Below are 225,888 nucleotides of genomic sequence, written 5' to 3' on the forward strand. Positions count from 1 at the left end.
CTGGCCTACGTCATCTTCACCTCCGGGTCGACCGGCCTGCCCAAGGGCGTGATGATCGACCATCGGGGTGCGCTCAACACCGTCGTCGACATTAACGAACGCTTCCGGGTGGGCGAGGACGACCGGGTCCTGGCGCTGTCGTCGCTGAGCTTCGACCTGTCCGTGTACGACGTCTTCGGTCCGCTCGCCGTCGGCGGCGCGGTGGTGATCCCGGAGGCGGCCGCACACCGCGATCCGGCTGCCTGGCTCGATCTGGTCACCAAGGCCAACGTGACGATCTGGAACTCGGTGCCGGCTCTCATGGAGCTGTTCGTCGAGCACCTCACGGTCCGGGACGCCACCGGCGGCCTGCGGCTGGTCATGCTCAGCGGTGACTGGATCCCGGTTGCCCTGCCGGACCGGATCCGCCAGGTGCTCGACGGGCCCGAGGTGGTCAGCCTCGGCGGCGCGACGGAGGCGTCCATCTGGTCGATCCTGTATCCGGTCGGGGAGGTGCCGGCGACCTGGACGAGCATCCCGTACGGGCGTCCCATGGTGAACCAGACGTTCCACGTCCTCGACGATGCGCTGCGACCCCGACCGACCGGGGTGCCCGGGCAGCTGCACATCGGTGGCGTCGGCCTGGCCAGGGGCTACCTGCGGGACGAGGCGAGGACGGCGGCGAGCTTCGTCGTGGACCCGGCGACCGGGGAGCGCCTGTACCGCACCGGTGATCTCGGACGGTTCCTGCCGAGCGGGGAGATCGAATTCCTCGGCCGTGAGGACTTCCAGGTCAAGGTGCAGGGATACCGCATCGAACTCGGCGAGATCGAGGCCGCCCTCGCCCAGCACCCGGAGGTCCGGGGCGCGGTGGTGGTGGCGCACGGCGAGCCCCGTGGCGCCAAGCGTCTCGTCGGCTTCGTCGTCCCGCAGGTCCCGGGTGGCATGCCAGTGGATGTGCGGGAGTTCCTCGCGGGCAAGCTGCCCGGATACATGGTGCCGGCTGCGTTCCACGAGATCGACGAGCTGCCCCTGACCGCCAACGGGAAGGTCGACCGGCGGCCACTGCTTGATCTGGCCGACGCGGTCGAGACGGACGACGTGCCGTACGAGGCGCCGCGATCCGTCCTGGAGGAGACCGTCGCCGAGGTCTGGGCCAGCATCCTGCGGGTCGACCGGATCGGTGTGCACGACAACTTCTTCGCCCTCGGCGGCGACTCGCTGCTGGCGATGCGGGCGGTGGTGCACCTGCGCAAGGCGTTCGACGTGCAGGTGCCCATCCGGGTGCTCTTCGACAGCCAGACCCTGGAGGCTGCCGCCCTCGCCATCGAGGACCAACTGCTCGCTGAGCTGGAGGAGATGTCCGACGAGGAGGCCAGTTCCCTGCTGTCCAACGAGCCGACGTACTAGGAGATCCGTCCCGTGAATCGCCTCACGACACACCCGGCCGGCCGTGCCCAGGGCTGGCTCGCCGTGCCGCCGCGCCGCCGCGCCGTCCCGGCTGTCCGACTGATCTGCCTGCCGTACGCCGGCGGGGGATCCTCGGCATACACCGGCTGGCAGGAGCTGCTGGGCGCCGACGTCGAGGTCTGCCCCGTCGAGCTGCCCGGCCGGCAGTCCCGTTGGCGCGACCCGGCGTACACGCAGGTAGGGCCGCTGGTAGAAGTCCTCGCGTCGGCGCTGGCCGGTGAGTTGGACGTGCCGTACGCCCTGTTCGGGCACAGCATGGGGGCGCTGGTGGCCTTCGAGCTGGTCCGTGAGCTACGCCGGCGCGGAGCGCCGCCGCCCCGGATTCTCTTCGCCGCTGGTGGCCTCGCGCCAGGGCTGCGGCGCACGTCGCCGAACATCCACGACCAGCCGGACGCGATCGTCGTCGACCGGCTGCGCAAGCTGGGCGGTATCGACGAGGAGATCCTGGCCGAGCCCGAACTGCTCGAACTCCTGCTGCCGGCGATCCGCGCCGACTTCTCGGTCTGCGAGACCTACGAGTACGCGCCGGAGCCGCCGCTGACCTGCCCGATCGTCGCCTTCGCGGGGGACCGGGACGAGGACGTGCCCCCGGAGCGGGTTGCGCCGTGGCGTGAGCACACGTCGGCGGGGTTCGCCCTGCACGTGCTGCCGGGCGGCCACTTCTTTCCGATGACCTCCCGGGGTGCCCTGCTGCGCACGGTCCGTGCCGTTCTGGCGGTGGGAGGCTCGATGGCGGCCGGCTGCCCACTCTGAGGTCGTCCGCCGGCCGGCGTCGTCAACATAAGGGACCGGGGCGGCGTGACTCCCCACACATCGGGAACGTCGTACCCCTCCTGGACGTTGGCGACCGAGAGAATCACCATCGGATGATCGCCTCATCCGGCCACCCCGCCACGACCCCTGCCTCGTCACTTTCTCGCTGTCCAATGTCGGGCACCTCACACCGTGCCCGCCGCATTCGTGGGTGCGATGCCGCCCCGCACCGCGCGTGACGACGCACCAGCTTCCGCAGAGAGAACGAGATGATGAAGCAGTTGGTGGACAAGACCGGCCCCGGCACCCGCGGGGTAGAGCCGAGTACGACCGAGGAAGTGCTGCCCGGCGACCTGATGACCAACCGCCAGCGGGTCCAACTCGTCCTCGTGCTGGGCGCGATGATCGCGATCGGGCCGTTGACCATCGACATGTACCTGCCCGCGCTGCCCGCCATCACGGCGGGTCTACAGACCACCGAGACCGCGGTGCAGTTGACGCTGACCGGCACGCTGGTCGGCCTCGCGTTGGGCCAGTTGCTGATCGGGCCGCTCTCCGACGTGGTCGGACGGCGTCTGCCGCTGCTGGCCGGGCTGGCCGTGCACATCGCGGCATCCGTGCTCTGCGTCTTCGCGCCCAACATCGAAGTGCTCGGCGCGCTGCGCGTCCTGCAGGGGCTCGGCGTCGCGGCCGCCACCGTGGTCGCGACGGCCGTCGTCCGCGACCTGTTCAGTGGCGCCTCCTTCGCCCGGATCTTCTCCCGCCTGATGCTCGTCATGGGCCTGGCGCCCATCCTCGCGCCGACCCTGGGCAGCGGCCTGCTGCGCTGGACCGAGTGGCGCGGTGTCTTCGCGGCGCTGGCGGTGCTGGGTGCGCTGCTGATCGTCGTCGCCGCGCTCCGGCTCCCGGAGACCCTTCCGCTGGCGCGGCGGCGCACGGGTGGGGTGGGCGCCACCCTGCGCGACTACCGAGGGCTGCTCAACGACCGGGCGTTCGTCGGCCTGGTGCTGGTCGCCGGGCTGGCGATGGCGGCCCTGTTCGCGTACGTTTCCGGGTCGTCGTTCGTGCTTCAGCAGGAGTACGGCCTCGACGAGCAGCAGTTCGGCGTGGCCTTCGGGGCCGGCGCCGTGGGCCTGATCGCGGCTACCCAGTTCAACGTCCGGCTGCTCCGCCGCTACACCCCGCAGCAGATCCTGATCAGTGCCCTGATCGCCGGAACGGCGGCCGGGCTCCTGCTGGTCATGTTCGCCGCGACCGGCTTCGGTGGACTGGGCACCCTGCTCGCGTCGCTGTGGCTCGTCCTGGCCGCCGCTGGTCTGGCCCTGCCGAATGCTCCGGCGCTGGCCATGAGCCGGCACAGCGAAGCCGCTGGCACCGCCGCGGCCCTGCTCGGTGCCGTGCAGTTCGGCATCGGTGCGGTGTCGGCGCCGCTGGCGGGCCTGTTCGGCACCGGGAGCGTACCGATGGCGATCGTCATCGCCGGCGGCATGGCCGCCGCGCTGATCGTCATGCTCCTCGTCGTTCCCCGCGCCAGCCTCGGCACGGTCGACCCGGACCTGGCGGTCGCCCTGCACTAGCACCTGCTATGCCGCACCGCGTCCAGGACCTCGGCGGAGCCCAGGCCCTGACAGGGGGCGGGCCGGTCGCCCGGCCCGCCCCGACGATCAGCGGATCTCGGTGGTGTCCTCGGGGCGCGACTGGCCGCGCGGTGGGGCCGACCAGGGCGACTCGCCACCCACCCGGCGTGGCAGCGGGTCAGTCGGTGTCGAATCGGCCGGGTAACCCAGAGTGAGGGGCGCGGTTTCGCGCTCCGCGGGCGCGGGGGACGGCCAGTCGGTCGGCGTGAAGTCGTCGCGGCGCGGGCCGCCGTCCGGCCCGGGGACCGGCGCGGTGGCCGGCTCGGTCGCCGGGCTCGGCCACTGCCGCCAACGCTGCACGCTGAAGGTCGCCATCAGCAGCAGCAGGCCGACCAGGAAGAGCGTGCCGTTCTCCACGGGCAGACGCAGCGGCAGCGGATCGCCGAACACCTTCCACCCGTGCGGGATCGCGTCCCGCACCGAGAAGGGCGCCACGAACATCCCGATGTACGGGATGACCAGCAGCAATCCAGCCACCAGCGGGCCCAGCGGCGAGAAGCGCAGCGTGCCGAGCAGGCCCAGCAGGACACCGCCGACACCGAGGTACACGGCTGGCTCGATCAGGTTGGCGGTGTTGAACGTGCCGGTCTCCACCCAGCGGTCGACCGTCCGGCTCGACCCGTCCTGCCCCAGTGTGACCAGCACCCAGGTGATGGGCGCCACCACCAGCCCGGCGAGGAAGCTCCAGAGATGTCGCATCCGCGCACCGTACCGTTTTCGTCATGACTGAGCACCTCTCCGCCCCTCCGATCGGCAAGCCGACGTCGTACTCACGCGTCACGCTGAGCAAGATCATGACCGCTGTGGACGTGAACCTCTACGGCACGGTGCACGGCGGGGTTCTGATGAAGTTCGTCGACGACGTGGCCGGCGCCGCTGCTGCCCGGCACAGCGGCGGAACCGCGGTGACCGCCGCGATCGACGAGATCGTTTTCTCCGAGGCCGTCCGGGTCGGCGACCTCGTGCACGCGCACGCGCAGGTGAACTGGACCGGCCAGACCTCCATGGAGGTGGGCGTGCGGGTGGTCGCCGAACGATGGGACTCGGCCGAGGACGCGCCGGTCCGGGTGGCCACCGCGTACCTGGTCTTCGTCGGGGTGGACGTGGGCGGGGCGCCGCGGGTGGTCCGCCCGGTGCTGCCGGAGACCGCAGAGGACGAGCGCCGGTACAAGGAGGCGGAGATCCGTCGCGCGCACCGTCTTGCCCGCCGCCGCGCCATCCAGGCCCACCGCGCCGGCTGACCCACATGAGGTGGCGGGGTGGAGTGTGGGGTGGGCACGCGTCGGTTGGCGTACCCGGTGCGCAGAATGGCGCTTCGAGGTAGGGCAAGATGGCGCCACGGCCCATTCACAGTGTCGTGTCGGGCCAGGGGAGGGTGGAACAGTGGGTGACATGCTGTGGGCGCCGCCGGCGGACGTACGCGAGCGGTCCCGGATCGGCGGCTACCTGCGCTGGCTGCGGGAGCACCGTGGGCTGGACTTCGCCGACTACGACGCGCTGTGGCGCTGGTCCACCACCGATCTGGACGGGTTCTGGCGCTCGATCTGGGACCACTTCGAGGTGGTCGCACACACCCCGCCGACCGCCACCCTGGCCGAGCGGGGGATGCCCGGCGCCCGCTGGTTCCCCGGGGCCACGCTCAACTACGCGGAGAACGTCCTGCGGATGCCGGGGCGTCTCGACGACGACCCGGTGGTCGTCGCACACGGGCAGACGCGACCACCGGTCACGCTGACCGCCGGGGACCTTCGCGAGCAGGTCCGCCGCGTGTCGGCCGGGCTGCGCCGGCTCGGCGTCACCGCCGGTGACCGAGTGGCGGCGTACGCCCCGAACATCCCGGAGACGTACGTCCTGTTGCTGGCCACCGCCAGCCTGGGCGCGATCTTCTCGTCCTGCGCTCCCGAGTTCGGCACCCGCAGTGTCACCGACCGGTGGCAGCAGATCGAGCCGACCGTGCTGGTCGCCGTGGACGGCTACCGGTACGGCGACAAGCCGGTGGACCGGCGCGCCGAGGTCGCCGCCATCCGGGCCGCTCTGCCGTCGCTGCGGCACACCGTCAGCATCGCGTACCTGGACCCGACGGCCGCACCGGAGGGTGTGCTGGGCTGGGCCGAGCTGGCCGCGCCCACCGACGAGCCGTTGACGTTCACGCCGGTGCCGTTCGACCACCCGCTGTACGTGCTCTACTCCTCGGGCACCACCGGCCTGCCCAAGCCGATCGTGCACGGCCACGGCGGCATCCTGCTGGAGCACCTGAAGATGCTCGCCCTGCACCACGACCTGGGCCCCACCGACCGGTTCTTCTGGTTCACCACCACCGGCTGGATGATGTGGAACTTCCTGGTCTCCGGTCCGGCGGTGGGCGCGACCATCGTGCTCTTCGACGGCAACCCGGGCCACCCCGATCTCAGTGGGATGTGGCGGCTTGCGGCGGAGACCGGCACCACGTATTTCGGCACCTCCGCGCCGTTCCTGCTGGCCTGCCGCAAGGCCGGGCTGGTGCCCCGGGACGTCGCCGACCTGTCGGCGCTGCGGGGTGTGGGTTCCACCGGTGCGCCGCTGCCCGCCGAGGGCTTCCACTGGGTGTACGAGACCGTCGGCGACCACCTCCAACTCCAGTCGCTCTCCGGCGGCACCGATGTGTGCACCGGCTTCGTCGGTGGGGTACCACTGCTGCCGGTGTACGCCGGTGAGATCGCCTGCCGTGCGCTGGGCGCGAAGGTGGAGGCCCGTTCCGCCGACGGCACCCCGGTCATCGGTGAGCTGGGCGAGCTGGTGATCACCGAGCCGATGCCGAGCATGCCGGTGGGCTTCTGGAACGACCCGGACGGCACCCGATACCGGGAGGCGTACTTCGACGTCTACCCGGGTGTCTGGCGGCACGGCGACTGGATCACCATCAACGAGCGGGGCGGCTGCGTGATCACCGGACGCTCCGATGCCACGCTGAACCGTGGTGGGGTGCGGCTGGGCACCGCCGAGTTCTACTCGGTGGTCGAAGGGCTGGACGAGGTGCTCGACTCGGTCGTCGTGCACCTGGAGGACGACGAGGGTGGCGCCGGTGAGCTGCTGCTCTTCGTGGTGCTGGACGAGGGTCTGGAGCTGGACGACCCGATGCGCACCAAGATCTGCCGCGAACTGCGGACCGCGCTCTCGCCCCGGCACGTGCCCGACGAGATCCACCAGGTGCGCTCGGTGCCCCGCACCCTGTCGGCGAAGAAGCTGGAGGTCCCGGTCAAGAAGATCCTCACCGGCACCCCGGTCGACCAGGCCGCAGCCAAGGGCGCCCTAGCCAACCCCGAATCCCTAACAGCCTTCGCAGCCCTAGCCCAACGCCGATCCCCCAACAACACCCCCGCCTAACCCCACCGCCGCCCGCCCCGCCGCCCCGCCGCCGCCCCTGCGGCCCCCACCCCGCCCCCGCGGCCCCGCCGCGCCCCGCCGCCGCCCCCGCCCCGTCGATCTAGGGCATATCGTCGTCGGATGATCTCCGATCACAGCGATATGCCCTAGATCGACGAGAACAGGGGGCGCGGCGGGGCGCGCGGGGCGCGCGGGGCGCGCCCGTGGGCCTCCGCGCGCCGCCGGAGGGCCAAGGGGGCGCCGGGCGGAGGGTTACGGGAGGGTGTGGGTGGCTTTTTCTGTGGTTAGGCGGGCGGTTAGGCGGGCTGGGTCGAGGTTGGCGCAGAGGACCACGGTGGCGGCCTGGGTCAGGGGGGCCAGGAGCCAGTCGACCGGGTCGGGGTGCCGGGCGGCGTCGACGAGGACCCGGGCGCCGGGAAGGATGCCCAGCTCCGCGGCGCGGGCCTCGGCGCGGGCCAGCAGGTGCTCGTCGGTGGGGCCCGGCCCGGGTTGCGGGGTGAATTGATCACCGTGCCGGCGTACTTCGACCACGTAGTCGGCGAACCCGGGTGGCACCTGCCGTAGCGGTGCGGCGAGCGGGGCCAACCCCAGGGCGTACCGCTCGTCGGCCGGCCAGGATTGCGCCTCGTCCAGCCGGTCGATGGCGGCGAAGAGCACATCCACGTCGCCCGTTGTGTCGACGACGCTCAGCTTGGCCGACCAGCAGCCCAGCAGCACCGCGGCGGCCTGCCAGTGCGGCGGCAGCAACACGCCGGCCGGGGTGCCCGGGGCGAGGCCAACCTCGTCGACGAGAAGGTTGGCGGTCTTCGCCACCCAGTTCGCCAATGTGGCGCCGGAAAGCTCGGTGCGGTCGCCACTGGCATCGTCGTACCAGGTGAGCAAGGGTCGGGTCGGGTCGGTCGCGATCGCGTCGGCGAACACCCGGGCAATGTTGTCGGCCATCGGCGCGAACGATACGCCCCTGCGGGCCGTACTCGATGACGATGACAAGTCGGCGTACCGTCGGGTCGCAGTCAGCGTCGGCCCCGCGCCCCGGCGTAGGCTTGGCCCCCGGAGTGTTTTTTCCCACAGACCCGTGCAAGGAGTCGCCCCGTGACCGCCGGTCGCCCGCCCCGCGTGCTCATCGACGCCACGAGTGTCCCCGCCGACCGTGGTGGTGTCGGTCGATACGTTGACGGTCTGCTCGGTGCCCTCGGCAAGGTGTGCGGGTCGGGGGTGGAACTGGCGGTGGTCAGCCTCCGCACCGACCTGGAGCGTTACACCCGGATGCTGCCCGGCGCGGAGATCATCCCCGCCCCGGCCGCCGTGGCGCACCGCCCGGCCCGGCTCGCGTGGGAGCAGACCGGCCTGCCGCTGCTCGCCCAGCAGGTGGGCGCACACGTGCTGCACTCGCCCTTCTACACCTGCCCGCTGCGGGCCGGTTGCCCGGTCACGGTCACCGTGCACGACGCGACGTTCTTCACCGAGCCGGAGCACTACGACAAGTCCCGCCGCACGTTCTTCCGCAGCGCCATCAAGACCTCGCTGCGCCGCGCCAACCGGGTGATCGTGCCCAGCAAGGCCACCCGGGACGAGCTGATCCGGCTGCTCGACGCCGACCCGACGCGGATCGACGTGGCCTACCACGGTGTCGACCAGGCCGCCTTCCACGCCCCCACCGAGGAGGAGAAGGCCCGCGTACGCGCCCGGCTGGGGCTGGGCAACAGCAGCTACGTCGCCTTCCTCGGTGCCAAGGAGCCGCGTAAGAACGTGCCCAACCTGATTCGTGGTTGGGCGCGTGCGGTGGCCGACCGGGTCGACCCACCGGCCCTGGTGATCGCCGGTGGCCAGGGGCACGACGACGACATCGACCGGGCGGTGGCCGAGGTCCCGTCGCACCTGCGTCTGCTGCGCCCCGGCTACCTGCGCTACGCCGACCTGCCTGGTTTCCTCGGTGGCGCACTTGTCGCCGCCTATCCGTCCTACGGCGAGGGGTTCGGGCTGCCGATCCTGGAGGCGATGGCGTGCGCCGCCCCGGTGCTGACCACGCCCCGGCTCTCGCTGCCCGAGGTGGGCGGCGACGCGGTCGCGTACACCTCGGAGGACCCGGAGCAGATCGGCACCGACCTCGCGGCCCTGCTCGACGACGAGCAGCGGCGGCTGTCGCTGGCGAAGGCCGGGTTCGACCGGGCCAAGGAGTTCACCTGGGAGTCCAGCGCCGAGGTGCACATCGCCGCCTGGAGTCGCGCCAGTTCGTGACCCCTCCCGGTCGCGGCGGTGACCCGTGCCACTTCGGGAAGGTGCGTCGGGCATGATGGGCGGATGCTTTATGCGGTCATTCCGGCAGGTGGCAGTGGCACGAGGTTGTGGCCGTTGTCCCGCGCTGGCCACCCCAAGTTCCTTCACCCGCTGACCGGCACCAGCGCTTCGCTGCTCCAGGCGACCGTGGAACGGCTCGCGCCGCTGACCACACCGGATCGGACCCTTGTGGTCACCGGTGCCGCGCACGTCGCGGCGGTGGCTCGGCAGCTGACCGGTCTGCCGGAGGAGAACATCCTGGTCGAGCCGTCGCCCCGGGATTCCTGCGCGGCGATCGCGTTGGCCGCCGCGGTGATCGCGGTGCGGGACCCGGACGCGGTGATGGGCAGCTTCGCGGCCGACCACCTGATCCGCGACCCGGAGAGCTGGGTCCGCACGGTCCAGGAGGCGGTCCGCGGGGCCGAGCAGGGCATGTTGATGACCGTCGGGATCACCCCGACCCGGGCGGAGACCGGCTACGGCTACCTGGAGACCGGCGAGGAGACCGAGGGTTCGCCGTGGCGGCCGGTGGCCGAGTTCAAGGAGAAGCCGGGCGCCGAGGTCGCCGAGGCGTACGTCCGTTCGGGCCGGCACCTGTGGAACGCGAGCATGTTCGTGTGGCGGGTGGACGTCTTCCTCGCCGAGTTGGCCCGCCAGCAGCCGGCGCTGCACGCCGGCGTCGCCGCGATCGCCGCCGCCTGGGGCACCCCGGAGCAGGACGAGATCCTCGGCGCGATCTGGCCGACCCTGCCGAAGATCTCCGTCGACTACGCGGTGATGGAGGGCGCGGCCACCGCGGGTCGTGTCGCGACCGTGCCGGGCGACTTCGGCTGGAACGATGTCGGTGACTTCCACACGTTGGGCGACGTGCTGCCGGCCGACGACGCGGGCAACGTGGTGCTCGGCACCGACGCCAAGCCGGGTGTGCTGCTACAGGACAGCACCAACCTGGTGGTGGTGCCGCAGTCCGGTCGGTTGGTGGCCGTCCTCGGGTTGCACGACCTGATCGTGGTGGACACCCCGGACGCGGTGCTGGTCTGCCCGCGGGACCGGGCCCAGGAGGTCAAGGCCCTGGTCGACGAGCTCAAAGGGCGGGGCGAAGAGGGCTACGTCTGAGGGCTGCGAGGGCCGGTGCGACAAGTTGCACGGTCCCGCCGGCCAGCGGCTCGGGTAGTTGGTCCGGCGGGAACCAGCCCAGCTCCTCGGCCTCGTCGCTGACCTGCTCCACCGCTCCGGGCGGGGCGAGCACGGCGAAGCGGATGTCGTGGTGCAGGGAACCGCCCTGGCACTGCACCGGGTGCACGTCCACGTCGATCGGCACCGGGTCGATGCGCAGGCCGGCGATCCCGGACTCCTCGGTGGCCTCGCGGAGCGCGGCGGCGACCAGGGTCTCGTCGGTCGGCTCGCAGTGCCCGCCGAGCTGCACCCAACGCCCGAACTTGCCGTGCAGGCAGAGCAGCACCCGCGCGCCGGTGGCGTCCAGCACCAGCGCGCTCGCGGTGAGGTGCCCCGGGCGGTGCTGCCGGCTCATCGTGACCGGGCCGGCACTGAGCAGGCGGAGGGTCCGGTCCCGCGCGACGGCCGCCTCCGGGCTGGTGGGCTGCCAGCCCTCAAGCAGCGCGGTGGCGTCGGCGTGCAGCGCCGCGTACGCCTCGGGGTCGGACGTGTGGGCGGTCGGTTCGGTGATCGCGGTGTCAGGCACCCCGTCACTGTACGAGCGTGTGCTCCGTACGCTGGCTCGGTGACTCTGCGACTCGTCGAATTCGTGGTGGCCGGCAACGAGGCCAGCGATCTGCTGCCGGTGCGGTCGGAGGTGCTGCTGCGCGCGTACGGCGCCCGGCGGGGCTTCTGGACGGTGCTGGACGAGGGGCCGGTGGAGAGTTGCCTGGCGCTGCTGCTGGAGCTGGACGACGGCGAGTGGACGGCCCGGCACGTGGTGGCGGACGCCGGTGTGGAGAACGGGCGGACCGAGGATGGTGAGGCGCTCGCGCACCATGACGGCTGGGTGTACGTCTTCGGCTCCCACTTCGGTTCGAAGGCTGGCCCGCTGCGTCCCCGGCGCGCCTTCGTGGCCCGGTTCCGGGAGGACGACGCGGCGGCCGGGCCGGTGCCGGTCCAGGTGGTGCGCAACTCGTTCCGGCTGCACCGTGCGGTGAACGACGCCCTCGCCGGGTCGTCGCTGACCCTGTTACCGCCGGGGGATCGGGTGCGGGCCCGGTTCATCGTGGAGACGTTGGCGCGGGGGACCGCCCGGGAGAAGAGTTGGGTGAGCCGGCTGGCCCCGGACGACCTGCCGTTGAACGTGGAGGCGGCAGCCTTCACCCCGGCCGGGACGGTGCTGCTCGGGCTGCGGTTCCCGGTCACGGAGGCCGGTGAGCCGATCATGGTCGAGGTCGCCGGTGTGCCGGACATGTTCGCGGCGGCGCGGGCGTGGCCGCGGGCGTTGCGCGCGTACGTGTTGACCGGCGTCACCCCACCGGGACAGCTGACCGGGTTCCGCGCGATCACCCCGACGGCGGACGGCGCGTACGCGGCCGTGATCGGCTCGATCGACGCGCTGGGCAAGGGATCGGTGCTGCTCGACGACCATCCCGGCGGGGGTGACGTCACCTCCCGGCACGTCCGCTTTCGGCTACCGGGCGGTGAGTCGGACGACGCGTGCCGGCTCGTCGGGGAGTCGGTGGCGGACCTGACGCCGTTCCACCACGTCGAGGGGCTGGCCGAGTTGGACGGGCGACCGTTCTACGTCACGGACGAGGACCACCGCGTCGCGCTCTGGGTCGGCTGAGCCGGGAGGGTGATGGTGCGGGGGCGGGATGACCGGACGGCACCTCCGCGGAGCAAGGGCCGCGGACCCTCGTGGTGCCGTCCGATCACCGGGGCCTCCCCGGTCCCGGCGCCCTTGGGCCAGGGGCGTCAAGGACGCGCCGGCACCGTGTTCGGGCACTGGAAGCATGCCGAACCGGCCCCGGCGACGTCGAGGTTTTTCAGTCCAGGCTTAAAGATGGAGATTAGTGCCGGCCAGGTAGAGTCGAACGGTCATCTGGCATCCCCCTGCCGGCGACACGGGAGCGCGCCATGCTGAAGATCCACTTTTCTGGGGAGGACATCCTCCGGACCCGGGTGGCGCCGGCCGCGAACCCGGTCTGGGAGCTGGTCCTCAGCCTGCACGCGCTGCAGGGCCGCAACCGCGATCCATTGACCGCGAACTGGCGGCGCACCGTGTCCAGGGGGCTGCGTCAGGACGTCGCCTCCGAGCAACTCCGGTTGCTCTTCGCGCTGAACCCGCCGCGCGGCTACTTCCCCGACTTCCTCACCCCGTACGCCAGCGTCGACGGCTTCGAGGCCGGGCTGGACGCGCTCCGCCGTACCCCCACCGAGTTGCTGCGCCGGGACCTGACCGTGCTGGCGACCGAAAATCAGCTGCCCTCCTCGGCCGCCGCGCTGGCCCGGGGCGAGGTGGAGGTGCTGCACCACCTCGCCGAGTCGATGGAGCAGTACCGGTCGCTGGCGATCAGCCCGTACTGGAGTCGGATCCAGGCCGCGGTGGCGGCGGACCGGGCTCGCCGGGCCCGGGCGCTGGTCGACGGCGGTGTCGAGGGCCTGCTCACCAGCCTCCGGCCGACGATGCACTGGGAGAGCGGGGTGCTGGAGGTCCGCCACTACCCGCACAACCGGGAGATGCACCTGGATGGCCGGGGGTTGCTGTTGGTGCCGTCGTACTTCTGCGCGAGCACCCCGGTCGCCCTGCTCGACCCGGCGTTGCCACCGGTGCTGGTCTACCCGGTGGACCGGCTGGGCGGGCTGGCGCCGCTCGACCGCACCGGAGCGGCTTCGTCCGGTGCTGCCCGCGACTCCCTCGCGGCGCTGCTCGGCCGCACGAGGGCGGCGGTGTTGCAGGCCAGCGACGAGGGCTGCACCACCGGTGAGGTTGCCCGCAAGCTCAACATCTCCGCGGCGGCGGCGAGCCAGCACGCCACCGTGCTACGCAAAGCCGGCCTGCTGGTCAGCCACCGGGAGCGCAACAGCGTGCTGCACACGTTGACTCCGCTCGGCCGGGCCGTGCTGGACGCGTGACCCGGCCACCTGTCACAGGGCGAGCGCGGCGCTCGCCGGGCTGCCCGGCGGTGGTGGCAACAGGGTCGACCCGACACCCTCGGCGGCCAGCGCGACGCGCAGTCGGTGCAGGTCGGCGCCGAAACGGACCAGTCCGATCGGCTCGACCGGCGTCGGGGCTGAGCCGAGTACCAGGGTGGCGCCGTCCGGCCACCCGGGCATCTCGGCGACCAGCCCGGCGCGTACCTCCGCCTCGTCGACCAGGGTGAAGACCGTGCCGGGGGCGATCACCTCGGCTATCGCGTCGATCGCCCGTCGTACCGCCGTCCGGTCGGCCGGCGTCGGACCGGGACCATCGGCCAGGGTGGCGCCATCGGCCAGCCCTGCGGCGCGGGCCTCGGCGGTACCGAGCGAGAAGAGGTCCTGTGCGGCGTCGCGGATCAGCGCCCGCGCGCCGCCGGCGTCGTCCGGGTTGGTGGCGGAGAGGTAGCCCCGCACCACCGCGACGGGGACCTGATCGCACTTGCCCTTGATCAGCTCGCCGGCACCCGCCAGCTCGTCCACCACGGCCATCTGGGTCAACTGCAACTCGTTGCCGTACGGATCGACCTCGCCCCGGTGGTCACGGATGGCCGGCATCCCGGCCACGCCCAGCGCCACGTCGGTGAGCCCGTTGCGCCAGGGCCGGCCCATGGTGTCGCTGATGATCACGGCGACGTCCAGGCCGTAGTGCTCGCTCAGCGCGTCGCGCAGCGCCCGTGCCGAAGCGTCCGGGTCGACCGGCAGCAGCACCAGTTGGGTCTTGTCCACGTTCGACGCGTCGATCCCCGCGGCGGCCATCACGAAGCCGTGATGGGTCTGCACGATCCGGGTCGCCCCCCGGGCGGCGACCACCCGGGCGGTCTCCTCGGCCAGGACCTCGTCCCGTGCGGTCAGTCGCTCAGGCCCGTCCGCCGGGACATCGACCAGCCGCCCCTCCGCCTTGGAGACAATCTTGCTGGTCACCACCAGCACGTCACCGTCGCGCAGCCACGGTGCCGCGGTCGCGATCACCGCCGCCAGGTCGTCACCCTCGGTCACGTGGCCGATGCCGAGCACCGGCAGGATCTCCAGCCTCACGTCAACTCCACCGCGGCGCGGACCATGGCCACTGTCGCCGCCTCGTCGGTCATCCGCAGCGGCACCGCGCGGACCGTCACCCCGGGCACCACCGTGCCAGCGTCCTCCTCGGCCACCAGCCAGCCGTTCAGCAGGCCGCCGTCCGTCCGGCCACCGTAGAGGCGGCCCACCCCGGCTGCGCTGCACTCGGCACCGAGCACGGCGAGACAGCGGTCGGCCATTCCCCGCACGGGTGCGCCGCCGATGATCGGTGAGACGCCCACCACCGGCGCCGGGCCGTCGGCCACCGCCTCGCGCAGCCCCGGTACGGCCAGCACCGGCGCGACGCTCACCACCGGGTTGCTGGGTGCGACCAGCACCAGGTCAGCCGAGCCGATCGCGTCCAGCACACCGGGCGCCGGCTTCGCCGTCTCCGCGCCGACGAAGACGAAGCGGTGGGTAAGGATGTCGGCCCGGTACCGCACCCACCACTCCTGGAAGTGGATCGCCCGTTGACCCTGGTCGTCCTCCACCACAGCGTGGGTTTCCAGCCGGTCGTCGGTGGCCGGCACAAGACGCACGCCCGGCTCCCAGCGAGCGGCCAGCGCTTCGGTGACCGCGCTCAACGGGTAACCGCCGTTGAGCATGGTGCTTCGCACCAGGTGAGTGGCGATGTCCTTGTCGCCGAGACCGAACCAGGTCGGCTGAGCCCCGTACGCGGCCAGCTCGTCCTTGACCGTCCAGCTCTCGCCGACTCGACCCCAACCCCGCTCCGGGTCGGCGCCGCCTCCGAGCGTGTACATGACGCTGTCCAGGTCGGGGCAGATCTTCAACCCGTGCAGCCACAGGTCGTCGCCGACGTTCACCACGGCGGTCACCTCAGCGCCGACTTCGCGGGCGTACGCCCGGACGCCGAGCAGGAACCGGGCGCCGCCGATGCCGCCGGCCAGAACCACAATGCGCATGTCGACCATCCTCGCGCACGTGACGCCTCCGGTCCGCCGGTGGCCCAGGAGACTAGGCTCACGTGCGCCCTGTCCGTTAATGCCCCGAGGGGGAGTTCGTGACCAGCCCCGCCGAGCCAGCGTCCACCGACGCGACGCAGGCCCGTCAGCTGACCAAGCCGCTACGCGAACTCGCCGCGCTCGCGCTGCTCGGCGCCAACGCCGTGTTCCTCTTCGTGGGCCTGCTCCGGCTGATCAGCCCGAACGACTACAGCTCCTTCACCGGCCGCGCGGGCAGTGCCTTCTTCGCGTTCATCGGGGTGGAGGCGGTGGGCCTTCCACTGCTGGCCGTGCTGCTGGCCACGCACATCTCGCCGGTGGTGCCGAAGGCGAAGCTGATCACGCAGGTGGCTCTCGGTGAGTACGCGGTCAGCGCACTGTTCGGCACGCTGACCATGCTGATCTGGACGGTCGGCCGCCTGGCCGATGCCGAGGTGCTCGACGCGCTCCTCGGTGTGCTCGCCCGGTTCGCCTGGATGGCGATCTTCGCGGTCGCCGCCTGGGTGGTCTACACGGTCTGGCGTGCGCACTACTACGTGCCGCGGCCCAAGCCCCAGCCGGGCGTCTACGGCCAGCCGCAGCCAGGCTGGCCGCAGCAGCAGGGTGGTTGGCCGGCCTCGGGTCAGCCCGGTGGTCAGCCGCAGGGCGGGTGGCCCGCTCCCGGCCAGCCGGGCGGCTACCCGCCGGGTCAGTTCCCCGGCCAGTACGCCCAGCCGTCCCCGTCGTTCCAGGCACCGCAGTCGGCTCCGCCGTACCCCCAGTCGGCTCCGCCGTTCCCGCAGTCCGCGCCGCCGGTCAACCCCGCCCCGCAGTCGGCGCCGCCCGCGCCGCCGTTCGGGCAGCCGCCGTCGGCCGACCCGACCCAGGCCATTCCGCGCCAGTCCGCCGATCCGGCTTCCGCCGACCCGACCCAGGCGATTCCCCGCCCCGTCGACCCGGACACGGACCGCACCCAGCAGATCAAGCCCGGTGAGCACCCCGACCAGCCCCGCTGAGGCGGCTTCCGCAGAGGGTGCTTGATCACTGCGCACCGCTCCGCTGGCGAGGTGTTCAGGTTCTCCTTTGCTCTGCTTCAGCGGAGGCAACACCCGGTGTCCGGATATCGGACGCGCGGTGTTGCCTGGGTTGAAGCAGAGCAAAGGTTGCGATGCGGAGGTGCCCGCCCCTCGGTACGCCACCTGGCAGCCGGCGTGCCGTTTCCCACGCTGCGGGCTGGGACTGGTGGGGCGGGCTCGCGCAGCGCATAGGCTGAGCGGATGGTTGATCGCACCCACTCCGGTCCGAGCGACGCGAGCGTGCGGCGGGCCCTGGGCCGGGCCGCGACCGGGCGGGCACTGGATGTCGACGAGGCAACCGCGCTGCTGTCCGCTCGCGGTGACGCGCTCGACGAACTGCTCCGGGTGGCCGGTGGGATCCGTGACGCCGGGCTGCGTGCGGCCGGTCGGCCAGGCGTGGTCACGTACTCCAAGAAGGTCTTCATCCCGCTGACCCGGCTCTGCCGGGACCGCTGCCACTACTGCACGTTCGCCACCGTGCCGCACCGCCTGCCGGCGCCGTTCCTCGACCGCGACGAGGTGCTGGCCATCGCGCGGGCCGGTGCCGCGCAGGGCTGCAAGGAGGCCCTGTTCACCCTGGGTGACCGGCCGGAGGAACGTTGGCCGGCGGCCCGGAGCTGGTTGGACGAGCGTGGCTACGACTCCACGCTGGACTACGTGCGTGCCTGCGCGATCGCGGTGCTGGAGGAGACCGGACTGCTGCCGCACCTCAACCCCGGGGTGCTGTCCTGGTCGGAGTTGCAACGGCTCAAGCCGGTCGCGCCGAGCATGGGCATGATGTTGGAGACGACCGCGACCCGGCTGTGGTCCGAGCCCGGCGGCCCGCACTACGGCTCACCGGACAAGGAGCCCGCGGTTCGGCTGCGGGTGCTCGAGGACGCGGGCCGGGTCGGGGTGCCGTTCACCACCGGCATCCTGATCGGCATCGGGGAGACCCCGGCCGAGCGGGTGGACGCTCTCTTCGCGATCCGCCGCGCCCACCGGGAGTACGGCCACCTCCAGGAAGTGATCGTGCAGAACTTCCGCGCCAAGCCGGACACGGCGATGCGCGGCATGCCCGACGCGGAGCTGCACGACCTGGCCGCGACGGTGGCGGTGGCCCGGCTGCTGCTCGGGCCGAAGGCCCGGATCCAGGCCCCGCCGAACCTCATCGCCGGCGAGTACGACCTGCTGCTGCGGGCCGGCATCGACGACTGGGGCGGCGTGTCCCCGCTCACCCCGGACCACGTCAACCCGGAGCGCCCCTGGCCGCAGATCGAGGAGCTGGCCCGGCACACCGAGTTGGCCGGGTTCACCCTGCGGGAGCGGTTGACCATCTACCCCGAGTACGTGCGCGCCGGCGACCCGTGGCTCGACCCGCGGCTGCTGCCGCACGTGAACGCGCTGGCGGATCCGACGTCCGGCATGGCGGTCGAGTCGGCCATGCCGCAGGGCCGTCCCTGGCAGGAGCCGGAGGAGGTGTTCGGCGGGCGGACCGACCTGCACGCCACGATCGACACCACCGGTCGGACCGACGACCGGCGGGGCGACTTCGACAGCGTCTACGGGGACTGGGCGGAGGTGGCCACGAAGGTGACCGCCGGGCCGACCGCCCTTGCCGGCGACCACGATCTGCGGGCCGGTCTGCGGCTCGCCGCCGACAACCCGGCCGCGCTGCTGGAGCCCGGTAACACCGACGCCGCGCTGGCGTTGTTCGGCGCGGACGGGCCGGCGCTGGACCAGTTGTGCCGGCTCGCCGACGACGTGCGACGGGACGCGGTCGGCGACGACGTCACCTACGTGGTCAACCGCAACATCAACTTCAGCAATGTCTGCTACGTGGGCTGCCGGTTCTGTGCCTTCGCGCAGCGTGAGCGGGACGCCGACGCGTACCGGCTCTCCGTGGACCAGGTCGCCGACCGGGCCGAGGAGGCGTGGGCGGCCGGTGCCAGCGAGGTGTGCCTCCAGGGTGGCATCGACCCGAAGATGCCGGTCACCGGGTACGCCGACATCGTGCGCGCGATCAAGGCCCGGGTGCCCGAGATGCACGTACACGCGTTCTCACCCATGGAGATCGTCACCGCCGCCGCGAAGGCCGGAGTGCCGGTGCGCGACTGGTTGACCCAGTTGCGCGAGGCGGGGCTGGACACCATCCCCGGGACCGCCGCGGAGATCCTCGACGACGACGTGCGCTGGGTGCTGACCAAGGGCAAACTCCCGGCCGCCGCCTGGGTCGACGTGGTCAGCACGGCCCATGAGCTGGGCATCCGGTCCAGCTCCACCATGATGTACGGCCACGTCGACCACCCCGGGCAGTGGCTGGCGCACTTCCGGGTGCTGGCCGGGGTGCAGGACCGCACCGGCGGGTTCACCGAGTTCGTGGCGCTGCCGTTCGTGCACACCAACGCCCCGATCTATCTGGCCGGCATCGCCCGCCCCGGGCCGACGTGGCGGGAGAACCGGGTGGTGCACGCCATGTCCCGGCTGCTGTTGCACGGCCGGATCGACAACATCCAGTGCTCCTGGGTGAAACTGGGCGACGAGGGCACGGTGGCAATGCTCCAGGGTGGCTGCAACGACCTGGGCGGCACGCTGATGGAGGAGACGATCTCCCGGATGGCCGGCTCCGACAACGGATCGGCGCGTACCGAGGAGCAGTTGCGGGCCATCGCGAAGGCAGCCGGGCGTCCGGCGCGCAAGCGTTCGACTGCGTACGGTCACGTCCGGCCCTGAGGTCGAACCTTTCCCCGCCGCCGGCCGTACCACGCGGTGCTGGCGGCGGTCGCGGCGAGGACCGCCGCCGGTGTTCCCCATGGGGCCCGGCGGCGTCGTTGGACGGCACCGGACCCGTCCGTCCCCGCGGGCGCGTTCGCGCCGCCGCCGAAAGGTTGCCCATGACCAGTGATCAGCGGAAGCGGCCCTGGCCGCGACTGACCCGCAGGCAGACGTTGACCGCCGCGGCCAGCGCCACCCTCGGCGCCGCCGCACTCACCGTGCCGGGCCTGTCGGCCGCGCAGAACGCCCCGGGCGCGGCCGGCCGAGCCGACGAACCGATCGTCGTGCACCTGCGGGACGCCGACTCCGGAACGATGGACGTCTTCGTCGGTGAGGCCCGGATCGAGGTACGCGACCGCAGCCTGGCGGACCGGCTTCGGCGCGCCGCCCGGCGCTGACCGGACACTCCGCCCCGCCATCCTGTCCCCGCCCAGTGAGGTTGGTCCGCCATGTCTTCCCACCGCGAGGCCCCGGAGATAGCCAAGGATCCGGTCGCCGACAGCTCCGACCTGTACGCGTTCGTCAGCCCTGACAAACGCGACACGGTCACGTTGATCGCCAACTACGTACCGTTGCAGCTCCCCTCCGGGGGCCCGAACTTCTTCGAGTTCGGCGACGACGTGCGCTACGAGATCCATATTGACAACGACGGCGACGGCCGTCCGGATGTCACCTACCGGTTCGAATTCACCACCGAGATCACCAATCCGAACAGTTTTCTCTACAACACCGGCCCGATCGATTCGCTGGACAGCGAGAACTGGAACCGGCGGCAGTTCTACAGCCTGACTCGGGTGGCCGACGGCCGTGAGCACCGGCTGGCACACAAGCTGCCCTGCCCGCCGTGCAATGTCGGCCCGCTGTCCACTCCGAAGTACGCCGAGCTGGTGCGGCAGGCAACCTACTCGCTCTCCACGGGGGAGCGGGTCTTCGCCGGGCAGCGCGCGGACGGCTTCTTCGTCGACCTGGGGGCGATCTTCGACCTCGGCACGCTGCGGCCGTTCCAGCAGCTGCACGTGGCCGGCAAGAAGATCTTCAAGGCCGAGGGGGAGCCGGTCAACGCCACTGACCGGATGAACGTGCACAGCATCGCCGTCCAGGTGCCGCTGGACCGGGTGCGGCGGCGCGCCAACCGTTACGGTGCCGGTGACCAGGCATCGGTGATCGGGGTGTGGACGTCGGCGTCGCGCCGGCAGGTGCGGGTGCTCGGCGACCGGGGCGGGGCGGATACCGCCACCGGCCCGTTCACCCAGGTCTCCCGGCTGGGAAATCCGCTGTTCAACGAGGTCATCGTGCCGATGTCCAAGAAGGACCTGTGGAACTCGCTGCCGCCGTCGGAGGACAAGCGGTTCGCGCAGTTCGTCGAGCAGCCGGAGCTGGCCGCGTTGCTGCCGGCGCTCTACCCGAATGTCTTCCCCAACCTGGACCGGCTCACCAAGGCGAAGAAGGCCCGCGCCGACCTGGTGGCGATCCTGCTCACCGGCGTACCGGCCGGACTGATCGACGGCTTCACCAACGCCACCGGCGAGGTGCAGGCCGACATGCTGCGGCTGAACACCGCGATCCCGCCGACCCCCCGTCCGGACCGGTTCGGGGTGCTCGGTGGTGACCTGGCCGGATTCCCGAACGGGCGGAGGGTCGGCGACGACGTGGTCAGCATCGCGTTGCGGGCGATCGCCGGGTTGACCGTCCCGCTGGTGGACAAGACGTTCCGCCCGGACGCGGCGGCCGCCGCGGTCACCCCGGGGTTGAGCGCCGCCGACGTGACCGCACCGTTCCTCGGGAACTTCCCCTACCTGGGTACGCCGTACGACGGGTTCAACAACCCGCCGGCGGCGTCCTGATCGGCGCGGGGGATGCACGATCACGCGTACGGACCGTCGGAGACCGGGAGTGTCGTCCTCGATCTGGGCGGCGACACCGGTGCCCTGATCGTCTACACGGGCCGGGATCTGCACGGCCGGGAAATCGAGATCAGCCGGGACGATGACCGGCGGGTCCACTCGGCGGTGCGGGAGCGCCGGGTGCGGGATGGCGAGATCCACAGTGCGGTCTATCCCGATCTGCCCGCCGGGATCTATACCGTCTGGTGGGACGAAAGTACGTCCGTTGGCACGGCTTCTGTCCACGGTGGAGGAATAGCCGAGTTCGTGTGGCCGAGCAGCGGATACGGGGCTTCTGGCTGACCGTACCGCGCCGAATTTCCGCCGCGCCCCGTCCACATCGTGGACGGGGCGCGAGCGCTGTCCGCAGCTCAACGGGCGGTCTGCGCCGCGGCGCGTTAACCTGTCCCCCACCAAGATCAGCTTTGTGGGAGGGGGTCGTCGGGTGTGTCTCGTGCGGTCCGAGCGGCGACGCGGTGGGGGAGCGCCACGGCAGAAACTTCGGGCAACTCGCCGGAGAGGGCGTTACTCGGCCGGGGTCTGAATCGATAGGGCAGGTTGCGAGGCTGGACGGCCTGAGTGGCCGACCGGGGGTGTCGGGAGGGCGACTCCATTATCAAGTTTGGCTTGACGGCGCACGCATTACACGCGTGTAATTTGAATGGGGTTGTTCGCACGGAACGCAACAAAAAGGGACCGGACGGACAAGCACGCCTTTCGCGTGGGGGGTTGCAGCGGCGATGACGCCGGTGCGCGACAAGGAGGCATTTGATGGACGGCCAGCTTGAGGTGGCCGACCTGCTCGGAAACGCGCCGGAGTGGCAGGAGCGGGCGTTGTGCTCGCAGACCGACCCCGAGGCGTTCTTTCCCGAGAAGGGCGGCTCGACCCGCGAGGCGAAGCGCATCTGTTCGCGTTGCGAGGTCAAGACCGAGTGCCTCGAATACGCTCTGGGTCACGATGAGCGGTTCGGCATCTGGGGTGGGCTCTCCGAGCGGGAGCGGCGCAAGTTGAAGCGGCGGGTTGCCTGAGCGGTGCGAGGTCGGGGCGGTGGGGGCCGCCCGACTCTCCCGCGCGGGGCTTGGCTCAGGCGAGCTCGTCGGGGTCGACCCCGAGGAGGTTCGCCACCTGTTCGATGATCACGTCATGCACGAGATCGGCGAGGTCCTCACGGTCCATCGCCCGGAACTCCAGGGGCCGTCGGTACAACACGATCCGCGGCGGCACCTCCTGCCGGCCCGGGCGGCCGGGCAGCAGCCGGGCCAGCGGGACCTCGCCGTCCTCCAACACATCGGTGTCGTAGACGTTCAGGTCCGGCGGGACGTCCTCGACCGCGAACTCGACTCCTGCCAGCTCCTTGGCGAACCGACGCTCCAGCGTCTCGACGGTGTCCAGGACCAGGTCGTCGAAGACCTCGGCCTTGGTCCGCGCCAGCGGCACGGTGGCGGGCACGAGCCGCCCGCGCAGGCCGCGCCCGTGCCGGTCACGATGCGCACGCCGGCCGGAGCCGGGGCGGCGGTGTTCCGGGCTCGGGCTCGTCATGAGGCAAAGGGTAGCGCCCGCGCCGGGCTGGTCACCGGCAGCGCCGCTCCTGTGGCGCGCCGCGCCCAGGACGGCCAACTGTGATCACCATGACGGGCGTGTCGCAACGCGAAGCGATGCGCCGGACCCGGTAATGGAGATACCCTGCCGCACGTGAGGTCACCACGGCGCTGCTCCCGTAACGGCTGCCCCCGGCAAGCGGTCGCCACATTGACCTATGTCTACAACGAGTCGACAGCGGTGGTGGGGCCGCTGGCGGCGTTCGCCGAGCCGCACACGTACGACCTGTGTGAGCCGCACGCCCGCAGCCTGACCGCACCGCGAGGCTGGGACGTGGTCCGGCACGAGGGCGAGTTCGAGCCGCCGCCGCCCACCACCGACGACCTGGTCGCCCTCGCCGAGGCGGTCCGCGAAGCTGCCCGCCCGGCGCCGCGCCCTCCCGAGCCCGACCAGCACCGCGAGAACCCCCACCAGACCGGCCGCCGAGGCCACCTCCGGGTAATCCCCCCCAACCACTAACTCCGCCGCGCCGGCCCGCCGTTTCTCCGCGTTGATCATGAAGTTATTGCCCGCTCGCCTCGGCGTGTCATGGCAATAACTTCATGATCAACAGGTTGGGCGTGGGTGGGCGTGGGTGGGGTGGGGGTTAGTTGCCTAGGAGGCGGTGGAACAGGGTGGCTTGGCGGGACGGGCGGTTGGTGCGGGATTCCGCTGCGTCGGCGCTGGTCATGATTCTCAGGCCGGCGTTGACCGCCAGCCAACGTAGGGGTTCCGGCTCCCAGTTCGGTGAGCGGTGGTTCACCCAGGGCAGGGTGGTCAGGTCGGTGCGCTCGCCGCGGATCAGGTCGGCCAGGGTGCGGCCGGCGAGGTTGCTGGAGCCCACTCCGTCCCCGACGTAGCCGCCCGCCCAGGCCAGGCCGCTGGCCCGGTCGAAGCCGACCGAGGCGGCCCAGTCCCGGGCGACGCCGAGCGGCCCGCCCCAGGTGTGCGTCACCGGCAGGTCCGGGTCGAGCACCGGGAAGAGCTCCCCGAGCGTCTGCCGCAGCGCGGCGAAGACCCGTGGCTCCCGGTCGTAGTCGGGGGAGACCCGGGACCGGAAATGGTACGGAGCACCGCGCCCGCCGAACGCCAGCCGGCCGTCGGCGGTGCGCTGGCCATAGATGATCACGTGTCGGTGGTCGGAGAACGTCTCGCGCTGGGCCAGCCCGATCCGTTCCCAGGTCTCCGTGGGCAGCGGTTCGGTGGCCACCATCAGCGAGTACACCGGCGCCACGGTCCGCCGCTGACCGGGCAGCGTGGGCGTGTACCCCTCGGTCGCCCGCACCACCACCGGCGCCCGTACCGTGCCTGCGGAGGTGACCGCCGCTCCGGCCCGGATCGCGCTGACCGGGGTGCGCTCGTGGATGGTCACCCCCAGTCGTTCCACCACCCGGGCCAGGCCGCGGACGAGCTTCGCCGGGTGCACGGCCGCGCAGTGCGGGGTGTACGTCCCACCGCGTACCCCGTCGGCAGCGCAGCGGGCGGCGGCCTCGTCGGCGTCGAGGAGCGCCAGGTGCTCCGCGCCGAAGCCGAACGCGCGGGCCTCATCGACGGCCGCGCGGGCCCGGGTGAGCTGCGGGCCGGTGCGGGCCAGGGTGACCGTTCCGCCGTCCGCCCAGTCGCAGTCGATACCCTCCGCCGCGACCACCCGACCCACCTCGCGGACCGTTTCGTGCAGGGCCTGTTGCATGGCGATCGCCGCGTCCCGTCCGTGCCGGCGTGCCAACCCGGTCAGGGAGGTGGGGAAGAGCGCCGAGCACCAGCCGCCGTTGCGGCCGGACGCCCCGTACCCGGCGATCTCCTTCTCCAGCATGATGATTCGGAGCCCAGGCTCGGCCCGCGCCAGGTGGTATGCCGTCCACAGCCCGGTATAGCCGGCGCCCACGATCACCACGTCGGCGTCGGCGTCGCCGGGCAGCCCCGGTCGCGGGGCCAGCGATTCATCCAACGTGGACAGCCAGTACGACAACTCCCGGTAGTGCCCAGCGGCGTCGCCGCTCAGAGTCGTGCCCATGCCTCGGTGAGCACCGTGCGCAGGATCTGCTCGATCTCGTCGAAGTGCTGCTGCTCGGCGATGAGCGGCGGGGCGAGCTGCACGACGGGGTCGCCCCGGTCGTCGGCCCGGCAGTAGAGGCCGGCCTGGAACAGCGCGGTGGAGAGGAAGCCACGCAGCAGACGCTCCGACTCGGCCTCGTCGAAGGTCTCCCGGGTCGTCTTGTCCTTGACCAGCTCGATGCCGTAGAAGTAGCCGTCGCCGCGGACGTCGCCGACGATCGGCAGGTCGTACAGCTTCTCCAGGGTGGACCGGAAGGCGTCCTCGTTGGCGCGTACGTGCCCGACCAGGTCCTCGCGGGCGAAGACCTCCAGGTTGGCCAGGGCCACCGCGCAGGAGACCGGGTGCCCGCCGAAGGTCACCCCGTGGGCGAACATGCCGGTCTCGGTGAGGAACGGCTCCATCAGCCGGTCGCTGGCGATCATCGCGCCGAGCGGGGCGTACCCGGAGGTGATGCCCTTGGCGGTGGTGATGATGTCCGGCTGGTAGCCGTAGCGCACGGCGCCGAAGTATTCGCCCAGCCGCCCCCAGGAGCAGATGACCTCGTCGGAGACGAGCAGCACGTCGTACGCGTCGCAGATCTCCCGGACCCGCTCGAAGTAGCCGGGCGGGGGTGGGAAGCATCCGCCGGAGTTCTGCACCGGCTCCAGGAAGACCGCGGCGACCGTGTCCGGCCCCTCCCGCTCGATGGCCCGACCGATCTCGTCGGCGGCCCAGCGGCCGAACGCCTCGGCGTCGTCGCCGTGCTCCGGGGCCCGGTAGAAGTTGGTGTTCGGCACCTTGATGGCGCCGGGCACCAGCGGCTCGAAGTCGCTCTTGATGCCGGGTAGGCCGGTGATCGACAGCGCGCCCATCGAGGTGCCGTGGTAGGCGATGTAGCGGCTGATCACCTTGTACTTGTTGGGCTGGCCGGTGCGCTTGAAGTAGGCCCGGGCCAGCTTCCACGCCGCCTCGACGGCCTCGGAACCGCCCGTCGTGAAGAAGACCCGGTTGAGGTCGCCGGGGGCGAGGGTGGCGATCTTCTCGGCCAACTCGACGGCCTTCGGGTGGGCGTACGACCAGAGCGGGAAGTAGGCGAGCTCGCCGGCCTGCTTGGCGGCGGCCTCGGCCAGTTCGGTGCGGCCGTGGCCGGCGTTGACCACGAAGAGCCCGGCGAGCCCGTCCAGGTAGCGGCGACCCTGCGCGTCCCACACGTACGCGCCCTCGCCGCGCACGATGGTCGGCACCTCGCCGTCGGAGTAGCTCGCCATCCGGGTGAAGTGCATCCAGAGGTGGTCGGTGGCGTTGGCCATGTCAGCCCCATCGGTCGTCGGGCCGGTCAAAGGGGTGAGGCCGGCCGCTCTGCCCACGGTTATCGCACAGTCTCGGCCCCGGAAGCAAGTGGTATCGGTGGTGTGATGGCCTGGAGGCGACGGATTTAGCGAACAGGTGTCGGGGATGCAACGGAATCCGCACCTGCGGTTCGCGCGGAGGCCGAGCCCGCTGATCCACTCGGGATCGCGGAAACCGGGGCGTCAGGGCGGTGCGGACACCCCGACTTCCTGGAAGTCGAGTCGATCAAGAAGCAAGGCGCAGCGTCAGGCCGTACCCCAGGTGTAGGTCTGCTTGCGTAGCTTGAGATAGACGAACGCCTCGGTGGAGAGCACCCCGGGCACCGCGCGCAGCCGTTGCAGGATCTCCAGCAGGTGGTCGTCGTTGCGGCAGACCACCTCGGTGAGCAGGTCGAACGACCCGGCGGTGATCACCACGTAGTCGACCTCGTCCAGTTCGGCGAGCCGGTCCGCGACCGCCTCCAGGTCACCGTCGGTCCGCAGGCCGATCATCGCCTGCCGGGGGAAGCCGAGCTGAAGCGGATCGGTCACTGCCACGATCTGCATCACGCCGGAGTCGAGCAGCCGCTGCACCCGCTGTCGGACCGCCGCCTCGGAGAGCCCCACCGCCTTGCCGATCGTGGCGTACGGGCGGCGGCCGTCCTCCTGGAGCTGTTCGATGATCTGCTTGGCCACGTCATCCAGCAGAACGTGATTGGCACCTTCACGGACAGCGACGCGTCGACCGCCATTGCTGTTCTCGTGCTGCCGGTTCGTCATCGTTCGCTCCCCATAACCCGAATCGTGATGTCGCGCGTGTATCCCCGCGTAGTCTGGCGTATTTCGTCGTGCATCGCTAATCCCGCAACGGAATCCCTTGTAAGCGAGGTCCCCTCATGTCAGGATCAGTCGTCCATGGCACCTGAACCTCTCGACCCCTCCGCCGGCGCGCCTCCCCCGTCCCGCCCGCCGACGATGACCCCTTAGGAGTCGTCATGCGTACTCCCCTCCGGCCCCTTTCCCGGCGTGGACTGCTCACCGGCACTCTCGGTTCGGCTGCCCTGCTCACCATGGGCGGCAGCCTCGCGGGCTGCGGCACCAAGGGCGCCCAACAGACCGAGGCCGGCTGCGTCAGCGAAGACCTCTCCGGCACCGAGAAGAAGCTCGCCTTCTCCAACTGGCCGCAGTACATGGACGTGGACGAGAAGGACGAATCCAAGCGACCCAGCCTGGACGAGTTCATCACGAAGGCCGGCATCCAGGTCACCTACACCGAGGACATCAACGACAACAACGAGTTCTTCGGCAAGGTGCAGAACCAACTCGCCGCCTGCCAGAGCACCGACCGGGACATCATCGTGCTGACCGACTGGATGGCGGCCCGGATGATCCGGCTCGGCTGGATCCAGAAGCTCGACCCGGCGAAGATCCCGAACGTGCAGGCCAACCTGCTCCCGTCGCTGCTCAACCGCCCCTTCGACGCCGAAAACCGGATCTCCATCCCCTGGCAGTCGGGCCTGGCCGGATTGGCGTACAACGGCAACGTCACAAAGGAACTGCGTACGGTCGATGAGCTGCTCACCCGCCCCGACCTCAAGGGCAAGGTGACCGCGCTCAGCGAGATGCGCGACACCATGGGCCTGCTGCTCGGATCCAACGGGCACGACCCGGCCAACTTCACGACCGCGCAGTTCGACGACGCGCTCGCCAAGCTCAAGAAGGCCGTCGACTCCGGGCAGATCCGCAAGTTCACCGGCAACGACTACGCACCCGATCTGGCCAAGGGCGACATCGCCGCCTGCATCGGCTGGTCCGGCGACGTCATCCAACTCTCCGGTGAGGACGAGAAGGTGCGGTTCGTCGCGCCCGACTCCGGCGTGATGCTCTACAGCGACAACATGATGGTCCCCAACAAGGCCGCCCACAAGGCGAATGCCGAGCAGCTCATCAACTACTACTACGAGCCGGCGGTCGCGGCGAAGCTCGCCGCGTACGTCAACTACATCTGCCCGGTCAAGGGCGCTCAGGCCGAGATGGAGAAGATCGACCCCGAGCTCGCAGCCAACCCGCTGATCTTCCCCGACGAGGCGCTGCTGTCGAAGTCCAAGGTGTTCATGGCCCTGGACGAAAAGCAGGAGAAGGAGTACGAGGGTAAGTTCCAGCAGGTCATCGGGGCGTGATGGCGATGGCGCGCGAGACACCCGCCGGCGCCCTGCGCCTGGCCAACCTCACCAAGCGGTTCGGCATCTTCACCGCGGTCGACGACCTCAGCCTGACCGTTCCACAGGGCTCGTTCTTCGCGCTGCTCGGCGCGTCCGGCTGCGGCAAGACCACCACATTGCGGATGATCGCCGGGCTGGAGGAGCCGACCAGCGGCCAGGTGCTGCTCGGTGACCGGGACATCGCCCGGCTTCGGCCGTACAAGCGACCGGTCAACACCGTCTTCCAGAGCTACGCGCTCTTTCCGCACCTCACCATCTTCGAGAACGTGGCCTTCGGGCTGCGCCGACGCGGCATCCGCTCGGTCGACGACGAGGTGACACGGATGCTGTCGCTGGTGCAGCTCGACGGCTACGGCAACCGCCGCCCCGCCCAGCTCTCCGGCGGCCAGCAGCAACGGGTCGCGTTGGCCCGTGCGCTGATCAACCGGCCGCAGGTGCTGCTGCTCGACGAGCCTCTGGGTGCACTCGACCTGAAGCTGCGCCGGCAGATGCAGATCGAGCTGAAGCGGATCCAGACCGAGGTCGGCGTCACGTTCGTGCACGTCACCCACGACCAGGAGGAGGCCATGACCATGGCCGACACCGTCGCGGTGATGAACGCCGGCCGGATCGAGCAGCTCGGCGCGCCGGCCGACATCTACGAGTTCCCCGCCACCGCGTTCGTGGCGAACTTCCTCGGCCAGTCCAACCTGCTCGCCGGCGAGGCCGCCGGCGTCGCGGGCGGCGACGTGCCGGTGACGGCGCACGGTGCGCGCTTCTCGGTGCCCGCCGGCCGGGCACGGGCCGAGCAGGGTCCGGTCCACCTGGGGGTACGCCCGGAGAAACTCCATCTGGTCGGCTCCGCCGACCAGGTGCCCGCTGGGCATCAGCACGTCACCGGGGTGGTCACCGACGCGTCCTACGTGGGGGTCAGCACGCAGTACCTGCTGCGTACCGGCTGGGGCACCGAACTGTCGGTCTTCGCGGCCAACAGCGGCACGTCGACGCAACTGCCGGTCGGCGGTGAAGCGGTGGCGTACTGGGATCCGCGGCACGCGTTCCTGCTGCCCCGGGATGCCGCCGAAGTCGACCGGACGACCCCGGTGCTCGACGAGCCGGTGGGTACGCCGTCGTGACCCTCCTGGCCCAGGTGCCTACCGGATCGGGGCAACCGCCGCCCGCGCCGCCGGCAGCCCGGTCCGGGCGGAGCCGGCTCCTGCCGTACCTCCTGTTGTTGCCCGGTGCGGCCTGGCTCCTGATCTTCTTCGGTGTGCCGCTGGTGCAACTCGCGGCGGCCAGCCTGTACGACCCCAGCGGCTCGCTCTCCACCGGGTACGCGATGACCTGGGCGTTCAGCAATTATCCGGACGTGCTGCAGGCGTACTGGCCGCAGTTCCTGCGCTCGTTCGGGTACGCCGGTCTGGCCCTGGTGCTGGCGCTGCTGCTGGGCTACCCACTGGCGTACGCGATAGCGCAGAAGGCCGGGCGGTGGAAGAACCTGCTGCTGGTCTGCGTCGTCGCGCCGATGTTCACCAGCTTCCTGGTCCGCACGCTGGCCTGGAAGACCATCCTGTCGGACAACGGCGCGCTGGTCGGCCTGCTGCGCGATGTGCATCTGCTCGCCCCGGACGGCCGGCTGTTGGCCACCCCGTTCGCGGTGGTCCTCGGCCTGACGTACAACTTCCTGCCGTTTCTGGTGCTGCCGCTGTACGCGAGCCTGGAGCGGCTGGACTACCGCCTGCTGGAGGCCGCCAGTGACCTGTACGCCAGCCCGGTCCAGGCGTTCCGCAGGGTGACCCTTCCGCTGTCCATGCCCGGCCTGGTCGCCGGCACGTTGCTGTTCTTCATCCCGGCCAGCGGCGACTACATCAACGCCGAACTGCTGGGCACCCCGAACGAATACATGATCGGCAACGTCATCGACTCGGCGTTCCTGGTCCGGCTGGACTACCCGCAGGGCGCCGCGCTGTCGTTCCTGCTGATGGCGGCGATCCTCGCGGTGGTCTTCGGTTACCTGCGCAGGGCCGGCACGGAGGAGGTGCTCTAATGCGTATCTCCCGCTGGCTGGCCGACCGCTGGGTGATGATCGTGGCCCTGCTGGTGCTCGGCTACCTGGCGCTGCCGATCCTGGTGGTGGCCGGCCTGTCGTTCAACCGCCCGTCGAGCCGCCTGTCGTACGACTTCAACGAGTTCACCCTGGACAACTGGCGTCAGCCGTGCGCCACCTCGGACATGTGTGACGCGGTCGTGCGCAGCGTGCAGATCGGCTTCATCGCCACCGTGGTCGCCACGGTGCTCGGCACCCTGATGGCGTTCGCGCTGGTCCGGCATCGATTCCGTGGCCGGTCCGGCATCAACGTGCTGATCTTCCTGCCGATGGCCACCCCGGAGCTGGTGATGGGCACGTCGCTGCTGGCCCTGTTCGTGTCCGCCGGGGTGCCGCAGGGCTTCTGGACGATCGTGATCGCGCACGTGATGTTCTGCGTGTCGTTCGTGGTGGTCACCGTCAAGGCGCGGCTGGCCGGCATGGACCGGCGGCTGGAGGAGGCCGCCATGGATCTCTACGCCAACGAGTGGCAGACCTTCCGGCGGATCACCCTGCCGCTGGTGCTGCCCGGCATCGTGGCCGCCGCGCTGCTGGCCTTCTCGTTGAGCTTCGACGACTTCATCATCACGAACTTCAACGCCGGCACCACGGTCACGTTCCCGATGTACGTCTGGGGCGCCGCCCAGCGGGGCATCCCACCGCAGGTCAACGTCATCGGCACCGCGATGTTCGCGATCGCGCTGCTGCTCGTCGGGCTCAGCTCGCTGCGCGGACGGCAGGCCCGCCGCGCCAACCTGCTGGCCGGCCCGGCGCAGGCCCGGCCGGCACGTCGTACGTCATGACCCTCCCGCATACCGGCCGGGCGCTCGCCGACGCGGCGCCCGTGCCCTACTGGCTGGACCGCCCGGACCGCCCCGATCCGCTGCCGCCACTCGTCGGCAGGCAGACCGCCGACCTGCTGGTGATCGGCGGTGGCTACGGCGGATTGTGGGCCGCACTGCTGGCCAAACAGGCTGACCCCGACCGTGACGTGCTGCTGGTCGACGCCGGGACCTGCGGGTGGGCCGCGTCCGGGCGCAACGGCGGGTTCTGCGCCGCCTCGCTGACCCACGGGCTCGCCAACGGCGTCGACCGGTTCCCCGACGAGGTCGGTGAGCTGGAACGCCTCGGCCGGGAGAACCTGAACGCCATCGCCGACACCGTCGACGAGTTCGGCATCGACTGCGACTTCGAACGCACCGGCGAGTTGGCCGTCGCCGTCGAGCCGTACCAACTCGACGGGCTGACCGCCGACGCGGAGCTGGCCCGCCGGTACGGCCACCAGGTGCGGCTGCTCGACCGGGACGAGGTGCGTGCCGAGGTGCACTCACCGACGTACCTGGGCGGGATGTTCGACGCCGACCGGGTGGCCATGGTGGACCCGGCGAAGCTGGCCTGGGGGCTGCGCCGCGCCTGCCTCGACCTCGGCGTACGCGTGCACGAGCACACCCGGGTCACCGGGCTGCGCGCCGACGGTGCCGCGCTGCACGCGGTGACCGCGGGCGGATCTGATGCCGCGCCCGGGTCAGTGCGAGCGCGGCGGATCGTGCTGGCCACCAACGCGTTCCCGCCGCTGCTGCGGCGGCTGCGGGCGTACCTGGTGCCGGTCTACGACCACGTGCTCATGACCGAGCCGCTCACCCCAGCCCAGCGGGACGCCATCGGTTGGCGCAACCGGCAGGGGTTGGCCGACACGGCCAACCAGTTCCACTACTACCGGATCACCGCCGACGGGCGGATCCTCTTCGGCGGCTACGACGCGGTCTACCACTACGGCAACCGGGTCGCGCCGGAGCTGGAGCAACGCCCGGCCACCTTCACCACCCTCGCCCAGCACTTCTTCACCACGTTCCCGCAGCTCGCCGACGTGCGCTTCAGCCACCGCTGGGGCGGCGTCATCGACACCTGCACCCGGTTCTGCCCGTTCTTCGGCACCGCGTACGGCGGTCGTCTCGCGTACGCCGCCGGCTACACCGGGCTCGGAGTCGGGGCCACCCGCTTCGGTGCCCGGGTGCTGCTCGACCTGCTGGCCGGCGGGGACACCCCGCTGACCGGGCTCGACCTGGTTCGCCGCAAGCCACTGCCGTTCCCACCGGAACCCGTCCGCGCGATCGGCATCAATCTCACCCGCTGGTCAATGGCCCGCGCCGACGCGCGCGAGGGCCGGCGCGACCTCTGGCTCCGTACTCTCGATCGACTCGGTTTGGGGTTTGATTCCTGATGCGTGTCCTGCTCGTCGGCGCCGGTGGCGTCGGCTCCGCCGCCGTAGCCATCGCCGCCCGACGGTCCTTCTTCGAGACCATGGTGGTCGCCGACCACGACGTCGCCCGCGCCGAGCGCGCGGTCGCCGGGCACGGTGACCGTTTCGTCGCAGCCCAGGTCGACGCGTCCTCGGTCGACGCGGTCACCGCGCTGTGCCGGGAACACCGGATCACCCACGTGCTCAACGCCGTCGACCCGCGGTTCGTCATGCCAGTCTTCAACGGTGCGTTCGCGGCCGACGCGGACTACCTGGACATGGCGATGTCGCTGTCCCACCCGCACCCCGCGCTTCCATACTCCGAGACCGGGGTGAAGCTCGGCGATGACCAGTTCGCCGTCGCGGACCGGTGGTCGGTGGCCGGTCGGCTGGCGCTGTGCGGCATCGGGGTCGAGCCCGGCCTGTCCGACGTGTTCGCCCGCTACGCCGCCGACGAACTCTTCAGCGAGATCGACGAGATCGGCGTCCGGGACGGGGCGAACCTCACCGTCGACGGCTACGACTTCGCGCCCTCGTTCTCCATCTGGACCACCATCGAGGAGTGCCTCAACCCGCCCGTGGTCTGGGAGAAGGACCGGGGCTGGTTCACCACCGAACCGTTCTCCGAGCCGGAGATCTTCCACTTCCCGGAGGGGATCGGGCCGGTCGAGTGCGTCAACGTCGAGCACGAGGAGGTGCTGCTCATCCCGCGCTGGGTCAAGGCCAGGCGGGTCACCTTCAAGTACGGCCTCGGAGACGAATTCATCGAGGTGCTCAAGACACTGCACAAGCTCGGCCTGGACGCGGTCTCCCCGGTGCGGGTACGCGGCGTCGAGGTGTCGCCACGCGACGTGGTGGCCGCCAGCCTGCCCGACCCGGCGACCCTCGGCGATCGGATGCGCGGCAAGACCTGCGCCGGCACCTGGGTGCGTGGCCTCGGCCCGCAGGGGCAGCCCCGGGAGGTCTACCTCTACCACGTGGTCGACAACGAGTGGTCGATGCGGGAGTACGGGCATCAGGCGGTGGTCTGGCAGACCGCCGTCAACCCGGTCGTCGCGTTGGAACTGCTCGCCACCGGCGCGTGGTCCGGTGTCGGGGTACTCGGGCCGGAGGCCCTGCCCCCCACGCCCTTCCTCGACCTGCTGAACGGCTACGGCTCGCCCTGGGGCATGGAGGAGCGTTGAGTCCGCCATGCTGACGGCATCTCGACACATCGTCCGTCGCCCCCTGAGGATCGACTATGGGATGACGCGATGCGCGGGCATTGGCGGAGATTCGCGGCTTTCGTAGGTCGGTGACAGCCACCGATCGGCCCTGCCCGGCCACCCTGGAGGGTTGCCGCAGGTGCCGACTCGTCGTCAGAGAAATCGCCCACCGATCCGTCCTGCGAAGCGAAAGGTGCAGGTGACAAGCACGACGGGGGATATTGCACGCAGTGTTTGCGACGACACTCATCGCCGTGACTATGCAACCACCGCAGAATCCTGGGCCGCCGCACTCACCGTCCTTCGGCCCGGGGCCGCGACCACCCGCCGCCCCGAACTGGTTCCGCCGGGCCAGCCCGGGCAGCCGCGTCGTCGTGATCCTCGGCTCGGTGGCCCTGTCGATCCTGCTGCTCTGCTGCGCCGGTACCGCCATCGTCGGCGTGCTCACCGGCGAGCCGGAGCCCACCCGTACCGGCACCGCGGCCGAGGCGCAGCAACCCATCGTGGCGGCGCCCGCCGAGCCGGCCGAGGAGACTCCCGCCCAGGAGGTGTCGCCGATAGCCGCACCCACCACCGCGCCGCCGCCGGCCTCGCCGAGCACGTCCAGTGCCGCACCCCCAGCCGTACCCGTGGTGCAGGTGACAACCGTGACCGAGCAGGCCGCGATCCGGTACGGCGAGCGGACCGTCAAGGACCCGTCCCTGGCCGAGGGCAAACGGGTCATCCGGACCAAGGGCGTGAACGGTGTCCGGACGCTGACGTACGAGGTGACCACCACGGACGGGGTGCGGACGGCCAAGAAGCTCGTCAAGTCCACCGTGACGAAGCAGGCGGTGACCCAGGTCGTCGCCGTCGGCACCAAGAAGGCGCAGTCGTCGAAGTGCGACCCCAACTACAGCGGCTGCGTCCCGATCGCCAGCGACGTCGACTGTGCCGGCGGCAGCGGTAACGGCCCCGCCTACGTCAGTGGACCCATCAGAGTGATCGGCAACGACATCTACGACCTAGACCGCGACGGCGACGGCATAGCCTGCGACTAACCCCCGCCCCTGCCCCCGCCCCGCCCCCGCCCGCCCCCGCCCGCCCCCGCGCCCCCGCCCCCTCGTCCCGCGATCTTGCAGTTTCGGCCTCGGCTTTCCGTGCCTTACGGACAATTCAGCGACCGAAAGTGCAAGATCACGGGGTGGTTGGGGTGGGCTAGCAGAGAGGGCGAGGTTGCGGGGGTTGTCCACAGGGAGGGAACTTATCCACAGGGGAGTGGTTGGAGGTATTGCGGAGCGGTGGGGGTCGTCAGGCTGGGCGGCGTGGCTACCCAGATGTGGCGTACGGATGCGCTGATGCAAGCCCTTACCGTGCGGCGGATTCGCACCCGACTCGCTCGTGAGGAGTTGCTGCGGGTCCGTCGCGGCGTTTACGCCGACCAGCCCTGCGGCGACGGGGACGAGCTACGTGCCCTCATGCTTCGGCTGCCCGGTGAGGCCATGCTGACCAGGCAGAGCGCGGCGCGACGGCACGGCTTCGGCGTGTTGCGTGAAGACGTGGTCCACATCCAACTGCCCGCATCGGTGCCTAAGCCCCGGCTTCCCGGGCTGGTCGTACACCACTCGACCCTTCCCGTGCTTCCGGTCCTCGTCGGGGGTGTGCCCTGCGTCCCAGCGGCCCGTTGCGCGGTTGATCTCGCACGCGCCGTCCGACGACTGGACGCCCTGCCCGTGCTCGACGCGGCGCTGCGGACAGGCTCGGTGACACGGGACGCACTGCTGGAGGAGGTGTCGGCCCATCGTGCGCTGCGCGGCGTCCGGCAGGTGCGCGAACTTGTGCCGTTGGCGGACGGTCGGGCGGAGTGTCGGCAGGAGAGCCAGCTCCGCCTGACGTTGATCGACGGACGCCTGCCGCCACCGGAGCCGCAGCTGTGGGTGCACGACCGCCACGGCATCCGTCTCTACCGGCTGGACCTGGGCTACCGGGAGCGCCGGGTTGGCATCGAGTACGACGGGTCGTCTCACCTGGACCGCGATTGCCTGCGGCGCGACCGGGAACGCATCAACTGGCTCGACGCGAACGGCTGGCGCATGCGCTATTTCACCGACCGCGACCTCTACCAGCGCCCTACCTACATCACCACCACCATCCGCGCAGCCCTCTCCTGACCCCACCCCACCCCTCACCCCGCGCCCCCGCCCCTCGCCCCCAGGCCCTCCCTCCCCCAGACCCTCCTCCCGCCCCGCGATCTTGCACTTTATGCCTGAACTATTGCCACAAACCCGACGCATCGCCGACACAAAGTGCAAGATCGCGGGGCGGGGGCGGGGTGGGGGTGGGGGTGGGGTGGGGGTTTTACGTGGGTAGGTGGGAGCGGATTAGGAAGCGGAGGCCGTCTGGGGCTTCCAGGGAGAAGCCGCTGCCTCTTCCCGGCACCACGTCGACGGTTAGCCGAGTGTGTTTCCACAGTTCCCACTGGGACTTTGATATCCAGAAATCGACCGGCTCGGACACCCCGTCCACGGAGAGCGATTCGAGCAGGACGTCGGACGAGCCGGTGCGGAACTCGCCCGCCGGGAAGCACATCGGGGCGCTGCCGTCGCAGCAGCCGCCGGACTGGTGGAACATCAGCGGCCCGTGCCGCCCCCGCAGCGACCGGATCAACTCGGCCGCGGCGGGGGTGACGGAGACGACGGGCATCAGAAGAAGCCGAGCTTCTTGGTGGAGTAGCTGACCAGCAGGTTCTTGGTCTGCTGGTAGTGCTCCAGCATCATCTTGTGGTTTTCCCGCCCGATGCCGGACTGCTTGTACCCGCCGAACGCCGCGTGCGCGGGGTACGCGTGGTAGCAGTTCGTCCACACCCGGCCGGCCTGGATGGCCCGCCCGGCTCGATACGCGGTGTTCATGTCCCGGGTCCAGACGCCGGCGCCCAGCCCGTACAGGGTGTCGTTGGCGGTCTTGACGGCGTCGTCGAGGTCGGCGAACGAGGTCACGGAGACCACCGGCCCGAAGATCTCCTCCTGGAAGATCCGCATCGAGTTGTCGCCCTCGAAGATGGTCGGCTCGACGTAGTACCCGCCCGACAACTCGCCGCCCAGGTCCGCGCGTGACCCGCCGGTGAGCACCCGGGCGCCCTCCTGCCGGCCGATGTCCAGGTAGGACAGGATCTTTTCAAGTTGGTCGTTGGAGGCCTGCGCCCCGATCATCGTGTCGGTGTCCAGGGGATGCCCCTGCACGATCTGCTCGGTGCGGGAGACCGCGGCGGCGAGGAAGTCGCTGTAGTGGCCCTGCTGGATCAGCGCCCGGGACGGGCAGGTGCAGACCTCGCCCTGGTTGAGCGCGAACATGGTGAAGCCTTCCAGGGCCTTGTCCAGGAAGTCGTCGGATGCGGCGCTGACGTCGTCGAAGAAGATGTTCGGGCTCTTGCCGCCCAGCTCCAGGGTGACCGGTTTGATGTTCTCACTGGCGTACTGCATGATCAGCCGCCCGGTGGTGGTCTCGCCGGTGAACGCGACCTTGGCCACCCGGGACGAGGACGCCAGCGGCTTGCCGGCCTCCACCCCGAAGCCGTTGACGATGTTGAGCACCCCCGGCGGCAGCAGGTCCGCCACCAGCGACAACCAGTAGTGGATGGACGCCGGGGTCTGCTCGGCCGGCTTGAGCACCACGGCGTTGCCGGCGGCCAGCGCGGGCGCCAGTTTCCAGGTGGCCATCAGGATTGGGAAGTTCCACGGGATGATCTGCCCGACCACGCCGAGCGGCTCGTGGAAGTGGTACGCCACGGTGTCGTCGTCGAGCTCGCCAAGTGAGCCCTCCTGAGCCCGGATCGCCCCGGCGAAGTAGCGGAAATGGTCGATGGCGAGCGGGATGTCGGCAGCGAGCGTCTCCCGGACCGGTTTGCCGTTCTCCCAGCTCTCGGCGATGGCCAGGGATTCCAGGTTCTCCTGCATGCGGTCGGCGATCCGATTGAGGATGAGCGCCCGTTCGGCCACCGAGGTGCGGCCCCAGGCGTCGGCTGCGCCGTGCGCGGCGTCCAGGGCCTTCTCCACGTCGGGGGCGGTGCCTCGGGCCACCTCGGTGAAGGTCTGCCCGGTGACCGGGGTGGGGTTCTCGAAGTAGTCGCCGCCGTGCGGCTTGACGTATTCGCCGCCGATGAAGTGGTCGTAACGGGACTGCCAGTGGGTGGGCGCGTCGTAGCGCGTCATGGTTACCTCCGCCGTCGTGGTGCGGGTGTGCCGACGGCGACGCTAGTTTCAGGAACGTTGCAGCCACGTTGCGCGCGGTAGGTCGTACTCCCCGGCGAGCTGGTCGATGCGGGCGAGGGCGAGCGGCCGGCGCGGCGCGCCCACCGGCAACGCCCGCGCCAGGGCCTGCCAGGCGGTCAGGTCGTCGGCGCCGGCTGGCGTCGCGGTCCACCCCGCGAGCAGCGCCGGGTCCGCGGCGGCCAGCACGGCCGCGCGGAGCTGGCCGTCGATCAGCCGGCGCAGTCGCGTCACTCCCGGCGCGTCCGAGCCGGGCAGCAAGGGCCCGGAGTACGCGTCGAGCGCGCCCCCGGGGTCGCCCCGGTCCAACCGGTCGGCGACGGTGGTGAAGTCGGCGCGGACGGTGCCGCGCAGCCGGTAGGGGCGGGAGTCGAGCAGCTCGGGGCCGAGCGCCCGGCGCAGCCGGGACAGCTCCGCGCGCAGGGTGACCGGGTGCAGTCGGTCGTCGCCGTACAGGTCGAGGCCGAGTTGTTCGCCGGTGCGCCCCTCGGGGTGGTGGAGCAGCAGCACCAGCAGCTCGCTGTGCCGACGGCCCAGCCGGACGCGCCGCCCGTCGACCCGCAGCTCCGCCTCGTCCCGGCCGAGCGCGGTCACGGTGGCCACGCCCGGCTCCACCGGCCGGTCGGTGGCGAGCTGTGCCTCGGCGGCCCGGGCGGTGGCCCGCACCAGTGCGAGGCTGTGCGGGTTGGCCAGGTGGTCACCGCCGGTGATGTCGACCGCGCCGAGCAGAAGCCCGGTGGCCGGGTCGTGGATCGGCGCGGCGGCGCAGGTCCAGCGTTGCACCCGCCGGCTGAAGTGCTCGGTGGCGAAGATCTGCACGCTGTGGTCGACGGCCAGGGCGGTGCCGGGGGCGTTGGTGCCGGCGTGCTTCTCGTCCCAGCGTGCGCCAGGCACGAAGTTCATCCGCTCGGCGTGCCGGAGCACCCCCGGGTGGCCCTCCACCCAGAGCAGCCGCCCGTACGCGTCGCAGACCGCCATCAGGTGCGCGCCGTCCTGTGCGATTCCGCCGAGCAGGTCCCGGAAGAGCGGCAGCACCCGGGCCAGCGGGTGCGCGGCCCGGTAGCCCGCCAGTGCGTCGTCGGTCAGGTCGACCGGCGGGGTGGCCTCCGGGTCCAGTCGGGCGGATCGTTCCCAGGAGCGGCGAACCACCTCGCGAACCCGCTGTGGCGCGGCTCCGGCGGCGAGGAACGCCTCGTGGGCGGCGCCCACCTGCGCGATCCGCTCCGCCGGATCCGCGCCGAACTCCAGGGCGAGCCACGGGTCAGCCATCGGGCGACCTCCTCGACGCCCATCGTGACGCAGCTCACCCCCGATCGCCAACCGCTCGATCCGGTCGGGACGGTGGGCGCAGACGGCATGAGGCGGGACGAAGCCCGCAGAGTCTGGGTTGCGATGGTTTGTCCGTCGGACGCTGCCGTGGAAGATGACTTCGGAGGGTGCTTACAGAACCCTTAACCCGGGCCTGCGACCGTATGCCGGGCAAGCCGAACTCGGGGGAGCGGACAACGTGCGGGTGCTGGTGGCGGACGACGAGCGATTGTTGGCGGACACGGTGGCCGAAGGTCTGCGCCGCTTTTCGATGGCCGTCGACGTCTGCTACGACGGTGCCGGTGCGCTGGAGCGGATCGGAGTGAACCGGTACGACGTCGCGGTACTCGACCGGGACATGCCGGGGCACACCGGCGACGAGGTGTGCCGCAGCATCGCCGACGCACAGGTCGGCACCCGGGTGCTCCTACTCACCGCGGCGGCCGGCATCCGGGACCGGGTGGAGGGCCTCGGGCTCGGCGCGGACGACTACCTGACCAAGCCGTTCGCCTTCGCCGAGTTGGTGGCCCGGGTGCAGGCTCTCGGTCGACGCTCCACCCCGGCGCTGCCACCGGTGCTCGCCCAGGATGGCCTGGTGCTGGACGAGGGGCGGCACGTGGCGACCCGGGACGGCCGCCCGCTCGCGTTGAGCCCGAAGGAGTTCGCCGTGCTGCACGTGCTGCTGCGCGCGGACGGGCAGGTGGTCAGCGCCGAGGATTTGCTGGAGCAGGCCTGGGACGAGTTCGCCGACCCGTTCACCAACGCCGTGCGGGTCACCGTGATGACCCTGCGCAGGAAGCTCGGTGATCCCGCGATCATCCACACGGTTCCGAAGGCCGGCTACCGCATCGGCGGCACCGCATGAGCTGGACCCCCCGACGTCGGGTGTTGCTGGTTGGCCTGCTGGCGCTGCTGGTCGGGCCGGTGCTGCCGGCGGTCGGCAGGTGGCTGTTCGAGCTGATCTGGGTCCGTGGCCAGCAGGCCTGTGACCTACCGGTGCCCGGGGTGACGACGGTGTGCGCCGACATACGCGCGGGGGCGTTCGTGTTGCCCGTGTTGGCCGTGCTGCTCGTGGTCCTGACCACCTTGGTGGCGCTCTGGTTCGGCGCGGCGTGGTGCCTGCGCCCGGTCCGTGACCTGGCCGGGCCGATCGAGCACCTCGGCCCGCAGAACCTCGGTCACCGGATCCGGCCCCGCGGCCGTGACGAGCTGGCTCGGCTGTCCCGGGCGATCGACGAGATGATGGAACGCGTCTCCGCCGGCTACGAGGGGCAGCGGCGGTTCGCGGCGAACGCCTCGCACGAGCTGCGTACCCCCCTCGCGGTGCAGCGGACGCTCATCGAGGTCGGCATGGCCCGTGCGCTCACCGGCGAGCAGTTGGAGCTGTTGACCGGCCAACTGCTGGAGACCAACGAGCGCAACGAGCGGCTGATCGAGGGCCTGCTCGCGCTCAGCGAGAGCGACCAGGGCCTGCGATCGCGGATACCGCAGCGGCTCGACACGATTGTCGAGGCGGTGCTCGCCGGGTACCAGGATCGTGCTCGGGAGGCCGAGGTCACCATCGACACCCATCTCGCTCCCCGGGTCGTCGTCGGCGAACGGGTGCTGCTGGAGCGTCTGGTCACCAACCTGGTGGAGAACGGGCTCAAGTACAACCGGCGCGGCGGTTCGCTGACCGTCACGGTGGGCGGTGCGCCCGCGCTGTCCGTGGTCAACACCGGCCAGCCCGTGCCGGCCGAAGCGGTGGCCGGTCTCTTCGAGCCGTTCCGCCGGCTCGCCCGGGACCGCACCTCGCACGGCGGAGGCGCCGGCCTGGGCCTGGCCATCGCCCGCTCGATCACCCAGGCGCACGACGGCATCATCGCGGCCCGGCCCGCCGAGCACGGCGGCCTACGGGTCGACGTCCAACTACCCCACCTGACCTAACCCGCACACCCACATCGCCGGGGTCCGCGTACCGCTGGATCCCACCTGAGGCGTGCCCGAAAACAGTGCCCGAGAACAGCGAGGAGAAACGATGTCACGCACCGTTGGCCAGGTTCGGGCCGATGTCGAGGAGGCCGCCCGCTGGCTTTCCGGCCGCGTGGTCCGCACACCCGTGCTGCGGTCCTCGGTGATCGACGGACTGGCCGGGGCTCGCGTCCTGCTGAAGGCGGAGAATCTCCAGAACGGCGGCTCGTACAAGATGCGTGGCGCGCTGCGGGCGGTTGGCCGGCTCGCCTCGGCCGGACACACCGGGGTGATCGCGCAGAGCACCGGCAACCACGCGGTGGCGGTGGCGTTGGCGGCCCGGGAGCACGGACTGGCGGCGACGGTGGTGCTGCCGGTCGACGCGGCGCCGACGAAGGTCGACCGGGCGCGCGCGGCGGGGGCGCGGGTGGTGTTCGCCGGCACCGACGTCGGGGAGCGGGTCGCGGCGGCCAACGGGCTCAGCGACGAGAGCGGTCACCCCGTGATCGACGCGTACGACCACCCGGACGTCATCGCCGGGCAGGGCACTGCCAGCCTGGAGCTGATCGAGGAGGCCGAGCGCGCGGGCACACCGCTGGACGCGCTGGTCGTACCGGTCGGGGGTGGTGGCGGGGTGGCGGGCGCCTGCCTGGCCGCCGCCGGCACCGGCATCGAGGTGTACGGCGTGGAACCGGCAGGTTGTGACTCGCTCGCCCGCAGCCTGGCGGCCGGTGAGCGTGTCCCGGTCGCGCCGGCGCCGACGATCGCGGACGGGCTGCGGCCGTCCTGCGTGGGTGAGCTGCCGTTCGCGATCGTGCGGAACGTGCTGCGCGGGGTCGTCCGGGTCGACGACGACGAGATCGGGGCGGCGTTCCGGTTGATCCTGATGGAACTCAAGGTGCTCGTCGAGCCGTCCGGGGCGGCTGGCCTGGCCGGCGTGCTCCGGCTCGCCCCCGAAGCTGACCGGCGGCGGACGGTCGGCGTGGTGCTGACCGGCGGCAACGTCGAGGCGGCGCTGGTGGCCCGGTTGACGGTCGGGCGACCCGCCGTGGTGACGACTGTGGAAGGGGTGGCGGCGTGAGCGCCCCAACTCGGATCGGGATTCTGTTCGGTGGACCGTCGGCGGAGCACGAGGTGTCCTGCGCGTCCGCGCTCGGGGTGGTCCGGGCGCTGGCTGGCGGCGGTTATCGCACGGTCGCCATCGGCGTCACCCGCAGCGGCGGGTTTCGGCTGATGCCCGACGCGCTGCTGGCCGAGTTGCGTGACCGGCCGGCCGGCGAGCGGGCCATCGACGACCGCCTGGTGGTGACCGGGCCGGCCGTCGAGTTGCGGGCCGGTCCGCGTCCGGGCGTCGTGCAGGTGTCCGCCGGTAACGCCCCCGGCGCGGTGCACGCCGAGCTCGACGTGGTCTTCCCGGTCCTGCACGGCCCGTTCGGTGAGGACGGTGTGGTGCAGGGGCTGTTGGAGTCGCTGAACGTGCCGTACGTCGGGTGCGGCATCCTCGCCTCGGCGGTGGGCATGAACAAGGTGGCGATGAAGCGGGCGCTGCGTGCCGAGGGCATCCCGGTCACCCCGCATGTCGCGTTCGACGCGCAGACCTACCGGGCGGCCGATGACCCGGAGAAGCTGGTGGTCGGGCTGCGCCGGCCGCTCTTCGTCAAACCGGCCAGCATGGGTTCCTCGATCGGCATCTCCCGGGTCGGTGCGGGCGACGACCTGGCTGCTGCCGTGGAGGAGGCGCTTCGCCACGACCAACTCGTCATTGTCGAGCAGGGGGTTACCGGCCGGGAGTTGGAGTGCGCGGTGCTCGGTGGCTGGCGCCCCGAGGCGTCGGCGGTGGGTGAGGTACGGGTCGCTGGCGGATGGTTCGACTACCAGCAGAAGTACTTCGGCGACGCCGACCCGATGATCGTTCCGGCCGTGCTGCCGGACGAGGTGACCGAGCGGGTCCGCGAGCTGTCGCTGCGCGCGTTCGCCGCGATCGGCGGGTGGGGCCTGGCCCGGGTCGACTTCTTCTACGACGAGACGACCGGCGAGGTGTACGTCAACGAGCTGAACACCATGCCCGGCTTCACCGCGCACTCGATGTATCCGAAGGTGTGGGCGGCTGTCGGTGTCGGCTACCGGGAGGTGGTGGACCGACTCGTCGAGTTGGCCCGTACCCGGCACGCCGAACGGCCCGTGACCACTGCGGGGAGCGTCCGATGATCCTGCTCTCCGATTCCCGGGTGGCGGCCGTGCCCAGCGCCGATGACGGCGACCCGTTGGTGGACCTGCGTGAGCTGCCGGAGTTGCGGCTCGACGGCCGGGCGGTCGACCCCGTCGGGGCGTACGCCCGGCTGCGCGCCGGAGTCGTGGACCGCCTGTTGGCCGCGCAGCGTGCCCTGCCCAGCGGGATGCGCCTGCTTGTCGTCGAGGGATACCGGCCGTACCAGGCGCAGCTGGCCATCTTCGCTGGCTACCGGGACGAACTGCGCCGACGGCACCCGGACTGGTCGCCGCAGCGGCTGCACCGGGAGACCGCCAAGTTCGTCTCGCCGGTCGAGGTGGCCCCACACAGCACGGGCGGGGCCGTGGACCTGACGCTGTGCACCGACGACGGCGTGGAACTGGACCTGGGCACGGCCATCGACGCCACCCCGGAGGACAGCGCCGACGCCTGCTTCACCGACGCACCCACCGTCGGCGCAACCGCCCGCCGGCACCGGCAGATCATGGTGGACGCTCTCGGCGGTGCCGGGATGGTGAACTACCCGACCGAGTGGTGGCACTGGTCGTACGGGGACCGTTACTGGGCGCTGATCACCGGTGCGCCGCACACCCGGTACGGGCCGGTGGACCTGGCTGCCGCGCGATCGATACCCGTGCCGGCTGAACGGTAGGAGCCTCCCGTCCGTACCAGGTGAGTGAAGGACACCACCGAGGACGGGAGTGACGGCGATGAGGGTGCAGCGCAGGCACGTGCTGGCGGCGACCGTGGCGGTGCTCGCCGCAGCGGGTGTGGCGGTGGGGACCAGCTTCGGGTTCGCTGACACCTCCCCGGCACGGTCGTCTGTCTGCTCCGGCTCCGTCACCTTCTCGGCGGAGGGCGGGGCGCCGGCGGCGACCAGCGACCGTTTCCCGGTGGGTACCCGGCTGCGGGTGACCAACCTCGACAACAATCGGGCGGCCACGGTGACGGTGACCGGCCCGTCGGGCAGTTGTGTGCTGCTCAACGCGGCGGCCATGGAGCTGGTCCGGGAGCCGGGGAAGAACGTGATCCGCCGCAACGTGGTGGAACGGCTGGACGGGGCGGCGCCGCCGGTCGCGCAGCCGGCCGCCGGTACGGTCCGTCCCGGCGTCGCGTCGCCTGGCGCACCCGGTCCGGCGCCGCGCTCGGCCTGCTCGGGGTCGATCACCTTCTTCGCTGAGGGTGGAGTGCCGGCGGCGACGAGCGGGCAGTTCCCGGTGGGCACGCGGCTGCGGGTGACCAACCTGGACAACAACCGGGCGACGACGGTGACGGTGAACGGCCCGTCGGGCAGTTGTGTGCTGCTCAACTCCGCGGCGATGGACCAGATCCGCGAGCCGGGCAAGAACCTGATCCGCCGCAACACCGTCGAGGTGCTGCGCTGACGTCAGGACCTCCCCGTCGTCCCGGCGAAGGCGGCGTCGAGGATGTCGGCGCCGCGGGTGAGGTGCGCGTCGGTGATCACCAGCGGTGGCAGGAAGCGCAGGACATTGCCGTACGTGCCGCAGGTCAGGGTGAGCAGACCAGCGGCGTGGCAGGCGGCGGAGATCGCCGCGGTGGCGACCGGGTCGGGGGTGAGCGTGCCCGGTCGCACCAGCTCCACGGCGAGCATCGCGCCCCGGCCGCGCACCTCGGCGACCCGGGGATCCCGCTCGGCGACGGCCCGTAGCCGGGGGACCAGCACGGACTCGATCCGCCGCGCCGCACCGACCAGGTCCAGCTCGTGCATGGTCTCGATGGTGGCCAGCGCGGCGGCGCAGGCGATCGGGTTGCCGCCGTACGTGCCACCGAGGCCGCCGACGTGCACCGCGTCCATCAGCTCGGCCCGGCCGGTCACCGCAGCCAGCGGCAGGCCACCGGCGATGCCCTTGGCCAGGGTCACCAGGTCGGGCTCGACCCCCTCGTGCTGGCAGGCGAACCAGTCGCCGGTACGGCAGAAACCCGTCTGGATCTCGTCGGCGACGAAGACCACCCCGGCCGCCGTCGCCCAGGCCCGCAGCGCCGGCAGGAAACCCGGCGCGGGTACGACGAAGCCGCCCTCGCCCTGGATCGGCTCGATGAGCAGTGCGGCGACGTTGTCCGCGCCCACCTGCTTCTCGATCATCTCGACTGCCCGTGCCGCCGCCTCCGCGCCGGGGAGCCCGCCGTCCCGCAGCGGGTACGACATCGGCACCCGGTAGATCTCCCCGGCGAACGGCCCGAACCGGTGCTTGTACGGCATGTTCTTCGCGGTCAACGCCATGGTCAGGTTGGTCCGGCCGTGGTACGCGTGGTCGAAGACCACCACGGCGGGCCGCCCGGTCGCGTGTCGGGCGATCTTGACGGCGTTCTCCACCGCCTCCGCGCCGGAGTTGAACAGCGCCGAGCGCTTCTCGAACCCGCCCGGCGTCAGCGCGTTCAGCTGCTCGCACACCGCCACGTACGACTCGTACGGCGCGACCATGAAGCAGGTGTGGGTGAACCGCTCGACCTGCGCCCGGACCGCCTCGACCACCCTTGGCGCCGAGTTGCCGACGCTGGTCACGGCGATGCCGGCGGCGAAGTCGATCCACTCCCGCCCGTCGACGTCGGTGAGCGTCCCGCCCGACGCGTGATCCACGTAGGACGGAATCACGCTGCCGACACCCCGGGCGACGGCACTGCCCCGCCGCTTGTGCAGCTCCTCCGACGACGCCATGGGTCAGCCCTCGATGTTGTGCATGACGTGCTTGAGCCGGGTGTAGTCCTCCAGGCTGTAGACCGACAGGTCCTTGCCGTGCCCGGAGTGCTTGAAGCCGCCGTGCGGCATCTCGGAGACGAACGGTATGTGCGTGTTGACCCAGACGCACCCGAAGTCCAGTCGCCGGGTCATCCGCATCGCCCGGCCGTGGTCCTTCGTCCAGACCGACGCCGACAGGCCGTAGTCGACGCCGTTGGCCCAGCGCACCGCCTCGTCCTCGTCGGTGAAGCGCTGCACGGTGATGACCGGGCCGAACACCTCGTCCTGGATGATCTCGTCGGCCTGGCGCAGCCCGGAGACCACGGTCGGCGCGTAGAAGTAGCCGCGCTCACCCTGTCGGGAGCCACCGGTCTGGATCGCCGCGTGGTCCGGCAGTCGGTCGACGAAGCCGCTGACCCGGGCGAGCTGGTTGGCGTTGTTCAGCGGACCGTAGAGCACGTCGGCGTCGTCCGGTGCGCCGGTCTTCGTGCCGCGGGCCTGCTCGGCGAGTGCCGCCACGAAGTCGTCGTGGATGCCCGGGCCGGCCAGCACCCGGGTGGCCGCGGTGCAGTCCTGCCCGGCGTTGAAGTAGCCACCCATCGCGATGGCCTCGGCCGCCGCCGCCACATCCGCGTCGTCGAAGATCACCACCGGGGCCTTCCCGCCCAACTCCAGGTGGGTCCGCTTCAGGTCGGGGGCCGCCGCGGCGGCGACCTCCATGCCCGCGCGGGTCGAGCCGGTGATCGACACCAGCTGCGGGGTCGGGTGCGACACGAGGGTACGACCGGTGTCCCGGTCGCCGCAGACCACGTTGAACACCCCGGGCGGGAAGAACTCGGCGGCGATCTCGGCGAGCAGCAGCGTCGACACCGGCGTGGTGTCCGACGGCTTGAGCACCACCGTGTTGCCCGCGGCGAGTGCCGGTGCGATCTTCCAGACCGCCATCATCAGCGGGTAGTTCCAGGGGGTGACCTGGGCACAGACGCCGATCGGCTCGCGCCGTACGTACGAGGTGTGCCCCGCCATGTACTCCCCGGCGGACCGCCCCTCCAACATCCGGGCGGCGCCGGCGAAGAACCGGAACTGGTCCACCGCCGGCGGCAGCTCCTCCTCGGCGGTGAGCTGGCGCGGCTTGCCGGTGTTGCGGACCTCGGCGTCGACCAGCTCGGCAGCACGCGCCTCCACGGCGTCGGCGAGCTTGAGCAGCGCCCTCTGCCGCTCGGCCGGGGTGACCTCCCGCCAGCTCTCGAAGGCGGTGGCGGCGGCACTCATCGCCGCGTCCACGTCGGCGGGGCCGGAGACCGGGGCCTGGGCGAACACCTCACCCGTGCAGGGGTCGACCAGGTCGGCGTAGCCGCCATCGGCCGGATCGACGTAGGAGCCGTTGACGAAGTTGCGCAGCTGCTGCTGGTCACTCATGACGAGATCACTCCGAGGGGGCCGGGGACGCGGTTCTGCGGCGGTTATCGCAATCTGTCTGCCATCTTCGCTACTGAATTCGCGGCAGACAAGGGTTCTGGCGACTGTTTCCGTCGGCTGCTCTCTCGTCTACGCTGCTCGACGTGGAGCCCGCAGCCTTCTTCGTCGCCTCCCGCCCCGCCACCGGCGAGGGGGAGTTGGCCGTCCACCACCCGTACGACGGGCGCCCGGTGGGGCGTACCACCCTCGCCACGCCCGACCAGGTCGAAGCCGCCATCGCCGCGGCGGCCGAGGTGGCCGCGCAGGCCGCGGCCCTGCCCGCGCACGCCCGCGCGGCGGCCCTGGACCACGTGTCCCGACGGCTCGCCGAGCGCGCCGAAGAGGTCGCCGCCCTGATCACCGCGGAGAACGGCAAGCCGCTCAAGTGGGCGCGGGCCGAGGTGGGGCGGGCGGTGTCGACCTTCCGGTGGGCCGCCGAGGAAGCCCGACGCTTCTCCGGTGAGTTGCAACGACTCGACACGGACCCGGCCGCCGGCGGTCGGATCGCGCTGGTCCGGAGGGTGCCGAGAGGGCCGGTGCTCGGCATCACGCCGTTCAACTTTCCGCTCAACCTCGTCGCCCACAAGGTGGCACCGGCCATCGCCGTCGGCGCGCCGATCATCGTCAAGCCCGCACCCGCGACGCCCCTGTCCGCGCTGCTGCTCGGCGAGCTGTTGGCCGAGACCGATCTTCCGGTCGGGATGTTCTCGGTGCTGCCGCTGCCCAACGACCGCGCCGCCGAGCTGGTCACCGACCCCCGGCTGCCGGTGGTGTCGTTCACCGGCTCCGGGCCGGTCGGCGCGGCCATCCGCCGCGAGGCGCCGGAGAAGCACGTGACGCTGGAGTTGGGCGGCAACGCGGCGGCCGTGATCTGCGCGGACTGGACGTCCGACGAGGACCTGGGCTTCGCCGCGCAGCGCATCGCGACGTTCGCCAACTACCAGGCCGGCCAGTCGTGCATCGCCGTCCAGCGGGTGTACGTGCACCACGCGCTCTACGCCGACTTTCTGCCCCGGCTGGTGGCGGCGGTGCGGGGGCTGCGTACCGGAGACCCCGCCTCGGAGCTGACGGACGTCGGGCCGATGGTGTCCGAGGACGCGGCCCGCCGGGTCGAGACGTGGGTGGCCGAGGCGGTCACCGCCGGTGCCACCGTCGAGGTGGGCGGCGAGCGCGACGGCGCGACGTACCCCCCGACCGTGCTCACCGGCGTGCCGGCCACGGCCAAGGTCCTCGCCGAGGAGGTCTTCGGGCCTGTGCTGGTGGTCGCCCCGGTCGCCGACGACCAGGCCGCGTTCACCGCGGTCAACGATTCGGCGTACGGATTGCAGGCCGGCGTGTTCACCCACCGCCTGGACGTCGCCTTCTCCGCCGCCCGCACACTCGAGGTGGGCGGGGTGATCGTCGGCGACGTGCCGTCCTACCGCGCCGACCAGATGCCGTACGGCGGGGTGAAGGGCAGTGGCGTCGGCCGGGAGGGGTTGCGCAGCGCGATGGACGACTACACCGAACCCCGGGTCATGGTGCTGACCGGCCTCGCCCTGTGAGCGGCTTCGTGCTCTAGTCGGCCTGCCAGGTGCCGTCGTCGCGAACCCTCGCGGGGGCGCGGCCGAGCAGCAGAGTCGTCAGCGCGGCGTCGATGGTGTCGCCGAGGAACCACTCACCGGCCTGGTCGAGCGCGAAGACCCGGCCGCGCTCGTCCACCGCCAGGATGCTGTCCTGCTGCTCGGTGCCGATCGGGAAGAGTCGCGCGCCGAGCACCGCGCCGAAGTCCGCGAGCGTGTCGGCGGTGTGCGCGATGGTGTGCGGGCGGATGTCGAAACGGGAGATCCACACCTGCTCGCCCCGGCCGCGGCGGGCACCGACCAGGCTGGGGAACGCGGTCAGCGCCTCCACGGCGGCGGGAAAGACCGTGTGCTGGTGGGTCAGCCCCGGCACCGCGGTGACATCCCGCACGGCTGCGGCGGCCATGATCTGGTCCCCGATGTGGGGATGCCACCCGGCCGCGACCAGAGCGTTGGCGACCTCCGCCGGGAAGCGTCCAGGATCGGGGTCGGGCTGCGCCGGCGCCCGCCAGGTTTCGGTGTAGGCCCGAGCCGACTCCGGCAGGACGTTGGCGCGCACCAGGAAGGTGATGCACGAGTCGCAGGGCAGCTCGGCGGGGCCACCAGCGGGATCACCCGGCTCACGGATCCGGACGATCTCGAACGGGGCGTCCTCCAGCAAGGCCGCTGCTTCGGCCCGACCCATCGGCGCGATGCCCTCGGCGGCCCGGCGGTGGTCGTATTCGTGCAGCACGTCGGAGACCACGATCAGCTCGGCGTGAGCTTCCCCGCCACGGACCAGATCGCCAGGGGGCAGCTGGTCCAGATAGGTGCGGACGAGCGGGTGATGGTTCAGCGGCACCCCGCCCTTCGCGCCCTGGGCCGTCCAGATTCGTCCGTCGATGGTCAGCTGCGCGGCGGTGTTCGGGGTAGCTGACCGATGGATTTCCCGGGCCAGCAGACTGGACGGATCGACAGTCCGGGGAGCGGTCGGCCCCGCGGGCTGGCTGCGCCGGTACAACTCGGCCACCACCGTGCTCGGCACCCGGGGCCAGGTGGTGACCTTGCCGGTCTGCTTGTCGATGACGCTCGTCGGGAGGTCGCCAGGGACCGTGCGTACCTCGGTGGGCACGACTGACGTGATGACGTAGCCGAGGTCGAACTCGTCGACCATCGGCGTGCACTCGTGGCCGAGGCGCTGCGAATCACGGCGAGCCCAGGTGGCCGCGAGCTGCTCGGCCTGTCGACGGTCGATCACGCACTGAAACTACCGGACTACACGAATCGATGGCGGCCGGTATGGTGCTGCTCTACCGACGGTGACGGGAGGGCGGCGGTGAGCGAACACGTGGACCGGGGCGCCAATCGTGAGCTAAGGGCCCGATTCGACGACGTGTACGGGCAATACCAGCAGCTCAGGTCCGGTTTGGACACCCTGCAGGCGCGGCTCGCCGAGCTGCGGGTGACCCGACGGTCGGCCGACGGGCAGGTGACGGCGACAGTGGGCGCCCAGGGCCAGTTGATCGAGGTCGAGCTGGCACCCGCCGTCTACCGGGACCGGGACGCCGGCGCGCTCAGCCGAAAAATCACCGAAACAGTCCGCACCGCCGCGACCGCCGCCGCCGACGCCACCCGCGACCTCGTCGCCGAGAGCATGCCGACCGGCTCCGGGTCGGTGGACTTCCTGCGTACTGGAGATTACGGCGCGCTGCTCGGCCGCGCCGATGCCGTGCTCGGCAGGGGCGAGGGGACGGCATGACCGACGGGCAGCTCTGGCTCGACCCGTCCCGGGCCCGCCGGGGCGGTGCCGACCTGGCACTCGCCGGCGAGGCCGTGACGGCCCGTCGGGCGGCGGAAGGCGGTGCGATCGAGGCCGCCAGCGGTGCCAGGCCATGGGGTCGTGACGACATCGGCGCCGCCTTCGAGCGTAACTACCGCGGGTTCGAGCAGACCGTGCTGCGGGCCTGGGCGGGCGTCGGGCACCGGCTCACCGAGCTGGGCGGCGACGTGGTTGGAGCCGTCGATGCGAGCGTGCAGACCGACGGGGCCAGCGCCGCCCGGTTCGGTCGGGCCGCCGACCAGCGCTGACGGCCGGCGATCCCGATGAGCGTGCTGCCGAGCCCGATTCCGCATCCACTCGACTACACACCCTGGGACGTGCCGGGCTGGATCTACAACGCCCTCGACTGGGTGGTCGGCGTGCAGTGGCCGGAGGGCAACGAGCGGGCCGTCTGGGACGTCGCCGACCAGTGGTACGCCGTCGCCTCCGTACTCGCCGGCCCACACGCTGATGCGGCTGCGGCCGCCGTCGAGGTGCACAGCGGGTACGGCGGCGTCGGTGCGGTCGACGCGGCGTTCGAGGCGGCCTGGCGGGGGATCGCCGAAGGCGCCGAGGCGCCGCTACCTGTGCTGCTCGCGGTCACCGCCGACCTTGGCCGGCTTGTCGAGGAGTGCGGCTGCGACATCGAGGGCGCCAAACTGGAAGTCTGGATCGAGCTGGGCATCCTGGTCGTCGAGCTGCTCTCGGTGGCGGTGGTGGCGGTGCTCACGGCCGGGGCCGCCACGCCGGCCGCCGGTGCGGCGATCACCGCGACCCGGTTGCTGGTCCAACAGATCTTCAAACGGCTGATGGGCCAACTGGCCAGCAAATCCCTCAAACACGGGCTCAAGGAGGCCGGCGAGCGAGCCGCCAAGGAGGTCGCGCGGGGTGGCGTGCGCGGGCTCGCCAAGCGCGCCGCCCGTGAAGGGGCGGAGGAGGCCGCCGAAGAAGCCGGGGTCACCCTGGCCACCCAGGCGTACCAGAACTCCACCGGGCGGGCGCACGGCCTGGACCTGACCGACCTCGGCGCGTCGGCGGTCGGCGGGCTCGCCGGCGGGGCCGTGGCACCGCTGGCCGGTCTGGGCCGGCACGCGACCGGGCGAGCGGCGCGAGTCGGGGAACATCTGGGGCGGGAGATGACCGGCGAGGTGCTCGCCGAGAGCGCCGCCAGCCTCGCCACCGGTCAGGGTATGACCTCGGTGGAGGACGTGGCACGCGCCGCCGCGTCCGGGGCCACCGGCTCGGCCACCGGCCAGACCGATCACGCGTTACGTGCCCGGCTCGACGCCCAGGCCAACGCCCTCACCGGGGCTCCACTCGCCGGCCCCTCCCTTCCTTCCGTGGCACCTCTCGCGGGCGATTCGGCGTCCTCTGCGTCTGCCTCTACCGGGGCTGCGTTCACGGCGGCTTCGCCTCCGGTGGCCGCGAGTGTGGCGGCAGCGGACGACGTGGTTCTGTCCCCGGTTGTTCCAATGCAGGCGGCGGCGGTCGCCACGTCGTCGCCGGACCAGGTGGTGGTGCTGCTGCCGCCCACCAACGACTCCAACGTGAACGGGCCGTCGCCGCTGCCGGTCGGCGCACTCTCCGACGCGGACGTTGCTGAGCGTTCGCTGCGTCCGTCCGAATCGATGCCGTCCACGGACGGGCCTCTCACAGAGCGGGCCGGCACAGCGCACCCGGTGGCCGCGGACCCGACGCTTCCCCCGGTGGCGGCCGACCCGACGCTCTCATCGGTGGCGGCCGACCCGACGCATTCGTCGGCGGGCACCGATCCGAGGCTCTCGTCGGTGGCGGCCGATCCGACGCTCTCGTCCGTGGCCGCACCCGTGGCCGGGACCCTCGAACCGACCAGTGGGCCGGCCACCGGTGTCACGCCGGGCCAGCACGCCGCCACCTCAGCCCCAACCGCCTGGTCTCCGTCGACTGCCACGCCAGCGCCGACGACCACCCCCGGGCCGACAGTGCCGGTCACGTTCGCCGCCCCGACCGCGACCAACGGCCCGCTGCCGGGCACCAACACTGCACCGGCGGTGGGCCGATACGCCGTGCCAGCGCGCGTCCCGACGCCGGAGACGCTCGCACCGGTACGAGCGCCGGCCCATCCGGCTCGGGGCAGGGCGTCGATCCCCGTCGACGTGGCGGCGTTCGGCGATCCGTCGGTGCCCACACCCGACACCGACGCCTGGTACGCGGCGCAGTGGGCCGCCGAGGCGGAAGCCGCCGAGCGGCGGCGCTACCAGGGCCACTACGAGTCGCAGCGGACCGGATTCGAGAACAGTCGCCGGCAGGCAGAGGCCGCTCGAATGCGCGCCCGGGCGGCGGAGCACGATCGCAGGGCCGTCGAATACTCCGCCTATGCCCGACAGTTGCACCAAGCCGGCCACCGGCAGTGGGCCGATGGCTGGCAGCGGGCCGCGAACGACGAGACACGCGCGTACGGCCAATGGCGTGACCTCGCAGACGCGGTGCTGGCCGGCACCACGGCGCCACTGGTCGTGGACATCGGCGCCGCCACCTTCGAACACGCCAACAGGGACGTGGGTGCACTCGCGCTCGGCGCGGTGGAGACCACCGGTCCATCCCGCCTCACCGGCGACGCCGATCCCCCGCCGATCGATGACTCCCGGCCGTACGGGCGGCCCGGAGGACTGCGCCCACCGCTCGCCCTGCACCAGGTCGACGTCGAACGGCAGATGCCCCGCGAGTCGGACGGCACCGTCACACGCACCGCCGACCCCCGACAGGGAGGCTGGTTCCGGCTCCTGAACGACGGAGGCCCCGCGGCCGACGCCACCCGGGGCATCAACTGCCTGGACTGCACGCTGTCGTTGTTCGAGACCTGGGTGCACGGGCGGCCCCGGGTGTCCGCGCCGCGTACCTTCGACGGCTACCTGGACGGCGACATCCAACGCCCCATCCGTGGTGAGGCAGGCGGCCCGGGCCGGGTCGAGGACGTGACCGGCGGGCGCTTCCAGCAACTCCTCGCCCCGCCGTCCGACCAGCGCCCGCACGCCGAGCAGGCGCGGCAGGCCGCCGATCGGGGCTTCCGCAACCTGCACGACCAGCTGCTGCTGGGAGGCCACGGCAGCTACGCGTTCCTGGTCACCGAGTGGCCACACGGCGGTTCGCACGCCTGGGTGGCGCTCAACCAGAACGGCACGGTGCTCTACGTCGACCCGCAGAACGGGGTGGTCCGGGACCGGCCGTTGTACCCCGACGTGGTCGGCATTGACGCGCTGGTGCTGAGCGGGGACGGCCGGCCGATGCCGCTCGGAGGGCTTCCCCGGGGCCGGTTCAGCGAGCGACCCGACCTGCCGGACCACCCGCCGACCGAGGACGACAGCGGCCACGGTGACCCGTACATCAACCGGATGTACCTGCTGCTGGACGGCCCCGGGTCGGCCCCGTCATCGCAGGACGCCGACCCCGCCGAGACCTCGTCCGGAGTTGCTCGGGACCAGCCCTCACCGAGTGGCGGCCCGGCACGCGTCGTCTCGGTGGCCGGCAGTCTGGACGAGATCTTCGCGGCCGGAGTGAGTCCCGTCGAGTTCGCGACGGCGATCGACCCACCTGCGCTCCGTCGGCTGGTACCGGATCTGGACGAGGCGTCGGCCCGCGATGTGGCGCGGCTGTTCGCCGACGTCCGGGTTCGCGACATGCTCGACCGAGCCCGGAGGGAGCCGCCCGCGAACGAGCCGGAACTGGCCGAGAGCCTGGCCCGGCAGTTGGTGCGGCATCCAGATTTGGCGCGCCTGATCCTGTCCACGCCCGAACTCGCGAACTCGCTGACCGCACGCCCGTTGACGCTGTATCACCTGGCCAGCCATCAGCAGGCCATTGATGTCCTCGCCGAGGTGCTCGACGACGTCGCCCAACAGGAGGCACTGGGACAGGGAGGGGCCCGCCGGCAAGTGCCTCAACCAGAGCCGACACTGCTCACCGACGAGCAGTTGAGGATCAGCGCAAGTATTCAGGTGCGCCGGGGACCGGTTGCGCAGGCAGGGTTCGACGGTGTTCGACGCGACGACGCCGCCTACCGGAGGTGCTACCTCGACAATCTTTACTCGGCGGCGCTAGAGGCGCAGGCCGATTTGAATCAGCTAGCAGTGTCCCTAGCCAATGTCGATGGTCTTCGCGTCGGAGAGCCCGGCTGGCGTCCTCAGCCGAAGGACCGACGGCGAGCTGAGGACAAGGTGAACAAGTATCAGGGCGATGCGTCGAAGTTGCTCGATCTCGCGGCCGCGAAGGTCGAGTTCCGCTGTCTCGACGATCTCTACGCCGCCCTCGGGCGAATACGTGACCACCCTGACGTCGTGATCGTGAGTTGCCAGGACCGGTTCATGTCTCCCGAAGACAGCGGCTACCGGGACGTGCAACTCGTACTGCGGACACGGAACGAACACCTCGCCGAGTTTCGTCTGCACCTGGCCGCGCTCGACGCGATCGCGGTCTGGGAGCATGCGTTGTATGAGGTGCGCCGCGATGTGGATGCCTTGGCCCGAATCGAGGGTCGAGCTTTGACGAGGCGCGAGGGAGCGATCGCAGATGGAATCCTCCGTCGCGAGCAACAGTTGTTTTGGCAGGCGCTGCAGTCGACCTACGAGGGGAACGCTTGATGGCCCAAATGCCAGGTCTGGTGCTCCCGTCTTACTACCTGTATTACCAGTCGCCGGTAAAGATCGTGGAGACGTCCGACGGCGGCGCCAGAGTATGGCGCGTTTCGATCGACACTGGCGGCTGGCAGGAGAAGAACGACCTGTTCAGCGAGATTGTCTTCGATATCGGGGGAGATGTATTTCGTCGTACCGCAGAGGACTTCGTTCAGGAGGTGGAGGCGTTCCGCGCTCATTATCTCAAGGGTGAAGGACCAATTTTCGCGCTCTACGAGACCGTGCGCTCGATTGAGCTTTTGGCGGACGCCGAGGCACGTCATGAGACACCACAGGAGCAGGCGCTCATTCGCGGCATTCGGCAGCGGACGTTCGTCATGTTCGAGGGGCAGCTCCGCGCGGACGGTGATCCTGGTGCGGACCCCGATATAGCGAAAGCGGAGTAGGCATGACCTGCGGATGCATAGACGGAAGGGTGGGTCAGTAATGACCGAAGGATTGGATGCTCGGTTGGTGCGGGCGCAGGAGCGTTACGAACTGGCGGTCTTCGGCGGCGACGCAAAGCCGCTGAACGAGGCCGAGCGGGATCTCGCAGCGTTGGACGCGGATGTGGCTCTGGCCCGGGGTCGGATCCTGCACGCCCGCTTCCTGGACACCGGGTTGGAGGACGCGGCGGAACTGCCGCTGTTTGAGCGGGCGGCCGGGCTCTACCGCGAACTGGGCGACGCCCGCGGTGAGGGCGAGTCGCTCTTCTGGGTGGGCACGGTTCACCAGGTCATCCGGCAGGACCAGGCGACCGCTGACCCGGCCTTTTCCCGGGCCCGGGAGTTGGCTACGGCAGCGGGGGACGAGCTGACTCTGTCGTACGTGTTGCGGCACCTCTGCTTCGGTGAGCAGGCCGCCGGGCGTGTTGACGCGGCGCGAGAGTTGCTGACGGAGTCGACCCGGCTGCGCCGGAAGCTGTCGTTTACTCCGGGGGTCGCGGCGAACCTGATCGGCCTGGCCGACCTAGCGGCGAGCGACGGGGATCGGGAGTCCGCCCGTGAGTTGCTCGACGAGGCGGCCGGGCTCGCGGCCGCCAGCGGCGCGAATGGGGTGGGCCGGTGGATCGAGGAGGCCCGGAAAGAGTTCAGCCTTGCCTGATCGTGGGTCGCCACAGTCGCGGGAAGCGAAGATCGACTCCGGTTTGGTGATATCGGGGCATCCGGGGCCGGGGATAGCCCGATATCCGTGAAACCGAGTGGATCATGGCGAGGGGCGGCGGCGGTGCCGGGTGGTGTGGTGGTGCCGGGCAGTGTTGCGGAGGCGGTGGCCGTACAGGAGGAGTTGCGGCCGTTGGTCGACCTGGTCGGGCCGGGGCCGAGTGCGCCCGCGACGGTGGCCGGCCTGGACGTCGCGTACGCCGAGGGCGGCGACCTGCTGGCGGCGGCCGTGACGGTCCTGGATGCCCGGACGTTGGCCGTGGTGGACTCCGCAGTCAGCGTGGGTCGGCCGGCGTTCGGCTACGTGCCGGGCCTGTTCGCCTTCCGTGAGTTGCCCGCGCTGCTCACCGCACTGGATCGCCTCACCACCCTCCCGGACCTGCTGGTCTGCGACGGGCACGGGCTGGCCCATCCGCGTCGGTTCGGGCTGGCCTGTCACCTCGGGGTGGTCACCGGGTTGCCCGCGATCGGGGTGGGGAAGACGCCGCTGGTCGGGACGTGGGATGCGCCGGCCGCCGAGCGGGGTGCCTGGTCGCCGTTGCGCGACGGCGGGGACGTCGTCGGCCGGGTGTTGCGAACACGGGACGGGGTGAAACCGGTCTTCGTCAGCGTTGGCCATCGGATGAGCCTGGAGAACGCGTCCGCGCAGGTGCTCGCGCTGAGTCCGCGCTACCGCCTGCCAGAGACCACCCGCACCGCCGACCGACTCTGCCGCGACGCCCTCGCCCGCGCGGAGCGAGCCGACTGATCGCGCGGAGCGAGCCCACTGATTGCCCGGAGCAGGCCGACTGATCACGCGGAGCAAGCCCACTGATCGCCCGGAGCAGGCCGACTGATCGCCCGGACAGCCTGGCCAATACACCTTCCGCAGCAGGTCGACGGGCCGGGCCGTAAACCGTAACGCCGCACACATCCGGGCCGCTCTATGACCGACGGGGTGGGTGGGCCGGTAGTAGCCTGACCCGCGAACCCCACCCGGGGAGGACGACGAGGTGATCATGACGGTGCGTCGACGCGCGGCACGGCTCGCGACGGTCTGCGGTCTGGTGGGCGGTCTGGTGATGCTTGGTGCGTCGCCGGCGCTGGCCGACGAGGACTCGGTCCGGGTGGGTGCGGCCAGCAGCTTCGCCGCCGGTGGCTCCCCGCAGGGGGTGAACGTCGCGGTGCGCAAGCGCACCGACGGGTGCGTCCTGTTGCGTACCGCGCTGGTTCTGAGCCTGGATAATCTCCAGCCGAACCAGGTGGCGGTCGAGGTCAACGCGGGTGGGCGCTGGTTCCCGGTGGCCCTCACCGGCGGTGCCGGCAGGGTGGGGACGGCGCAGACGTCACCGGCGAAGCCGACCCTGTGTAAGGGCAAGGGCATCACGGTGCGGTACCGGGTGGCGTTCGCTCCGGGTGCCCCGGGCGGCCGGCTCGTCGTCACCGGCGCTGGTGTCAGCGCGCTCGGTAAGGAGTTGGGTCGGGGCAGCGACTCGGCGAAGGTGACCGGCGCGCGGGTCACCCCGTCGCCGACTCTGACGCCGTCGAAGAAGCCGACGCCCACTCCAAGTCCGACCGAGGCCGCGACCGTCAACGACGCGGTGAATCCGGCGGCGCTGGGCGGCGTGTCCGCCGCGCCGAACACCACGGCAACCGCCGCCGAATCGTCCGGGGGTGGGTCGCCGGTGATGTTCTTCGGCATCGTGCTGGTGGCGATCGGGTTGCTCCTCATCGTGCTGCTGTTCCGGCGCTCGCGGCAGGATCGGAAGCCGTCCGACGAGCGGCCGGCCACTCTGCCGAGCAACCCCGGAGGCACCACCTACCGCGCCGGCGGTGGGTCGCCGGCCGTGTCGGGTCGCCCTGGTCAGGTGTACGGCCAGCAGCCGCCGGCCGCAGGCTGGGGTGCCGCCGTGCCGTCCCCGCGCCCTGCCGCCGGCGGGGTCTACGGTGCCCGGCCGGACGGTCCCGGTTCGGTCCCGGAGGCGGCGCAGCCGATGCCGGGGACACCCGGAGCCCGTCCGGGGCCTGGGAAGCTGCCAGGGGATCCACCTACCGACGGTGACGGTCACACTGTGTTCATGCCCCGGCTCCCCGGCTGAGCGGGGCTTGAGTCGGACCCTCCGTTAGGCTCAGGTTCGGTGTCTACCTGCGGCCAAGGAGTGGAACACGTGTCTGATCTGTCCCAGATTGTGAAGGCGTACGACGTCCGAGGGACGGTGCCGGACCAGTGGGACGAACGGGCCGCCGAGGCACTGGGAGCCGCATTCACCCAGCTGCTCAACTCCACCGACGAGCCGGGCGACGCGGTCGTCGTCGGGTACGACATGCGGGCCACCTCGCCCGGGCTGGCCGCCGCGTTCGCCGCCGGCGTACGGGCCGAGGGGCGCTCGGTCATCGAGATCGGGCTCGCCTCCACCGACCTGCTCTACTTCGCCTCCGGCTCGCTCGACCTGCCCGGTGCGATGTTCACCGCAAGCCACAACCCCGCGCAGTACAACGGCATCAAGATGTGCCGCTCCGGCGCCCGTCCAATCGGCCAGGAGAGCGGCCTGGCGGAGATCCGGGAGCGGGCCCAGGCCCTGCTGGACTCGGGCGAGACCCGTCCGGCCGGTGAGCCGACCCGGCCGGCCGAGCGGCGTGACCTGCTCCCCGACTACGCCGGTTACCTGCGCAAGCTGGTCGACCTCTCGGGCATCCGGCCGTTGAAGGTGGTCGTCGACGCCGGCAACGGGATGGGCGGCTTCACCGTTCCCACGGTGCTGGGCGACGCCGCCCTGTCGCCGCTGCCGCTGGAGATCGTGCCGCTCTACTTCGAGCTGGACGGCACCTTCCCCAACCACGAGGCCAACCCACTGGATCCGGCGAACCTGGTCGACCTCCAGCGCGCGGTGGTCGAGCACGGGGCCGACATCGGGTTGGCCTTCGACGGTGACGCGGACCGGTGCTTCGTGGTGGACGAGCGCGGCGAGCCGGTCTCGCCGTCGGCGATCACCGCGCTGGTCGCCGCGCGTGAGCTGGCCAAGCACCCGGGTTCCACGGTGATCCACGGCCTGATCACCTCCAGCGCGGTTGCGGAGATCATCCGCGAGCATGGTGGGAAGCCGGTCGTCGCCCGGGTCGGGCACTCCTTCATCAAGGCGGAGATGGCCCGGACCAATGCCGTCTTCGGCGGCGAGCACTCCGCGCACTACTACTTCCGGGACTTCTGGTTCGCCGACACCGGGATGCTCGCGGCGATGCACACCCTGGCCGCGCTGGGCGAGCAGTCGCTGCCGCTGTCCGTGCTGGCCGGCGAGTACGAGCGCTACATCGCCTCCGGCGAGATCAACTCGACGGTGGCCGACCAGGCGGGTGCGGTGGCCGAGGTGCGGGCCGCGTACCCCGACGCGGTGACCGACGAGATGGACGGGCTCACCCTGCGTTTCCCCGACGGCGCCTGGTTCAACCTGCGCGCCTCCAACACGGAGCCGCTGCTGCGGCTCAACGTCGAGGCGCCCACCCGAGATCGGATGGTCTCGCTCCGGGACGACGTGCTCGACCGCGTTCGCCGATAAGATCGCCTGCGCCGGTCGGCACCGCCGCCGGTCAAGCCGCACACGTGGAAGGAGCCGTGCCATGGCCCTGGATCCGCAGTTGCTCGAGATTCTCGCCTGTCCGGACACGCACCACGCCCCGCTCACCTACGACGCCGAGGCGCAGACGTTGACCTGCACGGAGTGCGGCCGGATCTTCGAGGTCCGCGACGACGTGCCGGTGCTGTTGCTCGACGAGGCGCGCGGCGGCCCCGGGCAGCCCTCATGATCGACGGTACGGCCGGGGTCAGCGGACGTCGGGACGCGGATGAGGCCCTGCTCGACAACCCCCAGGCGTTGGCCGAGCACGACCCGGGCGGCATGCTCCGGCACACGGCGTCGGCCGGTGCTCAGGTCCGGGAGAGTGCCGCGCTGGCCGCCGAGGCCAACCTGGCGGTGCTCGCCGACGACGGGCGGCCCCGAGCCGTCGTGATCGCCGGCATCGGCACCGCGGGGCGTACCGGGGACGTGCTGGCCACGGTCGCCGGGCCGCGCTGCCCGGTCCCGATCATCGGGCACCGCTCCGCTGGCGTACCCGGTTGGGTGGGCGCGGCCGACGTGGTGATCGCGGTGAGCGCGTCCGGTCGTAGCCCGGAGGCGCTCGGCGCCGCCGAGGCGGCGCACCGACGTGGTGCCCGACTGGTCGCCGTGGGTGCCCCCGACTCGCAGCTGCAGTCGATCGCCGAGCAGGCCCGGGCGCCGTTCATCCCGGTGCCCCGGCGAGCCCCGGCCCGGGCCAGCCTCTGGGCGCTCACCGTGCCGGTCCTGCTCGCCGCCCGTACCCTCGGGCTCGTGAAGGTCAACGAGGCGGATCTGGCGGAGACCGCGGCCCGGCTCGACGCGGATGCCGACCGCTGCCGGTCCGCCGCGGAGTCCTTCGTCAACCCGGCGAAGTCACTGGCCCTGGCCCTGGCCGGCTCGATCCCGATCGTCTGGGGCTCGTCACCGCTGGCCACCGTGGCCGCCCGCCGATTCGGCGACACACTGTCGGCCAATGCCCGCTACCCGGTGGTCACCGGAGCGCTCGGCGAGGCCGGCCGGGGCCGGGTCGGGCTGCTCGACGGCGTCTTCGGCGGCCTGGCTGAGGGGGAGCGGGACATCTTCGCCGACCCGGCCGAGGACGACGGCGAGGGCACGCGGCTGCGGCTGGTGCTGCTGCGCGACGGCGGGCTCAACGCCGAGGACGACACCGACGAGCCCTTCGCCGTCGAGGAGCGCCGCGCGGACGCGGTGCAGACCCTCGCCGAGCGCCGCGGCGTGCGGTGCGACGTGGTGACCGCCGAGGGCGGCTCGGCGCTGGAGCGGTTGGCCTCGCTGATCGCCGTACCGGATTTCGCCTCGGTCTACCTTGCGTTGGCCCATGGACTGGACCCGATGGCCGTACCGGCCATCACCGAAATGAAGGAGCTGTCGAACCAGTGAACGAACGCAATGGGCGGCGCGGCATGCGCGGACCGGTTGGCTTCGAACGGCGAAGCGGAGCGGTGGCATGAGCGCCAACGGTGGGACGAAGGCGATTGTCGCCGCTCTGCTGGCCAACGTCGGCATCGCCATCACCAAGTTCGTCGCGTTCCTGCTCTCCGGCTCGTCGTCGATGCTGGCCGAGGCTGTCCACTCGGTCGCCGACTCCGGTAACCAGGCCCTGTTGCTGCTCGGCGGCAAGCGGGCGAAGCGGGCGGCCACCCCGGAGCACCCGTTCGGGTACGGCCGTGAGCGCTACATCTACGCCTTCATCGTGTCCATCGTGCTGTTCAGCATCGGTGGCCTGTTCGCGCTGTACGAGGCCTACCACAAGTGGCATCACAAGGGGGGAATCGAGTCCTGGCAATGGCTGCCGATCGTCGTGCTGGTAGCGGCGATCATCATGGAGTCGTTCTCCTTCCGGACGGCCATCAAGGAGTCCAACCACGTCCGGGGCAACCAGTCCTGGGTGCGCTTCATCCGCCGGGCCAAGGCACCGGAGCTGCCGGTGGTGCTGCTGGAGGACTTCGGCGCGCTGGTCGGTCTGGTGTTCGCGCTGTTCGGCGTCACCATGACGCTGATCACCGGCAACGGCGAGTGGGACGCCGCCGGCACCGCGATGATCGGCGTGCTGCTGGTGATCATTGCGATCGTGCTGGCCATCGAGACGAAGAGCCTGCTGCTCGGTGAGGGCGCCGAGGCGTCCGAGCTGGCTGCCATCGAGCGGGCCGTGACCGACGGCCCCGAGGTGGAGCGGATCATCCACATGAAGACGCTCTACCTGGGCCCGGAAGAGCTGATGGTGGCCGCGAAGATCGGCGTGCCGGCGTGTGAGAGCGCCCACGACCTGGCCCGGGGCATCAACGCCGTGGAGGCGCGGATCCGCGCTGCGGTACCGACCGCCCGGGTGATCTACCTGGAGCCGGACATCTACAGCGTCGCCGCCGCCGAAGCCGGCACCGGCACCGCCGCTGACACCGCCGTCCCGCAGCCAGAGGCCGAGCGGTCCGGGGGCTGACTGGTGGAGCCGCTGTACGGACCGATCCGGGACTACGCCTGGGGGTCCCGCTCGGCCATCGCCCTTCTGCAGGGGCGGCCGGTGCCCAGCGAGGGCCCGGAGGCAGAGCTGTGGTTGGGCGCCCATCCGGGCGCTCCGGCCAGCGTGGACCGTGCCGGTCTGCGGGTGAGCCTCTGCGACCTGGTGCGTGACGAGCCGGGGCAGTGGCTCGGCCAGCGGGTGTCCGAGCGGTTCGGCAGTCGGCTGCCGTTCCTGCTTAAGGTCCTCGCCGCCGACGCTCCGCTGAGCCTGCAGGCCCACCCGGACGCCGAGCAGGCCCGGGCCGGCTACGCGGCGGAGGCGGGGCGCCCCGAGGGGCGGCGCAACTACTCCGACCCGCACCACAAGCCGGAGCTGCTGGTCGCGCTCACCCCGTTCGAGGCGCTGTGCGGTTTCCGGGACCCGGCGGAGTCGGCCGAGGCGCTCGCCGCGTTCGGCGTACCGGAGTTGGCGCCGGTGGTTGCCGCGTTGCGCGCCGGGCCGGAGGGGTTGCGGACGGCGGTGCGGACGCTGCTCGGCTGGCCGGTCGCGGAGCGTGACGAGTTGTTGGGTTCCGTGCTGGCGGCGTCGGCCGACGGCCCGGACGCCGAGCTGGCTCGCCGTCTGGCCACGGCGTACCCGGGGGATCCGGGCACGCTGGTGGCGCTGCTGCTGCACCACCTGCGGCTGGTCCCGGGGGAGGCGATCTGGATGCCCGCCGGCAATCTGCACGCCTACCTGAGTGGCTGTGGGGTGGAGATCATGGCGGCCAGCGACAACGTGCTGCGCGGCGGTCTGACCCCGAAGCGGGTGGACGTCGACGAGTTGCTGCGGGTGCTGCGCTTCGAGGTGCTCGACGATCCGGTACGGGCACCACAGCCGGTCGGCCCTGGTGTGGATTGGTGGCCCGTGCCGGTGGACGACTTCGCGCTGCACCGGGTCCGGGTCGGCGCGGCAGTGTCCTCGGTCACGCTGCCCCTGCCCGGTCCCCGGGTGGTGCTCTGCGGTTCCGGCTCGATCACGGTGGACGACGGGGCGGGGGCGTTGACGCTCGCGTCCGGTCAGGCGGCGATCGGCGACGCGGCCGGCGAGCCACTGAGGGTCAGCGGCGCCGGCGAGGCGTACGTGGCGACGTCCGGGCTGCGCTGACACCGACGCACGGCACGACACAAGTCCGACTTTCCCGGAATAGCTTGACGTCGCCCTGGCTGAGTGTGACTCTATGAGTACGCAGCGTTATCGCGACGACGGTCCGAGAACGTGCGGGGGAACCAAACCGGGGGGATGCACGGGGCGGGCGGGACGTGGGCGGGAAAGTCCGTTCATCACCGACCGCCCCGTGCGCTGTCCGTGGACCGTCGCCGATGCCGGTCGCCGGCGCGCGTAAGGTGGAGAGTCGGCGCAGACATCGTTCGACAGGAGCTTTTATGACCAGCACCCTCCCGGCGTCCGCCAGCGGTACGCCGTCCGAGGCCAGGCCGAGCACGCTTGCCGACGGCGACTTCAAGGTGGCGGATCTGTCGCTCGCCGAGTTCGGGCGTAAAGAGATCCAGCTCGCCGAGCACGAGATGCCCGGCCTGATGGCGATTCGCCGGGAGTTCGCCGAGGCGCAGCCGCTCGCCGGCGCGCGGATCACCGGCTCGCTGCACATGACCATCCAGACCGCCGTCCTGGTCGAGACGCTGGTCGCGCTCGGCGCGCAGGTGCGCTGGGCGTCGTGCAACATCTTCTCCACCCAGGACCACGCCGCCGCGGCGACCGTCGTCGGCCCGAACGGCACCCCCGAGGCCCCCGCCGGTGTCCCGGTGTACGCCTGGAAGGGCGAGAGCCTGCAGGAATACTGGTGGTGCACCGAGAAGGTGCTGGTGTGGCCCGACGGCCAGGGCCCGAACATGATCCTCGACGACGGCGGTGACGCCACCCTGCTCGTGCACAAGGGTGCCGAGTTCGAGCGGGCCGGTGTCGTTCCGCCGGTCGAGTCCGCCGACTCCGAGGAGTACGCGGTCATCCTCGAGGTGCTGCACCGCTCGCTCGCCGAGGACGGCCAGCGCTGGACCGGGATTTCCGCCGGCATCAAGGGCGTGACCGAGGAGACCACCACGGGCGTGCACCGGCTCTACGAGATGCACCGCGCGGGCACCCTGCTCTTCCCGGCCATCAACGTCAACGACTCGGTGACCAAGAGCAAGTTCGACAACAAGTACGGCTGCCGCCACTCGCTGATCGACGGCATCAACCGCGCCACCGACGTGCTGATCGGCGGCAAGATGGCGGTCGTGCTCGGCTACGGCGACGTGGGCAAGGGTTGCGCCGAGTCGCTGCGCGGCCAGGGCGCCCGCGTCGTGGTGACCGAGGTGGACCCGATCTGCGCGCTGCAGGCCGCGATGGACGGCTACCAGGTCGCCACCCTCGACGATGTGGTCGAGCAGGGGGACATCTTCATCACCGCCACCGGCTGCTTCGACGTCATCACGAACGAGCACATGGCCCGGATGAAGCACCAGGCCATCGTCGGCAACATCGGCCACTTCGACAACGAGATCGACATGGCCGGCCTGGCCAAGCGTTCCGACGTCGAGCGGGTCAACATCAAGCCGCAGGTCGACCTGTGGCGCTTCGCCGACGGGCACGCCATCATCGTGCTGTCCGAGGGTCGTCTGCTGAACCTGGGCAACGCGACCGGGCACCCGAGCTTCGTGATGTCGAACTCGTTCGCCAACCAGACGATCGCCCAGATCGAGCTGTTCACCAAGACCGAGGACTACCCGATCGGCGTCTACGTGCTGCCCAAGCACCTGGACGAGAAGGTGGCCCGGCTGCACCTGGGCGCGCTCGGCGCCAAGCTGAGCACGCTGACCAAGGAGCAGGCCTCGTACCTGGGTGTCTCCACGGAGGGTCCGTTCAAGCCGGATCACTACCGCTACTGATCGACGTCTCTTCGACCGGGTCGGCTGTTCGCAGCCGGCCCGGTTCGTCGTTTCCGCCTGCGGGTCGCGGGCTCAGCCCGAACGAGGGCCGCGGCGGGTGGGACGGAACCACGTCCAGACGCACCAGGCCAGCCAGCCGACCGAAACGACGGTGGCCAGCGCTCGGAGGCGCAGCGCGCTGAGCAGCAGCACCACGGCCAGTACCGTCAGCCACGGCAGGAATCCCTTCACGGCGGGGATCCTTCCACAGCCGATCGGGGGTGGCCCGCCGTCCGGGCGGTCGAGGGTTTTGTCGGGTCGAGTGAGCTTGTCGTGAACGACTTGACGAGGGTCCTGAGCAGGAGGAAGGTATGCCTGCCCTAAGTTAGCTGAGGCGTACCTATCGACTCGGAGCCCGGATGTTCGCCACCTACCTGATCGGCCTGCGGGAAGGCCTGGAAGCGACCCTGGTGGTCAGCATCCTGGTGGCCTTCCTGGTGAAGTCGCAGCGCCGGGACCGGCTGCCCCAGGTCTGGGCGGGCGTCGGCCTTGCCGTGGTGCTGTCGGTGCTCTTCGGCTGGCTGATCGAGTACACGTCGACCTCGCTGCTGGCCCGCTCCGAGGACCGGGAGCTGTTCGAGGCGATCACCTCCGTCGCCGCCGTGGTCTTCGTCACCTGGATGATCTTCTGGATGCGCCGGGCCGCCCGGACCATCGCCGGTGAGCTGCGGGGCAAGCTCACCGAGGCGCTCGCCGTCGGGTCCCTCGCGGTCGCCGGCATGGCCTTCCTCGCGGTGATCCGCGAGGGCCTGGAAACCGCGCTGATCTTCTACTCGGCAGCCCAGGGCGCGTCCGGCGACAGCGGACCGCTGCTCGCGCTGATCGGCGGCATCGTCACCGCCGTCATGCTCGGCGTGCTGCTCTACGCCAGCGCCCTGCGGATCAACCTCACCAAGTTCTTCACCTGGACCGGCGCGCTGCTGATCCTGGTCGCCGCCGGCATCCTCAAGTACGGCGTGCACGACTTCCAGGAGGCCGGTGTCCTACCCGGCCTGAACAACCTGGCCTTCGACATCACCAGCACGCTCGACCCGAGCACCTGGTACGCCGCCCTGCTCGCCGGCATGTTCAACGTGACTCCCGCGCCCACCGTGCTGGAGACGATCGCCTGGGTCGGGTACGCCGTGCCGGTCCTTCTGCTCTTCCTGCGACCGGCCCGGCGCAAGCCGACGCCCACCGCGACCACCACCCCCGTCACCGAGCGCGGAGCCGACACCGGCACCGAGGCCGAGGCCGAGTCGGCGTCCACGCCGCAGCGTGCCTGACCCCACGAGGAGAGACAGCTCAGATGCGTACCACCCAGTTTTTCGCGCTGGCCGCCGCCGGCGTGCTGGCGACGGCCGGTGTGGCCGGCTGCTCCGACTCCGACAAGGGTGACCCGGCTGCGGGCGGCGGCCCGATCGTGGTCAAGGCCAGCGACACCGCCTGCGAGGTCGGCTCGACCGACCTGGGTGCCGGCACCGCCACCTTCAAGATCACGAACTCGGGTGCGAAGGTGACCGAGTTCTACGTGTACGCCGACGGCGACCGCGTGATGGGCGAGGTGGAGAACATCGCCCCCGGGCTGAGCCGTGAGCTGCACGTGGAGTTGCCGGCCGGCACGTACGAGACGGCCTGCAAGCCCGGGATGAGCGGCAAGGGCATCCGGGGTGCGCTGAAGGTCAGCGGGTCGGCGCAGCCGCTCACCGCCGACGCCGCGCTGGGTGACGCCACGGACAACTACCAGCGCTACATCAAGAGCCAGACCGCCGCGCTCCTGGACAAGACCGAGGAGTTCGTCGGCGCGGTCAAGGCCGGCGATGTCGCGAAGTCCAAGGCGCTCTACCCGGTCGCCCGCACCTACTGGGAGCGGATCGAGCCGGTGGCCGAGATCTTCGGCGACCTCGACCCCAAGATCGATGGCCGCGAGGAGGTCATCGAGGAGGGGATGGAGTTCACCGGCTTCCACCGGATCGAGAAGGACCTCTGGCAGTCCGGCGACATCAGCAAGGACGGCCCGATCGCCGACCGCCTGCTGGTCGACGTCAAGGAGATCGTGGCCAAGGCCAACGCCGAGAAGCTCTCCCCGCTCCAGCTCGCCAACGGTGCCAAGGAACTCCTCGACGAGGTGGCCAGCGGCAAGATCACCGGCGAGGAGGACCGCTACTCGCACACCGACCTGTGGGACTTCGCCGCCAACCTCGAAGGTTCCAAGGCCGCCGTGTCCGCTCTCCGCCCGGCGCTGCAGCAGCGCTCGCCGGAGCTGGTCACGCAGCTGGACACCGAGTTCGCCAACGTCGAGGCGCTGCTCGGCAAGCACCGCGACGGCGACGGGTGGAAGCTGCACACCGCGCTGAGCAAGACCGAGCTCAAGGAGCTCTCTGACGGGATCAACGCGCTCGCCGAGCCGATCAGCAAGGTCGCCGCGGCCGTCGCAAAGTGACCACATGGCGGAAAGGGTCGAGTCGATGAGCGGGAGCAGGTTGACCCGGCGCCGGGCGATCACGCTCGCCGGCGCCGGAGTGGCCGGGGTCGCCGGAGTGGCGGTCGGGGCGGGAGCGCTGGTGGACGGCTCCCGTGGCCCGGCCGCGGCGAGCGACCACCCGGCCGGGGCGGTGCCGTTCCATGGTGAGCACCAGGCCGGCATCGTCACCCCGGCGCAGGACCGTCTGCACTTCGTCGCCTTCGACGTGATCACCAAGGACCGGGCCCGGTTGGTCGAGCTGCTCGAGGAGTGGACGGCCGCCGCCGCCCGGATGACGGTGGGGCGGGACGCAGGGGTGCTCGGCGCGGTCGGCGGGATGCCGGAGGCCCCACCGGACGACACCGGTGAGGCGCTCGGCCTGCCCCCGTCGCAGCTCACCCTGACGATCGGCTTCGGGCCGACGCTGTTCCGCGACGCCGACGGACGGGACCGCTTCGGCCTCGCCGATCGGCGACCCGCCGCCCTTGTCGAGCTGCCGAAGTTCCCCGGCGACGCGTTGCAGCCGCAGCTCTCCGGCGGCGACCTCTGCGTGCAGGCGTGCGCCAACGATCCGCAGGTGGCGGTGCACGCGATCCGTAACCTGGCCCGGCTCGGCATGGGTGTGGTGAGCGTCCGCTGGTCGCAGCTCGGCTTTGGTCGCACCTCGTCGACCTCCCGCGACCAGGCCACCGCGCGCAACCTGTTCGGGTTCAAGGACGGTACGGCCAACCTCAAAGCCGAGGACACCGACCTGCTGCGCGACCAGTTGTGGGTGCAGCCGGGCGACGGGCCGGACTGGATGGCCGGAGGTTCGTACCTGGTCACCCGCAAGATCCGGATGCTCGTGGAGACCTGGGACCGGACCTCGCTGGCCGAGCAGGAGGAGATCGTCGGCCGGGCCAAGGGCAGCGGTGCCCCACTCGGGCGGACCGACGAGTTCGACGAGCCGGACTTCGCCGCGCACGGCGAGGACGGCAAGCCGGTGATCGCTGAGCACGCCCACGTCACGCTGGCCCACCCGAGTCGGAACAACGGCGCCCAGTTGCTGCGTCGGGGCTACAACTTCGTCGACGGCTCGGACGGCCTCGGTCGGCTCGACGCCGGCCTCTTCTTCATCGCCTACCAGCGCGATCCGCGCCGCCAGTTCGTGCCAATCCAGACCCAGTTGGCTCGGCATGACGTGATGAACGAGTATCTGCGGCACGTCTCCAGCGGGGTGTTCGCCTGCCCACCGGGGGTACGCGACGGCGGGGACCACTGGGGGCGGGCGCTCTTCGGCTGACCGTCGTCCGGTTGGCGACAGCGGGATCGGCCCGTGCTGCGGTGGCGCCGGGCGCCGCCGAAGGGGGATCATGGTGGCAGTCTGGTCCGGGACTCCTCCGTGCGCCCGGCATCGCAGCACGTGGCGCCGCCGCCGCGGGTCGCGGGTGACAGGTTCCTCCGGCGGCGTTATGCGTTACCGGCAGACGCCGGTCCCACCGAACTGAATGAGGATGCAATATTAATCCCATGAGAGCCCGCGTACTGGTGGTCGACGATGACCCCGCGCTCGCTGAGATGCTCGGCATCGTGCTGCGTAGCGAGGGTTTCCTGCCCTCGTTCGTGGCGGACGGCGAGCGGGCGTTGGCCGCGTTTCGCGACAGTCGTCCCGATATCGTGCTGCTTGACCTGATGCTGCCCGGTATGAGCGGTATTGACGTCGCCCGGTCGATCCGTGCGGAGTCCGGAGTGCCGATCGTCATGCTGACCGCCAAGAGCGACACCGTGGACGTCGTGCTCGGCCTGGAGTCCGGCGCCGACGACTACGTGGTCAAGCCGTTCAAGCCCAAGGAGCTGGTCGCCCGCATGCGGGCACGGCTGCGCCGAGGCGAGGACGTGGCCCCCGAGATGTTGACCATCGGGCCGCCCGACAACCAGATCACCATCGACGTGCCCGCGCACACCGTCAGTCGCAACGACGAGGAGGTGAAGCTGACTCCGTTGGAGTTCGACCTGCTGGTCGCCCTCGCCCGCAAGCCACGTCAGGTCTTCACCCGCGAGGTGCTGCTGGAGCAGGTCTGGGGCTACCGGCACGCGGCCGACACCCGTCTGGTCAACGTGCACGTCCAGCGGTTGCGGGCCAAGATCGAGCCGGACCCGGAGCGACCGGAAATCATCCTCACCGTGCGGGGCGTGGGCTACAAGGCGGGGACCGGATAGCCTGGTCGCACTGTGTCGACCACGCCGCCCCCGCACCCCCCGAGCACGGCTGCCCGCCGGCCCAGCGCCGGCGGGGACCTGTGGCGCGCCGTGAGCGGCCGAGTCGCCCGGGTCGTGGCCCGGGTGCACCAGACCTGGCGCCGCTCGCTACAGGTCCGGGTGGTGACCATCACGCTGGTCGCGTCCAGCCTGCTGGTCGGCGGTTTCGCGTTCCTGATCGCTGACAAGATCACCACCATCCTGCTCGACAACGCCCGTAGCGACGTCCGGCAGCGGGTGACCAGCGGCGCCAGCTACGCGGCCAAGCAGGTCTCCCTCTACGGCCAGCCGCAGGAGGCGCAGCTCCAGCAGACCATCGACGGCACGGTCAACTACCTGTCCGGTGGCGACCCCCAGCAGACCAGCGGGGTGGTGGTGGCGATCACGGCCGACGGCTATCCCAACGACATCCAGACCCGCGCCTCGCCATCCGCGAACGTCCAGCTGCTGATCAGCCCGGAGCTGCGGGCTGCGATCGCCGACGGCAAGGTGGCCAGCCAGATCCGCACCGGTCGGCTCACCGGTGAGCCGACCAAATACCTGGTCTACGGCTCACCGGTGCCCACCCGCTTCGGCCAGATCGAGCTCTATTACCTGGTGCCGTTGAGCCGGCAGGACGTCACCGCCGCCGACGCCCGTGCCACCGTCGTGGCCACCGGGGTCGCCCTGGTGATCCTGCTCGGGCTGCTCGCGGCGCTGGTCACCCGGCTGGTGGTCAACCCGGTCCGGGTCGCCGCACGGACTGCCCAGCGGCTCTCCGCCGGCCTGCTCGACCAGCGCATGGTGGTCAACGGTGAGGACGACCTCGCCCTGCTCGCGGCCTCGTTCAACCAGATGGCCACCAACCTGCAACGACAGATCCTGCGCCTGGAAGAGATGTCCCGGTTGCAGCGCCGCTTCACGTCCGACGTCTCGCACGAGCTGCGTACCCCGCTGACCACGGTCCGGATGGCCGCTGACCTGATCTTCGCCGAGCGCGACGAGTTCGACCCGGCGGTGGCCCGCAGCGCCGAGCTGCTCCAGGCCGAACTGGACCGGTTCGAGGAGTTGCTCACCGACCTGCTGGAGATCAGCCGCTTCGACGCGGGCTTCGCGATGCTGGACTCCGAGCCGACCGACCTGGTGCCCGTGGTGCACCGGGTGGTCGACCGGCTGGCCGGCCTGGCCGAGCGGGTGGGCGTGCCAATCGAGCTCGACCTGCCGGGCACGCCGGTGATCGCCGAGGTCGACCCGCGCCGGGTCGAGCGGGTGTTGCGCAACCTGGTCGGCAACGCCGTCGAGCACGGCGAGGCCCGCCCGGTGCTGATCACCCTCGGCCTCGACGAGACCGCTGTGGCGATCACCGTTCGCGACCGCGGTGTGGGGCTCAAGGTGGGCGAGGAGAAGTTGGTGTTCAACCGGTTCTGGCGGGCGGACCCGTCCCGGGCTCGGCAGACCGGGGGCACCGGGCTGGGCCTGTCGATCAGCCTGGAGGACGCCCGGTTGCACGGCGGCTGGCTGGAGGCGTGGGGTGCTCCCGGGCAGGGCGCGCAGTTCCGACTCACGCTGCCGGCCCGGGCTGGTGACCGGCTGACCACCTCGCCGCTGCGGCTGGTGCCGGCTGACGCCGCGCTGCCGTTCGGCCCTCGCGACGGTGGTCCGCTGGCCATCGGGCCCGGCACCGGCGGGGCGTTGGCGATCGGCCCAGCTTCGGTCGGCGACGGGCCGCGGGCGGAGGTGCGCTCGTGAGACGGCCGACTCTGCTCGGGGCGTTTGGCGTGGTGTTGCTGCTGGGCGCCGGTTGCGGCATCCCTGCGGCGTCCGACGTGCGGGTGGACGGCAAGGGCGGGGCCGCGACGGAGGCCGGCATGGTCGACGGTCCAAGCAGCGAGCCGCCGACGCGGACGGCCAGCGGCAGCGTCAACGAGGTTTTCGTGCGCAACTTTCTGTCCGCTGCCGCCGGCGAGCCGGACCGGGCGTACGAGCGGGTCAAGGCGTTCATCGCACCGGAGGACAAGCCCAGCCTGCAGGACAAGAAGGGCAGCGAGGTCGCGCTGAACGTGGTCCGGCTGCGCGAGGCGGTCTACACCCTCAACAGCGACTCGACCACCACCGTCAAGATCACCGTGCAGCAGATCGGGGTGCTGCGGGCCAACGGCATCCTGGCTCCGCCGGTGGCGACCGAGACGCAGTACGAGTTCGGGCTCCGCAGCGCGGCGTTCAACAACGGGGCCAACGACGAGCGGGCCGGCCTGTACGTTCTCAACCCGCCGAACGTGCTGCTGCTCAGCGACGACGCCTTCAAACAGTATTACCAGGACGAGTCGATCTACTTCTGGAGTTCCGACCGCACCCGGCTGGTGCCCGACCAGCGCTACCGGCCGCTCGCGCTGCCCAAAGAGCGCCAGGTCAACGAAGTGGTGAAATGGCTGGTCGGCGGTCCGTCCGACTGGTTACGCCCGGGTGTCGTCGGGCTGCCCGACCGCACCGAGCTGATCAACAACGCCACCGGCGCCAACGGCCGGTGGGAGGTCAACCTGGACATGTCCGGTGACGACCAGAACGGGATCGACCAGTTGATCACACAGCTCGCGTGGTCGCTGGGCGACGTGCAGGGCGAGCTCGAGTTGAAGATCCGCAACAACTCGCAGCCCGTACAGGACCTGGACGAGCGGCGGAACTCCCAGCCGCTCTACCCGAACACCGCGAGCCCGCAGCGGTTCGGCGTGTACGAGGGCGCGATCCACCCGCTCGACTTCGGCAACGAACTCAGCGGCGTGGTGCCGCTGGCGCCCGAGGTCAACCGCAACATCGTCTCCGCCGACCTCGCGCTGGCCAAGGACCGGCGGGTCCTCGCCGCGATGGTGGTGACCGGCAGCAGCAAGAACCGGTACCGACTGGCGGTGGGCACGGGCACCGAACCGGTCTCCGTGCTCAGCCGCAGCGGCACCGAGCACTCGTCGATGAGCCGCCCGGTCTGGCTGCGTACGGTCGACTCCCGCCCCGGCCGCGGCCTGGTCGTGGCCGACGGGCAGCTCTACCGGTTCGATGAGGCGGCCCGGATGTACCCGGTGCCGCTCAACCTGGCCTCCGCCGACGTCACCGCGGTGGCCGCCGCGCTGGACGGCCAGCGGGTCGCGCTGATCGTCGGCGGCCGGCTCTACGTCGCGGCGGTCAACCCGGACGGCGGCGGGGTCTCCATCGGCCCGCCCAGACAGCTGGCCACCTCGCTGACCGGCCTCACGGCGGTCGACTGGGGCCGGGAGGACCGACTGGTGGTGGCCGGGTCGGCGGGCCAGCAGGCGATCTACGAGATCAGCGTGGAGGGCGCCCTGGAGACGCCCCTGCGGACCGACGTGGGAGCCAAGGTCAACCACCTGACGGCGTTCCCGACCAACCGCAGCGTGCGGGTGCCCAGCGGGGCCTACATGTACGAGGCGAACGGGGTCGCCTACCGCAGCAGCCCGTTCGAACGGATCGAGCCCGACCGTGTGCGGGACATCGCCCCGGTGCCGGCCGGCGTCCGCCCGAGCAACCCGTCGGCACCGTTCTTCCTCTACTGATGTCGTGAGCGGGCTCTGGGCAGACCTCGCCGACCTGGTAATTCCCGCCGACTGCGCGGGTTGTCGGGAGCGCCGGCCCGGCCTGCGGCACGGAGTCTGTCCCGCCTGCGTCGCGGCGTTGGGCGCGCTGCGCCCACGAGCGGTCCGCCCCACCCCCGCCCCGCCGGGCCTGCCGTCCTGCGTCGCACTCGGCCCGTACGCCGGCCCGCTGCGTGAGGCTCTGCTGGCGTACAAGGAACACGGCCGGCACGGGTTGGCCCGCCCGCTCGGCGCCCTGCTCGCCGAGGTCGTCGCGGCGGCGGTCGGCGTGGCTCGTCCGCTGGCGCTGGTACCGGTCCCGGACACTGCGGCGGCGGCCCGGTCCCGTTACGGCGATCACCTGGACCGGCTCGCCCGGCACTGTGCCGGCCGGCTCAACCGGGGCGGCTGGGCGGTGCGGGTGCACCGTCCGCTGCGTGCCCTGCCCCGGCCCGACTCGGTCACCCTGGACAGCGCAGGTCGGGCGGCGGCGGCCGAGGCCGCGTTCCAGTCCCGCTCCGCCGCGCCGAGTCGGGGTCGTGCCGCAGGCGTGGCACCGGCCGTGGTGCTGCTGGACGACATCGTCACCACCGGCGTCACCCTGGCCGCCGCAACCAGGCTGCTGACGGTGGCCGGGTGGGCACCGAGTGTCGCCGTGGTGCTCGCGGCGACCGAGAAGAGACACCTCCCGTAACCGTTCGTGTTTCCGTTTCACCCGTTGGTGTATGAGCTGCGAAAATTCCTGGGCGGTCTCGGCAACATGGGGTGACGGCCGGGCAAACACGAGTTAGCGTTTCGCTGTCGGGGGTAGGAGGTTCTTCCACCCGCCTCCGGCGGTGAGAGGAGGCGTAGCCGTACCAACCGGTCGACGCCAGCGGGTCTCCCCACGGCGCGCGACCGGGTTACCGGATCGAAGACCGTCCGAAAAAGGGAGGTCACGTGGACATCGTGGTCAAGGGCCGAAACGTCGAAGTGCCGGACCATTACCGGGTGCACGTAGCCGAGAAACTCGCGAAGATCGAACGCTACGACCACAAACTTATCCGAGTCGATGTCGAGCTGTTTCACGAGCGCAATCCGCGCCAGGCCGACCACTGCCAGCGGGTGGAGATCACCTGCGTTTCGCGGGGCCCGGTGATGCGGGCCGAGGCCTGCACGAACGACTTCTACAGCGCGCTCGACGCCGCCATCGCGAAACTCGACACCCGGCTGCGCCGCGCGGCCGACCGCCGCCGCGTACACCGGGGCCGGCACGCGCCGATCTCCGTCGCCGAGGCCACCGCGGGCCTGCCGGTCGCGGACCTGGTGGCCACCCCGCCGCTGGCCGCGCAGGGTGACGGCGCCCGCGCCGGCACCGCCGTCGCCGAGCGGGTCGAGGAGGAGTACGACGACCAGCAGCCGTGGCACATCGCCCGGGAGAAGGTGCACCCGGCGGAGCCGATGACGATCGACGACGCGCTCTTCGAGATGGAACTGGTCGGTCACGACTTCTACCTGTTCCAGGACAAGGAGTCCGGCCGTCCCAGCGTCGTCTACCGGCGCCACGCGTACGACTACGGCATCATCTCGCTCGCCACCTGACCGGTAGCCGACCCGCGTCGATCATGGAGTTGTGGTGGGGGCACTCCCGCCACAACTCCATGATCTGTCAACGGAGGTCGGAGGGGAGCAGCGCGAAGGTCAGGTCGTCCAGGCGGGCCCCGGCCAGCCCGGGCAGACGGCCGCGCTGCAGAGCCTCACGCTGAAACCCGACCCGCTCCAGCACGCGGTGCGACGCGGTGTTGTCCGGCACCGTCCCGGCGGTCAGTCGGGCCATACCGGCCGGGCCGAACGCCCAGCCCGCGAGCAGCCGGACCGCCCGTGTCGCGTACCCCCGGCCGCGCCAACCGGGCAGCAGCGCGTAGCCGACCGACGCCTCGCCAGCGGCCACGTCGGTGAACGACAACCCGCAACTGCCCGCCGGCGTCCCGCTGGCCACGTCCGTGATCAGCAGCCGGGCGATCTCCCCGGTCAGCCAACCGCTCTCGGCGAGGCGGCAGCGTCGCTCGATCGCCTCCCGCGTCGGCGGCACGGGCGGTGCCTGGTTCGCCACCACGTCGGGTCGGCTATGCAGCCGGTACATCAGCTCCGCATCGTCCGCCGCGAGCCGGCGCAGGGCCACCACCTGGTCGGTGAGCACCCCGCCGGGCAGGTCGGGCAGCAGCCGGGCGGTCGGGCCGGGCGGATCGCCGGCAAGGCGTACCCAGGCCAGCATGTCGTGCCGCCCGCCGTCCCGGCGCTGGTCGGCGGACCGGCGCAGGCCTTCGTAACGGAAACCGGCCGCCAGCGCGACCCGCTGGCTCGGGCCGTTCTCCGGATCGGTGAGCAACTCCAGGCGGACCGTTCCGGTGGCGAAGGCGTGCTCGCTCAGCGCGCGGGTGGCCGCAACGGCAACCCCGCGCCCGCGCGCCGCCGGCCGTACCCAGTAGCCGACCTCGGCCTGACCCCGCGCGGGCACCGGGTTGCTGAGTCCCACCGCGCCGAGCATCCGGTCGGTGGCAGGGTCCGCGATGGCATACGCCGCACCGCCGCCGGTCCAGGCCGCCGGAGCGCCGGCGTCGATCCACCAGCGGGCGTCGGTCTCGGTGTACGGCGTCGGCAGGCTCGACACGAACCGCTGACTGAGCGGGTCCGCGCAGCCGTCGACCACGTCGGTGGTGTCGCTGGCGCGAAAGGGACGCAGCCGCACCCCGTACGCCTCGATGACCTGCCGCAGGGTCATCACAGGTCCCTGGCGAGCAGCGCGGCCACCCACACGTCGACCCGTTCGCCCCGGTGCTGCACCCCGTCCCGGGCAGTGCCCTCGAACGTGAAGCCCGCCTTCTCCGCCACCCGGCGGGAGGCGTTGTTGCCCACGTTCGCCTTCCACTCGATCCGGGCCAGGCCCAGCGTGGTGAAGCCCCAGGCGCAGAGCGCGACCAGCGCGGCCGGTAGGTAGCCCCGGCCACGGGCCGTCGGGGCGGTCATGAAGCCCACGTCGGCCAGCAGTGCGTCGGCGGGGGAGAGCCGCAGGTCGAGGGAGCCCACGTACCGGTCGTCCGGGTCGCCGATCGCGAAGCAGGCGGCGTCGCCCCGGGCCCAGGCGTCCTGGCTGTAGACCTGGTACCCCTGCGCGTCAGCGCGCTCGTAAGGGTCCGGCACGGTCGTCCAGCGGATGGTGTCCGGGTCCTGGCAGGTCTGCACCACGGCGTCCAGGTCCTGCTCCTCCATCGGCCGCAGGCGCAGCTCGCCGGCCCCGGCCGTGGCGAACAGGATGGGCTGCGGGCGGCCGAAGACAGCGGCCCGCCGGGCGGCGAGGGTGCCCGGACCGGCCGGCCCGGTCGACCCGGGCGCGGGCACCTCGCCGGGCAGCAGCGAGCCGATCCAGCCGTCGGCGCCAGACGGCAACGCCGGGTCGGCCAGCCGCAACCGGCCGTCGATCCGGAAGCCGGCCCGGAGTGCGACCAGCCGGGAGGCGTGGTTGCCCACCTCTGCCTGCCAGATCAGCCGGCGCAGCCCGAGGGTGTCGAAGGACCAGCGGGCCACCGCCCGGCTGGCCCGGACCATCACTCCCCGGCCACGCGCCCACGGGGCCGTCCAGTAGCCGATCTCACCGGTGCCGGCGCGGTCGATGGAGATCAACCCGCACGAGCCGAGCAGTTCACCCGTCGCCGGGTCACAGACCGCGAACGGTGCACCGGTGCCCTCCGCCCAGGCCTTCCTGCTCATCTCGGTGACGAAGCCGAGAGCGTGTTCAGGTAGATACGGGCGCGGCACGGTCGTCCAGCGCTGAATGTCCGGGTCCTGGCACGCCTTGTGCACGGCGTCCGCGTCCGCGTCCCGCCAGGGCCGCAGCAGCACGCCGTCCTCGGTGATCTCCACGGGCTCCACTCGTGCATCGTGCCGCAACGTTCGCCGACGGCGTAACCAGATAACGCCCCGGGGGCGTACTGCTGCGCGAGTTATGTCGGGTTTAGCGGGATGGACCCCCGCCACCAGTGACCATCGCGCCGACGGAGCGCCTACGATGGTTCGAGACTGTCTAGGGGAGCGTTGATTCGTGTCGATTCTGGAAAAGGTCCTTAACGCGGGCGAGGGCCGTTTGGTGCGCCGGTTCAAGGCCATCGCCGCCGCCGTCAGCTCGATCGAGGACGACTACGTCAACCTCAGCGACGAGGAACTGGCCGGCATGACCGAGCAGTTCCGGGAGCGGCTCGCCGACGGCGAGACCCTCGACGACCTGCTGCCGGAGGCGTTCGCGGTGGCCCGCGAGGCATCCGCCCGTGTGCTGGGCCAGCGCCCGTACGACGTGCAGGTGATGGGCGGCGCGGCGCTGCACTTCGGCAACATCGCCGAGATGAAGACCGGTGAGGGTAAGACGCTGACCTCGGTCATGGCCGTCTACCTCAACGCGCTCTCCGGCGACGGCGTGCACGTGATCACGGTCAACGACTACCTCGCCCAGCGCGACGCCGCCTGGATGGGCCGCGTGCACGAGTTCCTCGGGCTGACCGTCGGTGTGGTGCTGCCCAACCGGCCGGCCACCGAGCACCGTGCCGCCTACGAGTGCGACATCACCTATGGCACCAACAACGAGTTCGGCTTCGACTACCTGCGCGACAACATGGCCTGGTCGAAGGACGAGCTGGTGCAGCGCGGGCACAACTTCGCGGTTGTCGACGAGGTCGACTCGATCCTGATCGACGAGGCACGGACCCCACTGATCATCTCCGGCCCGGCCGAGCACTCGGCCCGTTGGTACGGCGAGTTCGCCGGCGTGGTCGCCCGGCTCCAGCCCGGCACCGACGGTGAGGGCGACTACGAGGTCGACCACTCCAAGCGCACCATCGCGGTGACCGAGCGCGGTGTCGCCAAGGTCGAGGACCGGCTCGGCATCGACAACCTGTACGAGTCGGTGAACACTCCGCTGGTCGGCTACCTCAACAACGCCATCAAGGCCAAGGAGCTCTACAAGCGCGACAAGGACTACATCGTCAGCGACGGTGAGGTCCTGATCGTCGACGAGTTCACCGGTCGCATCCTGCACGGCCGCCGCTACAACGAGGGCATGCACCAGGCGATCGAGGCCAAGGAGGGGGTGGAGATCAAGCAGGAGAACCAGACCCTGGCCACCATCACCCTCCAGAACTACTTCCGCCTCTACAACAAGCTGTCCGGGATGACCGGTACGGCGCAGACCGAGGCGAGCGAGTTCAACAAGGTCTACAAGGTCGGCGTCGTGACGATCCCGACCCACCGCCCGATGGTCCGCGAGGACCGGCCGGACGTCATCTACAAGACGGAGAAGGCCAAGTTCAACGCGGTCATCGAGGACATCGCCGAGCGGCACCAGTTGGGCCAGCCGGTGCTGGTCGGCACCGTCTCGGTGGAAAACTCCGAGATCCTCTCCACGCTGCTGCGGCGCCGCGGCATCCCGCACAACGTGCTGAACGCGAAGTTCCACGCGCGGGAGGCCGAGATCGTCGCCCAGGCCGGGCGTAAGGGCGCGGTCACCGTGGCCACCAACATGGCCGGCCGTGGCACCGACATCCTCCTTGGCGGCAACGCCGAGTTCCTCGCCGCGAACGAGCTGCGCCAGCGCGGCCTCGACCCGCTGGAAAACGAGGAGGAGTACGCCAAGGCGATGGAGGAGGTCCTGCCCAACTGGAAGCAGGCCTGCGACGCCGAGGCGGACGAGGTCTCCGCCGCCGGTGGCCTCTACGTGCTGGGCACCGAGCGGCACGAGTCCCGGCGGATCGACAACCAGCTGCGCGGTCGCGCCGGCCGGCAGGGTGACCCGGGCGAGTCCCGTTTCTACCTGTCCCTGCAGGACGAGCTGATGCGGCGCTTCCGGGCCGGCGCGGTCGAGGCGGTGATGGAGCGCTTCAACATCCCGGAGGACGTGCCCATCGAGTCGAAGATGGTCAGCAAGCAGATCAAGAGCGCCCAGGCCCAGATCGAGGGCCAGAACGCCGAGATCCGCAAGAACGTGCTCAAGTACGACGAGGTGCTCAACAAGCAGCGCCAGGTCGTCTACGCCGAGCGGCTCCGGGTGCTCAACGGTGAGGACCTCTCCGACCAGGTCCGCAACATGATCGACGACACCGTCGAGGCGTACGTGCGGGGTGCCACCTCCGACGGCTACGGCGAAGACTGGGACCTTGAGCAGCTCTGGTCCAGCCTCAAGCAGCTCTACCCGGTCGGCGTGACGATCGAGGAGCTCGAGGAGGAGGCCGGCGGCTCTCGGGCCGGCATGGACGCCGACTTCCTGGTCGCCCGCCTCAAGGACGACGCGAACGCCGCGTACGACCGGCGCGAGGAGCAGGTCGGCACCGAGGGGGTGCGCCAACTCGAGCGGATGGTGCTGCTCCAGGTCATCGACCGCAAGTGGCGCGAGCACCTCTACGAAATGGACTACCTCCAGGAGGGCATCAACCTCCGGGCGTACGCCCAGCGCGACCCGGTGGTGGAATACCAGCGCGAGGGCTTCGACATGTTCGCCACCATGATGGAGGGCATCAAGGAGGAGACGGTCGGTTTCCTCTACAACGTCGACGTCCAGGTGACCGAACCGGAGCCCGACGCGGGGTCCGAAGAGGTCGCGCTGCTCGACAAGCCGGTGGAGATCCGGGCCAAGGGCCTCAACCAGGCCCCGCGGCGGCAGGGCCTGCAATACTCCGCTCCCACCATCGACGGTGAGGCCAGCCCTGGCGCGGTCGCCGTCGAGCAGGCCGAGCAGCAGGCTCCGGCGCTCGGTGTGGGCCGACCGGCCTCGGGTGCTCCAGCGTCACCGGGGCAGAGCGCGCCGTCCGCCCCGCAGCGGCCGGCCTCCGGGCTGCGCGGCCCGGTGGTCCCGTCGGCCGCCTCCCGTCGGTCGGCACCGAACCAGGCGGAGGCCAACAACGGCCCGTCCCGCAACGCGCCGTGCCCGTGTGGCTCGGGCCGTAAGTACAAGCGCTGCCACGGCGCCCCCAACGGCGGCAACTGACCAACAGCACCTGACCAACGGGTCCCGGCCGACCAGGCCGGGGCCCGTCGGCGTCTCCGGCCCTCACGCGCCGGGCATGCCCGCGCGTTTCCAGCCCTCACGTGCCGGGCCGCCCGCGTCTCCGGCCGCCCACGCCGCTCGGCGCCCGGCGGCGCCACCACATGGTGCCGCAACCCCATGATCACCTCGGCTTTAAGGAAATCGGGGTGTCCAGGGCCGGTTGATGCCCCGCCTTCCCGGAACCCGAGTCGATCAACCGCGTCCGCCCGCGCCCGCGCCCGCCTCGCGCCCGCCCCGGCTGAGCCCGTGCCCGTGCCCGTGCCCGTGCCCGTGCCCGTGCCCATGCCCGTGCCCGTGCCCGTGCCCCGCCCCGCCCCGCGCCCCGCCCCGCCCCGCGCCCCGCCCCGGGCCCGCCCCGCCCCGCGGCGGGCCCGCGCCCGGGTTGGGACACCGCCCGGGTCGGCTGTGGTCAGAGGACGTGCAGGGCGGTGCAGAGCCAGCGGCCACGGCGATGCTCCAGGCGGAGCGCCATCGCCCAGCTCCGGCCGCCTGCGCTGGCGAGGACGGCTGCCGCCTCCACTGCGGCTTCCCGGGGCTCGCAGACGCGCAGGCGGAGCAGTCGGACCACTGGCCGGCCGGCGCGGCGACGGAGTGCCCCGGCTCGCCCGGACGCGCGGGCCAACTCGGTCAGCAGGTCACCCGCTCGGGCCGGGTCCAGCAGTGCCCGCACCTGCGCCGGCGAACGGTAGCCGTTGACCACCTCCAGGCAGGTGCCGACGAAGCGATGCGCGGCTCGGGTGGCTTCCGGGGCGGTCGCCGGCGGTAGAGGCGTGACCGGGTGGGTGGTGGACCGGCTGGGCACCGGGCGGAGGGCGGCCCGGCGATCCGGTGGCCGGACGGGGTCTGGCCGGGTCGAGGCGAACAGGTCGAGGGCGAGCTGACCGTGGGTCGCCGGCCAGTACGGCCCGTCGGTCTCGTCAGCGTACGGCGGGTCGATGGGCGGGACGGGGCGCAGCCGCACGGGTGGGCGGGAAGGACCGGGTCGCGCCTCGCTCATCATGGTCCCCTTGATCTTGCGTTTACCTTCGTTTGCTTCCGACAAGCTCGATTGTGAGCGACAGAGTGGCCTCGGTCAATGGGCCAGTGGTGAGACCCCTCCGCTGAACCGCGTGATCCACTCCGTCTTGGCGATGTCGCGGTATCCGAGCGGCCCGGACACCCCAACTTCCGCGATACGGAGTGGATCATGAAAAGGGGTTACTCCGGGTCGCGGTCGACCAAGGGGTTGCTCTGCACCCAGTCGGCGGTCTCGTCGTACTTGCGCGCTATGTACTCCTCCAGGCGAGCGCGCTCGACGCGCCACTGGCCGCGTCCACCGATCTTGATCGCCGGCAGTTCGCCGCTGCGCACCATGTGGTAGACCTGCGAGTCCGACACGTTCAGCTCGGTGGCGACGTCGGAGAGCAGCAGGAACCTCGGCTCCACAGAAACTCCCGGGGTTGATGTCGTTTGACTCAGTTTGCCACCGACAGCCCGTGTCGCCCAGCACCCGGACGGCCTGGCGGCAGGCCGACCACGCGGGACACACCGGCCGGGAACTTCCACCGGCCGGAGGCGGGGTGTATGACGGTCACGGCGTGCGGCATGATCTGCGCCCGTGCCGGCGGCTGCCGGTGGAGGACTAAGCGGGGAGACGACCGGTGACCGACGAACTTGTCCGGGTGTATGTGCCGGCGACCGTACCGATGGTGGCCCGGCTGCGTGAGGACGGGCTGGCCGCCGACCAGGCGCACGCCGTGACCCCGGCGCTGCGCGAGTGGTACGCCGAAGGCGACGAGGAGGAGCTGGAGTACGTCGCGTTCACCCGGGCTGCCCAGGACGCGCTGCACCTGCTCCGGGCCGACCCGACCGCTCCCCGCCGCCGCGTCGTCGTCTCGGTCGACCTGCCGGCGGGGGCGCTCGGTCGGGGCGACGGTGAGCTGGGTTCCAGCATCGTGACCTTGGCCGACGCCGTGCCGGTGGGTGCCGTTGCGGCCATCCACGTGGACGGCGCGGACGCGGTCGAGGAGGTCGCCGCGGCGGTCGACGTGGTGGTCGAGGCGGCTGCGGGTGACCCCGATGCCCAGTTCACCGTCGATGGCGCCGAGGACCACGAGCTTGAGTGGTACGACGTGACGGAGCTGGACCAGCTGCTGCGCGCGGCCGGCTGAGCCGGACACCGCACACCGGTCTCCGTCCGAGGTCAGCGGGCCGGGTCCGCCTTAGCCGGCTCCGCGTCGAACGTCGCAGCCGGCTCCGCATCGGACGTCGCAGCCGGGTCCGCATCGACCGTCGCAGCCGGCTCCGCATCGGACGTCTCAGCCGGGTCCGCATCGACCGTCGCAGCCGGCTCCGCATCGGACGTCTCAGCCGGGTCCGCATCGACGGTCGCAGCCGCGTCGAACGTCTCAGCCGGGTCCGCGTCGAACGCCTTGGCATAGCCCGGCTTGTCGTCCGCCGGGTCGACCCGGTCCGCGACGGTGTCTGAGCCGTCGGCTGGTTCGTCGTCGTCGGTGTGGGCCGGGCCGAGCGTGCGGCCGAACGCGATGAGCGCGGTCAGCGCCCCCACGAAGAGCACCCAGATGCCGTTGTCCACCCGCGAGGTGCCCAGCGAGGTCTGCGCGACCGCGTCCGCCTCGCTGAGCGCGCTGGCCAGATCGAGCAGCGACCGGCCACCGATCCTGATGATCACCTCGGCGAGCAGCAGGAGCAGCCCCGGCCCGGCGCCGGCGAGCAGGTACGCCGGCCAGCGCAGCGCCGGGGCCTCGGGGTCGCGGCGGACGACGCGTCGCCGCGCCCAGGTCAGGTAGCCGAAGGCGAGCAGCCCGGCGAGCAGCCCGGCGATGAGCGACTCGGTGCGGGACACCCACTTGGCGGCGTCGATCAACGACTGTTGGCTGTCGCCGGCACCGAAGAGGTCGAACAGCGGGTCCCGGGCGCGGCTGAACGCGACCACGAAGAGGAACGTGCCCAGGGCGGCGCTCACCACCGCACCGACCGCCGGGGCGGTCCGCGCGCCGGCCACCGCGCCCCCGATGATCGCCGCGGCCGCCGCGGTGCCGGCGATCACGTTGGTGGCCGAGGTGTCGAAGTAGGTGAGGTTGATGGCCAGCGCGGTAGCCAGCCCGACCACCATTCCGCCGCCGATCGCCCCGGTGAAGCGCAGGGTGGCCCAGTCGCCGTACCGGCGGGCCAGCAGGTTGCTGCCGGCCAGCGCGACGGCCGCCCCGGCCACCAGCGCGGCGGAGATCACGCCGGGCAGGGCGAACGCGGAAAGGCTGATCGCGGTGACCCCGGCCGCCGCCGAGGTGATGGCCTCCCGCGTGGACCAGAGCATGGCGGTCAGCCACCCGAGCGCCAGCAGCGCGAGCACCGATGCGCCGGGCGCGGGCAGCGGCCGGCTGCTGGGGCTGGCCGCGTCGACCGCCGGCTCGTCCGACTCCGCGGCCGGGACGCGGCCGGGCTGCTTGGTCATCGTCTCCCCTTCGAGGCGGCAGGTCACCGACCATTCAGGGTACGCGGGCCCGCTGGGCCGCCCGCCGCCCCGGGACGCCCGGAACGGGTACGCCCCCACCAGTCGCCCCGAGCGGGCCGGCGACGCGGTTGCCCGGCGCCGGGGCGAGGCGGCTGCCCGATGCGTGGACGGGTTGTCGGATCGAGCCCGGTCGGTAAGGGGAGGAGGGGTGGGCCGGTCCTTGGCGGTTGGCGGTGGCGGACGTGGGGCATGCAGCGGTTCATGGGAGAATCATGGGAGGTCCCGCCGCTGCTCGGCCCTCCCGCGCGGCGCCCGGTGTCCGACCGTCCGGTCGGTGCCCGCGGGACCGGTTTCGCCACTGCTGTCGAGATCGCCAGGAGCCTTGATGGATGCCGTGTTCTCCGTTCCCGAGCCGCGCAACGAGCCGGTTCGTAACTACGAGCCGGGCAACCCCGACCGGGACCGGCTCCAGCGGCGGCTGACCGAGCTCGCCGCCGAGCGCATCGACCTGCCGATGACCATTGGCGGCGAGCAGCGGATGGCTGCCGGTGACTCGATCAATGTGGTGCAGCCGCACAAGCACGCGCACGTGCTGGGTGTGACCGCGCACGCCACCCACGACGACGCCCGCGCCGCGATCGAGGCGGCCAAGGACGCCGCCCCGATGTGGCGGGCGCTGCCCTTCGAGGAGCGCGCCGCGATCTTCCTGCGCGCCGCTGAGCTGCTCGCGGGCCCTTGGCGCGACACCCTCAACGCCGCCACGATGCTCGGCCAGTCGAAGACCGCGATCCAGGCGGAGATCGACGCGGCGTGTGAGTTCATCGACTTCCTCCGGTTCAACGTGCACTTCGCCCGCCGCCTCCTCGAGGAGCAGCCGGCGTCCTCGCCCGGCGTCTGGAACCGCTTCGACCACCGCCCGCTGGAGGGCTTCGTCTACGCGGTCACCCCGTTCAACTTCACCGCCATCGCCGGCAACCTGCCGTCGGCGCCGGCCCTGCTGGGCAACACGGTGGTCTGGAAGCCGGGCCCGACCCAGCAGTTCGCCGCGCACTTCACCATGCGGCTGTTCGAGGCCGCCGGCCTGCCGCCAGGCGTGATCAACATGGTCACCGGCCGAGGCGAGGAGGTCTCGGACGTCGTGCTCGCCGACCCGGACCTGGCTGGCATCCACTTCACCGGTTCGACCAAGGTCTTCCAGCAGTTGTGGCGGACCGTCGGCGACAACATCGCCCGCTACCGGGGTTACCCGCGCCTCGTCGGCGAGACCGGCGGCAAGGACTTCGTGGTCGCGCACACCAGCGCTGACGTCGACGCCCTGCACACCGCGCTGATCCGTGGCGCGTACGAGTACCAGGGCCAGAAGTGCTCGGCGGCCTCGCGGGCGTACGTGCCGCGCTCGATCTGGGAGGGTGGGCTGCGCGACCGGCTGGCCGCCACCACCGACTCGTTGACCTACGGCGACGTGGCCGACTTCAGCAACTTCGGCGGCGCGGTGATCGACGACAAGGCGTTCGCCCGCCACACCGCGGCGTTGGAGCTGATCACCGGCGACGACTCCTGCCGGGTGCTGGCCGGTGGCACCGCCGACGACTCGGTCGGCTACTTCGTCCGGCCGACGCTCTTCGAGTGCAGCGACGCCGCCCACGAGACCTTCACCACTGAATACTTCGGGCCGATCCTGGGCGTGCACGTGTTCGACGACGCCCGCTTCGACGAGGTGGTCGCGCAGGCCGAGTCGATCGCGCCGTATGCGCTGACCGGCTCGGTGTTCGCCAACGACCGCCGGGTGGTCGACGCGGTCGCCGAGCGCATGCGGTACGCGGCCGGCAACTTCTACATCAACGACAAGCCGACCGGCGCGGTGGTCGGGCAGCAGCCCTTCGGCGGCGCCCGGGCCAGCGGCACCAACGACAAGGCGGGCTCCTGGCTCAACCTGGTCCGCTGGGTGTCGCCGCGGACGATCAAGGAGACCTTCGTGCCGCCGACCGACCACACGTACCCCCACATGGGCTGACCGGCGACGACCCGCCGGCGGCGTGCGTGGCGCCGCCGGCGGTCGGCCGAATGCCGCACCCATCGATAGTCCTCAACGGACAGTCTGCCGCCGACAGTGCACTTAGGAAGTCCTGTCGGGTGGCAAACTGGCAAATCCTGGACGCCGGGTGCGCAAAGTGGCAGCGTAGTGGGCATGGCGGATTCCGGAGTCAACCCTACGGCGGCGGCCCTGCTCGGGCTCCTCCACGAGGGCCCGATGACAGGCGGTCAGTTGATGGCCGCCGCTGAGCGCCGTCTGGCGCCGTACTGGTCGATGACCCGCAGTCAGGTCTACCGCGAGTTGCCGGTGCTGGCCGAGCGAGGTTTCGTGCGGCTCGGCAAGCCGGGGCCGCGAATGAGCCAGCCGTATGCGCTCACCGCCAGTGGGAAACGGATATTCTCCCGCTGGCTGGCCGAGAATCCGGGGCGGGACACCATCCGCAACCCGATAGCGCTCCGGATGGCCTTCGGCAACCTGCACTCCGCCAGCCAGCTGAAGGGCCTGTACGCCTCGGCCAACGAATACCACACCGAGGCCCTCGCCCAGGTCCGGGAGCAGGTCAAGAACGCCAAACGGGACGGCGAGACGTACGACGCCAGCGCGCTGGAGTTCGCGGTTGCCTATCACCGGGCGGCCCTGTCGTGGTTGAAGACCGCCCCCGTCGGGTGATGATCGGCGGGTTCGCGCATACGCGACGAGCTGAGCTGCCTGCGGCACAGTACGCTTATCTGTCGTGACCGCTGCCGATTACGCCGAACAGCTCAAGGAACTCGACGCGACCCTGCGAAACATCGAGGCCGTCCTCAACCTCGACCGGCTCCACGAGGACAAGGCCCGCCTTGAGCAGGAGGCTTCCGCCCCCGACCTGTGGGACGACCAGGCCAAGGCTCAGCAGGTGACCTCGCAGCTGTCGTACGTCAACGGCGAGATCAGCAAGCTGGGCAGCCTCCGTTCCGGCCTCGACGACGCCCAGGTGCTGCTGGAGCTGGCCGAGGCCGAAGCCGACCCGGGCGTGTTGACCGAGGTCGAGTCGGAGATCACCGGGCTGACCAAGGCCATCCAGGAGATGGAGGTCCGCACCCTGCTCTCCGGCGAGTACGACTCCCGGGAGGCGCTCGTCGCCATCCGGGCCGGAGCCGGTGGCGTGGACGCGGCGGACTTCGCCGAGATGCTGCTGCGGATGTACCTGCGCTGGGCGGAGCGGCACGGCTACCCGACCGAGGTCTACGAGACCTCGTACGCCGAGGAGGCGGGCCTGAAGTCCGCCACCTTCGCCGTCAAGGTGCCCTACGCGTACGGCACGCTCAGCGTCGAGTCGGGCACCCACCGGCTGGTCCGGATCAGCCCGTTCGACAACCAGGGCCGCCGGCAGACCAGCTTCGCGGGCGTGGAGGTCCTGCCGGTCACCGAGCAGACCGACCACATCGACATCCCGGAGAACGAGATGCGGGTCGACGTCTACCGCTCCTCGGGCCCCGGCGGGCAGAGCGTCAACACCACCGACTCGGCGGTGCGGCTCACCCACATCCCGACGGGCATCGTGGTGACCTGCCAGAACGAGAAGTCCCAACTGCAGAACAAGGCCTCCGCCATGCGGGTGCTCCAGGCCCGGCTGCTGGAGCGCAAGCGCCAGGAGGAGCAGGCCAAGCTGGAGGGGCTCAAGGAGAACGCCGCCGGCTCGTGGGGTGACCAGATGCGCTCCTACGTCCTGCACCCGTATCAGATGGTGAAGGATCTCCGAACCGAGCAGGAGACCGGCAATCCGACCGCGGTCTTCGACGGCGAGTTGGACGGTTTCATCGAGGCTGGCATCCGTTGGCGTAAGCAGCGGCAACTCGCCGGCGACGGTGCGTGACGACACGCGGGCGGAGCGCGTCATCGATCTCCAGGTAGAGGCCTGATTCGACGACTCGCGCCGGTTCTGCGGGGCGTGGGGCTTGGCTCAGTTGTTACACCGCGTAGACTCACCACCCGTGATTCAGCTTGAGCAAGTGACGAAGACGTACCCGAAGGCGTCCCGGCCTTCGCTCGACAACGTGTCCGTCTCGATCGAGAAGGGCGAGTTCGTCTTCTTCATCGGTCCATCCGGCTCCGGCAAGTCCACAATCATCAAGATGCTGCTGCACGAGGTGGCCCCCAACAAGGGGCGCGTCGTCGTCAACGGCAAGGACGTCACGTCGATGCGCTCCTGGAAGCGACCCCACTTCCGGCGCTCGATCGGCTGTGTCTTCCAGGACTTCCGGCTGCTGCCGAACCGCACCGCCTACGAGAACGTGGCGTTCGCCCTCGAGGTGATCGGCAAGACCAAGGCGGTTGCCCGCCGGGTCGTGCCGGAGGTGCTGGAACTGGTCGGGCTCGGTGGCAAGGAGCACCGCTACCCGCACGAGCTCTCCGGTGGTGAGCAGCAGCGGGTCGCCGTCGCCCGGGCGTTCGTGAACCGTCCGCTGATCCTGCTGGCGGACGAGCCCACGGGAAACCTGGACCCGGACACCTCGATTGAGATCATGCGCCTGCTGGACCGGATCAACCGCACCGGCACGACCGTCGTGATGGTCACCCACGACTCCAACATCGTGAACCAGATGCGCCGCCGCGTCGTCGAGATCGAGAGCGGTCGCGTCGTGCGTGACCAGGCCCGCGGCGTCTACGGGTGAGCCGGCTCTCCACCCCTGCGCAGCCTGACGACGAACTCTTCATGCCGGAGACCCGGAGGAAATCCCGATGCGCGTGAAATACGTCCTGTCCGAGGTACTGGTCGGACTGTGGCGCAACGTGACCATGTCCATCGCGATGATCATCACGATGGCGGTCTCGCTGACCATGCTCGGTGCCAGCGGTCTCATGTACCGCCAGGTCGACGACATGAAGGTCACCTACTACAAGAACATTCAGGTCTCGATCTTCTTGAGCCAGGAGGTGGGCGAGCAGGAGCGCACCGACCTGCAGACCAAGCTCGACGCCGACCCCCTGGTCAAGGACGTCCTCTACGTCAACAAGGACGAGGCGTACAAGCGCTTCAAGGAGATGTACCAGGACGCGCCGGACCTGGTGAACGCGGTCAAGCCGGACCAACTGCCCGAGTCTTTTCGCATCACGCTGAACAACCCGGAGCAGTACAAGAACATCTACGACCAGTACAAGGACACCGCGGGCGTCGACGAGATCATCGATCAGAGTCGACTGCTCGACAAGATCTTCAACATCCTCACCTCGATCCAGAACATCGCCCTGGCTGCCGCCATCGTGATGGCGGTCGCCGCACTGCTGCTGGTGGCGAACACCATTCAGGTCGCCGCGTACAGCAAGCGGCGTGAGGTGGCGGTCATGAAGCTGGTCGGCGCGTCCAACTGGTTCATCCAGGCGCCGTTCGTGCTGGAGGCCGTGGTGGCCGGCCTGATCGGCTCGCTGCTCGGCCTGGTCGCCCTGGTCGCGGCGAAGTATCTGCTCTTCGACGGGTCGTTGAGCGCGTTGCAGGGTCTGCTCTCGCCGATCAGTTGGGGCGACATCCTGTTCATCTTCCCGCTGATGGCCGGCGTCGGTGGTCTGGTCAGCGCGGGCACCGCCTGGATCACCCTGCGCTTCTACCTGCGGGTCTAGGCACCGTACGGGTCGTCCCGTGGTCTCCCGAGGACCCTCCCGCCGCCGGAAATAAACGGCGCGGGAGGGTCCTTGTCATTCAGGTAGCATGATCGGTTGTCCGGTCGGGGTGTGCCCGGCCACGGACGTACGGGAGGGGGTGGCACCGATGCCACGGGAAAAGGGGCGCAAGGTGGTCGCCTCCAACAAGAAGGCGCGCCACGACTACGCGATCCTCGACACGTACGAGGCGGGCATGGCGTTGACCGGCACCGAGGTCAAGTCGCTACGGGCCGGGCGAGCGTCGCTGGTCGACGCGTTCGCTCAGGAGCGCGACGGCGAGTTGTTCCTGCACTCCATGCACATCCCGGAATACACCCAGGGCACCTGGACCAACCACGAGCCCCGGCGTACGCGCAAGCTGCTGCTCAATCGGGGCGAGATCGACCGGCTGCTCGGCAAGACCCGTGAGGGCGGTCTGACCATCGTTCCGTTGCAGGTCTACTTCTCCGACGGCTGGGCCAAGGTCGAGATCGCCCTGGCCAAGGGCAAGAAGTCGTACGACAAGCGTCAGGACCTCGCCAAGCGGGACGCGGACCGGGAGATCGCCCGGGTGTCCGGTCGACGCGGCAAGGGCATGGACGACTAAGTCATCCCGTTTGTCCGGATCGGGCGCGTCAGCCCGGGGCTCGGGATGAAAGCTGTTGCGGCAGGCGTTAGTCTTGTCAGTGCCGCCACATCAGCGGCCTGTCGAGGGGGTGACTGGTTTCGACTTCGTACGCAGCGACAGGGGAAGCGAGCCGAGGAAGCCGACGTCGTCTCGAGAATCGGTCGTCGGAAACTTATAAGCGCCAAGAACAATCGCGCTGACTTCGCTCTCGCCGCCTGAGGCGAGTAGCTAAGTCTGTCGGCCTGGGAACGCCTTCGTCCCAGTAGCCGGCATCAGCTAGGAGGCTGGCCAATCGGACCCGGTCGCGGGGTCCGTGCGGCGAGATTAATCAGCGACTGGGCCCGTCACACCAACTTGCTCGCGTGAGCGGTGGGGCCGAGTAGAGGCACAGCGAGCTGCGCTCGGAGAAGCCCTGACAAAACGGCGAAGGACCCGGGTTCGATTCCCGGCACCTCCACCACCTCGAACGAAGCGCCCCGGCCCACCAGCCGGGGCGCTTCGTTGTGTGCGGGGCCTCGTACCCGTACTCCCTCCCGCACCGGTCCTCCCGCGGCTGCCGAGCCGGGCGGGCCGACGGCCGAGGACGGCGGCTTCCCCTCGCCGCCGCAAGAGCCCTCGGTGGTCGCTGAGAGCCGCCTGCGGCACCTCATCGCCGGGTGCGCGGGACGCTGCTGGCGGTCTGGCTCGCCTACGCTGCCCCCTGTGAGCAACCAGGAGCTGCGCCTGTCGGTCGGCGCGTCACCCGGCCAGCGCGTCGTGGCGGTGCTGTTCGGCGTCTTCATCGCGACCGTTGGTGCGGCGTTCGTGGCGCTGCCCCTGATCGCCGGCGGGCTGCTGCGCGGGCTGACCGGCCCGGGTGACTCGTTCCCCTCCTATGAGGAGGCTCGCGACCTGCCGCCAGGAATGCTGCCGCCGGAGCTACGGGACGGCTGGGGCCAGCCCGGCCCCGGTCCGTTCATCGGGCTGTGCGGCCTGCCATTCGTCCTGCTCGGCGTCTACCTCGTGCTGCAGGTGCTCCGCACGGCCGCCTGGCTGGACGGAAGCCGGGCGCGGGTACGGGGTGCGTTGCGTACCCGCACCGTCGACCTCGCCACGGCCCGGATCGACGCCGGCGCGGTGTCGTATCGCGAGGCGGGGGACGACTCTCCGGCGCGTGGACAGCGGGTGCCGATCATCATCGCGACCGACCAGGAGAGTGGGCGGCGGGTCACCATCCCGTTACGTGGCATTGGCCTGCACAGCCTGCCCCCGTCCGAGCTGCGGGCGCTGGCCGACGCGATCACCACAGGCCGACCGGTCGGCGGGCGGGACGGTGACGCGCACGCCGTCGCCGCCCAACTGCACCGCCTGGCGGAGCACCCGCTGGGCATCTGATCGGGCGGTCCAGTGGGGTCTGCGAGGCTATTGGGGCTATTGGGGCAGATGAGGCTGGTTCCGGCCCTGGACAGAGCGGGCGCGCAGGCTCACCATCGCGGTATGGGGTAGCAGCGCAGCGCGGGAGGTGCCATGGTCGCCGGTCCGGTCCAGCAGCCGTCACTCGTCGTCCGGCCGAGCGCCGCGCACCCGCACCCGGCCAGGCTCCCCGCCGATCCGCAGTCCAGCGAGCCGCGTTCCATCGGGCTGCCCGGTGAGCCGCACCCCGCCGGGCTCGCGGGTGACGTGCACGCGCTCGGTCGGGCCGTTGCCGTCGACAGCGCCGAGCCGCGCTGGCGCGAAGGGGTCCTGCTCCGGCTGCGTCCCGTGGGGCGTGGCTTCGCGGAGCACGTCCAGGTCACCGAAGGCCCCGCCGGCCTCTACCGGGAGCTGCTCACCCAGTCGCCGCGGCTGGACCACGGCGTGCGGCTGTTGACCCGGGAGCACGCGGCGATCGTCGCCGCGATCCTGGCGGTTCAGCAGATCGCCGAGCAGCCCGAGGCGCACCCCGACGAGGTGCGGCATCGGGCCCGACACCTGCTGCGGAGGTTGGCCCGGCATCGGCGGCGCGGCGCCGACCTGCTCTGGGAGGCGTACCAGACGGATCTGGGTGGCGAGACCTGAGCCCAGGCCGGGAACCGGGGGGTCGGCGGCCACGTCGAACCGTGCATGCGTCGACCGGCCCTGCTGCTCGTACTTCCGTTGCTGTTCGCGGCGGGCTGCGCCCCGACCCGTGCCGATCCGGCCGGCGGGCCGAGCGACCCGACCCACCGCGCGGAGGAGTTCGACCAGCGGGCCACCCAGGTGGCCGAGGCGTGGCGGCCCGGCCCCGACTGGCGCACGGGGTATGTCCCCCTGGAGGGGCCGACCGTGTTCACCGGTGACCCACGCTTCACTGCGGACACCGAGGCGGCCTTCCGGGCCGGGTGGTACCGCGAGCAGGTCGGGATCTCGCCCATGCGGGTCATGGGTGAGATCCGCTTCCCGGACGGCCGGCTGACGCTGCCGTTGGTCAGCGCCGCCGAGGCGTACCGGCAGCTCCACCAGGGTGACCCGCTGCCCTGCCCGGGACGGCCGAAGCGGCCCGGCCTGCCGACCCCCGGCGGCCCCAGCGTCGAACCAGGGCCGGATGGCTGGGCCACCAGCACAACGCAGACCGCCTGCCTTCCGCTCACCGTCACCGGAGTCACGTTCGACACCGTGCCGGTCCGTACGAGCCGAGGTGAGGCGCAGGTCCCGGCCTGGCTGTTCACCATCAAGGAGCTGGCCACCCCGGTGGTCCGGCTCGCCGTCGCGCCGACGGCGGTCGCGCCGGTCCCCGAACCCACCGCGCCGGCCCGGCCGCTGCCGGACGGTCTGGTGGCCGCCCAGGACCTCGCGGCGGTCGACGGTGCCCGGTTGACCGTGCGGCTCGGCGTCGGTGCCTGCGACACCGGAATCACGCCGCTGGTGTGGGAAGGGCCGGACGTCGTTGTGGTCGGTGGCAGCGTCACCCGGGCTACCGGCGCCTGCATCGACTTGCTCAAGCTGGAGCCGGCCACCGTCACCCTCAGGGCACCACTGGGTGCCCGGCCGGTGCTCGATGTCTCCACCGGTGCCCCACTGTCGATCGCCCCGCGCTGACGGGGTCGGCTCAGAGGATGCTGGGAACGTCCGTGCTGATCGGCACCGGCAGCACGGTGGGCCGGTCGGCGCGCAGCCCGGTGGCGAGTGCCGCACCGAGCTGGTCGGGGGTTTCCACCACCTCGGTGGCGCAGCCGTAGCCGGCCGCGATCGCGATGATGTCCAGACCCGGCAGGTCCAGGCCGGGCACCCCGGGAGTTTCCTTCAGCTCGGCGAACGCCTTGAGGATCGCGTACTGCTGATTGACCGGGACGACGACCACCACCGGCAGTGACAGGCGCGCGGCGGTCCACAGCGCCTGCACCGAGTAGTGGAACGAGCCGTCGCCGACCACCGCCACCACCGGACGGCCACGACCGCTGTCCCGCTCGGCGAGTGCCATCCCGATCGCGGCCGGCAGGCCGTAGCCGAGACCGCCGCTGGCCATCGTGAAGTACGACGCCGGGCGGTTGATCCGCAGCTGCCGACGCAGCGCGGACAGATTGGACGGTGACTCCTGGACCAGCACGCCGTCCGCCGGCCAGTGCGCGGCCAGCGCGGCGAACAGGGCGTCGGCGCTCAGTGGGTTGGTGACCTCCGGCGGTGCCGGTGCGTCCCGGTGCGCGGGCGGCGGCCGGTCGGCCGGTGGCACCCGCTCGACCAGCGCGGTCAGGGTCAGCCCGGGATCGCCCAGCAGGCTGTCCCCGACCGGGGCGCGCGCGGCCTCGTCGGGGTCGTCCGTGACGTGCAGCAGCCGGGTGCCGTCGGGTAGATGCTCGCCCGGTACGTACGGGTAGTAGCGGAACACCGGGGCACCGATGACCAGCACCGTGTCATGTCCACGCAGTGCCTCGGCCAGCGGACCGATGGCGTACGGCAGCACGCCGCGAAAGTGCGGGTGGTCCTCCGGGAACACGGCCCGCTCGGTTGCGGGGGCCGCCCAGACCGGCGCGGCCAACCGCTCGGCCAACGCGACCGCGCTCGGCCAACTGCCGGAGCGGTCCACCCCCGGCCCGTACACCAGGACGGGGTTGTGGCTGCCGGCCAGGACCCGGGCGAACTCGTCCAGCCGCTGCGGGTCCGGTGCGAACCGGGTGGCCACCGAACGCGGCGCGGGCGGCGGGTCGGCCGGCTGGGCCCAGTCGTCCATCGGCAGGGAGAGGAAGACCGGCCCGGCCGGTGGCTGCACCGCCGTCGCGTACGCCCGCAGCACCGCCCCGGGGATGTCCTGCGCCCTGGTCGGCTCGTAGGCCCACTTGACGTACGGCTGAGGAAGCTCGGTGGGCCGGCGGCTGGCCAGCCGCGGTTCGAGCAGCAGCATCTCGCGGGTCTGCTGGCCGGCGGTGACGATCAGCGGGGTCTTGTTGTGCCAGGCGGTGACCAGGTTGCCCATACCGTTGCCGGTGCCCGGGGCGGTGTGCAGGTTGACGTGGGCCGCAGTGCCGCTGGCCTGCGCGTAGCCGTCAGCCATCGCGACCGCCGTCGCCTCCTGCAGCGCGTGGACGTAGTGGAAGTCGGCGGGGAAGTCCTGCAGGAACGGCTCCTCGGTGGAGCCGGGGTTGCCGAAGACGGTGGTCATGCCGAGGGTGCGGAGCACGTCGTACGTCGCGTCCCGGACCGTTGCCATCGCCACCCGCCTCCGTGTCGCGGGCAGGGACGACCGCGGTCGCCCTCCCGATCAGCCGAATCTATCGGGATGTGACGGACCTTTCGGGCGTTTCCCAGCCGTCGGTGGCCCGGACCGTCGGGCGGACAAAGCCCCGGACCGTCGGGCGGACAAAGCCCCGGACCGTCGGGCGGACAGAACCCGGATCAGCTCACGGCAGCGGGAAGGGCAGAGTGATGCCGTCCAGCGCCTGGCCGCACACGCAGTCCCGCGCGGCAGGGAGCGCCGCCAGCGCATCCAGCAGGACGCCCCGCAGTCGATCGGTGTTGGCCGCGAAGACCCGGAACACCTCGTCCTGGGTCACCGAGTCGCCAACCTGCACCCCGGCGTCCAGGTCGGTGATCAACGCGATCGAGGAGTAGCAGAGGGCCAACTCCCGGGCGAGCACCGCCTCCGGGTGACCAGTCATATTGACGACAGTGCCGCCGATCGAGGCATACCAGCGGGACTCGGCCCGAGTGGAGAACCGTGGGCCCTCGACCACCACCACCGTCCCGCCGTCCACGGCCGTGACGTCCCGACCAGCCGCTGCCGCGAGCAGGGCCCGCCGGCCGTTCGGGCAGTACGGGTCGGCGAACGGCACGTGCACGGCGCCCTCGTCGTAGTAGGTCTGCGCCCGGCCGCTGGTCCGGTCGATCAGCTGGTCCGGCACCACGAACGTGCCCGGGCCCAGCTCCGGGCGGAGCCCACCGACCGCGCACGGTGCCAGCACCTGGCGTACGCCGAGGGAGCGCAGCGCCCACAGGTTGGCCCGGTAGGGGATCAGGTGTGGCGGATACCGGTGATCCCGGCCGTGCCGGGGCAGGAACGCGACCCGCCGCCCGGCCACCTCGGCGATGGTCACCGCGTCCGACGGCAGCCCGTACGGGGTTTCCAGCTCATGGGTGGTGCCGTCGAGGAGGGCGTACAGGCCCGACCCACCGATCACCGCGATGTCCGCCGTCGGTGCCATCGACCCTCCGTCTTAACTGTCTGATCACCCGCCGGTCAGACCTTAGCCAGCACCCAGGACGCAGGCTATGGTGCCAGGCATGGCGTTGACAGCTCGGTTGATCCCGGCACACCGGGCGGATCCGGTAGATGACCGATCCCCGGCGCGGGCTCACGGTTGACGGGTGTGTGGGATGCAGGGAGAGGGCCAGGCGATCGGCGGACGAGCGATGGAGGCGATGACCGGGCGGCTGCTGGTCGCGACTCCGGCGCTCAAGGACCCGAACTTCGACCGTACGGTGGTGCTGCTGGTCGCTCACGAACCGGGCGGCGCGCTCGGCGTGGTGCTGAACCGGGCCACCGAGGTGCCGGTGGCCGAGGTGCTCGGCGACTGGAGTGACCTGGCCCGCCACCCGGCGGTGCTCTTCGAGGGCGGCCCGGTGCAGCCCGACTCGGCCATCTGCCTGGCCCGCATGCGGCACCCGATGCGCCGGTTGAAGGGCTTCCACCAGGTCTCCGGAGCGGTCGGCACGATCGACCTCTCCGTCGACCCGGAGCGGCTGCGGGAGAGCATCGGCGGCATCCGGGTCTTCGCCGGCTACTCCGGCTGGGGCAGCGGCCAGTTGGAGCAGGAGATCGCCGACGGCTCCTGGTTCGTGCTGGACGGGCTGCCCGGTGACGCCTTCGTCGAACGGCCCGACGACCTGTGGCCGATGGTGCTGCGTCGGCAGGGCGGGATGATGGCCGCCGTCGCCCACTTCCCGCCGGACGTGGCGCTCAACTGACCTGGCTCGGCGGGGGACCCCGCGAGATGACCATGCCGGCCGGTCTGTGTATAGTTTCCCAGTGCCCGGGAGACCGGGGACAACAGCAAGCAAGGGGCCGTGGCGCAGCTGGTAGCGCACCACACTGGCAGTGTGGGGGTCAGGGGTTCGAGTCCCCTCGGCTCCACCCTTGTGTAACGCAGGTAAGCGGCCCGGTTGATGATCTCAACCGGGCCGCTGCTTGTCGTTCCCTGTTTCGTCAGCCAGCGCCGCCGGTGACCGACGTCCCGGACTTCGTCAGGCGGTACGTGATCTGCGTGCCGCTCCAGAAGTGGAACGTGAGGGTGACCGTGCCGTCCCTGACCTCGGCGAAGAACTCCGGCTTCAGGATGATGGTGTTCGCGCCGTAGTCGGGCTGGAAGTTGCTCCAGAACTCCTTGTACGTCGTCCAGTTGGCCGGTCCGGCGGCGCTGCCGTCGGCGTACCTGGCCTCCATGGTGGCGAGCTGGTCACCGCGGAACTGGGTGGGGATGACGAACGAGCTGGTGGTGCCGGTCACCGCAGACTGGGTCGGTGGGTCGTAGGAGATGATGCTGATGGGCCACGGCACGCCCTGCGAGAAGTGCGCTTCGAGGTTGGCGTTGACGCCCGCGGCGCGGTTGCCGACCAGACGGGTCACCGCCGCGCTGGTCAGGGTCAGCGTGTTGCCGGAGACGGTGTAGTCGCTGCCGTTGGTCAGGACGGTGCTGCCCTGCCGCAGGCTCTGGAACGAAGCCCCATTGAGGTTCAGGGTGAGGGACTTGCTGGTGATGGTGCCGGTACGAGGTACGTAGATCTGGTCCGACGACGCGGTCGCGGAGCGGGTGGTCCAGCTCGACTTCATCAGCGCGTACAGGCCGGGGTCCCGCCACTGCAGGTCGTTGCGGTTGAGGAACGACCCGGCGTCCCAGAGGAACGTGGTGAGTTTCCTGGTCCGGGCCTGGTAGGCGACGGCCTCGAAGAACTTGAGCAACTCGCCCCGCTCGATGATGCCGGGCCGGGTGTAGTCGTAGCTGAGCAGGGCCCACTCGCCGATGATCACGGGGATGCCCCGGGCGACGAAGGTGTCGCGTACCCGGTTGAAGCCGTCGACCATGTCCTGCTCGACGGTGGCGTCGTAGCGGGTGCCGCCGGCGATGTTGACGCTGAACGGCCAATATCCGTAGAAGTGGACGGTCGCCGCGATGTTGGTGTCGCGTAGTTGGCTGATCGTGGTCGCCAGCGCGTCGAGTTGGCTCTGGTTGGAGTTGGTGTTCAGGGTGGGCAGCACGAGCAGCCGGGTGGCGTTGTTCCCGCCGGACTGGCGGACGAGGCGGACGAACGCGACGGTGAGTTCGCGCAGCACCTCGTCGCTCTGGGCGTCTCCGGACGTGCCGGTGAACTGCGGTTCGTTGATGTTCTCGAACACGAGCTTCGACGAGTGGCCGCGGAACGTGGTGGCGATCTGGGTCCACAGAGCGGTGTAGCGGTTCATGACGTTCGTGCGGTCACCGGGATAGCCGTTGATCCACTGCCAGGAGTCGTGGTGCAGGTTGACCATCACGTAGAGGTCCTCCGCCAGTGCCCAGTCCACCACCTGACGGACGCGGGCCAACCAGACCGCGTCGATCGTGTAGGCCGGTGCCGGCCCGTGGTGGTTGCTCCAGGTCACCGGTATCCGGATGCTCCTGTAGCCCTGCGAGCGCACCTGGCGCAACAGTGCCTGGGTGACCAGGGGATTGCCCCACGCGGTCTCGTCCGGGATGGCGTCCAGGGTGTTGCCCAGGTTCCAGCCGGGCTGCATCGCCGCCACCGTCGCCATCGCGTCGCCGCCGCCCGGCGACGGGGATGTGGTCGGGGTCGGCGACGGGGGCTCGGTGGGGGTCGGGGTCGGCGTACCGCCCACACTCCCCGTGCACGTGACCCCGTTGAGGGCGAACGACGTCGGTGCGGTGTTGCTGCCCGACCACGACCCGTTGAAGCCGAAGGAGACCGTCGCGTTCGTCGCGATGGCCGCGTTGTAGCTCACGTTCCTCGCCGTGACCTGGTCGCCCGACGAGGTGACCGTCGCGTTCCACGCCTGGGTGACCCGCTGGCCGGACGGGAACGTCCAGGTGAGGCTCCAGCCGTTGATCGCGTCGCCGAGGTTGGTGACCTTCACGTCGGCGGTGAAGCCGCCCTGCCACTGCGACGGTGCGGTGTACGCCACCTGGCAGCCCGCTGCCGCCTGGGCGTTGCCGGCGACCATCGTGCCGGCCACCAGGAGCGTGGCCACCGCACCGGCGACGAGGGCGACCCGTCGGTGTGCCTTTCGGATGTGTTTCGAGATCATCAGGGAACTCCTCGCCATGGTGGCGCCTGTGGTGATGGGGGACCGGACGACAGGCGGCCTGTGCCGTCCCGCTGGATCCGGGGAGTGTGTGGTCGCCGTGGCTCCCGGGAGGCGGGCGGTCAGCCTGACCCGGCGGCGTGCGAATGCGAATGCCAACCAGGGTGCCCGGAGTGACCAGCCATGCTGCCCGTGCCGCTTCAGCGGCCGGCGCGGGTCGAGTGCAGCGTGGAAGCGTGCCCTTCGCCTCTGCGGCCGACGGTAACTGTCATCGCCAACACCGGCAAGCCATAGATGTACGTAAGTTTTCCATCTGGGCTGGACAGCAAAACGCCCCGACCGGAGCAATCCGGTCGGGGCGTTTTGCGACTATATGTCTGTTAAGGGCTGTGTCAGCCCTGGCGGCTCTTCCACTGCGGGTTGGCGCGGTTCACCACGACCACCCGGCCGCGACGGCGGACCACCACCGAACCCGGCTTCTGCTTCAGTGCACGCAACGAGCTACGTACCTTCATGGCTGCCTCCTGGGTCTCAGCGGTTCCGAGTATCGAAACGCTCCACCCACCCACCGGATTCCCGCCGGCCGTCGTCGAACCTTTGACGCCCGCCGGCCGTACCAGTGGGCGGAGGTCATCCTCATGCCCGTACGCCGGCTCCTCGCCACGGTGCTGGTCGCTGCCGCGACCGTGCCTCTGACCGCCACGCCCGCCGCCGCTCACGGCGCCCCGACCGACCCGATCAGCCGGGCGGCGGCCTGCGGACCTGAGGGCCGGTACGCGGCTACCAGCGCCTGCCGAGCGGCGGTCCAGGCGGGAGCGGCAGTCCGCGAATGGGACAACGTCCGGGTGGCCGCGATCAACGGCCGGGACCGGGAACGGATCCCGAACGGTGAGTTGTGCAGCGGCGGGTTGTCCGCGTATCGGGGGCTGGACCTGCCCCGGACCGACTGGCCGTCCACCGAGCTGACCACGGGTGCGAAGTTCACATTTCGGTACAGGACCACCATCCAGCACCGGGGCACCTTCCGGCTCTACGTCACCCGGCCCGACTACGACCCACAAGCACCGCTGACCTGGGCGGATCTGGAAGCGCGCCCATTTCTGACGTTGACCGACCCGCCGGTGCGGACCGGGGCGTACCAGCTGGCGGGCCGACTGCCGACGGGCCGCGACGGCCGGCACCTCATCTACACGATCTGGCAGAACTCGAACACCCCGGACACCTACTACTCCTGCTCGGACGTGGTGTTCCGCCCGGCGAGCGGCGCCAAGGCCACGGCCACCCCGCCGAAAGCCGCCGCGGCGAAGAGCGCGCCGGCTGTCCCGCGTACCGCCGCGAGTGGGCCCGCCACCACCGACCCGGCGGTGGCGGCGACGGCTGACCCGGGCGTTCCCGTGGCGTCGGTGACCGACCTCGGCGGCCGGTGGCCGGTGCTGGCCGGCGCTGCCGTCGTGCTGGTCCTGGTGCTGCTGATCGGTGCGGGCCGGCGTCGCCGCAGCGTCGCCGTCGCCGCGCCCGTGGGCCGGCAGTGCGAGGTACGCAACCACCGGGCCGGGCGGCGCCGGATCTGGTGACCTGACCCGCCCGGAGCCCGGTCGGGCTCAGCCCAGGTGCCGCTCGATCTCGGCCAACTCGTCGGCGGTGAAGTCGAGGTTGTCGAGCGCGGCGATGTTCGTCTCCAACTGCTCGACGCTGCTCGCCCCGATGATCAGGCTGGTCATCCGTGGGTCGCGCAGCGCCCAGGCCAGCGCCAGTTGCGCCAACGACTGGCCGCGCCGCTCGGCGACCGCGCCAAGCCCTCGGATGGTGGCCATCTTCTCCTCGCTGAGGTCACTCTCGTTGAGGAAGACGCTGGTGCGCACCCGCGAGTCGGCCGGGATGCCGCCGAGGTAGCGGTCGGTCAGCAGGCCCTGGGCCAACGGGCTGTACGCGATGCAGCCGGCGCCGGCCTGCTCCAGCGCGTCGAGCAGGCCGTCGGACTCGGTCCAGCGGTTGAGCATCGAGTACGACGGCTGGTTGATCAGCAGCGGCGTACCCAGCTCGCGCAGGATCTCGGCGGCCCGCGCGGTCTGCTCGGAGTTGTAGTTCGAGATGCCGACGTAGAGCGCCTTACCGGAGCGGACGATGGCGTCCAGGGCGCCCATCGTCTCCTCCAGCGGGGTGTCCGGGTCGAACCGGTGCGAGTAGAAGATGTCGACGTAGTCCAGCCCCATCCGGCCCAGCGACTGGTCCAGCGACGAGATCAGGTTCTTGCGGGAGCCCCACTCGCCGTACGGGCCGGGCCACATCAGATAGCCGGCCTTGCTGGAGATGACCAGCTCGTCCCGGTACGGCTTCAGGTCGGTGGCGAGCAGCCGGCCGAAGTTCTCCTCGGCCGCACCGGGCGGAGGGCCGTAGTTGTTGGCCAGGTCGAAGTGGGTGACACCCAGGTCGAAGGCGCGGCGCACGATGTCGCGCTGCCGTTCGAAGGGGCGGTCGGGACCGAAGTTGTGCCAGAGCCCGAGGGAGATCGCCGGCAACCGCAGGCCACTGCGCCCACTGCGCCGGTAAGTCATGGTGTCGTAGCGGTCATCCGCAGCGCGATAGGTCACGATCATGAGCCTAACCCTGAGTTCGCCTGGGCGAGATCGTGCGTACGAACCCGGACATCGGGGTAGCTTCGACGCCATGCGTTTCATTGCGCTCGACACGCCCAAACCGCTGTCCAAGATCGGGCTGGGCACCTGGCAGTTCGGCTCCCGGGAATGGGGGTACGGCCCGGACTTCGAGAAGCAGGCCGCGCAGATCGTCCGGCGGGCCGTGGAGTTGGGCGTGACGGTCTTCGACAGCGCCGAGATCTACGGCTTCGGGCGCAGCGAACGGATCCTCGGCGCGGCCCTCGGCGAGGACCGGCCCAAGGTGGTGGTCGCCACCAAGATCTTCCCGGTGCTGCCGGTGGCCGCGGTGGTGCAGCAGCGGGCGGTCGCCTCGGCGGCCCGGCTCGGCGTCACCAGCATCGACCTCTACCAGGTGCACTCGCCCAACCCGCTGGTCGCCGACCACACCACCATGCGCGGCATGCGGGCGTTGCAGGACGTCGGGTTGGTCGCCGAGGTCGGGGTGAGCAACTACGGGCTGCGCCGCTGGCAGGTCGCTGAGGCGGCGCTCGGCCGGCGGGTGCTCAGCAACCAGGTCCGCTACAGCATGCTGGACCGCGCACCCGAGCAGGACCTGCTGCCCTACGCGCGACAGGCCGGCCGGGTGGTCATCGCGTACAGCCCGCTGGCGCAGGGCTTCCTCTCCGGCCGCTACGACGCGAAGAACCCGCCGACGGGAGCGGTCCGGCGGGCCAACCCGTACTTCCTGCCGGAAAATCTGGAACGTGGAGCGGTTCTGATCGACACCCTGCGCCAGGTCGCCGACGCCCATGACGCCACCGCCAGTCAGATCGCGCTGGCCTACCTGCTGCGTCACCCGAACGTGCTCGCCATCCCCGGCGCGTCCGGGGTGGAGCAGATGGAACGCAACGCCGCCGCCGCGGACATCGACCTCGCCGACGACGAGTACGCCGCGCTCGCCGAGGCCGCGAAACGCTTCCGCCCGGTCACCGGACTCGCCGCGATGCCCGCGATGGTGCGTGCCCGGTTCGCCAGCACAACGGGAAAGTGAGCACAGTGGACGACATCACCGCACTGATCCTGGACGACCACGCCGCCTTCCGGCGCGGCTTCGCCCGCCTCGACGACGCCCGCGACGAGCAGGAGATGCTCGCCATCTGGGACGCCCTCGCCCTGCACCTGGACATCCACGCCGAGGCCGAGGAGGCGATCCTCTACCCGCACCTGGTCAAGCACGGCGACGACGGCGAGGACGAGACCGCCGACGCGATCGGCGACCACAACAAGATCCGGGACGCCATCGCCGAGGCCAAGCTGCACCCGGTCGGCTCGGAGCAGTGGTGGGCGGCGGTCGGCACGGCCCGCCGGGAGAACAGCGAGCACCTGGCCGAGGAGGAGGACGAGGCGCTGCCCGACTTCCGCCGGCACGCCAGCACCGAACTCCGCGCCGAGCTCGGCCAACGCTGGCTGACCTTCTACGGCGAGCACAAGAACGGCCGCGACCTGCCGTTCCGCGACAAGGACCCACAGCAGTACGTCGCCGACCACCGCTGAGATCTCCCCGGCACGGGGGAGTCACGCAGGCCGATCCCGGCAGCACAATGACGAGGTGACCCTCCGAGCGGCGCTGGCCCCACTGGTTGCCGGCTCCACCTGGCGACGCGGCGTGTTCCTGCTGCTGGGCGGGGTGCTGGCACTGCCGTACGGGCTGCTCGCGGTGACCTTCGCCCAACTGATCGCCGACTCGGCGATCCCCCGCCCACTGGTGTACGCCCTGCTGGTGATCGCGCTGCTGATCGCCGTGGTGCCGCTGCTGCTCGACGGCAGCCGGGCTCTGGAGGTCGCCGCCGTACGGGCGTTGCTCGGCGTCGACCTGCCCGAACCCGCGCCGGGGCACCGCGGCGACCGGGAGACCCGGCTGCGCAGCGCGCTCTGGATCGCCACCCACCTCATCGTCGGCGGGCTGGTGATGACCGCGCTGTTCAGCGCCCTGCCGATGGCGCTGGCCTTCATCGCCCAGCAGTTCGGCGTCGGCGCCGAGCTGACCAGCCGGGAACAGTTCGGCCCGCTGGACGGGCGGGACAGCGGCTGGTTGACCCTGACCGGGGTGGCCCTGCTTGTCGGCCTCGGCTACGCCGTCGCCGGGCTCGGCGCGCTCGCCGTGTCGATGGCGCCGGTGCTGCTCGGCCCGGCTCCGGCGGAGCGGATCGCCGCCCTCGAAGCGCAGGCCACCCGGCTCGCCGAACGCAACCGGCTGGCCCGGGAGCTGCACGACTCGGTCGGCCACGCGCTGACCGTGGCCACCCTTCAGGCCGGGGCCGCCCGCGAGGTTCTCGACACCGACCCGGAGTTCGTCCGGCGGGCGCTCAGCGCCATCGAGGAGACCGGACGGACCGCCATGGACGAGCTGGACCACGTGCTCGGGCTGCTCCGGGAGACCAGCAGCGACCGGCCGGCGGTGGCGCCGCAGCGTACCCTCGACGACCTGGACCGGTTGGTCACCGACGCCCGCGCGGCCGGGCTGGCGGTGCACGCGCATCGCGTGGGCGACCCGGCGCGAGTGCCCGCGGCCGTCTCCCGGGAGGGCTACCGGATCGTCCAGGAAGGACTGACCAACGCCGCCCGGTACGGCCACGGGCCGGTGACGCTGCGACTGGACCTGCACCCGGGGGCACTGGAGTTGGAGCTGGTCAACGCGGTGGGCCCACCCGATCGCACAGACCCGACCCGAGGTGGCCGGGGTCTCGACGGCATGCGTGAGCGGGTGCTGCTGCTCGGCGGCCGGCTCACCGTCGGCCCGGACGGCGACCGGTGGCTGATCCGGGCCCGCCTGCCGTACGAGGAGACGACACGATGACCACCGGCGTGCTCATCGTCGACGACGACGAACTGATCCGGATCGGGCTGCGGGCCATCATCGACGCCCAACCGGACCTGTGCGTGCTCGCCGAGGCCGCCGACGGCGCCGAGGTGCCGCCGCTGGTCGCCCGGCACCGGCCCGACGTGGTCCTGATGGACGTGCGGATGCCCGGCATCGACGGCATCCAGGCCACCCGGCATCTGCTGGCCACCTCCGCCGACCCGCCCCGGGTGCTGGTGGTGACCACGTTCGCCAACGACGAGTACGTCTACGAGGCGCTGCGCGCCGGCGCGTCCGGCTTCCTGCTCAAACGGGCTCGGCCCGCCGAGGTGGTGGAGGCGGTCCGGGTGGTCGCGGCGGGGGAGTCACTGCTCTTCCCGGCCGCGATCCGCCAGCTGGTCGGGGCGTACGGGCCGGTCGGCGGCGACCGGCTGCGTGCCGCCCGGCTCACCGAGCGGGAGGCGGAGGTGCTGCGGTTGATGACCACCGGCAGGTCCAACCCGGAGATTGCCGCGCACCTGGTGGTCGGGGTGGAGACGGTCAAGACGCACGTCGGGAACGTGCTGGCCAAGCTGGGCGTCCGCGACCGCACCCAGGCGGTCATCGCCGCCTACGAGTCCGGCTTCGTCACCCCGGCCGGCTGACCGGTCCCGCGTGTGGGGGAGCCGGTTCACCGTCGCCCGGGAGGGCACCGACCGCCCGCGGGCCGAGGCTGAGAGCATGACAACGGTCACTGCCTCCCCACCCCGTACCGACTCACGTTGGCCGGACCGGCTCGCCCCGCTGGCCGCCGGTTGGCTCGGCCTGTGGGGCGTACTCGCCCTGCTCAGCACGCTCACCGGCGCCGGCTACCCGTTCGGCGCGAACGACCACCACGGCGGCGACGTCAGCCTGCTCCGCCTCGTGCCGGTGGAGGTGTCCACCCCGCTCTTCGCCGGCGTACTGCTCACCGCAGCGGTGGCCGCCCTGGCCATGAGCCGTCCGGCGGCGCGCCCGCCCGGCCCGCTGCGGGCACTGCTCGCCGGCTACGGCTGGGCGGTCGCGTTCGTGCTCGTCATGGTCGTGCCGGATGTCCGGGTGCTGCTCATGCTCGGCTACCTGCCGATACTGATCGTCGGGGCGCCGTTCGGCTGGCCGCCGGTCGACTACTCCGACCTCTTCAACTGGGCGCTGTTCGGCCGGTTCGCGGCGCTGGCCGGCGGGCTGCTGTTGGTCGGGGCGGTGCTCGCCTGGCAACGCCGTACCGCCGGGGCCTGCGTCGGCTGCGGCCGCGCCGACACCGGCCGGGGTTGGACCACCCCGGCCGCCGCCACGTGCTGGGGCCGGTGGGCCGCCTTCATCGCCGCAGCCATTCCGTTGACGTACGCGTTGACCCGGTTCGCCTGGGCGGCCGGCATCCCACTCGGCATCTCCCGGGAGTTCCTGACCGAGATGCAGGACACCGGGCTGGTCTGGGCCGGGTTCGGGCTGGGCGCGTTCGCCACCGTCGGCGCGATCCTCACCCTCGGCCTGGTGCAGCGCTGGGGCGAGCGGTTCCCGCGCTGGATGCCCGGGCTCGCCGGCCGTCGGGTGCCGGTGAAGCTGGCCGTGGTGCCGGCCACCCTGGTCGCCATCGCGGTGACCGCGGCCTCACTGGGGCTGCTCAGCAACCCGGAGTTCTGGCGGCTGACCGGCGGATTCAGCATGACCGGGGCGCCGATGCTGCTCTGGCCGCTGTGGGGCGTGGCGCTCGGCGCCGCCACCTACGCGTACCACCTGCGCCGCCGTGGAGCCTGCCGGCGCTGCCGCCGGGGCTGAGGGTGGTAGTGGGGGTGCCCCTGATGCCCGGGGCACCCCGGCGAATGTGAGCTAGCGTGGGTCGGGTGACTGCGCCTACCCCGGTAAACCCGGTTCCACCGGCCGACCTGCCCGGCACGCTCGGCGCGCTACGGGCGGCCGGTCACCAGTACCGCACCGTCAAGCAGGAACTCCGCGACAACCTCCTGGCCCGGATGCGCTCCGGCGAGCCCCGTTTCCCCGGCATCGTCGGCTACGACGACAGCGTGCTGCCCGAGGTCGAGCGGGCACTGCTCGCCGGGCACGACATGGTGCTGCTCGGCGAGCGCGGCCAGGGCAAGACCCGACTGATCCGCTCGCTCGGCGCGCTGCTCGACGAGTGGACGCCGGTCATCCCCGGTTCGGTGCTCAACGAGCACCCCCTGCACCCGCTCACCCCGGCGTCCCGCGCCCAGGTCGCCGAGGCCGGCGACGACCAGCCGGTCGGCTGGCTGCACCGCTCGATGCGCTACGGCGAGAAGCTGGCCACCCCGGACACCAGCGTCGGCGACCTGATCGGTGACGTCGACCCGATCCGGATCGCCCAGGGCCGCACCCTCGGCGACCCGGAGACCATCCACTTCGGGTTGGTGCCCCGCACCAACCGGGGCATCTTCGCCGTCAACGAGCTGCCCGACCTGGCCGAGCGCATCCAGGTGGCCCTGCTCAACGTGCTGGAGGAGCGGGACATCCAGGTCCGCGGCTACCAGCTACGGCTGCCGCTGGACCTGCTCCTGGTGGCCAGCGCCAACCCGGACGACTACACCAACCGGGGCCGGATCATCACCCCGCTCAAGGACCGGTTCGGCGCGGAGATCCGCACCCACTACCCGGTCGACCTGGAGTTGGAGCTGGCGCTCATCCGGCAGGAGGCCGACCTGGCCGCCGAGGTGCCGGAACATGTCCTGGAGGTTCTGGCCCGGTTCGCCCGTGCGGTGCGGGAGTCCCCGTCGGTGGACCCGCGCTCCGGTGTCTCCGCCCGGTTCGCCATCGCCGCCGCCGAGACGGTCGCCGGCGCCGCGCTGCGTCGCGCCGGCCTGCTCGCCGCTTCCGGCACCTCGGAGGAACGCCGCGAGGCCGCGGTGGCCCGGGTCGGCGACACGGTGTCGGTGACCAGCACCCTGCGCGGCAAGGTGGAGTTCGAGAGCGGCGAGGAGGGGCGGGAGATCGAGATTCTCGCCCACCTGCTGCGTACCGCGACCGCAGAGACGTTCCGGGCCCACCTCGCCGGACTGGACCTGTCCGGCTTCACCGCTCTCGTCGAGGAGGGTGCGGCGATCGAGACCGGTGAGCTGGTCGGCGCCGCCGAGCTGCTGCGCCAGGTGGGCACCGTGCCCGGGTTGGCGAAGGTCCTCGACCGGCTTGGCCTGGGCGACGCGCCCACCCCGGAGGAGGCGGCCGCCGCCGTCGAGTTCGTGCTGGAAGGGCTCTACCTGACGCGCCGGCTCGGCAAGGACGTCACGGATACCGGGCGCACCGTCTACGGCGGCCGGGGCTGACCGTGGCCGGCAACCGGTTCCGGTACGGGCAGTGGAACGGCGGGCCTGACCCGCTCGCACCCCCGTACGACGTGCGCGAGGCGGTGGACGCGGTCGGCGCCGAGGTGCTGGCCGGCGGCAGCCTGCGGGAGGCGCTGCGCGACCTGCTGCGCCGTGGCCCGCAGGGACGGGGTGGGCTGGACGACCTGGCCGCCCGGGCTCGACGGCTGCGCCGGGAGGCGCTTCGTCGGGGTGACCTGGATGGCGCGGTGACCAGGGCACAGGCCCTGCTCGACCAGGCCCTCGCCGCCGAGCGGGACGAGCTGCGGGGCCGCGCGGACGACGACGCGCGGTTCGCCGAGTCGGTGCTGGACAACCTGCCCCGCTCGACCGCGCGGGCGGTGGAGGAGCTGTCCGGCTACCAGTGGGCCAGCGAGGACGCCCGCCGCTCGTACCAGCAGATCCTCGACCAACTCCGGGACGACGTCCTCGGTCAGCGGTTCGCCGGGCTGCGTGACGCGGCGCGCGCCTCCGCCGACCCGGCCGTCCAGCGGCGCCTCGCCGAGATGATGGGCGACCTGAACGACCTGCTGGCCCGGCACGGCCGCGCGGAGGACACCACCGACGCGTTCGCCGAGTTCATGCGCAGACACGGCGACTTCTTCCCGGAGAAGCCGTCGACCGTCGACGAGCTGATCGACGTACTGGCCCGCCGCTCGGCGGCCGGTGAGCGGCTGATGAACTCGCTCTCCGACCGGCAGCGCGCCGAGCTGGCCGGTCTGATGCAGCAGTCGCTCGGCGACCGCCTCGCGGGGGAGTTGTCCGCGCTCGACGCGAACCTGCGGGCACTGCGACCCGATCTGCGCTGGGGGCGCGGCGAGCGGGTCCGGGGCGAACAGCCGCTGGACTACGCCGACGCGGCCGGCGCGCTCGGTGAGATCGGCGAGCTCGACGACCTGCTGGACCAGCTCGACCAGGAACACCCGGGGGCGACCCTGGACGACGTGGACGTCGACGCGGTGGCCCGCACGCTGGGCCGCGACGCGGCCGACGACGTACGCCGGCTCCGGGATCTGGAGCGGGAGCTGCGGCGGCAGGGTTGGGTGAGCCGGGACGCGGAGGGCCTCACGCTCAGCCCGAAGGCGCTGCGCCGGCTCGGCGGGACCGCGCTGCGGCGGGTCTTCGCCGATCTGACCGCCGGGCCGCGCGGCCAGCACGACCTGCGCTCGGCGGGGGCCGCCGGCGAGGTCAGCGGCGCGTCCCGACCCTGGGAGTACGGCGACGAGCAACCGTTGGACGTGGTCCGGACGCTGACCCGGGCGGTCAGCCGGGCCGGACCGACGGTTCCGGTGCAACTCGCGGTGGACGACTTCGAGGTGGTGGAGACCGAGAAGCGGGCCTCGGCCGCTGTGGTGCTCTGCGTCGACCTGTCGTACTCGATGATCTCGCAGGGTCGTTGGGGGCCGATGAAGCAGACGGCCCTTGCGTTGGCGCACCTGATGGAGACGCGCTTCCCGCAGGACGCTCTGCAGATCGTGGGCTTCGGCCGGGAGGCGACGACGCTCACCCAGCAGGAGTTGGCCGCCATCGAGCCGGACATGCAGCAGGGCACGAACCTTCAGCACGCGCTGCGGTTGGCGGGTCGGCACCTGCGCCGGCACCCGGACGCCGAGCCGGTGGTGTTGGTGGTCACCGACGGGGAGCCGACGGCCCACCTGGACCCGGACGACGGGGAGGCGCTGTTCCACTGGCCGCCGCTACCGGAGACGATCGAGGCGACGGTCCGTGAGGTGGACCGGCTCAGCCGATACGGCGCCACGCTCAACCTGTTCATGCTCGGCGACGACCCGGGCCTGCGGCGCTTCATCGACGCGGTGGCCCGCCGCAGCCGAGGCCGCATGTTCACGCCCGACACCGACGACCTCGGCGAGTACGTCGTCTCCGACTACCTCCGCTCCCGCCAGCCCCGCCGCTGACCCCCACCCCCGCCCTCCCCTCCCCGCCCCCGCCCCCGCCCCCGCCCCCGCCCCCGCCGATCATGGAGTTGTGGTGGGGGACGAATGCCTCCCGTCCGGGTGAACCGGGCACCACAACTCCATGATCGACGGGGTGGGCGGGGGTGGGGCGGGTTGACTGAGGGGATGGAGAGCGGGGGATTGCGGCGGGCTTATGGCGCGTTGTTCGGGGAGGTCGACGCCGGGGGGTTCGGTCCGGCTCCGGAGGGTCAGCTCAGTGCCGAGCAGATCGTGGCGCATCTGGTCGCCAACGACGAGCTGATGATCCAGGCCACCGAGGCGCTGCTGGCCGGTTCGACGTTCGCCTACTACGACCTGGATGACATCCACCGTCCGCAGCTCGACGCGCTCGCCGCCGAGCAGGGCGGTCTGCGCGGCCTGACCGCTCTGCTGCACGAAACCAGCGAGCGCTTGTGCGGGCTGGTCGACCGGCTCGGCCTGGCGGCGGAGACCTCGGTCGAGACCCACCTACGCGAAGGCTTCGACCTCATCGTCGACGAGCCGTTGCCCTGGTCACGCACCCTCGACCTGCACGCCCGAGTCCACCTACCCAAGCACCAGGCCCAACTCCACCTTCTCCGCCCCTGACCCCCGCGCCGCCCCCACCCCCGCCCCTGCCCCCGCGATCTTGCACTTCCTGTCGCGACAAAGGTGGCATAAGGGGCAAGGCGGCGACCGTAAGTGCAAGATCGCGCGCGGGGGGGCAGGGGGTCAGGTTTCGATTCGCTCGGGGCGGGGGTGGAAGGTGCGGCGGTACGTCGACGGGGCTACGCCGATGCGTTGGTGGAGCTGTTGGCGTAGGGCGGCGGTGGTGCCGAAACCAGAGCGGTGGGCGATCTGGTCGACGGTGAGGTCGGTCGTCTCCAGCAGCAGCCTCGCGTGGTCGGTGCGCTGTTGCAGCAGCCACTGCGCCGGGCTCAGGCCGGTCTCCGACCGGAAGCGGCGGGTGAAGGTGCGCACGCTCACCCGCGCCTGCTCGGCGAGGTCGCGCAGGGCGATCGGCTCGTGCAACCGCTGCCGCGCCCACTCCCGGGCACCCGCAGTGCTGGTGTCGGTGGCCTTCGGCACCGGCCGTTCGATGTACTGCGCCTGGCCGCCGTCCCGCCACGGCGGCATCACGCAGCGGCGGGCCGCCCGGTTGGCCACCTCGCTGCCGTGGTCGAGTCGGATGATGTGCAGGCAGAGGTCGATGCCGGCGGCGACTCCGGCTGAGGTGAGCACCCGGTCGTCGGCGATGAAGAGCACGCCCGGGTCGAGGTCCACCCGGCCGTGCAGGCGGCGGAACTGCTCGGCGTACGCCCAGTGGGTGGTCGCCCGACGCCCGTCGAGGAGCCCGGCGGCGGCCAGCACGAACGCCCCGGTGCAGATCGACATGATGCGGGCGCCCCGCTCGTACGCCGTCCGTAGCGCCTCGGCCACCTCGGGCTCGACGGTGCCCGAGGTCAACGCACTGCCGTCGTGGATGCCGGGGACGATCACCGTGTCGGCGGTGTCGAGTAGCTCGATCCCATGGTCGGGGAGCACCTGGAAGCTGGCGGTGCTGCGGACCGGCCGCCCGCCCGGGGTGCACACCCGGACGTCGTAGAAGTGTGTTTCGTCGGCGGCCCGGGCGGTGCTGAAGACCTGCGACGGGGTGCCGAGGTCCAGGCCGACGACCTGGTCCAGGGCGAGTACGGCGATCCGGTGCGGGCGGACGGTCATGGCCCGATTATTGCGCATGATGGCTTTCCGGCCACTCGTCGCCGTGATCCGCCCCCGCCCAGACTTGTCGCGTGACCAAGAACCGCCGCCTGCATCCCGCCTGGCTGGTCGCCGCCGTCGCCTTCGTGGCGCTGGTCGGCGCGGCCGGCTTCCGGGCCACCCCGTCGGTGCTGCTGCACCCGCTGCACGAGGAGTTCGGCTGGCCACTGGCCACGATTTCCGCGGCCGTCTCCGTCAACCTGCTGCTCTACGGGCTCACCGCGCCGTTCGCGGCTGCCCTGATGGACCGGTTCGGCATCCGCCGGGTGGTCTCGGTGGCGTTGTTGCTGGTCGCCGCGGGCAGCGGACTGACGGTCTTCATGAGCGCCAGCTGGCAGCTGCTGCTCTGCTGGGGTGTCCTGGTCGGGCTGGGTACCGGCTCGATGGCGCTGGCGTTCGTGGCCACCATCACCGGGCGCTGGTTCGTGCACCGGAGGGGCCTGGTCACCGGAGTGCTGACCGCCGGTGGGGCCGCCGGACAGCTGGTGTTCCTGCCACTGATCGCCATCCTAGTCCGTGACCACGGCTGGCGTACCGCCGCACTCGTCGTGGCCGGAGCCGCGCTGGCGGTCGTACCCCTGGTGGTGTGGTTGCTGCGGGAGCACCCGGCGGATCTTGGCCTGCCCGCCTACGGGGCGACCGAGGTCGTCGCGGCGCCGCCGACGACCGGCGGCGCGGCGACCCGGGCGCTGGGTGCCCTGGCGACCGCGGCCCGGACCCGGCCGTTCTGGCTGCTGGCCGGGGGGTTCGCGATCTGCGGCGCGACCACCAACGGACTCGTCGGTACGCATTTCGTGCCGGCCGCGCACGACCACGGCATGGCCCAGACCACCGCGGCCAGCCTGCTCGCGCTGGTGGGGCTCTTCGACATCGTCGGGACCATCGCCTCCGGCTGGCTAACCGACCGGGTGGACAGCCGGTTGCTGCTCGGCATGTACTACGCGCTGCGCGGGGCGTCCCTGCTGGTGTTGCCGAGCCTGTTCTCCGGCACCGCCGAGCCGAGCATGCTGGTGTTCATCGTCTTCTACGGCCTGGACTGGGTGGCCACCGTGCCGCCGACGGTGGCGTTGTGCCGGGAATACTTCGGTGGCGCCGGAGCGGTGGTGTTCGGCTGGGTGTTCGCCGCCCACCAGCTCGGCGCGGCGGTCGCCGCGACCGGTGCGGGGCTGGTCCGGGACCGGCTCGGCGACTACGCGATGGCCTGGTACGTGGCGGGCGCCCTGTCGATCGGTGCCGCAGGGCTGTCGTTGCTGCTGCTCCGGCGACCGGGCCGGCCGGTGCCGGAGGCCGTGCTGGCCGCCGCGACCGCGCCCAGGGCCTGGAGTTTCCGGGGCTGAGACGGCATGGGTCGGCCGGTCAGCCCAGGGTCCACTGCTGGGCTGGCCGGCCGTCGCAGGGCCGCTGCCGGATCTCGTCGCCGGCTTCGACGCCGTCGTCGTCGGCCTGGGCGCACTTGTCGCTGTGCGCCGCGACCAGCAGCACCGGGCCGGTGCCGGTCGCGCCGAGCCGCCACTGCTGGTTGGCCTCGCCGTGACAGGGGAACTGCTGCAACCGCGCGCCGTCGTCCCGACTGCCGCCCTCGACGTCGAGGCACTGCCCGTGCGCGGCATTGGTCAACGTCAGCACGTTCGTGCCGGCCGGGCTGAACACCCACTGCTGCTCCGGGCCGCCGCTGCACGCGGCCAACTCGGCCTCGGCCTTCTCGCCGTCGCCGTCGAGCCCGAGGCAGAGCCCCGAGGCGGCACGCAGCACCTTCGGCCCGGTGGGTGGGGTGGCCGGGGTGCTCGCCGACGGGCTCGGTGACGGCTCGGCCGGCGTGGTCGGGCTCGGCTCGGCCGCCGGGCCGGTGGGATCCGCCGCGCTGGACGGTGCGCCGACCGTCGCCGGCACGGCCGGCTCGTCGTCACCGTCGAGCAGCCCGGTGGCGAAGACCACCCCTAGGAGTACGCCGACAACCCCGACCGCCAACGCGACCCGCAGCAGCGGATCGGCCAGCGGCCCGGGGCGGGGCGCCTGGCGACCGCCGTAGATGGTGCCGGCGGGGTCGGGGCGTTCCTCGGGCGCGGACATAGGCGCCATCCTCACCCACGGCGGCGCGCCGTAGCCAGCCCGGCGGGGTCAGTCGACGACCCGGACGTCCTTCCAGAACGCCACCCGGTCGCGCACCATCTCGGCGTCCGGCTTGGGCTCCGGGTAATACCAGACCGCGTCCTCGCTGGTGCTGCCCTCGTGTTCGAGGGTGTAGTACGAGGCGGTGCCCTTCCACGGGCAGACGGTGTGCGTCGCGGACTCCCGGATCAGGTCGTCGCGCAGGGCCGAGCGGGGGAAGTAGTGGTTGCCCTCCACCAGCACGGTGTCGTCGCTCTCGGCGACGATCAGGTCGTTCCAGACGGCTTTCGGCATGCGACCAACACTAGGCCGCGCCACCGACGTCGGCAGTGGTTGGTGCCGAGGTTCAGCGGGTGGGTTGCGGGTCGGTGACGTCGGCCACGGTGGCGTCGAGGGCGGTGATCGCGGCGTCGGCGTCGACCGCGATGGCGAGGCCGCGTTCACCGGCGCCCAGGGTGATCTCCCGGCCGCGCAGTCGCTCGTCGGCGATCACCGGCCAGGCCGTGCTCGCGCCGAACGGGGTGATGGTGCCGCGTTCGTAGCCGGTGGCGGCCAGGGCGCCCGCCGCGTCCGGCATGGAGAGTCGGTGCACCCCGAGCAGGGCGCGCAGCTTGGGCCAGGAGACCACCCGGTCGCCGGGGGTGAGCACGAACAGATGGTCGTCGGCAGCGCGGCGGACCACGATGGTCTTGACCACGTCGGGGATGGCCACGCCCCGGACTGCGGCGGCCTCCGCGAGGCTGCCGACCGCGCCGTGACTGACCAGTCGGTACGGCAGCTGGGCGCCTTCCAGGGCGGCGATCGCGGGCGATGGCATGCCCGCCACGGTAACCGCCGGGCATGTCGCGGGACGGGAAACTCCCACCGTTGACATCCCACGGTTTCGTGGATGCGAGCGTAAGGTGATCACATGCGCGCTGAGCGTGTGGATCACCCAATTGACCATCATCAAGCGGTGGACACGCTGCGGCGGTCGTACGCCGCGGTGCCCACGGGTGAGCCTGTCCGGCTCGCCAAACGGACCTCCAACCTGTTCCGTCCCCGATCCGCTCCGCGGGTTCCGGGGCTCGACGTCAGTGGCCTGAACGGCGTGCTGTCGGTCGACCCGACCGCCCGCACCGCCGATGTTCAGGGCATGTGCACCTATGAGGATCTGGTCGACGCGACGCTGCCGCACGGGCTGATGCCGCTGGTGGTGCCGCAGTTGCGCACCATCACCCTGGGCGGCGCGGTGACCGGCCTCGGGATCGAGTCGACCTCGTTCCGCAACGGCCTGCCGCACGAGTCGGTGCGGGAGTTGGACGTGCTCACCGGCTCCGGCGAGATCATCACCGCCCGACCGGACGGCGAGCACGCCGACCTGTTCACCGCGTTCCCCAACTCGCTGGGCAGCCTCGGTTACGCCACCCGGTTACGCATCGAGCTGCAACCGGTCGGCCGGTACGTGGCGTTGCGCAACGTCCGGTTCACCCAACTGGAGGCGCTCACCGACGCGATCGCCGAGGTCAGCGCGACCCGGTCCTGGGCCGGGGAGCCGGTCGACGCGATGGACGGGGTGATGTTCAGCCCCGGCGAGGCGTACCTGGTGTTCGCCACGTTCACCGACACGGCCGACCCGCCGAGCGACTACACCGGCCAGGCGATCTACTACCGGTCGCTGCGCCAGCGCACCCGGGACGTGCTCACCGCGTACGACTATCTCTGGCGCTGGGACACCGACTGGTTCTGGTGCTCGGCGGCGTTCGGCGCGCAGCACCCGGTCGTGCGCAGGCTCTGGCCGGCGCGTTACCGGCGCAGCGACTTCTACCACCGGCTGGTCCGCCTTGAGCATCGGCATCAGGTGGCGGCCCGGATCGACCGGCTGCGTGGGCAGCCGGCCCGGGAGCGGGTCGTGCAGGACGTGGAGATCCCGCTGAACCAGACGGCCGACTTCCTGCGCTGGTTCGCGGACAGGGTGGGGATGAACCCGGTGTGGCTGTGCCCGCTGCGACTGCGGGAGGCGACGGGCCCCGGCTCGGCGCGGTCGTGGCCGCTGTATCCACTCCACGCGGGGCAGGACTACGTCAACATTGGGTTCTGGGGGAGCGTGCCGATCGCACCGGGCGCCGCCGACGGCGACGTCAACCGCACGATCGAACGCAGGGTGTCGGAGTCGGGCGGGCACAAGTCGCTCTACTCCGACGCGTACTACGACCGGGACGCCTTCGATCGCCTGTACGGCGGCGATACGTGGCGCGCGGTGAAAGACCGCTACGACCCGGACCACCGGCTGACGGGACTGTACGAAAAGGCGGTAGCACGAGCATGAGCCTGACTGACAGAGATCAGGGGGCGGCGAGCGTCCCCGCCACACCGCCAGCGGGGGGCGGACGCACGGCTCCGACCGTGGCGGATGTCATCCGCACGGTCACCACGGGGTCGTTGCCGGTGCGGATCACCGGGTACGACGGCAGCGCCGTTGGCCCGTCCGACGCCGGCATCACCCTGGCGATCCGTTCCGAGCGGGGTTTGTCGTACCTGCTCACCGCGCCCGGCGACCTGGGCATGGCGCGGGCCTACGTCAGTGGCGACCTGGCGTTGCAGGGGGTGCACCCGGGCGACCCGTACGAGGCGCTGCGGGTGCTCAAGGACGAGCTGCGGGTGCGCCCACCGTCGCTGGCCGATGGGCTGGCGCTGGTCCGTGGGCTGGGTTGGGAGCGGCTGATGCCGCCGCCGGCCCCACCGCAGGAGGCGCAGCCGCGGTGGAAGCGGGTGATGAACGGGCTGCGGCACTCGCGGGTCCGCGACAGCACGGCGATCTCGCACCACTACGACGTCTCGAACGCCTTCTACGAGAAGGTGCTCGGCCCGTCGATGACGTACACCTGCGCGGTCTACCGGTCTCCGGACGACACGCTGGAGCAGGCCCAGGCCGCGAAGTACGACCTGGTGGCCGGCAAGCTGGCGCTCAAGAAGGGGATGCGGCTGCTGGATGTGGGCTGCGGCTGGGGTGGCATGGTGCGGCACGCCGCACGCGAGTACGGCGTGAAGGCGCTCGGGGTGACCCTGTCGAAGGCGCAGGCGCAGTGGGCGCAGGCCGCGATCGAGCGGGAGGGGTTGACCGGGCTGGCCGAGGTGCGGCACATGGACTACCGGGACGCACCGGCGGAGCAGTTCGACGCCATCTCGTCGATCGGGTTGACCGAGCACATCGGGGTGCGCAACTACCCGGCCTACTTCGGGGCGCTGCGTGATCGGCTGCGGCAGGGCGGGCGTCTGCTCAACCACTGCATCACCCGCGCGGACAATCGGGCGCCGCACCGCTCCGGCGCGTTCATCGACCGGTACGTCTTCCCGGACGGGGAGTTGGCCGGTCCGGGCCGGCTGATCAGCGAGTTGCACGACGCCGGGCTGGAAGTGCACCACGAGGAGAACCTGCGCCAGCACTACGCGCTGACGCTGGCCGCCTGGTGCCGCAACCTGGTCGAGCACTGGGACTTCTGCGTCTCGGAGGTGGGCGCGGGCACTGCCCGGGTGTGGGGGCTGTACATGGCCGGGTCGCGGATGGCGTTCGAGCGCAACGGCATCCAGCTGCATCAGGTGCTGGCCACCCACAACGGCCCCGAGGGTGTGAACGGCTACCCGCTGCGGCCGGACTGGCTGCCGTGACCGCCTGCTGACTGCTGTCGCCCGAAGCCGCGCCGAGAAAGTTGGCGCGGCTTCTCGCGAACCGATTGACAAACTAATTTTGTACGTACAAACTGATTTTGCCATGAGAGACGTCCTGTACCTGGAACAGATCGAGCAGGCCGAAGTCCTGCTCAAGCCGCAGCGCGTCGAGGTGCTGCGGCAACTCGCCGAGCCGCGCACCTGCACCGAGGTCGCGGCCCGACTCGACCAGACGCCACAGCGCGTCTACTACCACGTCAAACAGCTCGTCGCGGCCGGGCTGGTCGAGCTGGTCAACGAGCGCAAGGTTCGCGGCATCACCGAGGGGATCTACCAGGCCGCTGCCCGGGCGTACTGGCTGTCCCCCCGGCTCGTCGGCCGGATCGGGCTGCGCCGGGCCCGCGACGAGCTGAGCCTGGGCTACCTGCTCGACCTGATGGAAGAGGTCCAGGCCGACATCGCCGCCCTGGACCGGGCGGCGCCCGAGCTGCCCTCGATCGGGGTCTCCGGCGAGATCCGGGTGCCGGCCGAGCAGCGCCAGGAGTTCCTGCACGACCTGCAAACCGCACTTCAGGACTTGTTCACCCGCTACGGCGGCAGCGAAGGAGATGCCTTCAAGCTCGCCGTCGCCTGCTATCCGAAAGGAAACGACCATGAGTGAACCGCTGAAGGTCCAGGCCCGACTCTCCGCGCCCGTCGGCCGCGTCCGCGAGGCCCTGACCGACCCGGCCGAGCTGCGTCTCTGGCTGGCCGAGCACGCCGAGGTCGAGCTGCCCCAGCGGTACGAGTTCTGGGGCCGCTACACGCCCGAGGGCGACGAACCACACCAGCAACTGCTGCACGCCGACGACGACACGCTGCGCTTCAGCTGGCTGCTCGACGGGGTGAAGACCACCACCGAGTTCCAGCTGACCGCCGAGGGCACGGACAACACCGTGCTGACGCTGACGCAGAGCCACTTCGACTTCGCGGAGGCGATGAGCGGCTCCAGCATCCGCGGCGTGCTCCAGACATACTGGGCGCTCGCCATCGCCAACCTGGCCTCCCACCTGGAGGGCCGGCCGCTGCTGCCCCGCACCGACTTCACCTCCGCCGAGCTGCGCGGCGAGCTGGTCATCGCCGCCCCCGCCGACAAGGTGTGGGAGTCGCTGACCGATTCCGAGCAGGCCAGCGCCTGGTTCGGGTTCCCGATCGGCATCGAGCCCTGGGTCGGCGGCCGGTACGCCATGGGTGGGTTCGACGCCGGCTACGCGGCCAAGGTGATCGACCTGGACCCCGGCCGGCAGATGTCCGTCGACTGGGGCCCCACCGGCGTGACGAGCTGGGAGCTGGCCGAGTCCGGTGGCCGGACCACGCTCACGTTCGTGCAGAGCGGCTTCGACGAGGCCAACCCCCCGTACGCGGCCTGGACCGGGTCGGTGGCCGGGCTGGCCGAGCTGCGGCGCTTCCACGAGGTGTCGGACTGGCAGCCGATCTGGCTCCCTGCCGAGATCCCCGGCCTGGAGCCCGCCAGCTGAGTCGCCTCGCCTTGATCGTGCTCGATCAGGGATGTAGTGGCCTCGATCGCTCCCGAGGGCACTACATCCTGGATCGAGCACGATCTTGAGCCAGCGGGCCGAGGTTGTCCTGATTCGTTGGCTGGATCTGGTGACTTTTCGGGGTTGAGTGGGTACTGGCGGGCGATGTTCTTCATCTTTGGTCTGCGTACCAAGGTCGACCGGTCCGGTGTCGTGCAGCAGGTCTGCCGCCACTGCGGCAACCAGGCCGCGCAGGTGATCACCCGTCGGTCGACGAAATTCACCCTCTTCTTCATTCCTTTGATCCCGATCCGCACCCGGTACGCGCAGCAGTGCACGTTCTGTGGGGCGGAGTACGAGATTTCCAAGTCCGACGCCGAGCGCCTTCCGGTCGGCTGATCCTTCGATGGAACGCTTCCTCTGCTGGCTGATCGGTCGACCATCGCCACCGGTCGACGCGGCGGTCCACACCGTTGCCCGCCCGCCCTGCACCCCCGGTCGGCGTAAACGCCGCCGCGCACGCCGCCCACTCCCCGGCACCACACTGCCCCGGTCACCCTGGAACCGCTCCGGCGGCCGCTGACCCTGGCCGGGCCGGCACGGGTGTCGGACCCTGGCGGCGTACCTGAGTGGTGGTTAGGCTTTCGGGGTTTGCCGTGGACCGGTCCTCCCGAGGGTGCACGCACGACGAAGAGCCGGAGCGACCGTGTCCCGTCAGGACGTGAAGCAGGCTGCGGGGAAGCTCAACCCCGCCGGTGCGTACGTCGCGGCTGGGGTCATCCTCATCGAGGCGTGCTGGCTGTTCGCCGCGTTGCCCGGCGCCGCGCTGGTCAGTGACCTCGGCGGGATGGTGGTGGCCGGCTGGGCGACGGTCGCGTGCGTCGGGGTGGCCCGTCGGCACCCGGCACCGCTGCGCCGGTTCTGGGCGCTGCTCGCCGTCACCATGGGGCTCGCCGCGCTGGGTCGGGCGATCTGGACGGTGCAGCGGCTCGTCGGCGGCGACCTGCCGCACACGCCGGTGGTCGGGGTGGTCTTCACCGCCGGCATCCTCACCGGAACGGCCGCGCTGCTCAGCTCGCCGTCCGCGCCACGGACCGCGGTCGGGCGGGCCCGTACGTTGCTGGATGGGGTGATCGTCGCGCTGGCCCTGGTGCCGATCGGTTGGGTGCTGGTCTTCCGCGGGGTGGCCGCCGCCGAGTTGGCCGACCCGGCGCGCACGCTGGGGCTGCTCTACCCGATGTTCGACCTGATGCAGCTCACCATCCTGGTCGCGGTCTCCGGCCCGGCCCGGCCGATGTGGCGGCCGATGACCGTCCTCGCGGCGAGCCTCACCCTGCGGGTCGTCGCCGACGTCGTCTACGTGTCGCTGGTCGCCCGTGCCGACTACGTGGCCGGTCACCCGATCGACCTGTGTTGGCCGCTGAGCTACCTGCTCATCGGCCTGGCCACCCGAAACCGGCCGCCGCCGGACTGCGACGGCACGGACGACACCGCCGAGTCGCCGTTGCCGCCCTGGTGGCGGGTGGCGTTGCCGTACCTGCCGGTGGGTGGGGCGATCATCGCGGTGGTGCTGGCCCGTCGACCCACCGGGCAGACCCCGCAGCTGGTCTTCGTGACCATGATGGTGTTGCTCGCGGCCCTCGCCGTGCGGCAGGGGTTGGCCGCCAACGAGAACCTGCGGCTGGTGGCCCGGCTGCGCCGGCTCGCGTACGGCGACCAGCTCACCGGGCTGCCCAACCGGCTGCTGTTCAACCGGCGGCTGCGCCTGGCCCTGCGTGATGGGCGGCCGGTGGCCGTGCTGCTCCTCGACCTGGACGGGTTCAAGCAGGTCAACGACCGGTTCGGGCACGCCACCGGCGACACTCTGCTGACCGCGCTGGCGGCCCGGATGCGGTCCGCCGTAAACGGCGACGGCACCATCGCCCGGCTCGGCGGGGACGAGTTCGCGGTGCTGGTCCACGGCGACCGCCCAGTCTCACCCGAGCGGCTCGCCGAGCGTCTGCTGGACGCGCTGCGGCCCTCCGACGGCGAGGAGGACGTTGGCGTGCACCCGTCGGCCAGCATCGGCATCGCCGAGTTCGGCCCGCAGCACGCCTCCCACACCGATCTGCTGCGCGACGCCGACATCGCCATGTACGCGGCCAAGGCGGCCGGGAAGTCCGCGTACCGGACGTGCACCCCGACGCTGCGCGAGTCGGCCGTCTCCCGCGCCGAGCTGATCGCCGACCTGCGCCGCGCGGTCGACGAGGAGCAGCTGCACCTGGAGTTCCAACCCATCGTCGACCTGGCCACCGGCGCGGTACGCAGCGCCGAGGCGCTGGTGCGTTGGCGGCACCCCCGCCTGGGGGTGCTGCCGCCGGCGAAGTTCCTGCCGCTGGCCGAGGAGACCGGGCTGATCCTGCCGATCGACCGCTGGGTGATCCACGAGGCGTGCCGGGCTGCCGCGACCTGGCGGGGCCGGGCGCCGGAGGCGACCGTCGCGGTGAACATCGCCGCCGCGCACCTGCGCCGGCCGGACCTGATCGCCACGGTCACCGCGGCCATCAGCGCCGCCGGGCTGGCGCCGCGGGCGTTGACGCTGGAGCTGACCGAGTCGGCGTTGATCGAGGGCACCGACGCGGTGCTGGAGCGGCTGCACCAGCTCCGGGAGCTGGGCATCAGGATCGCCATCGACGACTTCGGCACGGGCTACTCGTCGCTGAGCTACCTGCACCGCATCCCGGCCACCGAGCTGAAGATCGACCGGTCGTTCGTGGCTCGGCTGGGGACGGACGACCGGGCGTACGCCACGGTGGAGATGGTCACCCGCCTGGCCGGCGCGTTCGACCTGGCGGTGGTCGCCGAGGGGGTGGAGACCGAGCGCCAGCACGAGGCGGTCGCCGCGATCGGCTGCCCGCGCGGTCAGGGCTATCTGTACGGGCGGCCGGCCGGCCCGGCCATGGTGGGCCAGAATCGGGCTTGACCCTGACGTAGCGGCAGGCGGGAGCCTGGTTCCCGGAAGGGAGGGGAACCATGGCGTACACGGTGGGTCAGGTGGCGAAGGTCGCCGGGGTGACGGTCCGGACGTTGCATCACTACGACGAGATCGGGCTGCTCTCGCCGAGCGGGCGGACCTCGGCCGGCTACCGCCGCTACGACGACTCGGACCTGCAGCGGTTGCAACTCGTCCTGTACTACCGCGAGCTGGGTTTCCCGCTTGAGGAGATCACGGCGATCATCGACGACCCGGCGGCCGACCCGGCCGCGCACCTGCGCCGTCAGCACGAGCTGCTGACGGTCCGGGTCAAGCGGTTGCAGGAGATGGTCACGGCGATCGAATTCGCGATGGAGGCGAGCAAGGTGAACATCCAACTCACCCCGGAGGAGCGGTTCGAGGTCTTCGGTGACTTCACGCCGGAGGAGCACGAGGCCGAGGCGGAGCGGCGGTGGGGCGACACCGACGCGTACCGGGAGTCGAACCGGCGGGCCTCCCGCTACAGCAAGGACGACTGGCTGCGGATCAAGGCGGAGAACGAGGACTGGGGTCGGCGGATCGTCGCGGTGCTGGCCTCGGGCGCCCCGGCGGACAGCCCGGAGGCGATGGAGTTGGCCGAGGAGCATCGACAGATCATCGATCGCTGGTTCTACGAGTGCTCGTACGAGATGCAGACCGGGTTGGCCGACATGTACCTGGCCGACGAGCGGTTCACCGCGCACTACGAGAACATCGCCCCGGGCCTGGCGGCGTACCTGAACGAGGCGATCCACGCCAACGCGATCAGCCGCGCGTGACCGGGTGCGGTCCGGCTAGTCTGGCCGGACCGCATCGCGGTGAGCGTCGATCGGCGACCGGCCGATGGCGTGCCGCTCGGGGGAGATGACCGTGCAGAAGCCCAAGCTGATCGCCGCCGGCGCCGTCCTCGCCGTGGCGGTCGCCGCCGGGGTGTGGGCGCTCGTGGCCACCGGCGACGAACCCGACGCGGGCCGTCCGACGGCGTCAGCTGTCGCGACCGACCCGGTCGGTGTGCTGAAGGCCGCCGCCGCGAAGGCCGACGAGCAGCCGTACAAGCTGACCGTCGGCACCGGCGGCGCGGACGGCGACGCCACGGTGGTGCTCTGGGACCCGAAGGCGAAGCGTGGTCTGGAGACCACCTCGCTGAAGGTGCCCACCGGCGAGGTGAAGATCGAGCGGTTGACCACCGGGCCGGACGTGTACGTGCGGGTCACCGCCCCGGACCGCCGCGTCCCGGTCTGGGACGGCAAGACCTGGTGGCACGTGGGCGCACCGGGTGCGCCGGCGGCCAAGCAGGGCCTGGACAACACCCGGTTGGCCAGCACGCTGGCCGCGCCGGCGGGGGTCCGCGAGACCGGTGTGCGGGAGTACGCCGGCACGCTGGACCTGCGCGAGAGCAGCGCGGTGCTGGGCAGCGGTGTCGGCGGCGTGCTCGGTGACCGGGCCGGGGCGGTGCCGTTCACCGCGGCCGTCGACGAGCAGGGGCGGCTGGTCCGCTACCGCATCGAGCTGGCCAGCGAGCAGTCGCAGACCGCCCAGCTCGACCTGACGTACTCGGACTTCGGGCTGCCGGTGTCGGCCGAGCCGCCGGCGGCCGACCTGGTCGGCGAGGACCCGCCGGCGAACATTCCCGGCGCCTGACGTCGGCTCACTCCTCGACCGCGCCGTCGCTGGGGGTGACCAGGAAGTCGTAGACGGTGCGGGCCATCCGCCGGACCGTCTCGTCACCGGTGGCCATCGGCCCGGCGGTGAGGAACGCGACGGCGGTCTCGGTGCCGGGGATCAGGTAGTAGCCGACGTCGTGTGAGGCGTCCGGCAGGTCACCGGTCTTGTGGGCCACCGGCACCCCGGGCGGCAGCGCCGCCGGGATCTTGGTGTTCAGGGTCTGCTCCCGCATGAACCCGATCATCAGGTCGCGGGAGGCGGGGGTGAGGATCTCGCCGTCCCAGACCGCGCCGAGCAGGGACACCACGTCGTCCGGGCTGGTGTAGTTTTCCTCGCCGCGCTGCGCCGCAGCGCTGTCGAGCATCCTGCGGGCCAGGATGGTGGACCGCTGGTTCATCGAGTCGATGAGCGCGTTGACCGGGGCGAACCCGCCCAGGTAGGTGATCAGCACGTTCGCGGCGACGTTGTCGCTGTACTTGATCAGATACTGGGCGAGTCGATGCAGGGTGACCACCTGCGGGAACGTCTCGAACTGCAACTGGCCGGTGCCGCCGACCACGTCCTCCGGGGTGACCAGCACGCCGTCGTCGAGGGAGACCTGTCCACAGTCGACGCGGCGCAGCAACTCGACGAGGATCCACAGTTTGATCACGCTGGCCGCCTTGGGGCGGAGCGCGCCGTTGACGGCGATCTGCTGGTCGCCGTACCGGCCGGACAGATCCCGGACGGTGACCCCGGCCGGGTTGAGGCTCGCGTCGGCGACCACCCGGGCGAGCTGCCCGCTGAGCGGGAACAGCCGGGCTCCCGCGACCGGGTCGGTGGGCGGCTGCGGGCTGGTGACCACCACGCCGGTCAGCTCGACTGGCGGGCGGTGCCGTCGGATCACGTCGAGCGTGCCCTCGCTCCGCCCGACCAACGGCACCCGGTAGCGGTAGGCGGTGCCCCCGACGATGACCGCACCGCTGGCCACCCCGGCGGCGACCCGCATGTCCGGGTCGGCGACCCGGCCGGTGTCGCCGTCGCAGGCGCGGTAGCGCACGGTGTGCCCGAGCGAGTCCACCGCGAACACCCCGCCGGGGAACGACAACCAGGACACCTCACTGGTCGGTGCCCGCTCCGGCGTCGGGTCCACACCGGGCTCGTGGCTCTGCCCGTCCCCGTTGCCCGGCTCAACCCCGTACCCCGGCTCGGCCTGGGGGGCCGAATCCGCGCCGGGCCCGCGGCCCGGACCGTCCGCGGTGGCCGGCCCGGTCGTCGCGACCACGGCAAGCGCGACCGCCGCCGCCAGCCACTTCAGAGGTACGCGGACAGGCATCGCGAGTAGGGAAGATGAGCGCCACTTGTCGCTTTTTCTCACGTTTGCACGATATGAAGCGTCGGAGGTGGGTGGGGTCGCCGGGACAGGTGTCACCCGTCCGGGCGGCGATGTTCGCGCGAGCGTGATGCACACAGGCATAAAAATGACTCAGAGGCATCAGACTCATCAGCAACACCAACCCCGGAGGACCCATGTTGATCATCGCCGGCAGCCTGCAGGTCGAACCGGCCGCACGCGACTCCTACCTGTCCGACTGCGGCCAGGTCATCGCGCAGGCGCGCGCCGCCGCCGGCTGCCTCGACTTCCTGCTCGCGGCCGACCCGTTGGAGCCGGGCCGGATCCACGTCTACGAACGCTGGGAGTCCGCCGAGCAGTTGGCCGCCTTCCGTGGCTCCGGGCCGGAAGACGTGCAGACGGCGGCCATCCTCGACGCCGACGTGCACCGCTACCTGATCGCCGGCGTCGAGGCACCCTGACCCGGTCGCTACAACAGCAGGTCGAGGAGGAGGACGCCCAGGAAACCGACCACGGGCCCGGGGTGGGCCGGCCGAAGGGGTCACATCGGCGGTCCCGCTGAGGGTTCGGGTTCCGCGGGCAGGCTGGGCGCCAGTCGGCGCATCGAGGTGAAGGCGGGCACCAGCGCGTCGTACAACTCGGCGAAGAGCGGCAGCAGCGTCGCGTACGTGGCGGCGGCGGCCGGGTCGGGGCGTACCGTCTCCTCGATCTTCACGAGGTCGGCGGCGACGTCGATGCTGGGGATCAGCCCGAGCGCCTGCATGCCGAGCAGCGCCGCGCCGAAGCTCGACCCCTCGTGCGCGGCCGGGAAGCTCACCGGCAGGCCGAGCACGTCGGCGAGCATCTGCCGCCACAGGCCGCTGCGGGCGAAGCCGCCACCGGCGCGGATCTCGCGGACCTCGTTGCCGGCGGCACGTACCGAGCTGAGCACCAGCGCGAGCTGCTGGCACACCCCCTCCAGCGCGGCGCGGATCAGATGCTCGCGGCGATGCCCGTGGGTCAGACCCACGTACGCGCCGCGCGGTAGCGCGCTCCAGTGTGGCGCCCGTTCGCTGTGCAGGTACGGCAGCATGATGAGCCCGCCGGAGCCGGCCGGCGCACGGGCGGCGAGGGCGACCAACTCCTCCTCGGAGTGCTCGCCGAGATCCGGGGCGAGCGCCTGACCAGCCCACTTGAGGACGATGCCCCCGTTGTTGATCGCGCCACCAACCGCCCAGCGGTGCTCGGTCAGCGCGTAGCAGAACACCCCACCGAGCGGGTCCACGCTGGGCCGCTCGACCATCACGCGCATCGCGCCGCTGGTGCCGATCGAGCAGGCCACCATCCCGGGGTGCACCGCGCCCAGGCCCAGGTTCGCCAGGGGTCCGTCGCCGGCGCCGACCACCACCGGGGTGCGCCGCGGCAGGCCCGTCTCGGCGGCGGCCTGCGCGGTGAGGCCGGGCAGTACGGCGGTGGTGGCGACAAGTTGGGGGAGTTGCTCCTCGGTGATGCCGGCGATGGTCAGCGCCTCGCTGTCCCACTCCAGCGTGTGAATGTCCATGAGGCCGGTGGCCGAGGCGATCGAGTGGTCGATGACCAGCGCGTCGCAGACCCGCAGCAGCACCCAGTCCTTGATCCCCACCCAGTGCGCGACGCTCTCGAAGAGCTTCGGCTCCTGCTCGGCGAACCAGAGGAGCTTGGGCAGCGGCGACATGGGATGGATCGGCGTGCCGGTGCGACGGTGCAGGGCCAACCCGGACGGGACCGCCCGCAGTCGCTCGGCCTGCCGGGTGGACCGCGAGTCGGCCCAGGTCACCGACGGGGTGAGCGGGTTGCCGTCAGCGTCCAGCCCGATCAGGCTGTGCATGGCGGAGCTGAACGACAGCCCGGCCACCGGCTCGACCACCTCGGCCACGACCAGCGTGATCGATTTCAGCACCGCGTCGAGGATGAGGTGCGGGTCCTGCTCGGCGTACCCGGGCTGCGGGTCGTTCAGCGGGTAGCCGAACGAGTGGCTGGCGAGTTGCCGCCCGTCGGTGTCGTACGCGACGGCCTTGGTGCTGGTGGTGCCGATGTCGACGCCGATGACCACGGCGGGCCGGGTGTCCTGCGGCACGACCCTCACCCCCTTCGGACGGGCGGTGCGGGGGACCTCTGCTTCGCAAGGCGACACTCCGGACTCGCAATCGTCGGTAGCAGTATCGCCTTATCGTGCTGATTGCTCCGCCGATCGGACATTTTGCCCGTTACGGCGTGTCCGGGCGCCGCGCCGCGCCTGTTGAACGGGGTGACACCCCAGATTGGTGGCCTGCGCGGCGAAGGAGTCGGCGTGGCAAAGACTGAATCGACGGGTTCCACTTGGCGGTACCGGTGGGCGCACCGGCAGAACGTGCGGCGGGTCGACACGTACCGCGGCGCAGCGGCGGCGTGGCGGCGACGCGACGACGAGTTACGGCGGCTGCGCGCCCTGGCCACCGACTTCCACGGCTCCGCGGCAGCCGGTACCGGCCTACCGCTGGAGCTGGACGCCGACGAGGTGGTGCTCTGGGCGCTGCCCGCCGCGCAGCTGGTCGAGGTACGGCACACCACCGTGCTGCCCGCGCCGGACCTCACGGTCGCCGCGCAGACCGGGCCGCTGCGCCCGCGCCGCCCCGACGGCGTACGCGTCACCGACGCCGGCATGGCCGTGATCACCAGCCGTCGGCTCGTGCTGCTCGGCGGACGCGGCCGGCGCGACTGGGCGTACGGCCGAATGACCGGCCTGGCCCACGACCCGGCGGCGCCGGTCACCCTGATCCAGGTGCTGGACCGGCGGCCTACCTCCGGGTTGCTGCTGCCCACCGAGGCCGCGCCGGACTTCCGGTTCAAGCTGACCCTGGCCTTCGCCGACGCGATCGAACAGCGTGCCGCGGTGCTCACCCAGCTCGACGAGCTGATCGCCGAGCACGCGCAGCTCAAGCCGTTCCGGTCCGCTGCGGCAACCCCCGGGCAGGCCCGGCTGTCGTCGTTCGTGCCCGGTGGTCGGAGGACACTCGCGGTGGCCGCCGCCATCGCGCTGCTGGTGCCGGCGGCGCTGATCGAGTCGGACCCGTCCGACCCGACCGGCGGCCCGGAGGTCGCCGTCGCCGCCACCCCGGCGCCCAGCCCCACCGTGGCGCCCACGCTGGTCCGTCCGGCGCCCGTGCTCGGCACCCCACCGTCGAAGCCGACGAAGTCGCCACGCCCGTCGCCGAGCAAGAGCCGGGACCCGCGCTGCGGGGCGCCGGAGAACCCGCTGGGGTATGACTTCTGTGGCGGCACGCGGATTCGTCGGCCGGCCGCCGAGGTGTGCGACTGGTTCGACTGTGTGCCGCAGTTCTGGGCCGGTCGGGGTTACCTCGTGCAGTGCCGCGACGGCTCGGTCAGCCTGGCCGGCGGCCGGTCCAACGCCTGCGCGGAGCACCGAGGCGTGCGGCGGACCATCAGCAAGTGACCGATTTGGGGGCCAAAGTCCGCTTCGTTCGGCCAGAATGATCGAGTGGAGATCCGGTCTGACGATGGCGCTCGGGTGCGGATACGCCCCGTCGGCTACCAGCCCGGCATCGACCCGCCCGACGACCCCGACCGGGCCACGCCCGGCTGGCACGACTGGCTGCTCATCGAGGTGGACGCCCGCACCGCCGACGGGCAGACCTGGTCACACCACTACCCGAGCCTCATGGTCGAGGAGGCCCGCGCGCTCGGCGGCTGGCTGCACGGCCAGGCGACCGAGGCCCTCGGGCTGAGCGCACCACCGGCGCTGGTCCGCTTCACCGAACCCAACCTGGCCCTGCGCACCAGGCTGATCCGCCGCCGCCGGCTGGAGCTGATCGTGGAGTTCTCCGCCGAGTCACTGCCACCGTGGATGCGCCGCCCGTCCGGCGCGATCTACCCGCTGATCCTCACCGTCTCCGCCGACGCCCTCGCCACCGCCGCCGAGCACTGGGCCCAGCACTGCGAGGCGTACCCACCGCGTACACAGTCGCGGTTTCCGGCCCGAGGCCCGCTGCCGGACCGGCGGCGGGCCGGCTGACGCCTGGTTGCGTGGTGTTCCTTGTCCCAACTGGACCAGCCTGCTGTGATGGGCGGTCATGGGGGACGAGCAGGTGCACCGGACCGTCGAGGCGGTATGGCGGATCGAGGCCGGGCGGGTGATCGCCGCCCTGGCCGGCCTGGTGCGTGACGTGGGCTGGGCCGAGGAGTTGGCCCAGGACGCGTTGGTGGCAGCCCTGGAACAGTGGCCGCGCGACGGGGTGCCGGCCAATCCGGGCGCCTGGCTCACCACGGTCGGCAAACGACGGGCCGTCGACGCGCTGCGCCGCCGGAGCCTGCTCGAACGCCGGGTCGCCGACCTCGGGCGCGACCTCGGCGACGAGCAGTTCACCCCCGACTTCGACGCCGCCTTCGAGGAACGGATCGACGACGACCTCCTGCGCCTGGTCTTCACCGCCTGCCACCCGGTGTTGTCGCCGCAGGCGCGGGTGGCGCTGACCCTGCGGATGCTCGGCGGGCTCAAGACCGAGGAGATCGCCCGGGCGTTCCTGGTGCCCGAGGCGACCGTCGCGCAGCGGATCACCCGGGCCAAGAAGACCCTGGCCGAGGCGAAGGTGCCATTCGAGGTGCCCGGCGTCGAGGAGCGCGGCGAACGGCTCGCCTCCGTGCTGAAGGTGATCTATCTGATCTTCAACGAGGGCTACTCGGCGACGACTGGCGACGACTGGATGCGTCCGGCCCTCTGCGCGGACGCGCTGCGCCTGGCCCGCGTCCTGGCGGGGCTGATGCCCGCAGAACCGGAGGTGCACGGGCTCACCGCGCTGCTCGAGATCCAGGCGTCCCGCACCGCCGCCCGGGTCGACCCCACCGGAGAGCCGATCCTGCTCATGGAACAGGACCGCGGACGGTGGGACCAGATGCTGATCCGCCGGGGTCTGGCCGCGCTCGACCAGGCCCGAGCCGCCGACATCCCACCCGGCCCGTACACCCTCCAGGCGGAGATCGCGTCCTGTCACGCGCGGGCGCGTACCCCGCAGGAGACGGACTGGGCGCGGATCGCGGCCGGCTACGCGGAGCTGGCCCGGGTCGTGCCGTCGCCGGTCGTGGAGCTGAACCGGGCCGTCGCGGTCTCCTTCGCCGACGGCCCGGCCGCCGGCCTGGAGCTGGCCCGGGCGCTGGCCGACGAGCCGGCGTTGGCCGGCTACCACCTGCTGCCCAGTGTGCTCGGGGACCTGCTGGCAAAGCTGGGCCGATACGACGAGGCACGGGCCGAGTTCGACCGGGCCGCCCAGCTCACCGGCAACGAACGCGAGCGCGCGCTGCTGCTCGCCTACGCCGCCGACTGCGCCCGAGGCGTCGCGCCGGCCCGTTAAAAATGTTCGACCGTCATGTCGTATCCCGTGCCGGCCGTTCGACGCGTCAGTGAAAAGCGGCGTGCGAGACCGGCGACCGGTCGGCAGAGACGAGGAGATCGACATGACGACGGCGAACGCGATGAGCGCAGGGTCCGCGGTGGCGGACGTCGACTCCCGACGTACGACGACCAGGGCGCTGCTGGCCGGAGGAGTCGTCGCCGGCCCGCTGTTCGGGGTGGTGGCGGCGGCCCAGGTGCTCACCCGGGACGGGTTCGACCTGAGCCGGCAGCCGCTCAGCCTGCTGGCCCTGGGCGATCTGGGCTGGATCCAGATCGCCAACTTCGTGCTGACCGGGCTGCTCGCCCTGGCCGGTGCGGTCGGGCTGCGCCGGGTGCTGCGCGGCGAGCCGGGCGGAACGTGGGGGCCGGCGTTGATCGCCGTGCACGGCCTCGGGCTGATCATTGCCGGGGTGCTGGTCTCCGACCCCAGCATGGGCTGGCCGACCGGTGCGCCGGAGGGCGCGCCGGCAACGCTGAGCTGGCACGCGGTCGGTCACGGCGTCGGCGCGGGGCTGGCGTTCGGCTCGCTGCCCATCGCCTGCCTGATCTTCGCCCGCACCTGGTGGCGGGCCGGGCAGCGCGGCTGGGCGACATTTTCCCTCGGCAGCGCTCTGGCCGTCGTCGCGATCCTGGCCTGGCCCGACCAGGACACCCTCAGCGTGCGGATGGCGCTCGCCTGCGTCCCCACCTTCGGCTGGCTCGCGGCACTCTGCACTCGATCACTCACCCGCTGACCATCGATCATCGAACACGGGAGGACCACACCGATGCGTTACATGCTCATGCACAAGCTCGACGAGACCCTGCCCGGGGCATTCAACCCGAGCCCCGAGTTCATCGCCCGGATGGAGGGCTTCATGAAGGAGGTGGCGCAGTCCGGAGTGCTGCTCGCTGCCGAAGGGCTGTGCGAGACATCCAAGGGCGCCACCCGGATCACCGTGACCGGCGGGAAGACCACCGTCACCGACGGGCCGTTCACCGAGACCAAGGAGCTGATCGCCGGGTTCGCCCTGCTCGACGTGCGCTCCCAGGCGGAGGCGGTGGAGTGGGGCCGGCGGTTCACCGAGGTCTTCGCCGACACGATCGGCGACGTCGAGGTGGATGTCCGCAAGGTCTATGAGATGCCGGAGGACGCGCCATCGGCCTGATCCGGGCGCGCCGCCGCCCCATCGGGGTGGCGGCGCGGTCCTGTGTAAGGTGACCGTCGTCAGCCATTGAGAGGAGGTGAGCCCGGTGACCACCCATCGTCATTCCTGGGCGCTCCTCTCGGCCGTCCCCCTCAGCTGACCTTCCGCGTCGGGGAGCGCCCTCCTTATCGGAGGACCAATGTCTTTCTCTTCCTTCCGCATCGACGTTTCCGATGCGGTCCTCGACGACCTGCGGGCCCGACTGGCCCGTACCCGATTCACCGACCGCAGCGGCAACCAGCCGTGGCAGGGTGGCGTCGACCCCGACTACCTGCGGGACCTGGTGTCCTACTGGCGCGACGGGTTCGACTGGCGCGCTCGCGAGGCGGCGCTCAACGCGTACCCCCAGCACGTGGCCCTCGTCGGCGGCCGGAAGCTGCACTTCCTGCACGTCCGGGCCGCGCGCCCGGCGGGTACGCCCGCGCCGCTTCCGCTGATCCTCAGCCACGGCTGGCCCAGCAGCTTCGTCGAGATGCTGCCGCTGGTCGACCGGCTGACCGACCCTGACCAGCCCGGCGGCGCGTTCGACGTGGTGGTGCCCTCGCTGCCCGGCTTCGGCTTCTCGGAGGTGCCGGACGAGCCGGTCACCCGGGCGTTGCTGGCTCGGACGCTGCACGAGTTGATGACCGACGTGCTCGGCTACGAGCGGTACGGCGCCTTCGGCGGGGACGTCGGGGGAGTGGTCACCGGGTGGCTGGGTGCCCTGTACCCGGAGCAGGTGGCGGGCATCCACATGATCCATCCGCCGTTCCCGGCCAGCTTCGACGCCCGTCCGCTGTCGGCGGCCGAGCAGGCGTACCTGGACGCCGAAGCCGCGTACGACGAGACCGACGGCGGCTACAGCGCCATCATGGGCACCCGGCCGGACACCCTCGCGGCGGCGCTGGCCGACTCACCCGCCGGGCTGGCCGCCTGGATCGTCGACAAGTACCGCGACTGGAGCGACAACCACGGGGACCTGGCGAACAGCATCGACCGGGACACCCTGCTCACCATCATCACGCTCTACTGGGCGACCGGCACGATCGGCTCGTCGTTCCGGCAGTACGCCGACTTCGACCACAACACCCCACGACCAATGATCACCGTGCCCGCCGCGTTCACGGTGAGCACCGAACCCTCGCAGGCCAACATGCCCCGCTCGATCGCCGAGCGGGCCTGCACCGACATCCGGCACTGGAGCGAGCCGGGCCGGGGCGGACACTTCATGCCGCTGGAGGAACCGGACCTGCTCGCCGGTGAGCTGAGGGAGTTCTTCACCTCGCTGCGCCCGTAGTCCTCGCCCTAGCCTTTTAGGGCTTTGGCGTGGCCGGCGGCTGTCCGGGATATCACCCGGACAGCCGTCGGCACCCGGACTACGCGCCGAGCGACGCCTTGGCGGCGTCGATGGCGTCGGACAACTCCTCGGTGTGTTCGAAGCCGTCCTCGACGATGGCCATGTTCACCCCGCACTCGCGCTGCCGTGCTCGCAGCAGCGTCTCCTCGATCGGGGCCACCGGGAAGGCCAGCGGGTCGAGCCCGGGGGCCCTGGCCAGGTCGTCAACCAGGAGCCACTTGCTGTGCTCGTCGTAGACGACCACACCGGCGGCGATTCCCCTGGTCCACTGGTCGAACAGCGTGGCCAGGCTGGTGGCGGCACGGACCGAATCCCACGCGTCAGGGGAGATTTCGTAGCGCCAGATCTCACCCTCGTGCTCGCCCGCGAGGACGAACGTGTAGAGGAGGAAATCGAAGTGGAACAGGGGCAGTTGCTGACGCCACGGGAACGGCGTGCCGATCGACAGCCCCAGATAGTCCAGCGCGTCCCCGCCCTCCGGCCATGGCATCCGCCATCCGACGTTGGGCAGCAACTGCCGGTCGGGCCATCGTTGCGACTGCAACCAGGTCAACTGCTCCGCGATGTGATCCACCCCGAAGATCCGGTGGACCACGTCCGGCGGCTGCCCGGCCGGCGACTCGCCCTGGTCGGGCCAGTCGAGGCCGGCAGCCGTCGCCGCGACGCGATACTCCCGCACCGCGTCACGCAGCACGCCCATGTCATCGAGCATCAGGAAGCTCCTCGGCTAAGGGGCTTTGGGGGTCATACACAGGCTAGCCCCGCCTCCGCTGACCTTGAAGGCGAAGCTCAGACCGCCCGCTTCGACCCACGGCTTCACCGGCAGCACGACGAACTTGGTGTTGTTGTCCACCTTGCACTTGCCGTAGAACGCACTCAGGTCGTTGGCCTGCGGCATCGATTCCGTCGTCGACACCAGCTTGAGGTCGGCGACCTGGCCGGTCAGGTTGACCGCCTGGTCCGTCGCCCAGAACGGGAACTCGTCGCAGGTCTGCCCGGGTACCCGCACGTCGCACGCGTTCGGCTTGAACGCCAGGGTGTTGAACCAACCGTGGTTGTAGCCCTTGGCCACCGCGGCCTGACCGTTCACGCTGCGCGCCGGATAGAACCACACGGCTCGGGTCGGCGGCTGCGGGAATCCGCCGTCACCCATGGCGGTCACGATGTGCTTGCCGGTCTCCGTCATGTCGGCGCCCCGGTAGTTCTTGGCGCCGGGGACGTAGACGATGATGTTGTCGTCGCACCCGGCCTTGCCCTGGGTGCCGCGCTGGGCCGTGCACGCCGCGTCGATGATCCGCTTGAGCCGAGAGTCCTCGCTGGAGTCCCACGCGAAGTCGAGATCACGCTGGTCGGCCACCAGTTTCGTGGTCTTGATGACTTCGGCGTAGACCTTCAGGCTGTTGTACCACTCGCCCTCGTCCAGGCCCCAGTTGTCGAACGTGTCGAAGTCGACGTCGTGCTCGATCGGGTACTCGATGAGGCCGTTGACGCCGATCGTGCTGGGGAACAGGATGGCGAGCAGGACGCCCAGCACGAGACCGATGCCGATGCCGGCGGCGCCAACGACGATCCACGAGATGCCGGCGGCGGCGGCCGGAGCGACCGCGACGACCTCCACCGTCTCCGCGATGGGAGCCAGCAACGTCGCGCATGCTCCGCTGGCACACCAGGCGATCGGCGCCACCGGGCTCGGCACCAGCAGGCGGGCCTGCGGTGCGTCCACCGACGAGATCACCGGACCCCGGCCGGTAGGGGCCACCGCGAAGAGCATGTCGGTGATGTTGTCCGCGCAGTCGAGCAGTTTCTCGCCGGACGGCGGCAGGAAGGCGTCGAGGCAACTGCTGTTCGACGCCCGGTAGCAGCCGAGGAAGACCTCCGTGCTGCCGGCGGGCACCGGCACCGTGGAGCGTGCGCTGGACGCGATGTAGAAGTCGCCACCGGCGCCCGCGCACTGCGACGTTTCGCTGGCGGTCGTCTGCGTGGTCGCCGGCGACACCTCGTCCACATGGATCATCGTGGTGAAGTCACCGGCGAGCTCCCGCGCCACCGTGCCGTCGGCACGCAGCGCCTCGACCCGGAACGCGTACGGGGTGTATTCCTCAAGCGGCTCGATGGGGAACGTGATGACGCTGTCGGCCGTGCACGGGTTGGCCACGTTGCCGTTGCCGTCCATGCAGAGCTGCTCCACGGAGAACTGGTCGTAGATCTCGCCGTCCAGGTAGGCGCGGTAGCTCGCCTCCTTGGCGGGGTCCGGGTGCCAGCTGGCCGTGGCGCCGCCCTCATCCGGGTCCAGGGTCAGACCGGCGTCGACGTCCGGCGGTGGCGGCAACGCGTCCGTCGTGAAGGACGTCCTGGCGGGGGTCGCGGAACGGTTGCCGGCCAGGTCGATGGCGACCACGGAGACGGTGTGGTTGCTGGTCGGCTGTAGACCCGTGATCGAGTACGAACGGGTGCCGACGGTGGTCCGCTGCGCCGTGCCGCCGTCGACGGTGACCTCGTATCCGGCGAGGCCGTAGTTGTCGGTGGCCGCGCCCCAGGTCACCTTGGCGCTGGTCGCCGTGATCGTGCCGACCGCCAGGCTCGGAACGTTGCTCGGCGGGATCAGGTCCACCACGGTGATGCCGCGCAGGATCTTCGCGTACCGGCCGGGTTCACGCTGGGCGCGCGAGCAGACCTGGACCGGGCCCAGGTGCGGCGGGCGCATGCTGGTGGTCCAGGAGGCGGACCAGTTCGTGACGCCGGGCGGCGGCGGACCGAAGGTGAAGCTGGACGAGGTCGTCTTCTCGATCGAGACGTCCACCATCGTGGCCTGCTTGTGCAGGTAGCCGTTGATGGCGATCTTGCCGTTAGCGTCGACCGCGACCTCCGATCCGGCTGTCGGCCCTTCGAGCCGGATGGAGGCGTGGTTGATGTCCTCCGGTACGGACGGGTCCGCGCAGGCCGGAAGTTGCGCCTCGGTCACCGCCTCGGGAGCCGCCTGGGCCGGCGGCGCGCTGATCAGAGTGACCGGCAGGACGAGCGCGACGGCCAGTGCCGTCGCGCGGAGGGATCTGCTGAAATATCGAGTACGTCGATGGTCGGCCATGCGGCTCCGCTCCCCGTAGTTGATCAATGACGGAGTACAGCCTTCCATCTGGATCAATATTTAGTCCAGCCGATATCGGTCCCAGCGGCACGCCCGCGACGCGTCCACAATCTGGGCGTCCGTCAAATCTCTCCTTTCGGGAACAAAGGGATGCATCGATCCTCGGAGCGTTGCCTGTCACGTACGTGAGCGGTTGTACCGCGTGTGACCGTGACCTCACTGGCATCTTCCCCCTGGCGGATCGCCTGGGCCGAGCGCGAGAACGAGCGCCGGCAGCGCGCGTACCGCGACGCCACCGACGCCTGGCTGCGCCGCAACGACCACCTGGTCCGGCTGCGCATCGAAGCCGCCGGCTTCCTCGGGTGTACGCAGCCACGCACCGGCCTACCGGTGGACCTCGACGACGACGAACTCGTCTTCCGCGTCGTCCCCAGCGCCGAGCTGGTCGAGGCCGAGGCGCGACACGTCCCCGGGTTGCCAACGCCCGGCTCGTGCGACTTCGCCGACACGTCGGATGTGGCGCTGCCGGCGGGCCTGCGGATCGTCGACACCGGCATGGCCGTCGTTACCAGCCACCGGGTGGCCTTCGCCGGGGGTGAGCGCCGGCGCGAGTGGACGTACGCGGACCTGGTCGGCGCTGCCCACCACCCCGACGTCCCGGTCACCCTGTTGCCCGACCACAGTCGACTTCTCGGGCTGCTGGTCCCGGCCAGCGCCGTGGTGAACTTCCGCTTCTACCTCACCCTCACCGTCGCCGTGGCCGCCGGGGAACGCGCCGCCGTCATCGCGCAGCTCGACGCACTGCTGGCCGCGCACCAGGACGCCCGGCCCACGCCTTCTTTGTTGGTGGGGCCGGATGAGGCGCCGCTGACGGCAGTACGCCCTGACCGCCGGGCGCTCGCCGCCGCCGCCGTCGCGGCGGTGGTTTTCGCGACGACAGGGCCAGGCGCTCTGGGGTCGGAGCGGGCCGATCCTTCGCATTTTGCGGCGGTTGTCGCCATGGACGTCCCGAGGGCTGTCCTCGTTCCGGGTCTTCCCGTTGGGCCGATGGCAGGCAAGGCCAGGGCCGGGTCGGTCGATCGTGCGACGCAGAGTCGGCCCTACGCCCCGTCGGCTGTTCGGCCGGTGGTGCTGGCATCCCGCCCGGTCGCCTCGGGTGCGGTCGAACCGTCGATCGCGGTGGTCCCGTCGCCGGCCGCTACGCCGTCAGTCGCTCCGGCCCCTTCGGCCAGTTCGGTGCCAACGCCTGGCCCGGTGCCCACCACGAACCCGCCTGCCCTACCGACGCCTACCGCGTCGGCCTCGCCGAGCCTGCCAGCACCGACTGCGACGCCTTCGTCGGATCCTGCCCTGCTGACAGTCTGTCTGGATCCGTTACAACTGCCGCTGCTGGACCCTTTGCTCTGCCCGTCTCCGGCGCCCTGATCCGCGCCCGTGCTCTTCCTGGGCGCGTTGGCTGTTCTGCCGGCCGACTCAGTCCATGGCGCTGAAGTCGGGGACGGTCAGGGTGCCGTCCGGTCCGAGGGTGAAGCCGGGGTTCCAGGCGATCTCCCAGAGGTGACCGTCCGGGTCGGCGAAGTAGCCGGCGTAGCCGCCGTAGAAGGTTTCCCGCGCCGGCTTGGTCACCGTGGCGCCAGCCTTGGTTGCCGTGGCGATCACCTCGTCGACCTCCGCTCGGGAGCGCACGTTCTGGGCCAGGGTCATCGCGCCGGTGCCCGGGTCCTGGATGCCGGCGTCGTCGGCCAGCTTGTCGCGGCCCCAGAGGACGAGGGCCAGGCCGCCGGCCTGGTAGAAGACCGTCTCTTCTACTTCTTGGCCCTGCCAGCCGAGCTGCTCGTAGAACGCTTTCGCGCGCGCCACGTCCGTGACTCCCAGGGTGATGAGACTGATCCGCTGCTCCATGTCGATAACCTAACGCGCGATCACTCGGGCGCGTGGCAGACGGACTCGACGTTGTTGCCGTACGAGTCATGATCGAACACGAGGAAGTATGTCGGGTGGTACTCCGGCCAGACGCGGGCGGATGCAGGCCCCTCGCGCCCCGTCGCTTATCGCAACATTGTGGAATGCCTGAACGGCGGACCGCCGAACTAGGGCGGGTAGCTCAATCCGGGCAGAGCGGCGCAGTCGGTCGGGCGAGCAGTCGCGGCTATGGAGTTCAACGGGCTTGCCGCTGAGAGGTGAACGCAACCGTCTCGGTCCGAGGTTATCAAAGCCACTGCGGATCACCCTTCCGGAGACCCGCAGTCGAGTCTCGGATGCGTTCTCCGGGTTGTTCCCCGCCCCCAACATCAATTGGCAGGTGTCCCGAGCGACCCTCAGGTAGAACACTTGTGCGAACAGACCCGCCCGGTTGGCGTTGGTGAAGCCTTGCGCGCAGATTTGGGGTGAATCTGGCGGGCGCCGCAGCGTCCGCTGTCGTGGAGGCCGCGTAAAACGTTGGACTCTGGTGGACTGATGACCCGGCGCCACACCGAAGGATGGCGTTGACGCCACTCTGGCTGCGGTCTACAGTGGCCATTGATAACGGGCGCCACACCCATCAACGCCGAACGAAGGAATGTATCAATGTCGATCACCGCATCCCCGGACACCAACACGGAGGCCGACGAAATGGCCGACTACTCCAGCGACGAGTTCCAGCCCACTGAGCACGCTGACATCGTTGAGGCATTCTCCAACGCGGTGCGCGAGGCCGGCGCCGTAGGCGGCCGAATCTTCCCGTGCGTCGTGTTTAAGCAGGGTAGGCGCACGATGGTCTCGACCAGCTTTCCACTGCTGTTCATCCGTCGGCACGTCGTCAGCGAGAGTGCGGAGAAGGGCGGCAGCCCGCGCGAGCGCACCAACCGGCCGCTGATCCCGGAGCACGCGAAGAGCATCCACCAGTATCTGTTGGCGAATCCGGCCGACTACATTCTTCCGCCGGTCACGCTGAATACGGACAGCATGCCGAGCCTCCACGTGCAGAAAGCTTCCGGTGCGCCGACCCGACTCGGCTATATCGTCGTGCACGACGGCACGCGGTTCCATGTCACCGATGGCCAGCACAGGCTTGCGGCGTTGGCCGGCTACTCGCAGGGCAGGACCCATGTGCCGGGTGCGTTGTCCGACAACGCGAAGTTGGCCGAGGACGGCTTGGCAGTGCTCATCGTCATCGAGAGCGACCGCGCCCGCATTCAACAGGACTTCGCCGATGCGGCGCAGACGAAGCAGATCCCGGCCAGTCTCCTCGCCGTGTACAACACCCGTGAGCCGGTCAACCAGGTTCTCGCGCGTATCACCGAAGAGTCGAAACTGCTGCATGGGCGCATTGACGAGGTGGGCAAGACTCTGCCGAAGGCCAGCCAAAAGCTGTTCTTGCTCAACCAGATCCGTGGCATGGTCAAGAGCCTGCTGTTCGGTGACTATGCGCTCGCCGAGGACACGCTCAGTCGTATGGCCGCCACCCGGCTGGCGACACAGGAGCAGCGCGACGAGTTCGTCACCGAGACGCTGATCATGCTCGGTGTGCTTACCGAGCTGATGCAGCCGTGGTCCGAGATCGCACAGCTGCCGACCTCCGGCAGCGGCGCCGACAAGATCGTCGCTCTACGCGAGAAGTTTGTGAACCTGACCGCGACCGGCATCAATGTCATCGGTACGGTGGTGTACGAGATCAACCGGCAGACCACCGATCCCGAGCAGCGTGCGGCCTACTATCGCAAGCTGGCGACCGAGATTAAGTGGCAGCGCAGCGCAGACATCTGGGCCAACAACGTCGTCGTTCCAGACGGCAAGCACGGCAAGATCGCCACCAACCGCGGCCCGGTGTCGGCTGCTGTCCGGAACGTCAAGCGGGCTATCGGCTTGATTGTGGAGGCCGAAGCGGCCTCCACCGCTGGTGCTCCGTCAGAGGCCACCGTGCCGGACCAGTACCGGCTCAATGACACCGGCGCTCAGCTGGCTGGCCCTTCGCAGAACTGACCGCCCGTAGCCGCCGTCCGCTTGGAGAGCGATCCAAGCGGACGGCGCGCGGCGTGGTGCCCGCCGCGCAAACGTCAGGTTGGGGCGGTGACACATGGGGGAACCCGCAAACGAACACCCTCTGTCGCAGCGTCGCCGCGGTGGGCAGTGTCGTTGCGCGTTACGGGTCGCCGACGGCAACGAGCCCGGGCCGTTGCTGGTCCGGGCTCGCGCCGGCGAAGGGCGCCACACCCAAACGCCGCAGTCAGGATAGCGCCCGTGTCCGCTTGGCCGGCCTGACGGCAACCGAAAGAGGTGTGGGCTGCGGGAGGGTCGTCTACCGGCACCTCAGCCATCCGAGCCTGCGCCGACACCGGGAGACGGTATGAGCCAGACTCAAGGCCAAGCCGTGCCGCGCCTAGGCGTGGCGGAAACGCGAGGGGCCTTGAGTGCCCCAAGTCATGGCCTCGCCGAGGCGAGGCTGTTACGAAGCTCCTCGATGACGACGAACGCCTCCTCCTCTTCTACGTCCTCGGCCCACCGCAGGCGCCACCTTGAGCCTTGAGCGAGCGCTGCGTCCAGTGCTCGCGTTGCCAGGCTACGTAGCGGTGGGGTCGCCCGAATGTCTTTGCGGCCGAGGAGAAAGTGGGGGGCGTATGCGGAGTCCGGTGCCCGGGTGCCAGCGATTGACTGGAGAACCGTTGCGGCTGCCGCGATGGCTTGAGCAGCGTCCTCGGGAGCTAGGGCATGCCCCGCCAGAACAGCTGCCTCGAGAGTGCGACGGACAAAGGACTCCCGTTGATCGGGCGCAGTGTCTTCCAGTCTGCCGCACCACTCGACCGCGTCGTCGTTGTCGAAAGGACCGAGCTGCCAGGTCGCCATCGCTCCTCCTCGGGGTCGGGTAACCAAACCACACCGGCTTTCACGGCTAACCCGAGGGCTCGTGGCTGAGCCTGCTTCGGTCCGAGTAGCGAGGACGGCTAGCGCGCCTCCGCTACGCCGAGACAGTCGCTTCGGCAGGGTGTGTCACTCTCGAAGATCCACAACTCCGCGGTATGCTTCTGCGATGCTTGAGCCGCCACGTAAGCCAGTCGGTGACCGTACCTCGGTGGAGTTGTTCGCTGGTGGTGGCGGTCTGGCTATGGCCGTGCATCGAGCGGGCTTCCGACCCCTGCTCGTTAACGAGCTCATGAAGTACGCGTGTGACACGCTCAAGGCCAACGCGGCGGACTCGAGGGCGGAGAACGAGCGCATACCCTCAGAGGGCGAGCGATGGCCCTTGGTCGAGGGCGACGTTTCTCAGGTTGAGTTCAGCTATCTGTGGGATCGGGTGGACCTACTCGCCGGCGGGCCGCCCTGCCAGCCGTTCAGCTTGGGCGGCGTCGCGCGGGGCGACGAGGACAAGCGCAACATGTTCCCGGAGATGTTCCGCGCCATTCGCCAGATCCAGCCCAAGGCCGTCATCTGTGAGAACGTCCGCGGCTTACTACGCCCGTCGTTCAAGCCGTACTTCGAGTACATCGAAAGGGAGCTGAAGCTCCCCTTCGAGGAGCGCGACGATGACACGACCTGGCGTGACCATGACGAGGTATTGAAGGCGCGTCTCGCCGAGGAGCCGTCAGACCCCAAGCGGCGGTACCAGGTCGTCACCACAAGGGTCAACGCGGCCGACTTTGGCGTTCCGCAGATCCGCAACAGGATCATCATTGTCGCTTTCCGGTCAGATCTTGGCATCGACATGAAGCGCTTCCAGGAGGCGGTCCGTCCACGTTATTCGGAAGCGGCGTTAGTCCGATCGATGTTGGACGGAACCTACTGGAAGAGGCATCACGACGTACCTGACCACGTACGTCAACGCGTCATGTCCCGGCTGCCGGTTACCCCTCCGAGGGAGGACGACATGCTTCCCTGGCGCACAATGCGGGACGCGCTCAAGGGAGTTGACGGGCAACCCCCTCTTCCCCTCGTGTCCTGGGATCGGCTTGACAGGCGGGAATACAACCTCGGTGGGTTCACCGACCACATCGGCTGGCCAGACGCGCGCATCTACGCCGGCCACACCCCGAACGAACTCGACCGACCAGCGAAGACGGTCAAGGCCGGTGTGCATGGCGTACCTGGCGGTGAGTCCGTGCTGTTGACTGACGAGCTCTTGCCCGAGCTGCTCGAAGGCTCGCCGTATCCCTACCGGCATCGGTACATGACGGTTCGGGAGACAGCGCGAGTGATGACGTTCCCCGACAACTGGAAGCTCGTCGGACCTCGGGGGGAGCAGATGCGTCAGCTGGGCAACGCCGTGCCCGTAGCTCTGGGCGAGTTCTTTGCTAAAGCCATCGCTGCCGCGCTCAGCGAAGCTGAGAGTCAGCGATGACTTCTACTGCAGACCGCGTCGAAAGTCGCTGGGCGGACAAGCCCCCCGACCAGAGGGCCTGGAAGGGCCAGCAGGGGCGAACCCGGAAAACGGCATCGCTTGAGCAGGATCGCGCTGCCGGCGGAACCGACCAGCGCTGGGTGGACCTCGGTGACGGGCGCCAGGCTCGCGCGTCCGTCGAACTTAAACTGCTGCCCCGGACTCGCCGGATCCGCGCATACCTGCGTTGGTCCGATAGAGGGCGCTCGCCCACCCGCTACCTCGGTGAGGTCGAACACGCCACCCGAGTCGAGAACCTGGCCGAGGGCTGGCGCCTGGCGTGGTCCCGAGGCCTTCTCTCCGCCCCAGATACCCCCAGCAAGTCCTGGGCGAAGAACGCGCGCGTGCGTGCAGTTATGCGTGCCAACAAGGCCCGTGATACCGGCCCCGAACGGCGACTGCGCTCGCTCCTGCACCGGAGAGGTCTGCGCTACCGGGTTGACGCTAGGCCGATGTGTGATCTGCGTCGCACTGCCGACATCGTGTTCACTGCCGCCCGCGTCGCTGTTTTCGTCGATGGCTGTTACTGGCACGGATGCCCCGATCACTATCGTCCCGCCCGCGTTAACGACCGGTTCTGGCAGGAGAAGATTGACGGAAACCGCGCCCGGGACCGGGAGACCAACCGACTATTGGCTGATGCTGGTTGGTCTGTAATCAGGGTCTGGGAGCACGAGGATCCGGCAGAGGCTGCTGACCGGGTTGAGCTAGTAGTTCGGGGCGCTGCCTTAGCTCGACCAAATCAGTCTAATGCACCACTCCCACGTGTGTGAACGCGACCGACGTTCTGCTTGCCCACAAGCGATCTTCCCGTGCATCCTGGTTTAACGGACGATCGCCTAAGGGTCGCCCCGAGTTCGGGTTGATCGACAGATTAGGTCGCTGCGGCGATACCGCTTTCAGGAAGAGCATAGGAACGTTCGGCATTCACCCACGTTCCCGACAATGGCCGTGCTCCTGAATCGCACCAATCCCCGCGCCGACGTTAATTGGGCATCGTGCGCGGATTACGGTGAGTCACGGTGGACGTGCCGATGGTGCCAAGGGTTGATTTCGAAAAGCGCAGCAGCGTTGTCTGGGTCAGGGTTAGGGCTTTCTCCGTCCTCCACCTCACCGGCAGCGAACTGGCGGGGTCCTGGTGTGTAAAGGACGTGACTATCCGACTCACGTCTCCACCAACCGAGAGCGCTTTCATAACGTCGATCCTCCTGATAGAGGATGAGGTAGCCAGGCAGCGCGGTCAGTTGCCAGCCTGCGGGTAGGACGTCGACGATCTGGTGCGCGAGGCTTCTCGCGGCCAAGCTGCGACTGGAGCCCGTTATCGAGGCATCCCGATAGACTTTCTTAGCGGACGTGCTGCTATCAAACCTTAAAAGGTAGGGTAGCTGGCCCTTTGTGGCCTCTAGCGCTGCGGCGAGCGTCTGGGTGCCGGACTGCAGTCGACATTGATGGTCAAGGTCGATGGGATACGTGGCGTCGAAGTGTGCGGCTTTGACAAGGCTCGTGTCGCGATTGCGGCCCGGGTCTTTGTTGCCAAAGCCGTTGGTGTTCCAGGGTATGCTGTCGTGTTTCCGATACTGCTTGATGAGGAGCTTCTCAGGGGCCGCAGCGTCGAGATCCTCGTCGACGTAAACGCATACGAACCGGACGGCGTTGGAATCGAGGCCTGTGCGGCCGGACAGCTTGCGAAGATGCTGGGCCAGCCTGTCTTGCAGCGACTTGGCTGCCTTGCCCACGTAGACACGTTGTCCTTTGAAGAACAACGAGTACACGCCAGGGCGCCCTAAGACCCTGGAGACGTGTGTTGCCGTCAACGGGGCTGGCTTAAGGGGTCTCAAAGTGGTCTCTAGCTGGTCGGCGAGCGCCCGAGTAATGCTGAGTCGGAACTCTGCCGCCCATTCGTCTCGCACCGCAGCCTCCCCAGGGTTCGTCAATCAGCGTTTGGCAGTCTGACACCTGAGACCAACCGCAGGCAACCTGGCCCTCGACGGTCACTACCGGTGTTCATGTCACGTCGATACCAGCTGTTCTGCCATCCTTGCGCCGATGGGCGTCGCTCCTGTCTACTGTCTCAATCGGGTTCACGCAGATTCGACGACAGGAGCTCAGTACGTTTGGCTACGGCCACGTTGACATGTGCGGCATTCGCTTCGCACTTGTGAGTATGATGGCCGACTCGCGGCTTAGCCGGTATCGAGCGCCAGTTTTAATTGGGCCCGATATTGGAGCTGACCTGTTCCGTGATTCGCTTTACAACCTTTGTTCGGAGATCCTCGGACTTGTGCTTCTCCACGCCGAACGTGCGAGCCCGCCCGGGATGGACCGTATCCCACATGCTTCGAGCGCTTCGTCTCGTAGTTCTACCCTGTTCGTTGCTCCCGAAGCCGGTAAGAATTTCGTTCCAAACCGGTCGGTAACCAACCCGAATTCCATTCTCACCTAAACCGCAGTGTACGTCCGGTAGGCGCAATAGCCTGATGCCGAAGTCCGCCAACGCAAGGTTCTCGGCTCCGTCTATTGACTGGCGATGTTGGCTGACCCGTCGCCATAGCGGGTCCTTGAACTTCGCGGGCTTCCCGGTAGCGCTGTTGTGTGAACGTGATTGCCCCACGTATACGGGAATCTTGTAGTCCATGAGAGGCGCGTATAGCTCGTCCGTGCCGCTAACGTAATAGATCGCATATAACCCGGATCCGACGAAACGTGGCAGCTCAGACGCCAAGCTTTGCGCCGGCTCTTGTTCAAAACGTGAGCAGATAATCTTAGTTAAGTCTTCTGTTGATAAGGGGTCAAAGTAAGGGGGTAGGTAGGGCGTCACCGGTTCAGGTTAGCGGAGTGAGCTCGCTGCGTGCCGTGAGGCGCGCGGTCTCGAACGATTCAGCTTGGCTGCGACCTTGGCCTGGACCTAGCCTGACTGCTGGCGCCGAGCTTGACCCGTTAAGCGCTAGGTCTTGGCGTATCTGCCCAGGGCAGTCGATTTGTTGCTTTCATAATGATCGAGGCCGCCAGCTCCAAGCCACCATCCCAGACGGGGTAGGAAGACGGTCCGCGCAGCCTGTAGAACGTGGCGGAGTAAGCGCAACCATGCGAGGGAGGCGGACGGGATCGGAGCTCGCTCCCGTCGCTACATCCTGCGGTTAGCTGCGGATGCCCCCCTCACCCTCCTCACCACCAAATCCCAAGTCATGGCAGAGTCGAGAGGATTGACAATCACTCCAGCGGCGGTGAGCTGACGCAAGCTTGCCTTGTACGCCGGGTGGGCTGCGAGTTCCGCCTTCACGTTGGCAAAGGCGTAGACGGGCAGGCCGGATCCCAGCGCCTGGTTGAGGATGCCGAGGGCCACATTGTCGTTGATACCGAGCGCCCACTTGTTGATGACGTTGAAGGTGGCCGGAACCACCGCCGTCGTGTCAGCGGCCGGGTGGGGTTCCGGATCATCTGGCAGTCGCCACGCAACTCGTACCGGGTAGCCCGTCTGCCGAGCAAGAGCGTCCAAGTCAATCCAGGTAGCGGCAGTGGGCGTCGCAGTCACGCAGACCGTCCAACCATCGGCTAGTAGCCGATCGATCAGTTCACTGATCCGCAGCACAGGTGGCGCGGCCGAAACGACAAGCGCGAGTACAGGACGCTTACTCATACCAACAGGCCAGCCCGCTCGGCCAACGGCCGCAACCCGGGTGTTGCAGCACGACGCTCCTTGGAGAGCAGGTCGCGTATGAGTTCGCGAGCCTGGAGGTTGGCCTTCACCACCTCGGCGGCAGTCCTTTCGGCTTCGAGCAGGTGCAGCACCGCGGCAGACCGATCCGCCGAGCCCATCATCGAAGCCGCCGCCAAATCGACGTGCACCTGAGCCCGCCGACCAACGAGCACAGTTGGCAGACGTGAAGTGTCGAGCCGCAGTGCAACGGCGGTAGCTTGGTCCGGGTTGCCGGCCCGAACCGCAGCAGAGACCGTGTGGATGGCGACATTGGTGGGGCCGAAAGCGGTCCAAAGGCAGTTGCGGTCCGACCCCAACGCTGTAGCCAGCCCGTCGGCCTGACTCAGAAGGCGGCCGGCTGTCTTCTGCTCGCCGCCACCCGCCGCCACCACAGCGGCCAGGAGAAGCAGCGCTCCCTGGGCAGAGATGAGTTCAGGATCAGTCAGCGGTCCCTCGGAGGACAGCTGCCCAATGCTGCCTTCTAGGACCTCGGCTGTCTGGTCCGCCCGTCCCGGCAATCGAAGAAGTCCGCATGCTGCCTGATAGGCGGCGACTGCCAGCAGTGCGCGATCGCCAGCGAGCCCTGCGGCGGTCGACGCCCGGTCGGCCGTCATCAAGGCGCTCTCACCATCGCCGACCTTGGCGGCAAGCTTCGACGCTGCGAGGTAGGCAGCGGCAAGCAGCTGAAACGCGCGTACTCGTTGCGCCTGGGGCGCGTGCGTTGCCAGATCTGTGGCCTGCGCAAGGACGTCGGGCAGCAGTCGGGCTGCAGAACTGTAGCTTGCTCGCTGGTACAGACTGTGGACCCTGCCGACACTGCGCCGTACGTCAACGAGTGGCCGGATCGGCCCAACGGGTCGGTCAGGCAGGTAGCTGGTCAAAAACGTACGTAGCCCGGCCAAGAGATCTGAGGGAACCGCTCCGCCTACGGGATCGCGGGTGTCCTCTCCCATGATCCGCCCCCTGCGCGTTGCCACCGACACATCCACGAGCATCTCGTCGAGCTGTTCGAGCGTAACTCGCAATGCGTCCGCGATCCGGCTCCGATGCCACGGCTGAGGATCGGTCTCGGCGCCCTCCCAACGGACGATGGTGGACCGCTCAACGCCGAGGATCTCAGCCAACCCTTCTTGGCTGAGCCCGAGTGCCTTCCGTCGATGGCAGAGCCGGTGCCGCTTCAAGGCCACGACGATGCTCCCTCCGCTTGCCCGTCACTCTAGTAACCAAGCGGCCACGGAGCGGGTGCATGCCTGCCTCATTGATGCGCCATTTTGGCCGCTCCAACGCTGTAGTTCCTGATCGACTGCGCCCCGAGGCTGAACGCATGGCCCGGGGCGGGTGCTGGCTCCGGAGCTGTGCCGACCCGAACGGCGCAGCTCCGTCCCCGCCCGCCCCGGCGCCTCTCGATCCGTCTACGTCTCGGAGCCGGCATGCCCACCCTGATCGACGATTTCCCGGTCCTCACGCCCGTCACCGACGAGGACCTGTCCATTGCACTGCGAGCGGTCACCATCCACGTTCCCGAGCGGTGGCCGCAGGGCGAGTTGTGCCGCAGTGAACGCGTCCCGTACCCGTGTCGTCTCGTCCGCTGGGGCCGGGCCACCATCGAGGCCGCCGGTTTCAGCGAAGCGCAGCTCACTCAAGGCGCAGCGGGATGACGCCGAGCGAGGCGGTCGCCCGTTGGCTGCGCCTGGTGGTGGCGGATGCGGAGCTGTCGCCGTACCTCATCGGGGTTGATTTGGGTCGGCTCTCCGCGCACCTCATCGCGAGCCTGGCCAACGCGCTCGGCGGAGAGGCAACGCCAGACGCCGGCTGGGGCGGTCTGGGGTTGTCGGAGGCGCAGCACCGGAGGGTCGTCGACTACCTGGTGGGGGTGCTGTGGGCGGCCGAGCTGCCGGAGGCCCGCATTGCCCAGGCGAGGCGGGCGTTCGAGGTGCCCACGTGAACCTGGCCACCGCCTGGGCGTCGGTCGACGACCGGGCCGCCGGCGACTTCTGGTGCACTCTCGAAGACCGCCGACCCGGGCTGCTCCCGCACCGCGACGCGCCGCTGTTCTTCACCGCGCTGGGCCGCCTCATGGTCGGCGGTGACGACCCGGCGAGCCGGGCGGCGCTGCTCATGGTGCTCGGCCGCGCGTACCGTCATTTCGACCTGCTCCCGCACTCCACCACCATCGGCGGCGCGCTGCTCGCCACCGTGGCCCGCCATGCACACCCACTGTGGACGCCGCAGCTCGCCATCGCGGGGGAGCGCGCCCTGTGCCGCGCCGCGCGCACCGTGCGTCACGCCGCCGCCCAGGTCGGCGACGGCCCGGCCTGGTGGCACGTCCAGGTGATCGGCCACGAACGGCCGTCGCCCGACATCGCGATCCTGACGGTACGTCCCTGGCGGCGACTGCCCTACCAGCCAGGCCAAGCCGTGCCGGTCTGCACACCGCGCCTGCCGGGGCACTGGCGTTGGCTATCGCCAGCCAACGCCCCACGCGCGGACGGCACCGTCGAGCTGCACGTCCGCGCCGTACCCGCCGGCGCCGTCTCCCACCGCCTGGTCCATGAGGTACGCCCCGGCGAGCTGCTCTGGCTCGGCCCACCCGGCAACGTTGGCCTGAGCTTCGACCCAGCACGCGCGAACGATCTGCTGCTCGTCGCCGGTGGCACCGGCCTGGCGCCGCTGCGCGCCCTCGTCGAACGGGTCGCCGCCGCACCGGACGGCCGGCGGGTGACGCTGGTCGTCGGCGCGCGCACCTTCACCGACCTGTACGACTCGATCGCTCTCGACAAGCTGCAATGCGCCCACGACTGGCTGACCATCGTGCCGGCCTTCTCCGACGACCCCTGCGCCGAGCCGGCCGAACAGGGTGACGCCCTGACCATCGCGCTTCAGCACCACACCGGCACCGAGGAGGTGTCCGTCTGCGGGCCGCCGCAGATGCTCGCTGGCGCGCGGCTTCGGCTGCTCGCCGCCGGGGTGCCCGCCGACCGCATCCACCTCCCCACGACGCTATGACGGTCTACCGCAGCCGCAACGCGCTGGCCGGTCCGTTCACCCCGAGCAGCGTCCACGATGTGGCGCTTCCGCGTACCCGGCTCGGCCAGCGGGGCTACCAGCCCGACGACGTGCACGCGCTTCTGGACCGGCTCGCCTTCGAGCTGGGGGAGCGGTCCCGTCAACTCCACCAGGCGCACGCCGAGAACGACCGGATTAAAAACGCCCTTCGCGCCTGGCAGACCGACCGCGTCGCCGGTTGCTAGACGGCCACCTGCTGGGACCTTGGATGCGGCAAATTATCGACCCCGGATTAAGTCCCGCAGAACTGACCCCCGGGCGGCATTCGCGGCTGGCACGGCGCTCTTTGGTGAGTAGTTCGCGCCGTTGGCGGTGCCGTAGGAGTCGCCGGTGAGGGCGAGGGCTTTGACGTGATGGACCAGCTAGCCGATCATCGCGGCGTCGTCAGAGAACGTCTCGCCCATCGCCGAACGGATCAGCGACGGGCGCCATCTCGATGGGCGCGTAGCTTCTCTTTGTCCGGCCAGTCCGCGCGGTTAATTGGTCGCTGGAGTTCCTTTCCATCGAGGTCCTTGTAGTGCCGTGAAATCAGCGCTGACGAGGTGCGAATTCGGTAGTTTCCGTCGATCCAAATCAGGCCTTTATCGAAGATGTTGTGCACGTCTGCGCGAAGTAGCATGCCATTGGTCACATCGTTGTTCCTGCCGCTGTACGGCTCGATGTGTGCGGCTTGCAACGCGTCCTCCGCATCGCAGCCCGTCACGGCGCATCTGCCGTCGTAGGCCTCGATCAGCTTAGCGCGGAAGTCTTGCTGTCCCTGCCGGACGCGTACCTGAGCGAACCGCAGCAACTGCTCGGCCGGCAGGCCCTTCGGCGCGGGTGCGCCGACCTCACCAAGCCAGTCCAATAACCGGTCGATGTCGCTGGGATCGATTCGTTGGGGAGCGCGTGGAGGCCGCGCCTGAAGTCTGGGTGGCGTGCCCCGGACGATCAGCTTGGTTACCGGAATGTCCCAGCTGATCTGCACACACCATCGCTCGATATCCTGGCTCCACTGCGGGTAGTCCTCTGTCACACCCACGGCGACGATGCGCGACAAAGGCCTGACGGCGTAAACCCAGATCCGGTCCCCTGCCCCGATCGCCTTTTCGCTGTTGCCGAGATACCAGTTGTCAGTTGCGCCAGCTCGAAGACTGCGGAAGTAGTCTAGGAGGAGCACCTCATCACCCCATTTGGCAGGGTCTCTTTCGTTGACCGGATAAATGAAGTCGGTCACGAGACGCTCCCTTTATTCGTCAGCCACGTATGGAAGCACGGTTCAGTAGTCCATGAGTGTGACGTGCGGGCGCGGGGACGCGGGCGGTCAAAGAGCAACCACTCGACCTTCTCTGGGTCGACCCAGCGCGTGTGGGGTGCCCCGCTGACTGTCGCGCTCACCCGGTGTAGGAGGTCCACATAGTCGCGGTAGCCGGACGAATCTTTCCGCCACACCCGATTCACGCCGGAGTCAGGGATGATGGCAAGAGTTCCGTTGACCCTAGAGTCGGAAATCAACGCCCGGTGCTCGGGCGTAGGGCTCGCCAACGACGCGGCCCAGAACCACTTTGTGGAGTACGGCTCCTGCGTACCCTTGAGAGCGAACTGTTCGTACGCCCCAATGAGGTCGCCGTCTACGACGGCCCGCGCGGTCGACCGAAGTGCTCCCAGGCACCGTGGGTCTGCGAGACCTTGGGCTGTCTGTATTGGGCCAAAACGTGTCGGCGACCCCCACATCCGGACCGCGACCCACAGCCGGATGAGATCTCGGTCCGCGAAACTATTGGCAACCATGGCAGCGGCCCATTGCTGGAGCGTTGCACGGCAGACACTGGCTCGGCCGGGCGCGCCGGTTGCCTGTTGCAAGTCAGTTAGCACTGACAGTGCCGCCACAGCGACATCCGAATCTAGCTGACCGACATAGCCGGCGCGGCCAGTACCGCCGTCCGTAAGCCAAGGGCGCCAGGTAGCTTGGCGAATGTGGAAGCAGCGCCGAAGGGGTTCTGCTCCGGTCACCTGAGCGGCGTGGACTGGGTGCTCGTTCAGATAGTCGGCGACAAGACGGGCAAGCTGATCATGCATTGAATTCCTCGGTGTCAACGGACGGCGGCGTTGGGTGGGCTGTCCGGTTGTTGGCGTGGGTGCCGGTGCCTGCGGCGGTCGTCATCGAAACAGTCGCTTGCTCCCCGGCTGCTCCGGAAGGTGCACTGACGATATTGCGGGTGACGACCAATGTCGCTCGGCTAATCGCTCGTCCAAAGTCGAACCTTCGTACTACTGCCAGGGCCGACGACACCCCGCCACACGGGGGCGACTTTGCGGACGGAGGGACGATGTATCGGGGGAGCACCCATCGGTAACGTGCGGGCATGCCCGACACGGTCTTCGACCCACTTGCCGGTTTCACACCGGCCCGGCGGTACACGATGGAGAGCGTCGTCGAAGCTCCCCGCACCCCCGGCACGCACGTCGTGCTAGAAGGCGACGTTGTCGTCTATGTGGGCCGCACCAGAAACCTGCGTCAGCGCCTCCGGCAGCACCTGAGCGGCAGCCGGGCCTCTTCCGTTCTGCACGAGCAGGTCGGTCAGCTCCTCGACCGTCCCGGCAGTGGCGCGTCAACGGCCGACATCGCCAGTTGGCTAGGGCGCTGTGAGGTTCGCTGGCAGGAGATTGACAACCCTGAGAGTGTGAAGGAAGTCTTGGTCCTGGCGTTGCGCCCGCGCTTCAACCGAATCGTGCCTAAGGTCGGCACCGCTTCGCTGGGCTGAGCGTCGTCCCCGTCGAGGCGGCCCAGGGCGCCATGGCGGTTGGCGCGTCAGGTGTTCGTGTCGCCGAACTCGCGTACCCCGTCGACGTCCAGCGTGATCCGCCCGTTCTCGGTCCACTGCCCGGTGGCGGCGAGCCAGCTCGGGTCGTCGCGTTCGTCGATGTCACTCCAACTGTGCCGGTGGTGGCGTAGCTGGATCGGCCCGGTCGACGCGCCAGGTTCGAGCACCCCGTTGGTGAAGGTCAGCTCCACCCAGCCGGGGGCCGCGGTGCCCGGGATCGGGTAGCCCGGCGGCGCCGGCGTCGTCAACCCGGGCGGCCCGCCCGGTGGGATGAAGAACTGCACGGTTTGCCGGATCCGGTCGCAGCCCAGTGCGGCCCAGTCGCAGTTCGGCACCAGCGAGGTGTTGCCGCCCTCGAAGCGCAGGTGGTAGCGCACCCGCACCGCGCTCAGGTCGAGCGGCCCGGTGCCGGTGTTGGTGACCCGGAGGACGTGCTGAATCTGGTTGTTCGTCGGGGCCCAGTCGAGATTGAGGTAGCTGACCGTTGCGCGTCCGCTGGCGGTGCGCACGGTGGTGGCAGGCGAGCTGTCGGAGTAGCCGCCGAGCGCGCGGGCGGCAACCGCGATCCGGTACGTCGTGCCGGGTGCGAGGTCGGTCAGCGTGATCGTGGTGTCGAGCGTGGTGCCGAGCCAGCGGTACGTGTTGGGGCCCAGCGGCGCCTGCACCTCATAGTTGATCGGCTGCTCGGCGGCCGGATCGCCGATCCAGGTGGAGGGTGCCCAACTGAGGGTGAGCTGGTGTGGTTCGTTGGCCACCACCGTTGGGCTTCCGGGGGTGCTGATTGCCGGGCCGTCGGCGCTTGCGGCGTTGACGGCGAGCAGGCTCGCCAGCGCGGCGAGGGCGACGACGGCGGTGACACGGCGAGCACGCATAGTGCGAATGCTAGGGGCGCGCACTCGAAAATAATAGCCAGCTATCAATATGTGGGCTAAGATCCGCGCCCGTGGTCCGCTACACGACGTAGTCGGTTTGGAGATAATGCCTGGTCAGGTGACTACCTACCGTCAACCCGTCATCAGGAACGGCCTTGGAGTCGGCGTCGTAACACCCGCCGCTCGGGCCTCAGACGGGAGATATATATGCGTACCAAGAATCAAGCCCGACGGTTCGGTGCACGAGCGTCCGTACTCGCGCTCGGTCTCGTCGCGACCGGAGCGGTGATCGCCCCGGCGAGCCCGGCGTCCGCCGCGGTCCCCGGCCTCGTGCGGGTCGCCGCCACCAGCGTCAGCAACTCGACCGACTTCCACAGCGTCACCGCGACGTGCCCGGCCGGGAAGGTGCTGACCGGCACCGGCTACGAGTTGAACGGCGTCACCGGCGAGGGCATCGTCGACGACCTGCGCCCCAACGGCGGCCCGGCCGCCCCGCCGAACGCCGTCACCGTTGGCGCCTACGAGACGGAGGCGTTCGCGGGCAACTGGTCGGTGACGGCGTACGCCATCTGCGCCAACCCGCTGCCCGGCCTCGTGCGGGTCTCCACGGTCAGCGTCAGCGACTCGGCCGACTTCCACTCCACCACGGCCACCTGTCCGGTCGGCAAGGTGCTGACCGGTACGGGCTACGAACTGAACGGCGTCACCGGCGAGGGTGTCGTCGACGACTTCCGCCCCAACGGCGGCGTCGCCGCGGCACCAACCTCGATCACCGTCGGCGCGTACGAGTCGGACGCGACGGCCCTGAGCTGGTCCGCGACCGCGTACGCGATCTGCGCGAACCCGCTGCCGGGCCTGGTGCGAGCCTCCACGGTGGGCGTCAGCAACTCACTCGACTTCCGCAGCGTCGTCGCGAACTGCCCCGTCGGGAAGGTGCTGACCGGCGCCGGCTACGAGCTGAACGGGGTGACCGGCGAGGGCATCGTCGACGACTTCCGGCCCAACGGCGGCCCCGCCACCGCTCCGACGTCCGCCGCGTCCGGCGCGTACGAGGAGGACGCTTTCGCCGGCAACTGGTCCGACACGGCGTACGCCATCTGCGCCACCGCGTAACCGCCAGGTCGTCCGACGTGGCCACCCCGCAGCGCCCGGGGTGGCCACGTCGCGTCGCTACCCGCGGCCGGTCGGCCCCGACAGACCGTTCCGTCCGCGCCCGTCCTGCCTCACGGATTCCAGTAGACGAGGACCCTGGCCTGGTCGAAGCGTCGCTCCTTCAGGTCGGCACGCTGGATCACCCAGTGGATGCTCGCGCCGCCCTGTCTGCCGCCGTGGAACTCGGCCAGCACAACCCAGTCACCATGGTCGGGTGGCCCATCAACCCCTCGCACTGACCCGCCCTGGCCGGACCGGCCCGAGCCGGTGGCCGCCAACCACGCGGGGTTGAAACCGTTGCATTCAGTGCCGTAGCCGCCCAACAGCAGCGGCGACTTCCAGCCTCCAGAGGAGAACGGGCCGTCCGGCGCCTTATCCAGGACTTCCTTCCACACCTCGGTCATCTCTTCGAACGGGGGATCTCCCGGCAGCGGCGGAGACCACGGGGGCCCCGGGATCGTCTTGACGTAGGGCAGAGAGATGTCGACAGTGAGGTGCAGATCGCCCTGCGGGATCTCGTAATAGACCTCTGCGTACTCGTCGTCGTCCGGAGGGAAGTCAGGCGGATACTGCGCTCGCTCCTCGACCGCCACGTCTGCCGGCACATACCTCACCTCGCCCCAGCCGTGTTCTTCGGGCCAGCCGAACAGCAGCAGTTGGCCGTCGGACGGTAGTGGAAGGTCGGTCACGTCTGCCGGAAGAGCAGCGCAGTCGATGGTGGCGATCAAGGGATACTCGGGGTCCTCGGCATCGGCCGGAAGCATCACGGGCCCACGGATGGCGCCCACGACCGGCCCGTCACCCTCCTGTGTCAGGAAGGCAGACGGGCGGGCGAGCTCCAGCCAGCGCTCCACGTCGTCAGCGGGGATGCCGCGGCGCAGCGCCTCGGCGCGGACCTGATCGATGATCTTCACGTTTCGGGGAAGCACGGGAGCACCGTAGATCAACCGTGCGACGTTCTCGATCCCGCCAGTTGCGGTGTCGCTGTTGGCTGCCCAGTAGGCAGGCGCCCATGCAGTCGATACCGCGATTTGCCGTCGGCGGGCTGCATGGGAAAGCGCCCGACCATAGCGTCCGAACCAGGGAGTTCCGCGAGCGCGCGATCTGGGGAGGCGACCATGCAGACGACCGAAGGTCTGGTGTTACCGGGTGAGCGGGCCCCGGTCACCGTGAACATCGACCGGTGGCGGGCGGGGCTGCCGCCGGACGCGTGGCCCGACACCCTTCCGGCGAGCGGCGAGATCTGGCGACGCGACGTCTTCGCGGTGGCCGACGCATACCGGGCCGGCTCCGCGAGCGCGCGGCAACTGCTGGCCGCCGTGCTGATCTGGGGTTACGGACCCATCGGGTACGGCCCGTGGCGCGCCACCAGGTCGCTCGGCGCCGATCCGGACGGCAAACGCCTGGCGTACGCGCTGAAGGACCCAGTGTCCGACGAGGACGGGCTGCGTACGGCGTACCGCCGCTTCGGCGACCCCGACCATGCCCGCCTGCCGTGGTTGGGGCCGGGCTTGTTCACGAAGGTCCTCTACTTCGCCGGCTATCAACGAGGGGTGGGTGGTGTGCAGCCTCTGATCCTCGACCGTGTCGTGGCCAGCCGTCTCCCCGCTGAGGCCGGCGTCGGCCGCCGAAACGGGTGGTCATCCGAGGAGTGGCTGGCCTATCTGCGCTGGGCAGCCGAGCAGGCCCAGGCCAGGGGTGTGGAGGCGGACACGGTGGAGATGATGGTCGTCCGCGACGACTGAAGCGGCTAGGACGCAGCGCGCAGGCGGGTGTCGAGCGCGTCGAGGTCGGGGACGAACCAAATCTGCCCGCCCTGGTTCGACTCGTGCACCAGGGCGCGCAACGCGGAACTCTCCGCGAGCTGCGCCGAGATGTCGCCGACGACGGCCAGCCGTAGCCGGTAGTTGACGAACTTCTGCATCACGTCGCCGGCGAAGCGGGTGCCCAGTGAGAAGAAGCGCTCGTCAAGCCGGCTGGCCGGCATGGCCACCACCTGGGCGCCGAGGAACGCCGCCCCGATCAGGTCCAGCGCGTCCTGCTCGGTGGCGACCGGTGGGCCGGCCGGGTCGCAGACCAGCACCTGCACCCCGGCGCGTTCCTGGATCTCGTCAGGCATCGTGGACCTCCCGGTCGAGCAGGCCGTTGTCGGCGTTGAGGACGGCGTCGAGCAGGTGCAGCAGCTCAGCGGTGGCGGCAGGGTCGCCCAAAATAATGATCTTCATGCGGTGGCGTTCCTCGTCGTGCACCGTCTGCACCCGCAGCGGGTGGGCCTGGTCATGGCCGGTGTTGGCGCTGGCGAGCATGAGCGTGCCGAGCCGGTCGGCGGCGGCCCGGTCGACGCCGTCGATCTGCACGATGCTCGACACCTCCGCGTGCCCACTGACGCGGGTGGCGGCTGGAGTCTGACCGGTGAGTGCGTCGAGATCGTTGGCGGCGATCCGGTACTGCTTGCCGATCCGCACGGCTCTCAGTCGGCCGGAGCGGATGTAGCCGCGCACCGTACGCACGTGTAGCCCCAGCCGGTCGGCGACCTGCTCGACCGAGTACATGTCTTCCTTCATCGCTCCCTAACCTACCCTGATAGGGAAGCTTGCGGAAGGATAGGGTCTGAATCGACCGCCGCTCGGATAACTCGCTCGCGGTGTCGGAGGGGTCCAGTACCGTCTGGAAACCATGGACGCGCGGCGCGGCGACGCCATCATCGGGCGGGATCACCCCGCAGGTCTGCTGCGCGTTGAGATGGACCGGGCGACCACCAGCCACGGGGGTCTCGCCCTGGTCACCGGCGAGCCCGGCATCGGCAAGACGACCCTCGTCACGGCGGCGGCGCGGGAGGCCCGGCAGCGCGGTGCGCTGGTGCTCGGCGCGGCCTGCTGGGATTCCGACAGCGCCCCCGGCTACTGGCCGTGGGTGCAGGTGCTGCGCGGCCTGCGGCGCTCCGCAGACGACTGGGCGGTGGCGCGGCAGTCGGCCGAGCCGGCCCTCGCGGTCCTGCTCGGTGAGTCCGACACCAGCGGCGATCAGGCCAACCGCACCGCCAGCTGGGCCGGCGTCGACACGGGCGGGGACGTCGCCGACCGTGAGGCGTTCGCGCTGTACGACGCGGTGACCGCCGCGCTGGTCGCGGTCTCCCAGCACCGGCCGGTCGTGGTCGTCCTCGACGACCTGCACTGGGCCGACCCGGCCTCACTGCGGTTGCTGAGTTTCACCGCCCAGCACGCCTGGTTCGAGCGGTTACTACTGATCGGCACCTACCGCGACGCCGAGGTCGAGTCGGGTGAGCACCCGTTGCGCCCACTACTGATGCCGCTGGTCGCGAAGGCCACCACGATCACCCTCACCGGCCTCTCCCGCGACGAGGTGGCCGCACTGATGGCACGGACCGCCGGGCGGGAGCCCGACGCCGGCCTGGTCGACGAGGTGCACCGGCGTACCGGCGGCAACCCGTTCTTCATCGAGCAGACCGCCCGGCTGTGGCTCGCCGACGACGCGGCCGGCACCATCGCACCCGGCGTACGGGAAGCGGTCCGGCGTCGTCTGGCCCAGTTGCCCTCGGCCGTGGTCGAGGCGCTCACCGTCGCCTCCGTGCTGGGTCGCGGGTTTCACCGCCAGGTCCTCGCCGCGTGTGTGGCCGCCCCGGTGGCACAGGTCGACCGGCTGCTCGACCGGGCGGTGACCGCCCGGCTGATGGTCGCCCGGGGCGGCGGCCGGTTCGCGTTCGCCCACGACCTGGTCCGGGAGACGCTCTACGACGGCCTGACCGACGACGACCGGCATGCCCGGCACGGCGCGGTCGTGCGGGCGGTCGACGACCTGCAGGAGCTCACCGACCTGCTGGTCCCGGCCGACCTCGCCCGCCACGCGTACCTGGCCGGCCCCACGCTCGCCCGGGCCCGGGTGGCCACGCTGCTGGTCGCCGCCGGGCGGGACGCGTTCGGCCGGTTGGCCGCCGACGAGGGGGCGGTGCACTTTCGCCGGGCGCTGGAGGTCGTCGACGACCGCGAGCAACGGGTGCGGATGCTCGTCGAGTTCGGCGAGGCGCAATACCACCACGCCGGCCGGGACGAGGCCACGGCGCTGCTCAGCGAGGCCGGCGTGCTGGCTCGCACACTCGACGACCCGGTGCTGCTGGCCCGCGTCGCGCTCATCGTCAACCGCGCCCGCCAGGTGGAGACCGTCCACTCGATCGAGGCGGCGGAGCTGGTGCGTGAGGCGTACCGGCGGCTGATCGGCCAACCGGACGCCGACGCGTCGGTCGGCACGCTGGTCGCCGACCTGATCACCGCAACCGAGACGATCGCCCGTCGTGGGCAGGACGACGAGGCGCTCACCTTCAGCCTCTGGGCCCGCCACGACACCACCTGGGGCCTGGGCACCGCAGCGGCCCGTGCCGCGCTGACCGCCGAGATCCGGGACGTGGCCCGCCGGACGTCAGACCGGGAGACCGAGCTGTGGGCCACCTCGCTGCGCTGGGTGGCGTTGCTGGAGTTGGGCGACCCCGGCTTCATCGAGGAGTTCACCACCTTCGTCAACGCGGACCGGCAGGGCGACCTCACCCGGCACCAGATCTCGGCGACCGTCGACAGCGGGATCATCGCCGCTTTCCGGGGTGACTTCGACGAGGCCGACGAGCGGTTCACCAGCCTCACCGACGTCGCCGACCCGAGCCATGCCGAGTTCGGGTTCATGGGCCATCACCTGCGCTGGTCCCGACTGCTGCTCCAGGGCCGGTTCACCGAGGTCGACACCCTGCTGGACGGGCTGACACCGGTCGACTACCCCTACCACGAGTTGCTGCGGGCGATCACCGCGGCAGAGCGTGGCGACGACGCGACGGCGATCCGGTTGACCGCCGGCATCGAGGCCGCCAACATCCGGTACCCCCGTCCGGTGTCGCCGCTCTGGCTGCGGTTGCGCGCGCAGGTCGCCGCCGCCTCCCACGACCCGCAGCGCTGCGACGCCGCTCGGGCCGCGCTCGCCCCACACCGTGGAGAGTGGACGGTCGCGCTGTTCGGCTGCGACATCAGTGGCCCCGTCGACCACTGGCTCGCGTTGATCGACGCCGCCCAGGAACGCTGGGACGACGCCATCGCCGGGTTCACGGCGGCCCGCGACACCGCCGACCGGCTGGGCTCCCGCCCCTGGTCGCTCCTCGCCCGCGCCGGCCTGGCGAATGCCCTCGCTGGCCGCGGCCACCCGGACGACGCCGCGACGGTGGCCGCGCTGCGCGCCACCACCGCCCAGCAAGCAACCGCCCTCGGCATGACGCAGGTGCTCCACCGGCTCACCGCCTCCATCCCCCCGACGCCGCCGCACACCAGGCCGTCGGGCCGAGCCCGGCCGGCGGGTCGGGCCAGCTCGTCGGGCCGAGCCCGGCCGGCGTGCCAGACCAGGTCGTCGGGCCGGGCAGGGCGGCCGGGCCAGGCCAGGTCGCCGCGCCCAGCCAGGTCGCGGTGGTCGCGCCGGCAACCGAGGGGTACGAGTTTCGGCGCGACGGGCCGGTCTGGCAACTCGCGTACGACGGTGTCGTGGTGCACCTGCCCGACGCCAAGGGCCTGCACGACCTGCATCTGCTGTTGAGCCGGCCGGGCAGCGACGTGCCTTCGGTCGAGCTGCTCGACCCGGCCGCCGGCCCGGAGCTGGTGGCCGCCCGAAGGATGGGTGCCGACCCGGTCCTCGACGACGAGGCGAAGGCCCGCTACCGGCGGCACCTGGCACGCCTCGACGAGGAAATCGACCGGGCTGCCGCGCGCGACGACGACCGGAAGGTGTCCACCCTGGACGCCGAGCGGGGTGCGCTGCTCGACGAGCTGCGCGCGGCAGCGGGGCTGGCCGGCCGCACCCGCCGCCTGGGCGACGAGGCGGAACGGGCCCGCAAGACGGTGACCGCCCGGATCCGGGACACGCTGCGCAAGCTCGACGAGCGGCACCCGGCCCTGGCCAGCCACCTGCGCGACTCCGTCTCGACCGGCAGCACGTGCCGCTACCTGCCACCCGAGCCGCTGCCCTGGCGGCTCTGAACCCACGGCCGGCGCGACGGCTGGTCAGCGCCGGCCGTGGGTTCGGCTCAGTCCTTGAGATCGGGGCTGGGGTCCAGGACCCGGGCGAGCCAGCCGGTCTGGGCGCGCCGTGCCGCGGCTGACACGCGGACCTGGGGGAACAGCGCCGAGAGTCCGTGGAAGCCGCCGGCCCACAGGTGCAACTCGGCCTGGCCACCGGCGGCCCAGATCCGGGTCGCGTAGCTGACGTCCTCGTCGCGAAAGACCTCGGCGGTCCCGGCGTCGATGTACGTGGTTGGCAGACCGGACAGGTCGGCCGCCAGCGCGGGTGAGACGTACGCGGAGACGTTCTGGTCGGTGTGCTCGCCGAGGACGCTGCGCCACCCGAACTCGTTCATCTCCCGGGTCCACACGCCGTCCAGCCCGCTGTACTGACGGCTGGAGATGGTGTCGTTGCGGTGGTCGAGCATGGGGCACGACAGCAACTGGGCGGCGATGGTCGGGGTGTTGCGGTCGCGAGCCATGAGCGTGACTCCTGCCGCCAGGCCACCTCCGGCGCTGGCACCGGCTACGACGATGCGGGCCGGGTCGATGCCGAGGTCCACGGCGTTCTCGGCGACCCAGAGCAGGCCCTGGTAGCAGTCGTCGACCAGGGTCGTACCGGTTGCCTCCGGGGCCAGCCGGTAATCCACGGTGATCACGACGGCGCCGAACCGGTCGAGCCATTCCAGCGGGACATCGATGTTCGAGAAGCGGTCGCCCCACATCATTCCGCCGCCGTGGATCCAGTAGACGCAGGGCGCGCCGGCGGCACGATCGGTGGGACTGAGGATGGACAGCGGGATCGGCGTTCCGTCACCGGCGGGAACGGTGACCTCGCGCCGCTCGACCGCCCGGCCTTCCAGGTGGGTCTCGATCGGCGGTTGGGGGAAGTGGCGCAGTAGTTCGATCACCTCGGGGCCGAGGGGCGGCATCGGCGGCAGCTCGGCCAGGGGGACGAGCAACTCGGGGTCGATGCCCGGTCGGGGGGAGTTCATCAGGATCCTTTCGCTGATACGGGTAGGGGTGACGGGTGTGGTCGCCGGGTCAGAAGGTCGCCTTGCCGCCGACCGGCACCGCGTCGGTGTACGCCGAGTCGCCGGCCAGCAGCGGCTGAAGCTTCGCGACCAGGGCCTGCGCCTGCTCGCCAGCGAAGAACGCGCTGTGCGCCTCGGCGCTGGTCCAGCCTTCGATGACGTGGACGACGTCGCGGTCGGACGCCGAGCGGGACACCAGGAAGACGAGGCAGTCGTCGTGCGGCAGGGACGGCGCGTCGAGCAACAACTGGATCAGCTCGTCCGCCTTTCCCGGCTGGGCGGTCATGGTGGCCTGGAACCCGTGGTGAACAGACATGCTGGAGACTCCTCATCGTCGAGCTGCGCTGCGCTCTCTGGGAAACTGACACTCCAATGGAAGCACTGCCACCAGCAGAATCGTTAGACAGATGCTCGCTGTCCCTTGCCTGATCCTCTCGTTGTAGCGAGGATCGGTCCTGTGGTTCAATCGGGTCGTGGACCTCGACGAGCTGCGGGCGTTGCTGGCCCGTCACGCCCGACCGGACATGAGCACCGCCATCGACGGGGTGCTGATCTCGAAGGTCGAACAGCAGACGGCACCGACCACGTCGATGTCGGGCACCGTGCTGGCACTCATCGCTCAAGGCGCCAAACAGATGGCGCTGGGCGACCGCGTGTACGAGTACCGGGCCGGCCAGTACCTTGTCGCGTCGGTCGACCTGCCGGTCACCGGCCGCTTCACCCAGGCAAGCGACGACGCGCCGGCTCTGGGGTTCGGGTTGGTGCTACACCCGGCCATGGTCGCGGAGTTGCTGCTGCAGGCGGCGCCGGGCGACCTCCCGCCCCTGGCCGGGCCGACGCCGTCGGGGATGGTGGTCAGCGACGCTCCCGACGAGCTCGGCGACGCGGTGATCCGACTGCTTCGGCTGCTGGACCGGCCCCGGGACGTCACGGTGCTCGCACCTCTGATCAAGCGGGAGATCCTGTGGCTGCTGCTCAGCGGGGAGCAGGGGGCGGCCGTACGGCAGCTCGGTCTGGCCGACAGCAGCCTCAGTCACATCGCCCGGGCGGTCCGGTGGATCCGCGACCACTATGCGCAGCCGTTCCGGGTGGAGGATCTGGCGCGGCTGACCGGGATGAGCGTGTCGGCGTTCTATCGCAACTTCCAGGCGGTGACCGCCATGAGCCCGATCCAGTTCCAGAAGCAGATCCGGTTGCAGGAGGCGCGGCTCCTGCTCGCCACGCACCCCAACGACATCACCGGGGTGGGCATCCGGGTCGGCTACGAGAGCCCGTCGCAGTTCAGCCGCGAATATCGTCGCCAGTTCGGCGCGCCTCCCAGCCAGGACGCCACCCGCCTGCGCGGCACGATCCGAGCCGAGGTGCCGGCGGTCATCTGACCGGCGGCGTTCACCCGAGCGTCCAGACGAGAGCCGACGGGCGCCGCCACCGCTGTGGCGGCGCCCGTCGCTCGGATCAGGGTCAGCGGCGGTTGTACCTGTACATGGTCAGCGACCCGAAGACGAGCACGAATCCCGCGCTCCACAGCAGCAACCACATGGTGGCCGACGGGTCGGACTCGCCGCTCATCGCGCCGCGGATCGCGGCCACCAGCTGCGTCACCGGGTTGACCTTCACGAACGCCTGGAGCCAGCCGGGCATGGTGCTCGGCTCGACGAACACGTTGCTCAGGAACGTCAGCGGGAACAGCACCATCATGCTGACCCCCATCACCGACTTCTCACTGCGCAGGATCAGCCCGAAGAACGTCCACACCCAGGAGAACGCGAACGAGAAGACCACCAACAGCCCGATCCCGGCGGCAACGCCGACCACCCCGCCCTCGGGCCGGAACCCGAGCACCAGCCCCAGGCCCAGGATCACCAGGGCGGCGAGGATGTAGCGCAGCACGTCGCCGAAGATCATGCCGACCAGGGCGGCCGGGCGCCAGACGGGCAGCGTCCGGAACCGGTCGAAGATGCCCTTCTCGATGTCGGTGTTGAGGCCGACACCGGTGTACATGGTGATCATCACGACGCTGGTCACCATGATGCCGGGCAGGAAGAACTGCAGGTATTCACGCGGGCTGCCGGCGAGGGCGCCGCCGAACAGGTACGTGAACATCAGCACCATGATGATCGGGAACGCCGTCACGTCGAAGAGCTGCTCCGGCACGTGCTTGATCTTCAACATGGCCCGCCAGCCGAAGGTGAGCGACGCGCCCAGCGCGCTCGGTCGAGGCGGTCGGGCACCGGGCGCGAGAACGGTCGCCAGCGCCTCGGCGGACGGGACGTAGACGGACGGCGCCCGTTCGGTCGTGGTGGTCGTGACGTTGCTCATCGGGCTGCCTCCAGCTCGTCGTCGCGCTCGTCGGCCGGCACGGCGGGGTGATCGGTCAGAGCCAGGAAGACCTCGTCCAGGCTCGGCTGACCGAGGGAGAAGTTGTCGACGACGATGCCGGCACGGGCCAGGTCGCCGAGCGCGCGAGCGGCCTGGGCGCTGGCGTCGAGGTCGGTGCCGGCCTCACCGACCCGGGCGGTCAATGCCACCGGATCGGCGGCGAGCTGCACCGGCACGTCGAGCGCCTCCCGGAGCACCTTCTCCGCCTCGGGCCGCTGACCAGGATCACGCAGTCGCAGGTGGACGGTGCCGGAGCCGACCGACGACTTCAGCTCGCCCGGGGTGCCCTCCGCGATCACCCGGCCGTGGTCGACGACCGCGATCCGCCCGGCGAGCTGGTCGGCCTCGTCGAGGTACTGCGTGGTCAGCAGCACCGTCGTGCCGTGCGACACCACGGCCCGGACGATCTCCCACACCTGGTTGCGACTGCGTGGGTCGAGACCGGTCGTCGGCTCGTCGAGGAAGAGCAGGTCGGGGGTGTTGAGGATGCTGGCGGCGATGTCGATGCGCCGACGCATCCCACCCGAGTACTTCTTCACCTGGCGGTCGCTCGCCTCGGTCAGACCGAACGCGGCGAGCAGGGCGGCGGCCCGTTCACGGGCGGCCGGCTTGCGCAGGCCGAGCAGGCGGGCGAGGAGCACCAGGTTCTCCGTACCGGTCAGGTCCTCGTCGACCGAGGCGTACTGGCCGGTGAGGCTGACCCGGGACCGGACCTTGTCGGCCTCGGTGACCACGTCGTGCCCGAAGACCCGCGCCGAGCCACCGTCGGGGCGCAGCAACGTCGCGAGCACCCGGACGGCGGTGGTCTTGCCCGCCCCGTTCGGGCCGAGTAGGCCGTAGACGGTGCCGGCGGGCACCTGGAGGTCGATGCCGGCCAGCGCCCGGGTCTCCCCGAACGAGCGGGTGAGCCCCTCGGCCTCGATGGCCAGGCCGGTGGTGCGTCTACTCATGATCCTTACCTTCCGTCAGACGAATTCAGGAGACGTACGGTCGAGCCGCCCGGGCGTCGCGCAGGGCCAGACCCCACCAGCGGAGCTGGTCGAGCAGGACGCTGGCGTCCCGGCGCAGCTCGTCGGTGCACTGCGGTGTCGGCTCGCCGGCGAGCAGGTCGATCCCGACGACGTCGCGCACCGTCATCGCGTGCAGCGCGGTGAAGACGGTGCGCAGCTGGTGGACCGCGTGCAGGCCGGTGGAACGACAGCCGTACGACACGAAGCCGACCGGTTTGGCCTGCCACTCGTCGTACGCGTAGTCGATGGCTTGTTTCAAGGGTGCCGGGAAGCTGTGGTTGTACTCGGGGGTGACCACGACGAACGCGTCCGCCCGGCCCACCTCACGCACGAACGCCCGGATGGACGCGGTCGGCTCGGCGGGATAGCTGGCCGGGAAGTCGTACTCGGTCAGGTCAACGACCGTCACCGCCAGGTCGTCGTGCCGCGCGGCCTGATCGATGAACCAGCCGGCGACGCGGTCGCCGACCCGCCCCTCCCGGGTGCTGCCGATGATCACGGCGATCCTGAGCGGTGTCATCATCCCCCCTCCCGAGCTGTCGGTTCCACCCATCAGGCGCGAGGAAGCGGCGAGCCGCCCGCTAGATCCGATCTAGCGGGCGGCGTTTCGAGGTGGAATGTCAGAGGGGTCGGCTTGACTGGGGTCGACGAACAGGGGGAGTGGGCATGGCACAGGTAGGCATCGAACCGTGGCACGAGGACGACCTCGACCTGCTGCGGCAGCTCAACTCACCGGACACTCGCAAGCACACCGGCGGCCCGGAGACCGACGAGCAGGTGCTCGCCCGGCACGACCGGTATGTGCACTTCGCCGAGACCGGCCAGGGTTGCATGTTCACGCTGGTGCTGGCGGACGGCGCACGGGCGGGCAGCGTCGGCTACTGGGCACGTGAGTGGCGCGAGCAACCGGTGTACGAGCTGGGCTGGGCGGTGCTGCCCGCGTACCGGGGGCAGGGGCTGGCCACCGTCGCGGTGCGTGCGGTCGTCGACGTGTTGCGCGCTCGGCAGGACCGGCGCTACGCCCACGCCTACCCCTCGGTCGACAATCCCGCCTCGAACGCGGTCTGCCGCAAGGCCGGCTTCACCCTGCTCGGCGAGACGGATTTCGAATACCCGCCGGGGCAGCTGATGCGCGCCAACGACTGGCAGCTCGACCTGACCGCCCCGCCGACCGGGGGCTGAGGTCGGCGGGGCGGCCGGTGACCGGTCACCAGGTGGTGTCGAGGCGGTGCCGCTGCTCGGCGGTCAGCTCCAGGTCGACCGCTGCCAGGCTCTCCTCCAGTTGCGCCACCGACGAGGCGCCCACCAGCGGGATGGACGGCAGCTCACCGCCCAGCAGCCAGGCGAGCACCACCTGGTTGACCGTCGCGCCACTCTGCCCGGCCACCTCCCGCAGCGCGGCCAGTCGCCGGGGCGCGCTCGGCAGGTCGTACGCCGAGCTGAGCGGCTTGTCCGCCCGGGTGAACGCCCCCTTGAGCAGCGGCGAGTACGCCACCAGGGTCAGCTCGGGCTCGGCACGCAGGTAACTGAGCAGGTCGCCGCTGACGCCGCCCGGCTCGCCGTCCGGGTCCAGTTCGCTGATCAGGTCGGTGCGGTTCGGCAGGTAACTGCGGTGGTACTGGAGCACCTCGTACCCCGGCAGGCCGGCGGCGGCGGCCAACGCGCGGGCCCGCTCCACCCGCCAGGCCCGGTGGTTGCTGGCACCCAGCAGACCCACCGTGCCCTCGGCGACCAGTTCGGCGAAGCCCTCCACGGTCTCCTGGAGCGGCACGGTCCGGTCCTCGATGTGTGCGTAGAGCAGGTCCAGTCGCTCCACCCCGAGCCGTTCCCGGCTGCGCTCCGCGGACTCGCGGATCACCTTGGCGGAAAGCCCCTCGGCGTTGTCCAGGTAGCTGGTCCCCGGGGCCAGCGGTCGAGCGCCCAGCTTGGTGGCGATGACGATCTCGGCACCGACGCCCCGGCTGCGCCGCCACCGGCCGAGCAGTTCCTCGCTCTGCCCGCCCTGCCCGCCGTCCACCCAGAACGCGTAGTTGTCCGACGTGTCGATGAACGTGCCACCAGCCTCGACGTACCGGTCGAGGATCGCGTACGAGGTGGCCTCGTCGGTGGCGCTACCGAAGAGCATCGCGCCGAGGCTGAGCACGCTGACCTCGCGCCGGGTCGCCGGGTCAGCGCCGATCGTGCGGTACCGCATGGTGATCTCCTCTCGTGCGCCCTACCGGTGGGCGCACGGGTCACCCTGCCGGCTGGAGCGCACTCCAGGTCAAGCGCTCACCGTCACCAGGGCAGCACGCCGTACCCACCGCCGGCGTCCATCTGGAAGCCCCAGAGCAACCCGCTCGGCCCGTCGGCGGGCAGCGTCGCCAGGTGCACGCTCACCTCGGCACCCTGCTCGGGCGTGCGGAAGCCGTTGTTGCCGTTGAGGTCCGTGGCGCAGTAGCCCGGGTTCGCCGCGTTCACCTTGATCGGAGTGTCCCGCAGCTCCTTGGCGTACATCGCGGTGAGCATGTTCAGCGCCGCCTTCGACGACGGGTACGGCACGGACGTCAGCCCGAACAGCGCACCGTCCGGGTCGGTCATCACCGCGATCGACCCGACCTCGCTGGAGACGTTGACGATCCGTGCCGCCGGTGCCCGGCGCAGCAACGGCAGCAGCGCGTTGGTCACCGCCGCCACCCCGAACACGTTCGTCTCGTAAACCCGGCGCAGCGTCGCCACGGTCGTGTCGCTGGGCAGCGCCCGCGCACCGTCGCCGAGCACGATGCCGGCGTTGTTGACCAGCACGTCCAGCCGGCCATACTCCGCCTCCACCAGCTTCGCGGCGGCGGCCACCGACTCGGCGTCGGTCACGTCCAGCGGCACGAACCGGGCGTCCGCGCCGCCGTCACGCAGCTCCCGTTCCGCTGCCCGGCCCCGCTCGACGTCCCGCGCGCCCACCAGCACTGTCATCCCGAGTCCGCCGAGCTGTCGGGCGGTGGCGAATCCGATCCCCTTGTTGGCCCCGGTGATCAGGGCGGTCATGTTCGTCATGCCGTCGAGCCTGTCCCTGTCAGCGGCGCCCGGGGAGAGACGGGCTGAGGCTGGGACCAGCGGTACCACCCTCGCTGGTCCTGCCCGGGGCATGCTGGAGGCATGACGAGCAGCGGCCTGCGGCGTGACGAACTGGCGGCGTTCCTGCGCACCCGCCGGGCCCGGCTGCGCCCCGCCGAGGTCGGGCTCCCCGAGGGTGAACGCCGACGCACCCCCGGGCTGCGCCGTCAGGAGGTGGCCCAGCTCGCCGGGATGTCGATCGACTACTACATCCGTCTGGAGCAGGGGCGCAGCCCGCACCCGTCCCGGCAGGTGCTCGCCTCGATGGCCCGGGCGCTGCTGCTGAGCGGGGACGAGCGCGAGTACCTGTTCCGGCTCGCCGGGGAGAACCCGCCCCCGACCCGGGGGCCGAGCCGGGAGGTGCCACCCGGCCTGCGGCACCTGCTCGACGCGATGACCGAAACTCCGGCGTACCTCGTCGACGCCGCCTACCAGGTGCTGGCCTGGAACCACCTGTCCACGTACTTCATGGGGAACCTCGCGGCCGTGCCCGCCGCGGACCGCAACATGATCCGCTGGACGTTTCGGCAGCCGATGACCAGCGGCCACTGGAACGACGCCGAAACACGCCGGTTCGTTCGCAGCACGGTCGCGGATCTGCGGGCCGCCTACGGCCGCTACCCGGCCGACCCGGCGATCCGCGAGCTGGTCACCGAACTGCTCGGCACCTCGCCCCGGTTCGCCCAGCTCTGGGCCGAGCACGACGTCGAGGAACGCCGTCCCGTCGTCAAACGGGTGCCGCACCCCGACCTGGGGCCGTTGGAGTTCGAGTGCCGGGTGCTGTTGGTACCAGAGACCGACCAGCGGATGATCGTCTATGTCCCCGAGCCCGGCTCGCCGACCCAGGCGGCGTTCCGCCGGATCGCCGAGCGAGTCCCCACCGAAAGAGCGTGATACCTCAGACTCATCAAGATGACTCTGAGGTATCACGCTCGCTGGAGACATGCCCGCCGGACGGCGGGTTCGGATCAGCGGGGGACGTAGGCGAAGGTGTCCGGGTTCGGACCCTGCCGCCCGGCCTCGCCCTTGTTCAGCTCAGTGATCCGCTCCATCGCCGCGTCGTCCAGCTCGAAGTCGAAGATCCGAGTGTTCTCCTCGATCCGCTTCGGGGTGGTCGACTTCGGGAAGATGATGTCGCCGCGCTGCACGTGCCAGCGGAGCACCACCTGCGCCGGGGTCCGGTTGAGCTGCCCGGCGATGTCGACCACAGTCGGGTCGTCCAGCACCTTGCCCTGCGCGATGGGTGACCACGCCTCGGTGAGGATGTTGTGCTCGCGGCCGTAGGCGCGGACCTCGTCGTTACCAAAGTACGGGTGCGCCTCGATCTGGTTCACCGCCGGCACGACGCTCGCCTCGTCGGCCAGCCGCCGCAGGTGCGACACCTGGAAGTTCGACACGCCGATGGAACGGGCGCGGCCGTCGCGCTGGAACTCCTCCAGCACCTTCCAGGTCGAGACGAAGTCGCCGTCGTACAGGGTCGGCAGCGGCCAGTGGATCAGGAACAGGTCGATGTAGTCCATCTTCAGCGCCGCGAGCGTCGAGTCGAACGCCTTGCGGGCGTCGTCGGGGCGGTGGAAGCCGTTGTTCAACTTGCTGGTCACGTAGACCGCGCCCCGGTCGAGGCCGGACACGCGTACCGCCTCGCCGACCTCGGCCTCGTTGCCGTACATCTCGGCGGTGTCGATGTGCCGGTAGCCGACCTCAAGCGCCGTGGTCACCGCCGCGACGGTGTCCTTCGGCTCGATCTGGAACACCCCGAAGCCGAGCTGCGGAATGGTGGTGCCGTCGTTCAGGCTGATGTCGGGAATCGTGTTGGCCATTGCGGCTCCTTCTCGTCATCTTCGTTGCCCTGTCATCCATACCCGAGCGGGCGGCTGATTCACCGCCCGTCCCGGGGTGACGAGCGCAACGTCGGAACCGTTCACCCGGTCGTGTCGAACAGCACCGGCCAGGGCCGTGCCGCCGGCACCGACGTGTCGGCCGGCGCGGGCGAAACGGGCTCGGCGTCGGCCAGCACCTCGGCGGCGAGCTGCCCGAACATCGACGCCGCGGGGTGTGCCGAGCGGTCCGGCCAGGCCGCCGAGGTGCGCTTGGCCAGTGGTGCGCCGGCGATCGGTCGCCAGGCCATCCGAGGTTCCCGTCGTGCCACCGTCGCCGGTTCCACGGCCACCGCGCCACCGGCCAGCACCAGCCCGAAGAGGAATTCCGGGTTTCGGGCCGGACGTACCCGCGCCGGGCGCCAACCGTGCTGTCGGCACACCGCCAGCAGGTGGTCGTGCCAGCCGGTCGCGGTGGCCCGGGGCGCGGCCACCAGATCCAGACCGGCCAGCGCCGCGAGCGTCACCTCACGGTCGCGGGCCAGCGGCGAGGTGCGCGGCAGCAGCACCCCCAGGGGTACGTCGACCGGGGCGCCGAAGCGCAGCCCGTCCGCCGCCACCGGGTGATGCACCAGCCCCACGTCCAGGGTCCGTTCGCCGAGCATCCGCACCTGCTCGGCGGTGGTCAGCTCGTGCAACTCCACGTCCAGGCCGGGTGCCCGGGTGGTGAGCCCGTCCAGCAGCGCGCGCAGCGTCACCGCGGGCGTCTCCGGCGGCACCCCGGCCCGGAGTACGCCGAGCTCACCAGCGCGGATCTGCCCCATCAGGTTGCGGAGCCGACCCTCACCGGCGAGCAGTTCCTCCGCCTCGCCGAGCAGCAGCTCACCGGCGGTGGTGAGGCGTACCTGGCGGCGGGACCGGTCGAACAGCTCGACCGTCAGCTCCCGTTCCAGCCGTTGGATCGACTGGCTCAGGGGCGGCTGGGCCATCCCGAGCAGCTCCGCGGCCCGCCCGAAGTGCAGCTCGTGTGCGACCACCACGAAGTGCCGCAGGTGCCGGAGCAGGTCCACGGCCGGACCCTACGCCAGCGTCGTCACGGTGCCGCTGGATACCGTGCTGGTGTGGACGTGGGGGAGCGCATCGAGGCCATCTTCGCCGCGGCCGGGGTGACGGCGAGCCTGCACGTCGTCGACCTGGACGCCGTGGACCTGAGCACCGGACCGAGTGACGAGCCGACCGGCGGCGCTCGGGAGGTCGGCGTGCGGGCCGATGAGCAGGTGGTGATCGCCTCGATCTTCAAGATCCTGCTGGTGCTGGAGTTCGCCCGGCAGGTCGAGGCCGGTCAGCTGGACCCGACCGAACGGGTCCTGGTCACCGCCGACGACCGGCTCGGCGGGTGGGGCCTGGCCGGCTGCACCGACGACGCCGAGGTGTCGCTGCGCGACCTCGCGTACTTCGCCATGTCGGTCACCGACAACACGGCCGCCGACCTGCTGCTGCGCCGGGTCGGCCCGGACCTGCTGCCGATGCTCGCCGCCGAGCTGGGGCTGACCCGCACCCGCGTCCTCGGCGGTCCTCGGGAGCTGGTCGAGATGATGCTCGCCGACGTGGGCGCGCGGACCGAGGGGGAGTTCGCCCGGATCTTCCCCACGCTGCCGGCGGACCGGATCCGGGCGATGCGGGTCTTCGATCCCGCGCACACCTCGTCCAGCACGGCCCGGGAGATCACCCGCCTGCTCACGCTGATCTGGCGGGACGAGGCCGGGCCGGCGGCGGCCTGCGCGATGGTCCGTACCTGGATGGCCCAGCAGATCTTCTGGACCCGGCTGGCCGCCGGTTTCCCGCCCGGCGTCCGGGTCTCCGGCAAGACCGGCACCCTGCCCGGGCTGCACCTGGAGGCCGGGGTCGCCGAATACCCCGATGGTGGCCGGTACGCCATCGCCGTCTTCGCCCGTGCCGACGAGTTGGCCCCACGCCGGATCGACGTGGACCTGGCGATGGGCGACGCCGCCCGAACGGCCGTCGAGGCGCTGCGCGGCGACTGATTTCGCACCCGTCCGGGCGTCGGAGCATGCTCCCTGAGCAGGCCCGATATGCCGTGGCGTATCGGAGCAGGCGGTCTTCGGTCTTGGACCGGGGTCGGGTGGCGCTGGTTGGCTCAGGTCGACCAATCGCCCGACCACGGGGAGCAGACCCGCATGCCCAGTCTCGACCGCCGCCGCTTCCTGCGCGACGCCGCCGCCACCACCGCCCTGGTCTCCGCCGGTAGCCTCGCCGCCGGCTCCGCCACCCCGGCCCAGGCCGCACCGACGCCAACCGCCGCGCCCGCGCCGACCGCCCATCGTAAAGGCGCGGTCAGTTTCCGCTGGTGGGGTACGGCCGGCTGGCGCGTCGACATCGCCGACCGGACCGTCCTCGTCGACCCGTACCTCAGCCGGATCGACACCGGGCTGTTCACCGGCGCGTTCAAGACGGCCACCCCGTTGACCGTGCGGCCCGACGTGATCGATCCGCGCGTCGACCGGGCCACCACGGTGCTGGTCACGCACACCCACTGGGACCACTTCATGGACGTGCCGTACATCGCCAAGCGCACCGGCGCGCGGGTGTTCGGCACACTGACCGCGTACCACCTGGGGTTGGCCTACGGGGTGCCGTCGACGCAGCTCAGCCCGGTGAAGGGTGGGGAGGTGCTGGACTTCGGCGACCACACCGTCGAGGTGGTCGGCTCGCTGCACAGCCGCAACCCCTCGTACTCCCTGGCCTTTCCGGGCGTGCGGGTGAGTCAGCCGGCGCAGCCGGCGACCATCGCGGACCTGCCGGAGGGTGACACGCTGGGCTACCTGCTACGGGTCGACGGTGGCCCGTCGGTGTACTTCACCGGGGCCAGTGACGTCGCCGAGCGGAACCTCACCGGGCTGACGCCCGACGTGGCGATGGTGGCCCTGCAGAACGCCACCACCACCGGCGACTACCTGCCCCGGCTGCTGGCCGGCCTCGGCTACCCGAAGGTCGTGGTGCCGGTGCACTACGACAACTTCGAGACGGAGCTGAAGAACCCGCCGACGGTCGCCGAGACCGACCGCACCCGGTTGAACGACATGATCGCGGCGGTGCGCCGGATCTCGCCGCGTACGCGGGTGCTGGTGCCCGAGTACGAGACCGCGTACCACTTCTGACCGTTCCGGGCGGGTGGTCGCGACCGTCGCGACCGCCCGCCGGAGTCAGGTGGCGGCCATCTCCGCCAGCGCCCGCACCGACTTCCAGTTGCGCGTGGTGGCCACCACGCCGAGCTTCTTCTCCAGGTACATGTTGTTGAACCTCGACCGCCCGTAGCCGTCGTCGACGTAGTGCAGGAAGACCTCCCGGCCGGTCACCGTGAACGACACGTTCTCGCCGCCGGGCACGCTGAGGCCGTCCACGGTGGACTGGGTCGGCGCGGTGCGCAGAAAGGCCACCAGCAGCCGCTTCGGGTCGTCCTCCCGGTCGACGAACGGGTTGCCGCCGGCCACCGCCGCCAACTCCCGGCCGCTGCGCACCAACACCGGCACGGTCAACGCCAGCTCGTCGGCGAGCGCCCGCTCGATCCCGGCGGCCAGCTTCTCCGCGTCGCGCACGGTGCTGCCGAAGGCCACGTTGCCGCTCTGCAGGTACGTCTTGACGTCGTCGTGCCCGAGGTCGGTGACGATCCGACGCAGGTCGGCCATCGCCAGGCGGGTGGTGCCGACGTTGACCCCGCGCAGCAGGGCGACGTAGCGGGTCATGGCTCCTCCTCGGGTGGGCGGCTGACCCGCTCAGCCTATGGCGGCCGGCCTCGACCCGCCGGGACCCACCAGGCCCGTTTCGTAGGCGACGATGACCAGTTGTGCCCGATCGCGGACCGCCAGCTTGGTCAACAGCCGCCCGACGTGCGTCTTGACCGTGGTCGGGCTGAGGCTGAGGTGCGCGGCCAACTCCGCGTTGGACAGGCCCCGGGCGATCAGGCCGAGCACCTCCCGTTCCCGCTCGGTCACCCCGTCAAGGTGTCGGGGCAGCGGTCGCGTCGGCTCCGGCCGCCGGGCGAACTCGTCGATCAGCCGGCGGGTCACCGTCGGCGCGAGCAGCCCCTCGCCCGCGGCGACCACCCGGATCCCGGCCAGCAGGTCCGCTGGTGGGGTGTCCTTGAGCAGGAAGCCGCTGGCTCCGGCCCGCAGCGCCCCGTAGACGTACTCGTCCAGGTCGAACGTGGTCAGGATGATGACCCGCGTGCCGGCCGTCGCCGGGTCGGCGCAGATCCGTCGGGTCGCCTCGATGCCGTCCATCTCCGGCATCCGTACGTCCATCAGCACGACATCCGGCCGGTGCTGTCCGGTCAACGCGACGGCCTCCACGCCGGTGCCCGCCTCGCCGACGGTGGTGAAGTCCGGGGTCAGATCGACCAGCAGTCGGAAGCTGCCGCGCAGCAGCGCCTGGTCGTCGGCGATCAGTACGCGGATCACGCGGCCACCCGGTAGGGCAGGCTGGCTGTCACCGCGAAGCCGCCGTCGGAGCGTGGCCCGGCGCGGAACTCCCCGCCGTGCAATGCCACCCGTTCCCGCATGCCGGTCAACCCGTGTCCCTCCCCGCCAGGCAGGACCGGACGCCGGCCGTCGTCGGTCACCTCCACCCGCACCTCGGTCGGCGTGACGGTCACCGTGGCCCGGCAGGCGGCCGGCGCCGCGTGCTTCACCACGTTGGTCACCGCCTCCTGCACGATCCGGTACACCGCGAGGCCCACCGACTCCGGGACCGCGCCGGCCGGTTCTTCCCGCCGGACGTCGAGCCGGACGTCGACACCGCCGATCGCCGCCTGCTGGGCGAGCACGGGCAACTCGTCCAGCCCGGGCGTCGGGGCGTACGGGGTGCCGTCGCGCAGTACGCCGAGCACCCGACGGACGTCGGTCAGCGCGTTGCGGCCGGTCTCCTCGATCACCCGCAGGGCGGCCCCCGCCTCACGGGGGTCGGCCTCGGCGACGTGGTTGGCGACGGCCGCCTTCACCACGATGAGGCTCAGCGTGTGCGCGACCACGTCGTGCAGCTCGCGGGCCACCCGTAACCGCTCCTCGGCGGCCGCTTGGCGGACCAGGTGCTTGCTCTGCCGGGCGGCGAGGGCACGTCGCTCGCGGAGCAGCCAGCCGATCACCCAGGCGGGCGCGATCATGACGGCGGCGTAGACGACGGCACCGGTCCTCGACCACAGGTCGCCCGCCGTCAGCACCAGGGCGACGCTCACCAGAGCGAGACAACCGGCGGCGCAGAGCAGCGACCGGCGCGTGGCCATCGACACGGCCACCGTGTAGAAGGACAGGCCGATGGCGAACGCCGGCGCCGCGGCGGCAAAGTTGGGAATCACGCCGGTGACCAATGCCCCGGTGGTGACGGAGCTGATCGCGACGGCCACCGCCACCGGCCACCGTCGGCGCACCGCCAATGGCAGCCCGAGGGCCATCCCGACGAGCACGGATACCCAGAGCGGCTCGCGTACGCCACCGTGCAGCGGCGACTCCAGCGCCGCGTACGGGCAGAGCAGCCCGCCGACCGCCACTGCCAGCACCGCGTCCACGGTGTACAGATCCACCGGCCGCAGCCGCCGGGACAGCAGGAGTGCGGTCACCCGACAGACGGTATCGGCTCGTCACGGCAGCCGCGTCCACCCGTGGGCCGTCATCCTCGGGAATGACGTCGGGTCGTGTGCCGAGCCGCGGTTCCGCCCGGGGGAGGGCCGGAAAGTGTCCGCGCTGGCACGACGCGCGACACCTGCCGGAGCCGGCACCGTGGCGGTCATGACCACACACACGGTGACCCTGGCGGGGCTGCGCGCGGTGTACGGCACCGGAACCCGGCGGGTGACGGCGCTCGACGGCGTGACCACCAGCTTCGCGAGCGGCACGTTCACGGCGGTGATGGGCCCATCGGGGTCGGGAAAGTCCACCCTGCTGCACTGCGCGGCGGGGCTGGACCGCCCGACCGAGGGGATCGTCACGATCGACGGCACCCGCCTCGACGACCTCGGCGAGGACGAGCTGACCCGGCTGCGGCGCGACCGCATCGGCTTCGTGTTCCAGGCGTTCAACCTGGTGTCCACGCTGACCGCCGCGCAGAACGTCGAGTTGCCGCTGCGCCTGGCCGGCCGCCGTCCGCCGGCCCAGGACGTCGCCGCCGCGCTCGACGCCGTGGGACTGGCCGACCGGGCCGGGCACCGGCCGAGTGAGCTGTCCGGCGGCGAGCAGCAGCGCGTCGCCGTGGCCCGAGCGTTGATCACCCGTCCGGCGGTGGTCTTCGCCGACGAGCCGACCGGGGCGCTGGACAGCGCGGCGTCCCGACAGGTGCTCCGACTGCTGCGCGGGCTCGTCGACGACCACGGGCAGACCGTCGTGATGGTGACCCACGATCCCGCCGCCGCCGCGTACGCCGATCGGGTCCTCCTGCTCGCCGACGGCCGCGTCGTCGACGAGTTGGACGGCGGGATCACCGCCACAGCCGTCGCCGCACGGATCGCCGAGCGGGAGACGGTCGCGGCGAAGACGACCGCGGAGCAATCGTGCTGAGCATCCGGCGGTCGGCCAGCGCGTTCGTGGCCGTCGCCATCGGGGTCGCGCTGGTCGCGGCGGCCACCCTGCTGCTCGCCTCCGGGCGCCCGCAGGTGCCGGACCGGCTGGCGCAGGCGGCGGTCATGGTGCAGAGCCCCGAAGCGGGTGCGCCGGCCGACTCGTTCGCGCCGACCCGGCCCTGGTCCGCCACCACGGCGACGGCACTCGTCGGCCGGCTGGCCGGTCTGCCTGGCGTCGCGGCGGCGGTGCCGGACCGGACCTTCTACGCCCAGCCGCTCGTCGACGGCCGCCCATCGACCGCCGATACCGGCCGGGAGGACGCGCACCAGGGGCACGGCTGGTCCAGCGCCCAGCTGGGTGGACTGCGCCTCACGGCTGGCGGGCCGCCCCGCCAGCCCGGCGAGGCGGTCGTCGACCGCGCGCTCGGGCTGCGTGCTGGCACGTCGGTCACCCTTCTCACCGCGGCGGGTCCAGAGTCGTACACCGTCACCGGTCTGGTCGACGCCCCCGGCGTCCACGTCGCGGACGAGGTCGCTGCCGCGCTCGCACCCGGCGTCCGGGCCATCGGGCTGGTGCTCGCGCCGGGCGCGGATCCCGAGCGGGTCGCCGTGGCGGCTCGCGGTGTCGTCGGCGCTGACGGACGGGTGCTGACCGGCGATGCGCGTGGCGCGCTGGAGCCTTCGAGTGACGCCCGTACCCGCTGGATCGGCATGCAGGTGCTCACCGCCACCGCAGCCCTCGCCGGCTTCGTCACCATCTTCGTGGTCTCCTCCACCTTCGCGTTCACCATCTCGCAGCGCCGCCGCGAGCTGGGCCTGCTGCGCGCCGTCGGTGCCACCCCACGCCAGGTCCGCCGCATGGTCTACGCCGAGGCGCTCGCCGTTGGCGCCACGGCCGGGCTCATCGGCCTACTGGTCGGCGCGGCGCTCGCCCCGACACTGGGCCGACTGCTTGTCGACGTCGGCTTCGAACCATCGACCTTCCGGGTCCGGTACGCCCCCTGGCCGGTCATGGTCTCGCTCGCCGCCGGGCCGGTGATCGCGCTGCTGGCCGTCTGGTCGGCGTCGCGCCGGGCGGCGCGGGTTCGCCCGTTGGAGGCGTTGCGCGAGGCGGCGGTGGAGCAGCGGCCGATCGGGCGGCTGCGCATCGCCACCGGGGTGCTCCTCGTCGCGGTGGGTGCCGCTCTCAGCCTCGGTACGGCGACCGCCGACGACGCCCGGGACGGCGCGACGTTCGCCCTCTACGCGGTGATGGCCCTGGTGGCCGGTGCCACCGTGCTGGCCCCGGCAGTCGTCGGGCCGGTGGTGCGGCTACTGCGTTCCCCGGTGCGGCGACCGGGCGGCGCGATCGGAATGCTGGTCCGGGGCGGGGCGTTGACCGCGACCCGGCGGACCGCGTCGACGGCGGCCCCGGTGCTGCTCACGGTCGCGTTCGCGGTGCTGGTGTCCGGGATGGTGCGGACCACCACCGCCGCGTACGCGGCAGGTCGGGTGGACAACGTGAACGCCGGCTGGATCGTCGTGCCCGACCGGGCACCCGGTCTGTCGGACCGGGCCGTCGCCGCGACGGGCGGCACCGCGCTCCTACCGACCACGGTCTTCCGCACCGACCCCGGAACAGTGCCGGAGAACCGGCCACTGACCGCGCTCGGCGTGGACCCGGCGGGGTTCGCCACCGCGAACCGGGCGCTCACCGTCGTCGCCGGCTCCCTCAACGACCTGCGGGGCGACGACACGGTGGTGGTCACCGCCTCGGCGAACCGGCTGCCGTCCGAGCCGTACGCGGTGGTCTTCGCCGACGGGGCGTTGGTGTCGCTGCGCGTCGTCGCCGTCGTCACCGACGACTCGCTCCCCGGCGACCTGCTCCTGCCCCGGGCCGTGGTGCGTACGCACGACCCGTCGGCGCTCACGTCCACGGTGTACGTCCGGGACCGGATCGATCCTCCGGTCGGCGCGCGGATCGTCGACGTCCCCGCCTGGGCGGCCGAGGCAGATGCCGCTGAGGACCGTCTCGTCTGGCTGTTCACGCTGCTGCTGATCGGCGTGTCGGCCGGCTACGGGGCCATCGCGGTGGCGAACACGGTGCTGCTGGCCGCCGCGGGCCGGGCCGCGGACCTGCGACTGATCCGGATGGCCGGGGCGACCCGGCGGCAGGTCATCTGGCTGGTCACGGCCGAGTCCGCCCTGGTGGTGCTGATCGGCGCGCTGCTCGGTGGGGCTGTCGCGTTCGTCGGTCTGCTCAGCATCCGCGCCGGGCTCGCCGAGCAGATCGGCGCCCCGGTCGACCTGGTGGTGCCGTGGTCGGTGATCGCCGGGGTGGTGGGGCTGTGCCTGCTGCTCGCCGTCCTGGCGAGCATGCTGCCGACGTGGCGGTTACTGCGCCACCGTCCCGCACGGTCCTCGGGCGGCATCGTCGGATGACCGCGTCCTCGCCCCCCGAGATGGCGGTCGGGCCGCTACCGTCCACGGATGCGATCCGCGCGGCCGGTCGGGCTGCTCCTCTCCGCCGCCGCCGTCGTGCTCTGGGCGATCGGCATCACGGTGCTGCAACCGCTGACCGAGCCGATCGGCCCCTGGTCGGAGAATCTGCCGGGCAACAACGCCTACTGGGCACGGGACCTGCGGTTCATGGCGATCATGGCGGTGGCGATCGGGCTGGTGCTGGCCGGCCGGGGGCAGTTGCGGTGGAGTCAACCGGCGGTCGTGCTCGGCGGCTGCTGGGTCGCCGCCGACGTGGCGATCGACCGGGTCGACCCGACCGGCGCCGAGGCGACGGTGCTGCTCGCCGTCGGCGGATGCGCCGTGCTCGGTGTGCTCGCGGCGGTTCTGCTGTGGCGGGAGCGTGCCACGCCGTCAGCTGCAGACCGGAAGGCGCTGACCGGCGCGGCCTGCGTGGCGGGGGTGCTGACGCTCGTGGCGGCCGGTATGGAATCACCGACCGACCGGGAGCCGGAGCTGAACCAGGGTGCCCTGGCCACTGCGGCGCTGCTGGTCGTGCTGGCCGTCGGTGCCGCGCTGGCGGCGGCCCCGGCGCGTACGTGGGCCCGCTGCCGACTGGCGGCCGGTCTCGCCGTGCTGGCCCTGCTCGGCGTCGGGCTGGTCCGCGCGACCCCGCCCGGCCAGCGACTCCTGCCGGAGTTGGCCCTCGGGGCGGTGCTGCTCACCGGGGTGACCCTGCTGGCCTGGGACTGGCCGGGTGGTCGGCCGGTCTGGCGGCACCACGCACTGGCCGCCTTCGCCGCGCTGGTGGGTCCGATGGCAATCCTGCTGGTCGCGGCCATCGCGATGATGGTGCTGCTGCCGATCGGCGCGACGTTCACCGCGTTGGCCGGCAACAGCCCGATCAACTCCGCCGACTCCGACCTGCTGGTCTCGCTGGCCGGGCTGCTCGCCGGGCTCGGGATGGCGCTGCTGCTGGCGTGGCCAGCCGCGCTCGGCTACCGCCCCGGCCCGCCGAGGTAGCGCCACTCACTCGACGACCGGCAGCACGACCTCGTTGCGGCGCAGGAACCACGGCTTCCACGGCAGATCGAAGCGTGCGTACCGGATGGCGCCGGTGGGTTGCAGCCCGGCGGCGGTGACCGACCGGCCGAGCAGGGTGGCCCGTTGGCTGAACGCCTGCTCGGTCCACCGTCCGGAGAAGCGCATCGCCGCCGCGAGCTGCGCCGGAACCTCGCGGATCCGCACCCGGGCGTCCACCGGCTCGGGCAGGGTGGCGGCGGTGCAGGTGGCCGGCATGACGAACTGGACCAGGTACGCGCCCGGCCACTCACCCTCCACCTGCACCACCGGTACCGTCATCGCGATCTTCTCTGAGCCACCGGCCGTGGACGTCGCCGGTGCGGCCGTTCCGATCGGGTGCCGGGCCCGGTTGGCACCCCCGATGTACGCGGACAGCGGCCGGAACGCCTCCATCGGCGCCCGGGTGAACGACGCCTGGATCTGCATCTCGGCCACCAGGTGGGCCGGGTAACGACGCAGCTCGAAGCCGGGGTGTCGTGACACCACCCGGTACGGCTGCTGTTCGGTCATCGCGCGGCTCCCAGGATCTCCTGGGACAGACGCTACCGCCCGTCCGGCTCCCGCTCGGCCGAAGTCGGTTGCTCCGGCCCGGGGGCGACCGCCCGCGTGGTCAGCCGCCAGTACTGCCGCTTGTCCTCGTCGCGCAGCACCACCCCGATCAGCCCCAGCTCCCGGCGCAGTTCCCGGGCGTCGTCGCGGCGATCCCGCCGGACTGCCCGCTCGCGGGCGCGCAGCAGCGCGTCCGCGCCCGCGGCAGGCCGGGCAGGTCGGCACCCACAGCCGGTACGCCGGCCGGTGCGGGTCGTCGTCTGCCCAGCCCCAGCCGTGCGTGCGGAATGCCTCAGCCAGTTGGGCGGCCGGCAGGTCCGTCGACTCCCGGACGAGTTCCGCGCCGTCGCCGTCGAGCAGCACCAGGTGCCCGTCGGCGAGGAACACCACCCGGGTGTCGACTCGTGCGACGGTGCGGTTCTGGTCGGAGCGGCGCAGCTGGACCTGCGCCGCGTCGACGGTGACGATCAGCCGTTCGGCGGTGCCGATCCCGGCGATGACCAGGCCGGCCAGGACGCCCACCGCGATCGTGCCGCCGGTGGCCTGCGGTTCGGGCAGCCGGTCCAGCCACTCGATCAGGCCCCGGAACGGCACCCAGGGCAGCCGGGCGAGCCAGCCGGTCGTCGCCGCGAGGAGCCATCCGGCGCCCGCGCCGAGCAGCGGAAAGCCACCCCACAGGACGGCCAGCTCCAGCGGGCCGCCACTGACGACGGTGCGTGGTCGGTAGCCCGCCGCGTCCATGGTCAGGACACCTCGCGGCGGAGCGTACGGACCAGGCCGGCGGCCAGCGGCAGGACCATCCAGACCAGCAGGGACACCGCCATCCGCCCCCACTGCTCGCCGGTGATGGCGTCGCTGCTGAACAACGGTTCCATGGTCTTGCTGGTGTCCAGCCACTCGGAGGGGCCGCGCAGGGGCCGGACCATCTCGCCGAGCACCCCCCAGAGGGTGGGCAGCAGGAGGTAGCCGACGATCGCCAGCGGCGGGTTGAGCAGCAGCAGACCGAAGGCGGCGCCCATCAGCACGCTGGTGACCTGGAGGACCACCGCGTTCACGATCAACGACGCGTCCAGCCCCCACGTGCCCGCGCCTCCGGTGGCGGACGCCACAAGCGTCCCGACTGCGGCGACGGCCAGGCTGGCCAGCACCGAGGCGAGCGCGGTCAGCATCACGGCGATCAGCTTCGCGACGACCACCCGCTCCCGGCGGGGCACCAGGGCGTAGGTGGTGAGGGCGGTGCGTTGGGACCACTCGCTGGTGATCGACAGAATGCCGAGCACCGGCAGCAGCACCCCGACCGGCAGCAGTGAGGGGACGAAGAAGTTGACGAAGGTCTGGTCGGCGTCCTCCGCGTAGATCAACTGGAGGGTGACGATCACGGCGGTGATCAGGCCGATGGTGATCAGCAACCAGCGGCCGGCCCGGGTGTCGACGAGCTTGCGCAGCTCGACGGCGGTGAGTCGGAGCAGCGACGGTCGGCGTACCGGTGCGTGTTGCCGGGGTGCGACGGCGCCGGCGGTGGGCGCGGTGGTGGTGGTCATCGGACGGACTCCTTGGTGGATTCGCCGGCGGTCAGGGTGAGGAAGAGCTGTTCGAGGCCGCCGCCGTCGGCGGGGCGCAGCTCGGCGAGCGCGACGCCGGCATCGGCGGCGGCCTGGCCGACCGCCTCGGCGTCGGCCTGCACGAGCAGCCCGTCCGCGCTGTCGGCGGCAGTCAGGTTGGCCGCGTCCAACGCCCGGCGCAGGGCGGCGCCGTCGCGGGCCCGCACCACCGTTCCGCCGCCAGCCAGCAGCTCGTTCTTGTCGCCCTGGGCCACGATCCGGCCGCCCCCGATCACCACCAGCCGGTCCGCGACCGCCTCCACCTCGCGCAGCAGGTGGGAGGAGAGCAGCACGGTGCCGCCCCGGTCGGCGAAGTCGCGCAGCAGGCCGCGCATCCAGAAGATCCCCTCCGGGTCCAGGCCGTTCGCCGGCTCGTCGAGGATCAACACCCGGGGGTCGCCGAGCAGCGCGTGCGCCAGGCCGAGCCGCTGACGCATGCCCAACGAGTACGCCCGTACCCGACGCTTGGCCGCCACCGCGTTCAACCCGACCAGGTCGAGCTTCGCGGCGACCTCGCGCCGGTCCAGACCCATGGTGTACGCGGACAGCGTCAACGCCTCGCGGCCGGTCCGCCCGGCGTGCTGCGCGGAGGCGTCCAGCAGCACCCCGACCTCCCGCCCCGGGTTGGGCAGGTCCCGGTACGGGTGCCCGGAGACGGTCGCGCGGCCGGCGGTCGGTGCGGTGAGCCCGCAGATCATCCGCATGGTGGTGGACTTGCCGGCGCCGTTGGGGCCGAGGAAGCCGGTGACGGTGCCCGGCTCGCACTGGAACGACACGTCATCCACGGCCGGGTGTGGCCCGTATCGCTTGGTGAGGTTCTCCACGGTGATCATGTGGTCGAGCCTGCCCGCGCCGCCCGGCCATCCGCTGCGGCCACCGGTCGGTGCCGCACCGACCTTGGTCGATTGTCGGGTCTCGACTTTGGTAGCTGGTTGCCGGGGCCTGTTGCTGCCTAGCATGGGCGCGTGACCAGCATCGCCGTCCCGGAGCACCCCTGGCTGTTGCCAGGGGAGCTGGCCGTGCCGGCTGGCCGTGAGCGAACACATCCGCGTCGCACCACCCGCGACTGGGTCGTGGACAGCCTCGCGTTCCTGGTCTCCCTGCTCTGGGTGCTGATGGTCACCGGGGACGCCCTGTCGCCCACCCCGTCGTTCGCCATCCCGTTGCCGCACGACTGGATGACCGGCGTGGACGCGCTGCTCGGGCTGGTCTGCTGCGGGCTGCTCTGGCTGCGCCGACGGTGGCCGCTCGGGCTGATGGTGGCCACGACACCGTTGACCATGTTCTCGATGGCCGCCGCCATCCCGCTGCTGATCTTGTATTTCACCGTGGTGGTGCACCGACGAACCGCTGTGGCGGTGGCGCTGACCGGCGTGGGTCTGGTCACCAACCTGGTCTTCAGTTGGCTGCGCCCGGACCCGACAATGCCGTACTGGGCGACCGCGTCGTGGGGCGTGGTGCTCAGTTTCGCCGTGCTGGCCTGGGGGATGTTCGTCCGGGCCCGCCGGCAGTTGATCGTGTCGCTGCGCGAGCGTGCCGAGCGTGCCGAGGCCGAGCAGCAGCTCCGGGTCGCCCAGGCCCGCCACCTCGAACGCACCCGGATCGCCCGGGAGATGCACGACGTGCTGGCCCACCGGATCTCGCTGCTCAGCCTGCACGCCGGCGCGCTGGAGTTCCGCCCGGACGCGCCCGCCGACGAGGTGGCCCGAGCGGCCGGAGTGATCCGGGGCAGCGCGCACGCCGCCCTCCAGGACCTGCGGGAGGTCATCGGGGTGCTCCGCGCCGAGGGCGACAACGACCGCGACGCCCCCGAACCACCGCAACCCACCCTCGCCGACCTGCCGGCCCTGATCGCCGAGTCGCGGTCGGCCGGGGTACGGGTGAACGTCAGCGACAGCGTCGCCAGCCCGGGAGAGGTACCGGCGGCACTGGGCCGGGCCGCGTACCGGATCGTGCAGGAGGGGCTGACCAACGCCCGCAAGCACGCGGCGGGCGCGGCCGTCACCGTGGACGTGGCCGGCGGGCCGGGAGCTGGGCTGACCGTGGCGATCGGCAACCGGTTGCCGGTCGGCACCCCGGTCGGCGGCACACTGCCGGGCGCCGGCACCGGCCTGGTGGGCATCAGCGAACGCGTCACGCTGGCCGGCGGTCGGCTCGCCTACGGTCGGGACGACACCGGCGACTTCCGGCTGGCCGCCTGGCTGCCGTGGTCGACGTGACGGGTCCTTCCGGCGCTGCCGGGCCTGAGCCGGCCGTGCCGCCGGTGCGCGTGCTGATCGTGGACGACGACGCGCTGGTCCGGGCCGGGCTCTCGATGATCCTCGGCGGCCTGCCGGACCTGACCGTGGTCGGCGAGGCCGCCGACGGGGGCGAGGTGCCGGCCGCCGTCGCCGCGTACGCCCCGGACGTGGTGCTGATGGACATCCGGATGCCACGGGTGGACGGGCTGACCGCCACCGAGGCGCTGCGAGCGCAGCCGCACCCGCCCGAGGTGCTGGTGCTGACCACCTTCGACGCCGACGAGCAGGTGCTCCGGGCGCTACGCGCCGGGGCGGCCGGCTTCCTGCTCAAGGACACCCCGCCGGCGGAGATCGTGCGCGCCGTGCGCCGGGTGGCCGCCGGTGAGGCGACGCTCTCCCCGACGGTGACCCGGACGCTGATCGCCCACGTGACCGCCGGCACCCCCGGCCCGGTCGGCCCCGACCCGCGCCGGGAGCGGGCGCTGCGGCTGCTCACCGGGCTGAGTGAGCGGGAGCGGCAGGTGGCGGTGGCGCTGGGGCGGGGCCACACCAACGCGGAGATCGCGGGGGAGTTGTTCATGAGTGTGGCGACGGTGAAGGCGTACGTCTCCCGGCTGCTGACCCGGCTCGACCTGAACAACCGGGTCCAGGTGGCCCTGCTCGTGCACGACGCCGGCCTCGTCTGAGCGGAGCGTCCCGCGACCTCGCCCCGTGGGATCCCCACTGATACGCTCATCGTTGAGTGTTCCAAAAATGGAAGTATCGGGGGTGTGCGTGGACGGCTTCGTGGGGCGGGACCGTGAGCTGGCCCTGCTACACGGCACGCTCGCCCGAGTCGAACGCGGTGGCCGGGCTGGTCGGCCCGGTCGTGCCCTTCTGATGCGCGGTCGCCGACGGGTCGGCAAGTCCCGGCTCGTGGAGGAGTTCGTCGAGCGGGCGGAGGTGCCGTACCTCTTCTTCACCGCCTCTGCCCAGCCGACCGCCGCTGCCGACCTCGCTCTCTTCGTGGAGGCGGCGGCCGCGTCGACGCTGCCGGGTGCACAGATCCTCAGTGAGCAGCAACCACGGACCTGGGACGCGGCGCTCACCCTGCTCGTCGCCGCACTGCCGACCGACCGGCCGAGCGTCGTCGTCCTGGACGAGATGCCGTACCTCATCGCGAGCGACCCGGGCTTCGAGGGAACGCTGCAGAAGATCTTCGATCGTGAGCTGTCCCGGCGGCCGGTTCTGCTGATCTGTGTCGGATCGGACCTGGCAATGATGGAGGCCTTGAACGACTACGGCCGGCCGTTCCACCAGCGGGCCACCGAGATGGTCATCCCACCGTTGAGCCCGGCCGACGTACGCGACATGCTCGACCTGTCCGCCGCCGACGCGTTCGACGCCTACCTGGTGTCCGGCGGCCTGCCGCTGATCCTTGACGAGTGGCCGACCGGCGCATCGGTGCACGAGTATCTGACCGACGCGGTACGGGATCCCACCTCGGCCCTGCTGGTCAGCGGCGAGCGGGCGCTGGCGGCCGAGTTCCCGCCCCAGTCCCAGGCGGGTCTGGTGTTGCGGGCGATCGGCTCCGGTGAGCGGACCTTCTCGCTGATCGCCCGTGCCGCGGGCGATCTTCCGCAGGCGTCGCTGAGCCGGGCCCTGCGCCTCCTGACCCAGAAGCGGGCAGTGGAGGACACCCTTCCGCTGTCGACGAAGCCGTCCCGGGAAACCCGCTACGTGGTGGCAGATCCGTACCTGCGCTTCTGGCTGTCGTTCCTGGGACCTCACCTCTCCGAGATCGAGCGGGGCCGAGGCGACCTGACCATGGACCGGATCGTCAGGTCGTGGGCGTCCTGGCGGGGCCGGGTCATCGAACCAGTGATCCGGGAGGCGCTGCGCCGGCTTCCCGGAGATATTTTGCCGGCAGAAGCGGCCGTGATCGGCGGCTACTGGACGCGGACCAACGACCCGGAGATCGACATTGTTGGCGCCGACCGGGGGCCCGTCGCCCAGCGCATCAATTTTGTCGGTTCGATCAAGTGGCAGGAGAACCGGCCCTTCGACGCGCATGACCTGGGCCGCCTGCTCCTGCACCGGTCCCGCTTGCCCGGCGCCGACGAATCGGTGCCGGGCCTTGCCGTGTCGCGCAGCGGCACCGCCGTCGACGGGTTGCGCGTGCTGTCGCCGGAGGATCTGCTTACCGCGTACCGGATTTGAACTTTCGGTCGGTACCGGCCGTACCAATGGCCGAGGATGTCGGTGCGGTAGGTCCGCCGTACCGCTGCCGAACTGCGGGAGGCCTGCCGTGCGAGTTGGTGAGCAGTCGACGGATCCCATCGATCAGGTACTGGGTGAGGTGCCAATGCCGGCACCCCTGACCCCGGAGGACGTCCGGCTCGCGGTCCGGGCGGTGGTCGTGCACACCGCCGAGGAGTGGCCCACCGGGCCACTGTGCCGCAACGACGGTGCCTCCTACCCGTGTCGCCTGCACCGGTGGGGGCGGCGGGTCCTGGAGACACACGGGCTCAACGAACGGCAGATCGAGGCGTTGATCCGGCACGGCAACCCGTTCGTGCACGTGCCCTTCCCGTTCACGGCGACCGGGCCGTCGCGGCAACAGGCCGCGCGGGTCGTCCCACCGGGGACACGACCCACCGCTGCGGGCCGGCCGGTGACTCCCCCCGTCACCGCGCCGCGCTGGCCCCGGGCGAGCTGAGCGCGATACCCCTCCGCCCCACCCGACCCGGGGCGACACGACGTCGGCCCGGCGCGAAGATCCCCCTCCGCGTCGGGCCGACGTCGCTCTGACCGGCCGACTCAGTCGTTGCCGGCCCCGATTCCGCAGTCCGGCGCGGACCAGCTCGTCGTGTTCGAGCTGCCGTCGCTGTTGTTCTCCCGGCGCGAGTCGACGTGCACGTGGTCGTCGTGGTCGGGGTAACCCGGCCCGTAGATCCCGCTGAAGCCGTTGTTACGGGCGCCGCGGGCGACCTGGCACAGGGACGACGTCCGCGAGGTGACGTCGGCGGCGTTGCCGTACAGGTGCTGGCTGTCGGACGCGCCGCCCACCCGGTTGTTGCAGGCGCGGTTGCGGAACCCGCTGGACACGTTGAGCGGCTTGTCGCCGAGGCTCTTGCGCAGCGCCTCCAGCTTCCACATGGTCCGCAGCGCGTTCTGCTTGGTCTGGGCCGCCGACAGCGGGCCGCCGCTCCACCCGCTCCCGCCGCACCCGTTGTCCAGTTCGTTGTAGCTGAAGTGCGCGGGCGTGCAGTCGTTGTCCTGGAGTTGGTACAGCTTGGCGTAGGTCTGCGGGCCGGCGATGCCGTCGGCGCGCAGCCCGTACGCCTGCTGGAACCGCTTGACGGCGGCTGCGGTCTTCGGCCCGTAGCGGCCGTCGTTCTCCACGATGTTCCGGTTGCCGGCCCAACCAGCGACCCGGATCTGCAACTGGCGGACGTCGTCGCCCGAGCGTCCCTGGGACAGGTTGCGGTTCCAGGTGTAACAGCCGTCCGCGTACGCGGCTGGTGCGGCGATCACCGTGGCGATTGCTGCCCCGGGCAGCGCCAGGGCGAATGCGACGGCAGCTCGCTTCAAGGTGTTTACGCGCACAGAAGTCCTCCCGATAGGAGAGCGAATGGGGTGGCTCCGGGACATCGACCGACAAGTCCCGCGATTTCCACCCTGACACTGATCCGTGCTGTTGGGGGCAATTAACAAGAATTGTCCTCACGAACCGCTGTCCCTGGGTATTGACTGGGAATTCGGCTGATTTGTGAAACAGCCATTCACCGCGGATCGGCCCTCCGGTGGCCAACCACACCGAACGTCGCAATCGGGCGCACCGAGGGTCATGTTCCCTGGCCGGCGGTAGCCGGTAACGTCAGCCCCGGGCGGTGGACTGGCGGAGGTGCACGTGGCACGCGGTGGCGTCTTCTGTGTCGAGGGTCAGTGGCACCGCGACCTCAACGAGCGGGGTTCCGTGTTGCCCACCCTTGAGCTGCTGGAGCGGCTGGGCAAGATCCGTTTCATCCACAAGGACGCGGCCACCCGCGACGAGTTGTTCTACTTCCTGGACCGCTGGCTGCTCAAGCAGTACGCCGACCACCGAGTCGGCTTCTTCGCCATGCACGGCGAGCCGAGCCGGCTCTGCCTCACCGACTGGCAGTCCGTGGAGTTGAACGAGGTGGCCGAGCTGATGGCCGGCCGCGCTGAAGGGCGGCGACTCTATTTCGGCAGCTGCTCGGTGCTGCGGGCCTCGGACGCGGTGCTGCGCGAGTTCCTGGAGGTCACTGGAGCGGCTCTGATCTGCGGTTTTACCCGAGAAGTCGACTGGGTTGAATCGGCGGCTTTCGAAACCGTCCTCCTCGACGTGCTCGCCAACGGCCAGCGGCACAATGCCGCCGAGTTGCGGATGGGCTCCGCCCACTGGGCGCCGCTCGCGTCGTACCTCGGCTTTCGGGTGATCTACGCCAGCGGTCGGGCCTGGCGCCCGTCCGGCCGCCCCCGGGTGCCCACCCAGGCGGTGCACCGCTCCGCGGCCCGGCCCCGCTGACCCGCCGTCTCCGGTCCGCCCGCACCCTGGTAGGAACGAGTGATGGCGCGCAGCATCGCACAGAACACCCGGGTCGACCGGGACAGCCTGCTCGATTTCCTCCGGCCGCGACACCGCGTCGTGCTGATGACCACCCGGGCCGATGGTCGCCCGCAGTCCTCCCCGGTCTCCGCGGGGATCGACGGGCAGGGCCGGCTGGTCGTCTCCACCTACCCCGAGCGGGCGAAGGTGACCAACATCCGCCGTGACCCCCGGGTCTCGGCGTGCGTGCTCAGCGACGACTGGAACGGCCCCTGGGTGCAGATCGACGGCACCGCCGAGGTGCTTGACCTGCCCGAGTCGGTGGAGCCGCTGGTCGAGTACTTCCGCAGCATCTCCGGCGAACACCCGGACTGGGACGACTACCGGGCGGCCATGGTGCGCCAGGGCAAGTCGCTGATCCGGGTCACCATCGACGCCTGGGGCCCGATCGCCACCGGCGGCTTCCCGGCCCGCCTCGCCGACTGACCGTTCTTCCGCTTCCGGCCGGCTGGCGGCCGACTCGACTGTTGCGCGTCCTTTGCTCTGCTTCCGCGGAGGCAACACCGGGTGTCCGGATATCGGACACCCGGTGTTGCCTGGGTTGAAGCAGAGCAAAGGGACCCAGAGCAGGTAGGGGCAGGCCCCGGCGGACCGGTCAGTCGACCAGGGCGGCGTAGACGAGCTGGCGCAGCTGGGAGCGCAGCGGGTACGTGCTCGACGGCATCAGCTGGGTGAACAGGAGCGCGGTGATCTCCTCGGCCGGGTCCACCCAGAACGCGGTGCTGGCCACCCCACCCCAGTAGTACTCGCCGACGCTGCTCGGCACCCGGCTGGGGATCGGGTCGTCGACCACCGCGAAGCCGAGGCCGAAGCCGATCCCGTCCAGGGTCGTCTCGGCGAAGCCGCCGGTGGACAGAGTGCCCAGGTCCTGACCCCCGGGCAGATGGTTGCGGGCCATGAACCGCACCGTGCGCGGCCCGAGCAGCCGAACCCCGTCCAACTCGCCGCCGCGCAGCAGCAACTGAGTGAAGCGGTGGTAGTCGGCGGCGCTGGAGATCAGACCGCCGCCACCGGACAGCAGGGCGGGCTTGCTGAATGCGAGCGCCCCGAGACTGTCGTAGCGGACGGCCCGGCCGCTGCGCGGTTCCGGTACGTAGAGCGCGGCCAGCCGCTCGGCCTCGTCGCCGTCCACCCACCAACGGGTGTCGGTCATGCCCAGCGGGCCGAAGATCCGGTCGGCGAAGAACGCGTCGAGGCTCTGGCCGGAGATCACCTCGACGAGGCGGCCGAGCACGTCGGTGGCGACGGAGTAGCCCCAGGCGGAGCCGGGCTGGAACAGCAGCGGCAGCTCGCCGAAGGCCGCGCAGGCGCTGGCGAGGTCGACGTCCGCCGGCGGGTACAGGTCGTAGCCCGCGGCCCGGTAGAGCCCGTCGACCACCGAGGTCTGCATGAAGCCGTACGTCAGGCCGGCGGTGTGGGTCAGCAGGTGCCAGACCCGGATCGGCTCGATCGCCGGCACGGTGTACGGCTTGAGCGCCGACCCCTTGGAGTAGACCCGCAGGTCGGCGAACTCCGGCAGCCAGCGGCTGATCTCGTCGGTCAGCTCGAACCGGCCCTCCTCCCACAGCATCATCGCCGCGACCGAGGTGACCGGCTTGGTCATCGAGTAGATCCGCCAGAGCGTGTCTGCCTCGACCGGTGCGCCCGACTCCCGGTCCCGCAGCCCGTACGTCGAGGAGTGCGCCACCTCGCCGCGACGGGTGACCACCACCTGCCAGCCGGCCAGCCGGCCGTCGTCGACGTACCGGCCGAAGTGCTCGTCGATCCGCGCCAACCGCGCCGGGTCGAAACCGATCTGATCCGGGTCCTTGCTCCGAGCCACACTCACGTCGCCGAACCTACTCGGCGGTACACCCGTACCGGAAGGGGGCCGCCACCAGCCGCACCGGCCGTGGGCTGTCGGCGGCGCACACTAGCCTGGTCGGATGCCGGAGTTGACCGAGGACGTGACCTTTCGCAACGAGGACTGGTACGGCGAGGAGTTGACCGACCGGCACTACGTGGGTTGCGAGTTCTTCGACGTGGACCTGACCGAGGCGGTGAGCCGAGGAGCGGTCTTCACCGGGTGCACGTTCGGCAACGTTCTGTTCAACGCCTCCCGGCACGTCGACTCCGCCTTCACCCGCTGCGTCTTCCGGCGGTGCAACTTCTTCGAGGCCGAGTTCACCGGCTGCAAGCTGGTCGGCAGCACCTTCGTCGACTGCGATCTGCGTCCGTTGACGGTGGACGGCGGTGACTGGTCCTTCGCCGCTCTGCCCGGCGCCGACCTGCGGGGCGTCCGGCTGACCGGGGTGCGGATGCGCGAGGTGGACCTGACCAGGGCCAATCTCACCGGTGCCACAGTCACGGGCGTCGACCTTTCCGGCGCGCAGCTGCTCAACGTCCGGCTTGGCGGCGCCGACCTGCGTGGCAGCGATCTGACCGCGCTCGACCCGACGGCCGTCGAGCGGGCTGGCGCCATCGTCGACCTCGAGCAGGCCGTGGTCATCGCGCAGGTGCTCGGCTTCCGGATCGGCTGACGGGAGAAGCGTTCCCGGTCCATCGGAGTCCCCGTCCAAGCGTGCCAACCTGTCCGATACCGTCCGGTTGCGGGCTGGACACATCTGGCAGTCCGGATCTAGCGTGTCGTCCACGCCGGTGCAAACATCCGACGGCCCACAGTGGACGGTGCGATCCGCCGCGGTCGATGACGGCCGGGCGGCGGAGTTGGAGGGGTCGGTGGCGGACGAAGACCGCACGCGGTCTGATTCGGGTGCTGGGGACGCGCCGCTCGACGGACCGGCGAGGCCCTGTCGGCGTGCCGTCACCGCCGGGCAGACCCGCACCGCGCTGCGCCGGGTCGCCCGTGCCCGGCAGCGGCGACGTTGGGCGGTGGAGGGCGTCGCCGTCCTCGTCTGCCTGGTCGCGTTGATCTCGTACGTCAGCAGCCGGTCCGATCCCGATTCCGGCGGCCAGCAGGCGGGTCCGGGCGGCGTGCCGGCCGGGGCCGCCCGTGGCACCGGTCTCCCGGCTGCCGACGGGCGCACCGGCGAGGCCGGACCGGCGTTGCCCGGCCTGCGTCCGCGCCAGCGCCCACCATCGCCTGACCCCACTCCGTCTCCCAGCGCGCCCGCCCCGCCACCGGTGTCGCCCGAGTCGCCAGAGTCGCCCGCGCTGTCGGTGAGCCGGGGGGAGATGCCCGCCGAGGTCGACCTCACCGCCGTGGGCACCCGGGACTGGATGCACTGGGGGGAGCGCGGCGACAACTCGACGGTCCGAAAGCGCTCCGGTTCCGGGGAGATCATCGATGGGGGTGGCGCCGGAAACCGGGTCCGCTGGGACGGTAACCAGGAGCACGTCCGCTGGTCCGACGGCTCATCGGATCGGTCGACGAGCGGCACCTCCAACGGCGTCTACACCTGCGGTGCCGGCAACGGGTTCACCCTCGCCGTCGCCGGCAGCGGTGAGCCGCGCACGGTCCAGCTCTACGGCGGCATCTGGATGGCCCGGGGGCGCCTGGAGGCGCGGCTGTCCTCCGGCGGGCCCGCCAGCACCGCCGTGCTGGAGGACCCGTACAACAGTCAGAGCGCTCAGTTCACCATCCGGTTCACGCTGCCGAAGCGTGCCCGACTGCTGCTGACCTGGACCGTCGAGAAGGTCTTCACCTCGCACTGCGGCAACGTCGGCCTCCAGGCGGTGGCGGTGCGCTGACCGAACGATCGCTGTGTGATCGCGCAGCGGGACAGTTTGTCCGTCGCATACCGTCGATCAGGTCGTAACTTTCTGCTGTCCCCATCCGACCATCCAGTGTGGAGGCAGCGGAGATGAGTAGCAGTACTGCGCACCGCGTCCGTGGCGCGGCTTCGTCCGGTGCCGGTGAAGGGTCCGGGGAGGTGCTCCGCGACATCCCCCTGCCGCCGTACGTGACGGGCGAGGACACCCAGTTCGCGGTCCGGGCGGTGGTGGTGCACGCGCCCCGACGATGGTCCGGGGGAGTGGTCTGCCGCAACGACGCCAGCCCGCACCCGTGTCGCCTGCACCGCTGGGGCACCCGGGTGCTGGCGCTGCGTGGCCTGCGGGCCGCTGAGATCGCCGCGCTCATCGAGCGCGGCGACCCGACGGCGGTGGTCCCCCCACCGGATCGTCCGGCCTGAGCGCGCGCCCGGCCGGGAGGCGCACCTGCGCCTCCCGGCCGCCGTTCAGCAGGTGATCGGCTTGACCCACGAGCACTCGACGCCCTCCGGGGTGCGAGGCGTCTCCGGCACCGCCGGCGGTGCCACCCGCGCCGTGGTCGCACCGTCCTCGCGGTATCCGGCCAGCGCCACAGCGATCTGATCCTCCAACGACTTGACCGACGCGGTCAGGTAGTTGTTCAGCAGGATGGAGAACGCCAACAGCCGGCCGTCGGCGGTGGTGACGTAGCCGGAGAGCCCGGAGACACCGGTCAGACTGCCGGTCTTGGCGTGCACGTTGCCCGCCGCCGGAGTGCCGGCCATCCGGCTGCGCAGGGTCCCGCCGACGAACCGCTCGGGTTGCCCGGCGATCGGCAACGCCGCGTACCAGGTGGCGAACCACGGTTCGGCACGGACGGCGCTCAGCAGGTCGACGAACTCCGTCGCGGGGACCAGATTGCGCCGGGACAGCCCTGAGCCGTCGCGCTGGCGCAGCTTTCCGGTGTCCATCCCGGTGTCGGCCACGTACTCGCTGATCGCGGTCAGTCCGGCCGTCCAGGTGCCCGAGCCGGTGAGCACCCGGCCGATCTCCTTGGTCAACACCTCGGCGTGGCCGTTGTTGGAGAGCTTGAGGAACGGCGTCATCAGATCACCCAGGCTCATCGAGTTGTGCAACGCCACCGGCTGGGCCGCCTCCGGGGTGGGCTGGCCGAGCACGGTCCGGCCGAGCACCCGGACGCCGTGCCGGTGCAGCGCCGCCCGGAACACGTCGGCGGCGTAGCCGGTGGGCTCCCAGACGGTCACCCAGTCGCTGGCGGGCTCGTCGCCGACGGCGATCTGGCCGGTCACCACGACGGTGTTGCCGCCGTGTTCGCGCTCGATCGAGATCGAGGTCTCGCCCTCTGTGACCGTCTCGGCGCGGTTGTCGACGCGGACGTACCCGGTGGGTGGAATGGTGCTGACCACCGGCGGTGCGCCGGCCCGGCTGGCCGGGGCGGCCTGCACGATCACTGTGCCCGCGTCGTAGTCGGTGTCCGGGGCGACGGTCAGCGCGGAGACCTGGGCGGCGTAGTAGTAGGGCTCGTCGTCCCAGGTCCAGTCGGGGCCGAGCCGGGTGCGGTCGTAGCGGGTGTCGTCGGCGACCAGATTGCCGGTGATCACCCGGATGCCGTCGGCGGCGACCTGCGCGGCGAGCGCGTCGTAGTCGGCGGCGAGCATGGTGGGGTCACCTCCGCCGCGGAGGTAGAGGTTGCCGGATTGCAGGCCCGCGCGGCGCTTACCGGTGGCTCGTACGTCGGTGGTGAAGCGGTGCCCCGGGCCGAGCAGCTCAAGGGCCGCCGTCGAGGTCAGCAGCTTGGTGTTGGAGGCCGGAATCAGTCGGCGGTCACCGTTGCGGTCGTAGAGCGTCTGGCCGGTGCTGGTGTCGACCACGACCACCGACGCCTGCGCGCCGGCAAGCCGGGTGTCGGCGAGAATCGTGTCGATGGTGGCGTGCAGTCGGGTCGTCGCCGGGGTGGGCGACTCGGCCGTGGCACCGGGCGCGCCGGCGGTGGCCGCGGTGGCGACCAGCGCGAGCAGCGCGAGGGCCCGGGGAAAGTGACGGCGATGCATGCGCTGATGCTGCCACGAAGGTATTCGCCAGAGAAGAGGCCCAGGCGAAAGTTTCTGCCGCTCCCGCTACTTCGGCCCGCCAACCGACTTTTCGTGTCCACCCCAGTAGTGCCGCTGCGCCCCCATGACCATTGGTGCGACAAGCGCGGCGAGCGCCCCGCCGAGCAGCGGGAAGACGATGAACACCCAGAGTTGCCGCAGGGCCGCGCCGCCCTCGAAGACCGCCGGCCCGAACGCGCGGGCCGGGTTGACGGCCGCGCCGGTCAGCGTCACGCCCACCAGTTGGGTCGCGGCGAGGGCCAACCCGATGGCAAGCCCGGCGGTGCCCGGATTCTCGCTACGACTTGTCACCACCAGGACGACCAGCACGAAGAGGAAGGTCAGAATGACCTCCAGCACGGCTGCGCCGCCCCGGTTGATGTGCGCGCCGTAACCGTTCGTGCCCAGTGCCCCGGTCTGGTCCGCGACGTCGCCCCAACGGGTCAGCGCCCAGAGCACGAAGGCGGCCACGGTCGCGCCGACGAACTGCGCGATCCAGTACGCCACCGCACCGATCGCCGAGATCTTTCCGGAGAGCAAGACACCGAGCGTCACCGCCGGATTGACGTGGCTGCCGGAGAGTGGGCCGATCGTGTAGACGAGGGCGACCATCACGAACCCGAAGGCCAGTGCGACCACCACCACGCCGCCCTGAACCCGCGCGGCGACCGCGCTACCTACTCCGAAGAACACCAGCAGCAGGGTGCCGAGGAACTCAGCCGCGTACCGACGGAAGTCGCTCATTCACTCAGCGTAAGCAAGGATTGGCTGGTCATAGCCGGAATGGCCTTCTGTGATCGGCGCGACGGTCGGTGCGGGCACAGCGACGACAACCGCGGCGTTGCACCCCGTGTGGACACCCACTCCGCGGACGTCGTGGTGATCGGCGCCGGTCAGGCCGGTCTGAGCGCCGGCTACCACCTGCGCCGCACCGGCTTCCTCCCCGGCAGCGGCTTCGTCATCCTCGACGGCGACGACGGGCCCGGCGGGGCCTGGCAGCATCGCTGGCCGACGCTGGTCTTCGACCGGGTGCACGGTTTTCACGACCTGCCCGGGCTGCCTCTTCCGCCCGCCGAGCCACAGCGCCCCGCAGCCGAGCAGGTGAGCGCCTACTTCGCCGCGTACGAGAGGGTGTTCGACCTGCCGGTGCGGCGGCCGGTGCGGGTCCGCGCGGTGCGCTCCCGCCCGGACGGGCGGCTGGACGTGCACACCGACCGGGACCGTTGGACCGCCCGCGCCCTGATCAACGCGACCGGCACCTGGACCCGGCCGTTCTGGCCGCACTACCCGGGGCGGTCGTCGTTTCGGGGCCGGCAGCTACACACCGCCGACTACCAGGGGCCGGCCGAGTTCGCCGGCCAACGGGTGGTGGTCGTGGGCGGCGGCACCTCGGCCGTGCAGCTGCTCGGTGAGGTCTCCACCGTCGCGGCGTCCACCACCTGGGTGACCCGCCGGCCGCCGGAGTTCACGGACGAGAAGTTCGGTCCGGAGCTGGGCCGTGCCGCAGTGGCCCGGGTGGACCAGGCGGTACGCGCCGGCCGCCCGCCGGGCAGCGTGGTGGGCGTGACCGGGCTGCCGGTCACCCCGGAGGTACGCCGACTGCGTGAACGTGGCGTCCTCGACCGGCTACCCATGTTCGAGCGGATCACACCCGACGGGGTGGTCTGGGCGGACGGGCGGTTCGTGCCGGCGGACGTGATCCTCTGGTGCACCGGCTTCCGGGCGGCCATCGACCATCTCGCCCCGCTGGGCCTGCGCGCGCCGGGCGGCGGTATCACGATGGACGGCACCCGGGTGGTCGCCGACGAGCGGGTTCACCTGGTCGGGTACGGCCCCTCGGCCAGCACGATCGGAGCCAACCGGGCCGGCCGCGCGGCGGTCAACGATATTCGCGCGTGGCTGGCCCCGGCCGCCGCTCTCGACTGATCCGGCTCTATTTGACGGATGGTCCGCCAGCGGGCACGGTGGAGGTGACGGGGCCGTCAGATGCCCCGATCCGACGCGACGGCGACGACCGTTCGCCCCTCCTGTCGCCTCCCACGTGTGCTCGTACGCGGGCCGACTGTCCGGTCTGCGCGGTAACCGACCGCGAGCCGAGAATCCACGAGGAGTTCCGCCAATGCTCACCATGACCGATAACGCCGTGCTCGTCATTCGTGACCTCGCCAATCAGCAGGACGTCGCCCAGGACGGCGGAGTGCGCATCGCCGCCGACACCGACGCCGGCTCGCTGACCGTGGAGTTGGTGCCCGAGCCGGTGCAGGGCGACCGTGTGGTCGACAACCAGGGTGCCCGGATCTTCCTGGACGAGGACGCCGCCGAGTTGCTCGGTGACGCGTCGGTGGACGCCACCGTCGATGACGAGGGCATCATCCAGTTCGGCTTCACCGAGCGGCAGTAGGCGAGGCTCAGCCCGCGCGGCGGCTCATGCCGCCGCGCGACCGTCCCCGTTGCGGTGGGTCCGACCTCGGCCGCCACTCGGGCTCGGCGTCACCGCTCGGTCGAAACAGCGTGGTCAGCACGTGCGCCAGGTGGTGCGAGGTGCTCCACGCCGCCCAGTTGGCGGCCGAGCCGGCACCGGCGCCCCTGCGAGCCCGGCGCAGCAGCTCGTGGTCGCCCCAGGAGAAGGCCGCGCCGGAGCTCGGCCAGTGCGGGGCCGACACCAGCGTGCGGCACAGGTCGGCTACCCGGTCGTCGCCCCTGCCGCCCCGGCGCGCCCAGCGGTAGACCCACCAGCTGCCGTCGTCGGTGTACCGCACGGTGGGCAGTTTGTCGCCGGGGTCACCGGTGCCGGGCACGGCCGGGCGGACGCCGTAGTCGCCGTAGTCGACCCCGGCGTCGGCCAGCCGTTGCCAGAGCTGCCAGTCCCAGCGATCGAGCTGGATCGGCTCGTCGGTGGGCAGCCGGGACAGCGTCGGTGGCATCCCGCCCGCCGCGACCGTCACCGACCGCCAGGCGTGCCGGCGCGCCCAGTCCAGAAGGCGGCGTACCCGGGGCTCGGCCGCCCGAACGTCAGCCGGGCAGCACACGTCCCCCGCGTCCACCAGCAGGTCACACTCCTCGGAGGCGAGGGCGGTCAGTCGCCAGATCCGTTCCATGGCGGCGGTGCTCGCGTCCGATCCAGCCCGGTCCTGGCGGGCCCGCAGACGGACCAACGCACGGCGACCGCACGCGCGCGCCGCTGCGCCGTGCGCGACCAGCCGGTGGTCGCTCTCCGCGAGCCCGATCACCGGCACCAGCGGTACGCCCCACCGGGTCAGTTCCGCCTCAGGGGTGTCGGGCAGAGCGCTGACGTCGACGGCCGGCAGCAGCCCGGGTGGCAGCCGCCGAACGGTGTCCATGGTGGATCGTTCGATCGCGCCGATCTCCAGGATCGGGGCGATCAGGGCGGCCGCTGCGGGGTCGAGGTGGCTCAAGGCATCCAGCTCGCCTCGTCGGCTGGCGAGGATGGGGCGGTAGACCGGTTCCGCTGCCCGGCCCCCGTGGGCGGGCACCATAATTCAATCTAGCCAGGTATGCGCATGTGTCACAGGTCGCCGAGTCGGAATTAAGCTGCTCGGCTGTCGGCTCGGTGACTACGATCCTCCGATGCTCACGCCAGCTCATCGATACCGGTCCGAAGACGAGGACAGCGCCCGGTGGATCGGATTCCCGTTCCGCGACGGCGACATCGTGATCAGCACCCGGTCCAAGAGCGGCACCACCTGGATGCAGATGATCTGCGCGCTCCTGGTGCTGGGCACTCCGGAGTTGCCGGCGCCGCTGACCGTGCTGTCGCCCTGGCTGGATTGGTTGGCCGAGCCGCAGGACGCCGTGTACGACCGGCTTGCCGCGCAGCCACACCGGCGGTTCATCAAGACGCACACCCCGCTTGACGGGGTGCCGCTCGACCCTCGGGTGCACTACGTGGTGGTGGCCCGGCACCCGCTGGACATGGCGGTTTCCCTCTACCACCAGGCCGGCAACCTGGACCGGGTGCGCCTCGCCGAGCTGACCGGCCAGCCCGCCCCGACCGGGCCGTCCCGGGCACGCCAACCGGTGGAGCAGTGGCTGCCGAGCTGGATCGACCGGGAGGTGCACCCGCGCGCCGAACTGGATTCGCTGCCCGGGGTGATGGCGCACCTGAGCGACGCCTGGGCCCGCCGGCACGAGCCGAACGTCGAGTTGGTGCACTACGACGACCTGCTGGCCGACCTGGACGGTGAGATGCGCCGGCTCGCCGGCCGGTGGGGCATCACGGTCTCTCCCGAGCGCTGGCCCGAGCTGGTCGAGGCGGCCACCTTCGGTCGGATGCGGGAGCGCGCCGACCGGCTCGCCCCGGACACGCTCGGCGTGCTGCGTGACCGTCGGGCGTTCTTCCGCCAGGGCGGCTCGGGGCAGGGGCGCAACCTGCTGGACGCTTCCGCGCAGGCTCGCTACCTGGAGCGGACGGCGGAGCTGGCCCCGCCTGACCTGCTCACCTGGCTGCACCGCTAGCCCAACAGAGCGCACGGCGCCGCTTCGACCGTGGTCGGAACGTCGCCGTGCTCTGGCCGTCTCCCACCACCGCAGCCGTTCGGCGGTACGCCGGCGGGGACCTGGCTCGACCGGCTGTTCGCTCCGGTCAGCGTTGTCGATCCCCGGTCCGCGCGGATCCAAACCTGCCGACCGTGGGGAATTCCACCATCTGCGAGTCCCGGCGTGGGGCGCCGCCGAACGGGGTATGAGCGTGGGCATGGAGCATTTCACGATCGCGACTGTCGCCGAACAGAGTCCGGATTTCCGGCGGGTGCTGTGGACCGGTGAGCACAGCCAGTTGGTCATCATGACCATCCCAGCGGATGGAGAGATCGGCGAGGAGGTGCACGAGGGCATCGACCAGATCCTGACCTTCGTCAGTGGCGTCGGTGAAGCCCGGGTTGCCGGTTCGAAGCGGAAGGTCGTCGCGGGCGACCTGGTGGTGGTGCCGGCGGGCACCAAGCACAACTTCGTCAACACCGGCCCCAACCCCCTGGTGCTGTACACCGTCTACGGGCCGCCGGAGCACGCCGACAAGGCCGTACACAAGACCAAGAAAGAGGCCGACGCGGCCGAGGCGGCGGGCAAGGACGAGCCACCGACCGAGTGACCGCGCCCGCAGCGGTCTGATCCGGGCCGCTGCGGGTACCCGCGGCGGGTGGAGCAGCAGCCGGCGATCTCCGACTACGGGTTTCTCTCGGACTCCCGTTCGGGTGCCCTGGTCGGCAAGGACGGCTCGATCGACTGGTGGTGCCCGCACCGGTTCGACGGGGCCTCCGTGTTCGGCCGGCTGCTCGACCCGAGCGCCGGGCATTTCCGGCTGGCGCCGGTCGGTGTCGGTGGCCCGGGATACCGGGTGGAGCGCGCGTACCGACCGGACACGCTGGTGCTGCGCACGGTGCACCACACCCCGCACGGCAGCGTCGCGGTCACCGACGCGCTCGCGGCCGAGGTGGGTGCCCGCGCCCACGAGCTGGGCGTGAACTCGCCGGCCGTGCTGATCCGGGTTGTCGAGGGATTGTCCGGGCGGGTCCGGATGGCCCTGGACTTCGCGCCCCGGCCGGAGTACGGCCTGCTCACGCCGTACCTGCATGAGCAGCCGGGCGGCGGGGTGCTGGCCGGCGCCGGGCCGGTGGTGCTGGTGCTGCACGCCGACGGTATGCGCCTGCGGGCGGGCTTCGACCGGGTGACCCACGAGTTCGAGGTGTCCGTCGGTCAGGTGGTCGGGATGGACGTGGCGTTCGGTACGGCGTACGGCGATCCACCGGCCCGGCTGGACCCGGTCGCCACGCTCGCCGAGACGGTGCAGGCGTGGGAGGCGTACCGGGAGACGCACGGGTATACCGGCCGGTATCCCGATCTGGTCCGACAGAGCGCGACGGTCCTGACCGGACTCACGTACGCCCGCAGCGGCGCGGTGGCCGCGGCGCTGACCACCTCGCTGCCGGAGCAGATCGGCGGCGACCGTAACTACGACTACCGCTACTCCTGGCTGCGGGACTTCTCGTTGACGATGCGCGCGCTCTGGGTGGCGGCCTGCCCGGACGAGGCGTCCCGATTGTTTGCCTGGGCGACCCGGTCGATCGGCCGGATCGGCGACGACCCGGTGCCGGTGCTCTTCGGGGTCGAGGGCGAGCGTGACATCACTGAGCACCAATGCCTCCACCTGCGCGGATACCGCGACAGCAGCCCGGTCCGGATCGGTAATGACGCCTGGCGGCAGCGGCAGCTCGACGTCCCGGGCGAGGTGATGTCGGCGGTGTGGCGGCTGCGTGACTACCTCGGCGCGACGTTCGAGGGCGAGTTGCGGGAGATGGTGCTCGGGCTGACCGAGCAGGTGGCCGCGACGTGGCATCTGCCGGACCGGGGTATGTGGGAGACCCGGGACGAGGAGCGCCACTACCTCTCGTCCAAGGTGATCTGTTGGCTGACGCTGGACCGGGCGGTGGGGCTCGCCGACCGGCTCGGTGAGCGGGCCGACCCGCGTCGCTGGGCCGGGGTGCGCGACGAGATCCGCGACGCGGTGCTGCGCGAGGGGTGGAACGACCGGATCGGGGCGTTCACCGGCGCGTTCGGCTCGGCGGAGCTGGACGCCTCGGCGTTGATCCTGCCGGTGGCGCACTTCCTGCCCGCGACCGATCCGCGGATGCGTTCGACCATGGCGATGGTCGAGCGGGAGTTGGGGACCGACGACGGGCTCGTCCGACGGTGGTCGACGGACCCGGGTGGTTTCCTGCTGTGCTCGTTCTGGCTGGTGGAGTGCCTGGTCATGGCGGGTGAGTCGCAGCGGGCCGAGGCGCTGTTCGAGCGGGTGGTGGGATACGCCAACGACGTGGGCCTGTTCAGCGAGCAGATCGACCTGCGGACCGGGGACCAGCTTGGCAACACCCCGCAGGCGCTCTCCCACGTCGGGCTGATCAACGCGGCCTGGCGGTTGACCAAGCCGGACAGTTACTGATCTTTCCGGCCGGAATCCTGCAACAGACCTGCAAGCGCCAGGCATTGACGCTGATGTGTGCGCAGTCCTAGCCTCGAAGGAGCGGGAAAGCCCTTTCCCAAGGTCTTTTACCCTGCTTCACCCCGCTTCGGGCTCGGGCATCCGACGGGGGCGCGCACCGATCCCAGCACGCCGTGCCGACCCGTCCCCGTGTGGACGGCCGAGGGATCGCCACCACATGCGTCAAGGAGGACAACTGTGCAGAGAAGACGACTCCCCGGCCGTCGACCACTACTGCTGGCGGTGGGTGCCGGCGTGACCGTGGCGGCCCTCGCCGCCGGCATGACCTCGGCCTTCGCGGCCACCGTCTTCAGCGACGACTTCAACGACGGCAACACCTCCGGCTGGTCCAAGTCGGGCGGCACCTGGACGGTCGACGGCTCGGGCGTGCTCAACCAGTCCAACGCCGGCAGTGAACTGGCCCGGCAGTTCGCCGGCCAGACCAGCTGGACCAACTATTCCGTGCAGGCCCGGGTCAGGCCGGCGAGCTTCGGCTCGTCCAGCGCACTGGTCGGGCTGGCCGCCCGGTCCACCAGCAGCACCAAGATGTACCGGTTGGCACTGCTCGGCTCCGGCCGCGCCGAGCTTCAGGCGGTCAACGGCAGCAGCATCACCGTGATCGGCTCCGCGTCGCTGGGCATCGCCACCGGCACCTGGTACACCCTGCGCATCGAGGGCAGCGGCAGCACCATCCGCGGCTTCGTCAACGGCACGCAGATCGCCTCCGGCAGCAACAGCCTGGCCGGCGCGGGCCGAATCGGCCTGGTCACCGCGTACGCCAGCGGTGGCTTTGACGACGTGACGGTCGACTCGTCCGGTGGCGGCACCCCGACCACGCCGCCGACGACCACCGCGCCGCCGAGCACCCCTCCGCCCACCACCCCAGGCCCGACCACCCCGCCGTCCGCCGGTTGGCCGACGCCAACCAGCAGTCAGAAGGTCGACGCCACGATCGCGGTCTCCGGCACGTTCGACGGTGGGCTCAAGCGTTACTACGGCATCGGTGACGGTGGGCAGAGCGAGAGCCAGGACCCGATGTTCGAGCTGGCAGCCGGCGCCACCCTGCGCAATGTGATCATCGGCGCCCCGGCCGGTGACGGCGTGCACTGCGAGGGCAACTGCACCCTGATCAACGTCTGGTGGGAGGACGTGGGCGAGGACGCGGCCACCTTCCGCGGCGGCACCACGTACACCGTCGACGGCGGCGGCGCCCGCTCCGCCAGCGACAAGGTCTTCCAGCACAACGGCTCGGGCACCGTCACCATCCGGAACTTCCGGGTGGAGAACGCCGGGAAGCTCTACCGGGCCTGCGGTAACTGCTCGACGTCGTACCAGCGGCACGTGGTGATCGACAATGTGATCGTCCGGAACACCGACGCGATCGCCGGCATCAACACCAACTGGGGCGACACCGCCCGGTTCAGCCGGATCACCATCGTGGGCGACCCGGATCGGGAGACCTCGATCTGCGTCAAGTACCGAGGTGTGCCGAAGGGCGACGAGCCGACCGAGATCGGCGAGGGCGCCGACGGCGTCAACTGCCTCTACTCACCCTCCGACATCACCTACCAGTAGGCCGCCACGAGGGCACCCCACGGACCGCAGGGTCCGCGGGGTGCCCGCCGCCTCACACCAGCAGGGGTACGCCGGACACGTCGACCGTGTCCGGATACTTCAGCCCAGCGCCGGTGTTGAGCACCACCACCCGCTCGCCGGCCCGGATCCACCCGCCGGCGCGCAGTTGCCGCGCCGCGGTCAGACAGGCCGCCCCCTCCGGGCAGAGCAGCAGCCCTTCCCGCGCGGCGAAGTCCCGAAGGTCGGCCAGGATGTCCGTGTCGTCGACGGCGACGGCTGTGCCGGCGGACTCCCGCAGCGCCGTCAGGATCAGCTCGTCGCCCAGCGGCGCCGGCACGGTGATTCCGAACGCCACCGTGTGCGCGTCCACCCACGGCTCGGCCCGGTCTGCACCGGCGGCGAACGCCCGAACGATCGGCGCGCAGCCGGTCGACTGCACCGCCACCAGCCGAGGCAGCTTGTCGCCGATCCAGCCCAGCTCGCGCAGCTCGTGGAGTGCCTTGTGGATGCCGATCAGGCCGACACCGCCGCCCGTCGGGTAGATGATCACGTCGGGCGCCTGCCAGCCGAGCTGCTCGACGATCTCGTACCCCATCGTCTTCTTGCCCTCGAGCCGGTAGGGCTCGCGCAGCGTGCCGGCGTCGAAGATCGCCCCGTTCGACTCCGCGATCAGCTCGGCCACCCGCCGGCCGGCGTCGCTGATCAGCCCGTCGATCAGGCGTAGGTCGGCCCCGGCGGCGACGCACTCGCGCCGGCAGATACTCGGCGCCTCCAGCGGCATGACGATGGTCGCACCCATCCCGGCACGCGCGGCGTACGTGGCCCAGGCCGACCCGGCGTTGCCGTTGGTGGGCATCGCGATCCGCTCGACACCCAGCTCACGGGCCCGGCTCACGCCGACCGCCGCGCCGCGCGCCTTGAACGAGCCGGTCGGGATCAACCCCTCGTCCTTGACCATCAGGTCCGAGATGCCGATCTCGGCGCCGTACGCCGGGGCGCGCAGCAGCGGCGTCCAACCCTCGCCGAGCGTCGTGACGTGCCGTGGGTCGCCGACCGGCAGCAACTCGCGGTAGCGCCACAGGTCGGCCGGGCGCAGCGGGAAGTGTTCCGGGGTGACCGCCTTCGCCACGGCCGGCAGGTCGTAGCGGGCCAGCAGCGGAGAGCCGCACTCGCAGAGGTTCTGCAACACCTCGGCCGCGTACTCCCGACCGCAGCGCGGGCAGTCCAGGTGGGTCAGGTACACGTCGCTCCTCGCCGTCACACCGCGTCGATGCGCAGCCAGTGCCGGCTGCGCCGCCCCGGCTCATAGACCGAGTCCAGCCGCTTGGCGACCACGCCCGGCAGGCCCTGTTCCTGCCCGGCGCGCAGGGCCTCGTCGCCCGCGCCGGGGAACCACGGCGGAGTCTGCCAGTGCGTACCGGCCAAATCCAGCCCATCGAGCAGCTCCCGGCGTTGCGCGTACGGCACGTCGACGCTGCTCACGCCCTCAAGCCAGAGCAGGTCGACGACCAGGTACTGGGCGCCCGTGGGAACCCGGCTGCCACTGGCCGGGCGGACCGGGCGGACCCGTCCGGCACCATCGATGCGGACCAGCACGCCGTCGAGCACCGCCTCGGTGGGCGCGAGCGCCTCGGCCATCGCGCGCAGCCACGGGTACCCGCCGGTGATCTCCTCGTCGGTCTCGGAGAGCAGGCGCAGTCGCCCGCCGGAGACGTACGCCATCGCTCGGACCCCGTCCCAGCGCAGCTCGTAACCCCATGCGGCGCGATCGCGGGGGAGCCCGGCGGCGGCCGTGGTGTGCATCGGGCGGACCAGGTCGGGCATTGGCGTCCAGCCCGCCGGCGCCGGGTCGGTGCGCCGGACCATCCAGTCCCGCTCCCCGGTGGCGAAGAGGACGTAGCGGCCGGACGTCCGGCCACCGGAGAGCGTCACGATCACCTCGTCGTCGCGCCACTTCTCGCTCCGGTAGGTGCCCCGGTCGTGGATCGTCATCCGGCCGCCGCCGTACTCGCCCGCGGGGATCTCGCCGGCGAAGTCGAGGTATTCCATCGGGTGGTCCTCGGTGTGCACCGCGAGGTGGTTGCGGCCCGAATCGCGGGGCAGGCCACGCGGCACCGCCCAGGACGCGAGCACCCCTTCGTGCTCCAGGCGCAGGTCCCAGTGCAGGCTGCGGGCGTGGTGCTGCTGGATGACGAAACGGGCGGTGTCACCGTTGGTGGCGGCGGCCGTGGGCTTTTCCTGCGGCACGGGCTCAGGCGTACGCGCCGCGTCCCGCCGTCGCCGGTACTCCTCCAGCCGGTCCGTCACACCCGCATTCTCCGGCAAACCGGACCAGCGCGCTGGGTGCCGGAGTGTCCGGTTCGCTCGGCGGCCGGGGGCTCGGCGGGGTAGAACGGACCTCATGGACCTCACCGACCAGCCCGCCGCCCTGCTCCCCGGTGACGTGCGGATGCCCCTGCTCGGCTTCGGCACCTGGCAGGCCACCGGCCAGGCCGGTTACGAGGCGGTGCTGGCCGCGCTCGACACCGGCTACCGGCACGTCGACACCGCCACCGTGTACGGCAACGAGCGGGAGGTCGGCCGGGCGGTGCAGGAGAGCGGGCTGCGCCGCGAGGACGTCTTCATCACCACCAAGCTCCCGCCGAACCGGGTGGGCCAGGAGCGCGCGACGTTGGAGGCCAGCCTGGAGGCGCTCGGCGTCGACCAGGTGGACCTCTGGTTGATCCACTGGCCGCCGTCGTCGCCAGCGGACAGCATCCCGCTGTGGCGCGAGCTGCTGTCCGCCCGGGACGAGAACCTGACCCGGGCGGTCGGCGTCAGCAACTACAGCACCGGGCAGATCGATGAGCTGATCCAGTCGACCGAGGAGAACCCGGCGGTCAACCAGATCGAGTGGAGTCCGGCGTTGTACGACCGGCAGCGGCACGCCGAGCACCGGGACCGGGGCGTGGTGCTGGAGGGTTACAGCCCGTTCAAGACCAGTGACCTCAGTGACCCGGTGCTGACCAGGATCGCGGGGGCACACGGCGTCTCCCCGGCGCAGGTGGTGCTGCGCTGGCACATCGACCACGAGATCGTGGCGATACCCAAGTCGGTGACCCCGGAGCGGATCACCGCCAACTTCGACGTCTTCCACTTCTCGCTCACGGCGGAGGAGATGCGCGACATCGACGCGCTCGGCGGCACCTGAGTCGGCGGTTTCCTTCAGCTAGAGCCTCGGCGCTGAAGGGTATCGACATCGACGTTCATGACGGTATACCGTGCCCGTCATCACGTTCGTCGATTCGTTCGAACCCGCCTCGCTGGAGGATCGCCATGGCCCGATCACCATCCATCCGTCTGCGCCGCCGCGGGGTCCTCGGCATCCCCGCCCTAGTGGCCGCCGCGCTGACCGTCGTCGCCCGACCCGCCTCGGCCAGCGCCGCGCCGAAGGCCGAGTGCCTCGCCGACCTGCTCCAGGACGCCTGATGGCCACCATTCCCTGGCTGGTGGACGTGCTGCGCGCCGCCGGAGTCCAGGTCGTCGTCGAGGGTGACTGGCTCAACCGGATGCGGCCGGGTTCCTTCGACCCGATCGGGGTGCTCTGGCACCACACGGCCGCGACGTCCAGCGCCAGCAACCCGCACCCGGCGCTCGGCATCTGCATCAACGGCCGGTCGGATCTGGCCGGCCCGCTCTGCCAGGCGCTCGTCGACTACAACGGCGTCTTCCACGTCATCTCGGCCGGCCGGTGCAACCACGCCGGGGCCAGCGGCGGCAGTGGGCCGATCCCGGCCGGGGACGGCAACACCCTGATGATCGGGTGGGAGATCGACTACAACGGCGTCAACCAGGAGATGACCGCCGCGCAGTACAACGCGTCGCTCGCCGCCACCGCCGCCGTCCTCACCCGGCTGGGCCGGGACAGCAGCTACGCCCGGGGGCACCGGGAGACCAGCACCTCCGGCAAGATCGACCCGTCGTTCATCGATCTCAACGTCATGCGCGCCGACGTGGCCGCGAAGATGTCCGGCGGGAACCCTCCGGCGTGGTCCTCCATCGTGGACAACACCACCGCCGGCCGGTTCACCGCCAGCGCCAACTGGGGTGTGTCGACGTACTCGGCGCAGCGGTACGGCGCCGACTACCGGTACGCGGAGCCGGTCGCGGCCAGTGACGCCGCCTGGTACAAGTTCAACGTCCCGGCCACCGCCAACTACCGGGTCGACGCCTGGTGGCCGGCGACCTCCGGATACAACGGTGCCACCCCGTACATCGTCGCCACGACCACCGGCAACCGGACGATCGTCGTCGACCAGCGGGCCACCGGCGGGCAGTGGCGGTCCCTCGGCACGTTCACGCTGCCGGCTGGGGACGCCAACCGGGTGGCGGTGAGCCGGTGGAGCAGCACCACCGGCCTGGTCGTCGCCGACGCCGTACGCCTCACCCGCGTCTGACCCCGCCGCCCGCCGCGGCTTGACCCGCCCGTCCTGACTTGATCGACTCGACTTCCCGGAAGTCGGGGTGTCCCACGCGCGAGGATGCCCCGACTTCAAGGAACCCGAGTGGATCTTTTGAGTGGTGGGGGCGCGACCGAATGGTCACGCCCCCACCGTCAGTTCAGGAGCGGGAGCAGGTGGCCCCGTTGAGCGTGAAGCTGGTCGGTGACGAGTACGCCCCGCTCAGCGTCCCCTGATACCCGAAGCTGGCCGTGCCGCCGGGTGGGACGGACCCGTTGTGGCTGACGTTCCGCGCGGTCACCGTGGACCCGCTCTGGCTCACCGTGGCGTTCCACGAGTTGGTGACCTGCTGCCCGCTGGGCAGGCTGTAGGTCAACGTCCAACCGTTGATCGGGCTGGACCCGGTGTTGGTGATCTGCACGTCGGCCGTGAAGCCGCTGTTCCACGAGTTCGGCGTGTACTTCACCGCGCACCCGGCACCGCCCGGCGGCGGGGTGGTCGGGGGCGGGGTGGTCGGCGGCGGGGTGGTGGGCGGAGTGCCGCCGCCGTTGACCGCAGCCGAGAACGAGGTCACCGCCAGGCCGACGCCACCCTGCCAGGGCTCGAAACCGGCCTGGATGCTGGTCAGGTACCAACTGTTGGTGATCGCGCCCCGGTTACGGACATCGTTGATGAAATCCAGCACACTGAAGTTCAGGCTGGAGATCGCGGACGGCGCGACGTAGGAGATGACGTTGTTTCCGCCGTTGTTGCCCCGCCAGACCTCCCAGGTCCGGCCGGCCAGGTTGGTCGTGCCGACCACCGAGCCGATGGGCTGGATCGGGCCCTGCCGGTTGAGCCAGATCATGATCTCCATCTGGTTCACCCCGTCCCGCTTGGGCGACGGGTCCAGCCAGATGTCGTACGACGCGTTGTAGGTGGCGCCGCTGACATAGCGGTAGGAGATGCTGCTGGTGGCGCTGCTGATCTGGCTCACCTGGATCGGCAGGTTCGTGCCGGGGGAGCAGTTGGTGTAGTGACATCCGAAGAAGACCGAGGGGTACGCCGTGGGCGCCCCGTTGGTGGGGCTGCTGCCGTTCAGGGTGGTGATCTCGAAGCCGGTGCCGGTGACGTTGATGCACTGCTGGGCGGTCGTGCCCCAACGGTTGTTCTGCACCACGTACCGGCTCTGGATGACGGCCGAGCCGTACTGTTCGCAGATCTGGGTGTCGGCGGAGGCGTTGCCGCCGAGCGCTACGGCGACGAGCGAGCCGCTGAGCAGCAGGCCGGCGGCGACCAGAGCCCGAAGTGGACGTTTCATGACGCTCCTTGACTGCGGCGCATGCCCGGGCGCCGGACGGTGGTGGGGGGCAGTGCGGGAGCGCTCCCACGCTCAACGACACATTTACATGTCTGATATCGCGGCGCAACCGTACGCGTCAAACTGGTGAATTGTGAGGATTGCCATTCCCCCGCCGGACGGGCGACGGAGGACGGCCAGCTAAGCGGCGCGGGCCGCCGACGAGCGGCTATGGGCGGGCCGATCGGGCCTGGTGTGCGCCGATCGCTCCGAGTAGCGTGTTGCCTCCAACGCGTGCCGCTCCCCCTCCGGAGGCGTTAACCACCATGGGTGGCTCCCCCCTGCGCATCCTCGTCGTCGGCGCGGGCATCGCCGGTTTGGCCGTGGCCCGGGCGCTGCGCCTGGCGGGCTTCCGGCCCGACGTCACGGACAAGCTGCCACCGGGGGAGTCCACCGAAACCGGTCTCTACCTGCCCGGCAATGCCGCCCGGGCGCTGCACGGGCTCGACCTGCACGACCCGGTTCGTCCGCTCGGGCAGGTGATCCACCGGCAGCGGTTCTTCGACGCGGCTGGCGTGCAACTCTGCGAGGTCGACCTCGACACCCTCTGGGCCGGCGTCGGCGAATGCCGGGCGTTGCCTCGGGCCGACCTGCACCGGGTGCTGCTCAGCGGCGCCGGTGGCGCCGTCCGGCACGGAGCTGAGGTCCGCACCCTGGACCTGCTTCCGGGCGCGGTCGGCGTCACCTTCACCGACGGCACCACCACCGAGTACGACCTGGTCATCGGCGCCGACGGGCCGCGCTCCTCGGTCCGCGCGCTGGCCGCGCTCGGCGGGCCGCCTCGCCCGGTCGGGCAGGTGGTCTACCGGGCCGTGCTGCGCGACGGCCCACGGGTCACCGAGTGGACCGCCCTGCTCGGCCAGCGCTCCGGTTTCCTGATGGTGCCGATCGGTGCGGGGCGGCTGCACCTCTACGCCGACGAGGCCGGCACCGAGGAGCCCGCCGAACCACTGGCCCGGCTCCGCGAACTCTTCGCCGACTACCGCGGTCCCGTGCCCGAGGTGCTGGCGGCACTCGACGAGGTACACGTCGGAATCACCGACGAGGTGGAGTTGGGCCGCTGGTACCGGGGGCGGATCCTGCTTGTCGGGGACGCCGCGCACGCCACCGCGCCGACGCTGTCCCAGGGCGCGGCCATGGCGCTGGAGGACGCCGTGGTGTTGGCCGAGTCGCTGCACGCCGCCAGCAGCGTCGAGGCAGCACTCGTGGCGTACGAGAGTCGTCGCCGTCCGCGTACCCGATGGGTGCGGGACCGGACCCGGGACCGCAACCGGACGAGGGACGTGCCGCCGGCGCTGCGCGACCCGGTGCTGCGCGGACGCGGCGGCCGAATCTTCGGTGAGCACTACCGCCTACTGCTCGGCCCGCTGTAGCCCCGTTGGAGATCGTGTCACGCCACCCCACGCGGCGTTGCGACCTGCCGGGGACTATCCTCCTTGCGGATGACGGCCCGCCGATAACCAGCGTGTGCCGAGCGGGACAACCGAGAACCGGAGGCCACTCGTGACCACCGTCGCACCCAAGCCGGTCGTGACCCGGCCCTGGCCGGTCCGGGAGCCGGTCAAGGGGTCGGCCATCGCGCGGCTGCTGCGAACCACGGACGCGAAGCAGATCGGGATCATGTACATGATCACCGCGTTCGTGTTCTTCATGATCGGTGGCCTGATGGCCCTGATCATGCGGGCTGAGCTGGCCCGACCCGGGCTGCAGTTCCTGTCGCCTGAGCAGTACAACCAGCTCTTCACGATGCACGGCACGATCATGTTGCTGTTCTTCGCGACGCCGATCGTGTTCGCCTTCGCGAACTACATCGTGCCGATCCAGATCGGCGCGCCCGACGTTTCCTTCCCCCGGCTGAACAGCTTCGCCTACTGGCTGTACCTGTTCGGCGGCACGATGGCGACCGCCGGGTTCATCACCCCGGGTGGCGCGGCTGACTTCGGCTGGTTCGCGTACGCGCCGTTGAGCAGCGTGGAGCACTCGCCCGGCGTCGGCGCCAACATGTGGATCATGGGTCTGGCCATCTCCGGCCTGGGCACGATCCTCGGCGCGGTGAACATGATCACCACGGTGCTGACCCTGCGCGCGCCCGGCATGACCATGTTCCGGATGCCGATCTTCACGTGGAACATCCTGGTCACCAGCCTGCTGGTGATCCTGGTCTTCCCGCTGCTGGCCGCCGCGCTGTTCGCGCTCGCCGCGGACCGCATCCTCGGCGCCCACGTGTACGACCCGGCAACCGGTGGGCCGATGCTCTGGCAGCACCTGTTCTGGTTCTTCGGGCACCCCGAGGTGTACATCGTCGCGCTGCCGTTCTTCGGCATCATCAGCGAGGTCATCCCGGTCTTCTCCCGCAAGCCGATCTTCGGTTACAAGGGTCTGGTCGCCGCGACCGTCGCGATCGCCGCGCTCTCCATGAGCGTCTGGGCGCACCACATGTTCGCCACCGGCCAGGTGCTGCTGCCGTTCTTCAGCTTCCTGAGCTACCTGATCGCCGTGCCGACCGGTATGAAGTTCTTCAACTGGATCGGCACCATGTGGCGGGGCCAGATCAGCTTCGAGACACCCATGCTCTGGGCGATCGGCTTCCTGGTCACGTTCCTCTTCGGTGGTCTCACCGGTGTGCTGCTGGCCAGCCCGCCGATCGACTTCCACGTGTCGGACTCGTACTTCGTGGTGGCGCACTTCCACTACGTGCTCTTCGGCACCATCGTGTTCGCGGTCTTCGCCGGCATCTACTTCTGGTTCCCGAAGATGTTCGGCCGAATGCTCGACGAGCGCCTGGGCAAGGTGCACTTCTGGCTCACCATGATCGGCTTCCACACCACGTTCCTGGTGCAGCACTGGCTCGGCAACGAGGGCATGCCTCGCCGGTACGCCGACTACCTGCCCAGTGACGGCTTCACCACACTGAACATGATCTCCACGATCGGCGCGTTCATCACCGGTATCTCGACGCTGCCGTTCATCTACAACTGCTGGAAGTCGTACAAGACCGGCCCGGTGGTCGAAGTGAACGACCCCTGGGGTCACGGCAACTCCCTGGAGTGGGCGACCAGCAGCCCGCCGCCGCTGCGCAACTTCGACAAGATGCCCCGCATCCGCTCCGAGCGGCCGGCGTTCGACGCGAAGTTCCCCGAACTGGCCGCCGGCGGCCAGAGCGTGGCCGGCCCGCCGGAGGGTGGCGCCAAGCCGCTCACCAGCGAGTCGGACGGCGGTGCCAGCTACCGCGAGGACACTGCCAGCGACGTCGACCGGCACTGACCCACAAGCTCAGCAGTACGACGGGCGCCGCCCCCGGGACCACCGGGAGCGGCGCCCGTCCCCATCTCCGGCCCCTGCCACTCCGCGTCCCACCCCCAACCCCCGACCGCGTCGGCCCCGACCGCGTCGGCCCCGACCGCGTCGGCCCCGACCGCGTCGGCCCCGACCGCGTCGGCCCCGACCGCGTCGGCCCCGACCGCGTCGGCCCCGACCGCGTCGGCCCCGACCGCGTCGGCCCCGACCGCGTCGGCCCCGACCGCGTCGGCCCCGACCGCGTCGGCCCCGACCGCGTCGGCCCCGACCGCGTCGGCCCCGACCGCGTCGGCCCCGACCGCGTCGGCCCCGACCGCGTCGGCCCCGACCGCGTCGGCCCCGACCGCGTCGGCCCCGACCGCGTCGGCCCCGACCGCGTCGGCCCCGACCGCGTCGGCCCCGACCGCGTCGGCCCCGACCGCGTCGGCCCCGACCGCGTCGGCCCCGACCGCGTCGGCCCCGACCGCGTCGGCCCCGACCGCGTCGGCCCCGACCGCGTTGATCTAGGGCAGATGGTCGTGGGTAGAGATCACTTGACAGCGATCTGCCCTAGATCGACGCGGGGTGGGGTGGGGTGGGGTGGGTGGGTGGGTGCGGCGGGCCGGTGTTAGCGGGCGGTGGGGGTTAGGTCTGCTTCGGTGGGCGTCGGTAGGGCGGGCTCTGCGGTGTTGCGGCGGCGGCGCAGCTCGATCGGGAGCACCACCAGGGTGACCAGTGCGCCGAGCGCGCCGGTGACCACGAAGCCCCAGAGCGGCGTGCTGGCGTCGATCACCGCGCCGGCGAGCGGCGCGCCGATCGCGATGCCGACGGTGACCGCAGACCCGTGCAGGCCCATCGCCTCACCGCGTACCTCGGCCGGAACCAGGCGGCTGACCGCGTCTGATCCGGCCGCGATGGTCGGCGCGCAGAGCGCGCCGGCCGGGATCAGCGCCAGGCACAGCAGCCACCAGTGCGCTCCGCCCAGCCCGACCGGGATGGTGCACAGTGCGAGTGCGGCGGTCAGTGCCAGCGGGGAGAACGAGCGGTGGACTGCCCCGTAGGCGAACCCGCCGGCCAGTGAGGCGACCGCCCAGATGGCCAGCACCGCGCCGGTCCAGCCGACTTCGCCGCTGGCACGCAGCACGGCGACCACCGCCACGTCGGTGCCGCCGAGCACCAGGGTCGCGGCGGCGCTGAGCGCCAGGACGGCGAGCAGTCGGGGCGTCAGCCACTCCCGGCGCGGCACCCGGCGCCGTGGGCCGGTGGGCTCGGCGGCACCGCGGATCGGTGGGTTGACCAGCCACAGGGCGATGCCGGCGGCGACGATGCCGCCGCCGACCAGGTACATGGTGGTCTGCGCGGAGATCGCGGTGACCAGGGCCACGGCCAACGCCGGGCCGATCATGAAGGACAGCTCCACCGACATCGAGTCCAGTGCGTACGCCGGGCGGCGTTGGTCCTCCGGGACCAGCGCGGCGATCGACTGACGGACCACGGAGAAGATGGGCAGGGCCAGGGAGCCGGCCACGAAGGCGGCGGGCAGCAACAGGGGGTACGGCAGCGAGGGCGCGGTGGACCAGAAGATCGCCTCGGCGATGCCGGTGAGCACCAGAACCGGGCGTAGGCCACGCCGGTCCACCAGTCGGCCGAGTAGCGGCCCACCGATCGCCGCGCCCACGGTGATGGCCGCACCCACCAGGCCAGCGGCCCCATAGCCTCGATCAAGGTCGAACACCACGTGGAAGGTGAGCGTCACCCCGGTCGCGGTGAGCGGGATGCGGGCGAGGACGGCGACCAGCAGCAGCGACCGCAGGCCGGGCAGGGCGAGCGCGCGCCGGTAAGGCTTCATGTTCACGTGGGTCCGTACCTCCGGCGCCATCCTCGACTGGCGGGGGTCCGATGGCCAACCAATTACGCTCTCATGCGGCCCTGATCACAGGCTGGCCGTGCAGGGTCACCCCGGCACCGTCCATGGCGCGGAGTGCCACGTCGGTGGTCGCCGGAGCGACCGCGGCGGTCAACTCAAGCAGGACGGTGGTGGCGAAACCCTCCCGGGCGGCGTCCAGCGCGGTCGCCCGGATGCAGTGGTCGGTGGCGATGCCGACCACGTCGACCTGATCCACGTCGTGCCGGCGCAGCCAGTCGGCCAGGCACTCGCCGTCGTCGGCGTGCCCCTCGAACCCGGAGTACGCCGCCGCGTGCTCGCCCTTGTGGAAGATCGCCTCGACCCGACCAGTGTCCAGATCAGGGTGGAATTCCGAGCCGCTGGTGCCGACCACGCAGTGCCGGGGCCAGGACTCCACGAAGTCGGGCGGATCGCCGAAATGCGCACCGGGGTCGACGTGGTAGTCCTTGGTGGCGACCACGTGCGCCCACCGGTCCGGCTCGGAGGTGAGCAGCCGGGAGATGCCGGCGGCCACCCCCGCGCCGCCCACGACGGCCAGCGAGCCGCCCTCACAGAAGTCGTTCTGCACGTCCACGATGATCAGAGCGTTGGCCATTGGGGGATCCTTCTCCTCGTGGTCGGTCTGGGCGGAGTCCTGGACGAGTTCAGTCGGCGGGTACGACGGTGACCGGCACGGCCGGGTCGCCGGCCGAGAGCTTCAGCCCCTCCCACGGGATGGAGATCAGGCATTCGCGCAGGTGCTCACGGGACTCGTCGAGGGTGGGCAGCGACACGGGCTCGCCGGCGACCACGAACGAGTGCTGGAGCATGCGGTCGTTGGGCTGCCGGTCCGGCACGCCCTGCGGGACGATGATCTCCTCGGTGGCGGTGCCGGTCGGCTTGTGTCGACGAACCGCGACCTTCCGGCCGCCGATGGTCGCCTTGTGCTCGGAGCGCTTCACCACCGGCCGTCCCTCGACCTCGACGAGCTTGTAGACCAGTCCGGCGGTCGGCGCACCTGAGCCGGTGACCACGGCAGTGCCGGCGCCGTACATGTCGACCGGTTCGGCGGCCAGCGAGGCGATCGCGTACTCGTCCAGGTCACCGGAAACGATGATCTTGGTCTCGGTGGCGCCCAGCGAGTCGAGCAGCTCCCGGGACTGCTGAGCGATGACCGCCAGGTCGCCCGAGTCGATCCGTATCGCCCGTAGCTCTGGCCCGGCCACCGCGATGGCGTTGCGGATGCCCTGGCTGATGTCGTACGTGTCGACCAGCAGCGTGGTGTCCTTGCCCAACGTGGCGACCTGCGAGGCGAACGCCGCCCGCTCGTCGTCATGCAGCAGGGTGAACGCGTGCGCCGCGGTGCCCGCCGTCGGGATGCCGTAGCGCGCGCCGGCGGCGAGGTTGGACGTGAACCGGAACCCGGCCAGGTACGCGGCCCGCGCCGCGGCCACCGCCGCCTCCTCGTGCGCCCGACGCGACCCCATCTCGATCAGCGCCCGGCCCCGCGCCGCGGTCACCATCCGCGCCGCCGCTGCGGCCACCGCGCTGTCATGGTTGAGCACGGAGAGCGCCACCGTCTCCAGCACCACGCACTCGGCGAAACCGCCAGAGACGGTCAGGATCGGTGAGCCGGGGAAGAACAGTTCACCCTCGGCGTACCCGTCGATGTCGCCGGTGAAGCGGTAGTCGGTGAGCCAGGCCGCCGCCGCGTCGTCGACCACCCCGGTCCGCAGCAGGAAGTCGACCTCCGTGGGGTCGAATCGGAAGTCGCGGATCAGCTCGATCAGCCGGGCCGTGCCGGCGACCACGCCGTACCGCCGGCCGCTCGGCAACCGGCGGCTGAACACCTCGAAGACACAACGGCGGTCGGCGGTGCCGTCCTTCAGTGCCGCGCTGACCATGGTCAGCTCGTAGTGGTCGGTCAGCAGCGCGGGGCGGTGGGTACTCACCGCCCCAGCCTAAGGTTCAGCTCCGGTCGCTGCCGTCGTGGCCCGGGATAGCGCGCAGCGCGGCCCACAGCTCGGCCCGGCCGGTCACGCCGAGCTTGGCGTAGATCCGCTGGAGGTGGTTCTCCACAGTGCGCGCCGAGAGGTAGAGCCGTTCGGCGATGGCCCGGCTGGGCGCACCGTGCGCGGCGAGACGGGCCACCTGCCACTCCCGCTCGGTGAGCACCGGCGCGCCCGCCTCCAGTGCCGGCGTCCGGATCAGGTCACAGCGCCCGAGCAACCCGGCCAGGCGTTCCCGGGCATCGTTGGCCGCCGCCGAGTGCTCCCGGCGTAACCGCTGCACGGCCTGGGAGGTGGCCTCGGCTGCGTACACGCTCAAATCGAGCGCGGCATAGTCGTCGGCGACCGCGAGCAGATCTGTGGCGGAGTCGGTCACCGCGGCGCGGGCGTGCCGGGCCAGCAGCGGCGGGAGCACCCCGTCGACCCGCTCGGAGAGCTCGGCGAGGCGCTGCGCGACGGTGCGCCGACCACCATCGGAGCAGGTGGGCCCGACCGGCATGCCGGCCTGATCCAGCCGGACGAGATCGTGTAGGACGTGCACCTCGTGCCCGGCGAAACCATCCGACCGCAGCCGGTCCACCAGGTCGCCGAGGTGCTTGACCGCGCCCGGCAGGTCGCCCGACGCGGCGAGCGTCGCACCCCGGGCCTGCTCCAGCCACGGGTAGAGCACGGCCATGCCCGGCGCGTGGGTGCGGTCCGCCTCGGCCATCGCCGCGGCCGCCTGCGCGGCGTCACCGCGCAGCGCCGCCGACTGGGCGCGCTCGGCCTGGGCCAGACCGGCGTAGACCCGGCTGGTGGCCAGCACCGCGCAGGCACCCAGCGAGGCCCGCATGGCCGCGTCGCTCTGCCCGCGCAGCCGGCACGCGTACGCCTGAAGGATGGCCAGGTAGCCGGTGCCGAGCCGGAAGTCCCCGGCACCAGCCAGGTCGGCGAACTCGTCCGCCACGATCGCGTCGATCCCGGCCAGGTCGCCGGTGAGCATGAGCCTGGTGCCCCGGGCCAGCTCCAGGGCCAGTTGCAGGTACGGCATGTCGGTGCGCCAGTTGGCAGCGGCGGAGTGCACCTGGGCGATCGCCTTACCGCTGCGGTTCAGTTGGCCCTGCGCGGCCTGGACATACGCGATGGTGGAACGGGCCAGCTCGCGGGCGGCGACGCCGGCCGCCGGCCGGTCCAGTACGCGTTGGCTGAGCCGCACCGCAGTGTCCGTGTCGAGTCGGTGCAGGCGCATGATCGCTTCGAAGGCGTGCACCCGGGACCGGTCGGCGGAGTCGCTGACCTGCTCGACCCGGCTCGCGATCTCCTCCACCGTGGACTCCCGGCTCAGCCCCCAGTAGCTGACCATCCCGCGCACGGTCAGCCAGCGGCACAGCCGTCGCTCGTCGCCGGGCTCGGGAGTCACCGCGTCGAGGACGTCGATCGCCTCGTCGGGCCGGTCGGCGAACATCAGGATGGTCGCCAGCAGTTCGGCCGCGTCGGAGCCGCCGTCCGCGTTCAGCGCGGCACGCGCCAGGCGGGTGGCCAGCGGCACGTCGTAGCGGGTGAACGCCTGGACCGCGGCGTCCACCAGCAGGGCCGGGTCCTGTGCGGTGCCCGAGTCGAGTCGCCAGACGGCCACCCGCAGCAGGTCGTCGCGGCGGCGCTTGCCGACCTGCTCCAGCAGCTCCGCGAGGTGTGCCTGAAGTCGGCGGGTACGGCTGACCGGGCAGCGTCGGCGCATCACCTCGCCGTAGAGCGGGTGAGCCAACCGGACGTTGGTCCGCCGGTCGTGCTGGACCACGCTGATCAGCCCGCGTTCCTCCGCGGTCTCCACGTCCACCTGGTCGGCGGCCTGCTTGAGCAGGTGCAGGCCGAGTGGTTCGCCGAACGCCACCAGCTCGACGACCGCGCGGACGCCGTCGGTGAGCTTCCCGACCCGGGTGTCGATCAGGTCGGTCAGGTTGGGCGCCAGCTCCAGTCGCCCGGTCCACTTCCAGATCCCGTAGGTCTGCTTCAACTCCGCGCTGCCGCTGGCGGCGTGCACCAACTCCCGCAGCAGCAGCGGATTTCCTGCCGACAGCCGGCCGAGCCGGTCGGCCGAGTTGTCATCGACCGGGCCGCCCAGGATCGCCGCCAGCAGGCCAGCGGTCTCCGCCTGCGGCATCGGGGTCAGCTCGACGTGCTCGACCAGGTCGTCGGTCCAGAGTGCGCGGATCGGCAGCGGGATCTGCTCGCCGTCGCGCAGGGTGCCGACCACGGTAGCGTTCTCCGCGCGGGCGACCAGGTGCACGAGTGCCGCCGAGGGCGGATCGAGCAGGTGGGCATCGTCGATGGCGAGCACGATCCGTCGGCCAGCCGCCTGCTGTTGCAGCACGTTGAGCGCCCAGCGCAGGATGCCGGCGGGGGAGAGGCCCTGAGGCTGCTCGGCGGGGAGGACCTGCACCAGCCCGCCGAACGGCAGCGCGGCGGTGGTGGCGCTGGCCGCGATGGTCCAGATGGCGAACCGGTCGGTGGGCAGGGCGCTGACGCCCTCGCGCAGCAACCGGCTCTTGCCGATGCCCGCGCTGCCGCTGAAGAAGAGCCCTCGGCCAGCCTCGCCGGTGACCGCCGCCAGCAGGCGGTTCAGCTCATCGGTCCGGCCGACGAACCTCCATGGACTCATCCGCGCAGCATATCGATCGGAATCCGTCCGCGCCCGAACCGTCACCCAACGAAGTTGAGTAATCGCACAATTACCGGTGAGTATCCGAGGTGTTCCGCCCGGCTATCGGCCCGCCCGTAGTCTTCCGACATCCGGGTTTCCTCGCCGGAATTTTCAGACGACCGGGCAACCGGTCACCTGCCCTGGGAGGCCGCCTGATGAAGCAGGGCCCTCTCCCCTCGGTCGAGTCGCCGGACGACATGGCCAGCCCAACCGACCTGCCCAGCTGCGGCCCGCTGCCCACCCGGGTGGGCGTGACCGGCCCCGGCCCGGAGGAGCCGCTCGGCGTGGTGGCCGTCGGCCCGGCCGGTGCCGAGCGGCGCGCCGTGCTCGCCACCCTGCTGGGGCTCGACCCGGTCATGCTCACCGTGCCGGCGGGCAGTTGGTTGGTGGTGCGCGACGCCAAGGTGCCCACCCGGGCGGCGTTCGTGCCGGGTTACCGGCTGCCGCACTCGTATGGCGCGGACCGAGACGCCGCCGGCCCGGCACTGGCCCGTCCGCCCCGGCGGGTCGAGCTGAGCGTGCCGGAGCCACTGTTGCGGCACTTCACCCTCATCGACGTTCCGGACACCGTCACGCTCGGCCTGGCCGGCAACCGGGTGCTGCTCGACGCGGTGGGCCGAGCCGGTGCGCTGCTCTTCGTGATCGCCGCCGACCAGGCGTTCACCGCCGCTGAGCTGAACCTGCTCGCCGAGGTCGCCCCGACCTCGGTGGAGGTCGTCTTCGCGGTCACCCCCGGTGCGGCGGGTTGGGCCCCGCTGACCGACGGCGCGGCGACTACGGAGGGCGCGGGGGCGTCCGTCCCGTCGGCCGGCAGTGGCGCCACAGAGATGGATGCGGCCGCGGTGACCGTTGCGGCGCACCGGGCGGCGCTACTGGCCGCGGTGCCGTCACTGGCCGGAGCGCGGTGGTGCCCGGTCGACGACGCCGAGTCCGCCGCCGACCTGCGGCGGACTCTGGTGGGTTGGTCGTCGCGTGAGGGGTTGCAGCGGGCCAGCGTCGACCCACCGGTGCTGCCAGGCCAGCACGGCCGGGTCGTGGTGGCCGCCGACCCGGGGGACTGGTCCGAGCGGCTCGACCGGCACACCCGCTCGTGTGCGCAGCGGATCCGCCAGCACCTCGCATTGGAACTGGCGAACATCCACCTGCGGGCAGTCCAGGAGATCGTGTTCGGGGTCGGTTGCGCGGGCCTACCGGACCTACTGGACCGGGAGATGGCGGCGTTGTCGCTGTTGGCCACCGCGCAGTGCGACCAGGCGGTGCGCGGCATCATGGCCGACGTCGCGACCCGGGTGCTCGGCGCGCCGCCGACCGAAGGTGTGCGACGGCGGATCGCCACCGCCGTGCAGTACGGTCTGGCCGATCACCGGCCCGGCCACGAGCTGGACAAGGTTCTGCTCATCACCAGCACCGCGGGGGTGGCCGGCCTGACCGGCCCGGACGCCATCGATGCTCTTGCCAGCTATCCGACGGCGTCCCGCGACGAGGTGCTCCCGCCGGTCGCGGTGGCGCTCTCCGGCGGGTGCTGGCAGCAGTGGCGTACGCCCGGCAACGACGACCACAGCGCAGCGCGGGCCTGGTCCCAGCGGGCGGTGCGCGAGGTCGAGTTGGGGTTGTCCCGGGAGATCTCCCGACGGTTCGAGGTGATCCGCCTCTCGCTGGGCGCGGTGCTCTCCGATGCAATCGATCACGGCATCCTGCTCGCCTGACGGCGTGGCCGCTCCTCGGTCCGGGTCCGCACCGCACCGCGCGTCCGATGACGTCCGGGGCGGGTCGGGGGTGCCCGGGGTGGGCGATCCACGCCGGGCCGGCGTTCCGGTTCCTCGGTTCCGGGAAACCGGTGGCACGATGGGGGGCATGGCGGCTCCGCAGGTTGCACCGGTCGAGACGCCGGCCACTGATGAGGTGCCGGCGTCCGACCGGCAGTGGGTGACGATCGTGTGGGACGACCCGGTCAATCTGATGACGTACGTGACCTGGGTCTTTCAGAAGCTTTTCGGCTACAGCCGGGAGAGGGCCGAGCAACTGATGCTGGACGTGCATCACAAGGGCCGTGCCGTGGTCTCCACCGGTGCCCGGGAGCGGATGGAGCACGACGCGTCGCAGCTGCACGCGTACGGGCTGTGGGCGACGGTGGACCGATCGTGAGCATGTTCCGTCGCCAGGCCGGCCGCTACGTCGCCACCTTCGCCGTCGACGAGGTGCGGGTGCTGCGCAAGGTCGCCTCCGAGGTGGTCGGCCTGCTCACCGATGGCTTCGACCACACCGACCCGGTCGTGGGTCGGCTCTTCCCGGCGGTCTATCCGCAGGACGCTCCCGGCACGGCCGAGTTCCGCCGCTACACCGAGGGCGACCTGAAGACCGGGAAGATCGATCAGGCGGGGGCGATCCTTGCCGCGCTGCCCGACGATGCCGGCGGTGAGGTGCGGTTGGACGCCGAGGCGGCCGAGGCGTGGTTGCGGGCGCTGAACGACGCCCGCCTCGCGATGGGCGTCCGACTGGAGATCAAAGACGGCACGGACCTGGGTGAGGAGTTGGACGACGCGGTCGCTGACGACCCGGGTTCCAGCCGGGTGTTCCAGCTTTCGGTCTACGCGTACCTCGGGTATTTGCAGGAATCGCTGCTCAACGCCTTGATCGACTAAGCGTGACCGGCACCACTTCGGTCCGTGCTCATCAGGCGTTAGGCTGGTCCACGTGCTGAGTATCGACCGGTCGATCATCGACGCGATCGTCGCCCACGCGCGCCGGGATCACCCCGACGAGGCGTGCGGCGTGGTCGCCGGTCCCGTCGGCAGCGACACCCCGACCCGGCACATCCCGATGGACAATGTCGCGCGGTCGATGACCTTCTACGAGTTCGACTCGATGGAACACCTGCGGGTGTGGCGGGAGATGGACGACCGGGACGAGGAGCCCGTGGTCATCTACCACTCGCACACCGCCACCGAGGCATACCCGTCGCGGACTGATGTCTCGTTCGCCGGTGAGCCGGGTGCGCACTACCTGCTCGTCTCGACCCGTGAGCCCGACGCGGAGGAGATCCGGTCGTTCCGGATCGTCGACGGCGTGGTCACCGAGGAGCCGGTCCGGGTCGTGGGGGCCGGCGTCGATCCGCACGCCGTCCAGTCGTACATGTTCGGGCAGAGCCCGGCGACGGTCGACTACGAGTGTTCCGGCCGCTGACCCGTCAGCGTCCGCACCCTTCTCGTCCCGTCACCGTAGGCACACCTGATCGAGGAGCTCGACATCATGGCCATTGAGGTTCGCATCCCCACCATCCTGCGCAGCTACACCGGCGGCGCCAAGGTCGTCGACGGCACCGGCGACACTCTCGCCGATCTGCTCAGCGACCTGGATTCCCGGCACGGCGGCCTGCGCGGCCGGCTGATCACCGAGGCTGGCACGCTGCACCGCTTCGTCAACGTCTACGTGAACGACGAGGATGTCCGCTTCCTCGGTGCGCTGGACGCCAAGCTCTCCGACGGCGACAGCGTCACCATCCTGCCGGCCGTGGCGGGCGGCGCGTTCGGCTTCGCCGCTGCCGCGGCGATCAGTTCGCACAGCGCCGCTGCCGCGGCGATCAGTTCGCACAGCGCCGCTGCCGCGGCTCGCTGAGGTCGGCCGCCATGGCGCGGTACGACAGCCTGCTCGACGCCTGTGGGGGTACGCCGCTGGTCGGGCTGCCCCGGCTCTCGCCGACGGTGCCCGACGGGGCACCGCCGGTGCGGCTCTGGGCCAAGCTGGAGGACCGGAACCCCACCGGCAGCATCAAGGACCGCGCGGCGATGTTCATGGTCCGTGCGGCGGAGGAGGCCGGCCGGCTCCGGACGGGTGACACCATCCTCGAGCCGACGAGTGGAAACACCGGCATCTCGTTGGCGATGGTGGCCAAGCTGCGCGGCTACCGGTTGGTCTGCGTGATGCCCGAGAACGTCTCCACCGAGCGGGTCCAACTGCTCCGAATGTACGGGGCCGAGATCATCTTCTCGCCGGCGGCGGGTGGTTCCAACCAGGCGGTCGCCACCGCCAAGCAGATCTCGGCCGAGCACCCGGACTGGGTGATGCTCTACCAGTACGGCAACGAGGCCAACGCGCGGGCGCACTACGAGACGACCGGGCCGGAGTTGCTGCACGACCTGCCCACCATCACGCACTTCGTGGCCGGGCTCGGCACCACCGGCACCCTGATGGGCACCGGGCGTTACCTGCGGGAGAAGGTCGACGGCATTCAGGTCGTTGCCGCCGAGCCGCGCTACGGCGAGCTGGTCTACGGCCTGCGCAACATCGACGAGGGGTACGTGCCGGAGCTCTACGACGCCACGGTGCTCAACCGGCGTTTCTCGGTCGGCACCCGGGACGCGGTGCTGCGCACCCGCCAGCTCGTGGAGGTGGAGGGGATCTTCGCTGGCTTCTCCACGGGCGCCATCCTGCATGCCGCACTCGCGGTGGCGCACGAGGCGGTCCGCGACGGGCGGCGAGCCGACGTGGCCTTCGTGGTCTGCGACGGCGGCTGGAAGTACCTGTCCACCGGCGCGTACGGCGGCACGCTCGCTGATGCCGAGGACGCCCTGGAGGGGCAGCTCTGGGCCTGACCGAATTGGTCTTCCCACGTGCGGGCCGTCGATGTACGTCGACGGCCCGTACGCTGCCCGCCGCACCGTGAGCGGGTGTCACGTTCGTGACAACTTCCGTTGGATCATTCTTGCTGCCGGGTGCTCCAGCGTAGGCTGCGCAGCGTGACGTACGCGTCGGTAGAGATCATGTCTGAGGCAACGGCCGGCACGGATGCTACTGACAGTAACAGCGAGACAACTCGATGCGACTGACCGTTCTGGGAAGCGCCGGCAGTTTTCCTGGCCCCGAGTCGCCCTGCTCGGCCTATCTCGTCGAGGCCGACGGCTTCCGGCTCCTGGTCGACTTCGGTTCGGGGTCGCTGTCCAGCCTCCAGCGGTACGCGGGGCTGCACGCCCCGGACGCGATCCTGCTGACCCATCTGCACTGCGACCACATGTTCGACGCCGTGTTGTACGTGGTGGTGCGCCGGTACGCCCCGGACGGCCCCTTCCCGGCACTGCCGGTGTACGCGCCCTCCGGTGCCCCGGACCGGCTCAGTGCCGCCTACGGCGACGAAAGTTCGGTGGAGGACGTCTACCAGTTCTACGCCCTGCAGCCGGGCACCTTCCCGATCGGCCCGTTCGCGGTCACCGTCGACCGGGTCAATCACCCCGTCGAGACGTACGGGGTGCGGCTGGAGCACGGCGGCCGGTCGCTGTGCTATTCGTCGGACACCGCGCCCTGTGAGGCGCTGCTGCGGCTGGCCCAGAACGCCGACGTCTTCCTCTGCGAGGCCAGCTACCTCGACGGCATGGACAACCCGCCGGATCTGCACCTGACCGGCCGCGAGGCTGGTGAGGCGGCGACGAAGGCCGAGGTGGGCCGGCTGCTGCTCACCCATCTCGTGCCTGCCTGGGGCAGCGAGGCGCACACGTTGGAGTCGGCCGCCACGGCGTACACCGGACCGATCGACGTGGTGCGACCCGGCGCCAGTTACGACGTCTGACCCACCACGTCCTGCGTGGGACGGCGGGGCCGCGGTGTTGTGCCGTAGTGTTCGCCGGCCGGTCAGCGGACCGTCGCCTGGCGCACCGGTGGCACCCGCACGGTGTGGGCATGCGGATCGCCATCGTGACCGAGTCGTTCCCACCGGACGTCAACGGCGTCGCGCACTCCGTGGTGCGCACGGCGGAGCACCTGCTTGAACGTGGCCACGAGCCGGTGGTCATCGCGCCCGCCCCGCCCGGTGCCGGCCGGCAGAGCATCGACCGGCTGCCGTATCCGGTGGTGCGCATCCCCAGCGTGCCGCTGCCCCGCTACCAGGGCTTCCGGCTGGGTGTGCCGACCACCACCCGGTTGACCGGGGCGCTGCTGTCGGCCGAGCCGGACGTGGTCCACCTGGCCAGTCCGTTCGTCCTCGGCGCACGGGCGGCCACGGTGGCCAGCCGGCGCGGGCTGCCCACGGTGGCGGTCTACCAGACCGATGTGGCGGCGTACGCGCGGGCGTACCGGGTGAGCTGGGGTGAGGCGGCGGCCTGGCGTCGGATCCGGGAGATCCACAACTCGGCCCAGCGCACCCTCGCCCCGTCCACCCGTGCCGCCGCCGACCTGATCGCCAACGGTGTGCAGCGGATCTGGCTGTGGCGCCGCGGCGTGGACGCCGTCCGCTTCGATCCGGCCAAACATTGTGCGGCACTCCGGGACCGGCTGGCACCCAACGGTGAGCTGCTGGTCGGCTACGTCGGCCGGCTCGCCCCGGAGAAGCGGGTGGAGCTGCTGGCGGCGACGTCGCGGCTGCCCGGCGTACGGGTGGTGGTGGCCGGCGACGGTCCGGCCCGCCGCCAGCTGGCCCGGGAGCTGCCTGGGGTGACCTTCCTGGGCGTGCAGCACGGCGAGGACCTGGCCCGGCTCTACGCCAGCCTGGACCTGTTCGTACACACCGGACCGCACGAGACCTTCGGCCAGACCATCCAGGAGGCGCTGGCCTCCGGGGTGCCGGTCGTGGCACCGGCCAGCGGCGGCCCGGTCGACCTGGTCGACCAGGGGGTGACCGGGCTGCTGGTGCCGCCGGACGACGGCGACGCGCTGGCCGCCGCGGTGGCCGACCTGGCCGGCGACGCCGACCGGCGGCGGGCCTACGGGCGGGCCGCCCGGGTCGCGGTCAGTCGGCGTAGCTGGGCGTCCGTCGGCGACGAGCTGATCGGGCACTACCACGCGGTACGCGCCGTGGCGGCGACCGTTGGCCTCCCGGCCGCGTCGTGACCGGGACTGCCGACGGGCTGCGGATCGTGCGGCTCGCCAACTTC

General features: G+C 70.9%; 213 protein-coding genes, 1 tRNA gene, 1 other RNA gene and 2 pseudogenes (2 of these 217 only partly in view). 141 read left to right on the forward strand and 76 right to left on the reverse strand.

What is annotated here, in order from left to right:
• The 3 genes from PCA76_RS04760 to PCA76_RS04770 form a co-directional block, all read left to right on the forward strand.
• On the forward strand, positions 1 to 1,389 hold the 3' end of the coding sequence (locus tag PCA76_RS04760; protein WP_272615557.1) for a non-ribosomal peptide synthetase/type I polyketide synthase. It extends 5,781 nt beyond the left edge of the window; the window shows 1,389 of its 7,170 coding nt (coding positions 5,782-7,170); the start codon falls outside the window, past its left edge; the stop codon is at positions 1,387 to 1,389.
• A gap of 12 nt (positions 1,390 to 1,401) precedes the next feature.
• Positions 1,402 to 2,202 carry a thioesterase II family protein gene (locus PCA76_RS04765; RefSeq protein ID WP_272615558.1) on the forward strand — a complete coding sequence of 267 codons (801 nt, stop codon included), beginning with the start codon at positions 1,402 to 1,404 and terminating at the stop codon, positions 2,200 to 2,202.
• A gap of 356 nt (positions 2,203 to 2,558) precedes the next feature.
• Positions 2,559 to 3,779 carry a multidrug effflux MFS transporter gene (locus PCA76_RS04770; RefSeq protein WP_272619189.1) on the forward strand — a complete coding sequence of 407 codons (1,221 nt, stop codon included), beginning with the start codon at positions 2,559 to 2,561 and terminating at the stop codon, positions 3,777 to 3,779.
• An 87-nt stretch (positions 3,780 to 3,866) separates the two neighbouring features.
• On the opposite strand, the gene PCA76_RS04775 is transcribed toward PCA76_RS04770, so the two are convergent.
• Positions 3,867 to 4,538 carry a hypothetical protein gene (locus tag PCA76_RS04775; RefSeq protein ID WP_272615559.1) on the reverse strand — a complete coding sequence of 224 codons (672 nt, stop codon included), beginning with the start codon at positions 4,536 to 4,538 and terminating at the stop codon, positions 3,867 to 3,869.
• Positions 4,539 to 4,561: 23 nt separating this feature from the next.
• On the opposite strand from PCA76_RS04775, the gene PCA76_RS04780 reads away from it, so the two are divergent.
• Together PCA76_RS04780 and PCA76_RS04785 are read left to right on the forward strand one after the other, a co-directional pair.
• The gene (locus PCA76_RS04780; RefSeq protein WP_272615560.1) at positions 4,562 to 5,080 is read left to right on the forward strand and encodes an acyl-CoA thioesterase; all 519 of its coding nucleotides are present in this window, start codon (positions 4,562 to 4,564) and stop codon (positions 5,078 to 5,080) included.
• Positions 5,081 to 5,222: 142 nt separating this feature from the next.
• Entirely contained in the window at positions 5,223 to 7,202 is a 1,980-nt protein-coding gene (locus PCA76_RS04785; RefSeq protein WP_272615561.1) for an acetoacetate--CoA ligase, read from the forward strand.
• 252 nt (positions 7,203 to 7,454) lie between these two features.
• Here PCA76_RS04785 and PCA76_RS04790 read toward each other — a convergent pair whose 3' ends face one another.
• A complete protein-coding gene (locus PCA76_RS04790) occupies positions 7,455 to 8,144 on the reverse strand; it encodes a TIGR03089 family protein (RefSeq protein WP_272615563.1) in 690 nt (229 codons plus the stop codon).
• A 150-nt stretch (positions 8,145 to 8,294) separates the two neighbouring features.
• On the opposite strand from PCA76_RS04790, the gene PCA76_RS04795 reads away from it, so the two are divergent.
• Entirely contained in the window at positions 8,295 to 9,440 is a 1,146-nt protein-coding gene (locus tag PCA76_RS04795) for a glycosyltransferase family 4 protein (protein WP_272615564.1), read from the forward strand.
• A 63-nt stretch (positions 9,441 to 9,503) separates the two neighbouring features.
• The gene (locus tag PCA76_RS04800) at positions 9,504 to 10,595 is read left to right on the forward strand and encodes a mannose-1-phosphate guanylyltransferase (protein ID WP_272615565.1); all 1,092 of its coding nucleotides are present in this window, start codon (positions 9,504 to 9,506) and stop codon (positions 10,593 to 10,595) included.
• Here PCA76_RS04800 and PCA76_RS04805 read toward each other — a convergent pair.
• Complete coding sequence (locus PCA76_RS04805) at positions 10,564 to 11,181, reverse strand: NUDIX hydrolase (protein ID WP_272615566.1); 618 nt, start codon at positions 11,179 to 11,181, stop codon at positions 10,564 to 10,566. The two genes, PCA76_RS04800 and PCA76_RS04805, sit on opposite strands and share 32 nt — an antisense overlap.
• A gap of 39 nt (positions 11,182 to 11,220) precedes the next feature.
• On the opposite strand from PCA76_RS04805, the gene PCA76_RS04810 reads away from it, so the two are divergent.
• Complete coding sequence (locus tag PCA76_RS04810) at positions 11,221 to 12,267, forward strand: hypothetical protein (protein ID WP_272615567.1); 1,047 nt, start codon at positions 11,221 to 11,223, stop codon at positions 12,265 to 12,267.
• Positions 12,268 to 12,557: 290 nt separating this feature from the next.
• The gene (locus PCA76_RS04815) at positions 12,558 to 13,556 is read left to right on the forward strand and encodes an ArsR/SmtB family transcription factor (protein WP_272615569.1); all 999 of its coding nucleotides are present in this window, start codon (positions 12,558 to 12,560) and stop codon (positions 13,554 to 13,556) included.
• A gap of 12 nt (positions 13,557 to 13,568) precedes the next feature.
• On the opposite strand, the gene PCA76_RS04820 is transcribed toward PCA76_RS04815, so the two are convergent.
• Both PCA76_RS04820 and cofD read right to left on the reverse strand, forming a co-directional pair.
• The gene (locus PCA76_RS04820) at positions 13,569 to 14,654 is read right to left on the reverse strand and encodes a coenzyme F420-0:L-glutamate ligase (protein WP_272615571.1); all 1,086 of its coding nucleotides are present in this window, start codon (positions 14,652 to 14,654) and stop codon (positions 13,569 to 13,571) included.
• Entirely contained in the window at positions 14,651 to 15,598 is a 948-nt protein-coding gene (gene cofD, locus PCA76_RS04825; protein ID WP_272615572.1) for a 2-phospho-L-lactate transferase, read from the reverse strand. Before cofD ends, PCA76_RS04820 begins: the two co-directional genes overlap by 4 nt.
• A gap of 98 nt (positions 15,599 to 15,696) precedes the next feature.
• Between cofD and PCA76_RS04830 the strand changes: the two genes are divergently transcribed.
• The 6 genes from PCA76_RS04830 to PCA76_RS04855 all read left to right on the forward strand — a co-directional run bounded on the left by PCA76_RS04830 (position 15,697) and on the right by PCA76_RS04855 (position 22,358).
• Positions 15,697 to 16,632 carry a hypothetical protein gene (locus PCA76_RS04830; RefSeq protein ID WP_272615574.1) on the forward strand — a complete coding sequence of 312 codons (936 nt, stop codon included), beginning with the start codon at positions 15,697 to 15,699 and terminating at the stop codon, positions 16,630 to 16,632.
• A 261-nt stretch (positions 16,633 to 16,893) separates the two neighbouring features.
• A complete protein-coding gene (locus PCA76_RS04835) occupies positions 16,894 to 19,404 on the forward strand; it encodes a bifunctional FO biosynthesis protein CofGH (protein ID WP_272615576.1) in 2,511 nt (836 codons plus the stop codon).
• A gap of 161 nt (positions 19,405 to 19,565) precedes the next feature.
• Positions 19,566 to 19,844 (forward strand): hypothetical protein, encoded by a 279-nt coding sequence (locus tag PCA76_RS04840; protein ID WP_272615578.1) that lies wholly within the window; start codon positions 19,566 to 19,568, stop codon positions 19,842 to 19,844.
• Between the two features lie 51 nt (positions 19,845 to 19,895).
• Positions 19,896 to 21,290, forward strand: coding sequence for a DUF4331 domain-containing protein (locus tag PCA76_RS04845; RefSeq protein ID WP_272615580.1), 1,395 nt, complete (start codon positions 19,896 to 19,898; stop codon positions 21,288 to 21,290).
• A gap of 12 nt (positions 21,291 to 21,302) precedes the next feature.
• Complete coding sequence (locus PCA76_RS04850) at positions 21,303 to 21,632, forward strand: phospholipase (protein ID WP_272615581.1); 330 nt, start codon at positions 21,303 to 21,305, stop codon at positions 21,630 to 21,632.
• A gap of 468 nt (positions 21,633 to 22,100) precedes the next feature.
• Positions 22,101 to 22,358, forward strand: a complete 258-nt coding sequence (locus tag PCA76_RS04855) for a WhiB family transcriptional regulator (RefSeq protein WP_088980572.1) — start codon at positions 22,101 to 22,103, stop codon at positions 22,356 to 22,358.
• Positions 22,359 to 22,413: 55 nt separating this feature from the next.
• Here PCA76_RS04855 and PCA76_RS04860 read toward each other — a convergent pair whose 3' ends face one another.
• On the reverse strand, positions 22,414 to 22,869 hold the full coding sequence (locus PCA76_RS04860) for a metallopeptidase family protein (protein WP_272615583.1): 456 nt from the start codon (positions 22,867 to 22,869) through the stop codon (positions 22,414 to 22,416).
• Positions 22,870 to 23,022: 153 nt separating this feature from the next.
• Between PCA76_RS04860 and PCA76_RS04865 the strand changes: the two genes are divergently transcribed.
• The gene (locus PCA76_RS04865) at positions 23,023 to 23,388 is read left to right on the forward strand and encodes a DUF3499 domain-containing protein (RefSeq protein ID WP_272615585.1); all 366 of its coding nucleotides are present in this window, start codon (positions 23,023 to 23,025) and stop codon (positions 23,386 to 23,388) included.
• A gap of 127 nt (positions 23,389 to 23,515) precedes the next feature.
• On the opposite strand, the gene PCA76_RS04870 is transcribed toward PCA76_RS04865, so the two are convergent.
• The 3 genes from PCA76_RS04870 to PCA76_RS04880 form a co-directional block, all read right to left on the reverse strand.
• On the reverse strand, positions 23,516 to 24,922 hold the full coding sequence (locus tag PCA76_RS04870; protein WP_272615586.1) for an NAD(P)/FAD-dependent oxidoreductase: 1,407 nt from the start codon (positions 24,920 to 24,922) through the stop codon (positions 23,516 to 23,518).
• A complete protein-coding gene (locus PCA76_RS04875) occupies positions 24,907 to 26,253 on the reverse strand; it encodes an aspartate aminotransferase family protein (protein ID WP_272615588.1) in 1,347 nt (448 codons plus the stop codon). Before PCA76_RS04875 ends, PCA76_RS04870 begins: the two co-directional genes overlap by 16 nt.
• A gap of 285 nt (positions 26,254 to 26,538) precedes the next feature.
• Positions 26,539 to 27,051 carry an Lrp/AsnC family transcriptional regulator gene (locus PCA76_RS04880; RefSeq protein WP_272615589.1) on the reverse strand — a complete coding sequence of 171 codons (513 nt, stop codon included), beginning with the start codon at positions 27,049 to 27,051 and terminating at the stop codon, positions 26,539 to 26,541.
• Between the two features lie 215 nt (positions 27,052 to 27,266).
• On the opposite strand from PCA76_RS04880, the gene PCA76_RS04885 reads away from it, so the two are divergent.
• The 8 genes from PCA76_RS04885 (at position 27,267) to PCA76_RS04920 (ending at position 36,152) form a co-directional block, all read left to right on the forward strand.
• Complete coding sequence (locus tag PCA76_RS04885) at positions 27,267 to 28,451, forward strand: polyamine ABC transporter substrate-binding protein (protein ID WP_272615590.1); 1,185 nt, start codon at positions 27,267 to 27,269, stop codon at positions 28,449 to 28,451.
• Complete coding sequence (locus PCA76_RS04890) at positions 28,451 to 29,608, forward strand: ABC transporter ATP-binding protein (RefSeq protein WP_272615591.1); 1,158 nt, start codon at positions 28,451 to 28,453, stop codon at positions 29,606 to 29,608. Before PCA76_RS04885 ends, PCA76_RS04890 begins: the two co-directional genes overlap by 1 nt.
• Positions 29,605 to 30,519: an ABC transporter permease gene (locus PCA76_RS04895; protein ID WP_272615592.1), complete on the forward strand. Its 915-nt coding sequence runs from the start codon at positions 29,605 to 29,607 to the stop codon at positions 30,517 to 30,519. Before PCA76_RS04890 ends, PCA76_RS04895 begins: the two co-directional genes overlap by 4 nt.
• Positions 30,519 to 31,361 (forward strand): ABC transporter permease, encoded by an 843-nt coding sequence (locus tag PCA76_RS04900; protein WP_272615594.1) that lies wholly within the window; start codon positions 30,519 to 30,521, stop codon positions 31,359 to 31,361. Before PCA76_RS04895 ends, PCA76_RS04900 begins: the two co-directional genes overlap by 1 nt.
• Complete coding sequence (locus PCA76_RS04905) at positions 31,358 to 32,779, forward strand: NAD(P)/FAD-dependent oxidoreductase (RefSeq protein ID WP_272615595.1); 1,422 nt, start codon at positions 31,358 to 31,360, stop codon at positions 32,777 to 32,779. The genes PCA76_RS04900 and PCA76_RS04905 overlap by 4 nt, the downstream gene beginning before the upstream one ends.
• Complete coding sequence (locus tag PCA76_RS04910) at positions 32,779 to 33,981, forward strand: saccharopine dehydrogenase family protein (RefSeq protein ID WP_272615596.1); 1,203 nt, start codon at positions 32,779 to 32,781, stop codon at positions 33,979 to 33,981. The genes PCA76_RS04905 and PCA76_RS04910 overlap by 1 nt, the downstream gene beginning before the upstream one ends.
• Positions 33,982 to 34,262: 281 nt before the next feature.
• The gene (locus PCA76_RS04915; RefSeq protein ID WP_272619191.1) at positions 34,263 to 35,042 is read left to right on the forward strand and encodes a G5 domain-containing protein; all 780 of its coding nucleotides are present in this window, start codon (positions 34,263 to 34,265) and stop codon (positions 35,040 to 35,042) included.
• A 264-nt stretch (positions 35,043 to 35,306) separates the two neighbouring features.
• Positions 35,307 to 36,152, forward strand: coding sequence for a DUF559 domain-containing protein (locus PCA76_RS04920; RefSeq protein WP_272615597.1), 846 nt, complete (start codon positions 35,307 to 35,309; stop codon positions 36,150 to 36,152).
• A 187-nt stretch (positions 36,153 to 36,339) separates the two neighbouring features.
• Here the strand turns inward: PCA76_RS04920 and PCA76_RS04925 are convergent, their stop codons facing one another.
• Genes PCA76_RS04925 through PCA76_RS04935 form a run of 3 tightly spaced genes read right to left on the reverse strand, consistent with a single transcriptional unit; the run spans position 36,340 to position 39,515 of the window.
• Entirely contained in the window at positions 36,340 to 36,684 is a 345-nt protein-coding gene (locus PCA76_RS04925) for a DUF779 domain-containing protein (RefSeq protein WP_442930199.1), read from the reverse strand.
• On the reverse strand, positions 36,684 to 38,189 hold the full coding sequence (gene adh, locus PCA76_RS04930) for an aldehyde dehydrogenase (protein WP_272615598.1): 1,506 nt from the start codon (positions 38,187 to 38,189) through the stop codon (positions 36,684 to 36,686). Before adh ends, PCA76_RS04925 begins: the two co-directional genes overlap by 1 nt.
• A gap of 48 nt (positions 38,190 to 38,237) precedes the next feature.
• Positions 38,238 to 39,515, reverse strand: a complete 1,278-nt coding sequence (locus tag PCA76_RS04935; RefSeq protein ID WP_272615599.1) for a GAF domain-containing protein — start codon at positions 39,513 to 39,515, stop codon at positions 38,238 to 38,240.
• A gap of 238 nt (positions 39,516 to 39,753) precedes the next feature.
• Between PCA76_RS04935 and PCA76_RS04940 the strand changes: the two genes are divergently transcribed.
• The 6 genes from PCA76_RS04940 (at position 39,754) to PCA76_RS04965 (ending at position 45,119) form a co-directional block, all read left to right on the forward strand.
• Complete coding sequence (locus tag PCA76_RS04940) at positions 39,754 to 40,419, forward strand: response regulator transcription factor (RefSeq protein ID WP_272615600.1); 666 nt, start codon at positions 39,754 to 39,756, stop codon at positions 40,417 to 40,419.
• A complete protein-coding gene (locus PCA76_RS04945; protein ID WP_272615601.1) occupies positions 40,416 to 41,480 on the forward strand; it encodes a sensor histidine kinase in 1,065 nt (354 codons plus the stop codon). The genes PCA76_RS04940 and PCA76_RS04945 overlap by 4 nt, the downstream gene beginning before the upstream one ends.
• Before the next feature lie 91 nt (positions 41,481 to 41,571).
• Positions 41,572 to 42,585, forward strand: a complete 1,014-nt coding sequence (locus PCA76_RS04950; RefSeq protein WP_272615602.1) for a threonine ammonia-lyase — start codon at positions 41,572 to 41,574, stop codon at positions 42,583 to 42,585.
• On the forward strand, positions 42,582 to 43,712 hold the full coding sequence (locus PCA76_RS04955) for a D-alanine--D-alanine ligase family protein (RefSeq protein ID WP_272615603.1): 1,131 nt from the start codon (positions 42,582 to 42,584) through the stop codon (positions 43,710 to 43,712). Before PCA76_RS04950 ends, PCA76_RS04955 begins: the two co-directional genes overlap by 4 nt.
• A complete protein-coding gene (locus PCA76_RS04960; RefSeq protein ID WP_272615604.1) occupies positions 43,709 to 44,386 on the forward strand; it encodes a M15 family metallopeptidase in 678 nt (225 codons plus the stop codon). Before PCA76_RS04955 ends, PCA76_RS04960 begins: the two co-directional genes overlap by 4 nt.
• Before the next feature lie 58 nt (positions 44,387 to 44,444).
• Positions 44,445 to 45,119: a hypothetical protein gene (locus tag PCA76_RS04965; RefSeq protein WP_272615606.1), complete on the forward strand. Its 675-nt coding sequence runs from the start codon at positions 44,445 to 44,447 to the stop codon at positions 45,117 to 45,119.
• 2 nt (positions 45,120 to 45,121) lie between these two features.
• Here PCA76_RS04965 and gabT read toward each other — a convergent pair whose 3' ends face one another.
• Together gabT and PCA76_RS04975 are read right to left on the reverse strand one after the other, a co-directional pair.
• Positions 45,122 to 46,411: a 4-aminobutyrate--2-oxoglutarate transaminase gene (gene gabT, locus PCA76_RS04970; RefSeq protein ID WP_272615608.1), complete on the reverse strand. Its 1,290-nt coding sequence runs from the start codon at positions 46,409 to 46,411 to the stop codon at positions 45,122 to 45,124.
• Positions 46,412 to 46,414: 3 nt separating this feature from the next.
• Positions 46,415 to 47,851 carry a gamma-aminobutyraldehyde dehydrogenase gene (locus tag PCA76_RS04975; protein ID WP_272615610.1) on the reverse strand — a complete coding sequence of 479 codons (1,437 nt, stop codon included), beginning with the start codon at positions 47,849 to 47,851 and terminating at the stop codon, positions 46,415 to 46,417.
• 143 nt (positions 47,852 to 47,994) lie between these two features.
• On the opposite strand from PCA76_RS04975, the gene PCA76_RS04980 reads away from it, so the two are divergent.
• Positions 47,995 to 49,434, forward strand: a complete 1,440-nt coding sequence (locus PCA76_RS04980) for an aldehyde dehydrogenase family protein (protein ID WP_272615611.1) — start codon at positions 47,995 to 47,997, stop codon at positions 49,432 to 49,434.
• A 13-nt stretch (positions 49,435 to 49,447) separates the two neighbouring features.
• Here the strand turns inward: PCA76_RS04980 and PCA76_RS04985 are convergent, their stop codons facing one another.
• The gene (locus tag PCA76_RS04985; RefSeq protein WP_272615613.1) at positions 49,448 to 50,689 is read right to left on the reverse strand and encodes an SUKH-3 domain-containing protein; all 1,242 of its coding nucleotides are present in this window, start codon (positions 50,687 to 50,689) and stop codon (positions 49,448 to 49,450) included.
• A gap of 78 nt (positions 50,690 to 50,767) precedes the next feature.
• On the opposite strand from PCA76_RS04985, the gene PCA76_RS04990 reads away from it, so the two are divergent.
• From PCA76_RS04990 to ahcY, 13 genes are all read left to right on the forward strand, one after another.
• Positions 50,768 to 51,190 (forward strand): YbaB/EbfC family nucleoid-associated protein, encoded by a 423-nt coding sequence (locus PCA76_RS04990; protein WP_272615614.1) that lies wholly within the window; start codon positions 50,768 to 50,770, stop codon positions 51,188 to 51,190.
• A complete protein-coding gene (locus PCA76_RS04995) occupies positions 51,187 to 51,519 on the forward strand; it encodes a hypothetical protein (RefSeq protein ID WP_272615615.1) in 333 nt (110 codons plus the stop codon). The genes PCA76_RS04990 and PCA76_RS04995 overlap by 4 nt, the downstream gene beginning before the upstream one ends.
• Before the next feature lie 15 nt (positions 51,520 to 51,534).
• The gene (locus tag PCA76_RS05000) at positions 51,535 to 55,866 is read left to right on the forward strand and encodes a toxin glutamine deamidase domain-containing protein (RefSeq protein ID WP_272615616.1); all 4,332 of its coding nucleotides are present in this window, start codon (positions 51,535 to 51,537) and stop codon (positions 55,864 to 55,866) included.
• A complete protein-coding gene (locus PCA76_RS05005; protein WP_272615618.1) occupies positions 55,866 to 56,306 on the forward strand; it encodes a hypothetical protein in 441 nt (146 codons plus the stop codon). Before PCA76_RS05000 ends, PCA76_RS05005 begins: the two co-directional genes overlap by 1 nt.
• Positions 56,307 to 56,346: 40 nt before the next feature.
• Positions 56,347 to 57,003 carry a tetratricopeptide repeat protein gene (locus PCA76_RS05010; RefSeq protein ID WP_272615619.1) on the forward strand — a complete coding sequence of 219 codons (657 nt, stop codon included), beginning with the start codon at positions 56,347 to 56,349 and terminating at the stop codon, positions 57,001 to 57,003.
• 141 nt (positions 57,004 to 57,144) lie between these two features.
• Positions 57,145 to 57,810 carry a deoxyribonuclease V gene (gene nfi, locus PCA76_RS05015; protein ID WP_272619195.1) on the forward strand — a complete coding sequence of 222 codons (666 nt, stop codon included), beginning with the start codon at positions 57,145 to 57,147 and terminating at the stop codon, positions 57,808 to 57,810.
• A gap of 250 nt (positions 57,811 to 58,060) precedes the next feature.
• Entirely contained in the window at positions 58,061 to 59,140 is a 1,080-nt protein-coding gene (locus PCA76_RS05020) for a hypothetical protein (RefSeq protein ID WP_272615621.1), read from the forward strand.
• Positions 59,141 to 59,209: 69 nt separating this feature from the next.
• Positions 59,210 to 60,595 (forward strand): phosphomannomutase/phosphoglucomutase, encoded by a 1,386-nt coding sequence (locus tag PCA76_RS05025; RefSeq protein ID WP_272615622.1) that lies wholly within the window; start codon positions 59,210 to 59,212, stop codon positions 60,593 to 60,595.
• A 61-nt stretch (positions 60,596 to 60,656) separates the two neighbouring features.
• Entirely contained in the window at positions 60,657 to 60,842 is a 186-nt protein-coding gene (locus PCA76_RS05030) for a Trm112 family protein (RefSeq protein ID WP_030490836.1), read from the forward strand.
• On the forward strand, positions 60,839 to 62,035 hold the full coding sequence (locus PCA76_RS05035) for an SIS domain-containing protein (protein WP_272615624.1): 1,197 nt from the start codon (positions 60,839 to 60,841) through the stop codon (positions 62,033 to 62,035). The genes PCA76_RS05030 and PCA76_RS05035 overlap by 4 nt, the downstream gene beginning before the upstream one ends.
• A 67-nt stretch (positions 62,036 to 62,102) precedes the next feature.
• Positions 62,103 to 63,092: a cation diffusion facilitator family transporter gene (locus tag PCA76_RS05040; protein ID WP_272615626.1), complete on the forward strand. Its 990-nt coding sequence runs from the start codon at positions 62,103 to 62,105 to the stop codon at positions 63,090 to 63,092.
• A gap of 3 nt (positions 63,093 to 63,095) precedes the next feature.
• A complete protein-coding gene (gene manA / locus PCA76_RS05045) occupies positions 63,096 to 64,259 on the forward strand; it encodes a mannose-6-phosphate isomerase, class I (protein ID WP_272615627.1) in 1,164 nt (387 codons plus the stop codon).
• A gap of 278 nt (positions 64,260 to 64,537) precedes the next feature.
• Complete coding sequence (ahcY, locus tag PCA76_RS05050; RefSeq protein ID WP_272615628.1) at positions 64,538 to 66,037, forward strand: adenosylhomocysteinase; 1,500 nt, start codon at positions 64,538 to 64,540, stop codon at positions 66,035 to 66,037.
• A gap of 72 nt (positions 66,038 to 66,109) precedes the next feature.
• Here the strand turns inward: ahcY and PCA76_RS05055 are convergent, their stop codons facing one another.
• Positions 66,110 to 66,268 carry a hypothetical protein gene (locus PCA76_RS05055; protein ID WP_272615629.1) on the reverse strand — a complete coding sequence of 53 codons (159 nt, stop codon included), beginning with the start codon at positions 66,266 to 66,268 and terminating at the stop codon, positions 66,110 to 66,112.
• Positions 66,269 to 66,435: 167 nt separating this feature from the next.
• Between PCA76_RS05055 and efeU the strand changes: the two genes are divergently transcribed.
• From efeU to hpf, 8 genes are all read left to right on the forward strand, one after another.
• Positions 66,436 to 67,341, forward strand: a complete 906-nt coding sequence (gene efeU, locus PCA76_RS05060) for an iron uptake transporter permease EfeU (RefSeq protein WP_272615630.1) — start codon at positions 66,436 to 66,438, stop codon at positions 67,339 to 67,341.
• A 23-nt stretch (positions 67,342 to 67,364) separates the two neighbouring features.
• A complete protein-coding gene (gene efeO, locus PCA76_RS05065; protein ID WP_272615632.1) occupies positions 67,365 to 68,498 on the forward strand; it encodes an iron uptake system protein EfeO in 1,134 nt (377 codons plus the stop codon).
• A gap of 25 nt (positions 68,499 to 68,523) precedes the next feature.
• Positions 68,524 to 69,801 carry an iron uptake transporter deferrochelatase/peroxidase subunit gene (gene efeB / locus PCA76_RS05070; RefSeq protein WP_272615634.1) on the forward strand — a complete coding sequence of 426 codons (1,278 nt, stop codon included), beginning with the start codon at positions 68,524 to 68,526 and terminating at the stop codon, positions 69,799 to 69,801.
• A 227-nt stretch (positions 69,802 to 70,028) separates the two neighbouring features.
• Positions 70,029 to 70,718, forward strand: coding sequence for an MtrAB system response regulator MtrA (gene mtrA, locus PCA76_RS05075; protein WP_030331519.1), 690 nt, complete (start codon positions 70,029 to 70,031; stop codon positions 70,716 to 70,718).
• 12 nt (positions 70,719 to 70,730) lie between these two features.
• Positions 70,731 to 72,485, forward strand: coding sequence for an MtrAB system histidine kinase MtrB (gene mtrB, locus PCA76_RS05080; RefSeq protein WP_272615640.1), 1,755 nt, complete (start codon positions 70,731 to 70,733; stop codon positions 72,483 to 72,485).
• A complete protein-coding gene (locus PCA76_RS05085) occupies positions 72,482 to 74,299 on the forward strand; it encodes an LpqB family beta-propeller domain-containing protein (RefSeq protein WP_272615642.1) in 1,818 nt (605 codons plus the stop codon). Before mtrB ends, PCA76_RS05085 begins: the two co-directional genes overlap by 4 nt.
• A gap of 4 nt (positions 74,300 to 74,303) precedes the next feature.
• A complete protein-coding gene (locus PCA76_RS05090) occupies positions 74,304 to 75,011 on the forward strand; it encodes a ComF family protein (RefSeq protein ID WP_272615644.1) in 708 nt (235 codons plus the stop codon).
• 245 nt (positions 75,012 to 75,256) lie between these two features.
• Positions 75,257 to 75,898: a ribosome hibernation-promoting factor, HPF/YfiA family gene (gene hpf / locus PCA76_RS05095; RefSeq protein WP_272615645.1), complete on the forward strand. Its 642-nt coding sequence runs from the start codon at positions 75,257 to 75,259 to the stop codon at positions 75,896 to 75,898.
• A gap of 67 nt (positions 75,899 to 75,965) precedes the next feature.
• Here the strand turns inward: hpf and PCA76_RS05100 are convergent, their stop codons facing one another.
• On the reverse strand, positions 75,966 to 77,078 hold the full coding sequence (locus PCA76_RS05100) for a GNAT family N-acetyltransferase (RefSeq protein WP_272615646.1): 1,113 nt from the start codon (positions 77,076 to 77,078) through the stop codon (positions 75,966 to 75,968).
• Positions 77,078 to 78,226: a GNAT family N-acetyltransferase gene (locus PCA76_RS05105; RefSeq protein ID WP_272615647.1), complete on the reverse strand. Its 1,149-nt coding sequence runs from the start codon at positions 78,224 to 78,226 to the stop codon at positions 77,078 to 77,080. The genes PCA76_RS05100 and PCA76_RS05105 overlap by 1 nt, the downstream gene beginning before the upstream one ends.
• A gap of 169 nt (positions 78,227 to 78,395) precedes the next feature.
• Between PCA76_RS05105 and secA the strand changes: the two genes are divergently transcribed.
• A complete protein-coding gene (gene secA, locus PCA76_RS05110; RefSeq protein WP_272615649.1) occupies positions 78,396 to 81,323 on the forward strand; it encodes a preprotein translocase subunit SecA in 2,928 nt (975 codons plus the stop codon).
• A gap of 469 nt (positions 81,324 to 81,792) precedes the next feature.
• On the opposite strand, the gene PCA76_RS05115 is transcribed toward secA, so the two are convergent.
• Both PCA76_RS05115 and PCA76_RS05120 read right to left on the reverse strand, forming a co-directional pair.
• The gene (locus tag PCA76_RS05115) at positions 81,793 to 82,383 is read right to left on the reverse strand and encodes an Rv3235 family protein (protein WP_272615651.1); all 591 of its coding nucleotides are present in this window, start codon (positions 82,381 to 82,383) and stop codon (positions 81,793 to 81,795) included.
• Positions 82,384 to 82,580: 197 nt separating this feature from the next.
• A complete protein-coding gene (locus PCA76_RS05120; RefSeq protein WP_091393976.1) occupies positions 82,581 to 82,808 on the reverse strand; it encodes a helix-turn-helix domain-containing protein in 228 nt (75 codons plus the stop codon).
• Positions 82,809 to 83,023: 215 nt separating this feature from the next.
• Here PCA76_RS05120 and PCA76_RS05125 point away from each other — a divergent pair, with 215 nt between their 5' ends.
• Positions 83,024 to 83,533, forward strand: coding sequence for a DUF6912 family protein (locus tag PCA76_RS05125; RefSeq protein ID WP_272615654.1), 510 nt, complete (start codon positions 83,024 to 83,026; stop codon positions 83,531 to 83,533).
• Between the two features lie 320 nt (positions 83,534 to 83,853).
• Here PCA76_RS05125 and PCA76_RS05130 read toward each other — a convergent pair.
• A pseudogene (locus PCA76_RS05130) lies at positions 83,854 to 84,837 on the reverse strand (hypothetical protein); the annotation flags it as partial.
• A gap of 385 nt (positions 84,838 to 85,222) precedes the next feature.
• Here PCA76_RS05130 and pruA point away from each other — a divergent pair.
• The 10 genes from pruA to PCA76_RS05180 all read left to right on the forward strand — a co-directional run bounded on the left by pruA (position 85,223) and on the right by PCA76_RS05180 (position 94,154).
• Positions 85,223 to 86,851, forward strand: coding sequence for an L-glutamate gamma-semialdehyde dehydrogenase (gene pruA / locus PCA76_RS05135; RefSeq protein WP_272615655.1), 1,629 nt, complete (start codon positions 85,223 to 85,225; stop codon positions 86,849 to 86,851).
• Between the two features lie 174 nt (positions 86,852 to 87,025).
• A complete protein-coding gene (locus tag PCA76_RS05140; protein ID WP_272615656.1) occupies positions 87,026 to 87,541 on the forward strand; it encodes a PadR family transcriptional regulator in 516 nt (171 codons plus the stop codon).
• A gap of 64 nt (positions 87,542 to 87,605) precedes the next feature.
• A complete protein-coding gene (gene prfB / locus PCA76_RS05145; protein WP_272615657.1) occupies positions 87,606 to 88,727 on the forward strand; it encodes a peptide chain release factor 2 in 1,122 nt (373 codons plus the stop codon).
• 118 nt (positions 88,728 to 88,845) lie between these two features.
• Positions 88,846 to 89,526 (forward strand): cell division ATP-binding protein FtsE, encoded by a 681-nt coding sequence (gene ftsE / locus PCA76_RS05150; RefSeq protein ID WP_272615658.1) that lies wholly within the window; start codon positions 88,846 to 88,848, stop codon positions 89,524 to 89,526.
• 67 nt (positions 89,527 to 89,593) lie between these two features.
• Positions 89,594 to 90,469 (forward strand): permease-like cell division protein FtsX, encoded by an 876-nt coding sequence (ftsX, locus tag PCA76_RS05155; protein WP_272615659.1) that lies wholly within the window; start codon positions 89,594 to 89,596, stop codon positions 90,467 to 90,469.
• A 148-nt stretch (positions 90,470 to 90,617) separates the two neighbouring features.
• A complete protein-coding gene (smpB, locus tag PCA76_RS05160) occupies positions 90,618 to 91,097 on the forward strand; it encodes an SsrA-binding protein SmpB (RefSeq protein WP_272615660.1) in 480 nt (159 codons plus the stop codon).
• A 105-nt stretch (positions 91,098 to 91,202) separates the two neighbouring features.
• Positions 91,203 to 91,578, forward strand: a transfer-messenger RNA (tmRNA) gene (ssrA, locus tag PCA76_RS05165).
• Between the two features lie 242 nt (positions 91,579 to 91,820).
• Entirely contained in the window at positions 91,821 to 92,492 is a 672-nt protein-coding gene (locus PCA76_RS05170; protein ID WP_272615661.1) for a hypothetical protein, read from the forward strand.
• Between the two features lie 132 nt (positions 92,493 to 92,624).
• Positions 92,625 to 93,155 (forward strand): hypothetical protein, encoded by a 531-nt coding sequence (locus PCA76_RS05175; protein ID WP_272615662.1) that lies wholly within the window; start codon positions 92,625 to 92,627, stop codon positions 93,153 to 93,155.
• A 45-nt stretch (positions 93,156 to 93,200) separates the two neighbouring features.
• On the forward strand, positions 93,201 to 94,154 hold the full coding sequence (locus tag PCA76_RS05180; protein ID WP_272615663.1) for a hypothetical protein: 954 nt from the start codon (positions 93,201 to 93,203) through the stop codon (positions 94,152 to 94,154).
• Between the two features lie 10 nt (positions 94,155 to 94,164).
• Here PCA76_RS05180 and mdlC read toward each other — a convergent pair whose 3' ends face one another.
• Together mdlC and PCA76_RS05190 are read right to left on the reverse strand one after the other, a co-directional pair.
• Positions 94,165 to 95,760: a benzoylformate decarboxylase gene (mdlC, locus tag PCA76_RS05185; protein WP_272615666.1), complete on the reverse strand. Its 1,596-nt coding sequence runs from the start codon at positions 95,758 to 95,760 to the stop codon at positions 94,165 to 94,167.
• Positions 95,761 to 95,950: 190 nt separating this feature from the next.
• On the reverse strand, positions 95,951 to 96,751 hold the full coding sequence (locus PCA76_RS05190) for an S-methyl-5'-thioadenosine phosphorylase (protein WP_272615667.1): 801 nt from the start codon (positions 96,749 to 96,751) through the stop codon (positions 95,951 to 95,953).
• Between the two features lie 172 nt (positions 96,752 to 96,923).
• Here PCA76_RS05190 and PCA76_RS05195 point away from each other — a divergent pair, with 172 nt between their 5' ends.
• Both PCA76_RS05195 and PCA76_RS05200 read left to right on the forward strand, forming a co-directional pair.
• Positions 96,924 to 97,514, forward strand: coding sequence for a YqgE/AlgH family protein (locus PCA76_RS05195; protein WP_272615668.1), 591 nt, complete (start codon positions 96,924 to 96,926; stop codon positions 97,512 to 97,514).
• A gap of 93 nt (positions 97,515 to 97,607) precedes the next feature.
• A tRNA-Ala gene (locus PCA76_RS05200) sits at positions 97,608 to 97,680 on the forward strand.
• 72 nt (positions 97,681 to 97,752) lie between these two features.
• Here PCA76_RS05200 and PCA76_RS05205 read toward each other — a convergent pair.
• Positions 97,753 to 99,843, reverse strand: coding sequence for a cellulase family glycosylhydrolase (locus PCA76_RS05205; protein WP_272615670.1), 2,091 nt, complete (start codon positions 99,841 to 99,843; stop codon positions 97,753 to 97,755).
• Positions 99,844 to 100,232: 389 nt separating this feature from the next.
• On the reverse strand, positions 100,233 to 100,355 hold the full coding sequence (locus tag PCA76_RS05210; protein WP_030490864.1) for a 50S ribosomal protein L36: 123 nt from the start codon (positions 100,353 to 100,355) through the stop codon (positions 100,233 to 100,235).
• 123 nt (positions 100,356 to 100,478) lie between these two features.
• Between PCA76_RS05210 and PCA76_RS05215 the strand changes: the two genes are divergently transcribed.
• Positions 100,479 to 101,414, forward strand: coding sequence for a lytic polysaccharide monooxygenase auxiliary activity family 9 protein (locus tag PCA76_RS05215; protein ID WP_272615672.1), 936 nt, complete (start codon positions 100,479 to 100,481; stop codon positions 101,412 to 101,414).
• 27 nt (positions 101,415 to 101,441) lie between these two features.
• Here PCA76_RS05215 and mgrA read toward each other — a convergent pair whose 3' ends face one another.
• Positions 101,442 to 102,437: an L-glyceraldehyde 3-phosphate reductase gene (gene mgrA, locus PCA76_RS05220; RefSeq protein WP_272615674.1), complete on the reverse strand. Its 996-nt coding sequence runs from the start codon at positions 102,435 to 102,437 to the stop codon at positions 101,442 to 101,444.
• A gap of 70 nt (positions 102,438 to 102,507) precedes the next feature.
• On the opposite strand from mgrA, the gene PCA76_RS05225 reads away from it, so the two are divergent.
• The 8 genes from PCA76_RS05225 (at position 102,508) to PCA76_RS05260 (ending at position 111,193) form a co-directional block, all read left to right on the forward strand.
• On the forward strand, positions 102,508 to 103,488 hold the full coding sequence (locus tag PCA76_RS05225; protein ID WP_272615676.1) for an aldo/keto reductase: 981 nt from the start codon (positions 102,508 to 102,510) through the stop codon (positions 103,486 to 103,488).
• Complete coding sequence (locus PCA76_RS05230; RefSeq protein WP_272615677.1) at positions 103,485 to 103,991, forward strand: hemerythrin domain-containing protein; 507 nt, start codon at positions 103,485 to 103,487, stop codon at positions 103,989 to 103,991. Before PCA76_RS05225 ends, PCA76_RS05230 begins: the two co-directional genes overlap by 4 nt.
• A 55-nt stretch (positions 103,992 to 104,046) precedes the next feature.
• The gene (locus PCA76_RS05235; RefSeq protein WP_272615679.1) at positions 104,047 to 105,294 is read left to right on the forward strand and encodes a histidine kinase; all 1,248 of its coding nucleotides are present in this window, start codon (positions 104,047 to 104,049) and stop codon (positions 105,292 to 105,294) included.
• On the forward strand, positions 105,291 to 105,941 hold the full coding sequence (locus tag PCA76_RS05240; protein ID WP_272615680.1) for a response regulator transcription factor: 651 nt from the start codon (positions 105,291 to 105,293) through the stop codon (positions 105,939 to 105,941). Before PCA76_RS05235 ends, PCA76_RS05240 begins: the two co-directional genes overlap by 4 nt.
• A gap of 76 nt (positions 105,942 to 106,017) precedes the next feature.
• The gene (locus tag PCA76_RS05245) at positions 106,018 to 107,094 is read left to right on the forward strand and encodes a hypothetical protein (RefSeq protein WP_272615681.1); all 1,077 of its coding nucleotides are present in this window, start codon (positions 106,018 to 106,020) and stop codon (positions 107,092 to 107,094) included.
• 56 nt (positions 107,095 to 107,150) lie between these two features.
• The gene (locus PCA76_RS05250; protein WP_272615682.1) at positions 107,151 to 108,611 is read left to right on the forward strand and encodes a sigma 54-interacting transcriptional regulator; all 1,461 of its coding nucleotides are present in this window, start codon (positions 107,151 to 107,153) and stop codon (positions 108,609 to 108,611) included.
• A gap of 2 nt (positions 108,612 to 108,613) precedes the next feature.
• Positions 108,614 to 110,566: a vWA domain-containing protein gene (locus PCA76_RS05255; protein ID WP_272615683.1), complete on the forward strand. Its 1,953-nt coding sequence runs from the start codon at positions 108,614 to 108,616 to the stop codon at positions 110,564 to 110,566.
• A 165-nt stretch (positions 110,567 to 110,731) separates the two neighbouring features.
• The gene (locus PCA76_RS05260) at positions 110,732 to 111,193 is read left to right on the forward strand and encodes a hypothetical protein (RefSeq protein ID WP_272615684.1); all 462 of its coding nucleotides are present in this window, start codon (positions 110,732 to 110,734) and stop codon (positions 111,191 to 111,193) included.
• Between the two features lie 123 nt (positions 111,194 to 111,316).
• On the opposite strand, the gene PCA76_RS05265 is transcribed toward PCA76_RS05260, so the two are convergent.
• Positions 111,317 to 112,306, reverse strand: coding sequence for a GlxA family transcriptional regulator (locus PCA76_RS05265; protein ID WP_442930200.1), 990 nt, complete (start codon positions 112,304 to 112,306; stop codon positions 111,317 to 111,319).
• A 71-nt stretch (positions 112,307 to 112,377) separates the two neighbouring features.
• Here PCA76_RS05265 and PCA76_RS05270 point away from each other — a divergent pair, with 71 nt between their 5' ends.
• Positions 112,378 to 113,682 (forward strand): MFS transporter, encoded by a 1,305-nt coding sequence (locus PCA76_RS05270; RefSeq protein WP_272615686.1) that lies wholly within the window; start codon positions 112,378 to 112,380, stop codon positions 113,680 to 113,682.
• Between the two features lie 19 nt (positions 113,683 to 113,701).
• Here PCA76_RS05270 and PCA76_RS05275 read toward each other — a convergent pair whose 3' ends face one another.
• The 3 genes from PCA76_RS05275 to PCA76_RS05285 are packed head-to-tail and all read right to left on the reverse strand — an operon-like array spanning position 113,702 to position 115,271.
• Positions 113,702 to 114,415 carry an RICIN domain-containing protein gene (locus tag PCA76_RS05275; protein WP_272615687.1) on the reverse strand — a complete coding sequence of 238 codons (714 nt, stop codon included), beginning with the start codon at positions 114,413 to 114,415 and terminating at the stop codon, positions 113,702 to 113,704.
• 48 nt (positions 114,416 to 114,463) lie between these two features.
• Entirely contained in the window at positions 114,464 to 114,748 is a 285-nt protein-coding gene (locus tag PCA76_RS05280) for a DUF427 domain-containing protein (RefSeq protein WP_272615694.1), read from the reverse strand.
• A gap of 52 nt (positions 114,749 to 114,800) precedes the next feature.
• The gene (locus PCA76_RS05285) at positions 114,801 to 115,271 is read right to left on the reverse strand and encodes an aminoacyl-tRNA deacylase (RefSeq protein WP_272615696.1); all 471 of its coding nucleotides are present in this window, start codon (positions 115,269 to 115,271) and stop codon (positions 114,801 to 114,803) included.
• A 93-nt stretch (positions 115,272 to 115,364) separates the two neighbouring features.
• On the opposite strand from PCA76_RS05285, the gene PCA76_RS05290 reads away from it, so the two are divergent.
• From PCA76_RS05290 to PCA76_RS05325, 8 genes are all read left to right on the forward strand, one after another.
• Positions 115,365 to 116,762 (forward strand): FAD-binding oxidoreductase, encoded by a 1,398-nt coding sequence (locus tag PCA76_RS05290; RefSeq protein WP_272615697.1) that lies wholly within the window; start codon positions 115,365 to 115,367, stop codon positions 116,760 to 116,762.
• Entirely contained in the window at positions 116,759 to 118,102 is a 1,344-nt protein-coding gene (locus tag PCA76_RS05295; RefSeq protein ID WP_272615699.1) for a class I SAM-dependent methyltransferase, read from the forward strand. Before PCA76_RS05290 ends, PCA76_RS05295 begins: the two co-directional genes overlap by 4 nt.
• Before the next feature lie 103 nt (positions 118,103 to 118,205).
• Positions 118,206 to 118,763 (forward strand): winged helix-turn-helix domain-containing protein, encoded by a 558-nt coding sequence (locus tag PCA76_RS05300; protein WP_272615701.1) that lies wholly within the window; start codon positions 118,206 to 118,208, stop codon positions 118,761 to 118,763.
• Positions 118,756 to 119,619 (forward strand): SRPBCC family protein, encoded by an 864-nt coding sequence (locus PCA76_RS05305; RefSeq protein ID WP_272615703.1) that lies wholly within the window; start codon positions 118,756 to 118,758, stop codon positions 119,617 to 119,619. Before PCA76_RS05300 ends, PCA76_RS05305 begins: the two co-directional genes overlap by 8 nt.
• A 165-nt stretch (positions 119,620 to 119,784) precedes the next feature.
• Positions 119,785 to 120,018, forward strand: a complete 234-nt coding sequence (locus PCA76_RS05310) for a zinc-ribbon domain-containing protein (protein ID WP_112582338.1) — start codon at positions 119,785 to 119,787, stop codon at positions 120,016 to 120,018.
• Positions 120,019 to 120,325: 307 nt separating this feature from the next.
• The gene (locus PCA76_RS05315) at positions 120,326 to 122,581 is read left to right on the forward strand and encodes a putative bifunctional diguanylate cyclase/phosphodiesterase (RefSeq protein WP_272615705.1); all 2,256 of its coding nucleotides are present in this window, start codon (positions 120,326 to 120,328) and stop codon (positions 122,579 to 122,581) included.
• Between the two features lie 50 nt (positions 122,582 to 122,631).
• The gene (locus PCA76_RS05320; protein WP_272615706.1) at positions 122,632 to 123,390 is read left to right on the forward strand and encodes a MerR family transcriptional regulator; all 759 of its coding nucleotides are present in this window, start codon (positions 122,632 to 122,634) and stop codon (positions 123,388 to 123,390) included.
• A gap of 91 nt (positions 123,391 to 123,481) precedes the next feature.
• Positions 123,482 to 124,252: a hypothetical protein gene (locus PCA76_RS05325; RefSeq protein WP_272615708.1), complete on the forward strand. Its 771-nt coding sequence runs from the start codon at positions 123,482 to 123,484 to the stop codon at positions 124,250 to 124,252.
• 7 nt (positions 124,253 to 124,259) lie between these two features.
• On the opposite strand, the gene PCA76_RS05330 is transcribed toward PCA76_RS05325, so the two are convergent.
• Positions 124,260 to 125,591, reverse strand: a complete 1,332-nt coding sequence (locus PCA76_RS05330) for a serine hydrolase (RefSeq protein ID WP_272615709.1) — start codon at positions 125,589 to 125,591, stop codon at positions 124,260 to 124,262.
• Between the two features lie 194 nt (positions 125,592 to 125,785).
• Here PCA76_RS05330 and PCA76_RS05335 point away from each other — a divergent pair, with 194 nt between their 5' ends.
• Positions 125,786 to 126,070, forward strand: a complete 285-nt coding sequence (locus PCA76_RS05335) for a putative quinol monooxygenase (protein ID WP_272615710.1) — start codon at positions 125,786 to 125,788, stop codon at positions 126,068 to 126,070.
• A gap of 80 nt (positions 126,071 to 126,150) precedes the next feature.
• Here the strand turns inward: PCA76_RS05335 and PCA76_RS05340 are convergent, their stop codons facing one another.
• Entirely contained in the window at positions 126,151 to 127,704 is a 1,554-nt protein-coding gene (locus PCA76_RS05340) for a gluconokinase (protein WP_272615712.1), read from the reverse strand.
• A gap of 213 nt (positions 127,705 to 127,917) precedes the next feature.
• Here PCA76_RS05340 and PCA76_RS05345 point away from each other — a divergent pair, with 213 nt between their 5' ends.
• The 6 genes from PCA76_RS05345 to PCA76_RS05370 all read left to right on the forward strand — a co-directional run bounded on the left by PCA76_RS05345 (position 127,918) and on the right by PCA76_RS05370 (position 133,476).
• Entirely contained in the window at positions 127,918 to 129,060 is a 1,143-nt protein-coding gene (locus tag PCA76_RS05345) for a hypothetical protein (RefSeq protein WP_272615713.1), read from the forward strand.
• A 45-nt stretch (positions 129,061 to 129,105) separates the two neighbouring features.
• Positions 129,106 to 129,639, forward strand: coding sequence for a WapI family immunity protein (locus PCA76_RS05350; protein WP_272615715.1), 534 nt, complete (start codon positions 129,106 to 129,108; stop codon positions 129,637 to 129,639).
• 58 nt (positions 129,640 to 129,697) lie between these two features.
• Complete coding sequence (locus tag PCA76_RS05355; protein ID WP_272615717.1) at positions 129,698 to 130,972, forward strand: RNA polymerase sigma factor; 1,275 nt, start codon at positions 129,698 to 129,700, stop codon at positions 130,970 to 130,972.
• A gap of 103 nt (positions 130,973 to 131,075) precedes the next feature.
• Positions 131,076 to 131,747, forward strand: coding sequence for a DUF998 domain-containing protein (locus PCA76_RS05360; protein WP_272615719.1), 672 nt, complete (start codon positions 131,076 to 131,078; stop codon positions 131,745 to 131,747).
• 33 nt (positions 131,748 to 131,780) lie between these two features.
• Positions 131,781 to 132,161: a YciI family protein gene (locus PCA76_RS05365; RefSeq protein WP_272615720.1), complete on the forward strand. Its 381-nt coding sequence runs from the start codon at positions 131,781 to 131,783 to the stop codon at positions 132,159 to 132,161.
• 178 nt (positions 132,162 to 132,339) lie between these two features.
• On the forward strand, positions 132,340 to 133,476 hold the full coding sequence (locus PCA76_RS05370) for an epoxide hydrolase family protein (protein ID WP_272615721.1): 1,137 nt from the start codon (positions 132,340 to 132,342) through the stop codon (positions 133,474 to 133,476).
• Positions 133,477 to 133,555: 79 nt separating this feature from the next.
• On the opposite strand, the gene PCA76_RS05375 is transcribed toward PCA76_RS05370, so the two are convergent.
• Positions 133,556 to 134,248 (reverse strand): hypothetical protein, encoded by a 693-nt coding sequence (locus tag PCA76_RS05375; RefSeq protein ID WP_272615722.1) that lies wholly within the window; start codon positions 134,246 to 134,248, stop codon positions 133,556 to 133,558.
• Positions 134,249 to 134,263: 15 nt separating this feature from the next.
• Positions 134,264 to 136,621: a fibronectin type III domain-containing protein gene (locus PCA76_RS05380; RefSeq protein WP_272615723.1), complete on the reverse strand. Its 2,358-nt coding sequence runs from the start codon at positions 136,619 to 136,621 to the stop codon at positions 134,264 to 134,266.
• Between the two features lie 210 nt (positions 136,622 to 136,831).
• Between PCA76_RS05380 and PCA76_RS05385 the strand changes: the two genes are divergently transcribed.
• On the forward strand, positions 136,832 to 138,046 hold the full coding sequence (locus PCA76_RS05385; protein WP_272615724.1) for a hypothetical protein: 1,215 nt from the start codon (positions 136,832 to 136,834) through the stop codon (positions 138,044 to 138,046).
• 48 nt (positions 138,047 to 138,094) lie between these two features.
• On the opposite strand, the gene PCA76_RS05390 is transcribed toward PCA76_RS05385, so the two are convergent.
• Entirely contained in the window at positions 138,095 to 138,523 is a 429-nt protein-coding gene (locus PCA76_RS05390; protein WP_272615725.1) for a VOC family protein, read from the reverse strand.
• A gap of 666 nt (positions 138,524 to 139,189) precedes the next feature.
• Here PCA76_RS05390 and PCA76_RS05400 point away from each other — a divergent pair.
• Positions 139,190 to 140,584 (forward strand): DNA sulfur modification protein DndB, encoded by a 1,395-nt coding sequence (locus PCA76_RS05400; RefSeq protein WP_272615726.1) that lies wholly within the window; start codon positions 139,190 to 139,192, stop codon positions 140,582 to 140,584.
• 438 nt (positions 140,585 to 141,022) lie between these two features.
• Here the strand turns inward: PCA76_RS05400 and PCA76_RS05405 are convergent, their stop codons facing one another.
• Positions 141,023 to 141,445 (reverse strand): DUF4259 domain-containing protein, encoded by a 423-nt coding sequence (locus PCA76_RS05405; RefSeq protein ID WP_272615728.1) that lies wholly within the window; start codon positions 141,443 to 141,445, stop codon positions 141,023 to 141,025.
• Between the two features lie 226 nt (positions 141,446 to 141,671).
• Between PCA76_RS05405 and PCA76_RS05410 the strand changes: the two genes are divergently transcribed.
• On the forward strand, positions 141,672 to 142,934 hold the full coding sequence (locus PCA76_RS05410) for a DNA cytosine methyltransferase (RefSeq protein WP_272615729.1): 1,263 nt from the start codon (positions 141,672 to 141,674) through the stop codon (positions 142,932 to 142,934).
• Positions 142,931 to 143,746, forward strand: a complete 816-nt coding sequence (vsr, locus tag PCA76_RS05415; protein WP_272615730.1) for a DNA mismatch endonuclease Vsr — start codon at positions 142,931 to 142,933, stop codon at positions 143,744 to 143,746. Before PCA76_RS05410 ends, vsr begins: the two co-directional genes overlap by 4 nt.
• A 234-nt stretch (positions 143,747 to 143,980) precedes the next feature.
• Here the strand turns inward: vsr and PCA76_RS05420 are convergent, their stop codons facing one another.
• The 4 genes from PCA76_RS05420 to PCA76_RS05430 form a co-directional block, all read right to left on the reverse strand.
• Positions 143,981 to 144,883, reverse strand: coding sequence for an Eco29kI family restriction endonuclease (locus tag PCA76_RS05420; protein ID WP_336298048.1), 903 nt, complete (start codon positions 144,881 to 144,883; stop codon positions 143,981 to 143,983).
• A gap of 296 nt (positions 144,884 to 145,179) precedes the next feature.
• A complete protein-coding gene (locus PCA76_RS32740; RefSeq protein WP_442930201.1) occupies positions 145,180 to 145,791 on the reverse strand; it encodes an Eco29kI family restriction endonuclease in 612 nt (203 codons plus the stop codon).
• A 306-nt stretch (positions 145,792 to 146,097) separates the two neighbouring features.
• The gene (locus tag PCA76_RS05425) at positions 146,098 to 146,610 is read right to left on the reverse strand and encodes a flavoprotein (RefSeq protein ID WP_272615732.1); all 513 of its coding nucleotides are present in this window, start codon (positions 146,608 to 146,610) and stop codon (positions 146,098 to 146,100) included.
• Complete coding sequence (locus PCA76_RS05430; protein ID WP_272615734.1) at positions 146,607 to 147,857, reverse strand: helix-turn-helix transcriptional regulator; 1,251 nt, start codon at positions 147,855 to 147,857, stop codon at positions 146,607 to 146,609. Before PCA76_RS05430 ends, PCA76_RS05425 begins: the two co-directional genes overlap by 4 nt.
• A gap of 243 nt (positions 147,858 to 148,100) precedes the next feature.
• Between PCA76_RS05430 and PCA76_RS05435 the strand changes: the two genes are divergently transcribed.
• The 4 genes from PCA76_RS05435 to PCA76_RS05450 are packed head-to-tail and all read left to right on the forward strand — an operon-like array spanning position 148,101 to position 149,921.
• A complete protein-coding gene (locus tag PCA76_RS05435; protein ID WP_272615736.1) occupies positions 148,101 to 148,328 on the forward strand; it encodes a hypothetical protein in 228 nt (75 codons plus the stop codon).
• On the forward strand, positions 148,325 to 148,615 hold the full coding sequence (locus PCA76_RS05440; protein ID WP_272615737.1) for a hypothetical protein: 291 nt from the start codon (positions 148,325 to 148,327) through the stop codon (positions 148,613 to 148,615). The genes PCA76_RS05435 and PCA76_RS05440 overlap by 4 nt, the downstream gene beginning before the upstream one ends.
• Complete coding sequence (locus PCA76_RS05445) at positions 148,612 to 149,676, forward strand: FAD-binding oxidoreductase (RefSeq protein WP_272615738.1); 1,065 nt, start codon at positions 148,612 to 148,614, stop codon at positions 149,674 to 149,676. The genes PCA76_RS05440 and PCA76_RS05445 overlap by 4 nt, the downstream gene beginning before the upstream one ends.
• The gene (locus PCA76_RS05450; RefSeq protein WP_272615739.1) at positions 149,673 to 149,921 is read left to right on the forward strand and encodes a DivIVA domain-containing protein; all 249 of its coding nucleotides are present in this window, start codon (positions 149,673 to 149,675) and stop codon (positions 149,919 to 149,921) included. Before PCA76_RS05445 ends, PCA76_RS05450 begins: the two co-directional genes overlap by 4 nt.
• A gap of 230 nt (positions 149,922 to 150,151) precedes the next feature.
• Here the strand turns inward: PCA76_RS05450 and PCA76_RS05455 are convergent, their stop codons facing one another.
• Together PCA76_RS05455 and PCA76_RS32745 are read right to left on the reverse strand one after the other, a co-directional pair.
• Positions 150,152 to 150,952 carry an HNH endonuclease gene (locus PCA76_RS05455; protein WP_272615740.1) on the reverse strand — a complete coding sequence of 267 codons (801 nt, stop codon included), beginning with the start codon at positions 150,950 to 150,952 and terminating at the stop codon, positions 150,152 to 150,154.
• The gene (locus PCA76_RS32745; protein ID WP_442930202.1) at positions 150,949 to 151,794 is read right to left on the reverse strand and encodes an 8-oxoguanine DNA glycosylase OGG fold protein; all 846 of its coding nucleotides are present in this window, start codon (positions 151,792 to 151,794) and stop codon (positions 150,949 to 150,951) included. The genes PCA76_RS05455 and PCA76_RS32745 overlap by 4 nt, the downstream gene beginning before the upstream one ends.
• Positions 151,795 to 152,081: 287 nt before the next feature.
• Here PCA76_RS32745 and PCA76_RS05460 point away from each other — a divergent pair, with 287 nt between their 5' ends.
• The gene (locus PCA76_RS05460) at positions 152,082 to 152,480 is read left to right on the forward strand and encodes a GIY-YIG nuclease family protein (RefSeq protein WP_272615742.1); all 399 of its coding nucleotides are present in this window, start codon (positions 152,082 to 152,084) and stop codon (positions 152,478 to 152,480) included.
• A 47-nt stretch (positions 152,481 to 152,527) separates the two neighbouring features.
• Here the strand turns inward: PCA76_RS05460 and PCA76_RS05465 are convergent, their stop codons facing one another.
• A complete protein-coding gene (locus tag PCA76_RS05465; protein WP_272615743.1) occupies positions 152,528 to 153,412 on the reverse strand; it encodes a fibronectin type III domain-containing protein in 885 nt (294 codons plus the stop codon).
• A gap of 207 nt (positions 153,413 to 153,619) precedes the next feature.
• Between PCA76_RS05465 and PCA76_RS05470 the strand changes: the two genes are divergently transcribed.
• Positions 153,620 to 154,525 (forward strand): hypothetical protein, encoded by a 906-nt coding sequence (locus tag PCA76_RS05470; RefSeq protein WP_272615744.1) that lies wholly within the window; start codon positions 153,620 to 153,622, stop codon positions 154,523 to 154,525.
• A gap of 110 nt (positions 154,526 to 154,635) precedes the next feature.
• Here the strand turns inward: PCA76_RS05470 and PCA76_RS05475 are convergent, their stop codons facing one another.
• Entirely contained in the window at positions 154,636 to 155,478 is an 843-nt protein-coding gene (locus tag PCA76_RS05475; protein ID WP_272615745.1) for a DUF1963 domain-containing protein, read from the reverse strand.
• A gap of 204 nt (positions 155,479 to 155,682) precedes the next feature.
• Between PCA76_RS05475 and PCA76_RS05480 the strand changes: the two genes are divergently transcribed.
• Positions 155,683 to 156,309 carry an 8-oxoguanine DNA glycosylase OGG fold protein gene (locus tag PCA76_RS05480; RefSeq protein WP_272615746.1) on the forward strand — a complete coding sequence of 209 codons (627 nt, stop codon included), beginning with the start codon at positions 155,683 to 155,685 and terminating at the stop codon, positions 156,307 to 156,309.
• A gap of 5 nt (positions 156,310 to 156,314) precedes the next feature.
• On the opposite strand, the gene PCA76_RS05485 is transcribed toward PCA76_RS05480, so the two are convergent.
• Positions 156,315 to 156,683: a DUF4180 domain-containing protein gene (locus PCA76_RS05485; RefSeq protein WP_272615747.1), complete on the reverse strand. Its 369-nt coding sequence runs from the start codon at positions 156,681 to 156,683 to the stop codon at positions 156,315 to 156,317.
• Positions 156,676 to 157,128: a helix-turn-helix domain-containing protein gene (locus tag PCA76_RS05490; protein ID WP_272615748.1), complete on the reverse strand. Its 453-nt coding sequence runs from the start codon at positions 157,126 to 157,128 to the stop codon at positions 156,676 to 156,678. Before PCA76_RS05490 ends, PCA76_RS05485 begins: the two co-directional genes overlap by 8 nt.
• A gap of 112 nt (positions 157,129 to 157,240) precedes the next feature.
• Here PCA76_RS05490 and PCA76_RS05495 point away from each other — a divergent pair, with 112 nt between their 5' ends.
• Positions 157,241 to 160,147, forward strand: a complete 2,907-nt coding sequence (locus PCA76_RS05495) for an ATP-binding protein (protein ID WP_442930203.1) — start codon at positions 157,241 to 157,243, stop codon at positions 160,145 to 160,147.
• The gene (locus PCA76_RS32750; protein WP_442930204.1) at positions 160,099 to 160,587 is read left to right on the forward strand and encodes a hypothetical protein; all 489 of its coding nucleotides are present in this window, start codon (positions 160,099 to 160,101) and stop codon (positions 160,585 to 160,587) included. Before PCA76_RS05495 ends, PCA76_RS32750 begins: the two co-directional genes overlap by 49 nt.
• A 47-nt stretch (positions 160,588 to 160,634) precedes the next feature.
• Here the strand turns inward: PCA76_RS32750 and PCA76_RS05500 are convergent, their stop codons facing one another.
• The gene (locus PCA76_RS05500) at positions 160,635 to 161,603 is read right to left on the reverse strand and encodes an alpha/beta hydrolase (RefSeq protein WP_272615749.1); all 969 of its coding nucleotides are present in this window, start codon (positions 161,601 to 161,603) and stop codon (positions 160,635 to 160,637) included.
• Positions 161,604 to 161,652: 49 nt separating this feature from the next.
• Positions 161,653 to 161,958 carry a putative quinol monooxygenase gene (locus tag PCA76_RS05505; protein ID WP_141908034.1) on the reverse strand — a complete coding sequence of 102 codons (306 nt, stop codon included), beginning with the start codon at positions 161,956 to 161,958 and terminating at the stop codon, positions 161,653 to 161,655.
• 157 nt (positions 161,959 to 162,115) lie between these two features.
• Here PCA76_RS05505 and PCA76_RS05510 point away from each other — a divergent pair, with 157 nt between their 5' ends.
• Entirely contained in the window at positions 162,116 to 163,021 is a 906-nt protein-coding gene (locus tag PCA76_RS05510) for an AraC family transcriptional regulator (RefSeq protein WP_272615751.1), read from the forward strand.
• A gap of 82 nt (positions 163,022 to 163,103) precedes the next feature.
• Here the strand turns inward: PCA76_RS05510 and PCA76_RS05515 are convergent, their stop codons facing one another.
• The 3 genes from PCA76_RS05515 to PCA76_RS05525 are packed head-to-tail and all read right to left on the reverse strand — an operon-like array spanning position 163,104 to position 165,551.
• The gene (locus tag PCA76_RS05515) at positions 163,104 to 163,961 is read right to left on the reverse strand and encodes an ABC transporter permease (protein ID WP_272615752.1); all 858 of its coding nucleotides are present in this window, start codon (positions 163,959 to 163,961) and stop codon (positions 163,104 to 163,106) included.
• Positions 163,958 to 164,971, reverse strand: a complete 1,014-nt coding sequence (locus PCA76_RS05520) for an ATP-binding cassette domain-containing protein (protein ID WP_272615753.1) — start codon at positions 164,969 to 164,971, stop codon at positions 163,958 to 163,960. Before PCA76_RS05520 ends, PCA76_RS05515 begins: the two co-directional genes overlap by 4 nt.
• A gap of 25 nt (positions 164,972 to 164,996) precedes the next feature.
• Entirely contained in the window at positions 164,997 to 165,551 is a 555-nt protein-coding gene (locus tag PCA76_RS05525; RefSeq protein WP_272615754.1) for an NADPH-dependent FMN reductase, read from the reverse strand.
• A 146-nt stretch (positions 165,552 to 165,697) separates the two neighbouring features.
• Here PCA76_RS05525 and PCA76_RS05530 point away from each other — a divergent pair, with 146 nt between their 5' ends.
• On the forward strand, positions 165,698 to 166,213 hold the full coding sequence (locus PCA76_RS05530) for a GNAT family N-acetyltransferase (protein ID WP_272615756.1): 516 nt from the start codon (positions 165,698 to 165,700) through the stop codon (positions 166,211 to 166,213).
• A 25-nt stretch (positions 166,214 to 166,238) separates the two neighbouring features.
• On the opposite strand, the gene PCA76_RS05535 is transcribed toward PCA76_RS05530, so the two are convergent.
• Positions 166,239 to 167,225, reverse strand: a complete 987-nt coding sequence (locus tag PCA76_RS05535) for an aldo/keto reductase (RefSeq protein WP_112680430.1) — start codon at positions 167,223 to 167,225, stop codon at positions 166,239 to 166,241.
• A gap of 83 nt (positions 167,226 to 167,308) precedes the next feature.
• Positions 167,309 to 168,061 (reverse strand): SDR family oxidoreductase, encoded by a 753-nt coding sequence (locus tag PCA76_RS05540; RefSeq protein ID WP_272615759.1) that lies wholly within the window; start codon positions 168,059 to 168,061, stop codon positions 167,309 to 167,311.
• 102 nt (positions 168,062 to 168,163) lie between these two features.
• Here PCA76_RS05540 and PCA76_RS05545 point away from each other — a divergent pair, with 102 nt between their 5' ends.
• Entirely contained in the window at positions 168,164 to 169,015 is an 852-nt protein-coding gene (locus PCA76_RS05545; RefSeq protein ID WP_272615761.1) for a helix-turn-helix transcriptional regulator, read from the forward strand.
• Positions 169,016 to 169,089: 74 nt separating this feature from the next.
• On the opposite strand, the gene PCA76_RS05550 is transcribed toward PCA76_RS05545, so the two are convergent.
• Together PCA76_RS05550 and PCA76_RS05555 are read right to left on the reverse strand one after the other, a co-directional pair.
• Entirely contained in the window at positions 169,090 to 169,941 is an 852-nt protein-coding gene (locus PCA76_RS05550) for an aldo/keto reductase (RefSeq protein WP_272615763.1), read from the reverse strand.
• 101 nt (positions 169,942 to 170,042) lie between these two features.
• Entirely contained in the window at positions 170,043 to 171,008 is a 966-nt protein-coding gene (locus PCA76_RS05555; RefSeq protein WP_272615765.1) for a LysR family transcriptional regulator, read from the reverse strand.
• A 51-nt stretch (positions 171,009 to 171,059) separates the two neighbouring features.
• On the opposite strand from PCA76_RS05555, the gene PCA76_RS05560 reads away from it, so the two are divergent.
• Together PCA76_RS05560 and PCA76_RS05565 are read left to right on the forward strand one after the other, a co-directional pair.
• Entirely contained in the window at positions 171,060 to 171,983 is a 924-nt protein-coding gene (locus PCA76_RS05560; RefSeq protein ID WP_272615766.1) for a serine hydrolase, read from the forward strand.
• A 153-nt stretch (positions 171,984 to 172,136) separates the two neighbouring features.
• A complete protein-coding gene (locus PCA76_RS05565; RefSeq protein ID WP_272615767.1) occupies positions 172,137 to 173,117 on the forward strand; it encodes an MBL fold metallo-hydrolase in 981 nt (326 codons plus the stop codon).
• A gap of 45 nt (positions 173,118 to 173,162) precedes the next feature.
• Here PCA76_RS05565 and PCA76_RS05570 read toward each other — a convergent pair whose 3' ends face one another.
• From PCA76_RS05570 to PCA76_RS05580, 3 genes are read right to left on the reverse strand one after another with little or no spacing between them, the layout of a single operon-like run.
• Positions 173,163 to 173,702, reverse strand: coding sequence for a DUF1697 domain-containing protein (locus PCA76_RS05570; protein WP_272615768.1), 540 nt, complete (start codon positions 173,700 to 173,702; stop codon positions 173,163 to 173,165).
• Between the two features lie 30 nt (positions 173,703 to 173,732).
• Entirely contained in the window at positions 173,733 to 174,416 is a 684-nt protein-coding gene (locus PCA76_RS05575) for a response regulator (protein ID WP_272615770.1), read from the reverse strand.
• Positions 174,413 to 175,570 (reverse strand): sensor histidine kinase, encoded by a 1,158-nt coding sequence (locus PCA76_RS05580; RefSeq protein ID WP_272615772.1) that lies wholly within the window; start codon positions 175,568 to 175,570, stop codon positions 174,413 to 174,415. Before PCA76_RS05580 ends, PCA76_RS05575 begins: the two co-directional genes overlap by 4 nt.
• A gap of 169 nt (positions 175,571 to 175,739) precedes the next feature.
• Between PCA76_RS05580 and PCA76_RS05585 the strand changes: the two genes are divergently transcribed.
• From PCA76_RS05585 to PCA76_RS05595, 3 genes are read left to right on the forward strand one after another with little or no spacing between them, the layout of a single operon-like run.
• A complete protein-coding gene (locus PCA76_RS05585) occupies positions 175,740 to 176,504 on the forward strand; it encodes an ABC transporter ATP-binding protein (RefSeq protein ID WP_272615774.1) in 765 nt (254 codons plus the stop codon).
• Positions 176,498 to 178,927: an FtsX-like permease family protein gene (locus PCA76_RS05590; RefSeq protein ID WP_272615775.1), complete on the forward strand. Its 2,430-nt coding sequence runs from the start codon at positions 176,498 to 176,500 to the stop codon at positions 178,925 to 178,927. Before PCA76_RS05585 ends, PCA76_RS05590 begins: the two co-directional genes overlap by 7 nt.
• A gap of 48 nt (positions 178,928 to 178,975) precedes the next feature.
• The gene (locus tag PCA76_RS05595; protein ID WP_272615776.1) at positions 178,976 to 179,968 is read left to right on the forward strand and encodes a hypothetical protein; all 993 of its coding nucleotides are present in this window, start codon (positions 178,976 to 178,978) and stop codon (positions 179,966 to 179,968) included.
• A 6-nt stretch (positions 179,969 to 179,974) separates the two neighbouring features.
• Here PCA76_RS05595 and PCA76_RS32755 read toward each other — a convergent pair whose 3' ends face one another.
• The 5 genes and pseudogenes from PCA76_RS32755 to PCA76_RS05610 form a co-directional block, all read right to left on the reverse strand.
• Positions 179,975 to 180,538: an SOUL family heme-binding protein gene (locus PCA76_RS32755; protein ID WP_442930242.1), complete on the reverse strand. Its 564-nt coding sequence runs from the start codon at positions 180,536 to 180,538 to the stop codon at positions 179,975 to 179,977.
• 32 nt (positions 180,539 to 180,570) lie between these two features.
• Positions 180,571 to 180,873, reverse strand: coding sequence for a CysS/YqeB C-terminal domain-containing protein (locus tag PCA76_RS32760; RefSeq protein ID WP_442930243.1), 303 nt, complete (start codon positions 180,871 to 180,873; stop codon positions 180,571 to 180,573).
• Between the two features lie 25 nt (positions 180,874 to 180,898).
• Positions 180,899 to 181,318: pseudogene (locus PCA76_RS32765) on the reverse strand (YqeB family protein); the annotation flags it as partial.
• Between the two features lie 2 nt (positions 181,319 to 181,320).
• Positions 181,321 to 182,118: an ABC transporter permease gene (locus tag PCA76_RS05605; protein WP_272615779.1), complete on the reverse strand. Its 798-nt coding sequence runs from the start codon at positions 182,116 to 182,118 to the stop codon at positions 181,321 to 181,323.
• A complete protein-coding gene (locus tag PCA76_RS05610) occupies positions 182,115 to 183,011 on the reverse strand; it encodes an ABC transporter ATP-binding protein (protein WP_272615781.1) in 897 nt (298 codons plus the stop codon). Before PCA76_RS05610 ends, PCA76_RS05605 begins: the two co-directional genes overlap by 4 nt.
• Before the next feature lie 132 nt (positions 183,012 to 183,143).
• Here PCA76_RS05610 and PCA76_RS05615 point away from each other — a divergent pair, with 132 nt between their 5' ends.
• From PCA76_RS05615 to PCA76_RS05630, 4 genes are all read left to right on the forward strand, one after another.
• Complete coding sequence (locus tag PCA76_RS05615; protein ID WP_272615782.1) at positions 183,144 to 184,397, forward strand: sensor histidine kinase; 1,254 nt, start codon at positions 183,144 to 183,146, stop codon at positions 184,395 to 184,397.
• Positions 184,376 to 185,104: a response regulator gene (locus tag PCA76_RS05620; protein WP_272619197.1), complete on the forward strand. Its 729-nt coding sequence runs from the start codon at positions 184,376 to 184,378 to the stop codon at positions 185,102 to 185,104. The genes PCA76_RS05615 and PCA76_RS05620 overlap by 22 nt, the downstream gene beginning before the upstream one ends.
• A 67-nt stretch (positions 185,105 to 185,171) precedes the next feature.
• Positions 185,172 to 186,617, forward strand: a complete 1,446-nt coding sequence (locus PCA76_RS05625; RefSeq protein ID WP_272615783.1) for an ATP-binding protein — start codon at positions 185,172 to 185,174, stop codon at positions 186,615 to 186,617.
• Between the two features lie 145 nt (positions 186,618 to 186,762).
• On the forward strand, positions 186,763 to 187,116 hold the full coding sequence (locus tag PCA76_RS05630) for a hypothetical protein (RefSeq protein ID WP_272615784.1): 354 nt from the start codon (positions 186,763 to 186,765) through the stop codon (positions 187,114 to 187,116).
• Positions 187,117 to 187,217: 101 nt separating this feature from the next.
• Here PCA76_RS05630 and PCA76_RS05635 read toward each other — a convergent pair whose 3' ends face one another.
• On the reverse strand, positions 187,218 to 188,006 hold the full coding sequence (locus PCA76_RS05635) for a D-Ala-D-Ala carboxypeptidase family metallohydrolase (protein WP_272615785.1): 789 nt from the start codon (positions 188,004 to 188,006) through the stop codon (positions 187,218 to 187,220).
• Between the two features lie 304 nt (positions 188,007 to 188,310).
• Here PCA76_RS05635 and PCA76_RS05640 point away from each other — a divergent pair, with 304 nt between their 5' ends.
• Positions 188,311 to 188,949, forward strand: a complete 639-nt coding sequence (locus tag PCA76_RS05640) for a DUF6642 family protein (RefSeq protein WP_272615786.1) — start codon at positions 188,311 to 188,313, stop codon at positions 188,947 to 188,949.
• Between the two features lie 42 nt (positions 188,950 to 188,991).
• Positions 188,992 to 189,456 carry a PPOX class F420-dependent oxidoreductase gene (locus tag PCA76_RS05645; RefSeq protein ID WP_272615788.1) on the forward strand — a complete coding sequence of 155 codons (465 nt, stop codon included), beginning with the start codon at positions 188,992 to 188,994 and terminating at the stop codon, positions 189,454 to 189,456.
• Between the two features lie 169 nt (positions 189,457 to 189,625).
• Here PCA76_RS05645 and PCA76_RS05650 read toward each other — a convergent pair whose 3' ends face one another.
• Complete coding sequence (locus PCA76_RS05650) at positions 189,626 to 190,858, reverse strand: serine hydrolase domain-containing protein (protein WP_272615789.1); 1,233 nt, start codon at positions 190,856 to 190,858, stop codon at positions 189,626 to 189,628.
• A 97-nt stretch (positions 190,859 to 190,955) separates the two neighbouring features.
• Between PCA76_RS05650 and PCA76_RS05655 the strand changes: the two genes are divergently transcribed.
• The 3 genes from PCA76_RS05655 to PCA76_RS05665 all read left to right on the forward strand — a co-directional run bounded on the left by PCA76_RS05655 (position 190,956) and on the right by PCA76_RS05665 (position 193,163).
• Positions 190,956 to 191,549: a pentapeptide repeat-containing protein gene (locus PCA76_RS05655; RefSeq protein ID WP_272615790.1), complete on the forward strand. Its 594-nt coding sequence runs from the start codon at positions 190,956 to 190,958 to the stop codon at positions 191,547 to 191,549.
• Between the two features lie 118 nt (positions 191,550 to 191,667).
• Positions 191,668 to 192,720, forward strand: a complete 1,053-nt coding sequence (locus PCA76_RS05660; protein ID WP_272615792.1) for a hypothetical protein — start codon at positions 191,668 to 191,670, stop codon at positions 192,718 to 192,720.
• Between the two features lie 113 nt (positions 192,721 to 192,833).
• Positions 192,834 to 193,163: a hypothetical protein gene (locus PCA76_RS05665; protein WP_272615793.1), complete on the forward strand. Its 330-nt coding sequence runs from the start codon at positions 192,834 to 192,836 to the stop codon at positions 193,161 to 193,163.
• Positions 193,164 to 193,208: 45 nt separating this feature from the next.
• Here the strand turns inward: PCA76_RS05665 and dacB are convergent, their stop codons facing one another.
• Both dacB and PCA76_RS05675 read right to left on the reverse strand, forming a co-directional pair.
• Positions 193,209 to 194,792 carry a D-alanyl-D-alanine carboxypeptidase/D-alanyl-D-alanine endopeptidase gene (gene dacB, locus PCA76_RS05670; protein ID WP_272615794.1) on the reverse strand — a complete coding sequence of 528 codons (1,584 nt, stop codon included), beginning with the start codon at positions 194,790 to 194,792 and terminating at the stop codon, positions 193,209 to 193,211.
• Positions 194,793 to 194,858: 66 nt separating this feature from the next.
• Entirely contained in the window at positions 194,859 to 195,575 is a 717-nt protein-coding gene (locus PCA76_RS05675; RefSeq protein WP_272615795.1) for an MIP/aquaporin family protein, read from the reverse strand.
• Positions 195,576 to 195,683: 108 nt separating this feature from the next.
• Between PCA76_RS05675 and PCA76_RS05680 the strand changes: the two genes are divergently transcribed.
• A complete protein-coding gene (locus PCA76_RS05680; protein ID WP_272615796.1) occupies positions 195,684 to 196,757 on the forward strand; it encodes an NAD(P)-binding domain-containing protein in 1,074 nt (357 codons plus the stop codon).
• A 193-nt stretch (positions 196,758 to 196,950) separates the two neighbouring features.
• Positions 196,951 to 197,232: an adhesin gene (locus PCA76_RS05685; protein ID WP_272615797.1), complete on the forward strand. Its 282-nt coding sequence runs from the start codon at positions 196,951 to 196,953 to the stop codon at positions 197,230 to 197,232.
• 7 nt (positions 197,233 to 197,239) lie between these two features.
• Here PCA76_RS05685 and PCA76_RS05690 read toward each other — a convergent pair whose 3' ends face one another.
• Positions 197,240 to 198,328: a beta family protein gene (locus PCA76_RS05690; RefSeq protein WP_272615798.1), complete on the reverse strand. Its 1,089-nt coding sequence runs from the start codon at positions 198,326 to 198,328 to the stop codon at positions 197,240 to 197,242.
• A gap of 91 nt (positions 198,329 to 198,419) precedes the next feature.
• Between PCA76_RS05690 and PCA76_RS05695 the strand changes: the two genes are divergently transcribed.
• The 4 genes from PCA76_RS05695 to PCA76_RS05710 all read left to right on the forward strand — a co-directional run bounded on the left by PCA76_RS05695 (position 198,420) and on the right by PCA76_RS05710 (position 203,400).
• The gene (locus PCA76_RS05695; protein ID WP_272615800.1) at positions 198,420 to 199,307 is read left to right on the forward strand and encodes a sulfotransferase domain-containing protein; all 888 of its coding nucleotides are present in this window, start codon (positions 198,420 to 198,422) and stop codon (positions 199,305 to 199,307) included.
• Between the two features lie 238 nt (positions 199,308 to 199,545).
• A complete protein-coding gene (locus PCA76_RS05700) occupies positions 199,546 to 199,938 on the forward strand; it encodes a cupin domain-containing protein (RefSeq protein WP_272615801.1) in 393 nt (130 codons plus the stop codon).
• A gap of 48 nt (positions 199,939 to 199,986) precedes the next feature.
• A complete protein-coding gene (locus PCA76_RS05705) occupies positions 199,987 to 201,786 on the forward strand; it encodes a glycoside hydrolase family 15 protein (protein ID WP_272615803.1) in 1,800 nt (599 codons plus the stop codon).
• Positions 201,787 to 202,023: 237 nt separating this feature from the next.
• On the forward strand, positions 202,024 to 203,400 hold the full coding sequence (locus PCA76_RS05710; RefSeq protein ID WP_272615804.1) for a pectate lyase: 1,377 nt from the start codon (positions 202,024 to 202,026) through the stop codon (positions 203,398 to 203,400).
• Positions 203,401 to 203,452: 52 nt separating this feature from the next.
• On the opposite strand, the gene PCA76_RS05715 is transcribed toward PCA76_RS05710, so the two are convergent.
• Both PCA76_RS05715 and PCA76_RS05720 read right to left on the reverse strand, forming a co-directional pair.
• Positions 203,453 to 204,643, reverse strand: a complete 1,191-nt coding sequence (locus tag PCA76_RS05715) for a threonine synthase (protein ID WP_272619199.1) — start codon at positions 204,641 to 204,643, stop codon at positions 203,453 to 203,455.
• 14 nt (positions 204,644 to 204,657) lie between these two features.
• Entirely contained in the window at positions 204,658 to 205,707 is a 1,050-nt protein-coding gene (locus tag PCA76_RS05720; protein WP_272615805.1) for a DNA polymerase ligase N-terminal domain-containing protein, read from the reverse strand.
• Between the two features lie 94 nt (positions 205,708 to 205,801).
• On the opposite strand from PCA76_RS05720, the gene PCA76_RS05725 reads away from it, so the two are divergent.
• The 3 genes from PCA76_RS05725 (at position 205,802) to PCA76_RS05735 (ending at position 207,836) form a co-directional block, all read left to right on the forward strand.
• Positions 205,802 to 206,590, forward strand: a complete 789-nt coding sequence (locus tag PCA76_RS05725) for an aldo/keto reductase (protein WP_272615806.1) — start codon at positions 205,802 to 205,804, stop codon at positions 206,588 to 206,590.
• Positions 206,591 to 206,715: 125 nt separating this feature from the next.
• Complete coding sequence (locus PCA76_RS05730; protein ID WP_272615808.1) at positions 206,716 to 206,868, forward strand: hypothetical protein; 153 nt, start codon at positions 206,716 to 206,718, stop codon at positions 206,866 to 206,868.
• Positions 206,868 to 207,836, forward strand: a complete 969-nt coding sequence (locus tag PCA76_RS05735) for a golvesin C-terminal-like domain-containing protein (protein ID WP_272615809.1) — start codon at positions 206,868 to 206,870, stop codon at positions 207,834 to 207,836. The genes PCA76_RS05730 and PCA76_RS05735 overlap by 1 nt, the downstream gene beginning before the upstream one ends.
• A 163-nt stretch (positions 207,837 to 207,999) precedes the next feature.
• Here PCA76_RS05735 and PCA76_RS05740 read toward each other — a convergent pair whose 3' ends face one another.
• On the reverse strand, positions 208,000 to 209,139 hold the full coding sequence (locus PCA76_RS05740; RefSeq protein WP_272615811.1) for a GH12 family glycosyl hydrolase domain-containing protein: 1,140 nt from the start codon (positions 209,137 to 209,139) through the stop codon (positions 208,000 to 208,002).
• Between the two features lie 305 nt (positions 209,140 to 209,444).
• Between PCA76_RS05740 and PCA76_RS05745 the strand changes: the two genes are divergently transcribed.
• Both PCA76_RS05745 and ctaD read left to right on the forward strand, forming a co-directional pair.
• Positions 209,445 to 210,551 (forward strand): FAD-dependent monooxygenase, encoded by a 1,107-nt coding sequence (locus PCA76_RS05745; protein WP_272615813.1) that lies wholly within the window; start codon positions 209,445 to 209,447, stop codon positions 210,549 to 210,551.
• 130 nt (positions 210,552 to 210,681) lie between these two features.
• Positions 210,682 to 212,442: an aa3-type cytochrome oxidase subunit I gene (gene ctaD / locus PCA76_RS05750; protein ID WP_272615814.1), complete on the forward strand. Its 1,761-nt coding sequence runs from the start codon at positions 210,682 to 210,684 to the stop codon at positions 212,440 to 212,442.
• Here ctaD and PCA76_RS32770 read toward each other — a convergent pair.
• The 5 genes from PCA76_RS32770 to PCA76_RS05770 all read right to left on the reverse strand — a co-directional run bounded on the left by PCA76_RS32770 (position 212,403) and on the right by PCA76_RS05770 (position 218,986).
• Positions 212,403 to 212,978, reverse strand: a complete 576-nt coding sequence (locus tag PCA76_RS32770; RefSeq protein WP_442930244.1) for a pentapeptide repeat-containing protein — start codon at positions 212,976 to 212,978, stop codon at positions 212,403 to 212,405. The two genes, ctaD and PCA76_RS32770, sit on opposite strands and share 40 nt — an antisense overlap.
• Before the next feature lie 104 nt (positions 212,979 to 213,082).
• Positions 213,083 to 214,333 (reverse strand): MFS transporter, encoded by a 1,251-nt coding sequence (locus tag PCA76_RS05755; protein WP_272615816.1) that lies wholly within the window; start codon positions 214,331 to 214,333, stop codon positions 213,083 to 213,085.
• A gap of 40 nt (positions 214,334 to 214,373) precedes the next feature.
• The gene (locus PCA76_RS05760; protein WP_272615818.1) at positions 214,374 to 214,955 is read right to left on the reverse strand and encodes an isochorismatase family protein; all 582 of its coding nucleotides are present in this window, start codon (positions 214,953 to 214,955) and stop codon (positions 214,374 to 214,376) included.
• 49 nt (positions 214,956 to 215,004) lie between these two features.
• Positions 215,005 to 216,291, reverse strand: coding sequence for a nicotinate phosphoribosyltransferase (locus tag PCA76_RS05765; RefSeq protein WP_272615819.1), 1,287 nt, complete (start codon positions 216,289 to 216,291; stop codon positions 215,005 to 215,007).
• A 16-nt stretch (positions 216,292 to 216,307) separates the two neighbouring features.
• The gene (locus PCA76_RS05770; RefSeq protein WP_272615821.1) at positions 216,308 to 218,986 is read right to left on the reverse strand and encodes a LuxR C-terminal-related transcriptional regulator; all 2,679 of its coding nucleotides are present in this window, start codon (positions 218,984 to 218,986) and stop codon (positions 216,308 to 216,310) included.
• Positions 218,987 to 219,183: 197 nt separating this feature from the next.
• Here PCA76_RS05770 and PCA76_RS05775 point away from each other — a divergent pair, with 197 nt between their 5' ends.
• The 9 genes from PCA76_RS05775 to PCA76_RS05815 form a co-directional block, all read left to right on the forward strand.
• Positions 219,184 to 220,734 carry a hypothetical protein gene (locus PCA76_RS05775; protein WP_272615823.1) on the forward strand — a complete coding sequence of 517 codons (1,551 nt, stop codon included), beginning with the start codon at positions 219,184 to 219,186 and terminating at the stop codon, positions 220,732 to 220,734.
• 148 nt (positions 220,735 to 220,882) lie between these two features.
• On the forward strand, positions 220,883 to 221,173 hold the full coding sequence (gene clpS / locus PCA76_RS05780; RefSeq protein ID WP_179782374.1) for an ATP-dependent Clp protease adapter ClpS: 291 nt from the start codon (positions 220,883 to 220,885) through the stop codon (positions 221,171 to 221,173).
• Between the two features lie 2 nt (positions 221,174 to 221,175).
• Positions 221,176 to 221,670 carry a DUF2017 domain-containing protein gene (locus PCA76_RS05785; protein ID WP_272619201.1) on the forward strand — a complete coding sequence of 165 codons (495 nt, stop codon included), beginning with the start codon at positions 221,176 to 221,178 and terminating at the stop codon, positions 221,668 to 221,670.
• A 52-nt stretch (positions 221,671 to 221,722) separates the two neighbouring features.
• On the forward strand, positions 221,723 to 222,211 hold the full coding sequence (locus PCA76_RS05790) for a M67 family metallopeptidase (RefSeq protein ID WP_272615825.1): 489 nt from the start codon (positions 221,723 to 221,725) through the stop codon (positions 222,209 to 222,211).
• A gap of 66 nt (positions 222,212 to 222,277) precedes the next feature.
• On the forward strand, positions 222,278 to 222,643 hold the full coding sequence (locus PCA76_RS05795; RefSeq protein WP_272615827.1) for a MoaD family protein: 366 nt from the start codon (positions 222,278 to 222,280) through the stop codon (positions 222,641 to 222,643).
• An 11-nt stretch (positions 222,644 to 222,654) separates the two neighbouring features.
• On the forward strand, positions 222,655 to 223,620 hold the full coding sequence (locus tag PCA76_RS05800; RefSeq protein WP_272615830.1) for a PLP-dependent cysteine synthase family protein: 966 nt from the start codon (positions 222,655 to 222,657) through the stop codon (positions 223,618 to 223,620).
• A gap of 224 nt (positions 223,621 to 223,844) precedes the next feature.
• The gene (locus PCA76_RS05805) at positions 223,845 to 224,588 is read left to right on the forward strand and encodes an MBL fold metallo-hydrolase (RefSeq protein WP_272615831.1); all 744 of its coding nucleotides are present in this window, start codon (positions 223,845 to 223,847) and stop codon (positions 224,586 to 224,588) included.
• Between the two features lie 110 nt (positions 224,589 to 224,698).
• Positions 224,699 to 225,844, forward strand: coding sequence for a glycosyltransferase family 4 protein (locus tag PCA76_RS05810; RefSeq protein ID WP_272615833.1), 1,146 nt, complete (start codon positions 224,699 to 224,701; stop codon positions 225,842 to 225,844).
• Positions 225,841 to 225,888: the 5' portion of a glycosyltransferase gene (locus tag PCA76_RS05815; RefSeq protein ID WP_336298049.1), read on the forward strand. It continues 963 nt past the right edge of the window; the window shows 48 of its 1,011 coding nt (coding positions 1-48); it begins with the start codon at positions 225,841 to 225,843; the stop codon falls past the right edge of the window. The genes PCA76_RS05810 and PCA76_RS05815 overlap by 4 nt, the downstream gene beginning before the upstream one ends.

The sequence above is a fragment of the Micromonospora sp. LH3U1 genome (genome assembly GCF_028475105.1).
Classification (GTDB): Bacteria; Actinomycetota; Actinomycetes; order Mycobacteriales; family Micromonosporaceae; genus Micromonospora.

Bases quoted from the DNA above. Each gene is read 5' to 3' on its own strand.
- PCA76_RS05440 (WP_272615737.1), top strand. From the start codon at position 148,325: ATGACGCCGAGCGAGGCGGTCGCCCGTTGGCTGCGCCTGGTGGTGGCG.
- PCA76_RS05735 (WP_272615809.1), top strand. From the start codon at position 206,868: ATGGCCACCATTCCCTGGCTGGTGGACGTGCTGCGCGCCGCCGGAGTC.
- PCA76_RS05365 (WP_272615720.1), top strand. From the start codon at position 131,781: ATGCGTTACATGCTCATGCACAAGCTCGACGAGACCCTGCCCGGGGCA.
- PCA76_RS04975 (WP_272615610.1), bottom strand. From the start codon at position 47,851: ATGAGTGACCAGCAGCAGCTGCGCAACTTCGTCAACGGCTCCTACGTC.
- PCA76_RS05785 (WP_272619201.1), top strand. From the start codon at position 221,176: ATGTTCCGTCGCCAGGCCGGCCGCTACGTCGCCACCTTCGCCGTCGAC.
- PCA76_RS04890 (WP_272615591.1), top strand. From the start codon at position 28,451: ATGGCGATGGCGCGCGAGACACCCGCCGGCGCCCTGCGCCTGGCCAAC.
- PCA76_RS04790 (WP_272615563.1), bottom strand. From the start codon at position 8,144: ATGGCCGACAACATTGCCCGGGTGTTCGCCGACGCGATCGCGACCGAC.
- PCA76_RS05755 (WP_272615816.1), bottom strand. From the start codon at position 214,333: ATGGCGCCGGAGGTACGGACCCACGTGAACATGAAGCCTTACCGGCGC.
- PCA76_RS05460 (WP_272615742.1), top strand. From the start codon at position 152,082: ATGCCCGACACGGTCTTCGACCCACTTGCCGGTTTCACACCGGCCCGG.
- PCA76_RS04845 (WP_272615580.1), top strand. From the start codon at position 19,896: ATGTCTTCCCACCGCGAGGCCCCGGAGATAGCCAAGGATCCGGTCGCC.
- PCA76_RS05725 (WP_272615806.1), top strand. From the start codon at position 205,802: ATGGACCTCACCGACCAGCCCGCCGCCCTGCTCCCCGGTGACGTGCGG.
- PCA76_RS05020 (WP_272615621.1), top strand. From the start codon at position 58,061: ATGACGGTGCGTCGACGCGCGGCACGGCTCGCGACGGTCTGCGGTCTG.
- PCA76_RS04815 (WP_272615569.1), top strand. From the start codon at position 12,558: ATGCTGAAGATCCACTTTTCTGGGGAGGACATCCTCCGGACCCGGGTG.
- PCA76_RS05745 (WP_272615813.1), top strand. From the start codon at position 209,445: ATGGGTGGCTCCCCCCTGCGCATCCTCGTCGTCGGCGCGGGCATCGCC.
- PCA76_RS04965 (WP_272615606.1), top strand. From the start codon at position 44,445: ATGAGGGTGCAGCGCAGGCACGTGCTGGCGGCGACCGTGGCGGTGCTC.
- PCA76_RS04945 (WP_272615601.1), top strand. From the start codon at position 40,416: ATGAGCTGGACCCCCCGACGTCGGGTGTTGCTGGTTGGCCTGCTGGCG.
- efeB (WP_272615634.1), top strand. From the start codon at position 68,524: ATGAGCGGGAGCAGGTTGACCCGGCGCCGGGCGATCACGCTCGCCGGC.
- PCA76_RS05535 (WP_112680430.1), bottom strand. From the start codon at position 167,225: ATGCGGTACCGCACGATCGGCGCTGACCCGGCGACCCGGCGCGAGGTC.
- PCA76_RS05685 (WP_272615797.1), top strand. From the start codon at position 196,951: ATGCTCACCATGACCGATAACGCCGTGCTCGTCATTCGTGACCTCGCC.
- efeU (WP_272615630.1), top strand. From the start codon at position 66,436: ATGTTCGCCACCTACCTGATCGGCCTGCGGGAAGGCCTGGAAGCGACC.
- PCA76_RS05275 (WP_272615687.1), bottom strand. From the start codon at position 114,415: ATGTCCGCGCCCGAGGAACGCCCCGACCCCGCCGGCACCATCTACGGC.
- PCA76_RS04835 (WP_272615576.1), top strand. From the start codon at position 16,894: ATGGTTGATCGCACCCACTCCGGTCCGAGCGACGCGAGCGTGCGGCGG.
- PCA76_RS05030 (WP_030490836.1), top strand. From the start codon at position 60,657: ATGGCCCTGGATCCGCAGTTGCTCGAGATTCTCGCCTGTCCGGACACG.
- PCA76_RS05625 (WP_272615783.1), top strand. From the start codon at position 185,172: ATGGAAGTATCGGGGGTGTGCGTGGACGGCTTCGTGGGGCGGGACCGT.
- PCA76_RS05000 (WP_272615616.1), top strand. From the start codon at position 51,535: ATGAGCGTGCTGCCGAGCCCGATTCCGCATCCACTCGACTACACACCC.
- PCA76_RS04875 (WP_272615588.1), bottom strand. From the start codon at position 26,253: ATGGCCAACGCCACCGACCACCTCTGGATGCACTTCACCCGGATGGCG.
- PCA76_RS05480 (WP_272615746.1), top strand. From the start codon at position 155,683: ATGCAGACGACCGAAGGTCTGGTGTTACCGGGTGAGCGGGCCCCGGTC.
- PCA76_RS05265 (WP_442930200.1), bottom strand. From the start codon at position 112,306: ATGACCGTCCGCCCGCACCGGATCGCCGTACTCGCCCTGGACCAGGTC.
- PCA76_RS05585 (WP_272615774.1), top strand. From the start codon at position 175,740: ATGACCACACACACGGTGACCCTGGCGGGGCTGCGCGCGGTGTACGGC.
- PCA76_RS05195 (WP_272615668.1), top strand. From the start codon at position 96,924: ATGCAGGGAGAGGGCCAGGCGATCGGCGGACGAGCGATGGAGGCGATG.
- PCA76_RS05565 (WP_272615767.1), top strand. From the start codon at position 172,137: ATGCCCAGTCTCGACCGCCGCCGCTTCCTGCGCGACGCCGCCGCCACC.
- adh (WP_272615598.1), bottom strand. From the start codon at position 38,189: ATGACGCGCTACGACGCGCCCACCCACTGGCAGTCCCGTTACGACCAC.
- smpB (WP_272615660.1), top strand. From the start codon at position 90,618: ATGCCACGGGAAAAGGGGCGCAAGGTGGTCGCCTCCAACAAGAAGGCG.
- PCA76_RS05245 (WP_272615681.1), top strand. From the start codon at position 106,018: ATGACAACGGTCACTGCCTCCCCACCCCGTACCGACTCACGTTGGCCG.
- PCA76_RS05505 (WP_141908034.1), bottom strand. From the start codon at position 161,958: ATGTCTGTTCACCACGGGTTCCAGGCCACCATGACCGCCCAGCCGGGA.
- PCA76_RS05300 (WP_272615701.1), top strand. From the start codon at position 118,206: ATGAGAGACGTCCTGTACCTGGAACAGATCGAGCAGGCCGAAGTCCTG.
- PCA76_RS04860 (WP_272615583.1), bottom strand. From the start codon at position 22,869: ATGACGAGCCCGAGCCCGGAACACCGCCGCCCCGGCTCCGGCCGGCGT.
- PCA76_RS04925 (WP_442930199.1), bottom strand. From the start codon at position 36,684: ATGCCCGTCGTCTCCGTCACCCCCGCCGCGGCCGAGTTGATCCGGTCG.
- PCA76_RS05210 (WP_030490864.1), bottom strand. From the start codon at position 100,355: ATGAAGGTACGTAGCTCGTTGCGTGCACTGAAGCAGAAGCCGGGTTCG.
- PCA76_RS05355 (WP_272615717.1), top strand. From the start codon at position 129,698: ATGGGGGACGAGCAGGTGCACCGGACCGTCGAGGCGGTATGGCGGATC.
- PCA76_RS05260 (WP_272615684.1), top strand. From the start codon at position 110,732: ATGGAGAGCGGGGGATTGCGGCGGGCTTATGGCGCGTTGTTCGGGGAG.
- PCA76_RS05405 (WP_272615728.1), bottom strand. From the start codon at position 141,445: ATGGCGACCTGGCAGCTCGGTCCTTTCGACAACGACGACGCGGTCGAG.
- PCA76_RS32755 (WP_442930242.1), bottom strand. From the start codon at position 180,538: ATGACCGAACAGCAGCCGTACCGGGTGGTGTCACGACACCCCGGCTTC.
- PCA76_RS04855 (WP_088980572.1), top strand. From the start codon at position 22,101: ATGGACGGCCAGCTTGAGGTGGCCGACCTGCTCGGAAACGCGCCGGAG.
- PCA76_RS04775 (WP_272615559.1), bottom strand. From the start codon at position 4,538: ATGCGACATCTCTGGAGCTTCCTCGCCGGGCTGGTGGTGGCGCCCATC.
- PCA76_RS05470 (WP_272615744.1), top strand. From the start codon at position 153,620: ATGCGTACCAAGAATCAAGCCCGACGGTTCGGTGCACGAGCGTCCGTA.
- PCA76_RS05140 (WP_272615656.1), top strand. From the start codon at position 87,026: ATGGCGGATTCCGGAGTCAACCCTACGGCGGCGGCCCTGCTCGGGCTC.
- PCA76_RS04915 (WP_272619191.1), top strand. From the start codon at position 34,263: ATGCAACCACCGCAGAATCCTGGGCCGCCGCACTCACCGTCCTTCGGC.
- PCA76_RS04880 (WP_272615589.1), bottom strand. From the start codon at position 27,051: ATGACGAACCGGCAGCACGAGAACAGCAATGGCGGTCGACGCGTCGCT.
- mtrA (WP_030331519.1), top strand. From the start codon at position 70,029: ATGAGAGCCCGCGTACTGGTGGTCGACGATGACCCCGCGCTCGCTGAG.
- cofD (WP_272615572.1), bottom strand. From the start codon at position 15,598: ATGCGCATTGTGGTTCTGGCCGGCGGCATCGGCGGCGCCCGGTTCCTG.
- PCA76_RS04780 (WP_272615560.1), top strand. From the start codon at position 4,562: ATGACTGAGCACCTCTCCGCCCCTCCGATCGGCAAGCCGACGTCGTAC.
- PCA76_RS05280 (WP_272615694.1), bottom strand. From the start codon at position 114,748: ATGCCGAAAGCCGTCTGGAACGACCTGATCGTCGCCGAGAGCGACGAC.
- ahcY (WP_272615628.1), top strand. From the start codon at position 64,538: ATGACCAGCACCCTCCCGGCGTCCGCCAGCGGTACGCCGTCCGAGGCC.
- PCA76_RS05290 (WP_272615697.1), top strand. From the start codon at position 115,365: ATGCGCGCTGAGCGTGTGGATCACCCAATTGACCATCATCAAGCGGTG.
- PCA76_RS05645 (WP_272615788.1), top strand. From the start codon at position 188,992: ATGGCGCGCAGCATCGCACAGAACACCCGGGTCGACCGGGACAGCCTG.
- PCA76_RS04995 (WP_272615615.1), top strand. From the start codon at position 51,187: ATGACCGACGGGCAGCTCTGGCTCGACCCGTCCCGGGCCCGCCGGGGC.
- PCA76_RS05175 (WP_272615662.1), top strand. From the start codon at position 92,625: ATGGTCGCCGGTCCGGTCCAGCAGCCGTCACTCGTCGTCCGGCCGAGC.
- PCA76_RS05540 (WP_272615759.1), bottom strand. From the start codon at position 168,061: ATGACGAACATGACCGCCCTGATCACCGGGGCCAACAAGGGGATCGGA.
- PCA76_RS05450 (WP_272615739.1), top strand. From the start codon at position 149,673: ATGACGGTCTACCGCAGCCGCAACGCGCTGGCCGGTCCGTTCACCCCG.
- PCA76_RS05010 (WP_272615619.1), top strand. From the start codon at position 56,347: ATGACCGAAGGATTGGATGCTCGGTTGGTGCGGGCGCAGGAGCGTTAC.
- PCA76_RS05335 (WP_272615710.1), top strand. From the start codon at position 125,786: ATGTTGATCATCGCCGGCAGCCTGCAGGTCGAACCGGCCGCACGCGAC.
- PCA76_RS04935 (WP_272615599.1), bottom strand. From the start codon at position 39,515: ATGGCTGACCCGTGGCTCGCCCTGGAGTTCGGCGCGGATCCGGCGGAG.
- PCA76_RS05655 (WP_272615790.1), top strand. From the start codon at position 190,956: ATGCCGGAGTTGACCGAGGACGTGACCTTTCGCAACGAGGACTGGTAC.
- PCA76_RS05190 (WP_272615667.1), bottom strand. From the start codon at position 96,751: ATGGCACCGACGGCGGACATCGCGGTGATCGGTGGGTCGGGCCTGTAC.
- PCA76_RS05205 (WP_272615670.1), bottom strand. From the start codon at position 99,843: ATGATCTCGAAACACATCCGAAAGGCACACCGACGGGTCGCCCTCGTC.
- PCA76_RS05730 (WP_272615808.1), top strand. From the start codon at position 206,716: ATGGCCCGATCACCATCCATCCGTCTGCGCCGCCGCGGGGTCCTCGGC.
- PCA76_RS32745 (WP_442930202.1), bottom strand. From the start codon at position 151,794: ATGCATGATCAGCTTGCCCGTCTTGTCGCCGACTATCTGAACGAGCAC.
- vsr (WP_272615730.1), top strand. From the start codon at position 142,931: ATGACTTCTACTGCAGACCGCGTCGAAAGTCGCTGGGCGGACAAGCCC.
- PCA76_RS05215 (WP_272615672.1), top strand. From the start codon at position 100,479: ATGCCCGTACGCCGGCTCCTCGCCACGGTGCTGGTCGCTGCCGCGACC.
- PCA76_RS04800 (WP_272615565.1), top strand. From the start codon at position 9,504: ATGCTTTATGCGGTCATTCCGGCAGGTGGCAGTGGCACGAGGTTGTGG.
- PCA76_RS05545 (WP_272615761.1), top strand. From the start codon at position 168,164: ATGACGAGCAGCGGCCTGCGGCGTGACGAACTGGCGGCGTTCCTGCGC.
- PCA76_RS05690 (WP_272615798.1), bottom strand. From the start codon at position 198,328: ATGGTGCCCGCCCACGGGGGCCGGGCAGCGGAACCGGTCTACCGCCCC.
- PCA76_RS05180 (WP_272615663.1), top strand. From the start codon at position 93,201: ATGCGTCGACCGGCCCTGCTGCTCGTACTTCCGTTGCTGTTCGCGGCG.
- PCA76_RS05595 (WP_272615776.1), top strand. From the start codon at position 178,976: ATGCGATCCGCGCGGCCGGTCGGGCTGCTCCTCTCCGCCGCCGCCGTC.
- PCA76_RS05795 (WP_272615827.1), top strand. From the start codon at position 222,278: ATGGCCATTGAGGTTCGCATCCCCACCATCCTGCGCAGCTACACCGGC.
- PCA76_RS04850 (WP_272615581.1), top strand. From the start codon at position 21,303: ATGCACGATCACGCGTACGGACCGTCGGAGACCGGGAGTGTCGTCCTC.
- PCA76_RS05760 (WP_272615818.1), bottom strand. From the start codon at position 214,955: ATGGCCAACGCTCTGATCATCGTGGACGTGCAGAACGACTTCTGTGAG.
- PCA76_RS04900 (WP_272615594.1), top strand. From the start codon at position 30,519: ATGCGTATCTCCCGCTGGCTGGCCGACCGCTGGGTGATGATCGTGGCC.
- PCA76_RS05485 (WP_272615747.1), bottom strand. From the start codon at position 156,683: ATGCCTGACGAGATCCAGGAACGCGCCGGGGTGCAGGTGCTGGTCTGC.
- PCA76_RS05810 (WP_272615833.1), top strand. From the start codon at position 224,699: ATGCGGATCGCCATCGTGACCGAGTCGTTCCCACCGGACGTCAACGGC.
- efeO (WP_272615632.1), top strand. From the start codon at position 67,365: ATGCGTACCACCCAGTTTTTCGCGCTGGCCGCCGCCGGCGTGCTGGCG.
- PCA76_RS05005 (WP_272615618.1), top strand. From the start codon at position 55,866: ATGGCCCAAATGCCAGGTCTGGTGCTCCCGTCTTACTACCTGTATTAC.
- PCA76_RS05380 (WP_272615723.1), bottom strand. From the start codon at position 136,621: ATGGCCGACCATCGACGTACTCGATATTTCAGCAGATCCCTCCGCGCG.
- PCA76_RS05320 (WP_272615706.1), top strand. From the start codon at position 122,632: ATGGCGTACACGGTGGGTCAGGTGGCGAAGGTCGCCGGGGTGACGGTC.
- ftsX (WP_272615659.1), top strand. From the start codon at position 89,594: ATGCGCGTGAAATACGTCCTGTCCGAGGTACTGGTCGGACTGTGGCGC.
- PCA76_RS05775 (WP_272615823.1), top strand. From the start codon at position 219,184: ATGAAGCAGGGCCCTCTCCCCTCGGTCGAGTCGCCGGACGACATGGCC.
- PCA76_RS05100 (WP_272615646.1), bottom strand. From the start codon at position 77,078: ATGACCCTGCGGCAGGTCATCGAGGCGTACGGGGTGCGGCTGCGTCCC.
- PCA76_RS04960 (WP_272615604.1), top strand. From the start codon at position 43,709: ATGATCCTGCTCTCCGATTCCCGGGTGGCGGCCGTGCCCAGCGCCGAT.
- PCA76_RS04885 (WP_272615590.1), top strand. From the start codon at position 27,267: ATGCGTACTCCCCTCCGGCCCCTTTCCCGGCGTGGACTGCTCACCGGC.
- PCA76_RS05400 (WP_272615726.1), top strand. From the start codon at position 139,190: ATGTCGATCACCGCATCCCCGGACACCAACACGGAGGCCGACGAAATG.
- PCA76_RS05495 (WP_442930203.1), top strand. From the start codon at position 157,241: ATGGACGCGCGGCGCGGCGACGCCATCATCGGGCGGGATCACCCCGCA.
- PCA76_RS05570 (WP_272615768.1), bottom strand. From the start codon at position 173,702: ATGACCCGCTACGTCGCCCTGCTGCGCGGGGTCAACGTCGGCACCACC.
- PCA76_RS05435 (WP_272615736.1), top strand. From the start codon at position 148,101: ATGCCCACCCTGATCGACGATTTCCCGGTCCTCACGCCCGTCACCGAC.
- PCA76_RS05515 (WP_272615752.1), bottom strand. From the start codon at position 163,961: ATGAGCAACGTCACGACCACCACGACCGAACGGGCGCCGTCCGTCTAC.
- PCA76_RS05240 (WP_272615680.1), top strand. From the start codon at position 105,291: ATGACCACCGGCGTGCTCATCGTCGACGACGACGAACTGATCCGGATC.
- PCA76_RS05630 (WP_272615784.1), top strand. From the start codon at position 186,763: ATGCCGGCACCCCTGACCCCGGAGGACGTCCGGCTCGCGGTCCGGGCG.
- PCA76_RS05740 (WP_272615811.1), bottom strand. From the start codon at position 209,139: ATGAAACGTCCACTTCGGGCTCTGGTCGCCGCCGGCCTGCTGCTCAGC.
- PCA76_RS04910 (WP_272615596.1), top strand. From the start codon at position 32,779: ATGCGTGTCCTGCTCGTCGGCGCCGGTGGCGTCGGCTCCGCCGCCGTA.
- PCA76_RS05805 (WP_272615831.1), top strand. From the start codon at position 223,845: ATGCGACTGACCGTTCTGGGAAGCGCCGGCAGTTTTCCTGGCCCCGAG.
- PCA76_RS05605 (WP_272615779.1), bottom strand. From the start codon at position 182,118: ATGACCACCACCACCGCGCCCACCGCCGGCGCCGTCGCACCCCGGCAA.
- PCA76_RS04905 (WP_272615595.1), top strand. From the start codon at position 31,358: ATGACCCTCCCGCATACCGGCCGGGCGCTCGCCGACGCGGCGCCCGTG.
- PCA76_RS05305 (WP_272615703.1), top strand. From the start codon at position 118,756: ATGAGTGAACCGCTGAAGGTCCAGGCCCGACTCTCCGCGCCCGTCGGC.
- mgrA (WP_272615674.1), bottom strand. From the start codon at position 102,437: ATGATCGTGACCTATCGCGCTGCGGATGACCGCTACGACACCATGACT.
- PCA76_RS05610 (WP_272615781.1), bottom strand. From the start codon at position 183,011: ATGATCACCGTGGAGAACCTCACCAAGCGATACGGGCCACACCCGGCC.
- PCA76_RS05115 (WP_272615651.1), bottom strand. From the start codon at position 82,383: ATGATGAGCGAGGCGCGACCCGGTCCTTCCCGCCCACCCGTGCGGCTG.
- PCA76_RS04840 (WP_272615578.1), top strand. From the start codon at position 19,566: ATGACCAGTGATCAGCGGAAGCGGCCCTGGCCGCGACTGACCCGCAGG.
- PCA76_RS05770 (WP_272615821.1), bottom strand. From the start codon at position 218,986: ATGAGTCCATGGAGGTTCGTCGGCCGGACCGATGAGCTGAACCGCCTG.
- PCA76_RS05310 (WP_112582338.1), top strand. From the start codon at position 119,785: ATGTTCTTCATCTTTGGTCTGCGTACCAAGGTCGACCGGTCCGGTGTC.
- PCA76_RS04770 (WP_272619189.1), top strand. From the start codon at position 2,559: ATGACCAACCGCCAGCGGGTCCAACTCGTCCTCGTGCTGGGCGCGATG.
- PCA76_RS04870 (WP_272615586.1), bottom strand. From the start codon at position 24,922: ATGGGCACGACTCTGAGCGGCGACGCCGCTGGGCACTACCGGGAGTTG.
- PCA76_RS05040 (WP_272615626.1), top strand. From the start codon at position 62,103: ATGAGCGCCAACGGTGGGACGAAGGCGATTGTCGCCGCTCTGCTGGCC.
- dacB (WP_272615794.1), bottom strand. From the start codon at position 194,792: ATGCATCGCCGTCACTTTCCCCGGGCCCTCGCGCTGCTCGCGCTGGTC.
- PCA76_RS05500 (WP_272615749.1), bottom strand. From the start codon at position 161,603: ATGAACTCCCCCCGACCGGGCATCGACCCCGAGTTGCTCGTCCCCCTG.
- PCA76_RS05665 (WP_272615793.1), top strand. From the start codon at position 192,834: ATGAGTAGCAGTACTGCGCACCGCGTCCGTGGCGCGGCTTCGTCCGGT.
- PCA76_RS05490 (WP_272615748.1), bottom strand. From the start codon at position 157,128: ATGAAGGAAGACATGTACTCGGTCGAGCAGGTCGCCGACCGGCTGGGG.
- PCA76_RS05700 (WP_272615801.1), top strand. From the start codon at position 199,546: ATGGAGCATTTCACGATCGCGACTGTCGCCGAACAGAGTCCGGATTTC.
- PCA76_RS05295 (WP_272615699.1), top strand. From the start codon at position 116,759: ATGAGCCTGACTGACAGAGATCAGGGGGCGGCGAGCGTCCCCGCCACA.
- mdlC (WP_272615666.1), bottom strand. From the start codon at position 95,760: ATGGCAACGGTCCGGGACGCGACGTACGACGTGCTCCGCACCCTCGGC.
- PCA76_RS05425 (WP_272615732.1), bottom strand. From the start codon at position 146,610: ATGAGTAAGCGTCCTGTACTCGCGCTTGTCGTTTCGGCCGCGCCACCT.
- PCA76_RS05525 (WP_272615754.1), bottom strand. From the start codon at position 165,551: ATGACACCGCTCAGGATCGCCGTGATCATCGGCAGCACCCGGGAGGGG.
- PCA76_RS04950 (WP_272615602.1), top strand. From the start codon at position 41,572: ATGTCACGCACCGTTGGCCAGGTTCGGGCCGATGTCGAGGAGGCCGCC.
- PCA76_RS05035 (WP_272615624.1), top strand. From the start codon at position 60,839: ATGATCGACGGTACGGCCGGGGTCAGCGGACGTCGGGACGCGGATGAG.
- PCA76_RS05225 (WP_272615676.1), top strand. From the start codon at position 102,508: ATGCGTTTCATTGCGCTCGACACGCCCAAACCGCTGTCCAAGATCGGG.
- PCA76_RS05465 (WP_272615743.1), bottom strand. From the start codon at position 153,412: ATGCGTGCTCGCCGTGTCACCGCCGTCGTCGCCCTCGCCGCGCTGGCG.
- PCA76_RS05695 (WP_272615800.1), top strand. From the start codon at position 198,420: ATGCTCACGCCAGCTCATCGATACCGGTCCGAAGACGAGGACAGCGCC.
- PCA76_RS05285 (WP_272615696.1), bottom strand. From the start codon at position 115,271: ATGCCATCGCCCGCGATCGCCGCCCTGGAAGGCGCCCAGCTGCCGTAC.
- PCA76_RS05550 (WP_272615763.1), bottom strand. From the start codon at position 169,941: ATGGCCAACACGATTCCCGACATCAGCCTGAACGACGGCACCACCATT.
- PCA76_RS05800 (WP_272615830.1), top strand. From the start codon at position 222,655: ATGGCGCGGTACGACAGCCTGCTCGACGCCTGTGGGGGTACGCCGCTG.
- PCA76_RS05530 (WP_272615756.1), top strand. From the start codon at position 165,698: ATGGCACAGGTAGGCATCGAACCGTGGCACGAGGACGACCTCGACCTG.
- PCA76_RS05370 (WP_272615721.1), top strand. From the start codon at position 132,340: ATGTCTTTCTCTTCCTTCCGCATCGACGTTTCCGATGCGGTCCTCGAC.
- PCA76_RS05520 (WP_272615753.1), bottom strand. From the start codon at position 164,971: ATGAGTAGACGCACCACCGGCCTGGCCATCGAGGCCGAGGGGCTCACC.
- gabT (WP_272615608.1), bottom strand. From the start codon at position 46,411: ATGGCGTCGTCGGAGGAGCTGCACAAGCGGCGGGGCAGTGCCGTCGCC.
- PCA76_RS05675 (WP_272615795.1), bottom strand. From the start codon at position 195,575: ATGAGCGACTTCCGTCGGTACGCGGCTGAGTTCCTCGGCACCCTGCTG.
- PCA76_RS05375 (WP_272615722.1), bottom strand. From the start codon at position 134,248: ATGCTCGATGACATGGGCGTGCTGCGTGACGCGGTGCGGGAGTATCGC.
- clpS (WP_179782374.1), top strand. From the start codon at position 220,883: ATGGCGGCTCCGCAGGTTGCACCGGTCGAGACGCCGGCCACTGATGAG.
- pruA (WP_272615655.1), top strand. From the start codon at position 85,223: ATGGATGCCGTGTTCTCCGTTCCCGAGCCGCGCAACGAGCCGGTTCGT.
- PCA76_RS05330 (WP_272615709.1), bottom strand. From the start codon at position 125,591: ATGCCTGTCCGCGTACCTCTGAAGTGGCTGGCGGCGGCGGTCGCGCTT.
- PCA76_RS05390 (WP_272615725.1), bottom strand. From the start codon at position 138,523: ATGGAGCAGCGGATCAGTCTCATCACCCTGGGAGTCACGGACGTGGCG.
- PCA76_RS05360 (WP_272615719.1), top strand. From the start codon at position 131,076: ATGACGACGGCGAACGCGATGAGCGCAGGGTCCGCGGTGGCGGACGTC.